Source organism: Thermus kawarayensis JCM 12314 (assembly GCF_055393575.1).
On sequence record NZ_AP043756.1, the window covers coordinates 1180375 to 1393372 of the forward strand.

At 68.8% G+C, this 212998-nt stretch carries 219 protein-coding genes, 7 tRNA genes, 1 other RNA gene, 6 pseudogenes and 2 riboswitches (3 of these 235 only partly in view); of the genes and pseudogenes, 102 read left to right on the forward strand and 131 right to left on the reverse strand.

The window, feature by feature from the left end; all coding sequences use genetic code 11:
• From acnA to ACZ5RK_RS06695, 7 genes are all read right to left on the reverse strand, one after another.
• Window positions 1–2076 carry the 5' portion of an aconitate hydratase AcnA gene (gene acnA / locus ACZ5RK_RS06665; RefSeq protein WP_464908524.1) on the reverse strand. It extends 630 nt beyond the left edge of the window, so 2076 of the gene's 2706 nt are visible here — the first part of the coding sequence; its start codon is at window positions 2074–2076; the stop codon falls past the left edge of the window.
• Between the two features lie 356 nt (window positions 2077–2432).
• Window positions 2433–3185 carry an alpha/beta hydrolase gene (locus ACZ5RK_RS06670; protein WP_464908525.1) on the reverse strand — a complete coding sequence of 251 codons (753 nt, stop codon included), beginning with the start codon at window positions 3183–3185 and terminating at the stop codon, window positions 2433–2435.
• Between the two features lie 3 nt (window positions 3186–3188).
• The gene (locus tag ACZ5RK_RS06675) at window positions 3189–6491 is read right to left on the reverse strand and encodes an efflux RND transporter permease subunit (RefSeq protein ID WP_464908526.1); all 3303 of its coding nucleotides are present in this window, start codon (window positions 6489–6491) and stop codon (window positions 3189–3191) included.
• On the reverse strand, window positions 6488–7666 hold the full coding sequence (locus ACZ5RK_RS06680; RefSeq protein ID WP_464908527.1) for an efflux RND transporter periplasmic adaptor subunit: 1179 nt from the start codon (window positions 7664–7666) through the stop codon (window positions 6488–6490). The genes ACZ5RK_RS06675 and ACZ5RK_RS06680 overlap by 4 nt, the downstream gene beginning before the upstream one ends.
• Window positions 7667–7669: 3 nt before the next feature.
• Window positions 7670–8635: a TolC family protein gene (locus ACZ5RK_RS06685; protein ID WP_464908528.1), complete on the reverse strand. Its 966-nt coding sequence runs from the start codon at window positions 8633–8635 to the stop codon at window positions 7670–7672.
• The gene (locus tag ACZ5RK_RS06690) at window positions 8632–9894 is read right to left on the reverse strand and encodes a TolC family protein (RefSeq protein WP_464908529.1); all 1263 of its coding nucleotides are present in this window, start codon (window positions 9892–9894) and stop codon (window positions 8632–8634) included. Before ACZ5RK_RS06690 ends, ACZ5RK_RS06685 begins: the two co-directional genes overlap by 4 nt.
• A complete protein-coding gene (locus tag ACZ5RK_RS06695; protein ID WP_054647443.1) occupies window positions 9887–10321 on the reverse strand; it encodes a MarR family winged helix-turn-helix transcriptional regulator in 435 nt (144 codons plus the stop codon). The genes ACZ5RK_RS06690 and ACZ5RK_RS06695 overlap by 8 nt, the downstream gene beginning before the upstream one ends.
• A gap of 77 nt (window positions 10322–10398) precedes the next feature.
• Between ACZ5RK_RS06695 and ACZ5RK_RS06700 the strand changes: the two genes are divergently transcribed.
• Complete coding sequence (locus ACZ5RK_RS06700; protein ID WP_464908530.1) at window positions 10399–11721, forward strand: hemolysin family protein; 1323 nt, start codon at window positions 10399–10401, stop codon at window positions 11719–11721.
• A complete protein-coding gene (gene cdd / locus ACZ5RK_RS06705) occupies window positions 11711–12076 on the forward strand; it encodes a cytidine deaminase (RefSeq protein WP_464908531.1) in 366 nt (121 codons plus the stop codon). Before ACZ5RK_RS06700 ends, cdd begins: the two co-directional genes overlap by 11 nt.
• Here cdd and ACZ5RK_RS06710 read toward each other — a convergent pair.
• Genes ACZ5RK_RS06710 through ACZ5RK_RS06720 form a run of 3 tightly spaced genes read right to left on the reverse strand, consistent with a single transcriptional unit; the run spans window position 12073 to window position 15493 of the window.
• Window positions 12073–12747, reverse strand: a complete 675-nt coding sequence (locus ACZ5RK_RS06710; RefSeq protein WP_464908532.1) for a hypothetical protein — start codon at window positions 12745–12747, stop codon at window positions 12073–12075. The genes cdd and ACZ5RK_RS06710 overlap by 4 nt on opposite strands.
• Window positions 12735–13586: a dihydrodipicolinate synthase family protein gene (locus ACZ5RK_RS06715; RefSeq protein ID WP_054647442.1), complete on the reverse strand. Its 852-nt coding sequence runs from the start codon at window positions 13584–13586 to the stop codon at window positions 12735–12737. The genes ACZ5RK_RS06710 and ACZ5RK_RS06715 overlap by 13 nt, the downstream gene beginning before the upstream one ends.
• Entirely contained in the window at window positions 13583–15493 is a 1911-nt protein-coding gene (locus ACZ5RK_RS06720) for a hypothetical protein (protein ID WP_464908533.1), read from the reverse strand. The genes ACZ5RK_RS06715 and ACZ5RK_RS06720 overlap by 4 nt, the downstream gene beginning before the upstream one ends.
• Before the next feature lie 17 nt (window positions 15494–15510).
• Here ACZ5RK_RS06720 and sdaAB point away from each other — a divergent pair, with 17 nt between their 5' ends.
• Window positions 15511–16173, forward strand: coding sequence for an L-serine ammonia-lyase, iron-sulfur-dependent subunit beta (gene sdaAB, locus ACZ5RK_RS06725; protein WP_464908534.1), 663 nt, complete (start codon window positions 15511–15513; stop codon window positions 16171–16173).
• 38 nt (window positions 16174–16211) lie between these two features.
• On the opposite strand, the gene ACZ5RK_RS06730 is transcribed toward sdaAB, so the two are convergent.
• The gene (locus ACZ5RK_RS06730) at window positions 16212–17195 is read right to left on the reverse strand and encodes a sensor histidine kinase (protein ID WP_464908535.1); all 984 of its coding nucleotides are present in this window, start codon (window positions 17193–17195) and stop codon (window positions 16212–16214) included.
• A complete protein-coding gene (gene lepA / locus ACZ5RK_RS06735) occupies window positions 17179–19011 on the reverse strand; it encodes a translation elongation factor 4 (protein WP_464908536.1) in 1833 nt (610 codons plus the stop codon). The genes ACZ5RK_RS06730 and lepA overlap by 17 nt, the downstream gene beginning before the upstream one ends.
• Before the next feature lie 69 nt (window positions 19012–19080).
• Between lepA and ACZ5RK_RS06740 the strand changes: the two genes are divergently transcribed.
• The 5 genes from ACZ5RK_RS06740 (at window position 19081) to ACZ5RK_RS06760 (ending at window position 23923) form a co-directional block, all read left to right on the forward strand.
• On the forward strand, window positions 19081–20019 hold the full coding sequence (locus ACZ5RK_RS06740; RefSeq protein WP_464908537.1) for a GGDEF domain-containing protein: 939 nt from the start codon (window positions 19081–19083) through the stop codon (window positions 20017–20019).
• Between the two features lie 72 nt (window positions 20020–20091).
• The gene (locus tag ACZ5RK_RS06745) at window positions 20092–21204 is read left to right on the forward strand and encodes an acyl-CoA dehydrogenase family protein (protein WP_464910064.1); all 1113 of its coding nucleotides are present in this window, start codon (window positions 20092–20094) and stop codon (window positions 21202–21204) included.
• Window positions 21189–22343, forward strand: coding sequence for a thiolase family protein (locus tag ACZ5RK_RS06750; RefSeq protein WP_464908538.1), 1155 nt, complete (start codon window positions 21189–21191; stop codon window positions 22341–22343). The genes ACZ5RK_RS06745 and ACZ5RK_RS06750 overlap by 16 nt, the downstream gene beginning before the upstream one ends.
• 10 nt (window positions 22344–22353) lie before the next feature.
• Entirely contained in the window at window positions 22354–23082 is a 729-nt protein-coding gene (locus tag ACZ5RK_RS06755; RefSeq protein ID WP_464908539.1) for a 3-hydroxyacyl-CoA dehydrogenase, read from the forward strand.
• Window positions 23054–23923: a CoA transferase gene (locus tag ACZ5RK_RS06760; RefSeq protein WP_464908540.1), complete on the forward strand. Its 870-nt coding sequence runs from the start codon at window positions 23054–23056 to the stop codon at window positions 23921–23923. The genes ACZ5RK_RS06755 and ACZ5RK_RS06760 overlap by 29 nt, the downstream gene beginning before the upstream one ends.
• Here ACZ5RK_RS06760 and ACZ5RK_RS06765 read toward each other — a convergent pair.
• The 12 genes and pseudogenes from ACZ5RK_RS06765 to ACZ5RK_RS06820 all read right to left on the reverse strand — a co-directional run bounded on the left by ACZ5RK_RS06765 (window position 23877) and on the right by ACZ5RK_RS06820 (window position 33421).
• Window positions 23877–24632, reverse strand: coding sequence for a 3-hydroxybutyrate dehydrogenase (locus ACZ5RK_RS06765; protein WP_054647155.1), 756 nt, complete (start codon window positions 24630–24632; stop codon window positions 23877–23879). The two genes, ACZ5RK_RS06760 and ACZ5RK_RS06765, sit on opposite strands and share 47 nt — an antisense overlap.
• A 9-nt stretch (window positions 24633–24641) precedes the next feature.
• Window positions 24642–25346, reverse strand: coding sequence for an ABC transporter ATP-binding protein (locus ACZ5RK_RS06770; RefSeq protein ID WP_054647156.1), 705 nt, complete (start codon window positions 25344–25346; stop codon window positions 24642–24644).
• Window positions 25343–25570 (reverse strand): ABC transporter ATP-binding protein C-terminal domain-containing protein, encoded by a 228-nt coding sequence (locus tag ACZ5RK_RS06775; protein ID WP_464910065.1) that lies wholly within the window; start codon window positions 25568–25570, stop codon window positions 25343–25345. The genes ACZ5RK_RS06770 and ACZ5RK_RS06775 overlap by 4 nt, the downstream gene beginning before the upstream one ends.
• Window positions 25571–25627: 57 nt before the next feature.
• Window positions 25628–25999 (reverse strand): annotated as a pseudogene (locus tag ACZ5RK_RS06780) (ATP-binding cassette domain-containing protein); the annotation flags it as partial.
• A gap of 61 nt (window positions 26000–26060) precedes the next feature.
• Window positions 26061–26960, reverse strand: a complete 900-nt coding sequence (locus ACZ5RK_RS06785; protein WP_464908541.1) for a branched-chain amino acid ABC transporter permease — start codon at window positions 26958–26960, stop codon at window positions 26061–26063.
• Window positions 26957–27814 (reverse strand): branched-chain amino acid ABC transporter permease, encoded by an 858-nt coding sequence (locus tag ACZ5RK_RS06790; protein ID WP_464908542.1) that lies wholly within the window; start codon window positions 27812–27814, stop codon window positions 26957–26959. Before ACZ5RK_RS06790 ends, ACZ5RK_RS06785 begins: the two co-directional genes overlap by 4 nt.
• Window positions 27815–27838: 24 nt before the next feature.
• Window positions 27839–29017: an ABC transporter substrate-binding protein gene (locus ACZ5RK_RS06795; RefSeq protein WP_054647157.1), complete on the reverse strand. Its 1179-nt coding sequence runs from the start codon at window positions 29015–29017 to the stop codon at window positions 27839–27841.
• A 19-nt stretch (window positions 29018–29036) separates the two neighbouring features.
• Window positions 29037–29462, reverse strand: a complete 426-nt coding sequence (locus ACZ5RK_RS06800) for a MaoC family dehydratase (RefSeq protein WP_464908543.1) — start codon at window positions 29460–29462, stop codon at window positions 29037–29039.
• The gene (locus ACZ5RK_RS06805) at window positions 29459–30190 is read right to left on the reverse strand and encodes an alpha/beta fold hydrolase (RefSeq protein ID WP_464908544.1); all 732 of its coding nucleotides are present in this window, start codon (window positions 30188–30190) and stop codon (window positions 29459–29461) included. Before ACZ5RK_RS06805 ends, ACZ5RK_RS06800 begins: the two co-directional genes overlap by 4 nt.
• Complete coding sequence (locus tag ACZ5RK_RS06810; RefSeq protein ID WP_464908545.1) at window positions 30183–30956, reverse strand: alpha/beta fold hydrolase; 774 nt, start codon at window positions 30954–30956, stop codon at window positions 30183–30185. The genes ACZ5RK_RS06805 and ACZ5RK_RS06810 overlap by 8 nt, the downstream gene beginning before the upstream one ends.
• Window positions 30943–32421: a class I adenylate-forming enzyme family protein gene (locus ACZ5RK_RS06815; RefSeq protein ID WP_464908546.1), complete on the reverse strand. Its 1479-nt coding sequence runs from the start codon at window positions 32419–32421 to the stop codon at window positions 30943–30945. Before ACZ5RK_RS06815 ends, ACZ5RK_RS06810 begins: the two co-directional genes overlap by 14 nt.
• The gene (locus ACZ5RK_RS06820) at window positions 32414–33421 is read right to left on the reverse strand and encodes a 3-oxoacyl-ACP synthase (protein WP_464908547.1); all 1008 of its coding nucleotides are present in this window, start codon (window positions 33419–33421) and stop codon (window positions 32414–32416) included. The genes ACZ5RK_RS06815 and ACZ5RK_RS06820 overlap by 8 nt, the downstream gene beginning before the upstream one ends.
• A gap of 69 nt (window positions 33422–33490) precedes the next feature.
• On the opposite strand from ACZ5RK_RS06820, the gene ACZ5RK_RS06825 reads away from it, so the two are divergent.
• Entirely contained in the window at window positions 33491–36088 is a 2598-nt protein-coding gene (locus ACZ5RK_RS06825; RefSeq protein WP_464908548.1) for a hypothetical protein, read from the forward strand.
• A 23-nt stretch (window positions 36089–36111) separates the two neighbouring features.
• On the opposite strand, the gene secD is transcribed toward ACZ5RK_RS06825, so the two are convergent.
• The 6 genes from secD to rimP form a co-directional block, all read right to left on the reverse strand.
• Window positions 36112–38319: a protein translocase subunit SecD gene (gene secD, locus ACZ5RK_RS06830; protein ID WP_464908549.1), complete on the reverse strand. Its 2208-nt coding sequence runs from the start codon at window positions 38317–38319 to the stop codon at window positions 36112–36114.
• A gap of 99 nt (window positions 38320–38418) precedes the next feature.
• Entirely contained in the window at window positions 38419–38712 is a 294-nt protein-coding gene (locus ACZ5RK_RS06835) for a hypothetical protein (protein WP_464908550.1), read from the reverse strand.
• Window positions 38713–38720: 8 nt separating this feature from the next.
• Window positions 38721–40436 (reverse strand): translation initiation factor IF-2, encoded by a 1716-nt coding sequence (infB, locus tag ACZ5RK_RS06840; RefSeq protein WP_464908551.1) that lies wholly within the window; start codon window positions 40434–40436, stop codon window positions 38721–38723.
• Window positions 40405–40680, reverse strand: a complete 276-nt coding sequence (locus ACZ5RK_RS06845) for a YlxR family protein (RefSeq protein WP_464908552.1) — start codon at window positions 40678–40680, stop codon at window positions 40405–40407. The genes infB and ACZ5RK_RS06845 overlap by 32 nt, the downstream gene beginning before the upstream one ends.
• 2 nt (window positions 40681–40682) lie before the next feature.
• Window positions 40683–41843: a transcription termination factor NusA gene (nusA, locus tag ACZ5RK_RS06850; RefSeq protein WP_054647518.1), complete on the reverse strand. Its 1161-nt coding sequence runs from the start codon at window positions 41841–41843 to the stop codon at window positions 40683–40685.
• Window positions 41844–41851: 8 nt separating this feature from the next.
• The gene (gene rimP / locus ACZ5RK_RS06855) at window positions 41852–42277 is read right to left on the reverse strand and encodes a ribosome maturation factor RimP (RefSeq protein WP_464910066.1); all 426 of its coding nucleotides are present in this window, start codon (window positions 42275–42277) and stop codon (window positions 41852–41854) included.
• Window positions 42278–42434: 157 nt separating this feature from the next.
• Here rimP and ssrA point away from each other — a divergent pair.
• The 5 genes from ssrA to ACZ5RK_RS06880 all read left to right on the forward strand — a co-directional run bounded on the left by ssrA (window position 42435) and on the right by ACZ5RK_RS06880 (window position 48093).
• Window positions 42435–42785, forward strand: a transfer-messenger RNA (tmRNA) gene (ssrA, locus tag ACZ5RK_RS06860).
• A 107-nt stretch (window positions 42786–42892) separates the two neighbouring features.
• Window positions 42893–43013: riboswitch (FMN riboswitch) on the forward strand.
• Between the two features lie 3 nt (window positions 43014–43016).
• On the forward strand, window positions 43017–44150 hold the full coding sequence (ribD, locus tag ACZ5RK_RS06865; RefSeq protein ID WP_464908553.1) for a bifunctional diaminohydroxyphosphoribosylaminopyrimidine deaminase/5-amino-6-(5-phosphoribosylamino)uracil reductase RibD: 1134 nt from the start codon (window positions 43017–43019) through the stop codon (window positions 44148–44150).
• Complete coding sequence (locus tag ACZ5RK_RS06870; RefSeq protein WP_464908554.1) at window positions 44151–44735, forward strand: riboflavin synthase; 585 nt, start codon at window positions 44151–44153, stop codon at window positions 44733–44735.
• Complete coding sequence (locus ACZ5RK_RS06875) at window positions 44735–45934, forward strand: bifunctional 3,4-dihydroxy-2-butanone-4-phosphate synthase/GTP cyclohydrolase II (protein ID WP_464908555.1); 1200 nt, start codon at window positions 44735–44737, stop codon at window positions 45932–45934. The genes ACZ5RK_RS06870 and ACZ5RK_RS06875 overlap by 1 nt, the downstream gene beginning before the upstream one ends.
• Window positions 45935–45954: 20 nt before the next feature.
• Window positions 45955–48093: a vWA domain-containing protein gene (locus ACZ5RK_RS06880; RefSeq protein ID WP_464908556.1), complete on the forward strand. Its 2139-nt coding sequence runs from the start codon at window positions 45955–45957 to the stop codon at window positions 48091–48093.
• Between the two features lie 53 nt (window positions 48094–48146).
• On the opposite strand, the gene ACZ5RK_RS06885 is transcribed toward ACZ5RK_RS06880, so the two are convergent.
• Window positions 48147–49757: an IS200/IS605 family accessory protein TnpB-related protein gene (locus ACZ5RK_RS06885; RefSeq protein ID WP_464908557.1), complete on the reverse strand. Its 1611-nt coding sequence runs from the start codon at window positions 49755–49757 to the stop codon at window positions 48147–48149.
• 321 nt (window positions 49758–50078) lie between these two features.
• On the opposite strand from ACZ5RK_RS06885, the gene ACZ5RK_RS06890 reads away from it, so the two are divergent.
• Window positions 50079–50432 (forward strand): hypothetical protein, encoded by a 354-nt coding sequence (locus ACZ5RK_RS06890; protein ID WP_464908558.1) that lies wholly within the window; start codon window positions 50079–50081, stop codon window positions 50430–50432.
• Here ACZ5RK_RS06890 and ACZ5RK_RS06895 read toward each other — a convergent pair.
• The 13 genes from ACZ5RK_RS06895 to ACZ5RK_RS06955 all read right to left on the reverse strand — a co-directional run bounded on the left by ACZ5RK_RS06895 (window position 50386) and on the right by ACZ5RK_RS06955 (window position 60651).
• Entirely contained in the window at window positions 50386–50874 is a 489-nt protein-coding gene (locus ACZ5RK_RS06895) for a PaaI family thioesterase (RefSeq protein ID WP_054647099.1), read from the reverse strand. The two genes, ACZ5RK_RS06890 and ACZ5RK_RS06895, sit on opposite strands and share 47 nt — an antisense overlap.
• On the reverse strand, window positions 50871–51299 hold the full coding sequence (locus ACZ5RK_RS06900) for a cobalamin B12-binding domain-containing protein (protein WP_464908559.1): 429 nt from the start codon (window positions 51297–51299) through the stop codon (window positions 50871–50873). The genes ACZ5RK_RS06895 and ACZ5RK_RS06900 overlap by 4 nt, the downstream gene beginning before the upstream one ends.
• 10 nt (window positions 51300–51309) lie before the next feature.
• Window positions 51310–52965: an acyl-CoA mutase large subunit family protein gene (locus ACZ5RK_RS06905; protein ID WP_464908560.1), complete on the reverse strand. Its 1656-nt coding sequence runs from the start codon at window positions 52963–52965 to the stop codon at window positions 51310–51312.
• A gap of 84 nt (window positions 52966–53049) precedes the next feature.
• The gene (locus ACZ5RK_RS06910; RefSeq protein WP_464908561.1) at window positions 53050–53916 is read right to left on the reverse strand and encodes a cation diffusion facilitator family transporter; all 867 of its coding nucleotides are present in this window, start codon (window positions 53914–53916) and stop codon (window positions 53050–53052) included.
• Window positions 53916–55406, reverse strand: a complete 1491-nt coding sequence (gene lysS / locus ACZ5RK_RS06915) for a lysine--tRNA ligase (RefSeq protein ID WP_464908562.1) — start codon at window positions 55404–55406, stop codon at window positions 53916–53918. The genes ACZ5RK_RS06910 and lysS overlap by 1 nt, the downstream gene beginning before the upstream one ends.
• Window positions 55407–55415: 9 nt before the next feature.
• Window positions 55416–55886 (reverse strand): GreA/GreB family elongation factor, encoded by a 471-nt coding sequence (locus ACZ5RK_RS06920; RefSeq protein ID WP_054647098.1) that lies wholly within the window; start codon window positions 55884–55886, stop codon window positions 55416–55418.
• A gap of 64 nt (window positions 55887–55950) precedes the next feature.
• The gene (locus tag ACZ5RK_RS06925; protein WP_464908563.1) at window positions 55951–56313 is read right to left on the reverse strand and encodes a hypothetical protein; all 363 of its coding nucleotides are present in this window, start codon (window positions 56311–56313) and stop codon (window positions 55951–55953) included.
• Window positions 56314–56317: 4 nt separating this feature from the next.
• The gene (locus ACZ5RK_RS06930; protein ID WP_464908564.1) at window positions 56318–56716 is read right to left on the reverse strand and encodes a diacylglycerol kinase family protein; all 399 of its coding nucleotides are present in this window, start codon (window positions 56714–56716) and stop codon (window positions 56318–56320) included.
• Window positions 56671–57090, reverse strand: a complete 420-nt coding sequence (gene ybeY, locus ACZ5RK_RS06935; protein ID WP_464908565.1) for an rRNA maturation RNase YbeY — start codon at window positions 57088–57090, stop codon at window positions 56671–56673. Before ybeY ends, ACZ5RK_RS06930 begins: the two co-directional genes overlap by 46 nt.
• Window positions 57047–58063, reverse strand: coding sequence for a PhoH family protein (locus tag ACZ5RK_RS06940; protein ID WP_464908566.1), 1017 nt, complete (start codon window positions 58061–58063; stop codon window positions 57047–57049). The genes ybeY and ACZ5RK_RS06940 overlap by 44 nt, the downstream gene beginning before the upstream one ends.
• Window positions 58027–58395: a hypothetical protein gene (locus ACZ5RK_RS06945; RefSeq protein ID WP_464908567.1), complete on the reverse strand. Its 369-nt coding sequence runs from the start codon at window positions 58393–58395 to the stop codon at window positions 58027–58029. The genes ACZ5RK_RS06940 and ACZ5RK_RS06945 overlap by 37 nt, the downstream gene beginning before the upstream one ends.
• Complete coding sequence (floA, locus tag ACZ5RK_RS06950) at window positions 58392–59369, reverse strand: flotillin-like protein FloA (RefSeq protein ID WP_464908568.1); 978 nt, start codon at window positions 59367–59369, stop codon at window positions 58392–58394. Before floA ends, ACZ5RK_RS06945 begins: the two co-directional genes overlap by 4 nt.
• A gap of 1 nt (window position 59370) precedes the next feature.
• Window positions 59371–60651 (reverse strand): NfeD family protein, encoded by a 1281-nt coding sequence (locus ACZ5RK_RS06955; RefSeq protein WP_464908569.1) that lies wholly within the window; start codon window positions 60649–60651, stop codon window positions 59371–59373.
• Window positions 60652–60689: 38 nt separating this feature from the next.
• On the opposite strand from ACZ5RK_RS06955, the gene aroE reads away from it, so the two are divergent.
• The 3 genes from aroE to polA are packed head-to-tail and all read left to right on the forward strand — an operon-like array spanning window position 60690 to window position 64592.
• A complete protein-coding gene (gene aroE / locus ACZ5RK_RS06960) occupies window positions 60690–61481 on the forward strand; it encodes a shikimate dehydrogenase (protein WP_464908570.1) in 792 nt (263 codons plus the stop codon).
• 32 nt (window positions 61482–61513) lie between these two features.
• Window positions 61514–62089, forward strand: coding sequence for an IMPACT family protein (locus ACZ5RK_RS06965; protein ID WP_464908571.1), 576 nt, complete (start codon window positions 61514–61516; stop codon window positions 62087–62089).
• 1 nt (window position 62090) lies between these two features.
• Complete coding sequence (polA, locus tag ACZ5RK_RS06970; protein ID WP_464908572.1) at window positions 62091–64592, forward strand: DNA polymerase I; 2502 nt, start codon at window positions 62091–62093, stop codon at window positions 64590–64592.
• A gap of 119 nt (window positions 64593–64711) precedes the next feature.
• Here the strand turns inward: polA and ACZ5RK_RS06975 are convergent, their stop codons facing one another.
• The gene (locus ACZ5RK_RS06975) at window positions 64712–65908 is read right to left on the reverse strand and encodes an ATP-binding protein (RefSeq protein WP_464908573.1); all 1197 of its coding nucleotides are present in this window, start codon (window positions 65906–65908) and stop codon (window positions 64712–64714) included.
• A gap of 102 nt (window positions 65909–66010) precedes the next feature.
• Here ACZ5RK_RS06975 and glmM point away from each other — a divergent pair, with 102 nt between their 5' ends.
• Genes glmM through rnr form a run of 5 tightly spaced genes read left to right on the forward strand, consistent with a single transcriptional unit; the run spans window position 66011 to window position 71461 of the window.
• Window positions 66011–67318, forward strand: coding sequence for a phosphoglucosamine mutase (glmM, locus tag ACZ5RK_RS06980; protein ID WP_464908574.1), 1308 nt, complete (start codon window positions 66011–66013; stop codon window positions 67316–67318).
• A 9-nt stretch (window positions 67319–67327) separates the two neighbouring features.
• The gene (locus ACZ5RK_RS06985) at window positions 67328–67615 is read left to right on the forward strand and encodes a ribosome-binding factor A (RefSeq protein WP_054647920.1); all 288 of its coding nucleotides are present in this window, start codon (window positions 67328–67330) and stop codon (window positions 67613–67615) included.
• A complete protein-coding gene (locus ACZ5RK_RS06990; protein WP_054647921.1) occupies window positions 67594–67992 on the forward strand; it encodes an acyl-CoA thioesterase in 399 nt (132 codons plus the stop codon). Before ACZ5RK_RS06985 ends, ACZ5RK_RS06990 begins: the two co-directional genes overlap by 22 nt.
• A gap of 9 nt (window positions 67993–68001) precedes the next feature.
• The gene (locus ACZ5RK_RS06995) at window positions 68002–69246 is read left to right on the forward strand and encodes an aspartate aminotransferase family protein (RefSeq protein WP_464908575.1); all 1245 of its coding nucleotides are present in this window, start codon (window positions 68002–68004) and stop codon (window positions 69244–69246) included.
• Between the two features lies 1 nt (window position 69247).
• Window positions 69248–71461 (forward strand): ribonuclease R, encoded by a 2214-nt coding sequence (rnr, locus tag ACZ5RK_RS07000; protein WP_464908576.1) that lies wholly within the window; start codon window positions 69248–69250, stop codon window positions 71459–71461.
• A 195-nt stretch (window positions 71462–71656) separates the two neighbouring features.
• Here the strand turns inward: rnr and amrB are convergent, their stop codons facing one another.
• Window positions 71657–72769 (reverse strand): AmmeMemoRadiSam system protein B, encoded by a 1113-nt coding sequence (gene amrB, locus ACZ5RK_RS07005; protein ID WP_464908577.1) that lies wholly within the window; start codon window positions 72767–72769, stop codon window positions 71657–71659.
• Window positions 72723–74018, reverse strand: a complete 1296-nt coding sequence (locus ACZ5RK_RS07010) for an HD domain-containing protein (protein WP_464910067.1) — start codon at window positions 74016–74018, stop codon at window positions 72723–72725. The genes amrB and ACZ5RK_RS07010 overlap by 47 nt, the downstream gene beginning before the upstream one ends.
• On the opposite strand from ACZ5RK_RS07010, the gene coaE reads away from it, so the two are divergent.
• The 4 genes from coaE to ACZ5RK_RS07030 are packed head-to-tail and all read left to right on the forward strand — an operon-like array spanning window position 74019 to window position 76288.
• On the forward strand, window positions 74019–74624 hold the full coding sequence (coaE, locus tag ACZ5RK_RS07015) for a dephospho-CoA kinase (protein ID WP_464908578.1): 606 nt from the start codon (window positions 74019–74021) through the stop codon (window positions 74622–74624). It begins immediately after the preceding gene.
• A 5-nt stretch (window positions 74625–74629) separates the two neighbouring features.
• Window positions 74630–75322, forward strand: a complete 693-nt coding sequence (locus ACZ5RK_RS07020) for an SDR family oxidoreductase (RefSeq protein ID WP_054647581.1) — start codon at window positions 74630–74632, stop codon at window positions 75320–75322.
• 9 nt (window positions 75323–75331) lie between these two features.
• Window positions 75332–75739: a SufE family protein gene (locus tag ACZ5RK_RS07025; protein WP_054647582.1), complete on the forward strand. Its 408-nt coding sequence runs from the start codon at window positions 75332–75334 to the stop codon at window positions 75737–75739.
• 3 nt (window positions 75740–75742) lie between these two features.
• Window positions 75743–76288: a glycerol-3-phosphate acyltransferase gene (locus tag ACZ5RK_RS07030; RefSeq protein WP_464908579.1), complete on the forward strand. Its 546-nt coding sequence runs from the start codon at window positions 75743–75745 to the stop codon at window positions 76286–76288.
• Here ACZ5RK_RS07030 and ACZ5RK_RS07035 read toward each other — a convergent pair.
• The 7 genes and pseudogenes from ACZ5RK_RS07035 to ACZ5RK_RS07065 form a co-directional block, all read right to left on the reverse strand.
• Entirely contained in the window at window positions 76282–77349 is a 1068-nt protein-coding gene (locus ACZ5RK_RS07035; RefSeq protein ID WP_464908580.1) for a branched-chain amino acid ABC transporter permease, read from the reverse strand. The two genes, ACZ5RK_RS07030 and ACZ5RK_RS07035, sit on opposite strands and share 7 nt — an antisense overlap.
• 1 nt (window position 77350) lies before the next feature.
• A complete protein-coding gene (locus ACZ5RK_RS07040) occupies window positions 77351–79204 on the reverse strand; it encodes an AMP-binding protein (RefSeq protein ID WP_464908581.1) in 1854 nt (617 codons plus the stop codon).
• A gap of 6 nt (window positions 79205–79210) precedes the next feature.
• A complete protein-coding gene (locus ACZ5RK_RS07045; RefSeq protein ID WP_464910068.1) occupies window positions 79211–79438 on the reverse strand; it encodes an ABC transporter ATP-binding protein C-terminal domain-containing protein in 228 nt (75 codons plus the stop codon).
• A gap of 54 nt (window positions 79439–79492) precedes the next feature.
• Window positions 79493–79873: pseudogene (locus ACZ5RK_RS07050) on the reverse strand (ATP-binding cassette domain-containing protein); the annotation flags it as partial.
• Between the two features lie 77 nt (window positions 79874–79950).
• Window positions 79951–80727, reverse strand: coding sequence for an ABC transporter ATP-binding protein (locus ACZ5RK_RS07055; RefSeq protein WP_464908582.1), 777 nt, complete (start codon window positions 80725–80727; stop codon window positions 79951–79953).
• Complete coding sequence (locus ACZ5RK_RS07060; RefSeq protein ID WP_464908583.1) at window positions 80727–81602, reverse strand: branched-chain amino acid ABC transporter permease; 876 nt, start codon at window positions 81600–81602, stop codon at window positions 80727–80729. The genes ACZ5RK_RS07055 and ACZ5RK_RS07060 overlap by 1 nt, the downstream gene beginning before the upstream one ends.
• Window positions 81603–81629: 27 nt before the next feature.
• A complete protein-coding gene (locus tag ACZ5RK_RS07065; protein WP_054647746.1) occupies window positions 81630–82814 on the reverse strand; it encodes an ABC transporter substrate-binding protein in 1185 nt (394 codons plus the stop codon).
• Window positions 82815–82891: 77 nt separating this feature from the next.
• Between ACZ5RK_RS07065 and ACZ5RK_RS07070 the strand changes: the two genes are divergently transcribed.
• Window positions 82892–84316, forward strand: a complete 1425-nt coding sequence (locus ACZ5RK_RS07070) for a lyase family protein (protein ID WP_464908584.1) — start codon at window positions 82892–82894, stop codon at window positions 84314–84316.
• Between the two features lie 9 nt (window positions 84317–84325).
• On the opposite strand, the pseudogene ACZ5RK_RS07075 reads toward ACZ5RK_RS07070, so the two are convergent.
• The 3 genes and pseudogenes from ACZ5RK_RS07075 to ACZ5RK_RS07085 all read right to left on the reverse strand — a co-directional run.
• Window positions 84326–85252: pseudogene (locus ACZ5RK_RS07075) on the reverse strand (SLAC1 family transporter); the annotation flags it as partial.
• 24 nt (window positions 85253–85276) lie between these two features.
• Window positions 85277–86209 carry an SDR family oxidoreductase gene (locus ACZ5RK_RS07080; RefSeq protein ID WP_464908585.1) on the reverse strand — a complete coding sequence of 311 codons (933 nt, stop codon included), beginning with the start codon at window positions 86207–86209 and terminating at the stop codon, window positions 85277–85279.
• 53 nt (window positions 86210–86262) lie between these two features.
• A pseudogene (locus tag ACZ5RK_RS07085) lies at window positions 86263–86830 on the reverse strand (thioredoxin family protein).
• Between the two features lie 68 nt (window positions 86831–86898).
• Here ACZ5RK_RS07085 and ACZ5RK_RS07090 point away from each other — a divergent pair.
• The gene (locus ACZ5RK_RS07090) at window positions 86899–89313 is read left to right on the forward strand and encodes a cation-translocating P-type ATPase (protein ID WP_464908586.1); all 2415 of its coding nucleotides are present in this window, start codon (window positions 86899–86901) and stop codon (window positions 89311–89313) included.
• 92 nt (window positions 89314–89405) lie between these two features.
• Here ACZ5RK_RS07090 and ACZ5RK_RS07095 read toward each other — a convergent pair whose 3' ends face one another.
• From ACZ5RK_RS07095 to mglB, 11 genes and pseudogenes are all read right to left on the reverse strand, one after another.
• Complete coding sequence (locus ACZ5RK_RS07095; RefSeq protein ID WP_464908587.1) at window positions 89406–89846, reverse strand: universal stress protein; 441 nt, start codon at window positions 89844–89846, stop codon at window positions 89406–89408.
• A 3-nt stretch (window positions 89847–89849) separates the two neighbouring features.
• A complete protein-coding gene (locus tag ACZ5RK_RS07100; RefSeq protein ID WP_464908588.1) occupies window positions 89850–91574 on the reverse strand; it encodes a ribonuclease J in 1725 nt (574 codons plus the stop codon).
• A 61-nt stretch (window positions 91575–91635) separates the two neighbouring features.
• A pseudogene (pnp, locus tag ACZ5RK_RS07105) lies at window positions 91636–93778 on the reverse strand (polyribonucleotide nucleotidyltransferase).
• A 58-nt stretch (window positions 93779–93836) separates the two neighbouring features.
• A complete protein-coding gene (rpsO, locus tag ACZ5RK_RS07110; RefSeq protein WP_054647101.1) occupies window positions 93837–94106 on the reverse strand; it encodes a 30S ribosomal protein S15 in 270 nt (89 codons plus the stop codon).
• A 69-nt stretch (window positions 94107–94175) separates the two neighbouring features.
• Window positions 94176–95321 carry an MFS transporter gene (locus ACZ5RK_RS07115; protein WP_464908589.1) on the reverse strand — a complete coding sequence of 382 codons (1146 nt, stop codon included), beginning with the start codon at window positions 95319–95321 and terminating at the stop codon, window positions 94176–94178.
• Window positions 95318–95764, reverse strand: coding sequence for a hypothetical protein (locus ACZ5RK_RS07120; RefSeq protein WP_464910069.1), 447 nt, complete (start codon window positions 95762–95764; stop codon window positions 95318–95320). The genes ACZ5RK_RS07115 and ACZ5RK_RS07120 overlap by 4 nt, the downstream gene beginning before the upstream one ends.
• 104 nt (window positions 95765–95868) lie before the next feature.
• Window positions 95869–97557 (reverse strand): b(o/a)3-type cytochrome-c oxidase subunit 1, encoded by a 1689-nt coding sequence (locus ACZ5RK_RS07125; protein ID WP_464908590.1) that lies wholly within the window; start codon window positions 97555–97557, stop codon window positions 95869–95871.
• A 3-nt stretch (window positions 97558–97560) separates the two neighbouring features.
• Window positions 97561–98067, reverse strand: coding sequence for a cupredoxin domain-containing protein (locus ACZ5RK_RS07130; protein ID WP_054647185.1), 507 nt, complete (start codon window positions 98065–98067; stop codon window positions 97561–97563).
• Between the two features lie 3 nt (window positions 98068–98070).
• Window positions 98071–98175, reverse strand: a complete 105-nt coding sequence (locus ACZ5RK_RS07135) for a cytochrome c oxidase subunit 2A (protein WP_054647186.1) — start codon at window positions 98173–98175, stop codon at window positions 98071–98073.
• Between the two features lie 189 nt (window positions 98176–98364).
• On the reverse strand, window positions 98365–98955 hold the full coding sequence (mglA, locus tag ACZ5RK_RS07140) for a GTPase MglA (RefSeq protein WP_464908591.1): 591 nt from the start codon (window positions 98953–98955) through the stop codon (window positions 98365–98367).
• A gap of 1 nt (window position 98956) precedes the next feature.
• Entirely contained in the window at window positions 98957–99445 is a 489-nt protein-coding gene (gene mglB, locus ACZ5RK_RS07145) for a GTPase-activating protein MglB (protein WP_464908592.1), read from the reverse strand.
• A 17-nt stretch (window positions 99446–99462) separates the two neighbouring features.
• On the opposite strand from mglB, the gene ACZ5RK_RS07150 reads away from it, so the two are divergent.
• The 12 genes from ACZ5RK_RS07150 to ACZ5RK_RS07205 all read left to right on the forward strand — a co-directional run bounded on the left by ACZ5RK_RS07150 (window position 99463) and on the right by ACZ5RK_RS07205 (window position 108323).
• Window positions 99463–100788 carry a M20/M25/M40 family metallo-hydrolase gene (locus ACZ5RK_RS07150; protein WP_464908593.1) on the forward strand — a complete coding sequence of 442 codons (1326 nt, stop codon included), beginning with the start codon at window positions 99463–99465 and terminating at the stop codon, window positions 100786–100788.
• Between the two features lie 62 nt (window positions 100789–100850).
• Entirely contained in the window at window positions 100851–101732 is an 882-nt protein-coding gene (gene speB / locus ACZ5RK_RS07155) for an agmatinase (RefSeq protein ID WP_464908594.1), read from the forward strand.
• A gap of 28 nt (window positions 101733–101760) precedes the next feature.
• Window positions 101761–102648 (forward strand): alpha/beta hydrolase family protein, encoded by an 888-nt coding sequence (locus ACZ5RK_RS07160; RefSeq protein WP_464908595.1) that lies wholly within the window; start codon window positions 101761–101763, stop codon window positions 102646–102648.
• 10 nt (window positions 102649–102658) lie between these two features.
• Window positions 102659–102823: a hypothetical protein gene (locus ACZ5RK_RS07165; protein WP_464908596.1), complete on the forward strand. Its 165-nt coding sequence runs from the start codon at window positions 102659–102661 to the stop codon at window positions 102821–102823.
• Between the two features lie 6 nt (window positions 102824–102829).
• Complete coding sequence (locus ACZ5RK_RS07170) at window positions 102830–103750, forward strand: hypothetical protein (protein WP_054647187.1); 921 nt, start codon at window positions 102830–102832, stop codon at window positions 103748–103750.
• The gene (gene efp, locus ACZ5RK_RS07175) at window positions 103747–104301 is read left to right on the forward strand and encodes an elongation factor P (RefSeq protein WP_464908597.1); all 555 of its coding nucleotides are present in this window, start codon (window positions 103747–103749) and stop codon (window positions 104299–104301) included. The genes ACZ5RK_RS07170 and efp overlap by 4 nt, the downstream gene beginning before the upstream one ends.
• 129 nt (window positions 104302–104430) lie before the next feature.
• Complete coding sequence (gene accB / locus ACZ5RK_RS07180) at window positions 104431–104907, forward strand: acetyl-CoA carboxylase biotin carboxyl carrier protein (RefSeq protein ID WP_464908598.1); 477 nt, start codon at window positions 104431–104433, stop codon at window positions 104905–104907.
• The gene (gene accC, locus ACZ5RK_RS07185; protein WP_464908599.1) at window positions 104904–106241 is read left to right on the forward strand and encodes an acetyl-CoA carboxylase biotin carboxylase subunit; all 1338 of its coding nucleotides are present in this window, start codon (window positions 104904–104906) and stop codon (window positions 106239–106241) included. Before accB ends, accC begins: the two co-directional genes overlap by 4 nt.
• 12 nt (window positions 106242–106253) lie before the next feature.
• Window positions 106254–106583, forward strand: a complete 330-nt coding sequence (locus tag ACZ5RK_RS07190; protein WP_464910070.1) for an Asp23/Gls24 family envelope stress response protein — start codon at window positions 106254–106256, stop codon at window positions 106581–106583.
• Window positions 106576–107031, forward strand: coding sequence for a transcription antitermination factor NusB (gene nusB / locus ACZ5RK_RS07195; protein WP_464908600.1), 456 nt, complete (start codon window positions 106576–106578; stop codon window positions 107029–107031). The genes ACZ5RK_RS07190 and nusB overlap by 8 nt, the downstream gene beginning before the upstream one ends.
• A gap of 1 nt (window position 107032) precedes the next feature.
• Window positions 107033–107884, forward strand: coding sequence for a bifunctional methylenetetrahydrofolate dehydrogenase/methenyltetrahydrofolate cyclohydrolase (locus tag ACZ5RK_RS07200; RefSeq protein ID WP_464908601.1), 852 nt, complete (start codon window positions 107033–107035; stop codon window positions 107882–107884).
• Window positions 107868–108323 carry a divergent PAP2 family protein gene (locus ACZ5RK_RS07205; RefSeq protein WP_054647338.1) on the forward strand — a complete coding sequence of 152 codons (456 nt, stop codon included), beginning with the start codon at window positions 107868–107870 and terminating at the stop codon, window positions 108321–108323. The genes ACZ5RK_RS07200 and ACZ5RK_RS07205 overlap by 17 nt, the downstream gene beginning before the upstream one ends.
• Here ACZ5RK_RS07205 and ACZ5RK_RS07210 read toward each other — a convergent pair.
• Window positions 108302–108502 carry a hypothetical protein gene (locus tag ACZ5RK_RS07210; RefSeq protein WP_464908602.1) on the reverse strand — a complete coding sequence of 67 codons (201 nt, stop codon included), beginning with the start codon at window positions 108500–108502 and terminating at the stop codon, window positions 108302–108304. The two genes, ACZ5RK_RS07205 and ACZ5RK_RS07210, sit on opposite strands and share 22 nt — an antisense overlap.
• 149 nt (window positions 108503–108651) lie before the next feature.
• Between ACZ5RK_RS07210 and ACZ5RK_RS07215 the strand changes: the two genes are divergently transcribed.
• Entirely contained in the window at window positions 108652–110637 is a 1986-nt protein-coding gene (locus tag ACZ5RK_RS07215; protein ID WP_464908603.1) for a (Fe-S)-binding protein, read from the forward strand.
• On the opposite strand, the gene ACZ5RK_RS07220 is transcribed toward ACZ5RK_RS07215, so the two are convergent.
• From ACZ5RK_RS07220 to ACZ5RK_RS07235, 4 genes are all read right to left on the reverse strand, one after another.
• Entirely contained in the window at window positions 110627–111163 is a 537-nt protein-coding gene (locus ACZ5RK_RS07220; protein WP_464908604.1) for a methyltransferase domain-containing protein, read from the reverse strand. The genes ACZ5RK_RS07215 and ACZ5RK_RS07220 overlap by 11 nt on opposite strands.
• The gene (locus tag ACZ5RK_RS07225) at window positions 111156–111830 is read right to left on the reverse strand and encodes a TerC family protein (protein ID WP_464908605.1); all 675 of its coding nucleotides are present in this window, start codon (window positions 111828–111830) and stop codon (window positions 111156–111158) included. Before ACZ5RK_RS07225 ends, ACZ5RK_RS07220 begins: the two co-directional genes overlap by 8 nt.
• On the reverse strand, window positions 111827–112765 hold the full coding sequence (locus tag ACZ5RK_RS07230) for an alpha/beta hydrolase-fold protein (protein ID WP_464908606.1): 939 nt from the start codon (window positions 112763–112765) through the stop codon (window positions 111827–111829). Before ACZ5RK_RS07230 ends, ACZ5RK_RS07225 begins: the two co-directional genes overlap by 4 nt.
• Before the next feature lie 100 nt (window positions 112766–112865).
• On the reverse strand, window positions 112866–113690 hold the full coding sequence (locus ACZ5RK_RS07235; protein ID WP_464908607.1) for a DUF1517 domain-containing protein: 825 nt from the start codon (window positions 113688–113690) through the stop codon (window positions 112866–112868).
• Between the two features lie 123 nt (window positions 113691–113813).
• Here ACZ5RK_RS07235 and lon point away from each other — a divergent pair, with 123 nt between their 5' ends.
• Complete coding sequence (gene lon / locus ACZ5RK_RS07240; protein WP_464910071.1) at window positions 113814–116237, forward strand: endopeptidase La; 2424 nt, start codon at window positions 113814–113816, stop codon at window positions 116235–116237.
• Window positions 116238–116275: 38 nt separating this feature from the next.
• Here the strand turns inward: lon and bshA are convergent, their stop codons facing one another.
• Both bshA and ACZ5RK_RS07250 read right to left on the reverse strand, forming a co-directional pair.
• Window positions 116276–117370 carry an N-acetyl-alpha-D-glucosaminyl L-malate synthase BshA gene (gene bshA / locus ACZ5RK_RS07245; protein ID WP_464908608.1) on the reverse strand — a complete coding sequence of 365 codons (1095 nt, stop codon included), beginning with the start codon at window positions 117368–117370 and terminating at the stop codon, window positions 116276–116278.
• 143 nt (window positions 117371–117513) lie between these two features.
• Window positions 117514–118560 (reverse strand): annotated as a pseudogene (locus ACZ5RK_RS07250) (LptF/LptG family permease); the annotation flags it as partial.
• Between the two features lie 48 nt (window positions 118561–118608).
• Here ACZ5RK_RS07250 and ACZ5RK_RS07255 point away from each other — a divergent pair.
• Window positions 118609–118836: a hypothetical protein gene (locus tag ACZ5RK_RS07255; protein WP_464908609.1), complete on the forward strand. Its 228-nt coding sequence runs from the start codon at window positions 118609–118611 to the stop codon at window positions 118834–118836.
• A complete protein-coding gene (locus ACZ5RK_RS07260; RefSeq protein ID WP_464908610.1) occupies window positions 118833–119240 on the forward strand; it encodes a hypothetical protein in 408 nt (135 codons plus the stop codon). Before ACZ5RK_RS07255 ends, ACZ5RK_RS07260 begins: the two co-directional genes overlap by 4 nt.
• Here ACZ5RK_RS07260 and ACZ5RK_RS07265 read toward each other — a convergent pair.
• Genes ACZ5RK_RS07265 through ACZ5RK_RS07275 form a run of 3 tightly spaced genes read right to left on the reverse strand, consistent with a single transcriptional unit; the run spans window position 119237 to window position 122341 of the window.
• Window positions 119237–120199 carry an apolipoprotein A-IV repeat region-like domain-containing protein gene (locus tag ACZ5RK_RS07265; RefSeq protein WP_464908611.1) on the reverse strand — a complete coding sequence of 321 codons (963 nt, stop codon included), beginning with the start codon at window positions 120197–120199 and terminating at the stop codon, window positions 119237–119239. The two genes, ACZ5RK_RS07260 and ACZ5RK_RS07265, sit on opposite strands and share 4 nt — an antisense overlap.
• Before the next feature lie 9 nt (window positions 120200–120208).
• A complete protein-coding gene (locus tag ACZ5RK_RS07270) occupies window positions 120209–121828 on the reverse strand; it encodes a hypothetical protein (RefSeq protein ID WP_464908612.1) in 1620 nt (539 codons plus the stop codon).
• Between the two features lie 21 nt (window positions 121829–121849).
• Window positions 121850–122341 carry a hypothetical protein gene (locus tag ACZ5RK_RS07275; protein ID WP_464908613.1) on the reverse strand — a complete coding sequence of 164 codons (492 nt, stop codon included), beginning with the start codon at window positions 122339–122341 and terminating at the stop codon, window positions 121850–121852.
• Window positions 122342–122472: 131 nt separating this feature from the next.
• Here ACZ5RK_RS07275 and ACZ5RK_RS07280 point away from each other — a divergent pair, with 131 nt between their 5' ends.
• Genes ACZ5RK_RS07280 through ACZ5RK_RS07310 form a run of 7 tightly spaced genes read left to right on the forward strand, consistent with a single transcriptional unit; the run spans window position 122473 to window position 129395 of the window.
• A complete protein-coding gene (locus ACZ5RK_RS07280; protein ID WP_054647297.1) occupies window positions 122473–122793 on the forward strand; it encodes a hypothetical protein in 321 nt (106 codons plus the stop codon).
• 34 nt (window positions 122794–122827) lie between these two features.
• Window positions 122828–124084 (forward strand): flippase, encoded by a 1257-nt coding sequence (locus tag ACZ5RK_RS07285; RefSeq protein WP_464908614.1) that lies wholly within the window; start codon window positions 122828–122830, stop codon window positions 124082–124084.
• Window positions 124074–125192 carry a UDP-galactopyranose mutase gene (gene glf / locus ACZ5RK_RS07290; protein WP_464908615.1) on the forward strand — a complete coding sequence of 373 codons (1119 nt, stop codon included), beginning with the start codon at window positions 124074–124076 and terminating at the stop codon, window positions 125190–125192. Before ACZ5RK_RS07285 ends, glf begins: the two co-directional genes overlap by 11 nt.
• Window positions 125185–126090 carry a glycosyltransferase family 2 protein gene (locus tag ACZ5RK_RS07295; RefSeq protein WP_464908616.1) on the forward strand — a complete coding sequence of 302 codons (906 nt, stop codon included), beginning with the start codon at window positions 125185–125187 and terminating at the stop codon, window positions 126088–126090. Before glf ends, ACZ5RK_RS07295 begins: the two co-directional genes overlap by 8 nt.
• Window positions 126091–126120: 30 nt before the next feature.
• The gene (locus ACZ5RK_RS07300; RefSeq protein ID WP_464908617.1) at window positions 126121–127044 is read left to right on the forward strand and encodes a glycosyltransferase family 2 protein; all 924 of its coding nucleotides are present in this window, start codon (window positions 126121–126123) and stop codon (window positions 127042–127044) included.
• 17 nt (window positions 127045–127061) lie between these two features.
• A complete protein-coding gene (locus ACZ5RK_RS07305) occupies window positions 127062–128156 on the forward strand; it encodes a glycosyltransferase family 4 protein (protein WP_464908618.1) in 1095 nt (364 codons plus the stop codon).
• A 9-nt stretch (window positions 128157–128165) separates the two neighbouring features.
• Entirely contained in the window at window positions 128166–129395 is a 1230-nt protein-coding gene (locus ACZ5RK_RS07310) for a sugar transferase (RefSeq protein ID WP_464908619.1), read from the forward strand.
• A 137-nt stretch (window positions 129396–129532) separates the two neighbouring features.
• Here the strand turns inward: ACZ5RK_RS07310 and ACZ5RK_RS07315 are convergent, their stop codons facing one another.
• Genes ACZ5RK_RS07315 through ACZ5RK_RS07335 form a run of 5 tightly spaced genes read right to left on the reverse strand, consistent with a single transcriptional unit; the run spans window position 129533 to window position 133034 of the window.
• The gene (locus tag ACZ5RK_RS07315; RefSeq protein ID WP_054647694.1) at window positions 129533–129757 is read right to left on the reverse strand and encodes a hypothetical protein; all 225 of its coding nucleotides are present in this window, start codon (window positions 129755–129757) and stop codon (window positions 129533–129535) included.
• Entirely contained in the window at window positions 129757–130980 is a 1224-nt protein-coding gene (locus ACZ5RK_RS07320; protein WP_464908620.1) for a vWA domain-containing protein, read from the reverse strand. The genes ACZ5RK_RS07315 and ACZ5RK_RS07320 overlap by 1 nt, the downstream gene beginning before the upstream one ends.
• On the reverse strand, window positions 130977–131363 hold the full coding sequence (locus ACZ5RK_RS07325; protein WP_054647685.1) for an HI0074 family nucleotidyltransferase substrate-binding subunit: 387 nt from the start codon (window positions 131361–131363) through the stop codon (window positions 130977–130979). Before ACZ5RK_RS07325 ends, ACZ5RK_RS07320 begins: the two co-directional genes overlap by 4 nt.
• The gene (locus tag ACZ5RK_RS07330) at window positions 131348–131650 is read right to left on the reverse strand and encodes a nucleotidyltransferase domain-containing protein (protein WP_464908621.1); all 303 of its coding nucleotides are present in this window, start codon (window positions 131648–131650) and stop codon (window positions 131348–131350) included. The genes ACZ5RK_RS07325 and ACZ5RK_RS07330 overlap by 16 nt, the downstream gene beginning before the upstream one ends.
• Window positions 131640–133034 carry a sigma 54-interacting transcriptional regulator gene (locus ACZ5RK_RS07335; RefSeq protein WP_464908622.1) on the reverse strand — a complete coding sequence of 465 codons (1395 nt, stop codon included), beginning with the start codon at window positions 133032–133034 and terminating at the stop codon, window positions 131640–131642. The genes ACZ5RK_RS07330 and ACZ5RK_RS07335 overlap by 11 nt, the downstream gene beginning before the upstream one ends.
• A 73-nt stretch (window positions 133035–133107) precedes the next feature.
• Here ACZ5RK_RS07335 and ACZ5RK_RS07340 point away from each other — a divergent pair, with 73 nt between their 5' ends.
• The 6 genes from ACZ5RK_RS07340 (at window position 133108) to ACZ5RK_RS07365 (ending at window position 137588) form a co-directional block, all read left to right on the forward strand.
• Window positions 133108–133491, forward strand: a complete 384-nt coding sequence (locus ACZ5RK_RS07340; RefSeq protein ID WP_464908623.1) for a HEPN domain-containing protein — start codon at window positions 133108–133110, stop codon at window positions 133489–133491.
• The gene (locus ACZ5RK_RS07345; protein WP_464908624.1) at window positions 133488–133856 is read left to right on the forward strand and encodes a nucleotidyltransferase domain-containing protein; all 369 of its coding nucleotides are present in this window, start codon (window positions 133488–133490) and stop codon (window positions 133854–133856) included. Before ACZ5RK_RS07340 ends, ACZ5RK_RS07345 begins: the two co-directional genes overlap by 4 nt.
• 10 nt (window positions 133857–133866) lie before the next feature.
• Window positions 133867–134433, forward strand: a complete 567-nt coding sequence (gene hslV, locus ACZ5RK_RS07350; protein WP_464908625.1) for an ATP-dependent protease subunit HslV — start codon at window positions 133867–133869, stop codon at window positions 134431–134433.
• Entirely contained in the window at window positions 134430–135680 is a 1251-nt protein-coding gene (gene hslU, locus ACZ5RK_RS07355) for an ATP-dependent protease ATPase subunit HslU (protein ID WP_464908626.1), read from the forward strand. The genes hslV and hslU overlap by 4 nt, the downstream gene beginning before the upstream one ends.
• Before the next feature lie 9 nt (window positions 135681–135689).
• Window positions 135690–136754 carry a tetratricopeptide repeat protein gene (locus ACZ5RK_RS07360; protein WP_464908627.1) on the forward strand — a complete coding sequence of 355 codons (1065 nt, stop codon included), beginning with the start codon at window positions 135690–135692 and terminating at the stop codon, window positions 136752–136754.
• Window positions 136755–136850: 96 nt separating this feature from the next.
• Window positions 136851–137588, forward strand: a complete 738-nt coding sequence (locus ACZ5RK_RS07365; protein WP_464908628.1) for a formate dehydrogenase accessory sulfurtransferase FdhD — start codon at window positions 136851–136853, stop codon at window positions 137586–137588.
• Here ACZ5RK_RS07365 and tatA read toward each other — a convergent pair.
• Window positions 137578–137742, reverse strand: a complete 165-nt coding sequence (tatA, locus tag ACZ5RK_RS07370; protein ID WP_464908629.1) for a twin-arginine translocase TatA/TatE family subunit — start codon at window positions 137740–137742, stop codon at window positions 137578–137580. The genes ACZ5RK_RS07365 and tatA overlap by 11 nt on opposite strands.
• Before the next feature lie 71 nt (window positions 137743–137813).
• On the opposite strand from tatA, the gene ACZ5RK_RS07375 reads away from it, so the two are divergent.
• The 4 genes from ACZ5RK_RS07375 to mscL all read left to right on the forward strand — a co-directional run bounded on the left by ACZ5RK_RS07375 (window position 137814) and on the right by mscL (window position 138561).
• Window positions 137814–137890: transfer RNA gene (locus ACZ5RK_RS07375), tRNA-Pro, on the forward strand.
• 1 nt (window position 137891) lies between these two features.
• A tRNA-Gly gene (locus ACZ5RK_RS07380) sits at window positions 137892–137967 on the forward strand.
• Between the two features lie 34 nt (window positions 137968–138001).
• A tRNA-Arg gene (locus ACZ5RK_RS07385) sits at window positions 138002–138077 on the forward strand.
• Between the two features lie 106 nt (window positions 138078–138183).
• Complete coding sequence (mscL, locus tag ACZ5RK_RS07390; RefSeq protein ID WP_054647855.1) at window positions 138184–138561, forward strand: large conductance mechanosensitive channel protein MscL; 378 nt, start codon at window positions 138184–138186, stop codon at window positions 138559–138561.
• On the opposite strand, the gene ACZ5RK_RS07395 is transcribed toward mscL, so the two are convergent.
• Window positions 138545–139366, reverse strand: a complete 822-nt coding sequence (locus tag ACZ5RK_RS07395; protein ID WP_464908630.1) for a hypothetical protein — start codon at window positions 139364–139366, stop codon at window positions 138545–138547. The genes mscL and ACZ5RK_RS07395 overlap by 17 nt on opposite strands.
• Before the next feature lie 47 nt (window positions 139367–139413).
• On the opposite strand from ACZ5RK_RS07395, the gene ACZ5RK_RS07400 reads away from it, so the two are divergent.
• Window positions 139414–140472: a pyridoxal-phosphate-dependent aminotransferase family protein gene (locus tag ACZ5RK_RS07400; RefSeq protein WP_464908631.1), complete on the forward strand. Its 1059-nt coding sequence runs from the start codon at window positions 139414–139416 to the stop codon at window positions 140470–140472.
• On the opposite strand, the gene ACZ5RK_RS07405 is transcribed toward ACZ5RK_RS07400, so the two are convergent.
• From ACZ5RK_RS07405 to carB, 7 genes are all read right to left on the reverse strand, one after another.
• Window positions 140447–141025 (reverse strand): TIGR01440 family protein, encoded by a 579-nt coding sequence (locus tag ACZ5RK_RS07405; RefSeq protein WP_464908632.1) that lies wholly within the window; start codon window positions 141023–141025, stop codon window positions 140447–140449. The two genes, ACZ5RK_RS07400 and ACZ5RK_RS07405, sit on opposite strands and share 26 nt — an antisense overlap.
• Window positions 141026–141133: 108 nt before the next feature.
• Complete coding sequence (mqnP, locus tag ACZ5RK_RS07410; protein WP_464908633.1) at window positions 141134–141985, reverse strand: menaquinone biosynthesis prenyltransferase MqnP; 852 nt, start codon at window positions 141983–141985, stop codon at window positions 141134–141136.
• Entirely contained in the window at window positions 141982–142332 is a 351-nt protein-coding gene (gene panD, locus ACZ5RK_RS07415; protein WP_464910072.1) for an aspartate 1-decarboxylase, read from the reverse strand. Before panD ends, mqnP begins: the two co-directional genes overlap by 4 nt.
• A gap of 23 nt (window positions 142333–142355) precedes the next feature.
• Window positions 142356–143903: an Rqc2 family fibronectin-binding protein gene (locus ACZ5RK_RS07420; protein WP_464908634.1), complete on the reverse strand. Its 1548-nt coding sequence runs from the start codon at window positions 143901–143903 to the stop codon at window positions 142356–142358.
• Complete coding sequence (locus ACZ5RK_RS07425) at window positions 143888–144652, reverse strand: tRNA (adenine-N1)-methyltransferase (protein WP_464908635.1); 765 nt, start codon at window positions 144650–144652, stop codon at window positions 143888–143890. Before ACZ5RK_RS07425 ends, ACZ5RK_RS07420 begins: the two co-directional genes overlap by 16 nt.
• Before the next feature lie 60 nt (window positions 144653–144712).
• Window positions 144713–145042 carry a cyclic-di-AMP receptor gene (locus ACZ5RK_RS07430; RefSeq protein ID WP_054637906.1) on the reverse strand — a complete coding sequence of 110 codons (330 nt, stop codon included), beginning with the start codon at window positions 145040–145042 and terminating at the stop codon, window positions 144713–144715.
• Window positions 145039–148128: a carbamoyl-phosphate synthase large subunit gene (gene carB / locus ACZ5RK_RS07435; protein ID WP_464908636.1), complete on the reverse strand. Its 3090-nt coding sequence runs from the start codon at window positions 148126–148128 to the stop codon at window positions 145039–145041. The genes ACZ5RK_RS07430 and carB overlap by 4 nt, the downstream gene beginning before the upstream one ends.
• A gap of 133 nt (window positions 148129–148261) precedes the next feature.
• Between carB and ACZ5RK_RS07440 the strand changes: the two genes are divergently transcribed.
• The 6 genes from ACZ5RK_RS07440 to clpX all read left to right on the forward strand — a co-directional run bounded on the left by ACZ5RK_RS07440 (window position 148262) and on the right by clpX (window position 151868).
• Window positions 148262–148546 (forward strand): rhodanese-like domain-containing protein, encoded by a 285-nt coding sequence (locus ACZ5RK_RS07440; RefSeq protein ID WP_054647321.1) that lies wholly within the window; start codon window positions 148262–148264, stop codon window positions 148544–148546.
• Between the two features lie 28 nt (window positions 148547–148574).
• Window positions 148575–148651: transfer RNA gene (locus ACZ5RK_RS07445), tRNA-His, on the forward strand.
• A 53-nt stretch (window positions 148652–148704) separates the two neighbouring features.
• Window positions 148705–148789: transfer RNA gene (locus tag ACZ5RK_RS07450), tRNA-Leu, on the forward strand.
• A gap of 34 nt (window positions 148790–148823) precedes the next feature.
• Window positions 148824–150038 (forward strand): trigger factor, encoded by a 1215-nt coding sequence (gene tig / locus ACZ5RK_RS07455; protein ID WP_464908637.1) that lies wholly within the window; start codon window positions 148824–148826, stop codon window positions 150036–150038.
• 62 nt (window positions 150039–150100) lie between these two features.
• Entirely contained in the window at window positions 150101–150685 is a 585-nt protein-coding gene (gene clpP, locus ACZ5RK_RS07460) for an ATP-dependent Clp endopeptidase proteolytic subunit ClpP (RefSeq protein WP_464908638.1), read from the forward strand.
• On the forward strand, window positions 150672–151868 hold the full coding sequence (clpX, locus tag ACZ5RK_RS07465) for an ATP-dependent Clp protease ATP-binding subunit ClpX (RefSeq protein ID WP_464908639.1): 1197 nt from the start codon (window positions 150672–150674) through the stop codon (window positions 151866–151868). Before clpP ends, clpX begins: the two co-directional genes overlap by 14 nt.
• A 114-nt stretch (window positions 151869–151982) precedes the next feature.
• Here the strand turns inward: clpX and ACZ5RK_RS07470 are convergent, their stop codons facing one another.
• A complete protein-coding gene (locus ACZ5RK_RS07470; protein ID WP_464908640.1) occupies window positions 151983–153506 on the reverse strand; it encodes a nicotinate phosphoribosyltransferase in 1524 nt (507 codons plus the stop codon).
• A 42-nt stretch (window positions 153507–153548) separates the two neighbouring features.
• Here ACZ5RK_RS07470 and metH point away from each other — a divergent pair, with 42 nt between their 5' ends.
• Entirely contained in the window at window positions 153549–157106 is a 3558-nt protein-coding gene (gene metH, locus ACZ5RK_RS07475; protein WP_464908641.1) for a methionine synthase, read from the forward strand.
• 9 nt (window positions 157107–157115) lie between these two features.
• The gene (locus ACZ5RK_RS07480; protein WP_464908642.1) at window positions 157116–157670 is read left to right on the forward strand and encodes a Uma2 family endonuclease; all 555 of its coding nucleotides are present in this window, start codon (window positions 157116–157118) and stop codon (window positions 157668–157670) included.
• Here ACZ5RK_RS07480 and ACZ5RK_RS07485 read toward each other — a convergent pair.
• The 10 genes from ACZ5RK_RS07485 to ACZ5RK_RS07530 all read right to left on the reverse strand — a co-directional run bounded on the left by ACZ5RK_RS07485 (window position 157667) and on the right by ACZ5RK_RS07530 (window position 163843).
• Window positions 157667–158065, reverse strand: a complete 399-nt coding sequence (locus ACZ5RK_RS07485) for a type II toxin-antitoxin system PemK/MazF family toxin (protein WP_464908643.1) — start codon at window positions 158063–158065, stop codon at window positions 157667–157669. The two genes, ACZ5RK_RS07480 and ACZ5RK_RS07485, sit on opposite strands and share 4 nt — an antisense overlap.
• On the reverse strand, window positions 158011–158211 hold the full coding sequence (locus ACZ5RK_RS07490; protein WP_054647714.1) for a DUF2281 domain-containing protein: 201 nt from the start codon (window positions 158209–158211) through the stop codon (window positions 158011–158013). Before ACZ5RK_RS07490 ends, ACZ5RK_RS07485 begins: the two co-directional genes overlap by 55 nt.
• Before the next feature lie 30 nt (window positions 158212–158241).
• Window positions 158242–158493, reverse strand: a complete 252-nt coding sequence (locus ACZ5RK_RS07495; RefSeq protein WP_054647715.1) for a hypothetical protein — start codon at window positions 158491–158493, stop codon at window positions 158242–158244.
• A 56-nt stretch (window positions 158494–158549) separates the two neighbouring features.
• Window positions 158550–159203, reverse strand: a complete 654-nt coding sequence (locus tag ACZ5RK_RS07500; RefSeq protein ID WP_464908644.1) for a DUF1640 domain-containing protein — start codon at window positions 159201–159203, stop codon at window positions 158550–158552.
• Window positions 159204–159311: 108 nt separating this feature from the next.
• The gene (locus tag ACZ5RK_RS07505; RefSeq protein WP_464908645.1) at window positions 159312–159674 is read right to left on the reverse strand and encodes a prepilin-type N-terminal cleavage/methylation domain-containing protein; all 363 of its coding nucleotides are present in this window, start codon (window positions 159672–159674) and stop codon (window positions 159312–159314) included.
• A 76-nt stretch (window positions 159675–159750) separates the two neighbouring features.
• Complete coding sequence (locus ACZ5RK_RS07510; RefSeq protein WP_054647302.1) at window positions 159751–160110, reverse strand: prepilin-type N-terminal cleavage/methylation domain-containing protein; 360 nt, start codon at window positions 160108–160110, stop codon at window positions 159751–159753.
• A gap of 224 nt (window positions 160111–160334) precedes the next feature.
• Window positions 160335–161996: a competence protein ComZ gene (locus ACZ5RK_RS07515; RefSeq protein WP_464908646.1), complete on the reverse strand. Its 1662-nt coding sequence runs from the start codon at window positions 161994–161996 to the stop codon at window positions 160335–160337.
• Between the two features lie 10 nt (window positions 161997–162006).
• Window positions 162007–162708: a PilW family protein gene (locus ACZ5RK_RS07520; protein ID WP_464908647.1), complete on the reverse strand. Its 702-nt coding sequence runs from the start codon at window positions 162706–162708 to the stop codon at window positions 162007–162009.
• The gene (locus ACZ5RK_RS07525; protein ID WP_464908648.1) at window positions 162705–163286 is read right to left on the reverse strand and encodes a type IV pilus modification PilV family protein; all 582 of its coding nucleotides are present in this window, start codon (window positions 163284–163286) and stop codon (window positions 162705–162707) included. Before ACZ5RK_RS07525 ends, ACZ5RK_RS07520 begins: the two co-directional genes overlap by 4 nt.
• An 86-nt stretch (window positions 163287–163372) precedes the next feature.
• A complete protein-coding gene (locus tag ACZ5RK_RS07530) occupies window positions 163373–163843 on the reverse strand; it encodes a GspH/FimT family protein (protein WP_054647303.1) in 471 nt (156 codons plus the stop codon).
• Window positions 163844–163911: 68 nt separating this feature from the next.
• Here ACZ5RK_RS07530 and ACZ5RK_RS07535 point away from each other — a divergent pair, with 68 nt between their 5' ends.
• Entirely contained in the window at window positions 163912–165102 is a 1191-nt protein-coding gene (locus tag ACZ5RK_RS07535; protein ID WP_464908649.1) for a thiolase family protein, read from the forward strand.
• Here ACZ5RK_RS07535 and ACZ5RK_RS07540 read toward each other — a convergent pair.
• From ACZ5RK_RS07540 to trpS, 4 genes are all read right to left on the reverse strand, one after another.
• On the reverse strand, window positions 165099–165407 hold the full coding sequence (locus ACZ5RK_RS07540) for a DUF503 domain-containing protein (RefSeq protein ID WP_054647304.1): 309 nt from the start codon (window positions 165405–165407) through the stop codon (window positions 165099–165101). The two genes, ACZ5RK_RS07535 and ACZ5RK_RS07540, sit on opposite strands and share 4 nt — an antisense overlap.
• Window positions 165408–165502: 95 nt before the next feature.
• Window positions 165503–165589: transfer RNA gene (locus ACZ5RK_RS07545), tRNA-Leu, on the reverse strand.
• A 16-nt stretch (window positions 165590–165605) separates the two neighbouring features.
• Window positions 165606–166268, reverse strand: coding sequence for a chromosome segregation protein ScpA (locus ACZ5RK_RS07550; protein ID WP_464908650.1), 663 nt, complete (start codon window positions 166266–166268; stop codon window positions 165606–165608).
• Window positions 166265–167278, reverse strand: a complete 1014-nt coding sequence (gene trpS / locus ACZ5RK_RS07555; RefSeq protein WP_464908651.1) for a tryptophan--tRNA ligase — start codon at window positions 167276–167278, stop codon at window positions 166265–166267. The genes ACZ5RK_RS07550 and trpS overlap by 4 nt, the downstream gene beginning before the upstream one ends.
• 65 nt (window positions 167279–167343) lie before the next feature.
• Here trpS and ACZ5RK_RS07560 point away from each other — a divergent pair, with 65 nt between their 5' ends.
• From ACZ5RK_RS07560 to rplS, 4 genes are read left to right on the forward strand one after another with little or no spacing between them, the layout of a single operon-like run.
• Complete coding sequence (locus ACZ5RK_RS07560; RefSeq protein ID WP_054647755.1) at window positions 167344–167562, forward strand: KH domain-containing protein; 219 nt, start codon at window positions 167344–167346, stop codon at window positions 167560–167562.
• Between the two features lie 17 nt (window positions 167563–167579).
• Window positions 167580–168068 carry a ribosome maturation factor RimM gene (rimM, locus tag ACZ5RK_RS07565; protein ID WP_464908652.1) on the forward strand — a complete coding sequence of 163 codons (489 nt, stop codon included), beginning with the start codon at window positions 167580–167582 and terminating at the stop codon, window positions 168066–168068.
• On the forward strand, window positions 168068–168787 hold the full coding sequence (gene trmD / locus ACZ5RK_RS07570) for a tRNA (guanosine(37)-N1)-methyltransferase TrmD (RefSeq protein WP_464908653.1): 720 nt from the start codon (window positions 168068–168070) through the stop codon (window positions 168785–168787). Before rimM ends, trmD begins: the two co-directional genes overlap by 1 nt.
• A gap of 55 nt (window positions 168788–168842) precedes the next feature.
• On the forward strand, window positions 168843–169256 hold the full coding sequence (gene rplS / locus ACZ5RK_RS07575) for a 50S ribosomal protein L19 (protein ID WP_054647765.1): 414 nt from the start codon (window positions 168843–168845) through the stop codon (window positions 169254–169256).
• Window positions 169257–169333: 77 nt separating this feature from the next.
• Here rplS and ACZ5RK_RS07580 read toward each other — a convergent pair whose 3' ends face one another.
• The gene (locus ACZ5RK_RS07580; protein WP_464908654.1) at window positions 169334–169909 is read right to left on the reverse strand and encodes a response regulator; all 576 of its coding nucleotides are present in this window, start codon (window positions 169907–169909) and stop codon (window positions 169334–169336) included.
• Window positions 169910–169944: 35 nt separating this feature from the next.
• Here ACZ5RK_RS07580 and sdaAA point away from each other — a divergent pair, with 35 nt between their 5' ends.
• Window positions 169945–170799: an L-serine ammonia-lyase, iron-sulfur-dependent, subunit alpha gene (gene sdaAA / locus ACZ5RK_RS07585; protein WP_464908655.1), complete on the forward strand. Its 855-nt coding sequence runs from the start codon at window positions 169945–169947 to the stop codon at window positions 170797–170799.
• Between the two features lie 8 nt (window positions 170800–170807).
• On the opposite strand, the gene ACZ5RK_RS07590 is transcribed toward sdaAA, so the two are convergent.
• Window positions 170808–171665: a sulfurtransferase gene (locus tag ACZ5RK_RS07590; protein WP_464908656.1), complete on the reverse strand. Its 858-nt coding sequence runs from the start codon at window positions 171663–171665 to the stop codon at window positions 170808–170810.
• Window positions 171666–171921: 256 nt separating this feature from the next.
• On the opposite strand from ACZ5RK_RS07590, the gene ACZ5RK_RS07595 reads away from it, so the two are divergent.
• Entirely contained in the window at window positions 171922–172608 is a 687-nt protein-coding gene (locus ACZ5RK_RS07595; protein ID WP_464908657.1) for a zinc metallopeptidase, read from the forward strand.
• Window positions 172609–172857 carry a TFIIB-type zinc ribbon-containing protein gene (locus ACZ5RK_RS07600; RefSeq protein ID WP_464908658.1) on the forward strand — a complete coding sequence of 83 codons (249 nt, stop codon included), beginning with the start codon at window positions 172609–172611 and terminating at the stop codon, window positions 172855–172857.
• Between the two features lie 61 nt (window positions 172858–172918).
• On the opposite strand, the gene ACZ5RK_RS07605 is transcribed toward ACZ5RK_RS07600, so the two are convergent.
• The 8 genes from ACZ5RK_RS07605 to ACZ5RK_RS07640 all read right to left on the reverse strand — a co-directional run bounded on the left by ACZ5RK_RS07605 (window position 172919) and on the right by ACZ5RK_RS07640 (window position 180374).
• A complete protein-coding gene (locus ACZ5RK_RS07605; RefSeq protein ID WP_054647750.1) occupies window positions 172919–173566 on the reverse strand; it encodes a peroxiredoxin in 648 nt (215 codons plus the stop codon).
• Between the two features lie 76 nt (window positions 173567–173642).
• Entirely contained in the window at window positions 173643–173969 is a 327-nt protein-coding gene (locus tag ACZ5RK_RS07610) for a nucleoside triphosphate pyrophosphohydrolase family protein (protein WP_054647751.1), read from the reverse strand.
• The gene (locus ACZ5RK_RS07615; protein ID WP_464908659.1) at window positions 173959–176988 is read right to left on the reverse strand and encodes an AAA family ATPase; all 3030 of its coding nucleotides are present in this window, start codon (window positions 176986–176988) and stop codon (window positions 173959–173961) included. Before ACZ5RK_RS07615 ends, ACZ5RK_RS07610 begins: the two co-directional genes overlap by 11 nt.
• A complete protein-coding gene (locus tag ACZ5RK_RS07620) occupies window positions 176985–177479 on the reverse strand; it encodes a GerMN domain-containing protein (protein ID WP_464908660.1) in 495 nt (164 codons plus the stop codon). Before ACZ5RK_RS07620 ends, ACZ5RK_RS07615 begins: the two co-directional genes overlap by 4 nt.
• Window positions 177476–178627, reverse strand: coding sequence for an N-acetylmuramoyl-L-alanine amidase family protein (locus ACZ5RK_RS07625; RefSeq protein ID WP_464908661.1), 1152 nt, complete (start codon window positions 178625–178627; stop codon window positions 177476–177478). Before ACZ5RK_RS07625 ends, ACZ5RK_RS07620 begins: the two co-directional genes overlap by 4 nt.
• Window positions 178624–179049 carry an SsrA-binding protein SmpB gene (smpB, locus tag ACZ5RK_RS07630; protein ID WP_054647539.1) on the reverse strand — a complete coding sequence of 142 codons (426 nt, stop codon included), beginning with the start codon at window positions 179047–179049 and terminating at the stop codon, window positions 178624–178626. Before smpB ends, ACZ5RK_RS07625 begins: the two co-directional genes overlap by 4 nt.
• A 9-nt stretch (window positions 179050–179058) precedes the next feature.
• Window positions 179059–179766, reverse strand: a complete 708-nt coding sequence (locus ACZ5RK_RS07635) for a carbon-nitrogen hydrolase family protein (protein WP_464908662.1) — start codon at window positions 179764–179766, stop codon at window positions 179059–179061.
• Complete coding sequence (locus tag ACZ5RK_RS07640; protein ID WP_464908663.1) at window positions 179766–180374, reverse strand: biotin transporter BioY; 609 nt, start codon at window positions 180372–180374, stop codon at window positions 179766–179768. The genes ACZ5RK_RS07635 and ACZ5RK_RS07640 overlap by 1 nt, the downstream gene beginning before the upstream one ends.
• Before the next feature lie 167 nt (window positions 180375–180541).
• Between ACZ5RK_RS07640 and gap the strand changes: the two genes are divergently transcribed.
• From gap to tpiA, 3 genes are read left to right on the forward strand one after another with little or no spacing between them, the layout of a single operon-like run.
• Entirely contained in the window at window positions 180542–181537 is a 996-nt protein-coding gene (gap, locus tag ACZ5RK_RS07645) for a type I glyceraldehyde-3-phosphate dehydrogenase (protein WP_464908664.1), read from the forward strand.
• The gene (locus ACZ5RK_RS07650) at window positions 181538–182707 is read left to right on the forward strand and encodes a phosphoglycerate kinase (protein ID WP_464908665.1); all 1170 of its coding nucleotides are present in this window, start codon (window positions 181538–181540) and stop codon (window positions 182705–182707) included. It begins immediately after the preceding gene.
• A gap of 57 nt (window positions 182708–182764) precedes the next feature.
• On the forward strand, window positions 182765–183517 hold the full coding sequence (tpiA, locus tag ACZ5RK_RS07655) for a triose-phosphate isomerase (RefSeq protein WP_464908666.1): 753 nt from the start codon (window positions 182765–182767) through the stop codon (window positions 183515–183517).
• Here tpiA and ACZ5RK_RS07660 read toward each other — a convergent pair.
• Both ACZ5RK_RS07660 and ACZ5RK_RS07665 read right to left on the reverse strand, forming a co-directional pair.
• Window positions 183514–183909: a type II toxin-antitoxin system VapC family toxin gene (locus ACZ5RK_RS07660; RefSeq protein ID WP_054647815.1), complete on the reverse strand. Its 396-nt coding sequence runs from the start codon at window positions 183907–183909 to the stop codon at window positions 183514–183516. The genes tpiA and ACZ5RK_RS07660 overlap by 4 nt on opposite strands.
• Window positions 183906–184028, reverse strand: coding sequence for a hypothetical protein (locus tag ACZ5RK_RS07665; RefSeq protein WP_464908667.1), 123 nt, complete (start codon window positions 184026–184028; stop codon window positions 183906–183908). The genes ACZ5RK_RS07660 and ACZ5RK_RS07665 overlap by 4 nt, the downstream gene beginning before the upstream one ends.
• An 86-nt stretch (window positions 184029–184114) precedes the next feature.
• Here ACZ5RK_RS07665 and ACZ5RK_RS07670 point away from each other — a divergent pair, with 86 nt between their 5' ends.
• The 13 genes from ACZ5RK_RS07670 to mnmE all read left to right on the forward strand — a co-directional run bounded on the left by ACZ5RK_RS07670 (window position 184115) and on the right by mnmE (window position 196466).
• On the forward strand, window positions 184115–185575 hold the full coding sequence (locus ACZ5RK_RS07670; protein ID WP_464908668.1) for a hypothetical protein: 1461 nt from the start codon (window positions 184115–184117) through the stop codon (window positions 185573–185575).
• A 414-nt stretch (window positions 185576–185989) separates the two neighbouring features.
• Window positions 185990–186862: a hypothetical protein gene (locus ACZ5RK_RS07675; RefSeq protein ID WP_464908669.1), complete on the forward strand. Its 873-nt coding sequence runs from the start codon at window positions 185990–185992 to the stop codon at window positions 186860–186862.
• Between the two features lie 261 nt (window positions 186863–187123).
• On the forward strand, window positions 187124–187888 hold the full coding sequence (locus tag ACZ5RK_RS07680; protein ID WP_464908670.1) for a hypothetical protein: 765 nt from the start codon (window positions 187124–187126) through the stop codon (window positions 187886–187888).
• Window positions 187888–188793 carry an ABC transporter ATP-binding protein gene (locus tag ACZ5RK_RS07685; protein ID WP_464908671.1) on the forward strand — a complete coding sequence of 302 codons (906 nt, stop codon included), beginning with the start codon at window positions 187888–187890 and terminating at the stop codon, window positions 188791–188793. Before ACZ5RK_RS07680 ends, ACZ5RK_RS07685 begins: the two co-directional genes overlap by 1 nt.
• Before the next feature lie 20 nt (window positions 188794–188813).
• Window positions 188814–189932: a pyridoxal phosphate-dependent aminotransferase gene (locus ACZ5RK_RS07690; protein ID WP_464908672.1), complete on the forward strand. Its 1119-nt coding sequence runs from the start codon at window positions 188814–188816 to the stop codon at window positions 189930–189932.
• The gene (gene pdhA / locus ACZ5RK_RS07695; protein WP_464908673.1) at window positions 189929–190969 is read left to right on the forward strand and encodes a pyruvate dehydrogenase (acetyl-transferring) E1 component subunit alpha; all 1041 of its coding nucleotides are present in this window, start codon (window positions 189929–189931) and stop codon (window positions 190967–190969) included. Before ACZ5RK_RS07690 ends, pdhA begins: the two co-directional genes overlap by 4 nt.
• On the forward strand, window positions 190963–191958 hold the full coding sequence (locus tag ACZ5RK_RS07700) for an alpha-ketoacid dehydrogenase subunit beta (protein ID WP_464908674.1): 996 nt from the start codon (window positions 190963–190965) through the stop codon (window positions 191956–191958). The genes pdhA and ACZ5RK_RS07700 overlap by 7 nt, the downstream gene beginning before the upstream one ends.
• A 12-nt stretch (window positions 191959–191970) precedes the next feature.
• Window positions 191971–192507 carry a Uma2 family endonuclease gene (locus ACZ5RK_RS07705; RefSeq protein WP_464908675.1) on the forward strand — a complete coding sequence of 179 codons (537 nt, stop codon included), beginning with the start codon at window positions 191971–191973 and terminating at the stop codon, window positions 192505–192507.
• Between the two features lie 115 nt (window positions 192508–192622).
• Window positions 192623–193258, forward strand: a complete 636-nt coding sequence (locus tag ACZ5RK_RS07710) for a CBS domain-containing protein (protein WP_464908676.1) — start codon at window positions 192623–192625, stop codon at window positions 193256–193258.
• Between the two features lie 213 nt (window positions 193259–193471).
• On the forward strand, window positions 193472–194746 hold the full coding sequence (hemL, locus tag ACZ5RK_RS07715) for a glutamate-1-semialdehyde 2,1-aminomutase (RefSeq protein ID WP_464908677.1): 1275 nt from the start codon (window positions 193472–193474) through the stop codon (window positions 194744–194746).
• A gap of 10 nt (window positions 194747–194756) precedes the next feature.
• On the forward strand, window positions 194757–194969 hold the full coding sequence (locus ACZ5RK_RS07720; RefSeq protein ID WP_464908678.1) for a type II toxin-antitoxin system HicB family antitoxin: 213 nt from the start codon (window positions 194757–194759) through the stop codon (window positions 194967–194969).
• Window positions 194959–195171, forward strand: a complete 213-nt coding sequence (locus tag ACZ5RK_RS07725; protein WP_054647431.1) for a type II toxin-antitoxin system HicA family toxin — start codon at window positions 194959–194961, stop codon at window positions 195169–195171. The genes ACZ5RK_RS07720 and ACZ5RK_RS07725 overlap by 11 nt, the downstream gene beginning before the upstream one ends.
• Window positions 195168–196466 carry a tRNA uridine-5-carboxymethylaminomethyl(34) synthesis GTPase MnmE gene (gene mnmE, locus ACZ5RK_RS07730; protein WP_464908679.1) on the forward strand — a complete coding sequence of 433 codons (1299 nt, stop codon included), beginning with the start codon at window positions 195168–195170 and terminating at the stop codon, window positions 196464–196466. The genes ACZ5RK_RS07725 and mnmE overlap by 4 nt, the downstream gene beginning before the upstream one ends.
• Window positions 196467–196590: 124 nt before the next feature.
• Here the strand turns inward: mnmE and metX are convergent, their stop codons facing one another.
• Together metX and ACZ5RK_RS07740 are read right to left on the reverse strand one after the other, a co-directional pair.
• Window positions 196591–197733, reverse strand: coding sequence for a homoserine O-acetyltransferase MetX (metX, locus tag ACZ5RK_RS07735; protein WP_464908680.1), 1143 nt, complete (start codon window positions 197731–197733; stop codon window positions 196591–196593).
• Entirely contained in the window at window positions 197730–198995 is a 1266-nt protein-coding gene (locus ACZ5RK_RS07740; RefSeq protein WP_464908681.1) for an O-acetylhomoserine aminocarboxypropyltransferase/cysteine synthase family protein, read from the reverse strand. Before ACZ5RK_RS07740 ends, metX begins: the two co-directional genes overlap by 4 nt.
• A gap of 126 nt (window positions 198996–199121) precedes the next feature.
• A riboswitch (SAM riboswitch) is annotated at window positions 199122–199258 on the reverse strand.
• A gap of 115 nt (window positions 199259–199373) precedes the next feature.
• Here ACZ5RK_RS07740 and ACZ5RK_RS07745 point away from each other — a divergent pair.
• The 5 genes from ACZ5RK_RS07745 to ACZ5RK_RS07765 all read left to right on the forward strand — a co-directional run bounded on the left by ACZ5RK_RS07745 (window position 199374) and on the right by ACZ5RK_RS07765 (window position 203590).
• A tRNA-Pro gene (locus tag ACZ5RK_RS07745) sits at window positions 199374–199450 on the forward strand.
• Between the two features lie 40 nt (window positions 199451–199490).
• Window positions 199491–200966, forward strand: a complete 1476-nt coding sequence (locus tag ACZ5RK_RS07750; RefSeq protein WP_464908682.1) for a Na/Pi cotransporter family protein — start codon at window positions 199491–199493, stop codon at window positions 200964–200966.
• A gap of 10 nt (window positions 200967–200976) precedes the next feature.
• Window positions 200977–201492, forward strand: coding sequence for an RsmD family RNA methyltransferase (locus tag ACZ5RK_RS07755; RefSeq protein ID WP_054647497.1), 516 nt, complete (start codon window positions 200977–200979; stop codon window positions 201490–201492).
• On the forward strand, window positions 201493–201972 hold the full coding sequence (gene coaD / locus ACZ5RK_RS07760) for a pantetheine-phosphate adenylyltransferase (protein ID WP_464908683.1): 480 nt from the start codon (window positions 201493–201495) through the stop codon (window positions 201970–201972). It begins immediately after the preceding gene.
• Window positions 201973–201997: 25 nt separating this feature from the next.
• A complete protein-coding gene (locus tag ACZ5RK_RS07765) occupies window positions 201998–203590 on the forward strand; it encodes an aldehyde dehydrogenase family protein (RefSeq protein WP_464910073.1) in 1593 nt (530 codons plus the stop codon).
• Between the two features lie 71 nt (window positions 203591–203661).
• Here ACZ5RK_RS07765 and aroH read toward each other — a convergent pair whose 3' ends face one another.
• Window positions 203662–204030 carry a chorismate mutase gene (gene aroH, locus ACZ5RK_RS07770; RefSeq protein ID WP_054647498.1) on the reverse strand — a complete coding sequence of 123 codons (369 nt, stop codon included), beginning with the start codon at window positions 204028–204030 and terminating at the stop codon, window positions 203662–203664.
• Window positions 204031–204098: 68 nt separating this feature from the next.
• Here aroH and ACZ5RK_RS07775 point away from each other — a divergent pair, with 68 nt between their 5' ends.
• On the forward strand, window positions 204099–204752 hold the full coding sequence (locus tag ACZ5RK_RS07775) for a PIG-L family deacetylase (RefSeq protein WP_054647499.1): 654 nt from the start codon (window positions 204099–204101) through the stop codon (window positions 204750–204752).
• On the opposite strand, the gene ACZ5RK_RS07780 is transcribed toward ACZ5RK_RS07775, so the two are convergent.
• The 7 genes from ACZ5RK_RS07780 to ACZ5RK_RS07810 are packed head-to-tail and all read right to left on the reverse strand — an operon-like array spanning window position 204640 to window position 211243.
• A complete protein-coding gene (locus ACZ5RK_RS07780; RefSeq protein WP_464908684.1) occupies window positions 204640–206007 on the reverse strand; it encodes a chloride channel protein in 1368 nt (455 codons plus the stop codon). The two genes, ACZ5RK_RS07775 and ACZ5RK_RS07780, sit on opposite strands and share 113 nt — an antisense overlap.
• A complete protein-coding gene (locus ACZ5RK_RS07785) occupies window positions 206007–207116 on the reverse strand; it encodes an amidohydrolase family protein (protein WP_464908685.1) in 1110 nt (369 codons plus the stop codon). Before ACZ5RK_RS07785 ends, ACZ5RK_RS07780 begins: the two co-directional genes overlap by 1 nt.
• Window positions 207097–207879 carry a GNAT family N-acetyltransferase gene (locus ACZ5RK_RS07790; protein WP_464908686.1) on the reverse strand — a complete coding sequence of 261 codons (783 nt, stop codon included), beginning with the start codon at window positions 207877–207879 and terminating at the stop codon, window positions 207097–207099. Before ACZ5RK_RS07790 ends, ACZ5RK_RS07785 begins: the two co-directional genes overlap by 20 nt.
• On the reverse strand, window positions 207852–208961 hold the full coding sequence (menC, locus tag ACZ5RK_RS07795) for an o-succinylbenzoate synthase (protein WP_464908687.1): 1110 nt from the start codon (window positions 208959–208961) through the stop codon (window positions 207852–207854). The genes ACZ5RK_RS07790 and menC overlap by 28 nt, the downstream gene beginning before the upstream one ends.
• Window positions 208952–210217 carry a serine--tRNA ligase gene (gene serS / locus ACZ5RK_RS07800; RefSeq protein ID WP_464908688.1) on the reverse strand — a complete coding sequence of 422 codons (1266 nt, stop codon included), beginning with the start codon at window positions 210215–210217 and terminating at the stop codon, window positions 208952–208954. The genes menC and serS overlap by 10 nt, the downstream gene beginning before the upstream one ends.
• Before the next feature lie 2 nt (window positions 210218–210219).
• Window positions 210220–210489: an Asp-tRNA(Asn)/Glu-tRNA(Gln) amidotransferase subunit GatC gene (gene gatC, locus ACZ5RK_RS07805; RefSeq protein ID WP_054647589.1), complete on the reverse strand. Its 270-nt coding sequence runs from the start codon at window positions 210487–210489 to the stop codon at window positions 210220–210222.
• Between the two features lie 10 nt (window positions 210490–210499).
• Window positions 210500–211243: a DUF554 domain-containing protein gene (locus ACZ5RK_RS07810; protein ID WP_464908689.1), complete on the reverse strand. Its 744-nt coding sequence runs from the start codon at window positions 211241–211243 to the stop codon at window positions 210500–210502.
• Window positions 211244–211263: 20 nt separating this feature from the next.
• Between ACZ5RK_RS07810 and mnmC2 the strand changes: the two genes are divergently transcribed.
• Entirely contained in the window at window positions 211264–211917 is a 654-nt protein-coding gene (gene mnmC2, locus ACZ5RK_RS07815; RefSeq protein ID WP_464908690.1) for a tRNA (5-methylaminomethyl-2-thiouridine)(34)-methyltransferase MnmC2, read from the forward strand.
• Here the strand turns inward: mnmC2 and ACZ5RK_RS07820 are convergent.
• On the reverse strand, window positions 211814–212998 hold the 3' portion of the coding sequence (locus ACZ5RK_RS07820; RefSeq protein ID WP_464908691.1) for a polysaccharide deacetylase family protein. Its footprint extends 9 nt past the window's final position; 1185 of the gene's 1194 nt are visible here — the last part of the coding sequence; its start codon lies off the right edge, out of view; its stop codon occupies window positions 211814–211816. The genes mnmC2 and ACZ5RK_RS07820 overlap by 104 nt on opposite strands.
• A protein-coding gene (locus tag ACZ5RK_RS07825) for an MFS transporter (protein WP_464908692.1) crosses the window boundary here: on the reverse strand, window position 212998 shows a 1-nt sliver of it. It continues 1166 nt past the right edge of the window; just 1 of its 1167 coding nucleotides falls inside the window; its start codon lies beyond the right edge, outside the window; only part of the stop codon is in view: it crosses the right edge, with 1 base visible at window position 212998. The genes ACZ5RK_RS07820 and ACZ5RK_RS07825 overlap by 10 nt, the downstream gene beginning before the upstream one ends.

Below are 212998 nucleotides of genomic sequence, written 5' to 3' on the forward strand. Positions count from 1 at the left end.
GCTCTTCACGGGGATGGCCCCGGCGGGGGAGATGTGGTCCGTGGTCACCGAGTCGCCGAGGACGAGGAGAACCCTGGCCCCCCGGATGTCCCCCACCTTCCCCTGGCCCAGGTCCTCAAAGAAGGGGGGGTTCTGGATGTAGGTGCTCTCGGGGTCCCACCCGTAAAGCTCCCCGGTGGGGGCGGGCAGGGCCCGCCAGCGCTCATCCCCCTCAAAGACCTTGCTGTACTCCTTCTTGAAGAGCTCGGGGTCCAGGGTTTTCCGGATGGCCTCCTGGATCTCCGCCATGGAGGGCCAGATGTCCTTGAGGTAGACGGGCTTGCCGTTGGGATCGTGGCCCAAGGGCTCGCTGGTGAAGTCGATGTCCATGCGCCCCGCCAGGGCGTAGGCCACCACCAGCATGGGGCTTGCCAGGTAGTTGGCCTTCACGTGGGGGTTGATGCGGCCCTCAAAGTTGCGGTTGCCGGAGAGGACGGCGGCCACCACCAGGTCCCCCTCCTCCACCGCCTTGGCGATCTCCTCGGGCAGGGGCCCGGAGTTGCCGATGCAGGTGGTGCACCCGTAGCCCACCACGTGGAAGCGGAGGGCCTCGAGGAAGGGGAGAAGCCCGCTCATCTCCAGGTAGTCCGTCACCACCTTGGAGCCGGGGGCCAGGGAGCTCTTCACCCAGGGCTTGGTGTCCAGGCCCGCCTCCACCGCCTTTTTGGCCAGAAGCCCCGCCCCCAGCATCACCGAGGGGTTGGAGGTGTTGGTGCAGCTGGTGATGGCGGCGATGACCACGGAGCCGTGGCCGAGCTCAAACTCCTCCTCCTGCCGCTTCACCAGGACCTTTCGCCCAAGCCGGTCCTCCGAGAGGCCGAAACCCCGCTCCTTCACCGGCTTGGTGAGGTGGAGGAGGAAGCTCTTCTTCACCTCCTTGAGGGGCACCCGGTCCTGGGGGCGCTTGGGGCCCGCCAGGGAGGGCTCCACCGCAGAGAGGTCCAGCTCCAGGTACTCGGAGTACCGGACCTTCGCCTCGGCCTCGGGAGTGCGGAAGAGGCCCACGGCCTTGGTGTAGGCCTCCACCAGCTCCACCAGCTCCTCGGGGCGGCCGGTGAGCCGGAGGTAGGCCAGGGTCTCCTCGTCCACGGGGAAGAAGCCCATGGTGGCCCCGTACTCCGGGGCCATGTTGGCAATGGTGGCCCGGTCGGCCAGGGAGAGCCGGCCCACCCCGGGGCCGTAGAACTCCACGAACTTGCCCACCACCCCGTGCTTGCGCAGGATCTCGGTGATGGTGAGGACGAGGTCGGTGGCCGTGGCCCCCTCGGGGAGTTCCCCGAAGAGCCGGAAGCCCACCACCTTGGGGGCCAGCATGTAGTAGGGCTGGCCCAGCATCACCGCCTCGGCCTCAATGCCCCCCACGCCCCAGCCCAGGACGCCGAGGCCGTTCACCATGGTGGTGTGGCTGTCGGTGCCCACCAGGCTGTCGGGGAAGGCCAGGGTAAGCCCGTCCCGCCTCTCGGTCATGACCACCTTGGCCAGGTACTCCAGGTTGACCTGGTGGACGATGCCCGTGCCCGGGGGGACTACCCGGAAGTTCTTTAGGGCCCCCTGGGCCCACTTGAGGAGGAGGTAGCGCTCCCGGTTCCTCTCGTACTCCTTCTCCACGTTGTAGAAGAAGGCGTAGGCCGTGCCGAAGGCGTCCACCTGCACCGAGTGGTCAATGACCAGGTCGGCGGGCACCACGGGGTTGATGCGCTTGGGGTCCCCGCCCCGCCTGGCCACGGCGTCCCGCATGGCCGCCAGGTCCACCACCGCCGGCACCCCGGTGAAGTCCTGGAGGATGACCCGGGCGAGCTTCAGGGGCACGTTGATCTCCCCGGGATCGGGTTGCCAGCGGGCCAGGGCCTCTATGTCCTCCCGGGTCACCTGGTAGCCGTCCTCGTGGCGGAGGAGACTTTCCAGCATCACCCGTATGGAGAAGGGGAGGCGGCTTACCTCTGCCAGGCCCTTCCTTTCCAGCTCCAGAAGGTCGTGGTAGCCGTAGGTGCCGCTTCGGGTTTCCAGGGTCTTTAGGGTTTGGAAACTGTCCTTCATGCTCCTCCTTTCCCTTCCCCCTGGGGGCAAAGGGAGGCACGCTCTGGACTTTTTGGGGGAAGCTCCTTCCGAGGGGGGGCGCCCGCCCCGGCGTCTTCCACTATAGCACCTGTAGAAGGGATGGGGCGTGGCCCAAGGGGGCCTTGATATCCCCTGTCCCGGCGTGGCCGGGATGGGACTCCGGAAGAACCCTCCCCGAAGGGTTCCTGAAAAAGGAAGCCAAGAGCCCCAGGTTCTCCTCGGCCAAGTGCCCGCGCCTCGGTTCTGCGACATGCTGAAGGTTCAGGAAAGCCCTTTTGGGGCCCCCGCTCTGGCTTTGGCCAGAGCGGGGTACTTGGCCTGCGGGCACCCCCTCCTTAACGCAGGGCCTGGGGCGGGGGAAGGGTGTCCCAGCCTAGGCTTTCCAGGAAAAGGAGGACCTCCTCGGCCACCTCCCGAAAGAGCTCTTCCCGGGGCCTTTGGGCGGGCCTGTCCCCCCTTTGGGGGCCGTAGGCCCCGAAGCCCGCGTGGTTGAGCCCTTGGATGAAGACCACCCGGGCGTTTTTGGGAAGCCTTTTCGCCTTCTCCCGGGCTTCCCCGGGGGGAAGGAGGCCATCTGCGGTCCCGTAGAGGGCCAGGGTGGGGAAGGCCTCCCGGGAGAGGTTCCCTTCGGGGTAGGCGGCGAAGAGGACAAGGGGGAGGCCTTCCCGGGCTGCCACCTCCGCCGCCACCACCCCGCCCAGGCTGTGCCCCCCCACCGCCAGGGGAAGCCCGGGGTGGGCTTTTTGGGCCTCGAGGGCCCGTTCCTTCCCCAGCAGGGCGATGCCCTGGGGCACCTTGAGGAGGACCACCAGGTACCCGCTTTCCGCGAGGGGGACGAGGACGGGGGCGTAGGCCAAGGGTTCCACCCGCGCCCCCGGGTAGAAGGCGAAAAGGGCCTTGAGGGTTTTGGGGAGGAGCTCCAGGCCGTAGGGGGCTTCCTTTAGGGCCAGGCCTGTGCGCTGCACATAGCCTTGCACCCAGGCCTCCGCCTGGTAGGGCCTGAAGAGGTAAAAGGCGGCGCCCACCAGGGCCCCTCCCAGGGCGAGGGCCAGGAGGAAGAGGAGAAGAAGGATTCGCTTGGCCGTCATGCTTCACCTCAAGAGGACTTCCTTGGCCCTGGGCCGCCTTTCAAAGGTGTAGAAGGCGGCGGGCACCACGAAGAGGGTGAGGAGGGTGGAGGAGAGGAGGCCGCCCAGGATGATCACCCCGAGGGGCCTCCGGTACTCCGCCCCTTCCCCGGTGCCCAGGAGGAGGGGGAGGCTGATGATGAGGACGGTGAGGGTGGTCATGAGGATGGGCCTGAGCCTGAGCCTGGCCGCCTCCACCAGGGCTTCCCTCAGGGGCATCTCCTTCATCCTGCGCACGGCGAAGTCCAGGAGGAGGATGGCGTTTTTGGTGACCAGGCCGATGAGCATCACCACCCCCAGGACGCTGATCACGTCCAGACCCGTGCCCAAAAGGTAGGTGAGCCAAAGGGCCCCCACCAGGGCCAAGGGCACGGGGAGGAGGAGGTAGAGGGGATAGCGCCAGGCGTTGAACTGGCTGGCGATGACCAGGTAGTTGAGGACCAGGGCCAGGAGGAAGGCCAGGGGGGCGAGGCGGGCGAGCTCCCCGGTGAAGCTCCCGAGGCCCGTGGCCAGAAGCGCCACCCCATCCCCCAGAAGCCCCCTTTCCCTTAGCTCCCGTTCAAGCTCTTCCTGGATCTGGAAGGCCCCGGGGGCGCCGGGCCGGAGGTTGATGTTGATCCCGGCGGCGTAGGCCTGGTTGCGGCGGGAGATGAGGGTGGGACCGGGCCTCTCGCTGAACCCCCCCAGGCTGGAGAGGGGCAGGAAGGTCTGGAGGGCGGGGGCGTAGACGGGAAGGGAAAGGAGGTCGGCCTCACCTCCAAGCCGCAAGGGGTCGGCCTGGACCACCACGGGGAGCTCCTCCCCGCTCCTCCTGGCGGTGGCCGCCTGGGCCCCCGCCAGGTAAAGCCTGAGGGCCTGGGCCAGGTCCTGGGGGGTGAGGCCGGTGCCGGAGAGCCGGGCCGCGTCCGGAACGAAGACCCGCTCCCGCTGGGTGGCCTCGAGGGTGCTCTTCACGCTCAGGACGTAGGGCTTTTTGGCGATGTGCTCCACAATCTCCGCCGTCCGCCTCTCCAGGAGGGCGCGGTCCGGGCTCACCAGGAAGAACTGCAAATCGGCGTCCCCGGCCTCGGGGCCGGTCTGGGCGAGGACCCTTAGGTCCGCCCCCGGGAAGTCCTTAAGGGCCTCCCTTCCCTCCCGGTTGAAGGCCTCGGTGAGGGCGAAGATGTCCTCCCGCTCCCCCTTGGGCTTGAGCACGATCTGGAGCTGGACCCTGGAGGGGTCCCCCACCTGGGCCCCGCCGGTGGCGCTGGCCCCCACGGTGGCCACCACCCGGGCCACGGCGGGGTGGGCCAGGAAGTAGGCCTCCAGGGCCCGGGCCGCCCGGTCGGACACGGAAAGGGGGGTGTCCTTGGGCAGGAGGAGGGTGGCGGTGAGGACCCCGGTGTCCGAGCGGGGGGTGAAGTTGAAGGGGATCCTGGGCAGGATGGGGAAGAGGGAGAGGAAGGCCAGGGCCGCCGCCCCCAGCACCAGATGGGGCCGGGCGAGGGCCCGGTCCAGGGCGTGGGCGTAGGCCTCGGTGAGGCGTCTCAAGGCCCCTTCCGCCCCTTGGTGGAGGAGGCGGGTGAGGGCCCCGAGGAGGTCCAGGAGGAGGCGGCCCAGGTAGCGCCCGAGGCCGAGGAGGGCGGGGTAGAGGGGAAGGAGGAGGAGGAAGGGGGGGCCCTGGCGGTGGAGGAGGAGGGCGAGGGCGAGGCCCAGGAGGAGCCCCAAGGCGGTGCGGAAGCCCCTGCGGTAGGCCCAGAGGAGGTCCTTGGGAAGGAGGCGGGCCGCCTTGAAGGCCTCCTGCAGGGCGGGAGGTTCGGGGTCGGGGAAGTAGGCCAGGCGCACGGTGAGGAAGAGGAGGGCCTCGAGCCAGCTCACCGCGATGGCCGCCGCCATGCCCAGGCCGAACTGCTGGAAGATCTGGCCGATGAGCCCGGGGAGGAAGCTGATGGGCAGGAAGACGGCGAGGAGGCTTAGGGTGGCCGCGGCCACGGCCACGCTCACCTCGCTCGCCCCCTTGAGCACCGCTTCCTTGGGGCCAAGGCCCATCCTGCGGTAGCGGTTGATGTTCTCCGCCACCACGATGGAGTCGTCCACCACGATGCCCACCGCCACGGTGAGGGCGAGGAGGCTGATGAGGTTGTAGGTGAAGCCCAAAAGCCCGAAGAGGAGGATGGCCCCCGAGAGGGTGATGGGGATGGCCAGGATGACGGAGAAGACGGAGTTGAGCTTCCCCAAGAAGACCAGGACCACCAAGGAGACGGCCAAGGCCGCCAAAAAGGCCTCCCGCACCGTGTCCAAGACCGCCGCCCGGATGAACCGGGTGCTGTCCAGGGCCACCTCGGCCCGGTAGCCTTGGGGAAGGTTCATGGCCTTCAGGGCCCTCTTCACCCCGTCGGCCACGGCCACGGCGTTGGCGTCGGGGGTCTTCACCACCGCCAGGAGCACCGCCGGCCTCCCGTTAAGGCGGTTCAGGGTGGTGGGGGCCTCGCCCTCCTCCACCACCCGGGCCACGTCCCCCACCCGGAGGCCCCGGGAGGCGTCCAGGAGGAGGCCCGCCACCTCCTCCGCCCTTGCGGGGGTGGAGCGCAGGGTGTAGACCAGGCGCCTCTCCCCTTCCCGCAGGGTGCCCAGGGGGAGGTTCAGGGCCGAGGCGCCGATGGCCTGCACCACCTGCCCTGGGGCCACCCCGAGGGCCTGGAGGCGGTCCGGGTCCAGGTAGACCTTGATGACCCGCCTGGGAGCCCCGGTGAGGCGGATGTCCGCCACCCCCGGCACCAGCTGGAGCCTGGGCTTCAGGGTGCGCTCGGCGTAGCGGAGGACCCGGGAGAGGTCCTCCCCGGGGGCCTCGAGGGCAACGTAGAGGATGGGGCTTGCCGAGGGGTCAAACTTCTGCACCACCGGGGCCTGGGCGTCCTTGGGGAGGCTTCCCCGGGCGGCCGCCACCTTCTGGCTCACCTCCACCGCCGCCTGGTCCACGTTCACCCCCTGCCGGAACTGGAGGAAGACCAGGCTGAAGCCCTCGGTGGAGCTGGACCCCAGGGTGTCCAGGCCGCTTAGGGTGGAGAGGGCGTCCTCCAGGGGCTTGGAGACCTGCTCCGCCACCTCCTCCGGGCCCGCCCCGGGGTAGCTGGTGGAGACCGCCACCACGGGCACGCTGAACCGGGGCAGAAGCTCCACCCCGAGCCCAAGGCCCAAAAGAAGCCCCACCAGCACCAGCCCCAGGAAGATGGCGGTGGCGAAGACGAAGCGCTCCACGAAAAAGGCCACCAGGGGGTTTTCCCTCACCGCACCACCTCCACCGGGTCCCCGTCCCTAAGCCCCTCGGGCAGGGGGTAGACCACGAGGGCCCCTGGGGGAAGACCTTCCACCGCCGCCTGGTCTCCCTCCTGGGCCAGGAGCCGCACCTCCTGCCGCCGGGCCCTCCCCCCCTCCACCCGGTAGGCGAAGGCCTCGCCCCCCTCGGCCCTCAGGGCCCCTGCGGGGAGGAGCACGCCCTCGGCCAGGCGTTCCCGGTAGCGCACCTCCGCCGGGCCCGGGGTGAGGGACAGGGCGGGCTTCAGCACCACCTCCACCAGCCGGGTCTGCCCCGGCAGGTCGGTCTTGCGGAGGAGGCGGGCCGCCACCTCCTTGCCGTTCTGCCGCAAGAGGAAGGGGGTTTCCGGGGTCAGGGCCGCCGCCTGGTCGGGGGGCAGGTAGACCTTGGCCAGGAGGCTTTCCGTGGTGGCCAGGCGGAAGGCCCGGCTGCCCGTGCCCAGGAACTCCCCTTCCTTGGCGTAGACCTCCACCACTTCCCCGGCGAAGGGGGCCCGCACCACGCTCTCCTTGAGGTTCCGCTCCGCCTGGCGCACCTGGAGGCGGGCGGCCTCCACCTGGAGCTCCAAGAGCCGCACCTCCTCGGCCCGCTCCAGGCGGGCCAGGGCCTCCTTGGCGTTCTCGTAGGCGCCTTGCGCCTGCCGGTACTGGGCCTCCAGGGCCTTCAGGTCCAGGGGGGCCAAGGCCCCCATCTCCAGGAGGGCCTCCCCCTCCTGGTAGCGCCTCCTGGCCGCCTGGAGCTGGGCCTCCGCAGCCTTTAGCTGGGCCTCCAGGGCGGCCCGGCTTCCCGCAAGCTGGCTCTTGGTCCGCTCCAGGTTGGCCTCGGCCTGGGCCAGGGCGAGGCGGGCCTGGCCTAGGGCGTCCTGGAAGGGGGCGGGGTCCAGGAAGACCACCCCCTCCCCCGCCCGGACCCGGCTCCCCGGGGGCAGGGCGCGCGCCACCCGCCCGGCGGCCCCCGCGGCCACGAAGCTCTCCTTTTCCGCCTGCAGGGAGGCGGAGGCCCGGGCCTCCCGTTCCAGCACCCCCCGCTTGGCCTCCACCACCCGGACCTGGACCCGGAGGGGGCCTTCGGCGGGGCTTGGGGCCTCGGCCTTCCTGGGGGCGCAGGCGAAGAGGAGGAGGGGAAGGAGCAAGAGGAGAGGCCTCATGGCTCACCTCGAGGCCAGAAGGCCGTAGTAGGCCTTCAGGTAGGCGTGCTTGGCCTGCTCCCGGGAAAGCTCCGCCTGCAGGAGGGCAAGCTCCTGCTGGAGGAGGCTGAGGCGGCTTGCAAGCCCGGCCCGGAAGCGCCTCTCCTCGGCGGCGTACCGCTCCTTGGCCGCCCGGTAGGCCTCCTCCGCCGCCCTCACCCCCTGGAGGAGGGGGGCGAGCTGGGCGTGGCGGGCCCGGAGGCCCACCTTAAGGGAGCGCTCCAGGTTGTCCAGGTTGGTGCCGAGGGACCGGATCTGGTCCTCCAAGGCTTCCAGGTCCTTTTTGGCGGCGAAGCTTTCGTCCAGAAGCCCCCGCTGGAAGCGGAGAAGCTCCAAGGACTGCCGGAGCTGCAGGAGGTCGGCGTGCTGGGCGAGGAGGTCTTGCAGAAGCCCTTCCCCCGGCGGCGGCGGGAGCTCCTCCACGGGCTTGGGCTCCCAGGGGCCCACCAGGTTCTCCAGGGCGGCCTTGGCGCTCTCCTGGCCCCTTTGGGCCAGCTCCAGGTTCTTCCGGGCCTCCAGCACCCGGTTCTGGGCCTCCAGGAGGTCCAAGGAGGTGGCCCCGCCCCCCTTGGCCCGCACCTCGGCGGCCTTGAGGGAAAGCTCCGCCACCTCCAGGGCTTTTTCCGCCAGGGCCACCTGGAGCCTGGCCTCCAGGGCCTGGGCGTAGGCGGAAACTACCTCGCTCTCCGCCTGGGCTAGGGCGCGCCCCAGCCGGGCCTCCGCCAGGGCCAGGGCCTGCCGGGCCTGGAGCTGGGAGAGGGGGGTGAGGAGGGGGTCCTGGAGGAGGCGGGCCAGGTCCTTGGCCTTGGCCTCCACCTCCAGGCGGGCCAGGGCCACGCCCGCGGTCTCCTGGGCCTTCTTCAGGGCCTGGGGAAGGGGCTGGGCCAAAGCCGGGGCCAGCAAAAAGAGGAGGAGAAGGGTCTTTCTCATGGGCTTACCTCCAAGAGTTCGCCGTAAAGCTGGTATAGCTCCATTCGTCTGTTCAGAAGGTCGCTTTCCGCCTGCAAGAGGCCGAGCTCCGCCTGCAGGAGGCCGAGCTCCGCCTGCAGGAGGGCCAGGGGGCTTTCCAGGCCGAGCTCCAGGCGCTTCCGGGTCTCCTCCAGGGCCTTTTCCTGGGATTCCTTCCGGAGACGGGCCAGGGCCAGGCTGGCCTCGGCGCTTCTGAGGGCGTTTTTCAGGCTTTCCTCCTGGAGCCTGGCCTGCGCCTCCGCCGCTCTTAAGGCCGCCTCCGCCCCCTGGAGCTGGGCCCGGGCGGCCTCGAGGCCCGAGAGGAGCCCGGGGGAGAGGGTGAGGGAGAGGGAGAGCCGGAGCTCCTCCTGGGTGCGGTAGCTGCCCGCCCCCGGCACTTGGGTGGGGGGGCGGGTGGGGTCGTTGCGGGTGTAGGAGAGGGTGGGCTGGAGGGTGCGGCTCCCCAGGCTTAGGGCCAGGGTGTCGTTCCCCGAGGGGTAGAGGAGGTAGCTGGCCTGGAGCTGGGGGAGGAGGTTCCTGAGGGCGCTTTGGTAGGCGATTCCCGCCTCCAGGACCGCAAGCCTGGCCTCCTCCACGGCCAGGTAGGCCCCTCCCTTGGGCGGAGGGATCTCCGGCAGGGGCTTGGTGAGGAGGAGGAGGCCCTCCGCCGCCTTCCTGGCCAGGTCCACCCCCCGCCTGGCCTCCTCCAGGCGGTTCTCCGCCTCCTTCAGGTTGAGTTCCGCTTCCCGGAGTTCCTTGGGGTTTGCCCGGCGCTTCTGGGCTGCTTCCAGGGCCTTTTGTGCCAGCTCCAAGGCCTTTTCTGCCAGCCTCTCCCCCAGGAGGGCCTGTTGGTAGCTGCCGTAGGCGGCCACCGCCTGGGCCTGGAGGGCGGAGAGGGTCCGGCGGTAGCCCAGCTCGGCCCGCCTCAGGGCGATCCGGGCCCGCTCCTGCCCCTCGGCCACCTCCCCAAAGGGGAAGGGGGTGAGGACCAGAGAAAGGGTGAGGCTTCCCGTGGTGGCGGGAAGGCCCTCGCAGAGGGCTTCCGGCGTGCAGGCGTACCCCAGGCGGCTGTAGCCTCCCTGGAGGTTCAGGGCCAGGGGGGCCTCCTGGGCTTCCAGGGCCTTCTTGGCCGCCTCCAGGTAGGCCGCCCCTTGCCGGGCCAGGGGGTGGTCCTGGAGGGGGGCCAGGGCCCCTTGGGCCAGGGCGGGGGCAAGAAGGAAGGGGAGAAGGGCCCTACGCATCCTCCCCTCCCGTGAGCTTCCGCAGGAGGTCGCGGAAGAGGAGGAGCTCTTTGGCCTCCAGCCGGGCGAGGCGCTGGCCGAAGAGGGAAAGCCAGGCGGCCTGCAGTCTTTCCGCCACCTCCAGGCCCTTAGGGGTGAGGCGGAGGTGGACCCGCCTGCGGTCCTGGGGGTCCAGCTCCCGGGCCAGGAGGCCCCCTTCCTCCAGGGAGGCCAGGAGGTGGGAGACCTGGGAGGGCTGGACCTCCAGGTGCTCCGCCAGACGGGAAGGGGCGTTGACCCCTCCCTTCACCAGGCGCAGGACCTCGGCCTGCAAGAGGGAGAGGCCCTCTTGGGCGAAGACCTCCTTGGCCTGGGCCAGGAGGAGGCGCATGAGGGTGTAGCCCAGCTGGGAGAGCTCTTGCACCAGGGGGGCAGGGGGTCCGTTCATACCTTTCAACTATACACAAACCTAAACAGAAAAACGGGGGCCAGGCCACCCTTTCGTGTACAATGGCGAAAGGTGATATGGACAGACCTCCCAGTCGGTGGCTCTTCCTCCTGCCCTTCGGTTCCCTAGCCCTGGCCCAGTCCCAAGCGCCAAGCCCCTTGGAAAGCCTTCTTCTTTTGGGCCTCCTCTCCCTTTCCGCCGTCTTCTCCGCCAGCGAGACCGCCTTTACCGCCCTTTACCCCTGGAAGCTCAAGGAGCTGGCCGAGTCCAAGGGGGGGCCCTTCCGCCTCCTGGCCCAGGACATCACCCGCTTCCTCACCACCATCCTGGTGGGCAACAACCTGGTGAACATCGCCGCCACCGCCTTGGTGACGGAGCTGGCCACGGAGGCCTTCGGCTCGGCGGGGGTGGGGGTGGCCACCGGGGTCATGACCTTCCTCATCCTCTTCTTCGGCGAGATCACCCCCAAGTCCCTGGCGGTGCACCACGCGGTGGCCGTGGCCCGGCTGGCCGCCTGGCCCATCTACTTCCTCTCCATCCTCCTCTACCCGGTGGGCCGCTTTTTCACCCTCGTTTCGGGGACGCTCCTTCGCCTCCTGGGCCTCGAGCCCCGGGATGTTTCCCTGGTCTCGGAGGAGGAGCTCAAGCTCGTCCTGGCGGGGGCGGAGGAGGCGGGCACCATTGAGGCCCAGGAGGAGGAGATGATCCACTCCATCCTGGAGCTGGAGGAGACCCCGGTGCGGGAGATCATGACCCCCCGGGTGGAGATGGTGGCCATAGAGGCCGAGGCCACCCTGGAGGACTTCCTCCACCTCTTCCGCGAGCACCGCTACAGCCGGGTGCCCGTTTACCGGGAGAGCGTGGACCACATCGTGGGGGTGGCCTACGCCCAGGACCTCCTCACCTACTACTGCGAGGAGGACCTGAAGGCCCGCACCGTGGCCTCCATCGCCCACCCCCCCTATTTCGTTCCCGAGAACATGGACGCCTGGACCCTCCTCAAGGAGCTCAGGCGCCGCAAGGTGCACCTGGCCATCGTGGTGGACGAGTTCGGGGGCACGGCGGGGCTTGTGACCCTGGAGGACGTGATGGAGGAGATCGTGGGGGAGATCTACGACGAGACCGACGAGCCCGAGGACGCCCCCATCAAGCGCCTCCCCGACGGGGCCTTTTCCATCCAGGCCCAGACGCCCATAGACGAGGTCTCCGAGGCCTTGGGGGTGGAGCTTCCCGAGGGGGAGTACGACACCCTCTCCGGCTTCCTCTACGAGCGGTTTGGGCGCATCCCCGGGGTGGGCGAGAGCGTGGCCTGGCAGGGCTTCCGCTTCGTGGTGGAGAGCGCCGACCAAAGGCGGATAGAGCGGGTGCGGGTGGAGCGGCTGGTGGAGCATGAAGGTTAAGGAGATCCTGAAGGCCCACGTGGGGCGGGCCTATGCCCCCTACTCGGGGTTCCCCGTGGTGGCCCTGGTGGAGGCGGAGGGGGAGGTGTTCCTTGGGGTCAACGTGGAAAACGCCTCCTTCCCCCTTTCCCAGTGCGCCGAGAGGAACGCCGTGGCGGCCATGGTCCTGGCGGGAAAGAGGCGCCTAGAACGGGTGCACGTCTATAGCCCCAAGGGCCCCATCCCCCCGTGCGGGGGGTGCCGGCAGGTCCTCCTGGAGTTCGGGGGGCCCGAGGTGGAGGTGGTTCTCCACGGGCCCGAGGAGGAGGTGCGCACCACCTTGGGGGCCCTCCTCCCCATGGCCTTCCGCCTCTAGAGGTCCAGGACCAGGGTCTGGACGAAAAAGCCCGGCACCTCGAGGCGAAGCTCCAGCCGTCCGCTTCCCCGCTCCAGCCCGGGCCGCAGGCCCACCACCTGGAGCTTCCCCTCCCCCCTCGCCGGGAGGTCCGCCCGCACCGAGAGGCGCTGCCCCAAGAGGACCAGGGTGCCCTCGGCCCGGAGGGGAAGGGGGTTTGGGTTTTCCAGGAAGAGGTTGACCCCGGCCCGGCGCACCCGGGGGGGCTCCAAGGGGAAGGCCAGGTGAGCTCTGAAGAAGGTGAGGTCTTGGCCCAGGGCCCGGCCCTCCAGGGCCACCTCCACCCCTTTCGGGGAGAGGAGGTCTTGGGCCGTGGCCAGGGCCTCCCTGGGCGTGAGGCGCACCGGGAGTAGGGCTTCCTTCTCCCCGGGGGGAAGGGTGAGGTCCAAAGGCACCCCCACCTCCCCCAGGCGAAGCCGCGTCCCGAAGGCGGAGAGGGGGAGGGGGAAGGGGTTTGGGTTCCGGAAGGCCACCCGCACCTCCAAAAGAAGGGCGGGTTCGGGGGTAAGCTCCAGGCCCCGGAGGGCCGCCCCCAGGTAGCGGGCCTCGGGAGGGAGGGGCCTTGGGGCGCAGGCGGCGAGGGCCCAGAGGCCGAGGAGGAGGAGCCCAAGCCTTCGCGCTAGAGGACCCATCCCTCCTCCTTTAGGCCCTCTAGGATGGGGAGGAACCTCTCCCAAAGGGGGCTTTCCGCCGGGTAGGGGGGCCTGGGGTAGCCCGCGGGGAGGCCCAGGTGCCGGAGGGCCTGCTTCAGGAGGGGCACCCCGCCCTTGGCGAGGAGGTCCCCCAGGGGAAAGAGCTTCTTCTGGAGCTCCTGGGCCTCGGCGAGCCTCCCTTCATGGAAGAGGTCCAGAAGGGCCCGGTAGGCCCTGGGGGCGAGGTTGGCCGCGGCCAGGATCCCCCCTTCCGCTCCCAGGGCCAGGGCCCCCAGGAAGGTGGGGGCGTGGCCGGTGTAGACCCGGAAGGCCTGGAGGCGGGCCTGGTAGAAGGCGAGGCGGCTTAGGTCGCCGCTGGAGTCCTTGATGCCCTGGATCTGTGGGTGCCGGGCCAGGGCCTCCACCGCCTCGAGGGGCAGGTCCACCCGGGTGTTCTGGGGCACGTGGTAGAGGAAGAGGGGCATCCTTTCCGCCAGGGCCTCGTAGTAGCGGAGAAGCCCCTCCCCCAGGCTTCCGTGGTAGTAGCGGGGCGGGGTGGCGAGAAGGGCCATGGCCCCCGCCGCCTTCGCCTCCAGAAGGGCCCTTTCCGACTGGGGCAGGGTCTCCTCCATGAGCCCCACCAGGAAGGGCTTCCTGGGCTTAAGCGCCCGGAGTCCCTGGGCCCTCTCCTCGGGGCTCAGGTGGACCCCTTCCCCGTTGGAGCCGTAGACGAGGAGGCCGTCCACCAGGGGTTCCAGGGCCTCGGCCAAGGCGCGGAAGGCCCCGGTGTCCAGGCGGCCTTCCCGGTCAAAGGGGGTGGGAATGGGGGGCAGGATCACGGGAACCTCCTCCCAGAGCCTATCAGGAAAAGGAGGTGGAGGGCGTAGGCCAGGAGGAGAAGCCCGGGGCCCTGGCCCTCAAGGAGCTTTAGGAGCCCGAAGGCGGCGAGGAGAAGGAGGAGGAGGCCGAGCCCTCCGGAAAAGCCCAGGCTTCCCGGTACGAGGAGGCGCACGCCCAGGGCCCAGGCGAGGGGGGGCTCCTTCCTGCGCCGGGGCAGGAGGAAGCCCAAGAGGTGGTAGAGAAGGAGCAGGAAAAAGCCCAGGGCCGCCCAGGGCCGGGCCCTTTCCGGCAAGGGAAGGGGAAGCCGGCCTATCCCGTTGAGGAAGTCTTCCTGCAGGCGGGAGAGCTCCACCCGAAGCAGGGCGGCGTAGAGGGTGCGCAGGCTGGGCCCCGGCTCCCGCCTGCCCCAAGGGTCCTCCCCCAGGCCCAGGGCGGAGCGGATGGGGCCGTCAAAGGGGGCTTTCTCGTAGGCCTGGGGGAGGTCCGTTTCCCCTAAGGCCAAGGCGAAGGGGAGGTTTGCTCCTTCCAGAAGCCCCTTGGCCTCCTTAGGGTTTTCCGGAAGGAGGGCGTAGCCCAGGAGGGCCTTCACCTCGGGCAGGGGGGGCTGTTCCCGGAGCCAGGCCTGGGCCTCCGGGGTGCGCAGGGTGCCCCGGTCCAGGGGGGGGAGGGCCAGGGCGGTGCGGGCGGACCGGTCCAGGCCGTAGAGGAGCCCCGCCCCGCCCAGGAGGAGGAGGAGGGCGAGGGCCAAGACCCTCTCCCCCAGGCTGGCGTAGGCCAGGCTCAGATGGCGGAGGCGCAGGAGGGGGTGGCGGAAATACCCCCCGAGGAAGCCCCCCACCGCTTTGAGGTCCTGGAGCTGGGCCGGGAGGTAGTAGAGGAAGAGGTAGGCCAGGAGGGCCAGGTAGGCCAGGCCCAGGGCGTAGAACCCTTGGGGCAGGAAGGAAAGGTCCGGGGGCATCCAGGCCCGGAGGTGCTTGACGGCCTCCCGCAACCTGAGGGCCCTGGCGGGTTGGCCCTGGGCCTCGAGGGCCCCGACCCTTTCCAGGAAGAAATCCAGAGAGTTCGGGAAAAGGGGGGTGTAGCGGAGAAGGGTCTCGGTGAGCCGCCAGGAGCCTTCCGGGTCCTGGGCGCTCAGGGCGCGGGCGGCCTCGGCCATACGCCTCACCCCTTCTTGGCCGAAGAAGAGTTCCGGGCGGTGCCCCCTGGCCCTGAGGTCCTCCCCGTAGGCCTGGAGGTCCTCGGGGGTCAGGGCCTCGGGGGGAAGAGTCCAGTAGGCGAAGTAGGGCCAGGGCCTCGGGGGCTTTAAGGCCTCCAAGAGGGGCTTTAGGGACTTAAGGTCTTCCTCGCTCCCGGCGAAGGGCAAGGGGGGGAAGGGGATGGGCAGGGCCCAGTCCCCCACGAGCACCGCCTCGGGCCCCGGACGCAAGGCCACCACCCGGGCGGGGGCGAAGTGGAAGCGCACCTCCTCCCGCTTCAGGCCGGCCTCCACCACCAGGAGCCCCTGGGCCACGAAGGCCCGGTCCCCTTCCACCAGGGGGCCGAGCCAGGGGCCTTCCGGCAGGGAAAGCCGCCCCCAGGGGAGTTCCAGACCCCCCTCCACGAGCCTGGGCTGGGCCGGGGCCAGGGCGGTGAAACGCCCCTCCAGCACCCCCGAGGGCAGGGAGAGGCGCACCCGGTACTCCCCGGGGGCCTCGGGGGTGAAGGGGAGGCGGAAGCCCCCTTCCCTGGGTTCCACCTCCAAGGTGGCCGTTCCCTGGGGCCCCTGGACCTCCAGGGGGAAGCGGCCCTGGGGCAGGCCCTTGCCCTCCAGGAGCAAGGCCTCTCCCACCTGGGCGGTCTCCGGCAGGAGGAGAGTCTGGCCCAGGGCGGAAAGCCCCAGGAAGGCCAAGGCGATCCAACGGCGCATGGGGTTATTCTACCGGTATGGGGCTTTTGGACATGATCGGTCCGGTGATGGTGGGGCCTTCCTCCAGCCACACGGCGGGGGCCTGCCGCCTGGCCCTCCTCGCCCGCCACCTCCTGGGGGAGAAGCCCAGGCGGGTGGAGTTCGGCCTCCACGGTTCCTTCGCCAAAACCGGCAGGGGCCACGGGACCCACCTGGCCCTGGCCGCCGGGGTCCTCGGCCTCTTGCCCCACGACGAGCGCCTCAAGGAGAGCCTGGCCCTGGCGGAAAAGGAAGGGGTGGAGGTGGTCTTCAAGGAGGTGGAGCTCGGGGACGTGCACCCCAACACCGTGCGCATGGTGCTGGAGGGGGAGAAGGAACGCCTCACCGTCACGGGGAGTTCCCTGGGCGGGGGCGTGGTGCGGGTCTTTGAGGTGGACGGGTTTGAGGTGCGCATCACCGGCGCCGCCCCTACCCTGGTGGTGAAGAACGTGGACACCCCAGGGGTGGTGGCCCGGGTGGCCCGCATCCTGGCCGACGACGAGGTGAACATCGCCCACCTCACGGTAAGCCGCAAGAAGAAGGGCGGGGAGGCCATGATGAGCCTGGAGATGGACCGCCCCCTCTCCGCCAAACCCCTGGAGTACCTGGAATACCTTTCCTACATCCTCTGGGTGCGGCAGATTCCCCCGGTCATGGACTGATACCACCCCATGCCGGCTTGGGCCAGCGTGGAGTGGTATTAAAGGGAGGCGGCGGAGGGGAGTTCCAGGCGCAAGGAGGCCCCGCCCAGGGGGCTTGGGCCGGAGGCGAGCTGCCCCCCGTGGGCCTCGGCCACCCTCCTGGCGGTGTAAAGGCCGAGCCCGGAGCTTCCCCTGAGGCCCTCCCCCTGGCGGAAGGGCTGGGCCAGGGCCTCCAGGGGTAAGGGCAGGCCGGGGCCGTCGTCCTCCACCTGAAGGGCGCCCTCCTCCACCCGCACCCGCACGCGGCCTTTGGCGTGGCGCAGGGCGTTTTCCAGGAGGTTGGCCAGGGCCCTTTCCACGAGAAGCCTCTCCCCCCGGGCCAGCCCCACCCCCTCCACCTCCAGGCGAAGCCCCCGCCTTTTGGCCTCCTCGCGGTAGCGCAGGAGGAGGTCCTCGGCCAGGGCCCGAAGGTTCAGGGTTTCCCTCTGGGGGGCGCGGGCCTCGAGGCGGGAGAGGGCGAGGAGGTTTTCCACCAAAAGGTAGGCCCGGGAAAGCTCCCCCTTGAGCGCCGAGAGGAGCTCCACCCGCCTCGCCCTTCCCAGCTCATCGGCGGTCTCCAGGTAGGCCAGGGCCCGGATGGCGGAGATCAGAGGGGTCTTGAGGTCGTGGGCCATGGCGGCGTAGAAGGCCTCCCGGGCCTCGGAAATCCCCTTGAGCCTCTCCAAAAGCTCCTGGAAGCGGCTCCGCAACAGGGCGATCTCCTCCGGGGGGGGCTCCTTGGGAGCGGGAAGCCTGAGCCCCACAACCGGCCCCTCCTTCAGGGAAAGGTAGGCCAGGGCCCGGGTGAGCTCCTCCAGGGGCCTGAGGAGGCTTCGCGCCAGGAAGTAGCCCACCAGGCCCGAGAGGAGGGCGAGGAGGAGGAGCCAAAGGAGGAGGGGAAGCCAGGGCCCCTCCCCCAGCGCCCCCAGGGTGAGGGCCAGGACCAGGTTGGGCAGAAAGGCCAGGAGGGCGATGACCAGGGCGAGCCTAGCCCTTAGGCTCATCGCGACCCGCCGAGAGCACCGCCAGGAAGGCCTCCTGGGGCACCTCCACCTTGCCGATGGCCTTGAGCCGCTTCTTCCCTTCCTTCTGCTTCTCCAAAAGCTTCTTCTTCCGGGTCACGTCCCCGCCGTAGCACTTGGCGAGGACGTCCTTGCGCAGGGCCTTCACCGTGGCCCGGGCGATGATCTTCCCGCCGATGGCCGCCTGGATGGGCACCTCAAAGAGCTGCCGGGGGATGACCTCGGCGAGCTTGTCCACCATGGCCCGGGCCAGGGAGTAGGCCTTCTCCCGGTGGGCGATGAAGGTGAGGGCGTCCACGGGCTCCCCGTGTACCAGGACGTTGACCTTCACCAGGTCCCCGGTCCGGTAGCCCGTCTGCTCGTAGTCCATGGAGGCGTAGCCCCGGGAGAGGCTTTTTAAGCGGTCGTGGAAATCGTAGAGGATCTCGGCGAAGGGGGCCTCGTAGACGAGCTCCACCCGCTTCTGGGAGCCGGGCAGGTAGGTCATGTTGAGGAGCCTGCCCCGCTTCTCCTGGAGAAGCTGCATGAGGCTTCCCACGTACTCCTCGGGGGTGAAGAGGGTGAGCTTCACGTAGGGCTCCAGGACCTCCTCCACCTTGGTGGGGTCGGGAAGGTCGGCGGGGTTGTGGACCTCCACCTCCTCCCCGCCTTTGAGCCGCACCTTGTAGACCACGCTGGGGGCGGTGGCGATGAGCTCCAGGCCGAACTCCCTTTCCAGCCTCTCCTGGACGATCTCGGCGTGGAGGAGCCCGAGGAAGCCGCAGCGGAAGCCGAAGCCCAAAGCGGTGGAGGACTCGGGCTCAAAGGTGAGGGCGGCGTCGTTGAGCTTGAGCTTTTCCAGGGCGTCCCGGAGTTTCCCGTAGTCTCCGGACTCCACCGGGTAAAGCCCGGCGAAGACCACGGGCTTGGCCGGACGGAAGCCGGGGTAGGGGGTGGGGGTGGGGCGGTCTGCCAGGGTGAGGGTGTCCCCCACCTGCACGTCGTGGATGTCCCGGATGGCCGCCACGAGCCACCCCACCTCCCCCGCCGAAAGGGCCTCCGTGGGCACGAGGCCCTGGGGGGTGAAGACCCCCACCTTGTCCACGGTGAACTCCTTGCCCGTGGAAAAGATGCGGATCCGGTCCCCAGGCCCCACCCTTCCCTCAAAGAGGCGGAGGTAGGGGATCACCCCTTGGTAGGCGTCGTAGACGGAGTCAAAGATGAGGGCCTTCAGGGGGGCCTCGGGGTCCCCCTCGGGGGGCGGGATGCGCTTCACGATGGCCTCGAGGATCTCCTCCACCCCCTCCCCCGTCTTCCCCGAGGCGAAGATGGCCTCGTCGGCGGGAAGGCCCAGGACCTCCTCCACCTCGAGGGCCACCTCCAGGGGACGGGCGTTGGGGAGGTCAATCTTGTTGATGACGGGAATCATGACGTGGCCGTGCTCCAGGGCCATGTAGAACTTGGCCAGGGTCTCCGCCTCCACGCCTTGGCTGGCGTCCACCACCAAAAGTACCCCCTCCACCGCCGCCAGGGCCCGGGAGACCTCGTAGGTGAAGTCCACGTGCCCCGGGGTGTCTATCAGGTGGAAGACGTACTCCTCCCCGTCCTTGGCCCGGTAGTTCACCCGCACCGCGCTGGCCTTGATGGTGATGCCCCGCTCGCGCTCCAGCTCCAGGGAGTCCAGAAACTGCTCCCGCATCTCCCGCTCGCTCACGGCATGGGTCATCTGCAGGATGCGGTCGGCCAGGGTGGACTTCCCGTGATCCACGTGGGCGATGATGGAGAAGTTGCGGATGCGGCGGATGTCCATCCTTTCCATCCTCCGGGCTTTCTCGGGCAAAGTCAAGCGGGCCTGGCTTCCCCGCCCCTGGGCAGGTTAAGCTAGGGCATGGCCCGGGAAGTGGGGGTTTGGCCGACGCTGTGCCGCCTCTACTGGCGCTTGGCCCTGGTGCCCGTGGTCTGGTGGCCCGTGGTCTACCTGTACGGCGGACCGGTGATGGTAGGGGGGACGGTCCTCTACTGGGGGGGGTTGGGGCTCGCTTACCTTTGGGCTAAGCGAAGCGGCCAGGAAAGGCTCGCGGTGGCGTTGCACCTGGGGGTGGCCCTCCTCACCGCCCTCCTGGCCCTGGTGAGCCCGCCGGAGATGGTGGCCCGGGGGCTCCCGGAAGGGGCTTGGCGCCTGGGGGTCATGGCCTTTTACACCGTGGGGGCTTATGCCTTGGCCGCTTTCGCGGGCTGGCCGGGGCTGGCCTTGGGATTGGCCTGTGCCCTCCTGGCCCCTTGGCCCCAGATGGAGACCCGCTTTCTCCTGGTAGGGGGCACCCTTTTGGCCAGCGTGGGAGGGCTTAGCGTGGGGGCTTTGGTGGGCCGCCTGGAGGCCCTCCAGCGGATCATCCAAAACGAGTCCCTCACCGATCCCCTCACCGGCCTCGCCAACCGCCGCTCTTTGGAGCGGGACTTCCCCCGTTTCCAGGCCTTGGCGGCCCGGGAGGGGCTTTCCTTGGTCCTTTCCCTGTGGGACCTGGACGGCCTCAAGGCCATCAACGACCGGGAGGGGCACGCGGCGGGGGATGCCCACCTCCTTCGCTTTGCCCGGACCCTGCGGGAGGAGGTGAGGCAGGGGGACGCCCTTTTCCGCATCGGCGGGGATGAGTTCGTGGGCCTCCACCTGGGGCTCGGGGACGGGGCTTCCCTGGAGGAGAGGGTCCACGCCCGCTTTCCGCCGGTGTCGGTGGGCTTTGCCTCGGGGGAGGGGCGGGAGCTGGCCCAGGTCCTCGAGGCCGCCGACCGGGCCATGTACGGCAAAAAGCAGGGTTTCGGGGGGTAAGGCCACCCCATCCCGGCGTTAGGCTTGCGGGCCCTTGCCCAGAGGGATAGACTCCTCCTCGAGGCCCTCACCATGGAAAAGGCCATCCAGGAGCTCGCCCGACGCTTCGCCCGGGAAAGGGTTTTGCCCGAGGCCCCCCGGCTGGACCGGGAGGCCCGCTTTCCCCAAGAGCTTTTTCGGGAGGCCGCGGCCTTGGGCTTTCCCGTTTTGGTGGTGTCGGAGGAGCTTGGCGGGGCGGGGCTTGGCCCCAAGGCCTTGGTCCTGGTGGCGGAGGAGCTGGCCTACGCCTGCGCAGGAGTGGCCGCCGCTCTCCTCCTCAACAACCTGGTGGCCGACGCCCTCCTCCTCTCGGGAAGTCCCTACGCCCGCGCCTTCCTTCCCCGCCTCAAGGAAGAGGTGGCCTCCTACGCCCTCACCGAGCCCCACGCCGGTTCCGACGTGGCCGCCATTCGCACCCGGGCCGAAAGGGTCCCAGGGGGGTACCGTCTCTACGGGCGCAAAACCTGGATCAGCCACGCCCCCGAGGCCCGCTTTTTCCTGGTCTTCGCCAGGGTGGCCGAGGGGCGGGAGGGTATCGCCGCCTTCGTGGTGGAGCGGGGGGCGGGGGTGGAGGTGGGCCCGCCCCTGCCCAAGATGGGGCAGAAGGCCTCTCCTGCGGCGGAGGTGGCCCTGGAGGGGGTCTTCGTGCCCCAGGAGGCCTTGGTCGCCCGGGAAGGTTTCCTTTTGGCCATGCGGGTTTTCAACCGCTCCCGGCCCATGGTGGCCGCCTTGGCCGTGGGTCTCTTGCGAAGGGCCTTGGACGAGGCCTTGGCCTACGCCCAAGCCCGGGAGACCTTCGGCAGGCCCCTTTGGGCCCACCAGGGGGTGGGGTTCAAGCTGGCGGAGATGGCCATGGACCTGGAGGCAGCCCGGCTCCTGACGGAGAAGGCGGCCGGGACGGCGGAAAGGGGAGAGGAGAACGCCCTGGAGGCGGCCATGGCCAAGGCCTTCGCCGCGGACGCCTGCGTGCGGGGAGTCTCGGAGGCCCTCCAGGTCTTCGGGGGCAACGGCTACTCCGAGGAGTACCCCATGGCCAAGCTCTACCGGGACGCCAAGGTCCTGCAGATCTACGAGGGGACTTCGGAGATCCAGCGGGTCATTGTACTGCGGGAGCTGGTGAGGAGGGGAAGATGGGAGAACCGGTGATCCTCGAGGCGGTGCGCACGCCCATCGGCAAGAGGAACGGGGCCCTCAGGGCCCATAGGCCCGACGCCCTCTACGCCAAGGTTTTGGACGCCCTCCTGGCCCGCGCGGGCATAGACCCCGGCCTTATCGGGGACGTGGTCACGGGGTGCGTGACCCAGGTGGGGGAGCAGGGGGCCAACGTGGGGCGGCTTGCCGTCCTCCTCTCTGGGCTTCCCAAGGAGGTGCCCGCGGTCACCTTGAACCGCATGTGCGGCTCCAGCCAGCAGGCGGTCCACTTCGCCGCCCAGGCCATCGCCGCGGGCGACCTGGACTTCGCCATCGCCGGCGGGGTGGAGAGCATGACCCGGGTGCCCATGTTCTCGGACATCGGCGGGGGCTTCCGCGCCCTAAACCCCGGGCTTTGGGAGAGGTACGAGCTTGTCCACCAGGGGGAAAGCGCCGAGCGCATCGCCGAGCGCTACGGGTTTTGCCGGGAGGAGCTGGACGAGTGGGGCTACCTCTCCCACAAGCGGGCGGCCCGGGCCAGGGAGGAGGGCCGCTTCCGGGGCCAGCTCCTTCCCCTGGAGGGGCTGGACGCCGAGGGGAGGCCTTTTCTCCTCGCCTGGGACGAGGGCGTCCGCTCTGACGTGGACTACGAGAGGATGCTCCTCCTGAAGCCCGTATTCCGGGAAAACGGGGTGGTGACGGCGGGCAACTCCAGCCAGATCTCGGACGGCGCCGCAGCCCTCCTCCTCGGGGACCGGGAGAAGGCCCTGGCCTTGGGCTTAAGGCCCCGGGCCCGCTTCCTCGCCCGGGTGGTGGTGGCCGGGGACCCCACCATGCAGCTTCTGGAGGTCATCCCTGCGGCGAAGGAGGCCTTGAGGCGCGCCGGGCTCTCCCTGGGGGACGTGGACGTCATAGAGGTGAACGAGGCCTTCGCCAGCGTGGTCCTGGCCTTTTTGCGGGAGCTTGGAGCCGATCCGGAGAAGGTGAATCCCAACGGCGGGGCCATCGCCCACGGGCATCCCTTGGGGGCCACGGGGGCCGTGCTCATGACCAAGCTCCTTTATGAGCTAGAGCGCACCGGCGGGGAGTTCGGCCTCCAGGTGATGTGCATCGGCCACGGCCAGGCCACGGCCACGGTGATCCAGAGGCTATAAGGAGGGGACGATGGAGCGGAGCGCCTTGGTGACGGGAGGGGCCTCGGGGCTTGGGCGGGCGGCGGCCTTGGCCCTTAGGGAAAAGGGCTACCGGGTGGTGGTCCTGGACCTCAGGCGGGGGGAGGAAAACCTGATCTACGCGGAAGGGGACGTGACCCGGGAGGAGGACGTGAGGCGGGCGGTGGCGAGGGCCCAGGAGGAGGCGCCCCTCTTCGCCGTGGTGAACGCCGCCGGGATCGGCCTCGCCCGGAAGATCCTGGGCCGGGAAGGCCCCCACGACCTGGAAAGCTTCCGGCGGATCTTGGAGGTGAACCTCCTGGGTACCTTCAACGTCTTGCGCCTCGCCGCCTGGGCCATGCGGGAAAACCCCCAGGACCCGGAGGGCCAGAGAGGGGTGATCGTGAATACGGCCAGCGTGGCCGCCTTTGAGGGGCAGGTGGGCCAGGCGGCCTACGCGGCGAGCAAGGGAGGCGTGGTGGCCCTCACCCTCCCCGCTGCCCGGGAGCTCGCCGAGTGGGGGATCCGGGTGGTGGCCCTCGCCCCGGGCCTTTTTGACACCCCCCTCCTGCAGGGCCTTCCCGGGAAGGCCAAGGAGAGCCTGGCCTCCCAGGTACCCTTCCCAAGGCGCCTGGGACGCCCGGAGGAGTACGCCGCCTTGGTCCTTCACGTCCTGGAGAACCCCATGCTGAACGGGGAGGTGATCCGGCTGGATGGCGCCCTCCGCATGGCCCCCCGGTAGGGTGTTGGACCTTACCCGGCTTTTGCCCGGGCCACTGGCGGGGAAGCTTCTGTGGGAGATGGGCTTTCCCGTCCTCAAGGTGGAGCCCCCAGGGGGGGATCCCCTGGAGGCCCTCGCCCCCGAGGCCTACCGCTTCCTGAACGGGGGCAAGGAGGTCCTCCGCCTGGACCTGAAGCGCCCCGAGGAGAGGGAGGTCTTTTTGGGCCTGGTGCGGGAGAGCGCGGTGCTTCTGGAGTCCAACCGCCCTGGGGTCATGGAGCGCCTTGGCCTGGGCCCTGGGGTCCTCCTCGAGGCCAACCCCCGCCTGGTCTACCTCCGCCTCCGGGGCTACCGGGACACCCCCGACCCCGGGCACGACCTCACTTATTTGGCAGAGGCGGGGCTTCTTGGCCGCTTTCCCTGGAAATCTTTCCAGTTCGCCGACCTGGCAGGGGCCTATGCCCTGGCCCTCACCGCCCTCAAGGGGCTCCTTTTGGGGGGTGGGGTCTACGAGGTGGCCTTGGCCGAGGCGGTGAAGTCCATCGCCTACCCACCCCTCCCCTTTCTGGACGGCTCGGTCCTCTGCTACGGGGTCTACCGGGCGAGGGAGGGGGAGGTGGCCCTCGCGGCCCTGGAGCCCCATCTCTGGGCCCGCTTCTGCGAAAGGGCGGGGCTTCCCGAGCTCCTGATGGCGGCCTTCACCCCGGCCCGGGAAGGAAACCCTGCCTACGGGAGGCTCCTTGGGCGCTTTGGGGAGCACACCGCCCAGGAGTGGGAGGCCTGGGCGCGGGCGGAAGGGGTGCCCCTACGAGCGGTCAGCGGGCCGTCCAGCCCAGGTCTATGGGGAAGACCGCCCCGGTGATGGCGCTGGCCTCCTCCGAGGCCAGGAAGAGGGCGAGCGCGGCCACCTCCTCGGGCTCTATGAGGCGCTTGATGGCCGCCTGGGCCAGGAAGACCTTCTCCGCCACCTCCTCCGGGGGGATGCCCAGGGTTCTGGCCTGGTCCTGGATCTGGCCCTCCACCAGGGGGGTGCGGACGTAGGCGGGGGCGATGGCGTTCACCGTGACCCCGTAGGGTCCGGCCTCGAGGGCCACCGCCCGGGTGAGGCCCAGGAGGCCGTGCTTGGCCGAGATGTAGGCGCTCTTAAAGGGGCTTGCCACCAGGGCGTGGATGCTGGCGATGTTCAGGATCCGCCCCCAGCCCCTTTCCTTCATCCCGGGAAGGAGGGCCTTGGTGAGCTGGAAGGGGGCGGTGAGCATCACCTGGAGCATCTTTTGCCAGGTCTCCAGGGGAAAGGCCTCCACGGGGGCGATGTGCTGGAAGCCGGCGTTGTTCACCAGGACGTCCACGCCCATGGCCGCCGCCTCCTTCCCCAGGGCCTCCACCTCTTCGGGGTTCTTGAGGTCCGCCCGGAGGTAGACCCCGGAAAGCTCCTCGGCGAGCCAGGTGGCGTCCCGCACGTCGTGGACCAGGACTTTAGCCCCCTCCCGGGCGAAGGCCCTCGCGATGGCCAGGCCGATGCCGCTTCCTGCGCCGGTGACCAAGGCCGTCCTTCCTGAAAGCGCTCCCATACAAACCTCCTACAGGTTAAGGTACGCCTCATGCACCTTCGGGTCTTGGCGCAGGGACTGGGCGGGGCCTTCCAGGACCACCCGCCCGTGCTCCAAGACGTAGGCCCTCTCCGCCACCTCCAGGGAGAGGGCCACGTTCTGCTCCACCAAAAGAATCCCCACCCCTCCCCGGGCCACCTCCCTTAGGGCCAGGAGCACCTCCTCGGCAAGCCTAGGGGAAAGCCCCAAGGAGGGCTCGTCCACGAGGAGGATCCTAGGAAAGCCCATGAGGGCCCGGCCGATGGCGAGCATCTGCTGCTCCCCGCCGGAGAGCGTCCCCGCGAGCTGCCGCCTGCGCTCGTAAAGCCGGGGAAAAAGGGCGTAGACCCGTTCGTACCCTTCCCTCTCCCGCCCGGGTGCGAGGAAGGCGGCCCCGAGCCTCAGGTTCTCCTCCACGGTCATGAGGGGGAAGAGCTGCCTTCCCTCGGGCACATGGCCGAGGCCTAGGCGGGCCCTTCTTGCCGGGGAGAGGCCCTGGAGGCCACGCCCGTCCAGGAAGACACCGCCCCGCCAGGGGCGGAGGAGGCCGGAGACGGCCCGGAGCAAGGTGGTTTTGCCGGCGCCGTTGGCCCCCAGAAGGGCCACCAGCTCCCCTTCCTCCACCTCCAAGCCCACCCCAAAGAGGACCTGGGCCTTGCCGTAGCCAGTTTCCAGGGCTTCCACCTTAAGCCTCATGCCCGCCTCCCCAAATAGGCCTCCCGCACCCGCTCCTCCCGGGCCACCTCCTCGTAGGGGCCCTCGGCGATCTTCTCCCCGTAGTCCAGGACCACCACCCGGTGGGCCAGGGCTTTGACCACGGGCATCAGGTGCTCAATGAAGAGGATGGAGACCCCGCTTTCCCGGATCCGCCGGATAAGGGCCACCGCTTCCTGGGCCTCCTTGGGCCTCAGTCCCGCCATGACCTCGTCCAGGAGGAGGACCTTGGGCCTCGTGGCCAGGGCCCGGGCGAGCTCTAAGCGCTTGTCCTCAAGAAGGGTAAGCTCCCCCGCCAGGGCCTCGGCCTTGGCGGCCAGGCCGGTGAGGTCCAGCACCTTGTCCACCCAGGCCTCCGCCTCCCTCCTGGAAACCTCTGGCTTGCCGAAGAGGGCCCCCACCAGGAGGTTCTCCCGCACCGTGAGCTCGGGCAGGGGCTGCACGATCTGAAAGGCCCGGCCTAGGCCCAGGTGGGTGCGGGCCTCGGGAGGGAGAGGGGTCACGTCCCGCCCGAGGAGGAGAACCCTTCCGGAGTCGGGGCGGAGGAGGCCGGAGATCACGTTGAGAAGCGTGCTCTTGCCCGCTCCGTTGGGGCCGATGACCCCCAGGATCTCCCCCTCCTCCAGGTGGAGGCTTACCCCCTTGAGGGCTTGGAGGCCTAAGAAGCGCTTGCCGATCTCCAGGACCTCGAGGACCCTACCCACGGCGCCTCCCCCAAAGCCCAAGGAGCCCCCGGGGCAGGAAAAGGATGGCCAGGACGAGAAGGGCCCCGTAGACCACCAGGTAGCCCTCCCGGATCCAAAGCCTTAAAGCCTGTTCCAGCCCCACCAAGACCACCCCGCCCAAAAGGGGCCCTAAGGTGGAGTAAAGCCCGCCAAAGATGGGGATGACCAAAGCCTCCACCGCCCGGGCCAGGCTGAAGGCCTCGTAGGGGTTCAGGAAGAGGGCCTTCATGGCGTAGACCCCTCCCGAAAACCCCGCCACCAGGCTCCCGAGGAGGAGGGAGAGGAGCTTCACCCGCACCACCCTCACCCCCAGCACCCGGGCCACCGCCTCCGACTGCCGGCAGGCCGCCTGGGCCAGACGGAAGGGGCTCCCCTCGGCCCAAAGGCTTACGGCCACCGCCAGGGTGAGGACGGCGAAGGCCAGGTAGTAGCTGGCGAGAGGCCAGCCGCCCCCGAAGGGCGGGGGCACGGGCAGGCCGATGGGGCCCCCGGTGAAGGGGAGCTTCAGGGCTAGGGTGCGGAGAACCTCGCTGAAGGCCAGGCTGGCGATGGCGAAGTAGAGGCCGTGGAGCCTCAGGGTGACGGAGCCCAGGACCAAGGCGGCAAGCCCGGCGAGGAGGGCTCCGAGGGCCAAGGCGGGGAGGGTTCCCACGTGGGGGAGAAGGAGGCCCGTGCCGTAGGCCCCCAGGCCGAAGAAGGCCCCGTGGGCCAGGGAGAGCTGCCCGGTGCGGGCCACCAGGTCCCAGGAGAGGGCCAAGGCGGTGAAGAGGAGGACAAAGAGCCCCACGTCCAGGAGAAAGGCCCGCCAGTCCCCCAAGGGGAGCACGGGGAGAAGGGCGAAAAGAAGGAGAAAGAAACCCGCCGCCCTCATGCTTCCCTCCAGGCCCGCCCCACCAGGGCCAGGAAGAGGACCAGGAAGAAGACGGCCTCAACCCATCCTCCACCCCCGGGCAGGTAGGTGCTCACCAGGGCCTCGGCCAGGGCCAAGACCAAAGCGGCGGGGATCACCCCCTTCAGGTTCCCGAGCCCCGCCAGGGCCACGATGGCGAAGGACTTGAGGGTGAAGAGGAAGCCCACCGTGGGGCTGGCGTAGAGCATCACCGAGAGCATCACCCCTGCCACTCCGGCCAGGGCCGCGGAAAGGCCGAAGGCCAGGAGGTAGACCCCTTCGGCCTCTATCCCCAAAAGCCCCGGGGCCAGGCGGTTTTGGGCCACCGCCCGCACCGCGAGGCCCAGGCGGCTTCGGGTGAGAAAGGCCTGCAGGAGGAGGAGCAAGGCGAGGGAGAGCAGGAAAGCTCCCAAGGGCACCGCCCCCAGGAAGAAGGGGCCCAGGGCGAGGGTGGCCGCCTGGTAGGGAGGGGCCACCACCCGGGTGTCCGCTCCGAAGAGGAGGAGGGCCAGGTTTTGCAACAGGATGGATACTCCGAAGGTGAGGAGCATCTGGTTGAGCTCGGGGGCCCTTAGCACCGGGCGGATCAGGCCGCGGTAGGTCAGTGCGCCCACAAGGAAGGCGGCCAGGAAGGCGAGGCCCAGGGAGAGAAGGGGATCCACGCTGCGGAAGGCGAAAAGGAGGTAGGAAAGGTAGGCCCCGAGCATCAAGAACTCCCCGTGGGCGAAGTTGACGATGCCCACCACCCCCAGGGAGAGGGCGAGGCCGGTGGCCACCAAGGCGTAGATCCCCGCCATGAGCACGCCGTTCAGGAAGGTTTGCAGAAGAAGCTCCATGGTCCTTTCCCTGGGCTGGGTCCTCTAGCGCAGGTAGTACTCCCCGGGGTAGCGAAGGGGCACGCTGGCCTTGTTCTTAGGGAAGACCGGCCTCCGGGTTCCCTGAATGTACTGGAACTGGAACCAGATCTCCGGGCCAAACCCCTGGTACCGGGTTTTGCCCGTGTCGGAGGGCTTGAAGCTCAGGGGTCCAAAGGGGGTGTTGAAGCGCAGCCCCGCCAGGGCCTCGGCGATGCGGTTCTTATCGGCGCTTCCCGCTCGCTCCGCGGCCAAAGCCAGGCTCTTGACGATGACGTAGCCCATGGGGGCCATATACTCCTCGGTCCCCTCCCCGTACTTTTTGCGGTAAGCCTCCACGAAGCGGCGGGACTCGGTGTTGGACACGGTGGGCAGCCAGGCGGTCATCCCGGCCACGTCCTGGGAGAGGGGGTTCTTCTCAAAGCCCACCGGCCAAGAAGGCGGGGCTCCGTAGATGAGCTTGGGCCTCAGGCCCACCTGGCGGGTTTGGGTGGCGATGGGTAGGGCGTCCACATCGTAGCCGATCCAGTAGAGGATGTCGGGCTGGAAGGTGCGGAAGCGGGTCAGGATGGGGGTGAACTGGCCGCTTCCCGCCTTGTAGGGCTCGGCCTGCACCTGGTAGCCCAGCTTCTCCAGCTGCTGCCTGTAGACCCCGATCCCCGCCGAGCCGAAGGGGCCGTCCTCGTAGAGGATGGCCACCCTCTTGGCCCCGAGCTCTTGGTGCAGGTATTGGAAGAACTGCAGGGCGGCGGCCACGTTGTGGTAGTCCCAGGGGTGGTAGTGGAAGAAGAGGGGGTAGCCCTCAAAGGCTTGCTCCACCACGGAAGAGGCGGCGCCGATGGCCAGGAAGAGGGGCCCGTACTGCTTCACCGGGCCGGAAAGGGCGAAGGTGACGCTGCTGGCCAGGCCGCCGATGACGAGGTCCACCTTGTCCACGGTCATGAGCTTGGTGAAGGCGGGCACGGCCTTGGCGGGGTCGGTGCCGTCGTCCGCCACCACCAGCTCCAGGCGCACCTTGCCACCCGCATTCGCCTCCTCAGCGGCGAGCTGGATGCCGTTTAGGGCGGCCTTTCCCGCCACCGCCGAGGCCCCCGAGAGGGGGAGGATGACCCCTACCTTGAGGGGCGTTTGCGCCCACGCCAGGCCCAAGGCGAGAATCCCAAGAACGCTTACAACCCTGTGCATACCTTTCCTCCTTTCTTCCCTAGGGCGCTAGGCCCTCAGGTTCCTCGTAGAGCACCACCGCTTCCCCCTCCAGGACCCTTTCGCCCCTCTGGTTTTCGCAGAAGGTGTCCAGGGTGAGTACGTAGCCTCCCTTTTCCCGTTCCCGCACCGCCTTAACGATGGCGGTGGCGGTGACGGTGTCCCCCAGGTGGGTGGGCTTGAGGAAGCGGAGGGTTTGGGAGAGGTAGATGGCCCCCACCCCGGGGAGCCGGGTGCCGATCACCGTGGAGATGAGCCCGGCCACCAGGATCCCGTGGGCGATGCGGCCGCCGAAGCGGCTTTTCCGGGCGTAGGCCTCGTCCACGTGGAGGGGGTTGGTGTCCCCCACCGCCCCCACGAAGAGGGCCACGTGGGCCTCGGAGAGGGTCTGGGTGTAGCTGGCTTTGTCTCCGACCTGGAACCTCATGCGCCCACCTCCTTGAGGAATCCCTCCAGGACATCCTTGAGGAGGCCGGGGTTCTCCAGGTTCACGGAGTGGCCCACCCCTTCCAGGACCCGAAGCCTTCCCCTGGGGAAGAAGGCGGCGGTGGCCACGGCCATCTCCCGGGAGATCAGGGGGTCCAGGGCGCCGTGGAGGACGAGGACCGGCCCCCCGTAGGCCCGGCTTGCCCGCCAGAGGGCGAGGGCCCGGGCGTTCCCCTGGTAGTGGGCGGGATGCATCCTCTGGGCGCAGTCCACGAGCTCGGAGAACCACGGGGGCCTTTGGGTGGGGGCCATGGCGGCGAGGGCCTTCTCCAGGGCTTCGCGGTCTTCCCGGTAGGATTCCAGGATAGGGTAGTAGGCCTCGGGGGTGACGAGGCCCGTGGGTGGGGCGGAGTTGATGAGGAGAAGCCCCCTTGTCCTTTCGGTCGCCGCCTCCATGGCCACCGCACCCCCAAGGGAGTGGCCCGCGAGAACGGCTTCCTCGGCCCCAACCTCCCGCAGGAAGTCCCGGAGGGCCTGGGCGTAGGCGGGGATGGAGGGGAGGAAGCCCTCTGGGGCGGGGCTTTCCCCGAAGCCAGGGAGGTCCGGGGCCAGGAGCCGAGCGCCTGGGGGCGGGGCCTCGAGGAGGCCCCGCCACCACTCCTTGCAGGCGAAGTTGCCGTGAACGAGCACCACGGGCGTACCGCTTCCCGCTTCCAGATACCTAAGCATAAACCTCCTCCAGAAAGGCGCAGACGGCCCGGGCGAAGGCGAGGGGGGCCTCTATGGGGGCGGCGTGCCCTGCGGGGAGGGCCTCAAGCCTCGCCCTTAGGGCCTCGGCCAGGTCCAGGGCGTAGGCCTTGGGGAAGAGGAGGTCCTCCTCCCCGTAAAGGACCAGGGCGGGGAGGGCGAGGGCCTTGAGGCGCGGCCTGAGGTCCTCCAGGGTGAGGAAGCCCAGGAGGAGCCTTTCCTGGGCGGTTTTCGTGGGGGCCTGGGCGGCGAGGCCCCTTAGCCCCTCCTCGGCGAGAAGCTCGGGGTGGGCTTCCAGGAAGCTCCTGCCGAAAACCCAGGGGAGGGCCACCCGGAGGCGCAGCTTTGTGCCCCCAGACTTCAGGGCGTGGAGCCAGCTTTCCACCTTGGCCCGGAGGGCGACGTCCAGGTAGGGGGTGGTGCAGCAGAGCACCAGGGCGGCGAAGCGCTCCGGGGCCAGGAGGGCCGCTTCCATGGCCACCACGCCCCCGTTGGAAAGGCTCACCAGGGCAGGCCGGGAAAGCTTGGTCTCGTCCAAGAGGGCGAGGAGGTCCTCTGCGTGGGCCCGGGGAGGGTAGGGGCCTTCCGGGGCCTCGCTTTCCCCCTGGCCCCGCATGTCGTAGCGGAGGAGGGTGAACCCCTTGAGGTGGGGGAGGACGGGGTCCCAGCTATCGAGGCGCTGGAAGATCCCGTTCAGAAGAACCACGGGGGGGCCTTCCCCTTCCAGGCGGTACCTAAGCTTGGCCATACCGTTCCTCCCAAAGCCTCTTCAAGGCCTCCTTCTTCACCTTGCCCGGCCCCGTCTTGGGGAGCTCCTCCAGGAAGATCAGGTGCTTGGGCACCTTGTACCCGGCGAGCCTCGCCTTGAGGAAGGCCTTGAGCTCCTCGGGGGAGACGGGGGCCTTGACCACCACGAAGGCCGCCCCCACCTCCCCCCACCTGGGGTCGGGGACCCCCACCACCGCCGCCTCTTTCACCGCCGGATGGTCGTAGAGGGCCCGCTCTATCTCCACGGGATAGACGTTCTCCCCGCCGGAGATGAACATCTCCTTTCTGCGGCCCACGATGTAGTAGCGCCCCTCCTCGTCCCGGTAGGCCAGGTCCCCGGTCTTGAGCCAAAGCCTTTCCCCGTCCCAGACGAAGGCCTTCTCGTTCTCCTCCGGGCGGCGGAAGTAGCCCTTCATCACCACGCTCCCCGAAAGCCAAAGCTCCCCGGCCTCTCCCACCCCCGCCTCCTTCCCGTCCTCCCTCACCAGGCGGGCCCGGAGGTGGGGCATGGGCCGGCCCACGCTTTCCGGGTAGCCCTCGGCCTCCTCCAGTTCCAAGGTGAAGCAGTTTACCCCGCACTCCGTGAGGCCGTAGCCCTGCTTGAAGCGGACGCCCTTGCTCCGGAAGGCCTCCCGCACGGGGGCGGGGCAGGGGGCGCCGCCGGAGATGGCGAAGCGGACGGAGGAGAGGTCGGCCCCGGCGAAGCCCTCCGCCTCCAGGAGCATCTGGTACATGGTGGGCACCAGGAAGAGGACGGTGGGCCGGTGGAGGCGGAGGAGTTCCAGGTACTCCTCGGGGCGGAAGCGCTCCTCCACCACCACCTGGGCCCCCAGGTAGAGGAGGGGGGTGGCCAGGGCGTTCAGGGCGGCGTGGAACATGGGGGTGGCGAGGATGTACCGGTCCTCCCGGGAGAGCCCCCAGGCGAAGACGGTCTCTACGGCGTTCACCAGAAGCTGCCGATAGGGGAGGAGGGCCCCCTTGGGCAGGCCCGTGGTGCCCCCGGTGAAGAGGAGGAGGGCGGGGTCCTCCAGGTCCACCCGCACCTCTTCCCCGGCCTCCTCCCCTTCCAGGAGGGCCTCGAGGGGAAGCGCCCTTGGGTCCAGGGCCTGGGCCACCCCTTGGAACCCCTCCCCGTAGAAGAGGACCTTGGGCTCGGCGTAGGCGTGGAGGGCCTTGAGCTCGGGGAGACTTAGGCGGTGGTTGAAGGGGGTGAGGACGTGGCCCAAAAGGGGCCCGGCGAAGAGGAGGTCCAGGTAAGCGGGGTGGTTCCAGGCCATTAGGCCCACCCGGTCCCCCTTGGTCACCCCCAGGCCTTGGAGGAGCCCGGCCGCCTTCCTGGCCCTGCGGTAGAGGGCGCCGTAGGAGATCCAGGCCCCGCGGAACCACACCGCCGGGCGCTCGGGGTGGTAGGCGGCGAGCCTTCCCAGCCAGTTGGGGTCAAGCATAAAGCCCTCCTTCCAGGCGCAAAACGGCGGCCCCGTAAAAGTACCCGACCCCGGCGGCGGCTAGGGCCACCAGGCTCCCATCCCTGAGCTTTCCCGCCTCCCAGGCGAGCTTCAGGGAGAGGATGGGGTCCAGCTGTCCGAGGTGCCCAAAGCGCTCCAGGTAGATGGACTGGGCCTCGGAGAGGCCGAGCCCGGCCAGCACCGCCCGGTGGGCGGAGCGCTTCATGTGGAGGAGGGCCAGGTAGTCCAGGTCGGCCTCGGTGTAGCCCGCCTCCTCCAGGGCCTCCCGGATGACCTCCAGGAAGCTCGGGATGGAGGTGGCGTCAAGCCTCTTTTTCATCCCCTCGGGGTCTTCCACCCGCAGGCGGTACCGGGAGAGGGTCTCTGCGGTGAGGGGTTCCCGGGTCCCCCCCACGGGGACCTTGACCGAGAGGGCCAAGGTAGGGTCCATACGGTGGGCGAGGCCCATGAGCCTAAGGCCCGGGCCTTCCCGGGTGAGGAGGGCGGCGGCCCCGCCTGCGGCCAGGTCGTAGAGGAAGCGGGCGTGGGGGTCCTGGTAGTCCACCAGGTCGCCGTTGCGGTAGCCGCCCGCCACCAGGGCCACCCCCACCTCCTTCCGGGTGGCGAAGAGCCCCCGGGCCACCTCCAGGGCCCCCAGGAAGGAGGCGCACTTCTGGTTCAGGTCCATACCCCTGGCCCGGGACGCCCCTACCCTAAGGGCCAGGTAGGGGGCGGTGGCCCAGACGGGGTAGTCCTTGTGCTCCTCCACCATGGAGAGCACCCAGTCCACCGCTTCCCCCGGGAGGTCTGCCTTCGCCAGGGCTTCCCTTGCAGCCCGGGCGGCCATCTCCGCCGGGTGGTCCTCGGGGCCGGGGGTGGGTTTCTCCAGGATGCCCAGCTTCTCCCGCACCACCTCCGGGGGAAGGCCGGAAAGGGCCGCCACCTCCTCCGCCGTCATCCGTCCCTCGGGCAGGTAAACCCCTAGGCTCCGCACGAACATCTGCCCTCAGGGTAGAGGGGGGGTGTTACACGCCCGTTACACGGACAGGGGCCCTTCCTTCGGAGGATAATGGGGACGGTGCCCTACCCCGTCCCCCATTCCCGGCTCCTTCCCCCCCGTACCGCCCGCGAGGTGCGCCGCCTGCGGCCCTTGCGCCTTCTGGAGGAGGCCTTTGGCAGAAGCCCGGGGGTGGTCCTGGCGGCGGGGGCAGGGTACGGGAAGACCAGCCTGGCCGCCGAGCTTCCCGGGGTTTACGTGGCCCTGGCCGAGGAGGCCAAGGACCCTGCCGTGTTCCTCTGGCACCTCCTGGCCGCCTACCGGGGCCGGGCCCCCCTGGAGGAGGCGGCGGGCCTTTTGGAAGCGGGGGCCTGGCCCCACGCCCTGGAGGTCCTCCTCGAGGCCCTGGCCCCCCTGGGGGCCCACTACCTGGTCCTGGACGAGGCCCACCGGGCGGAGAGCCCCGGGGTGGTGCGGGTGTTGCAGGGGCTTTTGCGCCTCCCCTCCTTGCGCCTCCTCTTGCTTTCCCGCAGGGCTGCCCCCTTCGCCTTCCTCACGGTGTTTTCCGAAAAGGAGCTGGCCTTTGACCCGGAGGAGGCCTGCGCCCTGGCCAAGGCCTTGGCCCCCGAGGTACCCGCCTTTGAGGTGGAGAGGGCCCTTTCCCTGGTGCGGGGCTGGCCTTTGGGCCTCCGGGTGGTCCTTCTGGCCATGCGCCGGGGGCTTAGGCCCGAGCTGGCCTTGGAAAGCGGGGAAGGGCTTCTGGCCTATCTGGCGTACGGCCTCCCCGAGGGGCTTTTGGGGCGCGCGGCCCGGCTGGCCCTCCTGGGCGAGGTGGCGGAGGAGGAGGCCCAGGACCTCCTTCCCTACGCCGAGGACCTTCTCTTGGAAAGGCGGGAAGGAAGGTTCGCCTTCCACCCCTTGGTGCGGAGCGCCCTCAAGGCCCTCCTGCCGGAAGCGGAGACCCGGGCTCTGTTGGCGGAGGCCGCCCAAGGGGCGCTCCTCCGGGGGGAGGGGGTGCGGGCGGCGGAGTTTCTGCTGGAGGCGGGCCGCTTCGGCCACGCCGCCGACCTCCTCCTGAGGGAGGGGCAGGCCTGGCTGGAACGGGGCCTCACCTACACCGTGTTGCGCCTCATCGCCCACCTTCCCTCGGGCGTGCGGCAGGGGAGGAGGGGGCTCCTTCTCCTGGAGGCCGAGGCCCTGCGCCAAGCCGGGAGATACCAGGAGGCCGAGGCCGCCTACCACAAGGCCCTGGAGGCCGGGGAGGGCCGGGCCTACCTGGGTCTGGTGCGGCTTTTCCTGGACACGGTGGAACCGGCCCGGGCCAGACCCTATTTGGAGGAGGCCCTGCGGCGCTTTCCCCGGGAGGCCGAGCCCCTTCTTGCGGAGAACCTCCTCAACGAGGGCCGGTTCCAGGAGGCCAGGGCCCTGGGCCTAGCGGGCCCCCGGGTTCTCTTACGCCAGGGAAGGCCCGGGGAGGCCTTAGCCTTCCTCCAGGGGGTGAAGGATCCCGGCCTCCACCGTCCTCCGCAGAACCACCGGGAAGGGAGCCTCCTCCGGGCCCTCCTGGAGTGCGTGGCCGGGGACGCCGAGGAGGGCTTGCGCTGGGCGGAAAGGGGACGCTTTGAGGCCGAGGTCCTGGGTAGCCCCTTTGGCGTGAGCCTGGCGGAGGCCCGCCGGGGGCACGCCCTTTTGACTCTGGGCCGCTTGCAGGAGGCGGAGGCCGCTTACCGGGCGGCCTTGGCCTTGGCCGAGGGGGGGCCCGCCCGGCTCCAGGTGGAGGCCCTGGGGGGCCTGGCCGCTTTGGGGGACCGGGAGGCCTATGGGGAGATGGTGCGCCTGGCCCGGGGGGCGGGAGACCTCTGGGTGGAGGGCTTCCTGACCCTGGTGGTGGCCCTGGCCTGGCTCAGGCGGGGGGAGAGCTTCCCCCTACCCCCCTTGGCGGTCCTAGACCCCTTCTTGCAGGAGGTGGCCCAGGCCTATCCCTTCGCCGATGGTTGGGAAGGGCTCCTGGTCCGCTACCCCTTCCTGGCGGGGCGTACCCTCTTGGCGCCCCCGCTTTCCAGGGTGCGCCGGGCCCTGTGGCGCCTGGGCCGGCTTGCCGTGCCCTACCACCCGGGGGTGCGGGTGGAAATCCGGGCCCTGGGGGGGTTTTCCGTCAGGGTGGAGGGGCGGCCCGTCCGCTTCCGGCGGGAGAAGGCCCGGCTCCTCCTGGCCCTCCTTACCGCCAGGGACTGGGAGAAGGAGGACCTCCTCGAGGCCCTGGGCGTTACCCCGGGGGAGTTTCGCGTCCTCTGGTGGGAGGTGGTGAGCGCCCTGGAGCCTGGCCGCCCCAAGGGGGTGGCCCCCTACTTCCTCCGCGCCCGTCCCTACGGGCTTTCCCGGGAGGCGCCCGAGCTCTACCTGGACCTTTGCGACCCCGGGGCGCCCCTGGCGCCTCCTTATGCGGGCCTGGACCACCCTTTTTTGGAGGAGGAGGCCCGGGCCTGGCTGGAGGAGCGGCGGCGGGCTCTGCTCCGTAGCCCCCACCCCGGGGACTGGCTTCTGGCCATGCGCCTGGACCCCTTGGACGAGAAGGCCCTCCTGCGCCTTAAAGGCACGCCCGTCTACGAGGAGGGGCTTCGCCTGCACCAAAAGGCCCTGGAGGAGCTCGGCCTCCGCCCCGGGCCGTAAGCTCCCTGGGCCGCGCCGGGGCCTTAAGCGGCCTTCTGGCCCCGTTGCTTTTGCATCTGCTTCCAGAAGACCACCAGGGCGCTCACCACGTAGATGGAGCTGTAGGTTCCCACGAAGATGCCCACAAAGATGGCCAGGGCGAAGTCCCGGAGAACGCTTCCCCCCAGGAAGAGGAGGGCGAGGATGGGGAGGAGGGTGGTGAGGCTCGTCATCACCGTGCGGGAGAGGGTCTGGTTGATGGAGCGGTTGACGAGCTCGGCGTAGGGCAGGTGCCGGAGGAGTTTCTGGTTCTCCCGGATGCGGTCCGAGACCACGATGGAGTCGTTGATGGAGTAGCCCACGATGGTGAGGAGGGCGGCGATGGTGGGTATGGAGAACTCCAGGCCCAGGAGGCTGTACATCCCGGCCACGATGGCCACGTCGTGGGCCACGGCCAAGATGCTGGCCACCCCGAAGGTCCAGTCAAAGCGGAAGGCCACGTAGATGAGGATGAGCCCGAGCCCCACCAGAACGGCCATGAGGGCGTTTTGCCTGAGCTCCGAGCCGATGGCGGGCCCCACGGTCTCCGAGGTGAGGACCAGGGCCTTGAGCTCCGAGGAGAAGAGCCGCTCCAGCTCCAAGCGCTTTTCGTCGGGAAGCGGGGGTAGCTTGACCGAGAACTCCTTGGCCGAGGCGGTGGGGGCCTGGACCTCGGTGATCACCGCTTCCTTGGCGGGGAAGCCCTTTTCCTCCAGGAAGCGCCGGAGGGTGTCCACCTTCACCTCGGGACCCACCCTGAGGGTGAGGGCGGTGCCTCCGGTGAAGTCAATGGAGTAGTTGAAGCCCTTGCTGAGGACGGCCCCCGCCGCCAGGACCGCCAGGAGGAGGGTGGCCACGGTGACGTACCGGGCGGGGCCCATGAAGTTGAAGCGGGGGTCCACCAGCCACATGGGAGGGCGGATCTCCCCCCGGTCCGCCTGGCGCTCCAGGAGGTAGCGGCTGAAGACCAGGTTGGAGAAGACGCTGGCCACCACCCCGATGGCCAGAATGACAGCGAAGCCCCGCACGGGGCCGGTGGCGTACTGGTAGAGGGCGGCGGCCGCCAGGAGGTGGGCGATGTTCACGTCCAGGATGGTGAGGGTGGAGTGCCGGAAGCCCTCGGGGATGGCCTGGCGGAGCTTCTTCCCGGCCCTGAGCTCCTCCTTGATGCGCTCAAAGGAGAGGACGTTTCCGTCCACCGCCGCCCCCAGGGTGAGCACGAGGCCGGCGATGCCCGGGAGGGTCAGGGTGGCCCCGAGGCCCGAGAGGAGGCCCAGGATGAGGGCCGAGGTATAGAGGAGGCCCAGGGAGGCCACGAGCCCCAGGTGGAGGCCGTAGTAGGCGAAGATGAGGAAGAAGATGGCCAGGGTACCGATGAGGGCGGAGCGGATCCCCGCCTGGATGGCGTCCTGGCCCAGGGTGGGGCCGATGGCCCGGATCTCCGCCACCTTGAGGGGGACGGGCAGGGCGCCCGAACGGAGGACGAGGGCGATCTCGCTGGCCTCTTCCAGGCCGGAAAGCCCCTCTATGACCGCCTGCCCCCCGGTGATGGCCTGGCGGATCACGGGGGCGGTGTAGACCTTGCCGTCCAAAACGATGGCGAGCCGCTTGCCCACGTTGGCCCGGGTGACCTCCTCAAACTTCTTGGCCCCCTCCGGGGTGAAGGTGAGGGAGACCTGGGGGCGGCCGAACTGGTCAAAGACCGCCCGGGCGTCGGCTAGGTCCGCCCCCGTAAGAAGGGGAGGGCCGAGGTCTTCCGGCTTGATGAGGTCCTTTTCCAGGTCCTCCCGCTTCAGGCGGGGGTTTTCCCTTAGAGCCTGGTTGATCTGGGCCACGGTGGTGCCGGTGGCCCCGTCCTTGAGGATGCGGAACTCCAGCACCGCCCGCTGGCCGATGAGCTTGAGGGCCCGGTCCTGGTCCGCCTGGGAGAGGCCGGGGAGCTCCACCGCGATGCGCTTTTGCCCCTGGATCTGGATGAGGGGTTCGGCCACCCCCAGGGCGTTGATGCGGTTTTCCAGGACGGCCCGGGCCTTTTCCAGGTCGTCCGGGGTGGGGTTTTCCACGTCGGCCTCGAGGAGGATGCGCAACCCCCCCTTGAGGTCCAACCCGAGCTTGATCTTGGGCTCCTGGGGGGCCCACGGCTTCCAGACCAGGAGCAAGGCCCCCAGGAAAAGGGCGAGGAGGAAAAGTCCTGTGGTCCACTTGCGGTCCATAACCAACTCCTTTCCGTATCGGCGCAAGCGGGAAGGAGGTCAGCCCGCTTGGCCCATGGTGCCTTCGTGCCGTCTGCCTAAAAGCCCAGGACCCCGCCCTTAGCCTCCCTCCAGCTGCAGGCGGCGGAAGAGGAGGTAGAGGGGCCTCCTGGGGGCGGGGGCGGGAGGGGGGTAGGGGGCGGTGGCCTGGGCCCTTGGGGCCTGGCCCAGGCCCCTTTCCGCCCTGGCGGGCAGAGGGGGGAAGGGGAGGGGGGGCGCGCGGTCCTCCTTGAGGACCACCGCCACACCCCCTGGGGCCAGGCCCGCCTCCTCCTTGACCCGGGGAGAGGGAAGGGACACCCCCTGGAGGAGGAGGGCCAGAGCCCATAGGAGCGCCGCGCTTCCCCGAAGCACCCTTCCCCCTAGGCGGGCACCTCCACCAGCTGGAAGGCCTCTATGATGTCCCCTTCCTGGAAGTCGTCAAAGCCCTCGAGGCCCAGGCCGCACTCGTACCCCTGGGCCACCTCCCGCACGTCCTCCTTGAAGCGCTTGAGGCTTCCGATGCGGCCCTTCCAGACCTCCTGCCCCTTGCGCAGCACCCGCACCTCGGCGCTCCGGGGAATCCGGCCCTGGAGGACCATGCACCCCGCCACCTGCCTGCCCGTGGGCAGGCGGAAGACGGCCCGCACCTCGGCCCGGCCCAGGACCTCCTCCTTGTACTGGGGCTCCTTCTGCCCCTTCACCATGCTCCGGACCTCGTCGATGAGGTCGTAGATGATGCGGAAGGTCTTGAGGAGCACCCCCTTTTCCTCGGCCTTCTTCTTCACCGCGCCCGGGGGGTTAACCCCGAAGGCCAGGATGGCGGCCCCCGCCGTCTGGGCCAGGAGGACGTCCGACTCGGTGGGGGCGCCCACCTGGGCCAGGAGCACGTGGATCCTCACGTCCTCGGTGCTCTCCCGGGCCAGGATGTGCTGGATGGCCTCGAGGGAGCCCTGGGTGTCGGCCCGGAGGATGAGGTGGACCTCCTTCTTCCCCTCCTCCTGCATGGCCCTGAGGAGGTCGGCCATGGTCTTGGGGCGGCGCTCCTTTTCCGCCTCCTCCTTGGCCCGCCTCTCCTCTCTGCGCTCCTCGGCGATCTCCTTGGCGGCCTCCAGGTCCGGCACCCACTCCACCACGTCCCCGGCGTGGGGAAGCTCCTGAAAGCCCAGGACCTGCACCGCGCTTCCCGGGCCCGCCTCCTTGCGCTGGTGGCCGTCGGCGTCCAGCATGGCCCGGATCCGTCCGAAGACCTCCCCCGCCACCACGTAGTCCCCCACGCGGAAGGTCCCTTCCTGCACCAGCATGTTGGCGATGACCCCGGCCTGCTTGTCCAGCTTGGACTCCAGGATCACCCCCCGGGGCTCGGCGTTGGGGTCGGCCCGGTAGTCCTCCAGCTCGGCCAAGAGGAGGATCATCTCCAAAAGGTCCTGCACCCCCTGGCCCGTCTTGGCGCTGATGGGCACCACGATGGCGTCCCCGCCGTACTCCTCGGGCACGAAGCCCCGCTCCATGAGCTGGCGCTTCACCTTCTCGGGGTCGGCCTGGGGCAGGTCCATCTTGTTGAGGGCGAAGACGATTTTGGCCCCGGCCGCCTTGGCGTGGGCGATGGCCTCGTCCGTCTGGGGCATGACGCCGTCGTCGGCGGCGATGACGATGACGGCGATGTCCGCTACCCTCGCCCCCCGCTGCCTTATGGTGGTGAAGGCCTCGTGCCCCGGGGTGTCGATGAACACCACGGTGCCCCCGGGGGTCTTCACCTCAAAGGCCCCCACGTGCTGGGTGATCCCCCCCGCCTCCTTTTCGGCGATGCGGCTTTTGCGCAGGTAGTCCAGGAGGGTGGTCTTCCCGTGGTCCACGTGGCCCATGATGACCACCACGGGAGGGCGCCGGGGAAGGCTCTTCCGGCGCTCTTCCTCGGCGAGCTTCTCCTGGAGTCCCCGTTGCTCCTTGACCAGCTCCCGCACCGCCTGGGCGTCCTCCTCGGTGAGGGTGGAGGCGTGGGACTTGTAGGGTACCCCCATCTGGTCCAGGAGCTCCAAAAGCTCCTCGTTGGTCATGCCCAGCTCTTTAGCCAGCTGGTAGATGCGTATTTTGGCCATCCTTACCTCCTAACTGGGCCACAAGGGCTTCGGAAAGCGCCTTGGCCCGGCTTCCGGCGAAGCGCCGGAGCTTTTTTTCCGTCCAGCACTCCGGGTTGTCGGGGCAGACGTAGGCCCCCCGGCCCGGGAGCTTGCCGCTTGGGTCCAGCCGGAACCCGGTTTCCGTGAGCAGGATGCGAAGAAGCTCCCCCTTGGGCCGCCTTCGTCGGCAGGCCACGCACATGCGCCAGGGGACGTGCTTCATGGCTAGGAGAGGTCTCGGAAGAGCTTCTCAAACTCTTCCTTGGCCCGGCTCGAGGCCTCCGCCTCCTCCTGGGCGGCCTTGCGGATGGCCTCGTCCAGGTCGGAGATCTCCGCCTCCTCAAAGTGGATGTCGTAGCCGGTGAGCTTGGAGGCCAGGCGAACGTTCTGGCCGCCGGTGCCGATGGCCAGGGAGTGCTGGTCCTTGGTGACCTTCACCCTGGCCTTCTTGGCCTCGGGGTCCAGCTCAATGGAGCCCACCTGGGCGGGGGAGAGGGCGTTTTTGATGAACTCCTTGGGGTCCTTGGACCAGAGGATGATGTCCACCTTCTCCCGGCCGAGCTCGGCGGAGACCGCCTGGATCCTTTGCCCCTTGTGGCCGATGCAGGCCCCGATGGGGTCCACGTTGGGGTTGTGGCTCGTGACCGCCACCTTGCTCCGCCGCCCCGGCTCCCGGGCCACGGCCTTGATCTCCACGATGCCCTCGGCGATCTCGGGCACCTCCTGCTTGAGGAGGTGCTTCAGGAGCTCCTCGTGGGCCCGGCTCACGATGAGGGAGGGGCCCTTGGCGGAGCGGTCCACCTTCCTGAGGTAGACCTTGAGGCGCTGGCCGGGGTAGTAGCGCTCGGTGGGGATCTGCTCGCTTTTGGGCAGGTAGGCCTCCCCCCGGCCCAGGTCCACGAAGACGTTCCCCCGGTTGTCCACCCGGGTCACCACCCCGGTGAGGACCTGGCCCTCCTTGTCCTTGTACTCGTTGTAGATGCGGTTGCGCTCCGACTCCTTGAGGCGCTGGGTGAGGATCTGCCGCAGGTCCTGGATGGCCATGCGGGAGAGGCCCTCGGGGTCAATGGGGAACTCCATCTCGTCCCCCACCTGGACCTCGGGGTCGTACTCCAGGGCCTCGGCCAGGGAGATCTCCTTGTCGGGGTCCTCCACCTTCTCCACCACCCGGCGGACCTCCACCATCTCAATGCGGCCCGTCTGGGGGTCAATGTAGACGTCCACCTCGGGCCCCCTGCCGGCGTCTATCTCCTCCTTTTTGTACCCCTTTTGTCTTTTTATGTAGGCCTTGCGCAGGGCTTCCTTGAAGGCCTCGAGGATCTCCTCGGTGGACACGCCCCGTTCCAGGGCCAGCTGCTGCATGGCTTGTACGAAATCCCGGTTCATCCCTCCTCCTATCTCGGCTCCTCGGGCCACTCGGCGAGGTTGGCGCGGAAGGTGCCGATCTTAAGACGCTTCTCCTCCTCTCCCACCAGGAAGACCACCTCGTCTCCCTCCACCCGGAGGATGCGCCCCACGAACCCCCCGGGCCCCGGCACCTTGGCCTTAAGGCCCTGGAAGCGCTGGAAGTGGCGGCGGGTGAAGAGGGGTCTTTTGGGCCCCGGGGACTCCACCAGGAGGCGGTAGCTTCCCGGAATGGGGTCTTCCCGGTCCAGGACCGCCTCTATGGCGCGGCTCGCCGCTTCCAGCTCGGCCACGCGGATGGGCCGCTCGTCCTTGCGCTCCAGCCGCACCAGGACCTCCCCGGGAGCCTCCCGGACCTCCAGGACCTCGAGGTCCAAGGGCTCCACCGCCTCTTCCACCAGCCGCCAAAGGTCCACGGGCACCTCCCCACCTCCCTTCACAAAGGAAGGGTGGGCTTCCACCCACCCCCCTCCCTTGGGAGCACTGTCGCCAGTTTACACCCAAGGGCCCCTTGACCACAACCCCTTTAGTCTGGTACGCTAAAGCTTGCCGGTCCGAACCCGGCCCATCCATGGGGGTGAACGGTCTCGACGGGGGTCGCCGAAGGCGTGGCGGCGCGCCGAGGTGCGGGTGGCCTCGTAAAAACCCGCAAAAGCACAAAGGCCAACAAGCCTGCTTACGCCCTCGCGGCTTAATGACCGCGACCCCGCCCGGTAGCCCTGCCGGGGGCTCACCGGAAGCGGGGACACAAACCCGGCTGGCCCGGGGCCACGCCCTCTAATCCCGGGCGAGATCTAAGGAGGGCTTGCTCCTGGCCGCCCGTCCGCGGGCCAAGCCAGGAGGACTCCTGAAACGCGGACTATGCGCGTAGAAGCCCGCCGTAGGGACTTTCGGACGGGGGTTCAACTCCCCCCACCTCCACCAGAAGGGGCGCCTCAGGGCGCCCCTCTTCCTTTGCCCATGGGCGAAAAGCGTGGCCTAGGGACATCCCTCCTCTCCCGGACCTGCTAAAGTGAGGCTGGTGCCTCGAGCACCTCCTTCGGGGCGGGGTGGAAGTCCCCACCGGCGGTGAAAGCCCGCGAAGCCCCCCTGGGGCCCGACCCGGTGGAATTCCGGGGCCGACGGTGAAAGTCCGGATGGGAGAAGGAGGGCCATTTGCGCGACCTGGACGAGCGCTTTTTGCGAAGAGCCCTGCAGCTGGCCGAGCGCGCCCGGGGCCACACCAGCCCCAACCCCCTGGTGGGGGCGGTCCTGGTGAAGGAGGGCCGGATCGTGGGCGAGGGGTTCCACCCCAAGGCGGGGGAGCCCCACGCCGAGGTCTTCGCCCTCCGGGAGGCGGGGGAGGAGGCCCGGGGGAGCACGGCCTACGTCACCCTGGAACCCTGCGACCACTTTGGCCGCACCCCGCCCTGCTCCCTCGCCCTCCTGGAGGCGGGGGTTTCCCGGGTGGTGGTGGCGGCCCGGGAGGAGAACCCCGTGGCCAAGGGGGGGCTGGAGCGCCTGAGGAGGGCGGGGGTGGCGGTGGAATGGGGGCTTCTGGAGGAGGAGGCCCGGGCCCAGAACGAGGCCTTCTTCACCGCGGGGAGGAAGGGCCTTCCCTTCGTCCTCCTCAAGGCCGCCCTCACCCTGGACGGCAAGGTGGCCACCCTTTCCGGGGACGCCCGCTGGATTTCCTCGGCGGCAAGCCGCCGGGTGGCCCACGCCTACCGGCAGTGGCTCCCGGCGGTGGTGGTGGGGGTGGGGACGGTCCTAAAGGATGACCCCGCCCTCACCGTGCGCGACCCCGACTTCCGCCCCTTCCCCTGGATGGTGGAGCCCCCGCCCCTCAGGGACCCCCTGAAGGTGGTCCTGGACACCGAGGCCAGGACCCCTCCCACGGCCCGCCTCTTCCAAAGGGGCCCTAGGGGCGAGCCCCCCCGGGTCCTGGTCTTCGTGGGGGAGGGGGCCCCGAGGGAGCGGGTCTCGGCCCTGGAGGAGGCGGGGGCCCGGGTGGTGGCCCTGCCCCGGGAGGGGGGGCGGGTGGACCTGGAAAGGGCCCTCGCCTTCCTCCTGGAGGAGGGCGTGGACGGGGTGCTCCTGGAGGGGGGGCCGAGGCTTACCGGGGCCTTCCTGCAGAGGCGCCTGGTGGACAAGTTCGCCCTCTTCCTCGCCCCCAGGCTCCTGGGGGAGGGGCGGGGCCTGGCGGAGGGCTTTGGGGTGGAGCGGGTGGCGGAGGCCCTGCGCCTTCGCCTTTCTCGCCGGGAGTGGCTGGGGGAGGACCTCTGGCTCGAGGCCTACCTGGAGGACTAGATGTTCACGGGACTCGTGGAGGAAACCGGGGAGATCCTGAAGGTGGAGGAAGGCCCCTTCCTCCGGGTCTACATCGCCGCCCGGAGGGTGCTGGAGGACCTTAGGGTGGGGGACTCCGTGGCCGTGGACGGGGCCTGCCTCACGGCGGTGGCGGTGGAGGAGGGGGGGTTTTGGGTGGAGCTGGCCCAGGAGACCCTGCGCCGCACCGCCCCCACCTGGCGGGTAGGGCACCGCCCCAACCTGGAGCGGGCCCTTAGGGTGGGGGACCGCCTGGGGGGGCACTTCGTCACCGGGCACGTGGACGGGGTGGCGGAGCTCGTGGAGGTCCGCGAGGCCCCGGGGGCGAGGGACTACCTCTTCCTACCCCCCAAGGGGCTTGCCCGCTACATCGCCGAGAAGGGGAGCGTGGCCTTGAACGGGGTCTCCCTCACGGTGGCGGGGCTTGCGGGGGAGGCGTTTTGGGTGACCCTCATCCCCCATACCCTCACCGTGACCAATCTGGGGGGGCTTCGGGTGGGGGATGGGGTGAACCTGGAGGTGGACCTCATCGCCCGTTACCTGGAAAGGCTTCTTAAGGGGGCGTGATGGAAGGCATCGCCGGCGTCAAGGAACTCCTGGAAGAGCTTAGGGCGGGTCGCCCGGTGATCCTGGTGGACGACGAGGACCGGGAGAACGAGGGCGACCTCATCATGGCCGCGGAGCACGTGACCCCGGAGTGGGTGAACTTCATGCTCAAGGAGTGCCGGGGCCTCCTCTGCGTGGCCCTCACCGAGGAGAGGGCCAAGGCCCTGGACCTTCCCCTCATGGTGGAAAGGAACCAGGACCCCCAGGGGACCCGCTTCACGGTGAGCGTGGACGCCCGGGGCACCACCACGGGGATCTCCGCCTTTGAGCGGGCGGCCACCATCAGGCTTCTCGCCGACCCCGAGGCCACCGCCCAGGACTTCCGCCGCCCCGGGCACATCTTCCCCCTGGTGGCGAGGCCCGGTGGGGTCTTGCGCCGCGCCGGCCACACCGAGGCCACGGTGGACCTCCTGCGCCTGGCCGGGCTTACCCCGGTGGGGAGCCTCATTGAGGTCCTCAAGGAGGACGGCACCATGGCCCGCCTGCCGGACCTGCTGGCCTTCGCCGGGCGGCACGGCCTCAAGGTGGGCACCATCGCCGACCTCATCCGCTACCGCCTGGAGAAGGGGGACCTCTACGTGAGGCGGGAGGCCGAGGCCCTGCTCCCCACCCGCTTCGGGGAGTTCCGCATCCTGGGCTACCGCGACACCCTCACGGGGGAGGAGCACGCCGCCTTGGTCATGGGAAGCTGGAAGCCGGAGGAGCCCGTGCTGGTGCGCATGCACTCCGAGTGCCTCACCGGAGACGCCCTCCACTCCCTGCGGTGCGACTGCGGCTTCCAGAGGGACCTGGCCTTGCAGAGGATCGCCGAGGAGGGGAAGGGGGTCTTGGTCTACCTGAGGCAGGAAGGGCGGGGGATCGGCCTCGTGAACAAGATCCGGGCCTACCACCTCCAGGACCAGGGCCTGGACACGGTGGAGGCCAACCTGGCCCTGGGCTTTCCCCCGGACCTCCGGGACTACGGGGTGGGGGCCCAGATCCTCTACGACCTGGGGGTGCGGAAGATGCGCCTCCTCACCAACAACCCCCGCAAGGTGAAGGCCCTTTCCGGCTTCGGCATTGAGATCGTGGAGCGCCTCCCCTTGAGGGCCGGGGACAACCCCCACAACGAGCGCTACCTCCAGGCCAAGAAGGAGAAGCTCGGGCACTGGATGGACTGAAGGCCGGGTAGCATGGGGGTATGCCCCGCCTCCTAGGGCTCCTGCGGGCCTCCCTTCTCCTCCTGCTCTTCCTGGCCTTCCTGGACCCCAGGTGGCCCCTGGAAGGGCGGCTGGTCTACCTCCTGGACTTCTCCCCCTCGGCGAGGGAGGGCGTCTTCGCCCTGGCGGAGAGGCTTCCCCCGGGGGGAAGCTATGTGGCCTTCGCCGAGCGGGCGGAGAGGCTTCCCTCCCCCCGGGCCCGCAGGCTGGACCTGGGGGAGAAAACCGACCTTAGGGCGGCCTTCGCCGAGGCCAGGCGGCTAAACCCCGCCCGGGTGGTCCTGGTCTCCGATGGGCTTCTGGAGCCCGTCCCGCCGCCCTTTCCCCTGGACGCCCTTTACGTGCCCCCCAAGGCCCACGTGGACCTAAGCCTCCTTCCCCCGGCCTACCCCCTCTACGGGGAGACCGTGGGGGTGGGGGTGATGCTGGAGGCCCCCGTCCCCGCGGAGGCCCGCCTGCGGGTGGAGGGCCCGGGAGGGGTTTTGGAGAAGGCCCTATGGGTGGAGGGGCGGAAGGTCCTCACCTACACCTTTCCCCTCACGGAGAGCGCGGTGGTGCGGGCGGTGGCCGAGGGGCCTTGGGGAAGGAGCGAGGCCCGGGTGGAGGTGTCCCCCGCCGACCGGGCCAAGGCCCTGGTGCTGGGCGACCCGGCCCTCGCCCGCTACCTCGAGGCCCAGGGCTTCCAGGTGGAGGAGGGTTTCAGGCTTCCCCTCGAGGCCGACCTGGTGGCCGTGGGCGTGGGGGTTTTGGACCTCCCGGAGGGCGCTCCCGAGGCCCTGAGGGACTTCCTCCGCCGGGGGGGAGGCCTCCTCTTCACCGCCACCCCCAGGGGCCTCTTCTTCGGAGGGTGGGACCGGGCCTTGCCGGAGGAGCTCCCCTTGAAGCCCCTGGGCCGCAAGGGGGCGGCCTTGGTCCTGGTCCTGGACGTTTCGGGGAGCATGGCGGGGGAGAAGCTTTCCCTGGCGGTGGCCGGGGCCTTGGCCTTGGTGGAGAGCGCCGCCCCCGAGGACCGCCTGGGGGTGGTGGTCTTCTCCTCGGGCCACCGGGTCCTCTTTCCCCCGAGGCCCATGACCGCGCAGGCCAAGAAGGAGGTGGCAAGCCTCCTCCTCTCCTTAAGGGCGGGGGGCGGGACGGTCCTCGGGGGGGCCTTCCGGGAGGCGGTCCGCCTCCTCCAGGGGGTGCCGGGGGAGCGGAAGGCGGTTCTGGTCCTCACCGACGGCCTCATCGCCGACGCCAAGGAGCCCATCCTGGACCTGGCCCGGACCTCCGGGGTGGAGGTGAGCGCCCTGGCCCTGGGGCCGGACGCCGACCTTCCCTTCCTGGAGGAGCTGGCCCGCAGGGGAGGGGGGCGGTTTTACCGGGCCTCTGCCCCCAGGGAGCTCCCCCGCCTCTTCCTGAGGGAGGGCCAGGAGGTCTTCCGGGGGGAGGGCCTGGAAGGGCGGTTCCCCGTGGAGGCCAGGCCCCACCCCCTCACGGAGGGCTTCCGCTTCCCTCCCCTTTCCGTCCTCCTCCCGGCCAGGGCCGAGCCCTGGGCTGAGGTGCTCCTCACGAGTGGCGGGCGGGCCGTCCTGGCCCTAGGGGAGCGGGGGGAGGGGAGGGTGGCGGCCTTGGCCACGGACCTCTCCCGCTCCTGGCGGGAGTTTGAGGCGGCTTCGGCCTTCCTCGGGGGGCTTGCCCGTTGGCTGGTGGGGGCCCGGCAGGGCCTGGCCCTCTACGCCTACCCCGAGGAGGGAGGGGTGCGGGTGGTCCTCCTGGGGCGGCTGGAGCGCCCCTTGGTGCTTTCCGGGGGGAAGGAGGTGCCTCCCCTCCCCGTGGGGCCCCTGCGGTACGAGCTCCGCCTTAAGGAGGCGGGCGTTCTCCTGGACGGGAAGCGCCGCCTCCCCCTCTCCCTCCCCCTTCCCGGGGAGTGGACGCCCCGGGACGGGAAGGCCCTCCTCCGGGCCATGGCCGAGGGGAGCGGGGGCAGGCTCCTTTCCCCGGGGGAGCTTCCGGAAAGGGCCAGGGCGGCCCTTCCCCTGAGGCCCTACCTCTTGGGCCTCGCCCTCCTCCTTTTCCTCTTTGAGCGCCTCCTCGAGGCCCGGCGGAACCAGGGCACGCTCGGCGAACCTGGCTTCCAATAAGTATGGACCGCAGGCGCTTTATCCAGGGTACTTGGAAGGCTCCTTGGACCTGGTCAAGCAGAGCGCACATTAGCGCACTCCGGCCCCCCACCAGGAGGAGGACCTAGGCCAACCTTCCACCCCTCCCACGATCCCCCGAAGAGGACGGGCTTGAGGGGAGAGAGGTCCCTCGGCACCTCGCGCCCGAGGAGGGGAAGGGTCAGGCCCGTAGGGCCTATCTTGCAGAGGCCTACCCTCAGGACCCGCCAGGGATTAACGCCGAAAGAGTTCCTTCCATAGGTCAACCCCTTCTGGCTCCCTGGAGAACCCTGAAGGCTTGAAAGCAAGGACAGGGAAGCGCGGGCCTTTCTCAGCTCGCGAACAAGCCTCCTCTTGAGGTAGGGGTTGCGCTCAGCCCCGTGCCTGGCCCCGAGTTCCCCGACCCTGGAGGCGTAGAAGTCCTGAACGTGAGCCCGAAAGGTTCCGTCCTGGATAAGGGCTTGGTAGCCCTTGGGCAACTTCTCCCGGAATCCCAGAGCCCTTCTCCCGATGACGAGGGCGGCGGCCACGTCCTTGGAGAGATGGAGTTGCGGGGCGTACTTCAGCATCCCTATCGTGGAGGTGTCCTGGGGGTTCACCTCCAACACCTCCACGCCCCGCTTCCTGGCGAGGGCGTGCACCTTCCTCAGGAGGGAACGGTAGGCGAAGCGGTGCGCTTTCCTCCGGAAGGCCCTGCCAGAGCCATCGCCCCTCATCGTCTTGCGGAGGTATCTGAGGCGTTCCGTGGCGATGGCCACCCCGCGCTCCTCGGCCAGGGAGACCACCTGGTGGGCCACCTTCCAGAGGACCAGTTCCTTCGCCCCCCTGTTCTCTGCCCGGTCCACCTCCTCCAGGGAGAGGGTGAGGTGGCGCCTCAGGTTCCCGTCAGGGGAGACGAGGGCCAAGGCAAGATGGTAAGGGTCCGAGTTCACGTCCAGGGCGAGGACGCCGTTCTCCTTCGTGGCCACGAGGGGCGCGGGCTCCTCCTCCCAGGCGAAGGTGGCGTAGACCTTGCCCCCCTTGAGGGTGAGCTCCACGTTGTAGGGAAGCGAGGCGTACACCCTCTGGAGGAGGGCGTTAAGGTTCGGGTGGCCCGTCTTCACCAGGGCGTGGGCGTAGCTCCCGTCCCCCAGGTTGATCCGGAGCCACAAGCTCCCGTCCTTGACGAGGAGCCTCAGGTTCAGGTTGCCCCCCTTGGTCCTGTCCCCGCGGGAGTAGAGAAGGCCCTGACGCCTTTCCCGCCACTCCCGTTTGAGTTTCTTGAGGGCTTCGCCGGAGAGGTGCTTCCGCTTCAGTTGCTCAAAGAGCTTCCTTCCCCCGAAGACGACTTTGCGGGGGTCTTCTCCTCTCTCCCTGGTGGAGTCCAGGATGGCCCCGGCCTTCACGATGGCGTCGTCCGCGTGGCGGGTGTTGAGGCGGAAGAGGGTACAGAGGGGGCCGTCCTGTCGTTTGAGCTCCTCCCGGTCCTTTCCTTCCAGAAGGCGGTTGTAGGCGTAGCGCACGGCGGCGGAAAACCTGCGCATGAGGTCCAGGGTGGCTTTCCGGCCTTCTTCAGAAGGGAAGGCGAGAAGGGCCTGGGCCCCGGTGAAGGCCTTCTCCTTTTTCCTTTTCCTGGACCTTCCCCGCGAGGTAGCTCCGCTGACCACCGACGGCCTCCTGTGAGGGAGTATAGCCCTTCCAGGGCTTTTCATCGTACGGGACTCGCTCGGGTGAGGTGGAAGGATGCGAAGGCGCGCGAGCGCTTGGGTGAAGAGGTGTGCGCTACGTCCCAACTATTTGCACCTCCAGGCTATCCGCAACGACTCCAACCCTGTTCTCGTATAACCACCCCCTGCTGGCTTGGGCCAGGATGGGGCCCCGGCGCAAGGTTCCTTTGGGGCTTACCTGGGCCGGCAGGGCGTGAGTTCTAAGGCTTCTCATGTTTGCATTTGGCTTTCCTGGCCAAGGAGAGGGCCTAAGCTGGTACCATGCTCCACTGGGACGACGAGTTGGAGCGCCGCATGGCCCCTCTCAGGGCCAAGTGGGAGCAGGAAAACCGCAGGATCGCCGAGCTGGAGGAGAAGCTAAACCAAGCTTCCTGGGAGGTCTTTCGCCTCCGCCACTATCTGCAAAGGCTCGAGGAGCAAAACCGCCGCCTGCAAGAGGAGGTCAAGGCTGCCCTTCTAGGCCGGGCCTTGGGTGAGGAGAGGCTTGCCGGGGTGAAAAAAATCCTGGAAGAGGCGTGGCTGGAGCTCACCTTCCACGCCTCTCCTCAGGCCAGCAGGCTCGAGGCCCTCATCCAGGCGGTGGAGCGCCTTCTTTCTGACCGAAGCCCTCGGTGATCTGCACCAAAACCGCCTCCCCCCGCACCGTGAGGACCCCTTCGGCGTAGACCTCGGTCTCCACCACCACCTTCTTGCCCTTCACCTCCTTGGCCCTGCCCAGGAGGAGGAGTTCCGGGCCCAGGGGCGTGGGCTTGAGGTAGTCCACCTTGAGGCTTGCGGTGACGAAGCGAAGGGGTGTGGCTTCCAGGGAAAGCCCTTCGGCCTGGGCCTTGGCGGCGGCCGCCGTGGCGGTGGAGTGGCAGTCCACCAGGGAGGCCAGAAGCCCCCCGTAGACGAAGCCGGGGACGGCGGTGTGGTGGGGCGAGGGGGTGAAGCGGGTCTCGCTCTGCCCCCTTTCGGCGTTCCAGTAGGTCTTGATGTGGAGGCCGTGGGCGTTCAGGTAGCCGCACCCGTAGCAGTGGGCCCACTCCGGGGGGTAGTAGAGCTGGATGGCCTTCATGCGAGCCCCTGGGCCTTCCAGCGCTCCGGCACCGCCTGCCTCAGGAAGTCCACGATCTCCTGGGTGCTGGTGCCGGGACCGAAGACGGCGGCCACCCCCAGGGCCTTGAGCCTGGGCACGTCCTCGTCGGGGATGATTCCCCCGCCGAAGAGGAGGATGTCCGAGGCCCCCTCCTCCTCCAGGAGGCGCTTCACCTCCCGGAAGTAGTGCATGTGGGCCCCAGAGAGGATGGAAAGGCCGATGGCGTCCACGTCCTCCTGGATGGCGGCGGAGACGATCATCTCCGGGGTCTGGCGGAGCCCCGTGTAGATCACCTCCATCCCCGCGTCCCTCAGGGCCCGGGCCACCACCTTGGCCCCGCGGTCGTGCCCGTCCAGGCCCGGCTTGGCGATGAGGACCCGTATGCGCCTGTCCACGCCTGCCATCTTACCCTCCCTACACGTAGGCCGGCTCCTGGTAGGTGCCGTAGACCTCCCGCAGCACGTCCATCATCTCCCCCAGGGTGCAGTAGGCCAGGGCGCACTCCACGAAGTGGGGCATGGTGTTCTGCCCCTCCACCGCGGCCCGCCTGAGGCCCTCTAGGGCCTCCTCCACCCGCCTGGGGTCCCTCTCCCGCCGCACCCGGGCGAGGCGCTCCGCCTGCACCCTTTCCACCTCGGGGTCCACCAGCTGGATGGGCACCTTTAGGGGGATCTCGTCGGTGAAGGCGTTCACCCCCACGATGATCCGCTCCTTGCGCTCCACCTCCTGCTGGTAGCGGTAGCTGGCCTCGGCGAGCTCCCGGAGGAAGTACCCCTCCTCTATGGCCCGCACCACGCCCCCCATGCGGCGGATCTCCTCAATGATGGCCATGGCCTGCCGCTCCATCTCGTCGGTGAGCCACTCCACGTAGTAGCTCCCCGCCAGGGGGTCTATGGTGTGGGTGACCCCGGTCTCGTAGGCGATGATCTGCTGGGTCCTGAGGGCGATGGTGGCGCTCTCCTCCGTGGGCAGGGCCAGGGCCTCGTCGTAGGCGTCGGTGTGGAGGCTCTGCGTGCCCCCGAGGACCGCCGCCAGGGCCTGAATGGCCACCCGGGCGATGTTGTTGAGGGGCTGCTGGGCGGTGAGGGAGACCCCGGCGGTCTGGGCGTGGGTGCGGAGCATCCAGCTCTGGGGGTTCTTGGCCCCGTAGCGGTTTCGCATCTCCTTGGCCCAGATGCGCCGCGCCGCCCGGAACTTGGCGATCTCCTCAAAGAAATCGTTGTGGACGTCAAAGAAGAAGCTGATGCGGGGGGCGAACTCGTCCACGTCCAGGCCCCGCCTGAGGGCGGCCTCCACGTACTCAAAGCCGTCGGCCAGGGTCCAGGCCAGCTCCTGCACCGCCGTGGAGCCCGCCTCCCGGATGTGGTAGCCCGAGACGGAGATGAAGTTCCACTTGGGGACGTTCTTGGGCCCCCACTCAAAGGTGTCTATCACCAGCTTCACGCTGGGCTCCGGGGGGAAGATGAACTCCTTCTGGGCGATGAACTCCTTGAGGATGTCGTTCTGGATGGTCCCCCCGAGCTTTTTCCAGTCGTAGCCCCGTTTCTTGGCCACCGCCAGGTACATGGCCCAGATGGCGTTGGCGGGGGAGTTGATGGTCATGGAGGTGGTGACCTCCTCGAGGTCGATCCCTTCAAAGAGGATCTCCATGTCGGCGAGGCTAGAGACCGCCACCCCGCACTTTCCCACCTCCCCCTTGGAGAGGGGATGGTCGGAGTCGTAGCCCATGAGGGTGGGAAGGTCAAAGGCCACGCTGAGGCCGGTCTGGCCCGCCTTCAGGAGCTTCTTGAAGCGCTCGTTGGTCTGCTCGGCGGTGCCGAAGCCGGCGAACATGCGCATGGTCCAGAGCTTGGACCGGTACATGGAGCCGTAGACCCCCCGGGTGTAGGGGTACTCCCCGGGAAAACCCCGCTTCTCCTCGTACTCCGGGTCCAGGACGCCGATGTCCTCCGGGGTGTAGAGGGGTTCGGGGGCGATGTTGGAGAGGGTGCGGTGGGCCACGGGCCTCTCCGGCATCTTCTCCAGGCTCTTTTGGTAGGTTTCCCTGAGCCAGTCGTGCTTCCTGCGCATGGGCCCTCCTTTGCCCTTAAGTGTACGCTTTTTCGCCGATAGGGAAAAGAGCGTTATGCCACCCCCTCCCGGCGCAAGCCCGGTTTACGCCCGGCGCTCGCTTTCCGGCTCCACGTGGATGGTGACGCTGAGCCCGGGGATCTCCTCTTCCAGGGCCTTTTCCAGCCGGTCGCAGAGCCGGTGGGCCTCGGCCACGGGGGTTTCCCCGGGCACCACCAGGTGGAACTCCAGGAAGGCCCGGTGCCCGGCTTTGCGGGTCCTGAGGTCGTGGACCTCCAGGGCCTTTCCCCCAAGCTCCCGGGCAATCACCCCCTGGATGCGGGCCACCTCCTCCGGGGAAAGCCCGGCGTCCATCAGCCCCCCCACCGAGTCCCGGACCAGGCGGAAGCCCATGAGGAGGATGTTGCCCGCCACCAGCAAGGCCAGGAGGGGGTCCAGAACCCAGAGCCCCGTGAGCCCGGCCAGGCCCACCCCCAGGAGGACCCCCACCGAGGTGAGGACGTCGGAGAGGACGTGGTAGCCGTCGGCCACCAGGGCCGGGGAGCGGTGGAGCCGCCCCTGGCGGATGAGGTGGTAGGCCAGAAGGCCGTTGGTCCCGGAGGCCAGGAGGCTCACCAAAAGCCCCGGGCCCAGGCCCTCCAGGGGCACCGGGCGGAGGAGGCGGGGCAGGGCCTCCCGGGCGATGAGGAGGGCGGCCAGGACCACCAGCACCCCTTCCAAAACCGCCGAGAAGTACTCCGCCTTGGTGTGGCCGAAGGGGTGGGTGGCGTCTGGGGGCTTGTGGGCCAGGCGGATGGCGAAGAGGGCCAAAAGGGCGGCGGCCACGTTGACGATGGACTCCAAGGCGTCGGAGAGGAGGGCCACCGACCCGGTGAGGAGGTAGGCCAGGGCCTTCAGGCCCAGGACCAGGAGGGCCACGAGGAGGCTGAGGCGGGCGGCGCGCTCAGCCACTAACCTTCCTTCCCGGCCTCCTCGAGCCCCTGTCCTTCCTTCCTGGGCTTCATCAGGGGGAAGAGGAGGACGTCCCTTAGAGAGGGCTGGTCGGTGAGGAGCATGGTGAGGCGGTCTATCCCAAGCCCCAGGCCCGCCGCCGGGGGCATGCCGTGCTCCAGGGCCAACAAGAAGTCCTCGTCCGGCTCGGGGGCTTCCTCGTCCCCCTCCTTGCGGCGCCTCGCCTGCTCCAGGAAGCGCTCCCTTTGGTCTAGGGGGTCGTTGAGCTCGGAGTAGGCGGGGGCGAGCTCCATCCCCCCGGCGAAGAGGTCCCAGCGCTCCGTGAGGCCGGGCTTTTCCCGGTGCCTTTTGGCCAGGGGGCTGATGGCCAGGGGGAAGTCAAAGACGAAGGTGGGGTCCTGGAGGGTGGGCTCCACGTAGATTCCGAAGAGCTTGTCCAGGAGCTTGTAGCTTGGGACCTGGGCCAGCTCGGGGTGGTGGGCGTCGGCCCAAAGCCTGAGGCGCTCCAGGTCCAGGGGGTCAAAGGGGAGGCCGGCCTTCTCCTTTAGGGCCTCCACGAAGGAGAGGCGCTTGAAGGGAGGGCGGAAGTTGAGGAGGCGGCCCTGGTAGGGGACCTCGTAGCCCCCGAAGAGGTGGTGGACCAGGCCGGAGAGGAGTTCCTCCACCAGAAGGGCCATGTCCTGGTAGTCGGCGTAGGCCCAGTAGGCCTCCAGCATGGTGAACTCGGGATTGTGGTTGTGGTCGATGCCCTCGTTGCGGAAGACCCGGCCCATCTCGTAAACCTTCTCGTACCCTCCCACCAGAAGGCGCTTGAGGTAAAGCTCCAAGGAGATGCGGAGGAAGAACTCGTCGTCCAGGGCGTGGTGGTAGGTCTTGAAGGGCCTGGCCTCCGCCCCCCCGGTGGTGGCCTGGAGGACGGGGGTCTCCACCTCCAAGAAGCCCTTCTCCTCAAAGAAGCGGCGGATGTAGCGGAGGATGGCCGAGCGGCGGCGGAAGACCTCCCGCACCTCAGGGTTGACGATGAGGTCCAGATAGCGCTGGCGGTAGCGCACCTCCTTGTCCCTGAGGCCGTGCCACTTGTCCGGGAGGGGGTGGAGGGCCTTGACCAGGGGGGTCCAGGAGAGAACCTTCACCGTGACCTCCCCGGTCTTGGTGGTGAAGACCGTCCCCTCCACCCCCAGGATGTCCCCCACGTCCAGCTTCTTCAGGAGCTCGTAGTGGGGGGTGAGGTCCTTCTGGAAGTAGAGCTGGATCCTGCTCGTCTCGTCCAGGAGGTGGGCGAAGGTGACCTTGCCCATGCGCCTCAGGGCCAGGAGGCGACCCGCCAGGGCCACCCTTTCGGGCCACTCCTGTTCCGGGGGGGCCCCCTCCTTGGCCTTTAGGACCTGGTGGGCGCTATGGGTCTTGGGGAAGCGGTAAGGGTAAGGGGAGAAGCCCGCCTCCACCAGGGCTTCCAGGTTCAGTAGGCGTTGGCGCGTCTGCTCGTTCATCTGGGGTAGTCAGCCGTGGACCGCCACCACGCGGAACTCCTTCTTGCCCTTGGGCGTTTCCAGGGAGAGCACGTCCCCCACCCGGTGGCCCAGGAGGGCCCGGCCCATGGGAGAGGCGTCGGAGATCTTCATGGGGGTCTCCAGGACGCTGGCCTCGGCGGGGGAGACCACCTGCACCTCCAGGCGCTCCCCGGTGGCGGGGTCCTCCAGCTCCACCACCGAGCCCAGGCCGATGACCTCGCCTGCGGTCTCCTCCAGGATCACCGCCCGGGAGAGGACGTCCTCCAGGGAGTCAATGCGGGCCTCAATGCGGGCCTTCTCCTGCTTGGCCGCCTCCAGCCCCGAGTCGTCGTAGTCGTCGGAGGACTCCATGAGCTCCTGCAGGATCTGGGTGGCCTCCTGGAGCCGCTTCCTTTCCAGCTCCAGCTGTTGCATGAGCCGCTCGTAGCCGGCCTTGGTCAGCTTTACCTCGCGCGCCATAGCTCACCTCGTAAGTCATGGAGGCCGGCCTCCTGCCGACCTCCTTGGCCCAAGGGCCCCTTTCTCAGGTGAGTATACCCCGAAGGAGGATTTCCCTCAAACGCTCGGGCTCCGCCCGGCTGGCGCAGGCCTCGGTGTCCTGGCAGAGGACCAGGTAGCGCAGGTGGGTCTCCCTGCCCCCCACGGGGTGGCGGAAAAAGCCCAGGGCGCTTCCGGAAAGGTGGCGGCGGCAGGCCTCGCACACCTGGGGGCCCCCTACCTGCCCGGGGAGGGGCTCGAGGGCCAGGCGGAGCTCGGGGGGGCCCTTCTCCACGATCACCACCCGGCCCTCCTCGTCCCGGTAGTAGAGGATCTCCCCTAAGGGAAGGAGGTCGGGGGAGGTGCCTGGAAAGAGCTCCAGGATCATCTCCCGCTCTTCGTAGTCCATGCCCCTAGCTTAGTCCAAACCGGGCGAGAAGGGGGGGCAGGAAAAGGTAGAGGCCCAGGAGGAGGGCGAGGAGGCTTGCCAGCAGAACCGCGGCGGCGGCGGTGTCCTTGGCCCGTTTGGCCAGGGGGTGGTAGACGGGGCTTGCCAGGTCGGTGAGGGCCTCGAGGGCGGTGTTCATAAGCTCCAGGGAGAGGACCAAGGCGGCGAGGAGCAGGATGGGGGCCAGGTCCACCCCGAGCCACAGGGCGAGTCCCACCGCCAAAACCCCCAGGAGGACCTCTATGCGGAAGTTCCGCTGGACCCGCCAGGCGTAGAGGAGCCCCTCCCAGGCGAAGGCGAAGGAGCGCAAGACCCCCTTTAGAGGGCGAGGATCCTCTCTTGGACGCGGCGGAACCCCTCCCACTCCTCCTCCTTCTGGTGATCGTGCCCAAGGAGGTGCCAGAGGCCGTGGGCGGCTAGGACCAGCACCTCTTCCTCCAGGGGGGCCCCCCGGGCCTCGGCCTGCCTCCTGGCGGTGTCCAGGCTGATCCAAATGTCCCCCAGGTGCGGGGGCATGAAGGGGTCCCCGGGTTCGTAGTGGGGAAAGGAGAGGACGTCGGTGGCCGCATCCTCCCCCCACCACTCCCGCTTGAGGGCCCGGAGGCGGCGGTCCCCGGTGAGGATCACCGTGACCGCCTTGTCCCCCACGCCGAGCTCCGCCATGAGCCCCTGGAGGGCCCGGCGGAGCCTCGGCCTAAGCCCCCTCGGGGGCCTTTTGTTGGCCACGATCCCCACCACGCTCGGCCTCCTCGTAGGCCTTGATGATGCGGGCCACCAGGGGGTGGCGCACCACGTCGGACTCCTTGAAGTAGACGAAGGCGATGCCCTCAATGCCCTTGAGGATGCGGGTGGCCTCCACGAGGCCCGACTTTTGCTGCTTGGGCAGGTCAATCTGGGTCACGTCCCCGGTGATGACCATCTTGGAGGAGAAGCCCATGCGGGTGAGGAACATCTTCATCTGCTCCGGGGTGGTGTTCTGGGCCTCATCCAGGATGATGAAGGCGTCGTTCAAAGTTCTTCCCCTCATGAACGCCAAAGGCGCCACTTCAATGATTCCAGATTGGAGATATTGCTCAAAACGCTCGGCGTCGATCATGTCAAAGAGGGCGTCGTAGAGGGGCCTGAGGTAGGGGTCCACCTTGGCCTGGATGTCCCCGGGGAGGAAGCCCAGCTTTTCCCCGGCCTCCACGGCGGGCCGGGTGAGGACGATGCGCTTCACCTTGCGGGCCCTTAGGTGGCTCACCGCCATGGCCACGGCCAGGTAGGTCTTGCCGGTCCCGGCGGGGCCGATGCCGAAGGTGATGTCGTGCTGGGCGATGGCCTCCACGTAGCGCTTCTGCCCCGGGGTCTTGGGGCGGAGGCGGCCGGGGAGGGAAAGCTCGGCCTGGGGGGTGGTGGCCTGGTAGAGCCCCTCCCCCTCCAGGGCCAGGGCCACCGCCTGCTCCAGGGTGGGCTCGTCCAGCTCAGCCCCCTGGCGCAGCAGGGCCAGGAGGTCCCGGACGGCCCTTTCCGCCGTCTCCACTGCCTCCTGGTCCCCAAGGAGCTCCACCGCTTCCCCCCGGGCCACGAGCCTCAGGCGGTCGCCGAAGGCCTCCTTGAAAAGGGACCGGAGCTTCCTCAGGTTCCGGTCGGCCTGGCCCAGAAAGGCCAGGGCTTCCTCGGACCGCAGGGGGATCACCACCCTTTGGGCTTCTTCAGGATCTCGTGCCATACCACCCCTTTGAGCAGGCTGTGGGGGTCCGTGGCCAGGAGCCTCTTGCCCTTCCGGACCTCAGGGGTTTCCTGGGGGGCCTCCTCCCGGAAGCGCACCTCCAAGGGGGTGCGCTCGGGAGGGTGGGGGCGTTCTAGGCTTTGCCCCTCCTCCCGCCGGGGCTCAGGTGGAGGCTTGGGCCGGGCCTTGGGCCGGGGTTGAGGTCTGGGAAGGGGTTCGGGGGCGGGCAGGTCCTCGGGGAAGCCTCCCCTCCGGCGGGAGAGGCCCTGGAGGGCGGGGAGAACCACGAAGAAGAGGAGGAAAAGGAGGCCCAAAAGGTCGTCTAGGCTCATTCCTCACCCTCGGGCTTGGCCGCCCGGCTGATGGACTCCCGCATGTCGGTGTCGGCCTCGATGTTCTTGAGGCGGTAGTAGTCCATGACCCCCAGGTTCCCCTTCCTCAGGGCCTCGGCCAGGGCCAGGGGTACCTGGGCCTGGGCCTCCACCAGCTTGGCCCGCATGGCCTCCACCAGGGCCCGGTTCTCCTGCTCGGCGGCCACCGCCATGGCCCTCCGCTCCTCGGCCTTGGCCTGGGCCACCTTCTTGTCCGCCTCGGCCTGGTCGGTGCGAAGCTGGGCGCCGATGTTCCGTCCCACGTCCACCTCAGCGATGTCCACCGAGAGGATCTCAAAGGCCGTGCCCGCATCCAGCCCCTTGGCCAACACGGTCTTGCTGATGCGGTCGGGTTGCTCCAGCACCTCCTTGTGGCTTTCCGCGCTCCCGATGGAGGCCACGATCCCCTCCCCCACCCGGGCCAGGACCGTTTCCTCTCCCGCCCCTCCCACTAGGCGGTCAATGTTGGCCCGCACCGTCACCCGGGCGGTGACCAAAAGCTGGATCCCGTCTTTGGCCATGCCCGCTACCTGGGGGGTGGTGATCACCTTGGGGTTGACGGACACCCGGACCGCCTCCAGCACGTCACGGCCCGCCAGGTCTATGGCCGCTGCCCGGTCAAAGGTGAGCCTGATCCCCGCCTTGTCGGCGGCGATGAGGGCGTCCACCACCCGGTCCACGTTGCCTCCCGCCAGGTACTGGGCCTCGAGGCGGTTAAGCTCCACAGGGATCCCCGCCTTCGTGGCCTTGATCATGGGGAAGATGATCTTGGCGGGAGGCACGCGCCTTAGGCGCATGGCCACCAGGCTGGTGAGGGGCACCCTCACCCCGGCGAAGAAGGCCGTAACCCAGAGCCCCACGGGGATAAAGGAGAAGAAGAGAAAGACCAGGACCAGGACTACGCCGGCCAGGAAAAGAAGGCTCACGAGGGTCATCTTATTCCTCCTTGAAGGCCCGCACTACCACCCGGGGGCCCTCCACCTTGACTACCCGGACCGGAGTCCCCCGGGGGATGAACTCTCCTTCCGTCACCACGTCCACCCGTCTATCTCCGAAGCGGGCTACCCCGGCGGGCCTCAGGTCGCTTAAGGCCTCGCCGATGGCTCCGAGGAGGGCTTCCAGTTCTCCCTTGGGCGGGGCGGTTTCGGAAATAGCGCTTTCCAACACCAGGGCCCGCCCCACCCGGCTTCGGGGGAAGAAGCGAAAGAGCAGGAAAAGGCCCACGCCGAGGACGAGGACCGCGTAGGCCCCCACGGCCAGGCTTTGGGCGCCAAAGGTGAGGTAGACGGAGGCCAGGACGAGTCCGATCCCCAAGGCCCCGGGAAGGCCGAATCCCGGCAGAAGGAAGGCCTCGGCTAAGAGGAGGAGCATCCCCGCAAAGAAGAGGAGAATCTCCAGTATCCCCGACAGCCCAGCCAGGTACCCTCCGAAGAAGTAGAGCCCCAGGGCGATGAGGCCCAGGGTAGCGGGTAGAAAGGTTCCCGGGGTGAAGAACTCCAGGAGAAGGAGCAGGAGGCCCAGGGCGAGGAGCACCCCGGCTACGCTGGAGTTGGTGAGGAAGCGGGCGAGCCGCACCCTGGGTCCCAGTTCCAGGCGCTCCACCTCGGCGCTCAGGCCTGCCTGAGCCAAGGCCTCGGGGAGGCTTCCTGCCTTGAAGTCCGCCACCTTGAGCTCCACCGCCTTGTCGGCGGAAAGGGTTAAGGGTTCCCCCTTGGCGGACAACCCCGGGACCTCTATGTTCGGGTCCACCATGGCCTCGGCCAGCTCCACGGGCCTGCCCCGGGCCTCGGCCACGGCCCGGAACTTGCCCCTGAGGGCGGAGATCACCTTCTGGTCGGCGGCCGTGGGCTCCTGGAGGGGGAGGGCCACCACGGGGAGGGCGGCCCCGATCTCTGACCCTGGGAGCATGGCCACCTGGCGGCAGGAGAGGGCGATAAGGGCCCCGGCGGAGAAGGCGTTTTGCACCACGGCCAGGGTGGGGAGGGGGGTCTGGAGGATGCGGTCGGAGATGCGGATGGCGGCGTCCACCCGCCCCCCCGGGGTGTCTATGAGGAAGGCCACGCCGCTGGCCCCTTCCCGCTCGGCCCGGGCCAGGGCCTGCTCCACGAAGACCGCCAAGGCGGGGTCTATCTCCCCCTGGATGGGGATGAGAAAGGTCTTCCCCAGGGCCAGGGGGAGGAGGAAGGCGAGGGCCAAGAGCCTTTTCACCGCCCTCATTCTATCGGTTTCCCCCGGGCCAGGCTATCCTTAGGGGGATGTTGCGCTTCGCCCTCCTGGGCCAGCCCGTGGCCCACTCCCTCTCCCCGGCCATGCACGCCTTCGCCCTGGAAAGCCTCGGGCTTAGGGGAAGCTACGAGGCCTTGGAGACCCCCCTTTCTGAGCTTTCCGCCCGTCTAGAGGCGGTGCGGCGGGGCTTCCGGGGGGTGAACCTCACCCTCCCCTTGAAGGAGGCGGCCCTGGGGCTTCTGGACTGGGTCTCTCCCGAGGCCAGGGCCATGGGGGCGGTGAACACGGTGCTCCAGGTGGAGGGAAGGCTTTTTGGCTTTAATACCGATGCCCCGGGCTTCCTCGAGGCCCTGAAGGCGGGGGGCATCCCCCTGGAGGGCCCCGCCCTGGTCCTCGGGGCCGGGGGGGCGGGGCGGGCGGTGGCCTTCGCCCTGAAGGGGGCGGGGCTTGAGGTCTGGGTCTGGAACCGCACCCCGGAAAGGGCCCTGGCCCTGGCGCGGGAGTTGGGCCTGGAGGCGGTTCCCTTGGAGCGGGCAAGGGCGGCCAGACTCCTGGTGAACGCCACCCGGGTGGGCCTCGAGGACACTATGGCCACCCCCCTCCCCGCGGAGCTCTTTCCCGAGGAGGGGGCGGCGGTGGACCTGGTCTACCGCCCCCTGTGGACCCGGTTCCTGCGGGAGGCCAAGGAGAAGGGCCTTAGGGTCCAGACCGGGCTTCCCATGCTGGCCTGGCAGGGGGCTTTGGCCTTCCGCATCTGGACGGGCCTTCTCCCGGACCCTCTGGGCATGGAGCGGGCGGCCCTCAGGGCCTTGGGCGGGTAAGGCCTCCCCAGGGCCAAGGCGTTGGAGGTAGCGTGCGCCTCACCCTGACCGCTTTCCTGGTCCACGAGGAGACGGTCCAGAAAAGCCGCTTTATCGCCAAGGTGGCCCCCGTGGCCTCGGAGGAGGAGGCCCTGGCCTTCCTGGAGGCCCACCGGGAGCCCGAGGCCACCCACAACTGCTACGCTTACAAGATCGGCCCTCTCTACCGCTTTTCGGACGATGGGGAGCCTTCGGGCACCGCGGGAAGGCCCATCCTGCACGCCATAGAGGCCCAGGGTCTGGACCGGGTGGCGGTGCTGGTGGCGCGCTACTTCGGCGGGGTCAAGCTCGGGGCCGGGGGGCTGGTGCGGGCCTACGGAGGGGTGGCGGCGGAGGCCCTGCGCCGGGTGCCTAAAGCCCCCTTGGTGGAGCGGGTGGAGGTGGCCTTCCTGGTCCCCTTCGCCGAGGTGGGCCGGGTCCACGGCCTCCTGCAGGCCCGCGCCTTAAGGGCCGAGGAGGCCTACACTCCGGAGGGCGTGCGCTTCGCCCTCCTCCTCCCTGAGCCCGAACGGGAAGGCTTCCTGAGGGCCCTCCTGGACGCCACCCGGGGGCAGGCGGTCCTGGAGTAGCATGGAGGCGATGCTTCCCCTCTTTGAGCCCAAGGGCCGGGTCCTCCTGGTGGACGGCCACCACCTGGCCTACCGCACCTTCTTCGCCCTGAAGGGCCTCACCACGAGCCGGGGCGAGCCCGTGCAGGCGGTCTACGGCTTCGCCAAGAGCCTCCTCAAGGCCCTCAAAGAGGACGGGGACGTGGTGGCGGTGGTTTTTGACGCCAAGGCCCCCTCCTTCCGCCACGAGGCCTACGAGGGCTATAAGGCGGGAAGGGTTCCCACCCCGGAGGACTTTCCCCGGCAGCTTGCCCTCATCAAGGAGCTGGTGGACCTCCTGGGGCTTACCCGCCTCGAGGTCCCCGGCTACGAGGCGGACGACGTCCTGGCGAGCCTGGCCAAGAAGGCGGAGCGGGAGGGCTACGAGGTCCGCATCCTCACCGCCGACCGCGACCTCTACCAGCTCCTTTCCGAAAGGATCTCCGTCCTCCACCCCGAGGGCCACCTCATCACCCCGGAATGGCTCTGGGAAAAGTACGGCCTGAGGCCGGAGCAGTGGGTGGATTACCGGGCTTTGGTGGGGGACCCTTCCGACAACCTTCCCGGGGTGAAGGGGATCGGGGAGAAGACCGCCCTCAAGCTCCTCAGGGAGTGGGGAAGCCTGGAGAACCTTCTCCAGAACCTGGACAAGGTGAAGCCGGAGAGCGCCCGGGAGAAGATCCGGGCCCACCTGGAGGACCTCAGGCTTTCCCTGGAGCTTTCCCGGGTGCGCGCCGACCTCCCCCTGGAGGCGGACCTCCAAAGGCGCAAGGAGCCCGACCGGGAGAGGCTTCGGGCCTTCCTGGAACGGCTTGAGTTCGGGAGCCTCCTCCACGAGTTCGGCCTCCTGGAGGCTCCCGCCCCCGCCCACGAAGCCCCCTGGCCCCCGCCGGAGGGGGCCTTCGTGGGCTTCGTCCTCTCCCGGCCCGAGCCCATGTGGGCGGAGCTTGTGGCCCTCGCCGCCTGCAAGGAGGGCCGGGTGCACCGGGCAGAGGACCCCTTGGCGGGGCTAGGGGACCTCCGGGAGGTCCGGGGCCTCCTCGCCAAGGACCTCGCCGTCTTGGCCCTCCGGGAGGGGCTGGACCTCCCTCCCTCGGACGACCCCATGCTCCTCGCCTACCTCCTGGACCCCTCCAACACCTCCCCCGAGGGGGTGGCGCGGCGCTACGGGGGGGAGTGGACGGAAGACGCCGCCCTACGGGCCCTTCTCGCCGAGAGGCTTCAGCAAAACCTCCTGGAGCGCCTTCGGGGGGAGGAGAGGCTCCTTTGGCTCTACCAGGAGGTGGAAAGGCCCCTCTCCCGGGTCCTGGCCCACATGGAGGCCACGGGGGTCCGGCTGGACGTGGCCTACCTGAAGGCCCTCTCCCTGGAGCTTGACCAGGAGATAAGGCGCCTCGAGGAGGAGGTCTTCCGCCTGGCGGGCCACCCTTTCAACCTGAACTCCCGGGACCAGCTGGAAAGGGTCCTCTTTGACGAGCTTGGGCTTCCCCCCATCGGCAAGACGGAGAAGACGGGCAAGCGCTCCACCAGCGCCGCGGTGCTGGAGGCCCTCCGAGAGGCCCACCCCATCGTGGGGAGGATCCTGGAGTACCGGGAGCTCACCAAGCTCAAGAGCACCTACATAGACCCCCTCCCGGGCCTCGTCCACCCCAGGACGGGCCGCCTTCACACCCGATTCAACCAGACGGCCACGGCCACGGGGAGGCTTTCTAGCTCCGACCCCAACCTGCAGAACATCCCCATCCGCACCCCCCTCGGGCAGCGGATCCGCCGGGCCTTCGTGGCCGAGGAGGGGTGGCTCCTGGTGGCCTTGGACTACAGCCAGATAGAACTCCGGGTCCTCGCCCACCTCTCGGGGGACGAGAACCTGATAAGGGTCTTTAAGGAGGGCCAGGACATCCACACCGAGACGGCGAGCTGGATGTTCGGCGTGCCCAAGGAGGCCGTGGACCCCCTCATGCGCCGGGCCGCCAAGACGGTGAACTTCGGCGTCCTCTACGGCATGTCGGCCCACCGGCTCTCCCAGGAGCTCTCCATCCCCTACGAGGAGGCCCTGGCCTTCATTGAGCGCTACTTCCAGAGCTTCCCCAAGGTGCGGGCCTGGATAGAAAACACCCTGGAGGAGGGCAGGAAGCGGGGCTACGTGGAAACCCTCTTCGGAAGGAGGCGCTACGTGCCCGACCTCCACGCCCGGGTGAAGAGCGTGCGGGAGGCCGCTGAGCGCATGGCCTTCAACATGCCCGTCCAGGGCACCGCCGCCGACCTCATGAAGCTCGCCATGGTGAAGCTCTTCCCTAGGCTCCAGGGAACGGGGGGGAGGATGCTCCTCCAGGTCCACGACGAGCTCCTCCTGGAGGCCCCCAAGGAAAGGGTCCAAGAGGTGGCCGCCCTGGCCAAGGAGGTCATGGAGGGGGTCTACCCCCTCGCCGTGCCCCTAGAGGTGGAGGTGGGGATGGGGGAGGACTGGCTCTCGGCCAAGGGGTGATACCACCCCATGCTGGCTTGGGCCAGCATGGGGGGTCCCTAGGCAGGCTTCCCCGAGCCGGTAAGGCGAAGGAAACGGGGAGAAAGGGTATAAGGGTGTTCGTCGCCGGAACGGGGAGGCTAAAGAAAGGCCAGGGGGTTTTCCCGAAGGAACGCTTCCAGGGGGATGCCTCCTGGGCCCAGGAGAAGGCCTTTTCCTCCAAAGGCCTGGGTGAAGGCTTCCAGCCCCTTGGTCCTCTTTGAGGGAGCGCTCTTGACCTCCAAGGCCAGAAGGCGCTTCCCCTTTTTCAGGACGAAGTCCACCTCCTGGTCCCTCTCCCGCCAGTAGTACACCTCAAAGCCCCCGTGGGGGGCGTGGGCCAAAAGGTGGGCGCCCACAGCGGTTTCCACAAGCCGCCCCATGAGGGCGGCGTCCTCCCACACCTCCTCCGGAGAGAGCCCTAGGACGGCCGTGATGAGCCCCGTGTTAAGGGCCAGGAGCTTGGGGCTCGAGGCCCGGCGCCGGAAGGGCTCGGCGGCGTACTTCTGCAGGGCGCCGAGAAGGCCCGCCCCTTCTAAAAGCTCCAGGTAATGGGCCAGGGTCACCGTGTTCCCAGCGTCCTGGAGTTGCCCCAACATCTTTGTGTAGGAGAGCACCTGGCCGCTGTAGAGGAGGCCGAGCTCCAAGACCCTGCGGAGGAGGGCGGGTTTCTCCACCCGGGTGTGGAGCAGGATGTCGCGTCCCAGGGTGGTTTCTAGAAGGGCGTCTTTGATGTAGCGGACAAACCTCCCGGGCTCTTCCCGCAGGGGGGCCGCGCCCGGATAACCCCCGAAGTAGAGGTACTCGGGGAGGGTGTACCCGAAGGCCAGCTCCATCTCGTAAAAGCTCCAGTGAGGTAGGTGAAGGACCTCAAAACGGCCGGCGAGGCTTTCGGAAAGGCCCTTTTGCAGGAGCAGGGGTGAGGAACCCAGGAGGACCACCTTGAGGGGAAGGCCCTTTAGGGTGTCCTCGTCCCAGAGGCGCTTTAGGGTCTCCGACCAGCCCAGCACCTTCTGGGCTTCGTCCAGGACCAAGAGGGCCTCCCCTCCCTGGGCCAGGCGGCGGGCCAAGGTCCACTGGGTCTCCAGCCAAGGGGCTTCCTTGAGGGTGGGTTCGTCGGCGGAGGCGTAGTGGTAGGGGAGGCCGGAGGTCTGGGCCACCTGCAGGGCAAGGGTGGTCTTGCCCACCTGCCTGGGGCCCAGCACCACCTGCAGGAGGTGGCGGGGCGCCCTGAGCCGCCTTAGAAGCTCCTGGGCCTGGGGACGGGTGAAGGAGGTTCTGCTCAGCACGCTGAGCATTTTTACTCAGTACGCTGAGTAAATCAAGGCCCAGGACCCCTCCCGGGCCCCCGGGGGAGGGCTCGCCCCACCCGCCCCAGGGGCCCTGGTATAGTGGCCCCCGTGAGGCGCTACTTCGGCACCGACGGGGTGCGGGGCGAGGCGGGAAAGCCCCCCTTGACCCCGGAGTTCGTCCTAAAGCTCGGCCAGGCGGCGGGGACCTACTTCCGGGCCCAAAGCCCCAGGCCCGTGGTGCTCCTGGCCAAGGACACCCGGGAGTCCTCGGACCTCTTGGAGGCCGCTTTGGCGGCGGGGCTTCTGAGCCAGGGGGTGAGGGTGGAGCACCTGGGGGTGCTTCCCACCCCGGGGGTGGCCTACCTCACCCGGGCCCTTAAGGCCACGGCGGGGGCCATGATCTCCGCCAGCCACAACCCCTACCAGGACAACGGCATCAAGTTCTTCGGGCCCAGCGGGGAAAAGCTCCCCGACGAGGCCGAGGAGGAGATTGAGCGCCTTCTCGCGGAGGACCACCCCACCCGGGGCATCGGCACCGTGGGGGACTTCCGGGAGGCGGAGAGGATGTACCTGGACTTCCTCCTCGCCCACGCCCCGGACCTCACGGGGCTTAAGGTGGGCCTGGACCTCGCCCACGGGGCCACCTACCGCATCGGCCCCAAGCTCTTCCAGAGGGCGGGGGCCGAGGTCATGGCCTTCTTCAACACCCCGGACGGGAGGAACATCAACCGGGGTTGCGGCTCCACCCACCCCGAGGCCCTGGCCCGCTTCGTGGTGGAGCTGGGGCTGGACCTGGGAATCGCCTTTGACGGGGACGGGGACCGGGTGCAGTTCGTGGACCGGAAGGGCCGCCTCTTCCACGGGGACCACATCCTCTACCTCGCCGCCCTGGCCTTTGGGGAGAAGGGGGTGGTGGGAACCGTGATGAGCAACATGGGCCTCGAGGTGGCCCTCAAGGAAAAGGGCCTCGCCTTCCACCGGGCGGCGGTGGGGGACCGGTACGTCCTGGAGAGGCTCAAGGAGACGGGCCTCGCCTTGGGGGGGGAGCCTTCGGGGCACGTGATCTTCCTCCGCCACCACACCACCGGGGACGGCCTCCTCACCGCCCTCCTCACCCTGAAGGCCCTCCTGGCCTTGGGGGGGGACCTCGCCCACTGGTACGAAGCCCTTCCCATGTACCCCCAAATCCTCCTCAACGTGCGCGTCTCCGACAAGGCCAGGGTGATGGCGAATCCGAGGCTGGGGGAGGCCATCCGGGAGGCCGAGGCCCGCTTGGGGGGAAGGGGCCGGGTGAACGTCCGCCCCTCGGGGACCGAGCCCCTCGTCCGGGTGATGGTGGAGGCGGAGGAGGGGGCGGAGGAGGTGGCCCGGGGGCTTGCCGAGGTGGTGGCCTCCTTGGACCGGGGGCCGGGGTAGGATGGGGGCGTGAGCTACGGGAAGGCCCATCTGGAGGAAAGGCTCCTTCGGGCCCTGGCCGAGGCCATAGGGGAGCTGGAGGACCCGAGGCTCTTCCTCCTCACCGTGGAGGCGGTGCGCCTCTCCCCGGATGGCCGGGTGCTTTCCGTGTACGTGGAGGCCTTCCGGGAGGAGGAAAAGGCCTTGGCGGCCCTGCGCCACGCAGAGAGGAGGCTTCTTGCCGCCCTGGCCAAGAGGGTGCGCCTGCGCCACCTGCCCAGGCTGGAGTTCCTGCCGTGGAGAGCGTCACCCGCATAAAGGTCCGCTACGCCGAAACCGACCAGATGGGGGTGGTCCACCACTCGGTCTACGCCGTCTACCTCGAGGCCGCCCGGGTGGACTTCCTGGAGAGGGCCGGGCTTCCCTACCACCTCGTGGAGGAGAGGGGGGTGTTCTTCCCGGTGGTGGAGCTCGGCCTCACCTTCCGCGCCCCGGCGCGCTTTGGGGAGGAGGTGGAGGTCAGGACCCGCCTCGCCGAGCTCTCCTCCCGGGCCCTCCTCTTCCGCTACCGGGTGGAGCGGGAGGGCGCCCTCCTCGCCGAGGGCTTCACCCGCCACCTCTGCCAGGTGGGGGGCAGGGCGGCCCGCATCCCCCAGGACATCTACCAGGCTTTGAGTGTGCTACACTTAAGGTAGCATTGGGGCATGGACTTGGACGCCTTCGCGCTCTTTGAACGCCACATCAACCCTAGCCTTGCAGGCCTTCTCCGCTTCACCGGCCTAGACCGGGTGGAGTCCCACGCCGAGGGGCCTTACGTCTGGGACACGCAGGGCAAGCGCTACCTGGACTTCTTGGGCCTGTACGGGGCTTTGAACCTGGGCCACCGCCACCCCAAGGTGGTGGAGGCGGTGAAGAGGCAGCTGGACCGCATGCCCATGTCCGTGCGGGTCCTGGTCTCCGAGCCCACGGCATGGCTTGCGGGGAGGCTCGCCGAGATCACCCCCGAGGGCCTGGAGATGGCCTTTTTCGCCAACTCCGGGGCCGAGGCGGTGGAGGCCGCCATCAAGCTGGCCCGGGCCTACACCGGGAAGCCCGGCCTCGTCACCACGCAAGGGGGGTTCCACGGCAAGACCCTGGGGGCCCTTTCCCTCACCCCCAAGCCCGAGTACCAGGACCCCGCAAGGCCCCTCCTCCCCGGGGTCAAGGTGGTGCCCTACGGGGATTTGGAGGCCCTGGAGGAGGCCATAGACGGGGACACGGCCGCGGTGATCGTGGAGCCCATCCAGGGAGAAGGGGGGATCCGGGTGCCCCCCGAGGGGTACCTCCGGGGCGTGCGGGAGATTACCCGGAAAAAGGGCGTCCTCATGATCGCCGACGAGGTGCAGACGGGCCTGGGCCGCACCGGGAAGCTCTTCGGGGTGGACTGGGAAGGGGTGGCCCCGGACCTCATGACCCTGGCCAAGGCCTTGGGGGGCGGGGTGGTGCCCATCGGGGCCTGCGTGGGGAGGAGGGAGGTCTTTGAGGTCTTCAAGCAAAATCCCCTCTTCCACTCCTCCACCTTCGGGGGAAACCCCTTGGCGGCGGCGGCGGCCCTGGCGGCCATTGAGGTCACCCTGGAGGAGGACCTGCCGCGGCGGGCCCTGGAGCTCGGGGCCTACCTGATGGAGGGGCTCAAGGCCCTGAAGGCCCGCTTCCCTCACCTCATAGAGGACGTGCGGGGGCGGGGGCTCATGCTGGGGGTGGAGTTCACGGATGCCGACATCGGCGCCCTGGTGGTGGCGGAGCTTGCCGAGAGGGGGGTCCTCACCGCCTTCGGCTTGAACAACCCCAAGGTGGTGCGCCTCGAGCCCCCCCTCATCATCGGCAAGGAGCACGCAGACGAGGCCCTTTCCGCCTTCTCGGAGGCCCTTTTGACCACGGAGAAGGCCCTCGAGGGCCTGCTAGGATAGAATGCAGGAAACTTTGCTGGAGTTTTTCAAAAAGACCGGGAGGCCCCACAGGCTGGAGGAGATCCTTCACCGCTTCGGCCTTTCCAAGAGGGAGGCCAAGGGCTACCTGGGGGCCCTGGTCCGGGAAGGCCTCCTGGAGAAGAAGGGAAGCCACTACTTCCTCCCCCAAAGGGTCCAGGGCCCCATCAGCCTCCACCGGGATGGGTACGGCTTCGTCCGCCTCCCCGAGGGGGACCTCTTCGTCCCCCCGGGCTATACCAAGGACGCCTGGCCGGGCGACCTGGTGGAGGCCCGCCTCATGCCCCCGGGCCGGGACGGGAGGCCCTGGGGGGTGGTGGAGCGGGTCCTCGAGCGGGCGCGGGAGCGGCTCGTGGGGACCCTGGACTTCCGCAAGGGGTACGCCGTCCTCCTCCCCGATGAGCCCGGGCTGTCCGAACTCAGGCTCCTTCCCGAGGGGCTAGAGGGCCTCAAGCGGGGAAGCCGCATCGTGGTGAGGGTCCATTACGGCAAGCGCCCCTACGGGGAGTTTTTGGAGTACTTGGGGGAAGGGGACGCCCCGGAGACCGAGACCCAGGCGGTCATCGCCAAGTACGGCCTCCGGGCCGAGTTCCCCGAGGAGGTCTTGAGGGAGGCCGAGGCCATTCCCCTGGAGATCCCCGAGGAGGAGCTTAGGAGGCGGGAGGACTTCCGGAACCTCCGGGTCTTCACCATAGACGGGGTGGACGCCAAGGACTTTGACGACGCCATCCACATTGAAAGGCTTCCCAAGGGCTTCCGGGTGGGCATCCACATCGCCGACGTCTCCCACTACGTGAAGGAGGGAAGCCTCCTGGACCAGGAGGCCTTCCAAAGGGGGACGAGCGTCTACCTCCCGGGGCGGGTCCTTCCCATGCTTCCCGAAAGGCTTTCCAACGGGGTCTGCTCCCTGAAGCCCGGCGAGGACCGCCTGGTCCTCTCCGTCTTGGTGGACCTGGCCGAGGACCTGACGGTGAAGCGGGTGCGCTTCGCCGAAGGGGTCATGAGGAGCGTGGCCCGCCTCACCTACACCGAGGTGGAGGCCTTCGCCGAGGGCTTCGGCCTTCCCGAGGAGCACGCTTTCCTGGCCGAGGACCTGGCCCTTCTCCTTGGGCTCACCCAGAGGATGCGGAAGAGGCGCCTGGAGGAGGGGGCCTTGGACTTCAGCTTCCCCGAGGTGAAGGTGGAGGTGGGGGAGGAGGGGGAGCTCCACCTCATCCCCCAGGCGGAGCCCAAGGCCAGGAGCCTCATTGAGGAGCTCATGCTCCTCGCCAACCGCCTGGTGGCCGAGCACCTGGTGAGGAAGGGGCTTCCCGCCCTCTACCGGGTGCACGAGGAGCCCCTGGAGGAGGCCTACGGCAGGCTCCGCCTGGCCCTGGCCCGGCTGGGCTATACCCTCCCCGAGAAGGTCTCCTCCAAGGCCCTGCAGCGGGTGCTCCTGGAGGCCAAGGGCCGTCCGGAGGAGCCCGTGGTGGCGGGCCTGGTCCTGCGCTCCCTGCGCCTTGCCCGCTACGCCGCCCTGAACCTGGGCCACTTCGGCCTGGCCATGGAGCACTACCTGCACTTCACGAGCCCCATCCGCCGCTACCCGGACCTGGTGGTCCACCGGGTGCTCCGGGCCTCCTTGCGGCGCACCCTCACGGAGAGGCGGAAGGAGCGCTGGCTTGGGGAGTTCCCCGCCATCGCCGACCACGCCTCGGAGATGGAGAGGAAGGCGGAGGCCGCCGAGCGGGAGCTCACCAAGTACTACATGGCCAAGTGGGCGGAGCTCCACCTGGGGGAGCGGTTCTGGGGGAGGGTGACGGGGGTGGCGGGCTTCGGGGCCTTCGTGACCCTGAGAAACGGGGTGGAGGGCCTGGTGCGCCTCGAGGCCCTGGGGCCCTACACCTACAGCGAGGAGGCCCTGGCCCTCGTGGGCCCCAAGGGGAAGCGGATCCGCCTGGGGGACGAGATGGAGGTGGTCATCGTCCGCAGCGACCCCAGGCTCCGGCAGATAGACCTGGTGCCTTACGTGGAAGAGGCCAAGGGAAAGGAGGTGGACATGCGCAAGGTGGTAGGACCCCCTAAGGACAGAGCCCGGGACACCCGTCCCGAGCGGGCCACGGTGCATAGCGTCTATTTCGGCGAGTGGGCCCCCAAGGAGGCCTGGGAGGAAAACCGCCCGGTGAGGACCCGGGCCCGCAGGAGGCGGCGGCGCTAGGCCCACCCCGCTTCGGCGCGGGATCCCCTGGCTAGGGCCACGCAGGAGCTCTTTTGGGCCCCCGCTCTGGCGCAAGCCAGAGCGGGGTACTTATACCCTTTCTCCCTGTTTCCTTCGCTCTACGGGCTCCAGGAAGCCTGCCTAGGAACCTTTTGCCGGGGCCCCCATGCTGGCGCAAGCCAGCATGGGGTGGTATTAGAAGACCAGGGTTCCGGCCCCCACGGCGCTTAAGGTGGGGGCCTCGAGGTCCAGGCGGTGGGCCAGAACCTCGCCCTTCCGCCCCCGGAGGAGGGGGGTGAGGCTTCCCACCACCTCCACCCCGTCTATGCGGGTGGGGTTTTCCCCCAAGAAGGCGAGGGCGGCCTCGGGCTCCCCCTCCCCAAGCCTTTGCAGGAAGCCCAGGTCCCGCCTCCTCGCCTCCTCCGCCAGGGAGCGGGTGAGGGGAGGGTCGCCGAAGCGGGGCCCCACGTGGGAGAGGTCCACGGCCAGCACCAAAAGGCCGGGGAAGTCCCGCATCACCACCTTCAGGGCCTCCCCGAGCTCCGCGCTCCGCCGTCCCACGAGGAGGGGGAGGATGCGGGCCCCGGGGAACCGCCCCTTCAGGAAGAAGAGGGGGAGCTCCAGGCTGTGCTCCTCCCGGAAGGCCAGGGGGGTGTTGAAGAGCTCAAAAGGGAGGAGGGCGTCCAGGGCCTGGAGGGCGGGAAGGTCCGGCAGGGCGGGGCCGAAGGGGGTGTGGAAGGGCACGGGAAGGGCGGCGGCCCTCTCCCGAAGGGGCCGGTGGGCCACCCCCACCAGGTAGATGCGCTCGGGGGGAGGGGTCCTCTCCAGGGCGGCCAGGGCCGCCCCGTAGACCTCGGGGACGCGGGAGGGCTCCAGGTGGGGCATGAGGAGGACCCGGGCCTCCCGTCCCTCCCCCGGGTGGCTCGCCCGGAAGGCTTCCAGGTAGGCCCGGGCTTCCTCCTCCCCTTTGGGGTAGGAGACCCCTGCCAGGCGCATGGGCCTTTCCCTCCTGAGCCTCTCCTCCTCCTCCCTTAGCCTCGCCTCCACCTTCTCCGTGAGGAGGAGGCCCGCCTCCTCCAGGGCCCTCGCCAGGTCCTCCAGCTCCTTCTTCGGCACCAGGACCCCGTGGCGTTTGAACACCTCCTCCTGCACCTCCTCCAGGGTGCGCCCCTCCATGAGGGAGAGGAGGAAGAGCCCCCCCTCCGTGAGGGCCAGGGGCTTCTCGTAGACCCCGTAGGGGTCAAAGACCAGGAAGCCCCCTTCAACGGGGGTGATCTGGGGTTCCCGAAGCCTCAGCCTCCCTTCCACCCCTCCAATATAGGAGAAAGGCCCGGGCCTCCTCCTCGGTCCCCACCCGGCCTTCCGCCTGGGCCTCGAGGAGGGCCTTCAGCGCCCTCCCCACCTCGGGGCCTGGGGCCAGGCCGAGAAGGGCCATCACCTCCTCCCCGGAGAGGAGGGGCCTTTCCGGGAGGGGTTCTTGAAGGGCCTCCCGGTACCTTCCCACCACCTCCCAGGCCTCGGCCTCCACGCCCCGGGTGGCCAGGCGGTCCGCGGCCATGAGGTAGACCAGGTGGGGAAGGAGGTCCTGGCGCTTTAGGAGGAAGCGGCGGAGGGCCCTCTTTCCCTCAGGGAGGCGGTCCATGTGGCGGCGCACCAGGGCCTGGACCCTTTCCACCGCTTCCGTGGGGAAGCGGAGCCAGGAGAGGGCCGCCTTGGCCATCTCCGCCCCCACCTCGGCGTGCCCCAGGAAGCGGAAGCGGCCCACCTCGGGGTCAAACCGGCGGGTTAGGGGCTTCCCCGCATCGTGGTAGAGGGCGGCGAGGCGGGCCTCCAGGGGGGCCTCGGGCCAGAGCCAGAGGAGGTGGAAGACCACGCTTAGGGTGTGCTCCCAGGCCGGGAGGTGGTGCACCCCCCCCTGGTGGAGGCCCACCAGGGGGGCGAGCTCCGGGAGGTAGACCCGCAAAAGCCCCGTCCGCTCCAGAAGGCCGAGGCCGAAGGCCGCCCGTGGGGAGAGAAGGAGCTTTGCCAGCTCCTCCCTCACCCTTTCCCTCGCCGGGAGGGCCTCGGGGTGGGCCAGGAGGAAGCGGGCGTGGCGCCTCAGGGCCTCCCGGACCCCTGGGGGAAGCCCGAAGCCTAAGGTGGTGGCGAGGCGCACCCCTCGGAGGCTCCGCAGGTGGTCCTGGTAGAGGTTTTCCTCCCGCACGGGGACCAGGACCTGCTTGCCCAGGTCCTCCTCCGCCCCCCTTAGGCCGAAGACAGCCCCCGCCTTCCAGAAGAGGGCGTTTACCCGGTAGTCCCGCCGGAGGAGGTCCTCCTCCAGGCTCCCCTCCAAGGGGGTGAAGTCCAGGGTGAGGGGGCCCGCCACCAGGCGGAAGTGGCCCCGCCCGGGGTCCAAGGGGAAGAGGCTTCCCCCCAGGCGCCCTTGGGCCTCCTGGGCCGCCCTTTCCGGGTCCCAAGCGGCGTAGTCTAGGTCGGTGGGCCGCCTCGCCAGGAGGAGGTCCCGCACCGCCCCGCCCACGGGGAAGGCCCCCTTGGGGGTATAAAAGGGGAAGTCCATATGGGCCACGAGGCGGAGCACCCCATTATTATCGGCATCACCGGGAACATCGGCAGCGGCAAGAGCACCGTGGCCGCCCTCCTCCGGGCCCGGGGCTACCCGGTTTTGGACCTGGACGCCCTCGCCGGAAGGGCCCGGGAGAAGCAGGAGGAGGCGCTGAAGCGCCTCTTCCCCGAGGCGGTGGTGGGGGGAAGGCTGGACCGGAGGGCCCTCGGCCGCTTGGTCTTTTCCGACCCGGAAAAGCTCAGGGCCCTGGAGGCCGTGGTCCACCCGGAGATCGGGCGGCTCCTTGCGGAGGAGCTTTCCCGCCTCGAGGCCCCCCTCGTCTTCCTGGAGATCCCCCTCCTCTTTGAGAAGGGGTGGGAGGAAAGGCTCCACGGGACCCTTTTGGTGACGGCCCCCCTGGAGGAGCGGGTGAGGCGGGTTATGGAGCGCTCCGGGCTTTCCCGGGAGGAGGTCCTGGCCCGGGAAAGGGCCCAGATGCCCGAGGAGGAGAAGCGCCAAAGGGCCACCTGGGTCCTGGAGAACGCGGGTAGCCTGGAGGATCTCCAGAGCGCCCTGGAGGGGATTCTCCTGGAAATCCGGGAGCGCTTTGGGGTAAGGTAGGGGGCATGCGGGTGGCCTTGGTTTCGGGGGCGAGCCGGGGAATCGGCGAGGCCATCGCCCGGCACCTCCACGCCCACGGTTACAAGGTGGGGCTCTTTGCCCGGGATGGGGCGAGGCTAAAGGCCCTGGCGGAGGCCCTAGGGGAGGGGGCGCTTCCCCTCCCCGGGGACGTGCGGAACCCCGAGGACTGGGAGAGGGCCGTGGCCCGGTTGGAGGAAGCTTTGGGCCCCCTCTTTGCCCTGGTCAACAACGCCGGCATCGGCATCATGAAGCCCGTGGCCGAGCTTTCCGGGGCCGAACTCAGGGAGGTCCTGGAGGTGAACCTGGTGGGGCCCTTTCTGGGCTTGAAGGCGGCCCTTCCTGCCCTTCTCCGCACCCGGGGGGTGGTGGTGAACATCGGCAGCCTGGCGGGGAAGAACCCCTTCAAGGGCGGGGCCGCCTACAACGCCAGCAAGTTCGGGCTTCTGGGCCTCATGGGGGCGGCCATGCTGGAGCTACGCGACCAGGGGGTGCGGGTGGTCAACATCCTCCCGGGCTCGGTGGACACGGGGTTCGCCGGGAACGCCCCGGGCGCCTCCTGGAAACTCGCCCCGGAGGACGTGGCCCAAGCCGTGCACTTCGCCCTGGAGATGCCGGAAAGGGCTTTGGTGAGCGAGATTGAGCTTCGGCCCACCCACGTGGCGGCGAAGGGAGGGTAGCCTTGGGCCATGGGCCTTCCGCCTAGGTTGCAAGCGGCTATGGACCTCATCCGCTCCCTTCCCCAGGAGCTCAAGACCCAGGTCCTCCTGGACTACGCCAAGAAGGTGCCCCCGCCTCCTCCGGGGGTGGAGCTGGAGCGGGTCCACGAGTGCCAGACCCCCTTCTTCCTCAGGGCGGAGGTGGAGGGGGGGAGGGTGCGGCTTCACTTCATGGTGCCCGACGAGGCCCCCACGGTGAAGGCCTTCGCCGGCCTTTTGAAGGAGGGCCTGGAAGGCGAATCCCCGGAGGCCGTGCTGGCCGTGCCCCCCGCCTTTTACCGGGGGGCGGGGCTGGAGGAGCTCCTCACCCCCTTGCGCCTCAGGGGCCTCGAGGCCGCCCTCCTTCGCCTGCAGGACCAGGTGCGCCGGGGGTTGTGACGGGTGCTTTCCCCTTTCCTCGCGGGTTACCTTCTGGGAAGCCTTCCCGTGGCCTTCTGGTTCGGGGCCCTCCGGGGCAAGGACCTTCTGCGGGAGGGCTCCGGCAACCCCGGGGCCCTGAACGCCTACCGGGTTCTGGGCCCGGTGCCGGGCCTTTTGGTCCTCCTCCTGGACGTGTTCAAGGGGGTCTTGGCCGTGGCCCTGGGGGAAGGGGTGGCCGGGGACCCCTTGGGGGGGCTTTGGGGGGGAGCGGGGGCGGTGTGGGGCCACGCCTTTTCCCCCTGGCTAGGCTTCCGGGGCGGGAAGGCCCTGGCCCCGGCGGCCGGGGTCCTCTTGGCCGTGGACCCCAGGCTCCTCCTCCTGGCCCTCTCCCTCCTCGCCCTCCTGTACCTCTTTTCCCGCAGGCCTTACCGGGCGGCTTTGGCGGTGGCCCTCGCCCTTCCCCTCCTGGCCGCCCTCTTGGGGCGCACGCCCTCCCACCTTTTCTTCGGCCTCCTTTTGGGCCTGCCCGTGGCCTTCCGCCACCTCAAGGACTGGGACCGTCAGTAGGGGAGGGGCCAGGTGCGGAAGTAGTTCCGGACCCTCCCCCAAAGCCCCACCAGGCCCAAAGGCTCCAGGATGAGGAAGACCAGGATCAGGAGGCCGAAGACCACGTTGCGCCAGGCGGCCAGGGTGGCGGCGTACTGGGGGCCTAGGCTTCCCACCAGGCCGTTCAGCACCTCGGGGATGAGGAGGACGAAAAAGGCCCCCAAAATGGCCCCCAGGACCGTCCCCGCCCCGCCCACGATGATCATGGCCAGGTACTGGATGCTCACGGAAAGGGGGAAGTACTCCGGGGTCACCGCCTTGTAAAGCTGGGCGAGGAGCCCCCCCGCCACCCCGGCGTAGAAGGCAGAGAGGGCGAAGGCGAAGAGCTTCACCCGGGCAAGCTCCACCCCCGCCACCCGGGCGGAGAGGTCGTTGTCCCGCACGGCCATGAAGGCCCGCCCGGCGCGGGTCATGAGGAGGCGCTTGCCGTAGAAGAAGAGGGGGAGGGCGAAGAGGAGGACCAGGTACCAGAGCTTCTCCGGGGTGTCCAGGAGGAGGCCCAGTAGCTCGGGCGGGGGGAGGGTCCGGCCCCGGATCCCCCCCGTGACCGCCTCCCAGGTCTTGAAGGCGTAGTCCGCCAGGAACTGGAAGGCCAGGGTGGCGATGGCCAGGTAGACCCCCTTGATGCGGAGGGAGGGGAGGCCAAGGAGAAGGCCCAAAAGGGCGGCGACCCCCCCTCCCAGGAGGATGCCCAGGGGGGCGAGGGGGCCTGCCAGGTGGCTCGCGGCGTAGGCCCCCACCCCCATGAAGGCGGCGTGGCCCAGGGAGATCTGCCCCGCCCCGCCCACCAGGAGGTGGAGGCCCAGGGCGGAGAGGGCCCCGATCCCCACCAGGGTGGCCACGTACATGGGGTAGGGGCCGAGGAGGAGAGGGAGGAGGAGGAGCAGGGCGAGGAACACCCAAAGGGCCAGGCGGCCCAGGGGGGTGCTGGCGTAGGCCTCGTCCTCCCGGTAGGTTTCCCGCACCGTCCGGGCGAACCGGCGGCTGAAGGCGTCGGTGAGGCGCTTGGAGAGGGCGTACACCTTAGACCTCCTGGACCTCGAGGGTAGCCTCCAGCCGCCCCTCCCCCTCCAGGTAGCGGATGGGCAGGGCCACCTCCACCCGGCCTCCTTCCCCGTAGAGGGCCTGGATCACCGGACCGTAGCGGGCCTCCACCACCTGGCGCCGGACCTTCCGGGTGCGGGTGATCTCCTCGTCGTCGGGGTGGAGCTCCTTGGGGAGGAGGGCGAAGCGGCGGATCTTGAGCTTCTCGGGAAGGGTCTCGTTCACCATGCGGATCTCCTCGGCGATGAGGGCGCGCACCTCGAGGCGCTCCGTGAGGGAGAGGTAGGTGGTGAAGGGAAGCCCCCGCCTCCTGGCAAAGTTCTGCACGTTCTCCGGGTCAAGCTCTATGAGGGCGGTGACGAAGGGCCTCCCGTGGCCGAGCACGATGGCCTCGCGGATGTAGGGGGAGTACTTCAGGCGGTTCTCCAGAAACTGGGGGGCGAAGCGGGTGCCGTCCTCCAGGGCCCCCACCTCCTTGACCCGCCCCAGGATCACCAGGTGCCCCCGCTCGTCAAAGAAGCCCGCGTCCCCGGTGCGGAAGAAGCCGTCCTCGGTGAAGCTTTCCCGGGTGGCCCCCTCCTGCTTGAAGTAGCCCTGGAAGACCTGGGGGCCCTTCACCTGGATCTCCCCCTCCTCGCCGATGCGCACCTCCGTGCCCGGCAGGGGGGGGCCCACGGTCTCCGGGGGGGCGTCCCCCGTGGCGTGGGCGGTGGTGGCGGCGGCGGTCTCCGACTGGCCGTAGACCTGGCGGATGTCCAGGCCCAAGGCGCGGAAGAAGGTGAAGACCTCGGGGCCCAAGGGCGCCCCACCCGTGACGGCGGTGCGGCAGGCGGCAAGGCCAAGCCTCGCCCGGAGGGGCCTGGCGACGAGGGGGTAGAAGAGGGCCCGCTTGAGGTTGAGCCAAACCCCCACCTTCTCCCCCCGGAACTCCCGGCTCGCCCCCTCCAGGAGGGCCCCCATCCCCACCCGGTAGAAGAAGGCCTTGAAGAGGTCGGCGTCCGCCATGCGGCTTTGGATGAGGCTCGCCATCTCCTCCCAAAGCCTCGGCGGGGCCAGGAAGAAGTCGGGCTGCACCTCCTTAAGGTCCTCCCGTAAGGTGGTGGGGTCCTCGGGGAAGTGGACGGTGGAGCCCTCCACCAGGCCCTGCACCACGGTGAGCATCTGCTCCCCGATCCAGGGAAGGGGCAGGTAGCTAAAGACCCAGGCCCCCTTCTGGAAGCCCAGGGCTTTCCCCAGGGCCTCGTGCCCGGCGAGGAGGTTGCGGTGGGAGAGCATGGCGAGCTTGCTCCGCCCCGTGGTGCCGGAGGTGGGGGCGAGGAGGGCGGTCTCCTCCGGGTGGCGCCTCCTTAGGGCCTCCTCCCCCACCCTGGGGTCGCCCAAGGCCTGGCTGAAGCGCTTGACCTTGCCCCGGAAGTGGCGGCTCATCCCCGCCTCCTCCCACACGAGGACGAAGTCCAGGAGGTGGAGGTAAGGGTAGACCTTGTCCAGCTGCTCCTCGTCGGAGACCACGATGCCCCTGGCCCCGGTGAACTCCAGGAAGTAGCCCACCTCCTCGGGCATGGCGTCGGCGTAGATGCCCATGGGGAAGGCCCCCAGGGTCTGGGCGGCGAGCTCCGCTTCCACCCACTCGGGGGCGTTGTGGCCCAGGAGGGCGAGGACCTCGCCTTCCTTGAGGCCCAAGGCGGAAAGCCCCCCGGCGAGGCCCAAGACCCGTTCCAGAAGCTCCCGCCAGGGGGTCTTCTGCCAGACCCCGTGCCGCTTCACCCGAAGGGCCGGGGCTTCGGGGCGCTCCTGGGCGTGCCGATGGAGAAATTCCAGAAGGGTTCCCTGCATACTCCCTCACCCTTGGCCCAGGTAGGCCTCCACCACCTTGGGGTCCTTCCGCACCCCCTCAGGGGGCCCGTGGTAGAGGACCTCCCCGTAGGAGAGGACCAAGACCCGGTCGGAGAGCTCCAAGACCGCCCTCAGGTCGTGCTCCACCCAGAGGAGGGTTACCCCCCACTCCTCCCGGGCGTCCAGGAGGAAGCGGGCCAGGTCCTGCTTCTCCTCCAGGGCCAGGCCCGCCATGGGCTCGTCCAGGAGGAGGAGCTTGGGCCTGCCCGCAAGGGCTCTCGCCACCTCCACCCGCTTCTGGAGGCCATAGGGGAGCATCCCCGCCGGGGCGTGGCGGAAGGGGGAGAGGTGGAGGTAGTCCAGGACCTCCTCGGCCCAGGCCCTGAGGCGCCACTCCCTCTCCGCCCGGGGCAGGGCCAGGGGGTAGGTGGAGAGGGCGAGCTCCGCCCCCAGCTTGACGTTGTCCAGGACGCTCATCCCCCGGAAGATCTCCAGGCCCTGGAAGGTGCGCCCCAGGCCCATGCGGGCCCTTTCTTGGGGGCTTTTCCCCCTTAGGCTTTGGCCCAGGAAGGCCACCTCCCCTTGGTCGGGCTCGTACACCCCGGAAAGCACGTTGAGGAGGGTGGTCTTCCCGGCCCCGTTGGGGCCGATGACGGCGAAGAACTCCCCCTCGCTCACGGAGAACCCCACCCCCGAGAGGGCCTTGACCCCCTTGAAGGAGAGGTGGAGGTTTCGGGCCTCGAGGATCACACCCACCTTTTCCTCCTCCGGTAGCGCCTGGCCTGGCGGAAGCCCACCTCCTCCTTCCCCAGGTAGAACTCCATCACGTCCTGGTCCTCGGCGGCCTCCCTGGCGTCCCCCTCAAAGACCACCCGCCCCCTCTCCAGCACGTAGACCCGGCCCACGATGGAAAGGGCCGCCCGGGCGTTCTGCTCCACCAGGAGGAGGCTTAGGCCCTTCTCCCGCATCAGGGCGTCCAGGGTCTTCATCACCTCCTCCACCAGCCTGGGGGCGAGGCCTAAGGAGGGCTCGTCCACCACGAGAAGCTTGGGCCGGGTGAGGAGGGCCATGCCCAGGAGGAGCATCTGCTGCTCCCCCCCCGAGAGGTACCCCGCCTGCTCGTGGCGGCGCTCGTAGAGCCGGGGGAAGCGGGCGAAGACCTCCTCCATGCCCTCCTTGAGCGCCCTCGGGGGAAGGCGGTGGCCGGCCGCCACCAGGTTCTCCACCGGGGTCAGGTAGCGGAAGAGGGGACGGCCCTCCAGGACGGCGGTGAGGCCCATCTGGGAGATCCTTACCGGGTCCAGGTGGGTGGCGTCCTGGCCGAGGAGGCGCACCTTGCCGTCCAGGACCCGCCCCTCAAACTTGGGAAGAAGGCCTGCGATGGCCCGCACCAGGGAGCTTTTCCCGGCGCCGTTGGGGCCCAAGAGGGCCACGGCCTCCCCCTCCTTCACCTCCAGGGAGACCCCGTCCAGGGCCAGGATGACCCCCCGGTAGACCACCTTGAGGTTCTCCACGGAAAGCATCACACCCTCTCAATCTGCCGTTCCCCGAAGAGGCCGTAGGGCCTCACCAGGAGGACCAGAAGGACCACCACGAAGGGCAAGGCCTCCGTGAAGCCTGGGAGGTAGGCCTCCAGGTAGCGCTGGGAGAGGGCCTCGAGGACCCCCAGCAAAAACCCCGCCACCAAAGCCCCACCCACGGCGTCCAGCCCCCCCAGGATGGCCACGGGGAAGACCTTGAGGCCAAAGAAGACCAGGTTGTACCCCACCCCGCTCCCCACGGCCAGGAGCGCCCCGGCCAGGGTGGCGAGGAGGGCGGAAAGCCCCCAGACCCCGGCCAGGATGCGGGCCGTGGGGATGCCTAAGGCCAAGGCCGCCACCTCCCGCTCGGAGATGGCCCGCACCAAGACCCCGTAGCGGCTCTTCCTGAGGAGCCAGAGGAGGCCAAGCCCCAGGGCGAGGGCGAGGAGGAGACTCCACGCCGCCCGGGAGGGGACGAAGACGCCCCCTGCCTCAAAGCCCAGGTCGGGCAGGCTCCCCGGGAGGTACTTGAGGTCCGGCCCCCAGAGGAGCTGGACCCCCCCGTCCAGGGCCGCCGCCAGCCCGATGGTGGCCATGATCACCGCCACCACGCTCCGGCCGAGAAGCGGCCGCACGAAGCCCCGCTCCACCAGGATTCCGAAGAGGAAGGCCAGGGGCAAGGCGGCGAGGATGGCCAGGGGCAAGGGCAGGAGAAGGGCGAAGGTGTAGGTGAGGTAGGCCCCCACCAGGAGGAACTCCCCGATGGCGAAGTTGACCACGCTGGTGGCGCGGAAGACCAGCACGAACCCTAGGGCCAGGAGGCCGTAAAGGGCCCCGTTGGCCAGGCCGCCGATGAGGTAGGGCAGGAGGTCGGACAAGGGGGCCTCCGGATGCCGAGGGGGGGCCTAGGCCAGCTTGAGCCAGTCGGTGATGGCGTTGAACCGCCCGTCCTTGACGCTCGCCCGGTAGAGCTTGGTGTAGGGGATGCGGTGGTTTACGAACTGGAAGCCCCGCGTCAGGCCCAGGGCGTTGTAGTCCCCGATCTTCTCCAGGTACTCCACCACCCCGGCCCGGGTGAGCTTCCCCGCCTGGGCGGCGCGGCGCATGGCCTCGGCCACCCCTAGGGCCACCGCCAGGCTTCCCATGTAGTAGGTGGGGCGGTAGGAGGTGTCCCGGCCCTTCTTCTGGCGGAACTTCCGCATCTCGTCCACCGCCGGCACCAGGGTGTCGTACCAGTAGGGGTTGTGGTAGGTGACGGTGAAGCCATCGGCGGCGGGCCCCGCCCGCTGGATGAGGACGAGCTCGGCGGAGTAGTAGGTGCCCATGAACTGGGCCCTAAGCCCTTGCTCCCTTGCGGCCCGGAGGATGAGGGGCTCGGCGGAGAGGGCGTAGCCTTGGAGGAGGACGAAGTCGGGGTTGGCCCGGCGGAGGTTGAGGACCACCGGGGTGGCGTCGGTGAAGGCCGGGGGGGTCACCTCCTCGTGGACCACCTCCATCCCCAAGGCCTTGGCCCGCTCCTTGGCGTAGGGGATGGGGTCGCGCCCGAACTCGGTGTTGGAGTAGACCAGGGCGATCCTGGCCCGTCCCTTCTGCAGGCGCACCTGGCGCAACAGGGCCTCCATCATGTCGTTGTAGGTGGGGCCGAAGACGAAGATGGTGGGGTACTTCTCGGGGTCGGCGAGCTCGCTGGCGAAGCTGGTGGCGGAGTAGGGAAGGCCGATCCTGGCCACCTCGGGGGCCAGGGCCTTGGAGAGGCCCGTGGAGTCCCCGTAGACGAAGAGGAGCTCCTCGGGCCTCTCCCGGGAGAGCACCCGGTTGAAGGCCGCCGTGCCCTTGGCCACGTCGTAGCCCGTGTCCTCCACGATGAGCTCCAGCTTCCGCCCGGCGATGCCCCCCAGGACCTCGTTCACGTAGTCCACCCCGTCCACGAACCCCTCCCGCCCGGCGTTGCCGGCGAAGGCGAAGGGGCCGGTGAGGGGGAGTAGGGTGGCGAGCTTCACGGGACGCCCTTGGGCGCTGGCGAAGTAGGGCATGCCCACCGCAGCCAAGGAACCTACGCCAAGCCTCCTGAGGAACTCCCTGCGCTTCATGCCTGCCTCCTTTCGGCTTGTACCTGGGGCAAAGATAACACGCCCTTCCCCCTTTGGCAAGCCCTTAGGATGGGGGCATGCGCTGGCACGGGGTTTTCCGCCGCTTTGTCCTGGCCCGCCACTACCGCTTCGCCCGGGAGGCCTTGGTGCCCCACTTCTTTGACGCCCTCACCGCCTACGCCCTGGAGCTGGCCCGCCTGGGCCTGCCCCACGCCCGGGAGGCCGTGGCCGCCTTGCGGGAGCTCCGCACCCTGCCCCTCCCCAGCTTCACGGGGGAGGTGGAGGACGTGTTCTTCTCCATCCAGGCCCAGCTCGCCGAGCACTGGGGGGAGGAGGTGGCGGGGGCGGTGCGCCGGGGGCTTTCCCGCAACGACCTGGACCTCACCGTTTTCCGCGCCCATCTGCGGGACCGGGCCCTTTCCCTCCTGGCCGACCTCCTCCGCCTGCGGAAGGAGGTGCTCCGCCAGGCGGAGCGGTACCGGGGGGCGGTGGTGGTCCTTTCCACCCACCACCGCCCGGCCCAGCCCTCCACCCTGGACCACTACCTCCTGGGGGTGGAGGCCCTCCTCTTTCGGGACACGGAGCGGCTTTTCCGGGCCCTTTCCACCCTGAACCGCTCCCCCTTGGGGGCGAGCGCCCTGGCGGGGGCCCCTTACCCGGTGGACCGCCTCCGCCTGGCCCGCCTCCTGGGCTTTGAGGGGCCGGTGGAGAACACCCTGGACGCCGTGGCCTCGGGGGATTACGCCCTGGAGCTGGCCTCGGCCCTGGCGGGCCTGGGGGCGAGCCTGAGCCGTTTCCTCACGGACCTCCTGGCCTTTGCCGCCCGGGAGGCCTTCGGGGTGGGGGAGGGGCTCTCCCAGGGGTCCAGCTTCATGCCCCAGAAGCACAACCCCGTGGTCCTGGAGCACGCCCGCATCTACGCCGGCCGCCTCCTGGGGGGGTATGCCCCCTTGGCCCTCCTGAACCACAACACCCCCTTCACCGACCTGAACGACCACTCCACCGGGGTCCTGGAGCCCCTCGCCGAGATGCTCTTCGTGGCCGAGGCGGCGGTGGAGCTCACCCGGGTGGCCCTGGAGGAGGGGGGTTTTCTTCCGGAGCGCCTCCTGGCGGAGTTCTCCCCCGAGGTGCTGGCCTCGGAGGCGGTGGACCTCCTGGTGCGCAAGGGGGTTCCCCTTCCCGAGGCCTACCGCAGGGTGCGGGGGGCCCTTCCCGGGCTCAGGCCGGAGCTTTTGGGGGTGGAGCGGGAGGAGCTTCTGGCCTGGATGGACCTCGAGGCCTTCTTCGCCCGGCGGGAGGTCCTGGGGGGCGTGGGGCCCAGGGCCCGGGCCGAGGCCCTCTCCCGGGCCAAGAAGCGGCTCAGGGCCGACCGGAAGGCCCTAGCCGCCCTGCGGGCGCGGGTTCGCCTGAGCCGCCGCTGGCTTCAGGACCTCCAGCCGGAGGAAGGCCAGGAGGGTGCGCAGGAGGAGGGGCAGGTAGAAGGCGAGAAGCACCAGGAATAGCCCCCAGGAGAGGAGGGCGAAGACCCGGCTCGCCAACCCCTCGGCCAGGGCCCGGGTGCCTAAGGTGAAGGCGGCCAGGGGGAAGACCAGCCCCCAAAGCCCCGGCTGGAAGGCCAGGCGCACCCGGTGGAGGAGGAGGTTTTCCAGAAGGAGGGCCATGGCCAGGGCAAACCACCAGCCCCCCAGGCCCCAGAGGGCGGCCCCCAGGAGGTAGAGGCCCTCGAGGCTCCCCGGATACAGCCCGGCCTCCCGGGCTCCCCCGAAGAGGAAAAGGGGGGCCAGGATGCCCACCCCCACCGGGGCCAGGCCGATGAAGAGGGAGGGCACCAGCTCGGGGGCGGGGCGCTCGTGGGCGTAGAGGCGGCCGAAGAGGGTGGCCCCCACCCAGAGGAAGAGGACGAGCCCGAGCCCCAAAAACATGAGGAGCCAGAAGTAGGCCTCCCGGGCCCAGGGGCCCAGGAAGGGGAGGAGGGGTCCCCCCGCCAGGGGCACCACGATGGCCGAGACCGGGGGGATGAACCAGGTGCCGTTGGCCGCCTCAAAGGGGAGGCGCAACCGGGTGAAGACCAGATAGCCCAGGAGGAGGCTCACCAAGAGGGTGAGGGGGGCCCCCAGGGCGAAGAGGGGAAGGGCGAGATCCGGCCACCCCGCCACCTTCAGGCTGGCCAGGCCGAAGAGGAGGAAGGCCAAGGGGAAGGTGGCGTAAAGCTGGGAGAGCAGGGGGTGGTGGAGCTCCTGCCAGACCTGGCCGGGGTGGCGGAGAAGCTTTCCCAGGAAGAAGGCCAGGCTTAGGGCAAAGAGGAGGCCGGTGAGGGTGTAGGCTCCCAGGGCCAGGGCGGGGAGGCCAAAGGCCTTAAGGGCCAGGGCTACCCCGCTTCCCCCCATGACGGCGGCGAACCAGGCGGGGTTGAAGAACCGGACGCTCATGGGGCCCATTTTGGGATACCTGGGTGGGGTAGGTCAATGCCCCCGGAAATGCTCCACGGTGAGGCGGATCCCCTCCCCGAAGCCCACCTCGGGCCGCCAGCCGTGGGCCATGAGCTTCAGGGGGGAGAGGACGCTCCTTTCCAGGTCCCCGGGGCGCGGGGGGGCGTGGACCACCTCCGGGGTCTTAAGGGCGGCCTCGGCCACGGTCTTTAGGACCTCCGAGGTGGTGTGCCCCTCCCCGGTGCCCACGTTGTAGACCCCTTCCAGGGAGAGGAGGGCGAGGGCGTGGGCCCGGGCCACGTCCTTCACGTAGACGTAGTCCCGCACGCACCCCTCGTCCCCCGGGGTCTTCCGGGCGTAGAGGGTCACGGGTTCCCCCTTAAGCACCCGCTCGGCGAAGATGGCCACCACCCCCGCCTCCCCGTGGGGGTCCTGCCTGGGCCCGTAGACGTTCCCGTAGCGCAGGGAGACCCACCTGAGCCCGTAGCTCTGCCCGTAGACGGCCAGGTAGTGCTCAAAGGCCGCCTTGCTGGCGGCGTAGGGGCTTTTGGGGCGGGGGGGCCAGGTCTCCTCGGCCCTCTCCCCCTCGGGCACCTCCCCGTAGATGGCCCCGCCCGTGGAGGCGAAGACGAGCTTTTCCACGCCGAACTTCCGGCAGGCCTCCAGGAGGTTCATCCCCCCCAGGAGGTTCACCTCAAAGTCCAGGAGAGGGTTTTCCACGCTCACCTTCACCGAGGCCTGGGCCGCCTGGTGGGAGACGTGGGTAGGGCGGAACTCCCGGAAGACCCCCTCCACTCCCTCCTTGTCCCTTAGGTCCACCTGGAAGAGGGGGACGCCCTCGGGCACGTTCTCCCGCTTGCCCGTGGCCAGGTTGTCCAGGACCGCCACCTCCATCCCCCGGGCGAGGAGGTCCTCCACGATGTGGCTTCCGATGAAACCGGCGCCGCCTGTGACCAGAACGCGCATAGAAACCCCCGGGCCGAAGCCCGGGGGTAGTGTACCAAAGCGTTACCCTGGGCCTAGGCGATCTTGACCTCCGGTTCGTTGCCAGGCCTCCACTTGATGGTGCAGCCGATGGCGGGGGCCTCCTTGAGGGGGGGCTCCTGGCCCTGGAGGAGGGCCTCTGATGGCCACCTCGAGGTCGTGGCTTCGCACCTCCTCCGGGAACTTGGGGCTGTCGTTCACCCGGCCGTGGTAGCGCAGAAGCCGCCTCTCGTCAAAGAGGAAGACCTCGGGGGTGCGCAGGGCCCGGTAGGCCTTGGCCACCTCCTGGCTCTCGTCCAGGAGGTAAGGGAAGAAGATGCCATGTTCCTCGGCGAAGGCCACCATCTTCTCGGGGCTGTCCTCGGGGTACTTCTCGTAGTCGTTGGGGTTGATGCCCACGAAGGCCACCTTGCCCCGGTACCTCTCCGCCAGGGCCACCAGCTCCCGGATGGAGCCCTTCACGTAGGGGCAGTGGTTGCACATGAAGACCACGGCCAGGAGAGGCTCCTGGAACTGGGAGAGCCGGTACCGCCCCCCCCTCGGGTCGGGGAGCTCGGCGTCGATGAGGGGGCTTTCCAGGGGAAGCTCGGGGTACTGGAGCATGGGCCCAGGATACCAGGGAGGTTTTCCTCAGGACAAGGGCCCCGGGAAGGTTCGGGTATCCTGGTCCCGTGGCGGGGCTCACCTCGGAAGAGGCCGGGAGAAGGCTTAGGGAGCACGGGCTCAACGCCCTTCCCGAGCGTCCGCCCGAGCCCTTTTTCCGCAAGTTCTTCCGCCAGTTCCAAAGCCCCCTCATCCACGTCCTCCTCTTCGCCCTCCTGGTGGACCTCCTCCTCTGGCTTTATGAGGGGGCGCGGGGCGTGCCCTTGGAGTCCTTGGCCATCCTGGCCATCCTGCTCCTCAACGCCCTCCTTGGCGCCTTCCAGGAGAAGCGCTCCGAGGAGGCCTTAAGGAGGCTCAAAGCCCTGGCCGAGCCCCTGGCCTGGGTCCTGAGGGACGGGGAGTTCCGCCGCCTGCCCGCCCGGGAGATCGTCCCGGGGGACGTGGTGCGCCTCGAGGCCGGGGACCGGATTCCCGCAGACGGCCGCCTCCTGGAGGCCAGCGGGGTCCTCTTGGACGAGAGCCTCCTCACCGGGGAAAGCGTCCCCGTGGAGAAGAACCCGGGGGACGAGGTCTTCGCCGGGACCCTCCTCGCCCGGGGCCGGGCCCTTCTGGAGGTGACCCGCACGGGGCTGGAAAGCGCCATGGGCCGGATCGCCCGCCTCCTCGCCGGGATGGAGGAGGAGAAGACCCCCCTGGAGCGCCGCCTTCACGCCTTCGGGCACCGGGTGGCCCGCCTTGTCCTCCTTCTGGCCCTGGCCCTCCTCCTCCTGGGCTTTCTGGTGGAGGGATTTTCCGCCAGGGTGCTCCTCTTCGCCGTGGCCCTGGCGGTGGCCGCCGTCCCCGAGGGGCTTCCCGCCGTCCTTACCTTGGCCCTGGCCCTGGGGGTGGAGAGGATGGCCCGCCGCAAGGCGGTGGTGCGGCGCCTTGCGGCGGTGGAGGCCTTGGGGAGCGTCACCGTCATCGCCACCGACAAAACCGGCACCCTCACGGAAAACCGCATGGAGGTCCAGGCGCTCCAAAGCCCAGACCCCCACCGGGCCCTTCTCGCCCTGGTCCTCTGCAACGACGCCGACCTCGCCACGGGGGCGGGGGATCCGCTGGAGCTCGGCCTCCTCCGCTACGCCAGCCGCTTCCTGGACCCCGAGGAGGTGCGGCGGGAAAACCCCCGCCTCTCCGAGCGCCCCTTTGACAGCGCCTGGAAGTTCATGCGGGTCACCACCCCCCTGGGGAGCTTCCTCAAGGGGGCCCCGGAGGCCCTCATCCCCCGTCTGGCCCTTCCCCAAGGGGAGAAGGCCAGGCTTCTTGAGGAGGCCGAGGCCCACGCCGCCAGGGGCTTTCGCGTCCTGGCCCTGGCCTTCGGGAAGGGGGAGCGGGAAGAGGGTCTGGAGTTTTTGGGCCTGGTCCTCCTCCTGGACCCGCCCCGTCCCGAGGTGCCCGAGGCCGTGTCCAGGGTCTTGAAGGCGGGGGTCAGGGTGGTGATGGTCACCGGGGACCACCCGGCCACCGCCCTGGCCATCGCCCGAAGGGTGGGGATCCCGGCGGAGGTGGTGGCCACGGGGGAGGAGATCGGAGAGCTTTCCGAGGAGGAGCTTCTTGAGGTGGATGTTTTCGCCCGGGTCCGCCCGGAGGACAAGCTCCGCATCGTGGAGGCCCTGCAGAAGGCGGGGGAGGTGGTGGCCATGACCGGGGACGGGGTGAACGACGCCCCGGCCCTCAAGCGGGCGGACGTGGGCGTGGCCATGGGGGTAAGGGGCTCGGACGTGGCCCGGGAGGTGGCGGACCTGGTGCTTCTGGACGACAACTTCGCCACCATCGTGGCCGCCATAGAGGAGGGGCGGAGCATCTACGAGAACATCCAGAAGTTCCTGCGCTTCCTCTTCTCCACCAACCTCTCAGAGGTGCTGGTGGTGGCCCTGGGGATGGCCTTCGCCGCCCTCTTGGGCCTCCGCCACGAGGCCGGTCACCTTCTCCTCCCCCTCACCGCCGTGCAGATCCTCTGGATCAACCTGGTCACCGACGGGCTTCCCGCCTTGGCCCTGGCCCTGGACCGGAACCCGGGGGTCCTCTCGCGTCCTCCCAGGCCCAGGGAGAGCCCCCTTCTGGACCCCCCCTCGGTGCGCTTCATCCTCCTCACCGGGAGCGTGAAGGCGGGGATGGCCCTCCTCCTCCTCGCCCTCCTTCCGGGCCTGGTGGGCCTCGAGGGGGCCCAGAGCGCCACCTTCCACTTCATGGCCATAGGCCAGCTCTTCTTCGCCTACGCCGCCCGGCACACCCACCTCACCCCTCTCCCCAACCCCTACCTGCACGGGGCGGTGGCCCTGGGGGTGGCGGTCCAGGTCCTGGTGGGCACCCTGTTCCCCGGGGCCCTGGAGGCCGCCCCCCTCCCCTTGGGGGCCTGGCTCCTGGTGCTCCTGGCGGCCCTTGGGGCCTGGGGCTTGGCGGAGGGCGTGGATCGGGTAGTCTGGCGCAAGGAGGGAAGATGAAGGAACTCACGGCCAAGGAGGTGATGGTGAGCCCGCGGTGTGGGGAAGCTCGCCGTCCTCTCCTGGGACACCCTGGTGGGCCTCCTTTGGCTTTACGCCCTGCGGTAGGGCACCAGGAGCAGGGGCTTGGGGCTCCTGCGGGCCACCTCCCGGGCCACGCTCCCCAGGAGGAGCCGGTCCAGCCCCGTGCGCCCGTGGGTGCCCAGGACCAGGAGGTCGTGCTTCTCCGCTTCCTTCAGGATGACCTCCGCCGCCAGGCCCTCCAGGAGGTGGGCCTCAAAGGGCACCCCCATCTCCTCGGCCAGGCGCGTGCCCCGGTCCAGGGCGGCCAGGCCCGCTTCGCGCAGGTCTTCCAGAAGCTCCCGGTAGTAGGGGAGGGTTTCGGGGCCCAGAAGAAGCCTCGGGCCCAGGGGTTCCAGGACGTGGAGGAAGGCCACCCTGGCCTTCAGGGCCTGGGCCAGGCGGAGGCCCTCCCGCACCCCCGCCTCCGCCGCCTCGCTCCCGTCGGTGGGTAGGAGGATGGACCGGTACATCCCTCACCCCTCTATGACCACGGGCAGGATCATGGGGTCGCGGCCCGTGGCCTTCTTCAGGAACTTCTTCACCGGGTAGTAGATATCGTCCCGGATGCGCTCCAGGGGCTTCTTCTCCCGGAGGCCTTGGAGGAGGGCCTCGAGGGCCATGCGCCGCACCTCCCCAAGGAGCTTCTCCCCCGCCTTGACGAAGCCCCGGGAGATGACCTCCACCACGGGCTCCTCGTCCGCCAGGGCGGTGATCACCACCAGGCCCTCCTCGGCCATGTGGCGGCGGTCGGCCAGGATCTCCTCGGTGATGTCCCCCACCCCCAGGCCGTCCACGTAGAGCACCCCGTGGGGCACCTCCCCCACCTTCTCAAAGGTCTCCCGGGTGAGGCGGTAAAGGGCTCCGTTCTCCCCGATGAGGGTCTTCTCCGGGGGGCGGCTCATGGCCTCGGCCAGCCACTTGAAGTTCACCTGGTGCCGCACCTCCCCGTGCCAGGGGAGGAAGAAGCGGGGGGTGGTGAGGTTGAGGATGAGCTTGAGCTCCTCTTGGGAGGCGTGGCCCGAGGCGTGGACCTTGTAGGTGGGCGGGTAGAGGACGTAGGCCCCCAGGGCATAAAGGCGGTTGATGACCCGGTTCACCGCCTCCTCGTTCCCGGGGATGGGGCTACTGGAGAGGATCACCGTGTCCCCCGGCTTGATGGCCATCTTGGCGTGCCCCTCAAAGGCCAGGCGGTGGAGGACGGACATGGGCTGGCCCTGGCTCCCCGTGGCCAGGATGAGGACCTGGTGGTCGGGGAGGTCCATGACCTCCTCCAGGGTGTAGAGGCGGTCCTTTACCTTGAGGTAGCCGAGCTCCAGGGCGATGCGGCTGAACTTCAGCATGCTCCGCCCCTCCATGGCCACCTTGCGCCCGTACTTCTCCGCCGCCCAGATCACCGCCTGGATGCGGTGGATGTGGCTGGCGAAGGTGGTGACGAAGACCCGCCCGGGGGCGCGCCCGATGACCCGGTCCAGCTCCTTGGCGATCTCCGCTTCGCTTGGGGTGTAGCCCGGCCTTTCGGCGTTGGTGGCGTCGGCGATGAGGAGCAGAACCCCTTCCGCCCCCGCCTGGGCCACCTTGGCCAGGTGGGAGACCTTCCCGTCAATGGGGGTGGGGTCCAGCTTGAAGTCCCCGGTGTGGACGACGGTGCCGATGGGGGTGCGGATCACCACCCCGGAGTTGTCGGGGATGGAATGGGTCATCCGGAATAGATCCAAGGTGAAGTACCGCCCCACCTGGATGCGGTCGTCGGGGGAGATCTCCTTGAGGTGGAAATGCCCCGGCCTCAGGCCGAACTCCTCCAGCTTTCCCCGGAGAAGCCCCAGGGTGAGCCGGGCCCCGTAGATGGGCACCTGGCTCTCCTTGCCGAAGACCATGGGGAGGAGGAAGGGAAGCCCTCCGATGTGGTCCTCGTGGCCGTGGGTGAGGACCCAGGCCTTGATCTGGTGGCGGTGCTCCATGAGGAAGTCCACCCGGGGGATGAGGAGGTCCACTCCCGGCATCCCCTCCTCGGGGAAGGCCAGTCCCCCGTCCAGGACGAAGATCTCGTCCCGGTAGCGGAAGGCGGTGATGTTCTTGCCGATCTCCCCCATCCCCCCCAAGGGGATGATCTCTAGGGCCTCCTGGCCTCCCCCCTGGGGCGGGGCCTCCGGCGGCCGGCGGCGCCGCCTCTTCCTGGGTTTGCGCTCTGGGTTTTCCATGGGTCTCCTTCCTCCCGGACGCGCCGGGACGCTTCCTAAACCATAGGGCTTCCCCTTGGGGCTAGCGCCGCCTCGGGGGGATCTTGCCTTCCAGCTCGGGGCGGATCAGGTCAATCTTGCCCTTCTCGTCAATGCGGTGGACCTTGACCTTGATCACGTCCCCCACCTTGAGGTGGTCCTCCACCCGCTCCACCCGGCCTGGGGCGATCTGGCTGATGTGGAGGAGCCCCTCCGTGCCGGGGAAGAGGCTGATGAAGGCGCCGAAGGGGGTGATCTTGGTGACGGTGCCCTCGTAGACCTCGCCCACCTTGGCCTCGCGGGTGAGGTCCTCTGATGCGCCTCTTGGCCTTCTCTGCGGCCTCGAGGTCGCTGGAGTAGATGCGCACCGTCCCGTCTTCCTCTATGTCCACCTCCACCCCGATTTCCTCCAAAGCCCGCACGTTCTTGCCCCCGGGGCCGATGACCAGGCCGATCTTCTCCACGGGGACCTTGAGGGTGAGGATCCTGGGGGCGAAGGGCTTGAGCCCGGGGCGGGGGGCGGGGAGGACGGCCTCCATCAGGTCCAGGATCTTAAGCCTGGCCTCCCGGGCCTGAAGGAGGGCCTCCTTGAGCACCTCCCGGGGAAGGCCCCCCACCTTGTTGTCCATCTGCAGGGCGGTGACCCCCTTGCGGGTCCCCGCCACCTTGAAGTCCATGTCGCCCAGGGCGTCCTCGAGGCCCAGGATGTCCGTGAGGATCACCGCCCGGTCCTCCTCCCACACCAGCCCCATGGCCACCCCGGCCACGGGGGCCCGGATGGGCACCCCGGCGTCCATGAGGGCCAGGCACCCGGCGCAGACCGTGGCCATGGAGCTACTGCCGTTGGACTCCAGGACATCCCCCACCACCCGGATGGTGTAGGGGAAGGCCTCCTGGGGGGGGAGCACCGCCTTGAGGGCCCGCTTGGCCAGATTTCCGTGGCCCACCTCCCGGCGGGAAACGCCCCTAAGGCGCTTCACCTCCCCCGTGGAGAAGGGGGGGAAGTTGTAGTGGACCAGGAAGGGGTCGGTCTCGTCAATGCCCAGGTCGTCAATGATCTGCTCGTCCCGGCCCGTGCCCAGGGTGACGGTGCCCAGCACCTGAGTCTCCCCCCGGGTGAAGACGGCGGAGCCGTGGGCCCGGGGCAGGACGTCCACCTCAATCCAGATGGGCCTCAGGTCCTTGGGCCCGCGGCCATCCGCCCGGCGGCCTTCCTCCAGAACGAGCCTGCGGAGCTCCTTCCGCACCACCTCGTCAAAGGCGCTCTCGTAGAGGGGCTTCTTGCCCTCGTCCGGGGCGCCGTCCTCCCCTTTGGGCAGGACCTCGGCCACCAGGGCCTCGGCGAAGGCCGAGAGGGCCCGACTCCTCTCCCCCTTGCTGGCCGTCTGGAGCACCTGGGAGAGCCCCCTTTCCAGGGCCAGGCGGTAGAAGGCCTCCTTTTCCTCCTGGGAGAGGGCTTCGGGCGGGGTCCAGGCCATCTTGGGCTTGGCCAGCTCCCGGGCCATGGCCTCCTGGAGCTCCAGGATGGGCTGCATCTCCCGGTGGGCGAACTCCAGGGCCTGGACCAAAAGCTCCTCGTCCACCTCCTGGGCTCCCGCCTCCACCATGAGGATGGCCTCCCGGCTTCCCGCCACCACCAGGTCCAGGGCGCTTTCCTCCAGCTCCTGCAAGGTGGGGTTCAGAACCAGCTGCCCCCCGATGAGCCCCACCCGCACGGCGGCGATGGGCCCCCCCCAGGGGATGTCGGAAAGCAGGAGGGCGGCGCTGGCCGCCGTGGGGCCCAGGATGTCCGGGGGGTTCTTCTGGTCGGCGGAAAGCACCGTGACGATCACCTGGACCTCGTGGCGGAAGCCCTTGGGGAAGAGGGGCCTGATGGGCCGGTCCGTCATGCGGGCCGAGAGGATGGCCTTTTCCCCGGGGCGCCCTTCCCGGCGCATGAAGCTCCCGGGAATCTTCCCCACGGCGTAGTGCCGCTCCTCAAACTCCACCGTGAGGGGCAGGAAGTCGGCGGCCACCGGTTCCTCCGAGGCCTGGGCCGTGGCCAAGACTACCGTCTCCCCGTAGCGCACCAGGACCGAGCCTGCGGCCTGCTTGGCGTACTTCCCCGTTTCCAGGACGAGCTTGCGCCCGGCCACCTCGGTCTCGTAGCGGCGGGCCTGGGGTGTGTTGGGCGTGGCTTCTGGCATGGCGTTCCTCAAGGAAAAGGCGGAGCCCTAAGGCCCCGCCCCCGACCTAAACCCCAGTTTACTTCCTGAGCCCCAACTTCTCAACCAGGGCCCGGTAGCGCTCCGGGTCCTCCCGCTCCAAGTAGCGGAGAAGCCTCCGGCGCTGCCCCACCAGCATCAAAAGGCCCCGGTGGGAGTGGTAATCGTGCTTGTGGGCCTTGAGGTGCTCGGAGAGGCGGTTGATGCGCAGGGTGAGCAGGGCCACCTGCACCTCGGTGCTCCCCGTGTCCCCGGGGAAGCGGGCAAACTCCTGGATGATCCGCTGCTTCTCTTCCTTGGTGATCGGCATTTTTACCTCCGTCAGGGGGGAAGGCGCTAAGGCCCCTTCCTCCTCAAAGGCGGGCACCCCCCGCCAGACCTAAGCATAGGGAGCCCGGACCCGGCCGTCAACCAGGAAGAGGAGGAGGGCCAAAAGGGCCAGGCCCGCCCCTACCCCGAAGGCCCATGGGGCCCCGAAGGCCTGCCAGAGGAGGCCGAAGAGGAGGCTTGCCGGGAGGAGGAGAAGGCCCATGAGGGTGTGGTAGAGGCCGATGGCGCTGGCCTTCTCCCCCTCGGGGACCAGGGTGGCCAGGTAGGCCCGGCTGGCGCCTTCAAAGGCCGCGGAGTAGAGGCTGTAGAGGAGAAGGAAGGCCACCCCTTGGGCGGGGCTTTGCGCCAGGGCGAAGCCCAGGTAGACCAAGGCGTACAGGCCGTAGCCCAGGGCCACCACCCGCCTCAGGCCCACCCGGTCCGCCAGGCTCCCCAAGGGGTAGGCCAGAAGGGCGTAGGCCAGGTTGTAGAGGGTGTAGGCCAGGGTCACCTGGCTCTCGGAGAGGCCCAGGTCCTTGAGGCGCAGGAGCAAAAAGGCGTTGGAGGAGAGGGCCAGAGTGAAGAGGCCGGAGATCCCAAGAAAGCGGCGGTAGCCCGGGCCCATGCGGGCAAGGCGCAGGGGGGGGAGGGTCTTGGGGGGCCTTAGGGTCTCCCTCAGCCGGAGGAGGAGGAGAAAGGCCAAGAGGGCGGGCACCGCCGAGAGCCAGAACACCCCCCGCACCCCCACCGCGGGCAGAAGGAGGAAGGCCACGAGGGGCCCCAGGGTGGCCCCCAGGGTGTCCAGGCCCCGGTGGAGGCCGTAGGCCCGGCCTAGGGCCTCCCTGGGGACGCTTTCGGCGATCAGGGCGTCCCGGGGGGCCGTACGGAGGCCCTTTCCCGTGCGGTCCAGGAAGCGGTAGAGGAGGACGTGCAGGGGGCTTGTGGCCAGGGCGAGGATGGGGCGGAAGAGGGCGGGGAGGCCGTAGCCCAGGAGCAGGAAGGGGCGTCTCTGCCCCAGGCGGTCGGAAAGCCTCCCCCCCACCACCTTGAAGAGGCTGGCGGTGGCCTCCGCTACCCCCTCCACCAGCCCGATCACCCCCGCCCCCGCCCCCAGGCCCGAGAGGAAGAGGGGCAGCAGGGGGTAGACCATCTCGCTGGCCACGTCCATGAGGAAGCTCACGAGGCCCAGCAGGTAGACCAAGGGGGGGAGCCTCACGGGCGGTACCTCCAGAGAAGCCAGAGCAGAAAGGGCTCGGGCAAGACCATGAGGAGGGAAAGGGGGTCCAGGGGTGCCGGGGAGAGGAAGGCCAGGCCCAGGGGCGTGGCGAAGGGGAGGGGCAGGGTGCGGGTGAGGAGGAAGAGGAGAAGGAGGGCCAGGGAAAGGCCCACCCCGAGCCGCCACAGCCAGGGGGCGAAGGGAGGGTCCCGGTCGGGGTACATGAGGCGGAGGACCATGAGCCCCAGGGCGTAGGTGACCTTCAGGGCCAGGAGGGCCAGGAAGAGCTGCCCGTAGAAGTAGTACTCGCTCACCAGCCCGTACTTCACCGCCTCGGCCTCGGAGACCCCCAGGGCGCTCCCGCAAAGCCCTTGGCCGATTTCCTCCGAGAGGCCAAGCCCCAGGAACTGCAGCAAAAAGGGGGCGAGGGAGAGCCCCACCATCCAGGGGAGACCGGGTCCGGGGATGAAGGCCACCCTAAAAGCTTTTCCCCTTTTCGGGAAAAGGTCAAGGGCCAGGAATCCCTGGCCCTTGACCCAAGGCGGGTTTACCAGAGCCGCATGCCCGGCACGGGGTGGAGGTTGCCGAAAAGCTGCACCAGGGTGGGCCCGTAGGCCAGGACCACCAGGACCACCGCCACGGCGAACCAGAAGCCGACGCGGTCCATGGCCTGCACCAGCCTCCGGTCCTCGGGGCCCGAGAGGACCTCGGCGAAGGGCACGGGGGCTTCGGCGAGCTCCGGCCGGCGCTCCCTGCCCAGAAGGACGCTGAAAAGCCCGTAGATGAAGAGGAGCAGGGCCACCAGGAGGACGATGCCCGCCAGGATGTTGAAGACCATGGGCATGGCGGCCTGGGGGTAGGCGTCGGGCACCTGGGAGATGTAGGCCCTCCGGGGCACGTTGAGGAGGCCCGCCCAGTGGAGGCCCACGGCCATGAGCATCATCCCGATGAACCAGAGCCACACCACCGCCAGGCCGAGCCGCCTTTGGGAGTCGGAGATGGGCTTCCCCGTGAGGTTGGGGATGAGCCACCACAGGGAGCCCATGCCCGTGAGGGTCACCAGGCTCGCCACCTGGAGGTGGAAGTGGCCCGGGATCCAGGCGGTGTTGTGGACCACGTAGTCCAGGGTGAAGCTGGCGTTCACCAGGCCCCCTGCGCCCCCGGGGATGAAGCCGATGAGGCCCAGGACCGGGGCCACGAAGGCGGGGTTGTCCCAGGGAAGGGCCTTGATCCAGCCGAGAAGGCCCTTACCTCCCCGCATGCGCCCGGCAAGCTCCAGGCTCGCCGCCACGGTGAAGGCGGTCATCAGGCTCGGCACCGCCACGAACATGGTGAGGATGGAGTGGATCATCTTCCAGGTGGGGTCAATGCCGGGATCGGCGAACTGGTGGTGGAACCCCACCGGGGTGGAGAGGAGGAGGAAGAGGAGGAAGGCCAGGCGGGCCATGGGGTCGGAGACGAGCTTGCCCCCGGCCTGCTTGGGAAGGACGGTGTAGATGATGGCGTAGGCGGGCATGAGCCAGAAGTAGACGATGGGGTGGCCCGTCCACCAGAAGAGGGTGCGGGCCACCAGGGGGTCCACCCCCTGGATGAGCCCGAAGGACCAGGGCAGGAGGAAGAGGACGGCCTCGAGCACGAGCCCGATGGAGGCGATGAACCACATGAGCCAGAAGACCACGGCCAGGTAGGTGACCAGGGGGGTCACCTTGCCGGGGTTTTCTGCCTTCCAGCGCCGCCAGAGGTCCAGGACCAGGTAGATGCTCACCCAGCTGGAGAGGACGAAGAGGCTCGCCCCCAGATAGAAGGCCCAGTGGCCCTTAAGGGGCGGGTAGAAGGTGTAGAGGACGGTGGCCTCGTTGGCGAGGAGGGGAAGGGCGGCCACCAAAAGCCCGATGAAGGCCATCCACCAGGAGAGCCACATGAGGCCCATGTTGGGCCTGAGGTTGAGCTCCCTGGCCGGCAGGTAGACCATGGTGGCCTGGGCGAAGAGCTGGGTGAAGACGATGGCGTTCAGCACCCCGTGCAGGGTCAGGCCCTGGTAGTAGGACTGGACGAAGGGGAGAAGGCGCTTTAAAAGGGGGTAGGCGTCCACGTTCCCGTAGTTCAGGGCCTGGAAGGGGCCGAAGAGGCTTCCCACGATGACGGCGAGGAAGCCCAGCACCAGGAAGTAAAGGGTGGCCTTCTTTTCTGGATAGGCCTCGTAGATCCGGCTAATCTCACCGCTACGCACCGCCATGGCTCACTCCTTCACCACGATCTTTCCGAACATGTTCTGGTGGCCGAGGCCGCAGTACTGGTTGCAGATGATGCGGTACTCGCCCGGCTTCTTGAAGGTGTAGCGCACGGTGGAGACCTCGCCCGGGATCACCTCCACGTTGACGTTGGTGCCCTCCACGTGGAAGCCGTGGATCACGTCGGGGCTCGTGATCTTGAAGACGATTTCCGCATCCTTGGGCACCTCAATGGGGTTGGGCTGGTAGCCAAAGGCGAAGGCCAGGACGTGGACCGTGTACTGGTTGGGGCCGGTCTGGACCACCGCCTGGGCGGGGTCGGCCCAGGGGCCCTCGGCGCGCACCTTGGTGGGGTCCACCTGCTCCAGCTTTCCTGCCGGGATCACCCCGGCGGTGTGGGTGGCCAGGGTGTAGGCGATGAGGGCGATGAAGACCACCAGCATGGCCAAGGAGAAGGCCAGCCAGCCCTTTTCGTACGCCAGGATGGCTTTGTGGGCTTTGTGCTCGTCCACCATACCCTACCCCCTAGCAAAGAAGAGCGCGTATACCCCCAGCCAGAAGACCAGGATGGTGAGGGTAAGAACCAGTATCACTCCCATGGCGCCGACCGGTTTTTCTTCCATACCCTTCCTCCCTACGGCGGGTTGCCGTATACGCCGCCTATTGTAGTGAAGGTGGGGGGAAAGGGAGAAGTACATTTGTCCCTGCTTATAAGGGCAGTACGGGGCGGGGGTAAGGGAGCGCATCCCCGGACACGGCATCCGGCACCGGGTTTCCTCGCCCTGGCCTCTACGAAGGTTTTGCTGGGGGGCCTAGGCCCCGCTTCCCACCCGGGTCAGGACCAGGCGGCTCACTTCTTTTAGGGTTTCCAAGACTCCCTTGCCCTCGGTAGCCACCGCCTCAAACACGGGGAAGCGGCCCTCGGGGTCCACCACCGCCCGCACCATCTCCACGGGGAGGGCGTCGGGGAGGTCCCGCTTGTTTACCTGGAGGACGGTGGGGATGTCTTCCACCTTCAGGCCGTACTCCGCCAGGTTTTCCCGCATGTTGCGCATGCTCTCGGCGTTGGCCCTAAGGCGGTTCGGGGCGGAGTCGGCCACGAAGACGATGCCGTCCACCCCCCTTAGGATGAGCTTGCGGCTGGCGTTGTAGAAGACCTGGCCCGGCACGGTGTAGAGGTGGAAGCGGGTCTTAAACCCCTTGACCTCCCCCAGGTCCAGGGGCAGGAAGTCAAAGAAAAGGGTGCGCTCGTCCTCCGTGGCCAAGGAGACCATCTCCCCCTTGCGGCCTTCGGGGATCTTGCCGTAGATCCACTTGAGGTTGGTGGTCTTTCCGGAAAGCCCGGGGCCGTAGTAGACGATCTTGAAGTTGATCTCGCGGTTGGCGAAGTTGATGGTGCTCATGCTAGCTCAAAAGATCGTCCAGGAGGGCCTTGGCCCCTTCGCGGTACTCCGTGTCCAGGCGGAGCTTGGGCGGGTGGGCCAGGGCCTCCTCGGCCAGCCGGGCCAGGGCCTCCGCCGCCCGCTTGCCGTAGAGCTTCACCTTGCCCAAGGGAGCGTTCTCGTCAAAGACGAGGAGCAGGAGGGCGTGCTCCCCCGCCTCGTCCACATAGAGGCCCATGCGCTCCCCTTGGAGGACCTGCTCCTGGAAGCGGGCCTCCCCCAGGAGCTTGGCCAGGGCCTGGGTGGCGGCGGCGTTGCCCGCCGCCAGGGTGGCCAGGGAGTCCAGGGGCGGGGGCTTGGGGGCCCAGAGGGCCTCCTTGTGGACCAGGACGAAGCCTTTGCGGTCCACCAAAAGGCCGTAACGGGCCCCGGTTTCCCGGAGGGTTTCCTCCAGCACCCGGAGGGCTTCCTCGTAGAGGGCCCCGTAGAGGACCAGGGAGGGTTCCACCATAGTATGCTCAGTCTACCATGGAGGCCTTTATCGCGGAGGCGCGGGCGCTCCTTGCGGAGCTTGTGGCCGTTCCCTCGGTGAGCGCCGAGGGGCGGGCCTTGCGGGAGGCGGCGGAGAAGGTGGTGGCGCTTTTGCAGGAGCTGGGCCTATCCGGGGCGCTCCACGAGGGGTACGGCCCCCCCGTGGTCTACGCCGAGGGCGGGGAAGGGGAGAAGACCCTCCTCTTTTACAACCACTACGATGTCCAGCCCCCGGACCCCCGGGAGCTTTGGGAGAGCGATCCCTTCACCCTGGTGGAGCGGGAGGGGGCCTGGTGGGGCCGGGGCGTCCACGACGACAAGGGGGAGCTGGTGGCCCGCCTCCTGGCCCTCAAGCTCTTCAAGGAGCGGCACGGTTTCCTTCCCCGGGTGAGGTTCGTGGTGGAGGGGGAGGAGGAGGTGGGAAGCCCCCACCTCGAGGCCTACGTGGCCGACAAGAAGGACCTCCTGAAGGCCGAGGCCATCCTGTGGGAGGCGGGGGGCGTGGACGCCAAGGGGAGGCCCTACCTCTACGCCGGGCTCAAGGGCATCGTGGCCCTGGAGCTGAGGGTGCGGACGGCGGCCTTTGACCTCCACTCCTCCTACGGGGCGGTGGTGGAAAACCCCATCTACCGCCTGGGCCGGGCCCTGGCCTCCCTGCGGGACGAGGAGGGGCGGGTCCTGATCCCGGGTTTCTACGATCGGGTCCGCCCCCTCACCCCCTTGGAGATGGAGGTTTTGGCCGAGATCCCGGACGAGTCGGAGGCCCTTAAGGAGGCCTTCGGCGTCAGGGACTTCCTGGGCGGGGCGAGGAACCTGGACTTCAACCAGCGCCTTTACGCCGAGCCCTGCGTCAACTTCAACGGCTTTCATGCGGGCTACGGGGGGCCCGGGTCCAAGACCGTCCTCCCCGCCGAGGCCTTCTGCAAGCTGGACTTCCGCCTCGTCCCCGACCAGGACCCGGAGGAGATACCCAGGCTCCTTCGGCGCCACCTCGAGGCCCAGGGCTTCCACGACGTGGAGGTGGTGGTCCTGGAAAAAGGGGAGCACCCCGCCCGTTCCGACCTCGCCCACCCCTTCGTGGGCCTGGCGCGGCGGGCTTTGGAGGAGGCCTTCGGGGAGAGGGCGGTGCTCTACCCCAACATGGCGGGCTCGGGGCCCATGCACCCCTTCCTCCACCACCTAAAAGCCCCGGCGGTGGGCCTTGGGGTGGGCTACCCGGGAAGCCGCGTCCACAGCCCCAACGAACACATCCGCATCCGGGACTTTGAGCGGGGGGTGCGGGCCATTCTGCGCCTCCTGGAGCTTTTCTTCCTGGGCCGCTAGGAGTAGGGGCCGGGGGGCGCGTGTTGCGGAACCCAGGAGGGGGCGCTTAGGCTTTTTGGGGTATGCGCCTGGTTTTCGGCGAGCGAGACACCCCTTACGAAGCGGCCCGGGTGGTGGTCCTGCCCGTGCCTTATGACCTCTCCCTCTCCTTCCTTCCGGGGGCCCGGAGGGGCCCCGAGGCCATCCTCCTGGCCAGCCGGGAGCTGGAGCCCTTCCTCTTGGAGCTCGAGGTGGCCCCGGAGGAGGTGGGGATCCACGCGGCGGAGCCAGTCCCCTGGGTGGCGGGGATGGCCGAGGAAAGCCATCTCCTCATCCGGGAGGAGGCCCTAAGGCACCTTAAGGCGGGGAAGTTCGTGGTGGCCCTCGGGGGAGACCACTCCATCACCCATCCCTTGGCCCTGGCCCACCGGGAGGTCCTGGGGGAGTTTTCCCTCCTCCACATAGACGCCCACGCCGACCTCTACCCCGAGTGGCAGGGCTCGGTCTACTCCCACGCAAGCCCCTTCTACCGGCTCTTAGGGGAGGGGTTTCCCCTGGTGCAGGTGGGGGTTAGGGCCATGGACCGGGACGCCCTGGTTCTGGCCCGGGAAAGGGGCGTGGCCCTCTTCCCGGCCCACCGGATTCACCGGGAGGGGCTTCCCCTGGAGGAGGTCCTTTCTGTCTTGGGAAAGCGGGTCTACATCTCCTTTGACTTTGACGCCCTGGACCCCTCCCTCATGCCCAGCGTGGGGACCCCCCTCCCCGGGGGGCTTTCCTACCGCCAGGCGGTGGACCTCCTGGAGGCCGTCTTCCGGGAGAAGGAAGTGGTGGGGATGGACTTCGTGGAGCTTTCCCCAAACGGCCAGTTCCACGCCGAGATGACCGCCGCCCAGCTCATCTACCACGCCATCGGCCTGAAAGGGCTTCAGGCGGGGTGGCTTGCCCGGGAGGCGGACCACATTTAGCCCACCTCCGGCCCTTTAGCCTGGGGGCATGCGCCCCGGGCTTTGGCTTCCCTTTCTCCTCCTCCAGGCCCTGGCCCAGGTCCTCACCCTTCCCGAGCTTCGGGCCCGCCCCTACGGGGAGGGGGGTTTCCGCGTGGAGCGCACCCTGGAGGAACGCCCCCGCTTCACAAGGGTTCAGTTCTCCCACCTCTCCGAGGGCCTCCGGGTCCACGGCTTCGCCAACCTCCCCAAAGGCAAAGGGCCCTTCCCGGTGGTGGTGGTCCTACATGGCTACGTGGAGCCGAGCCGCTACCGCCTCCTCGCCTACACCACCCCTTACGCCGACTTCCTGGCGGAGCGGGGCTTCCTTGTCCTTCACCCCAACTACCGGGGCCATCCCCCCTCGGAGGGCCTCCCCGCCCGGGGCCTCCGCCACCCCTACGCCGTGGACGTGCTGAACCTGGTCGCCGAGGTGCGAAGAGGGGCCTTCCCCCAGGCGGACCCCGCCCGCATCGCCCTCTTCGGCCACTCCATGGGGGGCGGCGTGGCCCAGCTGGTGAGCCTGGTGGACCCCGCCCTTAAGGGCGTGGTCCTATACGGGAGCATGAGCGGGGACGAGCGGAGGAACCTGGAGCGGATCCGCTACTGGTCGGGGGGAGCTCGGGGAGAGGAGCTTTTCACCCTGCCGCCCGAGCTCCTCCGGCGGGCCTCTGCCTGGACTTACCTGGCGGAGCTTTCCGTGCCCTTTAGCGTCCACCACGGCCTTTACGATGCCCAGGTGCCGCCGGAATGGTCCTGGGAGCTTTGCCGCAGGCTCAAGGCCCTGAAGAAGCCCGTGGAGTGCTTCCGCTACCCCGGGGGCCACCTCTTCCGGGGAACGGTGGACCAGGCCTTTCGCGGGAGGGCGCTTTCCTTCCTCCTGCGGGTTTTGCGCTAGGCTTTAGGGGATGGCGGCCTTTTTGGCGAACCTTCCCGCCCTCCTCCTGGCCCTGGCCTTCGGGGCGGCGGTCTTTGGCGTGCTGGCCAGGCTTCTTGGGGCCGAGAGGGTCTGGCCCTTCTTCGCCTCCGCCCTCCTCTTCCTCCTCCTCGCCCTCTTTTTCCGGGTAGAATAGCCTCCCGTGGCGAAGCGTGTGGTCTCCGTTTCCCTGGGGTCAAGCCGCCGCGACTCCGTGGCCGAGGTGGAGGTCCTGGGGGAAAAGATTCTCCTGGAGAGGCGGGGTACCGACGGGGACTTCCAGGGGGCCCTCTGCCTCATCCGGGAGCTGGACGGGAAGGTGGAGGCCATCGGCCTCGGGGGGATTGACCTCTACCTGGTGGCGGGGGGGCGGCGCTACACCATAAGGGACGCCCGGAAGCTTAAGGAGGCGGCCAGGAAGACCCCGGTGGTGGACGGTTCGGGCCTCAAGCACACCCTGGAGCGGCAGGCGGTCTTTGCCCTTTCCTCCCTCTTTGACTGGAAGAAGACCCGGGTCCTCCTGCCCTCGGCGGTGGACCGGTTCGGCCTGGCCGAGGCCCTGGACCAGGTGGGGGCCCGGGTGCTTTACGGGGACTTCCTCTTTGCCCTGGGGCTTCCCATCCCCCTTTACTCCCTCTCCCTCTTGCAGAAGCTCGCCTACCTGCTCCTTCCCCTCCTTACCCAGCTCCCCTTTGGTCTCCTTTACCCCACGGGAAGGAAGCAGGAGGAGCGGGTGGTGGACTGGCGGAGCCGCTACTACCTCTGGGCCGACCTGGTGGCCGGGGACTGGCACTACCTCAGGCGGTACATGCCTGACCAGATGCGGGGCAAAAGCGTCCTCACCAACACCACTACGGAGGAGGACGTGGCCTTCCTGAGGGAGCGGGGGGTGAGGTACCTCATCACCACCACCCCGAGGCTAGAGGGCCGCAGCTTCGGCACCAACGTCATGGAGGCCCTCCTGGTGGCCCTGGCCGGGCGGGAGCTTGGGGAGGAGGAGTATCTCCGGTATATTGACCAACTGGGGCTGAAGCCCCAGGTCCTGGACCTGGAAGGAGCCCAGGCAAGTCCGGAGGAAGCATGATCAGCGTGACCGATCTCCGCCCTGGCACCAAGGTGAAAATGGACGGCGGCCTTTGGGAGTGCGTGGAATACCAGCACCAGAAGCTGGGCCGCGGCGGGGCCAAGGTGGTGGCCAAGTTCAAGAACCTGGAGACCGGGGCCACCGTGGAGCGCACCTTCAACTCCGGGGAGAGGCTCGAGGACATCTACGTGGAAACCCGGGAGCTCCAGTACCTCTACCCCGACGGCGAGGACCTGGTCTTCATGGACCTGGAGACCTACGAGCAGTTCCACGTGCCCAAGGACCGGGTGGAAGCGGCCCGCTTCCTCAAGGAGGGGATGACCGTCCTGGGGGACATGTACGAGGGCCGGCCCCTGAAGATCTCCCCCCCCACGGTGGTGGAACTCAGGATCGTGGACACCCCTCCCGGGGTGCGGGGAGACACGGTCTCCGGCGGTTCCAAGCCCGCCACCTTGGAGACGGGGGCCGTGGTCCAAGTGCCCCTCTTCGTGGAGCCCGGGGAGGTCATCAAGGTGGACACCCGCACCGGTGAGTACGTGGGCCGGGCTTGACCTGGGGTGTTTCCGGGCTCCGGCGCTCCCGGGGCCTGGGCCTTCGTTTATGACGGGATTTTGACCGGGCTCAAGAAAAGGTTGAACCCCCGCGCCCTTCAGGTATGCTTTAGGCCACGAGGAGGACCTATGACCCCCAAGGAGCTCAAGCAGATCCTGCAGGCCCTGGTGGAGCACGGGGTAAGCGAGCTTACCCTGGAAACCCCGGATTACAAGCTCACCGTGCGCCGAGGAGGGGAGGTGCCGGTGGTGGCCGTTCCCGCCCCCCTGCCCGCCGCGGCGGTTCCGGCCCCCGCTCCCGAGCCCGTCCCCCCGCCCTCCCCGGCGCCGGAGGCGCCCGCCAAAGCCGAGGAGGGGTGCGCCGGGTGCGTGGAGGTCCGGGCCCCCATCGTGGGCACCTTCTACCGGGCCCCGGCCCCCGACGCCCCTCCTTACGTGAAGGAAGGGGACCGGGTGGAGAAGGGCCAGGTCCTCTGCATCATCGAGGCCATGAAGCTCATGAACGAGATCGAGTCCGAGGTCTCCGGCATCGTGAAGAAGATCCTGGTCCAGAACGGGGAGCCCGTGGAGTACGGCCAGCCCCTCTTCCTCATCCAGCCGGTATGAAGAAGGTCCTCATCGCCAACCGGGGCGAGATCGCCCTGAGGATCCTCCGGGCGGCCAAGGAGCTTGGGATCAAGACGGTGGTGGCCCACTCCACCGCCGACGAGAAGAGCCTGCCCGTGCTCCTCGCCGACGAGGCCATCTGCATCGGCCCACCCCCTTCGGGGCAGAGCTACCTCAACATCCCCAACCTCCTTTCCGCGGCCATCGTAACGGGGGCGGACGCCATCCACCCCGGGTACGGCTTCCTGGCGGAAAACGCCACCTTCGCCGAGATGTGCCGGGAGCACGGCATCACCTTCATCGGCCCCACCCCGGAGAACATGCGGGCCCTGGGGGACAAGGCCACGGCGAGAAAGGTGGCCCGGGAGGCCGGGGTGCCCACGGTCCCGGGGACCGACGAGCTAGGGAGCGTGGAGGAGGCCAAGCGGGCCGCCTGGGAGATCGGCTACCCCGTGATCCTCAAGGCCAGCGCCGGGGGCGGGGGCCGGGGGATGCGGGTGGTCCACACCGAGGAGGACCTGGAGAGGGCCATCCTGCAGGCCCAGGAGGAGGCCCGCTCCGCCTTCGGCAACCCCGCCATCTACTTGGAGAAGTACATAGAGGAGCCCAAGCACATAGAGGTCCAGGTCCTGGGGGACGGGGAGCGGGTGGTGCACCTGTGGGAAAGGGACTGCTCCATCCAGCGCCGCCACCAGAAGCTCCTGGAGGAGGCCCCAAGCCTCCTTCCCGAAGGGACCCGCCGGGCCATCGCCGAGGCGGCGCGAAGGCTCGCCGAGCACGTGGGGAACGTTTCCGCCGGCACCCTGGAGTTTCTGGTGGACAAGGAGGGGAACTTCTACTTCATAGAGATGAACACCCGCATCCAGGTGGAGCACCCCGTCACGGAGCTGGTCACGGGCATTGACCTGGTCCAGGCCCAGTTCCGCATCGCCCAAGGGGAGAAGCTCTGGCTTAAGCAGGAGGAGATTGAGGTCCGGGGGCACGCCATTGAGGTGCGCATCAACGCCGAGGACCCGGAAAAGGGCTTCCGGCCCTCCATCGGCAAGGTGGAGACCCTCCTCTTCCCCGGGGGGCCGGGCATCCGGGTGGACAGCCACCTCTACGCCGGCTACCAGATCCCGCCCCACTACGACAGCCTCATCGCCAAGATCCTCGCCTGGGCCCCCACCCGGGAGGAGGCCATACGGCGCATGGAGCGGGCCCTCTCTGAGACGGTCATCGAGGGGCCGGGCCTCAAGACCACCATCCCCTTCCACCAGAAGGTCCTCCAGAACGCCTTCTTCCGCCGAGGGGCGGTCTACACCAACTTCGTGGCCCGGCGCATGGAGATGTAGACTGGGCGTGTGATGGTGGACTACGAGATCAGCGACCACGCCCTCGAGGGCCTGGTGGTCCACGCCCTTTCGGGCCTAGAGGGGGTGCGGCTCCTGGAGGCGCCTCCTCGCTCCTTGGGGGAGGTATTCCGCCGCATGAAGCCCGTCAAGGTGGAGCGCTCCCCGGAGGGCCTTTCCGTGGAGGTCCTCCTCTCCGTGGACTACGGGGTGGTCATCCCCGAGGCGGCCCGGGGGGTGCAGAAGGCGGTGGCCGAGTCCCTCTTCCTGGCCACGGGGGAAAAGGTCAAGGCGGTGAACGTCACCGTGGCCCAGGTGGTCTACCGCCCGGAGGGACATGCGTAGGCGGGCTCGGGAACTGGCCATGCGGGCCCTCTTCGCCCATACCCAGGGGGGCGTGGACCCGGAGGAGGCCCTCCGCCACGCCCTGGAGGAGATGGGCGGGGAGGACGATCCCTACGGGGACCCCCTGGACGAGGAAGGGGTGGCCTTTGCCCGGAGGCTCCTTTCCGGCTACAAGGCCCACCAGGAGGAGGTGGACCGCGTCCTGAAGGAGACGGTGGAGGGGTGGGACTTCGGCCAGATGTCCAAGACCGACCTCACCGTGCTCCGCCTCGCCACCTACGAGATGCTCTACGAGCCCACCCCCTTCGCCCCCCTCATAGAGGTGGCGGTGAAGATCGCCAAGCGCTACGGGGGCGAGCACTCCGGGGCCTTTGTGAACGGGGTTTTGGGCCGCCTCTTCCGCCGCATCCAGGAGGGGGAGGTGCGGGCGGCCCCCAAGGAGGACTGATATGGTCGGCGCGCGGGTTTTTTCCGGCCACGAGGTAGCCCAGGCGGTGTACGCCGAGCTTAAGGCCAGGCTGGCCTCCCTCCCCTTCGTCCCCTCCCTGCGGGTGATCCGGCTTGGGGAGGACCCGGCCTCGGTGTCCTACGTGCGCCTCAAGGACAAGAAGGCGCGGGAGCTGGGCCTTAGGAGCCAGGTGGAGGTCTACCCCGAGGACTTCCCGGAGGAGGCCCTCTTGGAGCGCATCGCCCTCCTCAACGCCGACCCCGAGGTGGACGGCGTCCTGGTCCAGCTTCCCCTCCCCCCCCACATCCGCGCCGAGCGGGTCCTGGAGGCCCTTCACCCCCTCAAGGACGTGGACGGCTTCCACCCCTTGAACGTGGGCCGGCTCTGGAGCGGGGGCGAGGGGCTTTTCCCCTGCACCCCCCTGGGGGTGGTCCGCCTCCTCAAGCACCACGGGGTGGACCTTAAGGGGAAGGAGGTAGTGGTGGTGGGCCGCTCCAACATCGTGGGCAAGCCCCTGGCGGGCCTCCTCCTTAGGGAGGACGCCACGGTGACCCTGGCCCACTCCAAGACCCAAGACCTCCCCGCCCTCACCCGGCGGGCGGAGGTGCTGGTGGTGGCCGTGGGCAGGCCCCACCTGGTGCGGAAGGACTGGGTGCGGCCGGGGGCCATCGTGGTGGACGTGGGGGTGAACCGGGTGGAGGGGAAGCTTCTGGGGGACGTCCACCCGGAGGTGGCCGAGGTGGCGGGGGCCCTCACCCCCGTGCCCGGGGGGGTGGGGCCCATGACCGTGGCCATGCTCATGGCCAACACCCTCAAGGCGGCCCTCCTCAGGCGGCATGGAACTCTTCTCTAACGCCATCTTCTGGACGGCCCTTCTGGCCAACCTCCTGGCCCAGACCTTGAAGCTCCTCCTCTACTACCGCCTCGAGGGCCGCTTCCAATGGGAGCGCTTCCTGGAAACCGGGGGGATGCCCAGCTCCCACTCGGCCACGGTGAGCGCCCTGGCGGTGAGCGTGGGCCTCAGGGAGGGGTTTGACAGCGCCCTCTTCGCCGTGGCCGCCGTCTTCGCCCTCATCGTCATGTACGACGCCACGGGCATCCGCCGGGCGGCGGGCCTCCACGCCCAGCTCCTCAACCAGCTGGTGGAGGAGCTGCAGAAGCTGGTGGAGCGGGGCTTCGCCCAGGAGCCTCTGAAGGAGCTTTTGGGCCACACCTACCTCGAGGTCCTGGTGGGGGCCCTCCTGGGGCTTTTGGTGGCCCTTTTGCTCCACTACCTCTTCCCCGCCTGGTAGAAGGCCAGGGTCTGGCCCACAAGGAAGGTAAGAAGGCCCAAGGCGGGGGAGAGGAAGAAGACGAAGAAGCTCACGAAAAGCGCCAGGATCAGGGGCAGGAGGGGTTTTTTGAAGCGGTGGAAGATGAAGAGGTTCAAAAGCCCGAAGAAGGAGAGGACCAAAAGGGCGGCCGTTTCCACGGGGGGCCATTCTATGGGCCCGCCCCTTGGTCCCGCAACGCCAGGCCCCCGGCTTATACCCTTGGGTCCCCGCCGCGGCGGGGCGGCCATGCCCTTGCCGGGCCGGGGGAATGGGGTAAACTTTTACTGAGTATAAGGAGGTGGCGCCCATGCTCACCTTGCCGGAGAAAATCCTCTTCCTCCTCCTCGCGGCCGGAAGCCTGTACTACGCCTACACGGGCTTCCGGCAGGTCTATCTGGCCATAAGGCGGGGGCGGCCCGAGGAGCGCTTTGACCGCCTCCCCGAGCGCATCGGCCGGGCCCTCTGGCTCACCCTCACCCAGCAGACGGTCTTCAAAAGGAGGCCCCTGGTCTCCCTCCTCCACGCCTTCGTCTTCTACGGCTTCGTCTACTACCTGCTCGTGAACCTGGTGGACTTCCTGGAAGGCTTCTTCGGCCTTCACGCCCAGGGAGGGTTCTGGAACCCCTATAACCTGGTGGCCGACCTCCTCACGGCCTTGATCCTGGTGGGGATCCTGGGCCTCATGGTGCGCCGCTATTTGGTGGCTCCCCAGGACTTCACCTGGAACCCCAGGGTGCGCCTGCACGAACGGGTGCGCCAGGGCATCCCCCGGGACTCGGCCATCGTGGGGGCCTTCATCACCTTCCACGTGGGAAGCCGCCTCCTTTCCAAGGCCTTCCAACTCGCCCAGGAGGGTCCCGACCCCTTCCAGCCCGTGGCCAGTGCCCTCGGCGGGGCGCTTTCCGGCCTTTCCCCCGCCCTTCTCACCTTCGGGGAGCACCTCTTCTGGTGGGGCGCTCTGGCCTCCATCCTCCTCTTCCTCCCCTACTTCCCCCGCTCCAAGCACATCCACCTGATGATGGCCCCCATCAACCTCGCCTTCCGCAAGGAGGTGCCGGGGGCCCTTTCGCCCCTGGACCTGGAGAAGGAGGAGGAGAAGTTCGGGGCGGAGAGGCTCGAGGACCTCTCCTGGAAGCGGCTTCTGGACGCCTACGCCTGCATCATGTGCAACCGCTGCCAGGAGGCCTGCCCGGCCTACGCCACGGGGAAGGCCCTTTCCCCGGCCGCCATCCTCATCTCCGAGCGCTACGAGCTGAACGGGATCCTTCAGGACTTCGCCCAGGGCAAGGAGAGCCCCAGGCCCCTCATGGACTTCGCCCTGAGCGAGGAGGCCCTCTGGGCCTGCACCACCTGCATGGCCTGCGTGGAGGTCTGCCCCGTGGGCAACGAGCCCATGCTCCACATCCTGGACGTCCGCCGGGCCAAGGTCCTGATGGAAGGGGAGTTCCCCCAGGAGCTCAACAACGCCTTCCGGGGGATGGAGCGCTCCGGCAACCCCTGGGGCATCGGCCAGGGCAAGCGCCTGGACTGGGCGGAGGGGCTCAACGTCCCCACCGTGGAGGAGAAGCCCCATCCTGAGGTCCTCTACTGGGTGGGGTGCGCCCCGAGCTACGACCCCCGGGCCCAGAAGATCGCCCGGAGCATGGTGGCCATCCTGAACGCCGCGGGCGTGGACTGGGCGGTCCTCGGCACCCGGGAAAAGTGCACCGGGGACTCGGCCAGGCGCGCGGGGAACGAGTACCTCTTCTTCCAGCTGGCCACGGAGAACGTGGAGACCCTGAACGCCGTGGCCCCCAAGACCATCGTCACCACCTGCCCCCACTGCCTCCACACCCTGAAGAACGAGTACCGGGCCTTCGGCGGGGAGTACCGGGTGGTGCACCACTCGGAGTTCCTGGCCGACCTCTTGAGGAGCGGGAGGCTCCCGGTCTCCGAGGAGACCAGGAGGGTGGTCTTCCACGACCCCTGCTACCTGGGCCGCCACAACGGGGTCTACGAGGCCCCCCGGGAGGTGCTGAAGGGGGTGGGCTTCGTCCTCACCGAGCCCCCCCGGAGCCGGGAGAACAGCTTCTGCTGCGGGGCGGGCGGGGCCCAGTTCTGGAAGGAGGAGGAGCCCGGGGCCATGCGAGTTTCCGAGAACCGCTACAAGGAGCTCAAGGCCACGGGGGCCGAGGTCATCGCCACGGGCTGCCCCTTCTGCATGGCCATGATGAACGTGGAGATCGCCCAGGACGAGAGGCCCCCTGAGGTCCTGGACATCGCCGAGCTGGTGGCCCGGGGCCTCAAGGCCTGACGTAGACGGCGTACGCCCTGTACCCCTCCATCCACCCCTCCCCAAAGGCCCTCAAGGCCAGGCCCGGGGGAGGGGTGAGGAGCTCCTCGGGCTCCCAGTAAAAGGGGCTTTCCGGCCTTCCCCGCCTCAGGGCCTCCCGACGGGAAAAGCCCTCCACCAGGAGAAGCCCCCCCGGGGCCAGGAGGGGAGGGAGGGCCCGGAGGAGGGAGCGGTTCACGTAGTAGCTTTTCACGATGGCGGCGAAGGGGCCTTGGGGAAGGCGGAAGAGAGCCTCCCGGCCTTCCAGGTCCAGCTCCCAAAGGCGGAGGCCCTCCACCCCCCGAAGCCTTTTCAGGGCCTCCCGGCTCTTCTCCACCAGGACCACGGGGTGCCCCCGTTCCAGAAAGTAAAAGGCGTTCCGCCCCAGGCCCCCCGCCAGGTCCAAAACCCTTCCCGGGGGCGCAAAGGGCCCGTAGGCCCGCACCACGAAGGCGGGTTCCCTCATCTCCCGGGCTTCGCGGTAAAAGGCTTCCCAGTCCCTAGGCATGGCGGCGGAAGGCGAGGGCGCTCCCCAGGGCGAGGATGAGGAGGGTGCCCCCCCAGAAGACCGCCTTGGGGAGGGTGGGGGCGAGCTCGGGGCGGTGGAGGATGTGGGCGAGGGTATGGGTGCCCTCCAGGAGGAGCTTCACCCCGGCCCAGCCCACCAGGGCGTAGGCCACCCTTTCCAGGCCCGGGTAGCGCTCCATCAGGGCCACCACCGAGCCCGCCAGGAGGCGGATGAAGAGGATGCCCAGGGCCACCCCCAGGAAGACCAAGGGGAGGTCCTTGGAGAAGGCCACCACCGCCAGGATGGAGTCCACGGCGAAGGCCAGGTCCACCAGGTTGATGAGGACCACCACCCGCCAGAACTCCTTGGCGGTGGCCCCGGGGAGGGACTTGGCCTCGGAGGGGCCGCGGAAGTGCCGGACCATCAGGTGCACGAGGTAAAGTCCCCCCAGGACCTGGGCCCACCAGAGCCGGATGACGAAGACGGCGAAGAGGAGGGCGAGGCCCCGGAGGAGGTAGGCCCCCAGGAGGCCGTAGAGCAGGGCCCGGCGGCGGAGGGGGGCGGGCAGGGGCCTCACCATCACCGCCAGGACCAGGGCGTTGTCCCCGGAGAGGAGGGCCTCCAGGGCGGCCACCGAGAAGAGGGTGAGGAAGGCCTCCCCGCTCACCCTTCCCCCAGGAGGTAGCAAAGCCCGGGGGCCAGGGCCTGCTTCCAGGTGACCCAGTTGTGGCCGCTGGGCCTTTCCCGGTAAGCGTGGGGCACCCTTCGGTCGGCGAGGAGGGCGGCGAAGCGGCGGTTGGGGGCGAGGAGCCACTCCAGAAGCCCCACCTCCAGGTAGACCCTAGGAAGCCTTTCCGCCTCGGCGTAGCGAAGGAGGAGCCACTCCTCATCCCGGTAGGCGTCCATCCCCCCGGGGTGGGCCTTGAGGGCGGGGGAGAGGGCGAGGACCTTGGGAAAGCGGTCCGGGTGCCTCAGGGCCTGCCACAGGGAGAAGAGCCCCCCCAAGGAGGCCCCCACCAGGACCACCTCCCCCAGGGGCCCGTAGGCCTTTTCCACCTCCCCTAGGATCCGGTGGAACTCCGCCTCGTAGGCCTCGCTGAAGCGGTACTCCCGGTTGCGGTCTATGGGCTCCACGAAGACGAGGCGCACCGGGGGGATCTCGCCCCTCTCCAGGAGGGCCTGCGCCACCTTGTGAAGCCCCGCCGTGCGGTAGAAGGCCACCCCGTCTTGGGCCACCACCGTGGTCCTCGAGGCCTCCCCGGTCTTTGCCACGTAGAAGCGCCTCTCCCCCAGGCGGTGGCGCTCCACCCTGGGCTCGGCCTCGGGCTCGGGGGGCGCCTCGTAGCGGAAGCCGGGGAGCTTCACCGCCCTCGGGTAGCTCCACCAGGGGTTGTCGGCCCTCTCCGGGTTGTCGGGGTCGGGGAAGGGGCGGCTTTTTCGGTCCAGAAAGGCGTACTCCACGTAGGCCCCCTCCGGGAACTCCAGGGTGACCGGCCCCGAAAGGGGGATGGGGTTTCTCTCCCAGTCCGTGAAGTCGCCCACGAGGGCGTGGGCGCCCTCGGGAGGGTAGAAGGTGATGCGCCTTGGGCCTACCTGCACCACAGCTTCTACTCTACCCGGGAAGGCCGTGGCCGGGTGTCCCTTGAAGCCTTGGCGGAGGGCTGCGCCTTGGTCCTGCAACGTGGGGACTGCTACCTGAGCGTCAAAGCTTCTCCAGGCCGGGGAAGAGGGCGAGGAGCTCCTCCTCGGTAAGGCCCTCCCCCTCCTTCTCCGGCGTCCAGGCCAGGTGGAAGGCGAGGAGGGAGAAGGGGGTGCTCCCGGCGAAGGCGAGAAGCGCCTCCTTCGCCCTCCTTCGGTCCAGGGGGCCGGGTGGGGGCAGGTTTCCCCGCACCGCCAGGAGGAGGGAGGCCACCAGGTACCGCCCCCCGGGCTCCACCTTGGGCGTGTAGGCCGCCTCCACCCGCTTCCCCTCAAAGTGGCGGAAGGTCTCCTGGTAGGTGCTCCGGTCCTCCAGCATCCAGGCGTCAAAGCGGGCCAGGACCGCCTCCTCGTCCCCTTGCCTCGCCTCGTAGCTCCCGAAGCGCCAGGCCGGCTCCTCCCGCAGGAGGACCAGGGCCACCTCGTCCAGGAGGTCCGCCAGGCCCTTGGCCGTGTTGGTGTCGGCCTCCTCGGCGAGGCGCCTCAGGGCCCGCTGCACCTCGGGGCGCGGGAGGAGGGCGAGGCGCAGGCGGCCCACCCCGGCCTGGGGCCCCCTTTCCCCCGCCTGGCTTAGGCCCCGCACCATGAGGAAGGCCACCAGGGCGAGGCCCAGGAAGACCAGGAAGGGCACCGCTCCCAGGCTCCCCCCGCCTCCCGGATAGGGGTAGACGTACACCGGGCCCGGGCTGGGGTAGGGCAGGGGGTAGGAGGGGGCGGGCCCCGGGCTCATGGGCGGGGGGGTGTAGGGCCTTCCCCCTACCCCGCCCCCGCTCTTCTGGGCCAGGCCCAGGCCCAGAAGGAGGAGAACCAGGAGGGCCCAAGGCCGCATGGCCTTAGGATAAGGCCTTGTGACCCAGGACCCTTTGCGCTAAACAGGGTTTCGCAGTAAACTTGATACAGGTAGGCTTAGGCTATGGACCCGAAGGAAGCGAACCCAGAAAGGAGGATGCCCATGCTGCCCGAGACCTTACCCGTCTGCCCCGTGAGGGGGTCGGTCATCTACCCCACCATGGTCATGCCCATCGATGCGGGCCGGCCCATCTCCATCCGGGCCATTGACGAGGCCCTGGCCCGCGAGCGGGTTCTCCTCATCGTGAGCCAGAAGGACAAGGAGGTGGAGACGCCCAAGCCCTCGGACCTTTACGAGGTGGGCACGGCCTGCAACATCCTCAAGATGCGCAAGAACCCGGACGGCTCCGTCCAGGTCCTGGTGCAGGCCTTCGCCCGGGTGCGGGTGAGGGAGTGGCTGGACCTGGGGGACCACCTCGAGGCCCGGGGGGATGTGCTTTCCGACGAGCCCGGGGAGGCCCTCACCGTGAAGGCCCTGGTACGGGAGGTCAAGGACAAGTTCCAGGCCCTCCTGAAGGAGGGGAAGTACCTGGCCCCCGAGGTGGCCCAGTTCGTCCTGAACCTGGAGGACCCCTCGCAGCTCGCCGACTACATCGCCTTCCACATGGACTTCCGCCTCGAGGACAAGCAGAGGGTGCTGGAGACCGCGAGTGTGGCCGAGCGGCTGAAGGCGGTCCTCGTCCTCCTGGAGGGGGAGCTCGCCCTCATCGAAACCCAGCGGCGCATCCAGCAGCAGGTCAAGGAGGAGATTGACCGCAACCAGCGGGAGTACTTCCTCCGGGAGCAGATGAAGGCCATCCAGCGGGAGCTCCACGGGGAGGAGGGGGAGCAGGAGGTGGAGGAGTTCCGGAAGAAGCTCGCCGCCCTGGACCTTCCTCCCGTGGTCCGCCAGGAGGCGGAGAGGGAGCTGAACCGCCTGGCCCGCATGCACCCCGACTCCGCCGAGGCCAGCGTCATCCGCACCTATCTGGACTGGATCGTCAACCTCCCCTGGAACACCCGCACCGAGGACAACCTGGACCTGAAGCGGGCCAAGGAGATCCTGGAGCGGGACCACTACGGCCTGGAGAAGGTGAAGGACCGGGTCCTGGAGTACCTGGCGGTGCGCAAGCTCAAGGCGGAAAGGGCCAGGCGGGGGGAGATCCCGCCCGAGGAGGTCAACAAGGGCCCCATCCTCCTCTTCGTGGGGCCGCCGGGGGTGGGGAAGACCTCCATCGCCAAGAGCATCGCCGAGGCCCTTGGGCGGAAGTACGTGCGCATCTCCTTGGGCGGCGCCCGGGACGAGTCCGACATCCGAGGCCACCGCCGCACCTACATCGGGGCCATGCCCGGGCGGATCATCCAGGGCCTGAGGCAGGCGGGGACCAAGAACCCGGTCTTCCTCCTGGACGAGGTGGACAAGCTGGGCATCTCCTACCAGGGCGACCCGGCGGCGGCCCTCCTGGAGGTCCTAGACCCCGCCCAGAACAAGGAGTTCGTGGACCACTACCTGGGGGTGCCCTTTGACCTCTCGGAGGTCATGTTCATCTGCACCGCCAACTTCCCCCAGAACATCCCGGCGCCCCTCATGGACCGCATGGAGGCCATTGAGTTCACCAGCTACATCGAGCAGGAGAAGCTGGAGATCGCCAAGCGCTACCTCCTGCCCCGGCAGCTTAGGGAAGGCGGCCTGGACCCAGACCAGGTGGTGGTGACGGAGGCCGCCCTCATGCGCCTCATCACCCACTACACCCGGGAGGCGGGGGTGAGGCAGCTGGAGCGGGAGATCGGGGCCCTTCTCCGGAAGGCGGCCCGGCAGATCCTGGAGGAGGGCAGGAAGCGGGTGCGCATCACGGAGAGGGACCTGGAGCGGTACCTGGGCCCGCCCCGCTTCCTGCCCGAGACCGAGGCCCGGGAGCCCCAGGTGGGGGTGGCCACGGGGATGTACTACACCCCCGTGGGCGGGGACATCATGTTCGTGGAGGTCTCGGTGATGCCCGGCAAGGGGAACCTGATCCTCACCGGGCAGCTCGGGGATGTGATGAAGGAGTCGGCCCGGGCAGCCCTCTCCTACGCCAAGAAGAACGCGGGGCGCTTCGGCATTCCCTTGGAGCGGTTTGACCAGTCCGACATCCACATCCACGTCCCCGCCGGGGCCATCCCCAAGGAGGGCCCTTCCGCCGGGGTGGCCATCGTGAGCGCTTTGGTCTCCGCCCTCACCGAGGTGCCCGTGCGCCACGACATCGCCATGACCGGGGAGATCACCCTCACGGGGAGGGTGCTGCCCATCGGCGGGGTGAAGGAGAAGGTCCTGGGGGCGAGGCGGGCCGGGATCCGGGAGGTGATCCTACCCAAGCCCAACGAGGCCGATCTGGCGGACATCCCCAGGCCCCTTAGGCAGAACATGACCTTCCACTTCGTGGAACACCTGGACGAGGTGCTGGACCTGGCCCTGGTGGGGGGGCTGAAGGCCCTGGAGGCCCGCGCCCAGGAACCCAAGAGGCGCCCCGCCCGCAAGGGCAAGCGGGAGCTGGTGGCCCACGCCTGATACCACCCCATGCTGGCGAAGCCAGCATGGGGGCCCCTTCACCCCAAGGCCTCCCGGTAGACCTCCAGGTACTGTTCCGTGATCCGCTCGGGGTGGAAGCGCTCCACGGCGTAGGCCCGGGCCCGCTTCCGCATCCTCCTCAGGTGGGGGCTTTCCAAGAGCTCCAGCACCGCCTGGGCGAGGCCCTCGAGGTCGCCAAGCTCCACCAGCCTTCCCACCTCCGGGGTGACCAGCTCCGGCACCCCCCCCACCGCCGTGGCCACCACGGGAACCCCGGAGGCCAAGGCCTCCAGGGCCGCCTGGCCGAAGGACTCCTCCTCCGAGGCCAAAAGGAAGAGGTCCGCCGCCCCCAGGACCTCCTCCGGGTGGGGGGTGGGGGGGTGGAAGGTGACCCAGGGGGCCACCTGAAGCTCCTCCGCCACCCGCCTGGCCTCGGCCTCCTCCGGCCCCTTCCCCAGGAGGAGGAGCCTGGCCCTGGCCTTCCTCCGCACCTTGGCGAAGGCCCGCACCAGGTCCGGCACCCGCTTGATGGGCCGGAAGTTGGAGGCGTGGACGAGGAGAAACTCCCCTTCCTCCGCGTACAGGCGCTTTCTTTCCGGCCTCGGGTAAAAGCGCTCCGGGTCCACGGCGTTGTGGATCACCCTGGGGCGCACCCCGAAGGCCCTTTCCGCCTCCTTAGCCAGGGCCCGGCTCACGGCGGTGGTGGCCCGGGCCTTGGCCAGGGCCCGGCGGGTGGGCCCGTGGAAGGCGGGGTCCATCCCCAGGAGGGAGACGTCCGTGCCGTGGAGGGTGTGCACCAGGGGAAACTCCTCGCCCAGGGCCAGGTAGGCCGAGGCGGCGTGGGGGATGGCGTAGTGGGTGTGGACGAGGTCTAGGCCCAGGCGCTTGGTTTCCTGCTCCAGGGTCCCCGCCAAGGAGAGGGTGTAGAGAGGTCCCGGGAAAACGGGGTAAAAGGGCAGGTCCACGGGCACGTAGACCACCGGGCTTTCCTTGGCCAGGCGGAAGGGCCTTTCGGTGGCGAAGAGGTAGACTTGGTGCCCCAGCCGGGCCAGCCTGTCCGCCAGCTCCGTGGCCACGATACCGCTTCCCCCGAGGCCTGGGTAGGCCACCAGGCCCAGGCGCAAGGGCCTCACGGCCTAAGCCCCCCGGGACCCTGCGGGGATTCCCCGGCCTGTAGCCTCCCGCCTGGGGCGTGGGGAAACGCTTTGCGGAGCCCCCCCCGCGGCGAAAGCCCGGGCGGGGCGGTTAGGAGGCCGCTTCCCACCATGCCCCGAGTCTACCGCAGGGCCCGCACCCCGAGGAAAAGGAAGAGCAGGTTGGCCCCCCAGGCCCCAAGCTCCGGGGGCAGGGCCCCGAGGCCCGCCAGGGAGCGCCCCAGAAAGAAGGCCCCGTAGTAGGCCAAGGAGAGGACCACGCTCATCCCCAGGGCGAGCCCGGCGCTCCGCCCGTAGCGCAGGGCCATGGCCGCCGAGAGGAGGACCAGGACCAGGTTGGCCAGGGGCAGGGCCAGCTTGGAGTGGAACTCCAGCCTGGCCCTAAGGCGGTCGGCAGGGGGGAGGAAGGGGTTTTTCAGCTTCCGCCAGGCCTCGCTCAGGCTATCCTGGCCGAAGCTGAAGGTGTCGGCGTAGTCGGCGATGGCCCGGGCCCGGGAGAGGTCGGACTCCACCTCCAGAAGCTCTCCCCGGCTTGCCGCCCGGAAGACCTTGCGCACCTGGGCGAGGAGGTCCTTGGCCCCTTCCAGCCCCGGCACCTCCTGGAAGTCCACCCGGTAGAGGCGGTAGTCCCGGAGGTAAAGGGTCTTGTCCTCCCAGGTCCCCCGCTGGGCGAAGAGGAAGGTGCCCACCTTCCCCTGGAAGGCGCTGATGCGCACCCCCACCATCTCCTTGGCCGCCATGTCAAAGCCCTCAAAGTAAAGGCTTTTCCCCTGTCCGATGGGGATCTCCTTCCCCACCAGGCGGAAAAGCCCCGCCCCCTGGGTGTGGATCTCGTCCCACCAGGCCACCCGCACCCGGTTGTTGGCCTCGGGGACCACGTACTCCTGAAGGTAGAGGGAGGCCAGGGAGAGGAAGGCCCCGATTCCCAGGAGGGGGAAGGCCGCCCGGAAGAGGGGGATCCCCCCGGAAAGGAGGGCGAACTGGGCCCCTTCTGCGGCCAGGCGCCCAAAGAGGAGGACGGTGGCCGTGACCAGGGCGATGGGGAAGACCTGCACCAGCACCCCGGGCACGTGGTAGGAGAGCCAGCGGAGGACCTTAGAGAGGGGTACCCCTTCCAGCCACCTCGCCCCGGCGTAGAAGAAGCCGAAGAGGTAGACGGCGGTGAGGAAGAATGAGGAAGGCCTCTACTGGCCTACGCCGCCCTGCCCCGGGAGGGGGTGGGGGAGGTGCGCCTCCTCGGGGGAGAAGGGTACCGGGTCCAGGTATGGCTCTGCCAGGCCAAGGGGTGCCTGCGGCTGGGCTGGGAGTGGGCGGGGGATGGGCCCATCCGCTTCGCCCTGCCCGAGCTTCCCCCGGGGCAGTACCGGCTCCGCCTGGTGCTCTTCAGCCAGCACCGCCTGGCCCTGAGGCCCCGCTACACCTTGGAGGAGGAGGTGGGGCGGTGAGGGCCTTCCTCCAGGGGGTCTTCTTCCTCCTCGCCTTCTTGGCCTCCCTCCTCGCCCTCTCCCGGGCCCTCACCCTGAGGCCTCTCTTTGGGGAGGCTTGCCTTCCCGGCCCCCTGCCGGAGCGGGCGGACCTCTGGACGAGCGGGGCCCTCCCCATTCCCCTCTGCCGGGCGGCCACCTTGGTGCTGGACCTCGAGGGCACCCCCGCCCAGGGCCGGGGGCCTCACGTTATGGTGGTGGAGGGAAGGCGCACCCTGTGGGAGGGAGAGGTCTTGGGCCGGAGGGAGCTTTGGGTGCGGGTTACCGGGAGGGGTACGGTGGCCCTGGTCTTCACCGACGACCTCTACCGCCCTCCTGAGGACCGGAACCTTTTCCTCCGGGGCTTGAGGGTGGAGCCCCCCTAGCGGAAGAGGGTGAGCAAGGCCAGGACCGCCCCGATGGCGGTGAAGAGGAGCATGGCCTTGTTGAAGGCGGTGTTGATCTCGGCCTTCACCTCCTGGCGCAGGTTTTCAATGCGCTCTTCCAGCCTGGTTTCAACCTCTTGGATGCGTCCTTCCAGTTTCGTTTCTACCGCCTGAATCCGTTCTTCCAGCTTGGTTTCTACGGCCTGGATGCGCCCTTCCAGCTTGGTTTCAACCGCCTGGATTCGTTCTCCTAGCTTGGTTTCTACCGCCTGGATCTGCCCTTCCAGCTTGGTTTCTACCGCCTGGATTCGTCCTTCCAGCTTGGTTTCCGTCTGCTGGATGCGGTTTTCCAGCTCGGCCCGGGTTTCTTGGATCTGGCGCTCCAGCTTGGTCTCAACCTCTTGGATGCGCCCTTCCAGCTTGGTTTCTACCGCCTGGATTCGTTCTCCTAGCTTGGTTTCTACCGCCTGGATCTGCCCTTCCAGCTTGGTTTCTACCGCCTGGATTCGTCCTTCCAGCTTGGTTTCCGTCTGCTGGATGCGGTTTTCCAGCTCGGCCCGGGTTTCTTGGATCTGGCGCTCCAGCTTGGTCTCAACCTCTTGGATGCGCCCTTCCAGCTTGGTTTCTACCGCCTGGATTCGTTCTCCTAGCTTGGTTTCTACCGCCTGGATCTGCCCTTCCAGCTTGGTTTCTACCGCCTGGATTCGTCCTTCCAGCTTGGTTTCCGTCTGCTGGATGCGGTTTTCCAGCTCGGTCCGGGTCTCTTGGACCTGGCGCTCCAGCTTGTTCTCCAGCTGCTGGATGCGGCCCTCCAGCCTGCCCTCCGTCCCGCGGACCTCTTCCCGGAGGCCGTCAATCCGCCGGGAAAGGTCCTGGATCAGGGGTGGGAGCACCTGGACGGTGGTCTCCACGATCCCTTCCAGCTTCTCCAGCCGCTCCAGGAGGCGGTCTTCCGGCATGTCCCTATCTTAGCGCAGGCTGAGGCCGAAGGAGAACCCAGGCCCCGTGGCCTCATCGTACTGCCCCTTGAGGACGTTTTGCACCCTGAGCTCGTAGGCGAAGCACCCGTCGTAGTAGCGGAGGGTGAGGCCGTACCGGCTCGGGCCCCCCTCCCCCCACCCTAGCTCCGGGGCGAGCCAGAGGGCCTGGCAACAGGTCCGCTCGGGCAGGGGCATGGCGTAGGCCAGGCGCATCTCCCCGTAGCTTCCCCGCACGTAGCCCAGGCGGAGGGTGCCCAAGGCCTCCTCCCGGTACTCCCCCTCCAGCCGGTCCATCCGGTTGCCCAGGGGGTTTTCCAGGGTGTAGCGGAGGGCGAAGGGCCCCCGGCGCCCTTCCAGGAAGAGCCTTTGGAACTCGTCCCGGTTCTCGTAGGAGAAGGGCGGGGTCTTCCCCAGGACCTCGAGCCTCCCCGCATACCCCGCCCGCAGGGCCAGGTCCCCCTCCCGGAACCCTCCCTCCACGCCGCCTCCCACCGCCAGGTAGGGGGCGTAGGGGGTCCCGGGGTATAGGGCGGCCAAGAGGGCAGGGGAGAGGGCGAGGCTGAAGGGGCCTTCCCTGAGGGTCTTTTGGTAGCCCCCCTCCACCCCCAGGGTCCAGCCCTGGCTCCTTCCCGTCTCGGCGTAGCGCAGGAAGGGGCTCAAGGTCAGGCCCTCCAGGCGGAAGGTGGGCCGGTAGCGGGCCTCGAGGCGGGGAGTGTCGGCGTCGGGGGGGTGGGGGCTTGCCGCAAGGAAGAGGTCATCCCAGTAGGCCTGGACCCCTGGGGCGTACCCGAGCTGTACCTCGGCCCCCCGTCCCCCTTCCCTTAAGCCCAGGCGCAGGGCTTCCTGAGGGGTGCCAAGCCCCGTGGCCAGGAGAGTGAACCTCCTCTCCCACCGGCCGACCTCCTCCCCTGGCCTGGGGAGGGGAAAGTCCTGGAGGCCCAGGGTCCAGCTCCCGGTACTCGAGCCTCCTAAGACCAAAGGGTTTCTCAGGTCCGGCCGTTGGTTGACGCTGGCCCGCGCTTCCCCTAAGGGAAGGTCCAGCCCCCATAGCCCCAAGGTGGCTTCCCCCTTAAGCTCTCCTGTCTTTGGGTCAAACCGGGCCTCCTCCATGGAAAGGCGCACCTCCTCCCCACAGGGGCAGGGGGTGGCGAGGAAGCCCTTGAGCCTGGCCTCCTCCCTGGTGAAGCGGGCCTCCTCCGCCCTCACCCGGTAGGCGGGGCTTTCCAGCCGGACCCCCAGGCCCAGGAGAGGGGTTTCCAGGCGGAGGCTCTCGGCCTCGGCCTTGAGGCTTCCCTTCTCCAGGCGTACCCCGTACAGGGTCTTCCCCTCCAGCCTTTCCGCCCACAGGCGCCAGCCTTGGGCTTCTCCCCGGAGTCCCTCCGCCTGGAAGGCGCTTTGGGCCTCGAGGTAGCGGAGGAGGGGGGTCTCCAGGTAGAGCCCCTCCCGCTCCAGGCAGGCCCTGCCCTCAAAGACCAGGACCTCGCCGTCGTAGCTCAGGTTCTCCCCGCCTAGGAGGCCTTCTTCCGTCTCCAAGGTGTAGGGCCTCTCCCCGCAGGGGCCCGCCAGGGCGGCCCCCAGGAGAAGGGCCAGGACCAGCGCCCGCTTCATGGGAAAGAGGATACCCCGCCTTCAGGGCTTCCAGCCCGAGGGGCTTGCCGGGTAGGGCGGGGCCTGGTTCCGCCTCAGCTCCACCCGGAAAAGCCGGCTTAGGGTGACCGTGCCCCCGGTCTGGGCCGCCTCCCTCAGGGCCCGGTCCAGGAGGGCGGAGAGCTCCAAGAGGAACCGATCCTGCCGGGCCTTCTCCACGGGGAGGGCCCCGGAGGTGAAGCAGGCGGGGTTCACCGCCTGGCAGTGCCGCTCCAGCCGAAGCCTTCCTCCCAAAAAGTAGAGCCGCCAGCCCCCCAGGTCCACCCGGTATCCCGCCCGCAGGTGGTCCCGGTACTGGAGGGAGAGGGCCTCCCATAGCGCCCGGGCTTCCTTGTTCCTGGGACTGAGGGTGTAGCGCCAGGCCCTGGCCCCCTGGGCGGTGAGGGTCTGGCTTTGGGTGAGCCCCCAGTCCTGGGCCAGGGCCAGGCCCCAGAGGGCCAGGGCGAAGAGCATCCAGGGGATCATGGGAGCCATTTTACCCAGATGGATCAGCGGGGGAGGGAAGGGACAGGACCTCTTTCCGCAGGCCGTCACTCCTCCCCTCCGGTTTCTCCAGAGCGCTCCGGCTTCCCTTACGGCTGGGGGCGTGTTATGCTTCCTTTCCGATGAGCGCGCCCATCCGCTTCGGCACCGAGGGCTTCCGGGGGGTCATCGCCCGGGACTTCACCTTCGCCGCCCTCCACCGCCTGGACCTCCCTCTGAAGGCCCTCCTGGACCTCGCCTCCCTCCGAGAGCCCCGCCCCCTGGCCGGCTTCACCCCCAGGGGGGTGGACACCCTGGACGGGGTGAAGTGGCTCTACGAGGAAGCCTGGGTCCTCTTCCGGGCCTCTGGGACGGAGCCCGTGGTGCGGGTCTACGTGGAGGCCACGAGCCCCGGGCTGGTCCAGGCGCTTCTAGAGGAGGCGCGGAAGCCGGTGGAGGAATAGCCTCATGGGCTTGCCCTCTCGCCTTTGGACCAGAGTGGAACGGGCGTGGCGAAGCCCCACCCTGCGCAACCTCCTTTACCTCTACGCCGTCCAGGCGGCCAACTACCTCTTTCCCTTCATCACCCTGCCCTATCTGGCCCGGGTCTTGGGGCCGGAAGGGTTCGGCAAGCTCGCCTTGGCCCAGGCCCTCTCCCTGTACTTCTACATGCTCTTGGAGTACGCCCTCTCCCTTTCGGCCACCCGGGAGGTGTCCAAGTGGCGGCACGAGCTTCAGGTCTTACGGGGCATCCTAAGCGGGGTGTTGGCCGCTAGGTGGCTTCTCCTGTTACCCGCTGGAGCGATGGCCTTGCTCGTCCTCTACTTTTTCCCGCCTTTGCGTGGAGAGGCGGGCCTCGTGGGAGGAAGCTTTCTCCTCGCCATGGGAACAGGCTTGAGCCCAGCCTGGTTCTTCCAGGGTGTGGAGCGGATGGGGCCGGTAGCCCTCATGGAGTTCTCCGTCCGTTTTCTGGCAACCCTAGGCATTTTCTTCCTCGTGCGCTCCCCGGCGCAGGTGGCCTGGCCTCTGTATCTTCAGGCCCTGGCAGCCCTTGCCGTGAGCTTCGTGGGCTTCCTTTGGGCGGTGTCTTGGGTGGGGCTCCGCCCAGGATTCAGAGAGGGATGGGTTTGGCTCAGGCGAGGTTTTGGCCTCTTTCTCTCTCGCCTGGTAGCCAGCCTTTACACCACGGCGAACGTGTTGCTGGTGGGGTTTTTCTCGCCAGCCGCCCAGGTGGCCCTCTACGCAAACGCCGAGAGGCTTACCAGGGCCCTGACACCTATGTGGGAACCCTTCAACAAGTTGTTCTTGCCCCGCTTTTCCTATCTTCTAGAGAAAGACCCTCTGGAGGCTACCAGGCTCGCCAGACGGGTGGGCGGGCTAACCCTCCTCTTGGGTTTCTTGGGGGCGGGTGCTCTGACCTACGTTTCCCCCTTCTTGGTCCGGGTGCTCCTAGGGCCCGGGTACGAAGGGACCGTGCCCTTGATGCGGGTTCTGGCGTGGCTTCTCCCCCTGATCGCCCTCTCCAACTTCCTGGGCATCCAGTGGATGCTGGCTCAGAGGATGGACCGCCCCTTCAATGCCGTCATCTTTATCGCCGGGCTTTTGAACGTCTCCCTGGCTCTCCTCGTGGTCCCCCGCCACGGGGCTCTGGGGATGGCCTGGGTGGTGGTCCTTTCCGAGGCCTGGGTGACCGGGGCCATGCTAGTTTATCTCTGGTGGAGGGGCCGGTTGCCCTGGAGGGCGCGTGAAGGTTGACTACCTCATCGTGGGCGCGGGGTTCACCGGGGCCACCTTGGCGGAGCGGCTGGCCTCGGCGGGAAAGCGGGTCCTGGTGGTGGACCGGAGGGACCACATCGGGGGGAACGCCTACGACGAGATGGAGCCCCATGGGGTTCTGATCCACCGCTATGGCCCCCACATCTTCCACACCAACAGCAAAAAGGTCTTTGACTACCTCTCCCAGTTCACCGAGTGGCGCCCCTACTACCACCGGGTGCGGGCCGTGGTGGAGGGTAAGGAGGTCCCCCTCCCCTTCAGTCTCGCCACCCTCCGCGCCCTCTTCTCCCCAAGGGTTGCCGACCGCCTGGAGGAGAAGCTCATGGCCCGCTTCGGCTACGGGGCCCGGGTTCCCATCCTCCGGCTCAAGGAGGAGGAAGACCCGGACCTGAGGTTCCTGGCGGACTACGTCTACCGCAACGTCTTTGAGGGGTACACCCTGAAGCAGTGGGGCCTGCGCCCCGAGGAGCTCTCCCCTTCGGTCACCGCACGGGTGCCGGTCCTGGTGAGCTACGACACCCGTTACTTCCAGGACACCTACCAGGCCATGCCCAAGGAGGGCTACACCGCCCTCTTCCGCCGGATGCTCGGCCACCCCAACATCAAGCTCCTCCTCCAAACCGACTGGAAGGAGGTGGAAGGGGAGGTGCGCTTTGACCGCCTCGTCTTCACCGGGCCCATAGACGAGTTCTTCGGCTACCTTCACGGAGCCCTGCCCTACCGCTCCCTAAGCTTCCGGATGGAGTTCCATCCCAAGCCCTGGGCGCAGGAGGTGGGCACGGTGAACTACCCCAACGAGCACCCCTACACCCGGGTCACGGAGTTCAAGCACCTGACGGGGCAGGACTACCTCCCCCACTCCACCCTGTGCTACGAGTACCCCGAGGCCTACGAGCCTGGGAGGAACGAGCCCTACTACCCGGTGCCCAGGGAGGAGAACGAGGAGCGCTACCGGAGGTACCTGGAGGAGGCGAAACAGCTCAAGGGGGTTTATTTCGCGGGAAGGCTTGGGGACTATCGCTATTACAACATGGACCAGGCGGTGGCCCGGGTCCTGAAGCTCTTTGAGGAGTTGACCCATGGGTGAAAAGGTTTGCGCGGTGATCGTGACCTACAACCGGAAGGCGCTCCTCCGGGAGTGCTTGCAGGCGGTGCTTTCCCAGACCCGCCCCCCCGACCACGTCCTGGTGGTGGACAACGCCTCCACCGACGGCACCCCCGAGATGCTTCAAGAGGCCTTCCCCCAGGTGGAGGTCCTCAGGCTCCCCGAGAACCGAGGGGGAGCAGGGGGATTCCACGAGGGCATGAAGAGGGCTTACGAGGAAGGATATGAGTGGATATGGGTACTCGACGATGATACGATCCCGGAAGCCACCACCCTCTTTTTCCTCCTGGAGGCCGCTAAGCGCTACACCCTGGACATAGCCAGCCCCATTGCTGTTTCCTACGATGACCCCGAGAAGCTTGCTTGTCCCCTCCTGAAGAGAGGGGTGTTGACCTACGAGTTGCGTTCAGTACTCCAAGATAAGCCGCGCTTCAGGGAGAACCTTCTGTTTCTAGGCGTTCTACTCAACAGACGTGTGGTGGAGCGGGTAGGGTTACCCGACTCCCGCCTCTTCATCCGGGGCGATGAAGTGGAGTACAACAGGCGTATACTGAGAGCGGGACTTAGGACGGCAATCCTCCCTTGGGTTCGGGTAAGGCATCCGAGTTTCTCGGGAGAACTCTTCTTCCTCTTAGGAAAGCGCTTCGCCGTTGGTTACTCCGGAAGCAAGTTCAAGGACTTTTACAACTTTCGTAACCGGATGTACATCTTCCGCAAACATAGCAGGCTTTGGCCAGCTTGGGTGCTTTTGGAAGCTATAAGGCATGCCCTCTTCTTCCTTTTCCTTCGGAGGTGGGACTGGCCAGGGTTTGTCTTTTGGGCCAAGGCGGCCTATCTCGGACTACGCGGCAGGCTTATACCGTACGAGGACTTCCGCTGAGGAGAACTGGGAGCTTGAGGAGGGATGGGTATGCGTGGAAACTCTCTCGCCAAGGATCCCCCTCTTGTCACGGTAGGGCTCCCCGTGTACAACCCGGGGTCCTTCTTGTCATGGGCCATAAGGTCCGTCTTTGCCCAGACCTATTCCTCGTGGGAGCTTGTGGTGGTGGACGATGGGTCCACGGACGGGAGTTTGGAGCGTTTAAGGAAAATCGAAGACCCCAGGGTGCGTGTCCTGACCGATGGGAAACGGCGGGGTTTGCCCTACCGGCTGAACCAGGTTCTAGAGGAAGCCTCTGGAGACTTCATCGCTCGCATGGATGCCGATGATCTTATGGACCCACGGAGGCTAGAGCGCCAAGTAGCGCATCTTCTCGAAAACCCAGGACTGGATGCTGTAACGACAGGGGCTTATATGGTAGACCGACGGAACCAGCCTCTTGCTCTTTGGCCCGCACGCCAACCATCACTAGAGGACGTGCTGTCTTGGGGAGGGTACTTGCATGCTTCTCTCCTTGCCCGGAGGGGTTGGTATCAAAAGAACCCCTATTCCTTAGATTATCCTAGAGCCGAAGATCGTGAATTCTTTGTACGAACTTGGAACATCGCCAAGATAAGTGTCCTTGCAGAACCTTTGTACTTTTACCGATGGTTTGGCGTTGTAAAGCTCCAACATTTTTTGCTGGGCTATGCTAGCGAACGCCGAATACTTCGGCGCTATGGACCTCAGCTTGTTGGTTGGAGGAGAACGGCTGTTTTCATTGGGAAGAGTTATATAAAAACTTTTATCACTTATGTCGCACATCACCTCAACCTTGGGTCGTTATTAGAGCGTAGGCCAAGATTTTCACCTTTAAATCTAGAGGACCTTGCAAAAGCTCAGAGTGCGATAAGAGTGGTGGCCCAAACTTGGGTTCCTGGCTGGGAAACATTGGACGACCTAGATTCTTCTTAACCTAGTACGGGTTAGTCATGCGCCTCCTCTACCTCATCACCCGCGCTGAGCCTGGGGGAGCCCAGGTCCACCTCCTGGAGCTCCTCAGGGGCTTTCGGGACCGGGCAGAGCTACACCTGGGCGTGGGGGAGGACCGGGACGGCTTCCTGGTGGAGGAGGCGGAGCGCTTAGGGGTTAAGGTTCGCCCCTTAAGGTACCTGGTCCAGCCCGTGCGCCCTACAAAGGACCCCCTTGGCCTCTTTGAGGTGATGGCCCTCGTCCGGAAGGTGCGGCCCCACCTCCTCCACGCCCACTCCTCCAAGGCGGGGTTTTTAGGACGCTTGGGGGCCCGGGCCCTGGGGGTGAAGAGCGTCTTCACCGCCCACGGCTGGGCCTTCACCGAGGGGGTTCCGGAAGGGCGGAGGAAGCTCGCCCTCGCCATGGAGCGCCTAGCCGGAAAGCTTGGGGACCGGGTGATCGCCGTGTCCCACCACGACCGGGACCTCGCCCTTCGCCACCGGGTGGTGCCCCCGGAGAGGCTCAGGGTGGTCTGGAACGGCGTGCCCGATACTCCCCTTCGGGCCCGCCCCGAGGTCCACCCCCCCAGGCTCGTCATGGTGGCCCGCTTCGCCCCCCCAAAAGACCACGCCCTCCTCCTGAGGGCCCTCTCCGGCCTGAGGGAGCTTCCCTGGAGGCTGGACCTGGTGGGGGAAGGCCCCCTCCTTCCCCGGGCCAAGGCCCTGGCCGAGGCCCTGGGGCTCGCGGGGCGGGTGCGCTTCCTCGGGGCGAGGCGGGATGTGGCGGAGGTCCTGGCGGAGGTCCAAGTCTTCGTCCTCGCCACCAACTGGGAGGGCCTGCCCCTCTCCGCGCTGGAGGCCATGCGGGCCGGGCTTCCCGTGGTGGCCACGGACGTGGGCGGGGTGGGGGAGGCGGTGGTGGAGGGGAAGACGGGATTCCTGGTGCCCCGGGGGGACGAGGAAGCCCTGAAGGCAAGGCTAAGGGCCCTCCTCCTCTCCCCGGACCTCAGAGCCTCCATGGGAGAAGCGGGGCGGAAGCGGTACGAGGAGGCCTTCACCCTGGAGAGGATGCTCCGGGAAACCTGGCGGGTCTATGAAGAAGTCCTGGGAAGGTAGCATGAGGCCATGGAGGTCTTAGAGGTGGCTCTCCCCGCCCACCCCTCCTTGGGCAAGGGGCGTTTCCCCTGGCCCCTCCTCCTCCCTCCCCTCCCCGCCCTCCTTGCGTTCCTCTTCCTCCTCCCCGTCTTGCCAGGAGGAGGGGAAACCTGGCTCCTCCTGGCTCTCACGGCCATGGCCCACCTCCTCGCCTTTCTCCTGACGGAGAGAATGGCCCGCTATCACGGGGGGGAGGCGCTGAGCGTCGGGGTCTTCAACCTCTTCCTCTTCACCCTTCTTCTCCTCGCGCTTCTCGCCATGGGAAGGCTTTACTACTCCAGGAGCTACCTCTTCCTCGCCACTCTCCTCGCCTTTCTCTTTCTCTTGGTCTACCTCAGAGGGAGGCCTCCCCTGAGGCTCCTCTTGGTGCGGGGAGGGCTCTCGGACAAGCTTCTAGAGGTTCTCCCTCACCGGGCGCTCCCCGTGGGGGACCGGAGCGGGGTGGAGGGCGTGGTGGTGGACCCCCGCCGGGTAGACCCTGACACCCTCCCCCTCGTTCTCCAGGCGGCCCTCGAGGGCCTCCCTGTCCTGGACGCAGGGAAGGTGTACGAGACCCTCACGGGACGGGTGTTCCTGGAGGGGGCCGAGGGGGTTTCCGCCCTGGCGGAGATGGACCCCGGCCTTTACCGCCACCTTAAGCGCCCCCTGGAGGTCTTCCTCATCCTCCTGTTCTCTCCCCTGCTCTTGCCCACCATGGCCCTCGTGGCCCTTGCTCTCTACCTGGACCTGGGAAGGCCTGTGCTCTTCGCCCAGGAGCGGGTGGGCCTCGGGGGGAGGGCCTTCAAGGCCTACAAGTTCCGCACCATGCGGGGAAAGCCCCGGGAAGGTGCCTACGCCGGAGAGGAGGCAGGGAGGATCACCCCCTTGGGGCGCTTTCTCCGCCGCTACCGCTTAGACGAGCTTCCCCAGCTCCTCAACGTCCTCAAGGGGGAGATGAGCCTCGTGGGCCCCCGGCCCGAGCAGCGGGTTCTGGCCGAGGCCTACGCCCGGGAGATCCCCCTTTACGCCCTCAGGCACACGGTGCGCCCTGGCCTCACGGGGTGGGCCCAGGTGCACCAGGGCTACGCCGAGGGGAAGGAGGAAACCTTGGTGAAGCTGAGTTACGACCTCTACTACATCAAGCACCTCTCCTTCTTCCTGGACCTCCGGATCCTCCTCCGCACCCTTTGGGTGGTCCTCACGGGTTTTCGGGCGAAGTAGGGAGATAGGGGATAGAGCCTCCCCTGGGTGTTCCTCTCCGCCGTGCTGAGGTAAGGAGCAGGGCTAGGCCCTCTCGAGGCAGGGGGCGCGATGTGGGCCCGCGGTTCCCTGTTCCGGCCGGGCTCTGCGGGACAAGGCTAAGGCCAGGCCGCCTCCTCCAGGGCCCTTTCCGCCTCCTCCATGTACCGGTCCCAGGGAATGAGGGCGTACCCCCCTTCCCCCCGGGCGGCGTAGTAGGGAAGGTCTAGGGATAGGGGGATGCGCACCTCCGGGTGGGCCCGCACCAGGGCGGGAGGGGGCCTGAGGAAGACCCGCGGGCGCCTCAGGCGTTCCAGGAGAAGGGCCAGCCGGAAGGGGGCCATCAGTTCCTCCGCACCTTCTTGTTGAGGAAGTCCAGGAGGAGGTACCTCCCGATGTTCCCGGGGCTCGTGAGGTAGGCCTTGCCCCGGGTGATCTGGGAGAGCTTCTTCACGAAGGCGAGGAGCTCGGGTTCCCGGGCCAGCATGAAGGTGTGGATGGGGATCCCCTCCCGTCTGGCCAGGGTGGCCTCCTTCAGGGTCTCCGCCAGGATCAAGGGGTCCAGGCCCCAGGCGTTCTTGTAGATTTCCCCGCTGGGGAGGGTGAGGGCGGAGGGCTTGCCGTCGGTGATGAGGATGATCTGCTTCATCTCCCCGCCCATCCTCCTGAGGAGGGTGCGGGCGAGCTCGAGGCCCGCCTTGGTGTTGGTGTGGTAGGGGCCCACCTGGGCCAGGGGGAGCCTGGCCAGGGGGATTTCCTCGGCGGTGTCGTGGAAGAGGACGAAGCGCACCCGGTCCCCGGGGTATTGGGTGCGGATGAGGTGGGCGAGGGCCAGGGCCACCTTCTTGGCCGGGGTAAAGCGGTCCTCCCCGTAAAGGATCATGGAGTGGGAGCAGTCCAGGAGGACCACGGTGCTCATGCTGGCGGTGTACTCGGCCAGGTCCATGACCAGGTCCTCGTGGGAGAGGTTTTCCAGGCCCTTGAAGGCCACCTTCTTCAGGGTCTCGGGGACGTTGAGGTCCAAGGGGTCCCCCCACTCCCAGGGCTTGGTCTCCCCGGTCTTCTCCACCCCGGGGGCGTGGTGGGGGGTGGGGTGGAGGCCCGGGGGGTTGCGGCCCAGGGCCCCCAGGAGCTCCCGCAGGCTCTTCAGGCCCAGGAAGTCCGAGGCCTTCTCCGTGAGCTCAAACCGGGCCTCCCCCGCCTCGCCCCGGTAGCCCCCCTGGGCGGGCGCCGTGGGGTCCTCGCCGGGAAGGCGCAGGTAGCCCGCCTCTTTGAGCTTCCGGATCATCCCTTGGATGGCCTGGTGGAGGCGGGTTTCCTCCTTGCGGTCGGCGAAGCGGGACTCCCGGAGCCAGTCCTCGGGGACGAGCTCCTTTTGGAGGAGGGCCTGGAGGAGGGCGTCGTAGAGGTCCTCCAGGGTGGGGGCGCGGCCCGGGTCCGGATCGTAGCGCTGGAAGGGGTCAGAAAACCCCGAGTCCAGGAGGAAGTCCTCCAGGAGGGAGAGGATCTCCTCGGGGGAGAGGTCCTCCAGGCCTCCCTCGTAGCGGCTGTAGCGGATGGCCTTCATCTTTGCAACCTCCCCAGGACCTGTTCCATGAGCCTGGCGTAGTCCGGAAGCCGCCGGAAGATGGCCCAGGCCAGGCTCTCGCTGTACGTGTGGACCGTGAGGTTGCGGTCGTCCACCATGCCCAAGGCCAAGCGGGCCTCCTCCTCCCCCAAAAGCCCCGCCTCCCGGGCCAGGCGGATGACCCCCTTGGGGCTTGCCCCCTCCAGCCCCTCCACCTCCCGGAGGTAGGCCTGGAGGGCCTTCCAGAAGGCCTCAAAGGTGTACTCAAAGCGCTGGATGGCGGCGTCCCGCTCCACGGGGCTCGGGTCTTGCAGGAAGGCCAGCTCCCTAAGGGTGGCGAGGGCCTTCTCCGCGACCTGGATCCGCTCTAAAACTCGGCCCACAGGACTCCCTCCCTAAGCACCCGCTCCCGGAAGGCGGGTTCGGCCTCGGCGAGGTCCACGAGGTCCACCCGCCGCACCACGGGGGCCTCCTCCAGGGCCTCCCGAAGGAGGGGCATGAGGGGGGCGAGGGGCGTGGGCGAGAGGAGGGCGAGGTCCAGGTCGGAGGCCCGCCTCCCCTCCCCTCGGGCGAAGGAGCCGAAGAGGAAGAGCTTCGCCCCCGTGCCCTTGAGGTGGGGGCCCAGGGCCTTTAGAACCGCTTCCTTGTCCCGGTCCAGGCTAGTTGCCATAGCTCCTCGGGCGCTCCGCCGCCTGGTAGCTGGCCTCGCCCCGGGAGAGCTTCCGCCGCCCCACCAGGCCCTCGAGGACGAACTCCCCGGCGGAGAGGAGGAGCTCCGGGGTCTCCTCTCCCGCCAGCGTCCTCGCCGCCTCCAGAAGGCCCGGCACCCCCGCCATGGCCTCCAGCGCCTCCTCAACCCCCCCCTCGGGCAGGGTGAGGAGGTTCCCCGCCTCGAAGTGGGCCAGGATGGGCTCGGTCTTGAGGCGGTAGCGGGGGAGGACCAGGCCGAAGGCCCGCTGGACGATCTCCCGCGCCACCTTCTCCGCCCCTTGGAGCTCCCCCTCGTACTCCAGCTCCAGCTTCCCGGTGACGGCGGGGAGCCCCTGGTAGAGGTCTAGGGGCCTGGCCACGGGCCTTCCCCCGTGGAGGAGGGCGCGGCGCTCGGCGCTTGCCGCCACCACCTCCAGGAGGCTTATGGAGAGGCGCTGGCTGACCCCCGCCGTCTGGTCCACCCTCCGGTCCTCCCGGGCGGCGAAGGCCACGGCCTCCACGGAAAGCCTGACCCACTCGGGGACGAGGACCCCTTCGGGCACGTAGGCCTCCTGGGCGCTGATCCTGGCCCCCTCCTCCAGGGTGCGGGGGTAGTGGGTGCGGATCTCGCTCCCGATGCGGTCCTTGAGGGGGGTCACGATCCTCCCCCTTGCGGTGTAGTCCTGGGGGTTGGCGGTGAAGACCAGCCAGACGTCCAGGGGGAGCCTCAGGGGGTAGCCCCGGATCTGGACGTCTCCCTCCTCGAGGATGTTGAAGAGGGCCACCTGCACCTTGGGGGCGAGGTCGGCGAGCTCGTTGACGGCGAAGATCCCCCGGTTGGCCCGGGGGAGGAGGCCATAGTGGATGCTCTCCAGGTCGGCCATCCCCGTGCCCCTGCGGGCCGCCTTGATGGGGTCCATGTCCCCCAGGAGGTCGGCCACGGTGGTGTCAGGGGTGGCGAGCTTCTCCACGTAGCGCTCCTCCCTCCCCACCCAGAGGATGGGGGCCTCGTCCCCGGCCTCCTGCAGGAGGCGCTTTCCCTCGGGGGAGATGGGGTTTAGGGGGTTGTCGCGAAGCTCCGTGGCCAGGGCGGGGACCTCCTCGTCCAGAAGGCTTGTGAGGCTCCTGAGGATGCGGCTTTTCGCCTGGCCCCGGGTGCCCAGGAGGATGAAGTTCTGCTTGGCGAGGATGGCCTGGACCAGGGCGGGGATCACCGTGTCCTCGTAGCCGTGGATGCCGGGGAAGAGCCGTTCCCCCCGCTTAAGCTTCTCCCGGAGGTTCTCCCGGGCCTCCTCCTTCACGGTGCGGCGGAGCTTTTCCAGGGGGTAGGTGCGCTTGAGTTCGCCTAGGGTCTTGGCCTTCACCTTTCCCAGTCTAGGGGAAGGGGAGGGCGGGGTGTGTGCCGTGGGTTCCCCTGGGGCGTGGGATAATAGAGGGGTGAACCGGGCCCGGGACTGGCTGGAGCAGGCCAGGCACAACCTCCACCACGCCCAGGGAAGCCTGGGTCTGGGCGACTACGCCTGGGCCTGCTTCGCCGCCCAGCAGGCCGCCGAGGCGGCCCTTAAGGGGCTTCATCTTGCCCGCGGCCAGGTGGCCTGGGGCCACTCCATCCTAGACCTTCTGGCCGACCTTCCGGAGGACGTGGACGTGCCCGAGGACCTGGTGGAGGCCGCCAAGGTCCTGGACAAGTACTACATCCCCACCCGCTACCCGGACGCCCACCCGGCGGGCCCGGCCGCCCGGCACTACACCCGCCTCGAGGCCGAGGAGGCCCTGGCCCTGGCCCAAAGGATCCTGGCCTTCGTGGAGGGGAAGCTTTGACCCGGGTCTTCCGCTTTGACCCCAAGGCCCGCCTCGAGGAGGTGGCCGGGGCGGCGCGGGCCCTGGGGGAGCGCCCCGAGGTCCTCGCCGTGGTCCTCTTCGGCTCCCTGGCCCGGGGGGAGGCCACCGCCTTCAGCGACGCCGACCTCCTGGTCCTCCTCCGGGACACCCCCCTTCCCTTTCCCGAAAGGCTCGTGCGCTACCGCCCGGAAGGGGTGCGCCGGGTGGAGGTCTTCCCCTACACCCTGGCCGAGGCGAGGGAAAGCCGGGAGGCGGGCTTGGGCGTGGTCCCGGCCGCCCTCCGGGAGGGGAAGGTCCTCTTTGAAAGGGAAAGGGCCTGGGAGGCCTTCCGCCGCCTAGACTAACGCCCTTCTCATGCCCAAGGGGTATGGTGGCGGCGTGGAGATTCACGGCACCACCATCCTGGCCGTGCGCAAGGGCGGGGTCACCGCCATGGCCGGGGACGGGCAGGTCACCTTCGGCCAGACCGTGCTCAAGCGGGGGGCGGTGAAGGTGCGGAGGCTGGAGGTGGGGGAAGGGGTCCTGGTGGGCTTCGCCGGGGGCGTGGCCGACGCCATGGCCCTCCTGGAGCGCTTTGAGGAACGGCTCAAGGAGGCCAAGGGGAACCTCCTGAAGGGGGCGGTGGAGACCGCTAAGCTCTGGCGCACCGACCGGGTGCTCCGCCACCTCCAGGCCATGATCGTGGCCGCGGACCGGGAGGGCATGGTCCTCCTTTCGGGAAGCGGGGAGGTGATCACCCCGGAGGAGCCCCTTTTGGCGGTGGGGAGCGGGGGGCCCTACGCCCTCGCCGCCGCCAAGGCGCTTTTCCGCCACTCCGCCCTCTCGGCCAAGGAGATCGCCGAGGAGGCCATTAGGATCGCCGCCGAGGTGGACCTCTACACCTCGGGCCAGGTGACGGTCCTCACCCTGGGAGAGGCATGAACCTGACGCCCGCCGAGATCGTACGGGAGCTTTCCAAGCACATCGTGGGCCAGGAGGCCGCCAAGCGCGCGGTGGCCGTGGCCTTGAGGAACCGGTACCGCCGCAAGAGGCTCCCCCCGGAGATGGCCCGGGAGGTCACCCCCAAGAACATCCTCATGATCGGGCCCACGGGGGTAGGGAAGACGGAGATCGCCCGCCGCCTCGCCCGCCTCGCCGGGGCGCCTTTTGTGAAGGTGGAGGCCACCAAGTTCACCGAGGTGGGCTACGTGGGCCGGGACGTGGACGCCATCGTCCGGGACCTGGCGGAGGCCAGCTACCAGCTCGTGCTGGAGGAGATGAAGAAAAGGGTGGAGGAGAAGGCCCTGGCCTTCGCCGAGGAGGAGCTCGCCACCCTGCTTCGGGCCTCGGTGGCCGAGGTGCGCTCGGGCCGCCTGGACGGCCACTTCGTGGAGGTCCAGGTGGAGGAGGAGGTCTCCTTGCCCTTCATGGGGGTCTTAGGGGGGGAGGGCTTCGGGGGGATGGGGGAGATGCTCAAGGGCCTCCTCCCCAAGCGCCCGGTGCGCAAGCGGATGACGGTGAGGGAGGCCCGGGAGGTCCTCAAAAACCAGCACGCCGAGCGCCTCATTGACCAGGAGGAGCTCAAGGAAGAGGCCAGGCGCCGGGCCCAGGAGGAGGGCATCGTCTTCATCGACGAGATAGACAAGGTGGCCCGGAAGGAGGGCACGGTGGGGCCGGACGTCTCGGGGGAAGGGGTGCAGCGGGACCTGCTTCCCATCGTGGAGGGGACGGTGGTCTCCACGAGGATCGGCCCCATCTCCACGGAGCACGTCCTCTTCATCGCCGCCGGGGCCTTCCACGTGGCCAAGCCCTCGGACCTCATCCCCGAGCTCCAGGGGCGGTTTCCCATCAGGGTGGAGCTCTCCCCCTTGGGCCCCGAGGAGTTCTACCGCATCCTCAAGGAGCCGGAGAACTCCCTTATCCGCCAGTACACCGAGCTCCTCAAGGCCGACGGCACCGAGCTCGTCTTTGAGGACGAGGCCCTCTGGGCCATCGCCAGGGCGGCCCACCGGGCCAACCAGGAGCTGGAGGACATCGGGGCCAGGCGGCTCGCCACGGTTCTGGAAAGGGTGCTGGAGGAGGTGAGCTTCCAGACCGACCTGGGCCGGGTGGAGATCACCCGGGCCTACGTGGAAAAGCGGCTCGAGGAGGTTTTCGCCTCCCCGGACTTGACGAGGTTTGTCCTGTAGGAGGGAAGGATGCGCTGGTTGCTCGTGGCTTTTGGCTTGCTTGGGGTTCCCGGCCTGGCCCAGACCCCCCCGCCCCCGGCAGGGCAGGTGCAGCAGGACCCCCTGAAGATGGGGGTGCAGCTTTACGCCCTCGGGCGGTACGAGGCGGCCCTGGCCTTTTTTGAGCGGGCGGCCAAGGAAAATCCCAGTAACCCCGACGCCCTTTACTGGCTGGCCCGGGCCCAGCTGAAGATGGGCCTTCTGAACCCCGCCTTGGAAAACGCCAAGGGCCTGGTGGCCAAGAACCCCCGCTACATCGGGGGGTACATGGTCCTCTCCGAGGCCTACGTGGCCCTCTACCGGGCCTCGGAGGACCGGGAGAAGGCCAGGGGCTACCTGGAGCAGGCCCTTTCGGTGTTGCGGGATGCGGAGAAGGTCAATCCCCGCTACCCGGCCCTCTTTGCCCAGCGGGGTCTGGTCTACGCCCTCCTGGGGCAGCCGGACAAGGCGGAGGAGGCCTTTAAGAGGGCCCTGGCCCTGGAGGACAGCGCCGGGGTGCGGGCCGCCTTGGCCGAGCTTTACCTCTCCCTGGGCCGTCTGGACGAGGCCCTGGAGCAGTACGCCAGGGCCGTGGCCCTGGCCCCCAAGGACCTGGACCTCAGGGTGCGCTACGCCTCGGCCCTCCTCCTGAAGGGAAAGGCGGAGGAGGCGGCGAAGGTCTTGGAGGAGGGCCACCGGCTGAAGCCCTTGGACGCCGAGGGCTGGTACACCCTGGGCCAGGCCTACTGGGCCCTGGGGAAGGCGAAGGAGGCGGGGGTGGCCCTGGAGAACGCCGTCGCCCTAGCCCCCTTGCGCTTCCCCGCCGCCTACTACTACCTGGGGCAGGTCTACATGGTCCTCGGGGACTACCCGAAGGCCAAGAGCCGCCTCACGGTGGCGGTGCGCCTCGAGCCCAAGCGGGCGGAGTACCGCTACGGGCTCTGCCTGGCCAACGAGCGGCTGGGGGACAAGGAAGGGGCCCGCTACCAGTGCCAGGAGGCCCTGAAGCTCAGGCCGGGCTACAAGGAGGCGGAGGAGGTCCTTAAGCGGCTTTGACGCCACAGGCCGGGCCCAAGGGGCTCCTTGGTTGCGGGGGCAAGGTGGGGGCGCTTACTTTACCCCTCTCCTCCTTGGGCTAGGGTGAAGGCACCCATGTGGCGCTTTGAGCGGGGCACCTTCACCCCGGAGGACTTCCCCCTCCCCGAGGAGGCAAGCCTCCTTCTCTTGGTGAACGGCAGGCCCTGGACGACCCTGGCCTACACCCCCGGGGAGGAGGCCTACCTGGCGGTGGGCCACCTCTTCCTGAGCGGGGTCCTGCGGGGCCTGGAGGGGGTGCGGCTCAGGGTGGGGGAGGGGGTGGTCCTCCTGGACCTCCCCTACGAGCCCGAGAAACCCCCGGGGGTGCGGGACAGCGGCTGCGCCGGGGGCCTCCGCCACGGGGAGCCCAGGCTTTCCCCCCTCCCTCCCGTGCCCCTGGACCCCGGTCTTCCCCTCCACCTTTTGGCCACCTTGCGGGCGGAGGCCCGGGCCTACCCGAGGAGCCGGGGCATCCACGGGGCCGCCCTTTTTGACCTGGAGGGGCGGCTTCTTTACCTGAACGAGGACATCGGGCGGCACAACGCCGTGGACCGGCTGGCGGGGTACATGCTTTTGGAGGGGGTGAGGCCGCCGGTGCTGGTGGCCAGCACGGGGCGGGCGAGCCGGGAGATGGTGGCCAAGGCCATCGGGATGGGGGCGGTGCTCCTGGCGAGCCGCACGGGGGCCACGGCCCAGGCGGTGGCCCTGGCCCGGGGGTACGGCCTGGCCCTGGCGGCCTACGTGCGTCCCACGGGCTACCGCCTCTACGCCCCCGGGGGGATGCCGGTGGCCGAAGGGGCCTTCAGGCCTTAGGCTCTTCCTTCTTCTCCTCGCCCTCCTGCAGCCCCTTTTTAAACTCCCGCGCCGACTGGCCGATTCCCCGGGCCAGCTCGGGGAGCTTCTTGGCGCCGAAGAGGAGGAGGATGACCAGGAGGATGAGGAGGATCTCCAGGGGTCCTAAGCGCATGGGGCCATGATAGCACGCCTTGACCCTCCTAGGGTGAGGTGCTATCGTGGCCTCTGGGTGGCCACGGCCTCCGGGGCGTAGCGCAGGCCGGCAGCGCACCTGCTTTGGGAGCAGGGGGTCGCCCGTTCAAATCGGGCCGCCCCGACCACGCGGGAGTAGCTCAGTTGGTAGAGCATCGGCCTTCCAAGCCGAGGGTCGCGGGTTCGAGTCCCGTCTCCCGCTCCAAAGGGCCGGGGTTTTCGCCCCGGCTCCCTTGCTTGGGCCCGTAGCTCAGGGGACAGAGCAGCCGCCTTCTAAGCGGTCGGTCGGGGGTTCGAATCCCTCCGGGCCCGCCAGCTTCAGGATGCAAAGCTTCCGCGTGGGGAAGCATAAGCCCAGGTCAGTTTGAGACCATTTATTGCCCGAAAAGAAGTTTTGTATCCTATTCGCGGAGGAATGATTATGCTGAAGGGTCTTAAGGAGTTTTTGTTTCGGGGCAACGTGTTGGATTTGGCCGTGGCTGTTGTTGTGGGTGCGGCTTTCGGTCAGGTGGTGAACAGTCTGGTGTCGGACATCGTTACGCCTCTTATAGGCGTTTTAGGTGGGGTGCCGGACTTTGCGGGCGTCAAGCTGGGGCCCGTGGCTTTGGGAAAGTTCCTAAATGCCCTGCTCAACTTCATCGTTGTGGGGGCGGCGGTTTACTTCCTGGTGGTGGTACCTACCCAGAGGGTGCGAATGCTCGGGAAAAAAGCGGAAGCATTACCTCTCCCTCCTGCGGAACCTCCGGAAGAGGTTAAGCTCCTTCGGGAAATCCTAGGGGAGCTCAGGAAGAAGGCCTAAGCCGATTCCAGAAGAAGAGGGCCAGATACCCCAGGCCGAGTTCGGGCCTGGGGTCTGTGGTCACGGAAAGCGCGAAGCCGTGGAAGAGGAGGCTTTCCAGGGCGTGAAGGGGGCTTCTTGGGAGAAGGTCCTTGAGGGCGGGGCCCTGCTTGAGGGCCAAAAGGGCCAGGTAGGGGAGGTAGGGCCAGGGCCCCGTGGCGAGGCCCAGGGCGGAGGCCCCGAGGCTTAAGAAGGCCAGGGCCCGGGCGGGGGGTAGGGGGTCCAGGGCCAGGGGCCTAAGCTCGCCCCAGGGGAGCTCCTCCTCCCCCGGCCAGGGCTCTTGGAAGAGGAGGAGCCGCTTTCCCTCGTGGCCTCCCAGGTAGAGGCGGGGGTCTGGGGATGCCCCCAGGGGGAGGAGCAGGGCGGGGTTCTCCCGGAGGGCCTGGAAGAGGAGGGGGTCCAGGGGGAGGCCGTCCACCAGGAACCAGGCGTGGAGCCTCCCCGAGAGGAAGAAGCCCAAGGCCCTTTCCACCCGGTGGCCCCGGTGGGCCAGGATCCCGGGCCAGGCCTCCGGGGGCTCTTTGAGGAGGGCTTCCCGCCAGGGCGGGGCAGCTTTGAGGGGAGCGGTGCGGAGGCGGAAGCGGACCTCCAGGGCCTCCCCTTCCTCCAGGGCGAAGCGGGCGAGGAGGTTGCCTTGGGCCTCGTAGACCTCGAGGGGCTTGTGGGAGAGAAAAACCTCCCCCACCTCCTGCCCCGGGAGGGTTTGGGGCAGGGGGAGAAGGTACGCCCCGCCGGAGGGTGGATAGAAGCGGAGGGCCCAGCGCACACGCCTAGGCTACCCCGCCCGGGCCCCCTTTCCGCTACACTTCTCCCATGGACTGGCTCCTCACCCCCGGTCCCGTGCGCCTGCACCCCAAGGCCCTGGAGGCCCTGGCCCGCCCCCAGCTCCACCACCGCACCGGGCCCGCCCGGGCCCTGTTCCTGAGGGCGCGGGACCTCCTCAAGGAGGCCTTCCGCACCCAGGGCGAGGTCCTCGTCCTCACGGGAAGCGGGACCCTGGCCATGGAGGCCCTGGTGAAGAACCTCTTTGCCCCCGGGGAGAAGGTCTTGGTCCCGGTCTACGGCAAGTTCTCCGAGCGCTTTTACGAGATCGCCCGGGAGGCGGGGCTTTCCGTGGAGCGCCTGGACTACCCCTACGGCCGGGTGCCCCGCCCCGAGGACGTGGCCAGGGAAGGGTATGCGGGCCTCCTCCTCGTCCACTCGGAGACCTCCACCGGGGCCTTGGTGGACCTTCCCGCCCTGGCCCGGGCCTTCAAGGCCAAGAACCCGGAGGGCCTGGTGGGGGCGGACATGGTGACGAGCCTTTTGGTGAGGGAGGTGGCCCTCGAGGCCTGGGGGGTGGACGCCGCCGCCTCGGGGAGCCAGAAGGGGCTGATGTGCCCCCCGGGCCTGGGCTTCGTGGCCCTCTCCCCCCGGGCCCTGGAGCGGCTTAAGCCCCGGGGGTATTACCTGGACCTGGCCCGGGAGCTGAAGGCCCAAAGGGAAGGGGAGAGCGCCTGGACCCCGGCCATCAACCTGGTGGGGGCGGTGGCCGCCGTCCTGGAGGCGGTCCTCCCCCGCCTGGAGGAGCACCTCGCCCTCAAGGCCTGGCAGAACGCCCTCCTCTATGGGGTGGGGGAGGAGCGGGGCCTGAGGCCCGTTCCCGAGGTGCCAAGCCCCGCCGTGGCCGCCTTTTACCTGCCGGAAGGGGTGGCCTACGGGGCGGTGAAGGAGGCCTTTGCCCGGAGGGGCGCCGTCATCGCCGGGGGGCAGGGGCCCTTGAAGGGCCGGGCCTTCCGCCTCTCCCTCATGGGGGCCTACGACCGCTACGAGGCCCTGGGGGTGGCGGCCCTCTTCCGCGAGGCCCTCAGCGATATTCTTCCAGCTTCCTGAGCATCTCCTCCCGGGTGTAGACCGCCCTGGCCCCCCCTATGAGCTTAGGCCGGGTCTTGGCGGCGAGGAGGACGGCCTCGCCGATTTTGCGCAGGGAAAGCCTTAGGGGCACGGCCACGGGGCGGAGGTGCATGCCGATGAGGACGCCCCCGATGTCCATCCCCCCGTGGGCCTGGGCCTTGAGGGACTCCACCATCACGGGGTCCCTAAAGCGCAGGAAGGCCGCCGTGGCCAAGGCCCCGCCCGCCTTGGGGTGGGGGAAGACGGTGACCTCCTCGAGGCCGTAGGCCAGGGCCGCTTCCCGCTCCACCACCAACGCCCGGTTCAGGTGCTCGCACCCCTGGACGGCCACCCACACCCCCCTCTCCGCCAGGGGGGGAAGGAGGCCCTCCAGGAGGGCCTCGGCCACCTGAAGGCTCGGCCTCATCCCCACCCTCTCCCCCAGGACCTCGCTGGTGGAGCCCCCCAGGACGAAGAGGCTTCCCTTCCCCATGGGGAAGAGGTCCAGGAACTCTAGGATCGCCCGTTCTGCCGCCTTGCGGATGCCCTCCATGCCCTCAGGGTACCAGGGCTTTTTAAGCACCCCTCCGGCGAAGGCCAGAGCAGGGGCCCCGAAAGGGCTTCCTTGAGGTAGGGGCTTACAGAACCAAGGCGCGGGCACTTAAGGCAGGGCAAGGTCCAAGACGATGAAGAGGAACATCCCCAGGCTCACCCCCACGTTGGCCTGGAAGAAGGCCTGGTCCACCCTGGAAAGGTCCTCGGGGGAGACCAGGCGGTGCTCCAGGAGGAGAAGCCCCCCCACGAGGAAGAGGCCCAGGTAGTAAAAGGGACCCGCCCCGTAGGCCAGGCCCGCCCCGAGGAGGGCGAGCCAGGCCAGGAGGTGGGTGGCCCGGGCGGCCTCGAGGGCCCGGGGAATCCCGAAGCGGGCGGGGACGCTTTGCACCCCGAAAGCCCGGTCAAAGGCGTAGTCCTGGGTGGCGTAGAGGATGTCAAACCCGGCGATCCAGAGCCCCACCCCGGCCCAGAGCCAGTAGGCCGTGGGGGCGAAGCTCCCCGTGACGGCGATCCACCCCCCGGCGGCGGCCGCCCCGATGGTGAGGCCCAAGACGTAGTGGCAAAGCCAGGTGAAGCGCTTGGTGTAGCTGTAGAAGGTAAGGAAGAAGACGGCCACGGGAAGGAGCCGGGCGGTGAGGGGGTTTAAGCGGAGCCCGGCGTAGACCAAGAGGCCGAGGCCGAAGAGGGCGAGGAGCAGGGTTTCCCAGGGCTTCACCAGGCCCTTGGGCAGGTGGCGGTTCCGGGTGCGGGGGTTCAGGGCGTCTATGCGCCAGTCTATGAGGCGGTTCAGGGCCATGGCCATGGTCCTGGCCCCCACCATGGCCAGGGTGACCAGGAGGAAGGTGGGCCACCCCGGCCACCCCTCCGCCGCCAGGAGCATCCCCGCGTAGGCGAAGGGCAGGGCGAAGAGGGTGTGCTCAAAGCGGAGAAGCTCCAGGTAGAGCCTTAGGCGCCTCACCCTTTGCGCACCTCGAGGATACGGTTCCTCTCGTCCACCAGCACCACGGTGGGCCTGAGGTGCCTCGCCTCCTCCTCCTCAAAGACCCCGTAGGCCACCAGGATCACCAGGTCCCCCGGCCGTACCAGGTGGGCGGCGGCCCCGTTGATCCTCACCTCCCCCGAGCCCCGCTCCCCGGGGAGGGCGTAGGTGGTGAGCCGGGCCCCGTTGGTGATGTCGTAGACGTCTACCTGCTCAAAGGGCAGGATCCCGGCGGCCTCCAGAAGCTCCTGGTCCACGGTCACCGAGCCCACGTAGTGGAGGTCGGCCTGGGTCACGGTGGCCCGGTGGATCTTGGCGTGGAACATCACGCGCCTCACGAAGCCCGAGTTTACTCCTCCGGGGCCTCCGTGGGAAGCGTGCCCTCCACGAAGAGGGTCTTGGCCTGGGTGTAGAGCACCTGGCCCGGGGGGGCCTTCCTCGGCCGCCAGACGTGCTTCTTGCGGGTGTAGTCCACCGCCACCTGCCTTTCCCCCCGCGCCTTGGAGTGGTAGGCGGCGAGCCTGGCGGCGAAGAGGAGGTCCTCCAGGGGAGGGCTTCTCCCCTCGGCTTTCAGGATCACGTGGCTTCCCGGCACCCCTTGGGCGTGGAACCAGAGGTCCTCCGAGTGGGCGAGCCGGGTGAGGAGGTCGTTCTCCTTGGCGTTCCGGCCCACCAGCACGGGGAAGCCGGAGGGGGAGGTGTAGCGGAGGCCCAGCCTGGCCTCCTTTTTCCTGGTCCTTTGGGAGAGGCGGGAAAGCTCCTCCCAGGAAGCCTCCCGCACCCGGGCCATCTCCTCCTCCAGGGCCCTCACCCGGGCCTCGGTCCTGGGGATGAGGTCCAGGGCCCTCTCCGCCAGCTCCTCCAGGCGCCTCGCCCGCTGGTAGAGCTTCTGGGCGTTCTCCTGGGGGGTGAGGGCGGGGTCCAGGGGGATTTCCACGGGGCTTCCGTCAAAGCCCTCCAGGACCACGCTCTCCTTCCCCCTGGGCACCTCCTTGAGCCGGGCCAGGAGGAGGTCGGCCCTTCGCCGGAGGCCCTCCGCCTCCTCCAGACGCTCCAGGGCCCTGTGGTAGTCCGCCAGGCGGGCGAGGAGGGTTCTCCTCTCCCTCTCCAGGGCCTCGAGGAGGGGTTTCCTCAGGGCCTCCTTCTCCTCCTCGGCGAGGCGCCGCCTCAGCTCCTCGGAAAGCTCCGCGCGCCAGGAGGGGTCCTCCACCAGGCTCCTCAGGGCCCGGAAGACCCGCCCCACCCCTGCCTCGTCCAAGGGGGCCTCCGGGGTGAGGCCCGCCCGCTTGGAGAGCTCCAGGAGGAGCTCCTTCCCGATGCCGTCCACGTGGCGGACCACTTCTTTTAGGGGCTTTCCCAAAAGCACCCGGAGGTCCTCCTCCGTCAGCGTCCTGGGGTCCAGCTTCTCGTAGGGGGGCGGGGGGGTGTAGGGGAGGCCGGGCTTGAGCTCCCGGTAGCGGTTCACCTCCTGGGTGATGACCCGGTCCACCCCGAGGATCCTCCCCTCCTCGTCCAGGAGGAGGAGGTTGGCGTTCCTGCCGGTGGCCTCCAGGACCAGGACAGAAGGGGGGGTGTCCACGAAGCCCCTTTCCCCGGCGAAGCGGAAGAGGGCCACCCGGTCCAGCTTGAGCTGCCTAGCCTCCGCCAGGGGCCCCTTGACCCGGGCCTGGAGCTGCCTCTGGAAGGGGGTCTTGGGCTCCCCCAGGAGGGTGCCCTCCTCCAGGGCCAGGCCCGGGGTGGGGGGGCGGTAGTGGAGGACCAGGTTGAAGATGCGCCCCGTCTTCCCCTTGAGGAGGAGGGCCACGGTCCCCTCCTCGGGGAAGGCCAGTCCCAGGTTCTGGGCGGGGAGCTCTTTGGCGAGCTCCCTCAGGAGGGCGTGGATCAGGAGACCTTCCATTTTCTGAAGGCGAGGAGGAAGGCGGTGTGCCCCACCTGCTGGAAGCGGGGGTGGGCCACGGGAAGGCGGATCTCCCATTCCCGCCAGCCCACCTCCAGCACCCGCTCCAGCCTCAAGGGGAGCCCCTCCGCCTCCCTCAGGGTCTCCAGGACCTGGGTGATGTTGGGGAGGTAGGCCACCAAGAAGCGGTCCGGGAGGAGGGCCTCCGCGGCCTTCCCGAGGACCTTCCAGGGCTCCATGAGGTCCAGGGCCACCCCGTGGTAGGCCTCCGGGGGAAGCTCGGCCTCCTCCAGGCCGCCCTGGTGGAAGCGGATGTTGTCCACCTTCCAGAAGGCCCGGATGTTCTCCACCGCCTGCTCAAGGTGGTGGGGACGCTTCTCGTAGGTGTCCACCAGGCCCTCCCGCCCCACCGCCCGGGCCAGGAAGAGGGTGAGCCCCCCCGAGCCCGTGCCCGCCTCCAGGACCCGCATCCCCGGGGCCAGGTCCAGGAGGGCCACCATGGCGCTGGCGTCCTTGGGGTAGGTGGGGGTGGCGCTCCTCTTCATGTGCAGGACGTATTCCTCCAGGGTAGGGCGGTGCACGGAAAGCACCTCCCCCAGGTGGGTGGCCACCCTGCCCCCGGGGCCCGCCTCCCAGATGGCCTCGTGGGGCACCGTCCCCCGGTGGTGGTGGAACACCCCCCCGGGCCGGAGGCGCACCAGGAAGGCCCGGCCCTTGGCGTCTTTGAGGAGGAAGAGCGCGCCTTCCACCCCGCCCACTTTAGCGGGCGGGCCCCGGGTAGTCCAGCGCCCGGCCCGGAGGGGAGGCCCTCATACCTTGAAGAAGCCCTCCACCGGCAGGACGAAGACCACCGCCCCCCCCACCTGCACCTCCACGGGCTGGGCCAGGAAGGGATCGGGGGCCTCGGAGAGGGGCAGGCCCCGGGTCACCAGGCGGGTGCGGGTGCGGCACTTCTCCCGGATGAGGTCCAGCACCTCGGGGACCCGGTCGTCCTCGAGGCCGATGAGGAGGGTGGTGTTCCCCTCCCGGAGGAACCCCCCGGTGGAGGCCAGCTTGGTGGACTGGAGGCCCCGCTCCAGGAGGGCCTTGGTGAGGCCGGGGGCGTCCGTGTCCTGGACGATGGCGATGACCAGCTTCATTGGCCCCCATTGTACACCCGGTGCCACCCCTGGAGGCTTTGGACGGAAAGGGGCTTTTCCCGGGCCCGCAGGATGGCCTTCAGGCTCCACCAGGCCCCTTCCCGGGTGGTGATGAAGGGCAGGCCCCGCTCCACCGCCCGGCGGAGCTCGGGGTGGGGGAGGAGGCTTACCAGGAGGTCGTAGTCCTCTCCCTCGGTGAGGAGGAAGCCCGCCTCCCGGTAGAGGGCCTTAAGCTCCTCCAGGCCCTCCCCGAGGAACCGCACCCGGCCCGAGAGGGGAAGCCTCTGCCCGGCCCCCAGCTCCGCCTTGTAGTAGGCCAGGTAGGGGTCGGGGTCTACCCCCATGCTCTCCCCGGTGGAGCGCATCTCCGGCCCCAGGACGGGGATGACCCCGGGGAACTTGAGCCAGGGGATGACCACCTCCTTCACGGCGTAGTAGGGCGGGGTGGGGTCCAGGTCCCGCACCCCAAGCTCCCGCAAGCGCTTGCCCAGGGCGATCTTGGCGGCGAGCTTGGCCAGGGGGATCCCGATGGCTTTGGAGACGAAGGGCACGGTGCGGCTTGCGCGGGGGTTGGCCTCGAGGACGTAGACCTCCTCCCCTAAGACGGCGTACTGGACGTTGAGAAGCCCCCGCACCCCCAGGGCCAGGGCCAGGCGGCGGGTGTAGTCCCGCACCTTCTCCAGGGCCTTCCCGGGCACGTGCACCGGGGGGAGGACGGTGGCCGAGTCCCCGGAGTGGACCCCGGCCCGCTCCACGTGCTCCATCACCCCGGCCACCATCACCTCCTCCCCGTCGGAAAGGGCGTCCACGTCCAGTTCCACGGCGCCTTCCAGGTAGCGGTCCAGGAGGATGGAGGGCCTCTCCTGCAGGGGCTCGTAGACCTCTTCCAGGTAGCGCCGGAGCTCCTCCGGGCTCCCCAGGACCCGCATGGCCCGCCCGCCCAGGACGTAGCTGGGCCGCGCCAGGAGGGGGAAGCCCACCTCCTCGGCAAGCCTCAGGGCCTCCTCCGGGGTCTGGGCCACCCGGCCCTCGGGCTGGGGGATGCCAAGCCTCCGGCAGAGGGCGTGGAAGGCCTCCCGGTCCTCCGCCTGGTGGATGGCGCTATAGGGGGTGCCGAGGAGCCGCACCCCGGCCTCTTCCAGGCCCCGGGCCAGCTTCAAGGGGGTCTGCCCCCCCAGGGTGGCGATGACCCCCAGGGGCTTCTCGTGCTCCACCAGGTTCAGGACGTCCTCCAGGGTCAGGGGCTCAAAGTAGAGGCGGTCTGCGGTGTCGTAGTCGGTGGAGACCGTCTCGGGGTTGGAGTTCACCATGATGGTCTCAAACCCCTCCTCCTTGAGGGCCCAGACGGCGTGGACCGTGGCGTAGTCAAACTCCACCCCCTGGCCGATCCTTATGGGCCCCGAGCCCAGGATCACCACCTTGGGCTTCTCCGAGGGCCAGACCTCGTCCTCCACCTCGTAGGTGGAGTAGTGGTAAGGGGTGTAGGCCTCAAACTCGGCGGCGCAGGTGTCCACGGTCTTGTAGACGGGCGCCACCCCCAGGGCCTTCCTCTCGGCCCGCACCTCTCGTTCCCCCTTCCCCAGGAGCTCCCCTATCCTGCGGTCGGGAAGGCCTAGGGCCTTGTAGAAGCGAAAGTCCTCCCGGTCCTTGGGGGGGTGGGTTTTGAGCCACTCCTCGGCCTCCACCACCTCCTTCATCTGGTGGAGGAACCAGGGGTCGATGCGGGTGGCCTCGTGGATGGCCTCCACGGGCATCCCCCGCCTTAGGAGCTCCAAGACGGCGTGGATGCGGTCGGGGTTGGGGTAGAGCTTCTTCTCCAGCTCCTCCCTCCTGACCCCGGCGAGGGCCCTCACGTCCCGCTCCAGGCCCCTTAGGGCCTTGAGGAGGGCCTCCTTGAAGGTGCGGCCCATGGCCATCACCTCCCCCACGCTTTTCATCTGGGTGGAAAGCTCGTCCCTGAGCCCTCCCAGGGTGTTAGGCAGGTCTTGGAACTTCTCGAAGGCGAAGCGGGGGATCTTCACCACCACGTAGTCAATGGTGGGCTCAAAGGAGGCCGGGGTCTTGCGGGTGATGTCGTTGGGGAGCTCGTCTAGGCGGTAGCCCACGGCGAGGAGGGCGGCGATCTTGGCGATGGGGAAGCCCGTGGCCTTGGAGGCCAGGGCGCTTGAGCGGGAGACCCGGGGGTTCATCTCGATGACCACCATCCGCCCCGTCTTGGGGTGGAGGGCGAACTGGATGTTGGACCCCCCGGTGTCCACCCCGATCTCCCGGATCACCGCCTTGGCGGCGTCCCGCATGCGTTGGTACTCCACGTCGGAGAGGGTCTGGGCCGGGGCCACGGTGATGGAGTCCCCGGTGTGGACCCCCATGGGGTCCAGGTTCTCAATGCTGGTGATGACCACCACGGTGTCGGCGTGGTCCCGCATCACCTCCAGCTCGAACTCCTTCCAGCCCAGCACCGACTCCTCCACCAGGGCGGTGTGGACGGGGGAGAGGCGGAGGCCCCGCCCCAGGACCTCCTTGAGCTCGGCCTCGTCCCTGGCGATGCCGCCCCCCGTGCCCCCCAGGGTGAAGGAGGGGCGGACCACCACGGGGTAGCCCACCTCCCGGGCGAAGTGGAGGCCCTCCTCCACGCTCCCCACCATCCTCCCCCGGGGCACCTCGAGGCCGATCCTCTGCATGGCCTTCTGGAAGGCCTCCCGGTCCTCCCCCTTCCTTATGGCCTCGGCCTTGGCCCCGATGAGCTCCACCCCATAGCGCTCCAGGACCCCTTCCTCGTAAAGGGCCATGGAGAGGTTGAGGGCGGTCTGCCCCCCCAGGGTGGGCAGGAGGGCGTCGGGGCGCTCCTCGGCCAGGATCCTTTCCAGGAATTCCAGGGTCAGGGGCTCAATGTAGGTCCTCTCCGCCAGCTCGGGGTCGGTCATGATGGTGGCGGGGTTGGAGTTCACCAGGACCACCTCGTACCCCGCCCCCCGCAGGGCCTTCACCGCCTGGGTGCCGGAGTAGTCAAACTCGGCGGCCTGCCCGATGGTGATGGGCCCGGAACCGATGATGAGGATTTTCTTGAGGTCTCTTCTCGGCGGCATCGCGTACCCGAGGGATGAGCTTAGCACAAGAGCGGGAAGGCGCCAAGGCGCTCTGGCGAACTTATACCACTTAGCCGGGTAGAGGTGCATAATCTTGCGCACAGGCCAGGGCCTCCCGCGCTATACTTGGCCCATGCGCAGGGTCCGCCCCGAGGAGCTTCCCGCCCTCCTGGAAGCCGGGGTCAGGGTGGTGGACGTCCGCCCCCCGGACAAGCGGCACACCCCCCTCCCCTTCCCCGCAGAATGGGTCCCCCTGGAGAAGATCCAAAAGGGGGAGCATGGCCTGCCCAGGGTGCCCCTTCTCCTGGTCTGCGAGAAGGGCCTTCTGAGCCAGGTGGCCGCCCTCTACCTGGAGGCCGATGGCTACGAGGCCATGAGCCTCGAGGGCGGCCTCCAGGCCTTGACGCAGGGGAAATAGCCCCGTAGAATGGCGGATGCTGAGCGTGGTGAGCGTAGCTCAGCTGGTTAGAGCACCGGACTGTGGATCCGGGGGTCGTGGGTTCAAGTCCCATCGCTCACCCCAATCCCGCCACCCCAAACGGGGTGGTATTTTAAAGGGGGGCCTCGCCCTCCCTTGCGAGGATGGCGGAACCGGTAGACGCGCCGGACTTAGGATCCGGTGGGGCAACCCGTGCGGGTTCAAGTCCCGCTCCTCGCACCACCCGGGCGGGGCCCCTTTTCTGGCGAGGTGAGGCGTGGCGGAGATCCTGGAGCGTTCCGGTTATCTGGTGAAGGTCCGGGTGGAGGTCCCGGCGGAGAAGGTGGAGGCCAGCTACCAGGCCCTGCTTAAGGACCTTGCCCGCAAGGTCCGGATCCCGGGCTTCCGCCCGGGCAAGGCCCCCCTGAAGGTGGTGGAGGCCCGCCTGGGGCGGGAGGAGCTTTTGGCCGACCTGAAGGAGCGCCTGGTGGAGGAAACCTACCCCCAGGCGGTGCGGGAGCTTGGGCTTCTCCCGGTGGCCGCCCGGGTGGTGGAGGAGGAGCTCAAGGAGGGGGAGGGGTTCCGCTACGTGGCCGAGGTGGAGAACTACCCCGAGGCCACCCTCCCCGACTGGCGGGGGTTTACCCTGGAGGTTCCTTCCCCCGAGGTCACCGAGGAGATGGTGGAAAAGGCCCTGGAGGAGCTCCGCCAGCGCTACGCCGAGCTCGTCCCCGTGGACCGGGAGGCGGGGGAGGGGGACCACGTCTACGTGCGCACCGAGGAGGGGGCGGAGTTTCCCATTGACCTCTCCATGGCCCTGCCCCACGTGCGGGAGGCCCTCCTGGGCAAGCGGGCGGGGGACGTGGTCCTGGTCCCCGTCCTGAACGAGAAGGGCGAGAAGGTGCGGGAGGTGAGGACCGAGGTCCTGGAGGTCAAGGCCCTGGAGCTCCCCGAGCTCAACGAGGAGTTCGCCAAGACCCTGGAGGCGGAAAGCCTCGAGGACCTGAAGGCCAAGGTCCGGGAAAGCCTAAAGCGCCAGGCGGAGGCCCAGTACCAGGAGGCGAGGGAGCGGGCCTTTTTGGAGAGGCTGGCCGAGGGCCTGGAGGCGGACATCCCCCCCTCCATGCTGGAGGCCGAGGAGCGCCACCTCCTGGAGCACCTGGCCGAGGACCTCTACCGCCAGGGGGTGGGTCTCGAGGCCTACCTGAAGGCCCTGGAGGAGAAGGGGGAGCTTCCGAAGTTCAAGGAGGAGCTCCGCCAGGAGGCCCTGAGGCGGGTGAAGCGCTCCCTGGCCAAGGAGAGGCTGGCCGAGGAGCTCCGCCCCGAGCTCACCCAGGAGGAGTGGCAGGCTTACCTCCAGGCGGTGGCCCGCTCCTACGGGCTCACCCTCCCCGAGCTCAGGCGGGAGTTCGGGGAAAGGGGCCTGGAAAGGCTAAAGGCCGCCTACCTCCAGGACAAGGCCGTGCGCCTGGCCTTAGCCCAGCTTCCCTAGGGAGGCCATGGTGGCCCAGGGGGGGTTTTCCCCCTGGGCTTGCCGCTACAATGGGAGGCGGTATGGTGATCCCGTACGTCATCGAGCAGACCGCCCGCGGGGAGCGGGTCTACGACATCTACTCCCGCCTCCTCAAAGACCGCATCATCTTCCTGGGCACCCCCATAGACGCCCAGGTGGCCAACACCATCGTGGCCCAGCTCCTCTTCCTGGACGCGCAGAACCCCAACCAGGAGATCCGCCTCTACATCAACTCCCCTGGGGGGGAGGTGGACGCCGGGCTTGCCATCTACGACACCATGCAGTTCGTGCGGGCCCCGGTTTCCACCATCGTCATCGGCATGGCGGCCAGCATGGCGGCGGTGATCCTGGCGGCCGGGGAGAAGGGCCGGCGCTACGCCCTGCCCCACTCCAAGGTGATGATCCACCAGCCCTGGGGCGGGGCCCGGGGCACGGCCAGCGACATCGCCATCCAGGCCCAGGAGATCCTGAAGGCCAAGAAGCTTTTGAACGAGATCCTCGCCCGGCACACCGGCCAGCCCCTGGAGAAGGTGGAAAAGGACACGGACCGGGACTACTACCTCTCCGCCCAGGAGGCCCTGGAGTACGGCCTCATCGACCAGGTGGTGACCCGTGAAGAAGCCTAGGCCCTACTGCAGCTTCTGCGGCCTCCGCCCCCCGGAGACGGGGAGGCTTTTGGAAAGCCCCATAGAGGACGTCTACATCTGCGAGGACTGCGTGGAACGGGCCCGGGAGGTCCTGGCCCGGGAGGGGCGCTCCGCCCCTAAGGGGCCAAGCCGCCTGCCCAGGCCCCAGGAGATCAAGGCCCACCTGGACCAGTACGTGGTGGGGCAGGAGGCGGCGAAGCGCGCCCTGAGCGTGGCCGTCTACAACCACTACAAGCGCCTCCTCCACCCCGAGGCGGAGATCGGCAAGTCCAACATCCTCCTCATCGGCCCCACGGGCACGGGCAAGACCCTCCTGGCCGAAACCCTGGCCCGCTTCCTGGAGGTGCCCTTCGCCATCGCCGACGCCACCACCCTCACCGAGGCGGGGTACGTGGGGGAGGACGTGGAGAACGTCCTCCTGCGCCTTCTGCAGAACGCCGACTTTGACGTGGAGCGGGCGGAGATGGGCATCGTCTACATCGACGAGATAGACAAGATCGCCCGCAAGTCGGAAAACCCCTCCCTCACCCGGGACGTCTCCGGGGAGGGGGTGCAGCAGGCCCTCTTGAAGATCATCGAGGGGACCATCGCCAACGTCCCGCCCCAGGGGGGCAGGAAGCACCCCCACCAGGAGTTCATCCCGGTGAACACCAGGAACATCCTCTTCATCCTGGGCGGGGCCTTTGAGGGGTTGGAGAACATCGTGAAGGCGCGCACCGAGCGCACCACCATCGGCTTTACCCGCCACCAGGCCAAGGAGGAGCCCCTGGAGGTCATCCCCGAGGACCTGGTGAAGTTCGGGATGATCCCCGAGTTCGTGGGCCGGGCCCCCCTCATCGTCCAGCTCCACTCCTTGGGCGAGGAGGACCTGGTGAGGATCCTCACCGAGCCCAAGAACGCCCTGGTGAAGCAGTACCAGGAGCTTTTCCGCATGGAGGGCATGGAGCTTCGCTTCACCCCGGCGGCCCTCAGGGAGGTGGCGCGAAGGGCCCTCAGGCGGGGCACGGGGGCCAGGGGCCTAAGGGCCATCCTGGAGAGGACCATGGTGGACCTGATGTTTGAGGCCCCGGGGAGCGGGGTCAAGGAGATCGTGGTGGACCTGCCCCACCTGGACAACCCCTTAAAGGCCCTGGAGGAGGCGAGGCTTAAGCAGGCCTCCTGACCGGAGGGGGTGGCGTTGTACCCCACCGCGGCTTTCGCCGCGGTGGGGGCCCCAAAAAAGCCTCCCCCAGCCCCGGCTTGGGCATCCCATGTTGCGAAACCAAAGTGCGGGCACTTAGCCTTCCAGCCTCCGCACCAGCTCCTCCTTGAGGGCGAAGAGCCTCTCCGTGAGGGAGACGTGGTAGACGTGGGGGTTCACCAGGCGGCGCACCCCGGGGTCCAGCCGGGCCACGTCCCGGTCCCGCCTTTCCCGCAGGGTCTTTAGGGGGAGGGGAGGGAAGAGGCGCCTCCCGTGGCGGAAGGCCTCCTCCAGGAGGGCCTCGAGGGCGAACTCCCCCGGCATCAGGGTGCGGCGCTTGGTGGGGTCCGTGGGGTGGCGGAGGCAGAGGGGCCGGTCCTCCCGCACCTCCTCCTCGGCCAGGGCCAGGAGGTCGGCGGTGGCCAGGCCCCGCCGGTCGTAGACCCGGTAGACCCGCTTGTGCCCGGGGTTCAGGACCTTTTCCAGGGAGTCCGAGATCTTCATGGCCGGGGCCCAGCTCCCGTCCTCCCGGATGGCCACCAGCTTGTACACCCCCCCCAGGGCCGGGTAGCCCCAGGAGACCACCATCCTGGTCCCCACCCCGTAGACCAGGCGCTTTAGCAGCCGGTCGGGGTCCACCCCGTAGCGGGGGGCCTCCTCCAGGATCTGGCTTTTGATCTGCCAGATGACGAGCTCGTCCAGGTCCCCGGAGAGGACGATGAGGACCTCGGGGAAGCCCGCCCTGTCCAGCTCCTTGGCCACCTGGATGGCGAGGTGGGCCAGGTCCCCGGAGTCTATCCGCACCCCCACGGGCCTGTGCCCCTTGCGCCTCAGCTCCTCAAAGACCCGGATGGCGTGGGGCAGGCCCGAGTGGAGGGTGTCCACGGTGTCCAAAAGCAGGATGGTGTCGTCGGGGAAGACCTCGGCGAAGGCCCGGAAGGCCTCCTCCTCGGAGTGGCCCAGGGCCAGGAAGGCCTGGACCAGGCTGTGGGCGTGGGTGCCGGAGGAGGGGAGGCCCAGGAGGTGGGAGAGGCTCACGGCGCTGGAGCGGTCCGCCCCCCCGATGAGGCTCGCCCGGGTGGCCCCCTCCCCCCCCTTGCCGGGGGCCCGGCGGAGGCCGAATTCCAGCACCACCGCCTCCCCCGCCGCCTCCCGCACCCGGCTCGCCTTGGTGGCGATGAGGGTCTCGTGGTTGAGGCGGTTCAGGAGGGCGGTCTCCAGGAGCTGGGCCTGGAGGAGGGGGCCCTCCACGCTCACCAGGGGCACCTGGGGGTGGGCGACGCGGCCCTCGGGCAGGGCCCTTAGGGTGAGGCCGGAAAACCCCCCCATCTCCCGGAGGTAGGCCAGGTAGTCCTCGGCGAAGAGGGGCCTCCCGGAACGGCTTTTGAGGGCGCGGAGGGCCTCTAGCTCCTCCTCGCCGAAGCGGGCTTCCTCCATCCAGGAGAGGAGGGGGTCCAGCCCGGCGAAGACGGTGTAGCCCGCCTGGTGGGCCCCGTAGTCGGGGTTTTTGCGGTAGAAGGCCTCAAAGAGGGCCTCCCTCTCGTGGAGGCCCAGGCGGAAGTAGACCTGGCCCATGGTGAGCTGGTAGAGGTCGGTGTAGAGGATGCCGAAGGGGTCCATGGGCCTAGCATAGCCCCAGGGTTTTCGCTACACTAGCGGGATATGGTGGAGGTGCACACCTGTAGCCCCGGCTGCCGCCACCACCTGGGGGGGGCGGGCTGGGGGGATGGGCCCTTGGTACGCCTCGGCTACAACAAGGAGGCCCGGGCCCGGAAGTTCCCCTACCTCAGGGCCCTCCTGGAGAGGCCCCTGGTCTTTGACGGGGCCATGGGGACGGAGCTCCAGAAGCGGGACCTCACCCCGGAGGACTACGGGGGGGAGGCCTACTTCGGCTGCCCCGAGGTCTTGAACCGCACGAGGCCCCAGGTGGTGCGGGAGGTCCACCAGAGCTACCTCGAGGCCGGGGCCGAGGTCATTGAGACCAACACCTTCGGGGCGCTCCGCCACGTCCTGGCGGAGTACGGCCTGGAGGAGGAGGCGGAGGAGCTGGCCTACCTGGGGGCGAGGATCGCCCGGGAGGCCGCAGACCCCTACGGGGCCTTCGTGGCGGGGGCTTTGGGCCCGGGCACCAAGCTCGTCTCCCTGGGCCAGATCTCCTGGGACGAGCTCTATGGGGCCTACAAGGAGGCGGCGAGGGGGCTTCTCAGGGGCGGGGTGGACCTCATCCTTTTGGAGACCGCCCAGGACATCCTCCAGGTGCGTTGCGCCGTGCTCGCCGTGCGGGAGGCCATGGCCGAGGTGGGGCGGGAGGTGCCCCTCCAGGTCCAGGTGACCTTTGAGGCCACGGGGGCCATGCTGGTGGGCACCGACGAGCAGGCGGCCCTGGCCGCCCTGGAGAGCCTCCCCATAGACGTGGTGGGGATGAACTGCGCCACGGGCCCCGACCTCATGGACAGCAAGATCCGCTACTTCGCCGAGCAGAGCACCCGCTTCGTCTCCTGCCTCCCCAACGCCGGCCTGCCCCGGAACGAGGGGGGGAGGGTGGTCTACGACCTCACCCCCGAGGAGCTCGCCCGCTGGCACCGGAAGTTCGTCCTGGAGTACGGGGTGAACGCCGTGGGGGGGTGCTGCGGCACGGGCCCCGAGCACATCCGGAAGGTGGCGGAGGCGGTGAAGGGGCTTCCCGCCAGGCCCAGGCCTGAGGCCTTCCCGCCCCAGGTGGCCTCCCTCTACCAGGCGGTGGCCTTGCGGCAGGAGGCGAGCCTCTTCCTGGTGGGGGAGAGGCTCAACGCCACGGGGAGCAAGCGCTTCCGGGAGTTGCTCTTCGCCAGGGACCTCGAGGGCATCCTGGCCCTGGCCCGGGAGCAGGTGGAGGAGGGGGCCCACGCCCTGGACCTCAGCGTGGCCTGGACGGGGCGGGACGAGCTGGAAGACCTAAAGTGGCTCCTTCCCAGCCTGGCCACCGCCGTCACCGTGCCCCTCATGGTGGACTCCACCTCCCCGGAGGCCATGGAGCTCGCCCTGAAGTACCTCCCGGGCCGGGTCCTCCTGAACTCCGCCAACCTGGAGGACGGCCTCCCCCGCTTTGACCGGGTGGCCTCCCTGGCCAAGGCCCACGGGGCGGCCCTGGTGGTCCTGGCCATTGACGAGGGGGGCATGGCCAAGACCCGGGAGGAGAAGGTCCGGGTGGCCCTGAGGATGTACGGGCGCCTCACGGAGCACCACGGCTTCCGTCCCCAGGACCTCCTCTTTGACCTCCTCACCTTCCCCATCACCCAAGGGGACGAGGAAAGCCGCCCCCTGGCCAAGGAGACCCTTCTCGCCATGGAGGAGCTAAGGGAGAGGCTTCCCGGGGTGGGGTTTATCCTCGGGGTTTCCAACGTCTCCTTCGGGCTGAAGCCCCGGGCGCGGCGCGTCCTCAACTCCGTCTTCCTGGACGAGGCCAGGAAGCGGGGCCTCACCGCGGCCATCGTGGACGCGGGGAAGATCCTCCCCATAAACCAGATCCCCGAGGAGGCCCACGCCCTGGCCTTGGACCTCATCTACGACCGCCGCCAGGAGGGGTACGACCCCCTCCTCGCCTTCATGGCCTACTTTGAGGCCCACCAGGAGGACCCGCAGAGGAAGGAGGACGCCTTCCAGGCCCTTCCCCTGCTGGAGAGGCTCAGGAGGCGCATCGTGGAGGGGAGGAAGCCGGGCCTCGAGGCCGACCTGGAGGAAGCCCTAAGGGAGGGCCACAGGCCCCTGGACCTCATCAACGGGCCCCTCCTCGCGGGGATGAAGGAGGTGGGGGAGCTCTTCGGGGCGGGGAGGATGCAGCTTCCCTTCGTCCTCCAGGCCGCCGAGGTGATGAAGCGGGCCGTGGCCTTCCTGGAGCCCCACATGGAGAGGAGGGGCGAGGGGAAGGGGAAGATGGTCCTGGCCACCGTGAAGGGGGACGTGCACGACATCGGCAAGAACCTGGTGGACATCATCCTCACCAACAACGGCTACCAGGTGGTGAACCTGGGCATCAAGGTGCCCGTGGAGGAGATCCTCAAGGCCGTGGAGGAGCACAGGCCCCACGCCGTGGGCATGTCGGGCCTCCTGGTGAAGAGCACCCAGGTGATGAAGGAGAACCTGGAGTACATGCGGGAAAGGGGGTACACCCTCCCCGTCATCCTGGGCGGGGCCGCCCTCACCCGGGCCTACGTGGAGGAACTACGGGCCATCTACCCCAACGTCTACTACGCCGAGGACGCCTTTGAGGGCCTGAGGCTCATGGAGGAGCTCACGGGCCACGCCCCTCCCGAGCTCACCCGCAAAGCGGCCAAGAAGCCAAAGAGGGAAGCCCCCCAGGTGGCGGCCCGTCCCCGGCCCGTGGGGGAGGCCCCCGCCGTCCCCAGGCCCCCCTTCTTCGGGGTGCGGGTGGAGGAGGGCCTGGACCTGGCCACCATCGCCCACTACGTGAACAAGCTCGCCCTCTACCGGGGCCAGTGGGGGTACAGCCGGAAAGGCCTTTCCCGGGAGGCCTGGCAGGCCCTGGTGGAGCGGGAGGCGGAGCCTGTCTTCCAGAGGCTTCTCAAGGAGGCCCGGGAGGAGGGGTGGCTTACGCCCAGGGTCCTCTACGGCTTCTTCCCCGCGGCCCGGGAGGGGGAGGAGCTTCTCGTCTTCTCCCCGGAGACGGGGGCGGTGCTGGAGCGCTTCCGCTTCCCCCGGCAGAAGGGCGGGGGGCTGAGCCTCGTGGACTACTTCCGCCCCCGCTTCGCCGAAGCCCTGGGGGACGAGGAGGCCTGGATGCCTCCCGAGGCCTTCCGGAGGGGGGCGCGGGACGTCCTTGGGGTCCAGCTGGTTACCATGGGGGAGGCCCCTTCCCGAAAGGCCAAGGCCCTCTTTGAGGCCGGGGCCTACCAGGACTACCTCTTCCTCCACGGCTTCAGCGTGGAGATGACCGAGGCCCTGGCGGAGTACTGGCACAAGAGGATGCGGCAGATGTGGGGGATCGCCCACGAGGACGCCACCGACCTCCGCAAGCTCCTCCAGCAGGGCTACCAGGGGGCCCGCTACTCCTTCGGCTACCCCGCCTGCCCGGACCTCGCCGACCAGGCCAAGCTGGACCGGCTCATGGGCTTCCACCGGGTGGGGGTGCGCCTCACGGAGAGCTTCCAGCTGGACCCCGAGCACGCCACCAGCGCCCTCGTGGTGCACCACCCCGAGGCCCGCTACTTCAGCGTGGACTAGAATGGCCCTATGGGCGAGGCGGCGAAGGTCTTGGAGCTTCTGGACGCCGAGGCCTACTTGGCCCTGGAGGAGAAGTCCCCGGTGCGCCACGAGCTTCTGGAGGGCGTGCCCTACGCCATGGCGGGGGCCACGGAGGCCCATAACCTCATCGTGGGCAACCTCTTTTACGGTCTCCGTCCTCACGCCCGGGCCAAGGGGTGCAGGCTCTTCCTTTCGGACATGAAGCTCAAGGTCTCCTCCCGCACCTTTTACTACCCCGACCTCATGGTGGTGCGCGCGGAAGACCCCCACCCCTTCTACAAGGAGCGCCCCTGCCTGGTGATAGAGGTGCTTTCCGATGGCACCGAGGCCATAGACCGCAGGGAGAAGCTCTGGCGCTACCGGGAACTCCCAAGCCTCCAGGGCTACCTCCTGGTGGACTCCCGGGAGAGGCGGGTGGAGGGCTACTTCCGCCAGGGGGGGAGCTGGCTCTACCGCCTGTGGGAGGGGGAAGGGGAGGTGGAGGTGCCCTGCTTAGGGGCGGGGCTGAGCCTGGAAGCCATTTACGAGGGGGTGGAGGTTTAGGCGCTCCCGCACACCCATCGGCATAGCCGCGCCCGAAGGCGGCCGAAGCGTTCGGGGCTCAACTTCCCCAGGCTTCCAAGGAGCAGGCCTTTGTCCACTACAGCGAGACGGCCGATTCGTACTACGCTACTGCGCTTGAGGCCCGTTTCGGCAAAATCGGGGTCTGTTTCCAGAATGACTTCATCCAGCCCGGCAATAGCCTGATCCAGTTGGCTGGATACCATGGCTACGAGCCAGTCTTCGTATTGACCGGGAGTGGAAGCGAGAAGAAGGACGGGCCGTAGCTTTCCGGGTGAAAGGTCGGTGTGGGGGAAGCGGAGGAGGGCGAGGGTTCCGGGGCTCACCAGCGCTCCTTTAGGTCTTCCTCGGTGTAGTCCTCCTCCGGGAGGCCCCATATCGCCTGGGCCAAGCTGAAGGTCTGCCAGGCCAGCTCTTCGCCCCGCTTCTTTTCCAGGAGAAAGCGAGCGAAGTCCGCCACCTCTTTTTGGAGCGGTTCGGGCATTTGTTCCAGCAGGGCCAGAATCTCTTGCTTTACTGCCATATCGCCTGTATTTTAACCCCGCCTAGGGCGCTAGAACCCGTAATAGGCCTCGGAGAGGTCCAGGTAGCTTTCTAGGCACAGTGGGGCTGGATGGCCCTCCTCCGCCTCCCGGTACGCCCAGCCCTCTCCCCCCCCGGTAGTAGCCGAAGGGTTGTGCCGGTCGCCCGCCCCGGCCACGGCGTGGGGGAAGCCCTCCACCAGCTCGTGCTTCACCGGGGCCTCCCGCTCCAGGGCCAGGTACTCCTCCAGGGTGAGGGGCCGCACCGCCTTGGCCGCGCCCATGGCTAGAGTTTACCGCCAAAGGGTGGGCGGAGTCCTGCCCCGCACCGCCCAGGGGCTCAGCGGAGGAAGGTGAGGACGGCGAGGGCCGCCGCCAGGGCGGTGAAGTAGAGCATGAGCTTGTTGAAGGCGGTGTTGATCTCCGCCTTCACCTCCTGGCGGAGGCCCGCCATCTCCTGCCGTAGGCTTTGGATTTCCCCGCGCAGCTCGGTGGTCTCCGCCTTCACTTCCTGCCGCAGGCTCTGGATTTCCGCCTTCACTTCCTGCCGCAGGCCGTTGAACTTTTCCTCCATCTCGCGGCGCAGGCCTCCGATCTCCGCCTTCACTTCCTGCCGCAGGCCGTTGAACTTTTCCTCCATCTCGCGGCGCAGGCCTCCGATCTCCGCCTTCACTTCCTGCCGCAGGCTCTGGATTTCCGCCTTCACTTCCTGCCGCAGGCCAACGAGCTTTTCCTCCATCTCTTGGCGGAAGCTCGCCATTTCCTGACGGAGGCCCGCCATCTCCTGCCGCAGGCTTTGGATCTCTGCCTTGACTTCCTGGCGGAGGCCGTTGAACTTTTCCTCCACCTCCCGGCGCAGGGTCCCGACCTCCGCCTTGACCTCCTGGCGGAGGAGGTCCACCCGCCCCTCCAGGGAGGTGACCTGGCCCGGGAGGGTGGCCATGACCCCCTCCACGATCCCCTCCAGCTTGTAGATGCGCTCCTCCGTGGTCATTGCCCTCAAGTTAGCACAGGCCGGGGGCGTGGGGTGGAGAATGACGGCGCCTCTCCTTCCGGTCCTGGGGAGGTTACCCCAGGGTGAGGAGCCGCACCGCCTTGGCCGCTAGGGAAGGCTTGTAAGCGTTCCTTCCTCGCTATTGTAAATGACTTTTGTCAGCGAAGCCCCTTCTAAAGAGGCCTCTATGATGTAGTGGAGAGGGTGGGGGTAAGTGATGGTGCACTCCGTCACGGCTTTAGGGCGTTGCCCAAAGCCGTCCAGGCAATCGGTGGGGTAAGCGGGGAGGGCTCCTGTGGCGGGGTCCCGCTGAGCCTCCAGGGCAAGGACCACGTTTCGGACGTAACTTTGCCCGGCAATAAGATTGGCCTTTTTGCGGGCAGTAGCGGTGGGGAAGTAGGACAGAATCACAAGAAGAACCAGAATGACCAGCACAACAAGGAGTTCTACTAAGGTAAATCCCGAGCGCATAGCGCCACTCCTCAAAGGAGAGGCGGGGGGCAGGTTTACCCGACCCCCCAACCTGCTCAGGTCCTCACAGATGTTGTTACTGGAAGGTCATTTGCCCTGTAGAGCTATCGTACTTTACCTTGGTTTTTGAGCCACCAGAGTAGGTGACCTCGACCGTAAAGTTGTTATTGTTGTCTGTGGCGGCCACCGTGCAGTTTTGAACCACGGCAGGCTTGGTAACCGTGTCAGGGCATGCCGTGGCGGTAACTTGCCCCGTGGCAGGGTCCCGAGTGGCCTCAATCTCGGTAGCTACATTGCGCGTGTAAGCCACGGCGGCGGTATCGTTGGCCCGCTTCCGAGCGTTGAGAAGGTTGGGGATGAGTACAGCCGCGAGGATGGCGATGATGACGATGACGATCAGGAGCTCAATCAGGGTGAAGCCTTTCGCGTTCCGCATACTTCTTCTCTCCTTGGGGTTCCCGCGCCTTCATGGATTGCGCGGCCATGAGTGCCTGAAGCCGACTTGCCTGCCTCTTACCTGGCCCTGCCTTCTCTCAGCCTTCTTACCCTCTTCTCACCTCCTTTCTGGGGCTATTCTCCCGCCCACCCCTCCTCCTTGTCAACCCCCCTTTTGGGGGGTCATCCTCAGGATGGGGGAGGGGTGTGAAAACGGTGTGAAAGCTAGCGGCGCTCATAGGAGAGCACCTGGAAGACGGGCTTTCCCCCCCGGAGGCTTGGCAGGAGCACGGGGCGGTTTTCCTTGGGGATGCGGATGTAGACCACCTCGGCCTTCTGGCCGGCGTTGCAGCTCGTCTGGTTCCCGGCGCTGGTGGTGCAGAACTGGTTGCTAATGACGGAGCCGAAGAGGACGTTGTCCTTCACCACCCGGAAGGTGTCCCCGGCGTACACGGGAGCCATCACGTACTGGCCGCGCTGGTAGATGTCCCCTTCGGCCACGAGGCCCAGGGCATGGTTGGGGAAGGGGCCAAAGTTGGCGTCGGGGAGGAGGTTGCCGTTTAGGTCCAGGTTGCCGCCCTTGCCGCCAAGCTTCAGCACCGCAAGGGTGGCGCTTCTGGCGCTCCCCGACTGGGCCCTGTAGTCCGTGGGCCGGTTCAGGACCACGCTGATTCCCTCCAGCACCACATCGCCGAAGACTTCCAAGAGCCCTCGCCCGCTCTGGTAGGTGTACCTGAACCCTCCCCAGCTTCCGTCCAGACGGGTGAAGGTGCAGTCCACGCTTTGGGTGGCTAGGGTCAGGGTGCCGGACTGCATGGCCTGGAGGCAGGAGGGTTGTAGGGTAACCAGGGGCGGGCTCGCCACGGACACCACATTCCCCAGGCGCTGAATCCTTAGGGTGGTCTTGTCCTGGAGGCAGGCCCGCCAGGTGGGGTAGGCACCGCAGGCGTCGGATTCCAGCTTGGCGTCCAGGGCGGGGAAGGGGGGTGGGTTGGAGAGGTCAAAGCCCCCCACGGCCTCGGTGCAAACCCCCTTATTGTTCTGGCATACGTCCACGTTCTGGCCGGTAATGTCCTGGGCGCCCCGGCCCACGAAGACCCCCTTCACCTTGTTGCTGGGCTCGCCGATCTGGGTGCTCCCTCCCACGGAAATCTTGCCGTACTGCACCCGGAGGCTTGCGCAGAGGTCCTGGGCTCGCTGGTAGCTGGATTCCACCCGGTTAGTGACCCAAGGGTAGGTGCTTAGGTCGTACCAGTTGTAGAGGGCGAAGTTGCCGTTGCCCTCTATGACGTACTGGTCCGGGTTGTTAGGGCTTCCCACCACGTAGACCCCGCCCCGGATGGTGGCCCCGCCGTTCAGCCACTTGTTGGCCTGGCCCGTTCCGGCGAAGATGGCCTGCTCCAGGTAGCCCGTGTTGCTGATGCGGAAGGTGGCCTGGACCCGGGCCTTGGCCCCGCCCGAGGTGCCTTCGGAGACCAGGGTATAGAGCTGGCCATCGTTGGCGTCCTTGTAAAGGGTCACCTTGTACCGCCCCACGGGGTTGCCGTTGGCGTCGGTGACCACCTCGTTTTGCGCCAGGACCAGCTGGTTGTTGACGAAGGGCACAACGGTTCCATTCCGGTACAGGTCTAGCCCCGTTACCAGGGAGGTGAAGCAGCCGCTACCTCCGCCCGTCCCCCTCTGCTCCCGCCAGACGTACTGCTGGAAGAGGGCGGCCTTGTACTTCTGCAACCCCGCCTCGGCGGCGTAGAAGGCCTGGACCGAGGTGGTGTCGTTGCGGGTGGTCCAGAGCTCTATCTGGGTGGTGAAGAAGGTGCCGAAGACGAGGAGGGCGATGACCACCATGAGGGCCAGGGTGGCTACAAGGGCAATACCTTTCGCGTTCACAGGTCACCTCCTAGGGGGTGGGCAGGGGTTTGAGGTTAGGCATGAGCACTTCCTGGGTGAGGGCGTAGCAGGCCCGGCCCGGAGGGCAGGCGAGGGTTTTCCCGGTGACGGTGGTGAGGGAAGCGGGGCCCGGGTTGGTCACCGGGGTCAGGGAGTAGCCCGCCACCGTGAGCTTGGCCGAGCGGGGGTAGGCGTCCGGGCCGCAGTCCGGCGTGTCGCGGGTGAGGCCGTTGCTGCACTGGTACTGGATGTCTAGAGCCAAAACCCCTTCGGCCAAGGGCTGAGGACCCGGAGAAGGGGTGGTACAGTCGCTCCCGGAGGTGGGCGTGGCGTTCACGTCGCTCCGGCGCAGGGTGTCCCCGTCAAAGCTGTAGTCCACCCGGCGGCAGGCGGAGGCCGGGTCCCGGAGGCTCGTGACGTAGTAGAGGGTGAGGGTGTCCTTGGGGCCTCCGTCGGTGCCAGAAAGCGGGGGAAGAGGCAGGCTGAAGGCCCGGTTCTGGCTGCCGCTATTCCAGTAGCGGGCCCCCGCCATCTGCAGGTCGGCGGTCACCACCTGCATCGCCATGCGCACCCGGTCCTGGAGCTCATTCCTCGCTTGGGTGTTCCGGGCGAGCTCGCTCGTACTCGCAAAGTAGCGCACGCCCACGGCCAGGACCACCACCAGGATGGCCATGGCCACCAAGACCTCCACCAGGGTGAAGCCGCGCTTCATGGGCGACCACCTCCCGGGGGAGGGCAAGGGGCGGGCTGGTCCTGGGTGGGGGAGGGGTAAACGTCGTAGCAGGTGGCCCGGCGGCCCATGGTGACCTTGGGCCCCCGCAGATGGGTGGCTGTGACCACCACGGTCACCACGCCCTCGCCCAGGATGCCGCTTTCCCCGCGGATGCTCCAGGCCACGGGGATACCCCCGACCGTCTCCGTGCCCGAGCAGGTGAGGCCGGGGCGAAGGTTGGTTGCTAACCCTTCCCTCTGCTTAGGGGAAGGGGCCACCCGGGTGGGGCAGGAGAAGTAGTAGTCCACAAAGTAAAAGCTCCGCCAGTTTCCGGAAGGGTTGTTCGGGTCCAGGGGCGCATCCTTGTAGGGGCTTGAGACCGGGACAACCTCGCTCTTAAGAATTTCCGCCGAGAGCCTTTCCAGGACCTGGACGGCGGCGGCTTTGGCGTCGGTGGCGAAGCGGGCTTGGGCGTTCGCCCTGAGGTTGGAGACCTGGCTCATGAGGAGAGCGCCGAAGGCTATGCCCAAGACGGCTAAGGCGATGAGGACTTCCACGAGGGTAAGACCCTTTCTCATGGCAGGCTCGTCCTTTCCCGTGGGTTCGTGGGGGCCATCATACCCTTTTCCCGCACAAGGGACCTCCGTGCCGCCTTTTGCTGGCATCACTCCACCCGCGCCCGGCCCTGCTGGCTGACGACCACCTTCCGTACCGCCTCCCCTGCCCTCAGGGCGAGGGTAGCGGTGATGGGCTTGGCGGGCACACCCCGGGGGTCAAAGAGGAGGGGGAGGTTGCCGAGGCTGCTCCTCTCCGGGTCCAGGCGCACCCGGGCCCAGTCGCCCTGGCCGAAGCGGACCGCGGTGAACTCCTCCCCGGGGTCATAGCTGCGGTTGGCGCTACGGTCCACGAAGAGAAGGTAGCCCCCGGCGCCCTCGGTGAAGACGTGCAGGCCCACGAAGGCGTTTTGCCGGATAGCCTCGAGCCTCGCCCGGTTCACCTGGGCCGCCAAAGACCGGGCCGCCTGGTCCAGGGCCAGCCGGCTGGGGGAGAAAAAGGAAAGGCCGAGGGCGAGAAGCGCCCCCAGGACGCCCAGGACCAGGAGGAGCTCCAGGAGGGTAACGCCGTGCTTGGCCATCTCTTACGGAGTTTATCCGGGGGCCTTCCTCACCCCGGGGGCCTTTGACCACGGGGTATGATGGTCCCATGCGCGAGGTCTACATCGTTTCGGCGGTAAGGACCCCCATCGGCAAGTTCGGGGGGGCGCTTAAGGACGTAAGCCCGGTGGAGCTGGGGGCCCACGCCATGCGGGCGGCCTTGGAGCGGGCCGGGGTGGAGGGGAAGGACCTGGACCTCTACGTCTTCGGGAACGTCCTACGGGCCGGGCACGGGCAGCTTCTCCCCAGGCAGGCCGCCCTAAGGGCGGGCATCCCCAAGGAAGTGGACGGGTACCAGGTGGACATGGTCTGCGCCTCGGGGATGATGGCGGTCTTGAACGCGGCGCAGTTCCTGCGCACGGGGGAGGCCCACCTGGTCCTGGCCGGGGGGATGGAGTCCATGAGCCAGGCGGGCTTCTACCTCTCCCACCGGGCGCGGTGGGGGTACAAGTTCCTCCTGGGGGCGCCGGAGGGCCTCCAGGACATCCTCCTCCGGGACGGACTTTCCGACCCCTTCACCGGTGAGGCCATGGGGGAGCAGGCGGAGCGCCTAGCCCAGGACCAGGGGGTGGGCCGGGAGGAGATAGACGAGGCCGCCTACCTCTCCCACAGGCGGGCCTGGGAGGCTACGGAAGGGGGGCAGTTCGCCTGGGAGATCGCTCCCCTCGAGGTCCCCGGCAAGAAGGGCCCGGTGCGGGTGGACCGGGACGAGGGCATCCGGCCCGAGACCACCCCGGAGTCCCTGGCCGCCCTGAAGCCCGCCTTCCGCAAAGACGGGGTCCTCACCGCCGGGAACAGTAGCCAGATCTCCGACGGGGCGGCGGCGCTTCTCCTCGCCTCCGAGGAGGCGGTGAAGGCCCACGGGCTTAGGCCCCTCGCCAAGGTATTGGGCGGGGCCTGGGCCGCCGGGGAGCCCTGGCGCTTCCCCGAGGCCCCCATCCCCGCGGCCAAGAAGCTTCTGGACCGGCTCGGCATGCGGGTCTCCGACTTCGGCCTCTTTGAGAACAACGAGGCCTTCGCCCTCAACAACGTCCTCTTCCACCGCCTCCTGGGGGTGCCCTACGAGAGGCTCAACGTCTTCGGGGGGGCGGTGGCCCTGGGCCACCCCATCGGGGCCAGCGGGGCGCGGATTCTGGTCACGCTTCTCAACGCCCTCCGGGCGAAGGGGGAGGAAAGGGGCCTCGCCGCCATCTGCCACGGGACCGGGGGGTCGGTGGCGGTGGCGGTGGAGCGGATCTAGAGGAGGCCATCCAGTTCAAAGGCCTCGAGGCGGTACTCCTCCAGGGCCACGCGGAAGCTCCCGTTCTGCGCCAGGAAGCGGGCGGCCTCCCTCAGGGTGGCCTCCACCCAGGCGGGGTCGTTGCCCAGGAGGCTAAAGCCCACCACCTCGTAACCCCAGGCGTCCAGGCCGTAGAGCCTGGCGGCGGAGACGGGGAAGCGGGCCTTGAGCCTTTCCAAGGCCGGCTTGATGAGGGCCCGCTTTTCCTTGAGGCTCCTGGCCGGGGTCTCCAGTCTGGCGGTGTAGAGGCCGAGGTAGGCCTTCATGCTCTGCCTTCCCGCCCGGGGCGGGCGTTACGCCCAGTTTGCGGCCTTGGGGCCCAAGAAGCAAGTGGCAAAGGCCCCGCCTTCGCGGGGCCCTTTGGTGCCGGGGGCGGGACTTGAACCCGCACGTCCTCGCGGACACACGACCCTGAATCGTGCGCGTCTACCAATTCCGCCACCCCGGCAGACGCAAGGGTCATTCTAGGCCACACCCTTGCCCTCGTCAAGGTCCTGGAGTTCGCCCAAGGCCTCCACGTAAAGGGGGGCGAAGGGGGCCTCCTGGGAAAGGCGCACCCGGCCCAGACGGTGGGCCTCCAGAAGGGCGGCGAAGGCCACCGCCCGCTCGGCCCAGGTGGCCAAGGGGAGGTTCTGGAAGACCGCCCGCCCCTTCAGGAGGGCCTTTAGCCTTTCCCAGGCCTCCCTTAGGCCGAAACCCTCCCTGGGCAGGTGGAGCACCGCCCTCCGGAAGGAGCGGGCCGCCTGGAGGAGGGCCTTAGGGGGGAGGCGGGGGGCGGGCCGGGGCAGGGGGGGCGGGGGCACGGGGAGGAGGCGGGCCCGGCGCTGAAGGCGGGCCTCGAGGAAGGCCACGGTCTCGGAGAGGTCCAGGAGGGCCCGGACCAGGGGGGCCTCCTCCCCCTCCTCCTTGGGGGTGAGGGCCTTCTCCGGGGCGAGCTTGAGGAGGAGGAGCTCGGCCAAGGGGGGAAGGAGCTCGCTCCTCGCCCTCAGGTCCTCGGGGACCTGGGCCAGGGCCTGGTCCACCACCAGGAGGACCGGGACCTCCCTGGGGGAGAGGCGGCCCCGCCTGAGGGCCTCCCGCAGGGCCTCGAGGGAGCCCGTGAAGCCGGGGAAGCTTAGGTGGATCACCGCAGGACCGGGCGCTTGGTGGGCAGGAGGAGGCCCACCTTCTCCCGCACTTCCTCCATGGTGGCCCTGGCCACCTCCCTGGCCCGCCTGGCCCCCTCCAGAAGGGCGTCCATCACGTAGTCGGGGTCCCTCTTTAGGGCCATGGCCCGCTCCCTTATGGGCCTCAGGGTGCGCATGAGGTGCTCAAAGAGGACCCGCTTCACCACCAGGGTGCCCATCCCCGCCTTCCGGTACTCCTCCCTCAGGGCCTCCACCAGCTCCTTGGGGGCGAAGTAGGAGAGGTAGGTGAAGACGATGGTCCGGTCGGGGTCCCCGGGGTCGGAAAGCCGGATCCTCTGGGGGTCGTCGGGGAGGTGCTGGATCTTCTGCCAGATGCTCTCCTCGGGCTCCAGAAGCCCGATGGTGTTTCCCAGGGACTTGCTCATCTTGGCCCTGCCGTCAATCCCCGGCACCCTGGGGGCCTCGGGGTTGAGGAGGGCCTCCGGCTCAGGGAAGGTTTCCCCGAAGAGGTGGTTGAAGCGGCGGGCGATCTCCCGGGTGAGCTCAATGTGCTGCACCTGGTCCTCCCCCACGGGGACGGTGTCCGCCTTGTAGATGAGGATGTCCGCCGCCTGGAGCACCGGGTACAGGAGGAGGCCAGACCACACGGTCTCCTGCTTGCTGGCCTTGTCCTTGAACTGGGTCATGCGGGTGAGGTCCCCTAAGGGGGTGAGGGTGGTGAAGACCCAGGCCAGTTCCGTGTGCTCGGGGACGTGGGACTGGACGAAGAGGGTGACCCGCTCGGGGTCAAGCCCCGCGGCCATGTTCACCAGGGCCGCCTCAAAGGTGCGCTGGGCGAGGGTAGAGGGGTCGTAGGCCAGGGGGTTGGTGAGGGCGTGGTAGTCCACGATGCAGAAGAAGGCCTCCCGCCCCAGCCTTTCCCCGATCTCCACCCACTGCTTGATGGCCCCCAGGTAGTTGCCGATGTGGATTTCCCCCGAGGGTTGGATGCCGGAGAGGACCCGTTTCATTACCTTCCAGGGTAGGGGGTGGAGGGCGGGGCGTCAACGCTCGGGCTTTCGGTTAGCATGAGGGGATGAAGGACCTGGTGGAGTACCTGGCCAAAAGCGTGGTGGACCACCCCGAGGCGGTGCGGGTCCAGGAGAGGCGGGGCCGGGAAGGGCCCCTTTACGTGGTGGAGGTGGCCCCGGAGGACAAGGGCCGCCTCATCGGCAAGCAGGGGCGGGTGATTGAGGCCATCCGCACCCTGGTGCGGGCCTACGCCAAGCGCAAGGTGGGGGTGGAGGTGCGCTGAGGCCCTAAAATGGGGGTATGCGCTTGGTGGAGATCGGCCGCTTCGGGGCCCCTTTTGCCCTAAAGGGCGGGCTCAAGTTCCGGGGGGAGCCGGTTCTCCTCCACCTGGAGCGGGTCTACGTGGAAGGCCACGGCTTCAGGGCGGTGGAGGACCTCTACCGGGTGGGGGAGGACCTGGTGGTCCACCTGGCCGGGGTGGGAAGCCGGGAGCTGGCCGAGGCCTTGGTGGGCCTCAGGGTCTACGCCGCGGTGGAGGACCTTCCCCCCTTGGAGGAGGGGCGGTACTACTACTTCGCCCTCATGGGCCTTCCCGTCTACGTGGGGGGGCAGAAGGTGGGGGAGGTGGTGGACATCCTGGACGCCGGGGCCCAGGACGTCCTGGTGATCCGGGGGATAGGGGAGAGGCTCCGCCACCGGGCCGAGCGCCTGGTGCCCCTCCAGGCCCCCTACGTGCGGGTGGAGGAAGGCGCCATCCACGTGGAGCCCATCCCCGGCCTCTTTGACTGATGCGCTACACCCTCCTCACCCTCTTCCCCGCCCTGGTCCGGCCCTGGCTGGAGGAGTCCCTCATCGCCAAGGCCCGGGAGCGGGGCCTCTTGGAGGTGGAGGTGGTGGACCTCCGGGCCTATGGCCTGGGGCGGCACCGGGCGGTGGACGACACCCCCTATGGCGGGGGGGCGGGGATGGTGATCCGGGCCGACGTGGCCGTGGCCGCCCTGGAGGCCGTGGGCCCGGCGGACGAGTTGATCCTCCTCTCCCCGGCGGGGGAGCCTTTTACCCAGAAGGTGGCGGAGGACCTGGCGCAGAAGGGGCACCTGGTTCTCCTCTGCGGCCGCTACGAGGGGTTTGACGCCCGGGTGGAGGCCTTCGCCACCCGCGTGCTTTCCCTGGGCGACTACGTGCTCATGGGGGGGGAGGTGGCGGCCCTGGCGGTTTTGGAGGCCACCGCCCGCCTCGTCCCCGGGGTCATCGGCGACCCCGAGAGCCACCGGGAGGACTCCTTCGTGCGAGGGCTTCTGGACTTTCCCCACTACACCCGCCCTCCCGAGTTCCGGGGGCTTAAGGTGCCCGAGGTCCTCCTCTCCGGGAACCACCAGGAGGTGCTCCGCTTCCGCCGGAGGGAGGCCCTGAAGCGCACCCTGGCCCTGAGGCCAGACCTCCTCTCCGAGGCCCGGATCGGGGCCCTGGAGGCGGCCTGGCTTGCGGAACTGGACCGGGAAGGCTAAACTTAAGGCTGTTGCCCATGAACCCTTAAGGGTTCCTCTGGGGAGGAGGCACGCCATGAACCGAGGAGCGCTTTTGAAGGTGGTGGAATCCCGCTACGCCCGCACCGACCTGCCCGAGTTCCGCCCGGGGGACACCGTGCGGGTGGCCTACCGGGTGAAGGAAGGCAACCGGAGCCGCATCCAGAACTTTGAGGGCATCGTCATCAAGGTCAGGCGCAACGGGTACAACTCCAGCTTCACCGTGCGCAAGGTGAGCTACGGGGTGGGGGTGGAGCGCATCTTCCCCATGAACTCCCCCCTCATTGAGAAGGTGGAGATCGTCCAGCGGGGCCGGGCCCGCCGGGCCAAGCTCTACTACATCCGCGAGCTTTCCGAGAGGGAGATCCGTCGCAAGCTCCGGGTGGACCGCAAGCGCACCGGGCAGGACATGGAGAAGGCCAAGGAGGCCAAGGAGGCCGCCCAGGAGTAGTACGGGGCCCCCATGCTGGCTTGGGCCAGCATGGGGTGGTATAAGCCCTTCGCCCCCCGGCCCGGGGCGGGGTGGTTTTACAAAAACCCCAGGGCGCGGGCCCGTTCCAGGGCCTCTATGCGGTTGCGGGCCCCCAGCTTCCCGTAGAGGCTTTCCAGGTAGTCCTTCACCGTGTCCGGGGAGAGGCCGAGGGCTCTCGCCATCTCCTTGCCGGAAAGCCCCTGGGCCAAGAGCCTGAGCACCGCTTCCTCCCGGGGGGTGAGGCGGGGGAGGTCCGGGGGGGTGAGGCGCTCCTCCCCGGCGAGCGCCCTTAGGAGGCGCCTCTTCAGCTCGGGGGCGGAGAGCTCCTTGGAGAAGTAGGCGTCGGCCCCGGCCCTAAAGGCCTCCCGGAGGAGGGCTGGCTCCTGGTAGGTGGTGAGGAGGGCGATGACGCCCCCATACCCCGCCTCCCGGAGCTTCCTGGTGCAGGAGAGCCCGTCCAGTCCCGGCATGCGCAGGTCCAGGAGGACGGCCTCCGGCCTTAGGGAGAGGGCCTTTTCCAGGGCCTCTTCCCCGGTGGCCGCCTCGGCCACCACCGTGAGGCCTTCGGCCTCGAGGCCCGCCCGCAGGCCCAGGCGGAAGAGGGGGTGGTCGTCGGCAATGAGAAGCCGCATCCCTCCCAGGCTACTCCAGGGGCTATACTCAGGGCATGCCCCTGACCCTGAACGCCCTAGCCCAGCTCACGGGGTTGGCCTCGGAGCACGTCCTCCGGGAGGAGGTGGAGGAGACGGGAACCCCGCCCGAGGTGATCCTTTCCAAGATGGCCGAGCGGCTTGCGGTGATGCGGGACGCCGTCCGGCGGGGCCTGGCCTCCGATGCCCCCAGCGTGGCGGGCCTGGTGGGGAAGAACGCCAAGACCCTCTGGGAGGCTCCTGACCCCCTGCAAGACCCCCTCCTCAAGCGGGTCCAGGCCTACGCCATGGCGGTGAACGAGGAGAACGCCCGCATGGGCCGCATCGTGGCCGCCCCCACGGCGGGAAGCGCCGGCACCCTGCCTGGGGCCCTCCTAGGGGTGGCGGACCACCTGGGGATCCCCGAGGAGCGCCTTCTCATGCCCTTGGTCCTGGCCGCTGGGGTGGCCAAGATGATCAGCCGGGTGATCCACATCGCCGGGGCCAGCGGCGGCTGCCAGGCGGAGATCGGCTCAAGCGCCGCCATGGCCGCGGCCGCCGTCACCGAGCTTCTGGGAGGAAGCCCCGAGGCCTCGGCCCACGCCGCCGCCCTGGCCCTGCAGAACACCCTGGGCCTGGTCTGCGACCCCGTGGGGGGCTTCGTGGAGGTGCCCTGCGTCATGCGCAACGGCTTCTACGCCGTCCACGCCGTGAGCGCTGCCTCCATGGCCCTTTCGGGGATAAGGAGCGTCATCCCCCCCGACGAGGTGGTCCTGGCCATGGCGGGGATCGGCCGCCTCCTTCCCCTGGAGCTCAAGGAAACGGGCCTAGGGGGCCTGGCCGACACCCCCACGGGCCGCCGCCTGGCCCAGGAGGCCCTGAAGAAGACCTGAGGGCGCCGCTACTCCTCCCCCTTGGCGATGGGCACCCCCACCAGGTTGCCCCACTCCGTCCAGGAGCCGTCGTAGTTCTTCACCCGGGGGTAGCCCAGGAGGTACTTGAGGACGAACCAGGAGTGGCTGGAGCGCTCGGCGATGCGGCAGTAGACCACCACCTCCTTGTCCTGGGTGACCCCCAGGGGCTCGTAGAGGGCCTTCAGCTCCTCCGGGCTCTTGAAGGTGCCGTCGGGGTTCACCGCCTTGGCCCAGGGGATGTTCCTGGCCCCGGGGATGTGGCCGGCCCGGAGCGCCCCTTCCTGGGGGTAGTTGGGCATGTGGGTGAGTTCCCCCCGGTACTCCTCGGGACTGCGCACGTCCACCAGGGCCCCCTTACCCTCCTTGACCTTCAGGATGTGCTCCAGGACGTCGTCCCGGTAGGCGCGGATGGACTCGTCGCGGTAGGGCACCTGGTAACGGCCGGGGGGGTAGGAGGGCACCTCGGTGGTGAGGGGACGGCCCTCCTCCACCCACTTCTGCCGCCCCCCGTTCATGAGGCGCACGTCCTTGTGGCCGTTGTACTTGAAGAACCAGAAGGCGTAGGCCGCCCACCAGTTGTTCTTGTCCCCGTAGAGGACCACGGTGGTGTCGTTGGAGATGCCGAGCCTTTCCATCAGCTTGGCGAAGCCCGCCTCGTCGATGAAGTCCCGCACCACCGGGTCCCAGAAGTCCCGCTGCCAGTCGATCTTCTGGGCTCCGGGGACGTGCCCGGTCTCGTAGAGGAGGATGTCCTCGTCCACCTCCAGAACCCGCACCTGGGGGTCATCCAGGTGGGACTGGACCCATTCGGTGCTCACCAGGACCTCGGGATGGGCGTACGCCATAGGCCACCTCCGCCCTCAACATACCCCTGAGCGTAAAAACAGCAAGGAAGCGGCCTCACATTTGCCGGGGTCCTTGTGCCGGGAGGGGGGGTTCTGGTATAAAGGGCCCTGGGGAGTAGCCGCCCCGAAAGCGGGGCCAGCCGGTCGTCAGTACGGGAGGCTTCCCCGGTCGGCTGGGGCGCCTTGGGGCGCGTGGCGAGACCACCTGGAAGGGTGGCCTCGAGGCTTTTGCTACTCCCCAGGAAGGAGGGAGAGAATGGACATGCTGGCGTTCGTGCTCATGGGGCTGGTGTTCGTGGCCAGCCTGATCATCCAAGGTGGGTTGCAGGCCACCTTCGCCCGCTTCAGCCGGGTGGCCAACAGCCGCGGCCTCACCGGGGCCCAGGTGGCCCGGGCCATCCTGGACGCCCACGGGCTAAGCCACGTGCGGGTGGAGCCCGTGCCCGGGGCCCTCACCGACCACTACGACCCCCACGCCAAGGCCGTGCGGCTTTCCGAGCCCAACTACGCCTCCCCGAGCCTGGCCGCCTTGGCCGTGGCCGCCCACGAGGTGGGGCACGCGGTGCAGGACGCCCAGGGCTACGCCTGGCTTAGGGTGCGGGCCAGCCTCTGGCCGGCGGCGAGCCTGGGGAGCAACCTGGGGCCCATCCTGGTGCTTGCGGGCCTCTTCCTCGGGGCCCTGGGCCTGGCCAAGCTAGGCCTTTACCTGTACCTGGCGGTGGCCCTCTTCCAGCTCATCACCCTGCCCGTGGAGTTTGACGCCTCCAAGAGGGCCCTGGAGTTCCTGAGGCGCATGGGATTTTTGGGGCGGGAGGAGATGGGCCCGGCCCGGCGGGTCCTCACCTGGGCGGCCCTCACCTACGTGGCGGCCTTGGCCAGCTCCCTGGCCACCATCCTCTACTACGCCAGCCTCCTGGGCCTCTTCGGCCGGAGGGAGGAGTAGATGCCCCTGCTCCTCTGTCCCAACTGCGGGGTGGGCATGCGGGAGGTGGAGCGGCGCGGGGTCCTGATAAACGTCTGCCCCCAGTGTGGGGGGGTGTGGCTGGATAGGGGGGAGCTGGAGAAGCTTTTGGCCGAGGCGCGGGAGGTGGAGCGCCTTTACGAGGAGGAGCGGGAGGCCTACCACCGCAAGGAGGGGAAGCCCTACAAGAAGAAAAAGGGCTTTCTGGAGCTCTTTGACTTCTTTGATTAGGCCTCCCCCAGGTAAGGGAAGGCCTCCGGGAAAGCCCGGGGGCCTTGGCCTTTCGCCGGGGTCACTCGGCCTTCTTGAGGCGCAGGTACCAGCGGCGGTACTCGGTGTACTCACCCTTCTTGGCCTCGTCGGCCTTCAGCTCGGGCAGGGTGGCGGGGGGCTTGACGATGCCCGGCTCCCCGGGCCGCCAGTCCGCGGGGGTGTTGAGGCCGGTGCGGTCGGTGAACTGGAGGGCCTGGAGGAAGCGGAGGATCTCGTCGATGTTGCGGCCCGTGGTCAGGGGGTAGTAGAGCATGCCCCGCAAGATGCCCTCTGGGTCAATGATGAAGACCGCCCGCACCGCCGCGGTTTCGCTGGCGGCGGGGTGGATCATGCCGTAGAGCCTGGAGACCTTCATGTCCAGGTCGGCGATGACGGGGAAGGTGATGGGGATGCCCGACATCTCCTCCAGGTCCTTGACCCAGGCCAGGTGGGCGTGGATGGAGTCAATGGAAAGGCCCACCAGCTGGACCCCTAGGGCCTCAAACTCCTTCTGCCTTTGGGCGAAGGCCAGGAACTCCGTGGAGCATACGGGGGTGAAGTCCGCGGGGTGGCTGAAGAGGACCACCCACTTGCCCCTCAGGTCGGAAAGCCTCAGCTCCCCCAGGGTGGTCTTGGCCACGAAGTCGGGGGCGGGTTCGTTCAGCCGGGGTAGGGTGGTTGCTTCCATAGACGGCCTCCTTTCGCTGGCCGGGCCAGCGCGGGGCATTATACCTTCTGGGGGTATCTAACGCAACCGGTTCGCACTATCGGTTGTCCCCGGCGCCTCCCAGCGTTCCCCGTTCCTTGCGGGAGCGGAGCTTGGCCAGGTTGGCCTGGGCGATGGCCTCGAGGCTCGCCCCCAGGTCCGTGGCCACCTGGGCCACGTACCAGAGCACGTCCCCGAGCTCGGCGAGGAGGGCCTCCCGGGCCTCTTCGGTGAGGTGCCCCCCGTGGTCCCGCAGGACCTTCTTCACCTTGTTGGCCAGCTCCCCCGCCTCCCCCGCCAGGCCCAAGGCGGGGTAGACCAGGCGGTAGGCCTCGGGGTACAGGGCGGTCTTCTGGGCCTCCTGCTGGTACTCCTCAAAGGTCATGGGCCACCTCCTTGCGGATGGCGTACACCCGGCTCACCCCGCCCTCGCTGGTGACCCCGTAGAGGGCGTGGCAGGCCTCCATGGTGCGCTTCTGGTGGGTGACGAGGAGGAACTGGCGGCCCGAGGCCAGGAAGCGGGCGAAGCGGTGGAGGTTGGCCTCGTCCAGGGCGGCGTCCACCTCGTCCAGCACGGCCAGGGGAAGCCCCCCTTGCAGCTCCCCCAGGGCGAAGAGGAAGGCCAAAGCCCCCAGGGTCTTCTCCCCCAGGGAGAGGAGGCGCAGGTCCTGGGTGCGCTTGCCCCGGGGCACGAGGAGAAGCCTGAGCCCCCGGCCCTCCCGCCGGGCCTCGGCCCGGGCCCCGAGGAGGAGCTCGGCGTGGTTCCGGAAGGCCTCTTGGAAGCGGTGGAAGCTCTCCTTGAGGCGCTCGGCATACTCCCTTTCCACCGCCTTGACCTCGGCCTCGAGGCGGAGGAGGGCCTCCGTGGCCTCCTTGACCTCCTTCTCCTTGGCCTCTAGGAGGGGTTCCAGGGCGGCCAGCTCCCCTTCGGCCAGGGCGTTCACCGGGCCCAGGGCCTTGGCCTCCCTCTCGGCCTGGGCGAGCCTCGCCTGGAGGGCCCGGGGGCTTCCCGGGTGGCGCTCGCCTGGGGGAAGCTGGGCGAGCTCCCGGGAAAGCTCCTCCAGGAGGGCTTCCCGCCGGGCCAGGGTGAGGCGCAGGGCTTCCCGCTCGGCAAGGAGGGCGTTCCAGCGGGCGAGGGCCTGGGCCAGGCCCTCCTCGGCCTGGCGCCTTTCCCGGCGCAGGGCCTCCCAGCGGGCCTCCAGGGCCTTGGCCTCCTCCTCCAGGGGGGCGGAGGCCTTTAGGCGGGCTTCCAGCTCGGCCAGGCGGGCCCTCACCCTCCCCGCCTCCTCCTGGGCCTCGGTCCAGGCCTTACGGGCCTCCTCTAGGAGGCGCCAGCGCTCCCAGGCCCTGGCCAAGGCCTGGGCCTCCTCCAGGGCCTTTTTCTCCCTAAGGAGCCCGTCAAGCCCCCCCTCCTCCGGGGGCGCCTTGGGGGGCGAGGGGGGCTCGGGGGGCTTGGGGAGGGGGGCCTGGAGGCGGGCCCTTAGGGCCTTCACCTGGGCCCGGGCCTCCTCCAGGGCCTGGGCCTGGGGTAGGGGCTTCAGGGCCTCCTCCAGGGCCTTGGCCTCCTCCTTAAGGCGTCCGAGCTCCTCGTAAAGCTCCTCCAGGCGGCCCCGGAGGCGCAGGGCCTCCCCCCCTCCCTTCACCCTCCCCCCGGTGAGGGCCCCGGTGCGCTCCAGGACCTCCCCCTCCAGGGTCACCAGCCGCTCCCGCCCCCCCGCCTTGCGGTAGGCCAGGGCCGCCTCCAGGCTCTGGAAGACCAGGGTGTCCCCCAGGAGGACCCGCAGGACGGCCTCCTGGGGGAGGCCTGGGAGGCGGAGGCGGGCCAGGCGGTAGGCGGGGCCCAGAAGCCCCTCCATGGGCCGGGGCCGGGGCGGGGGAGGGGGGTCCAGGAGGGTGAGGGGCAGGAAGGTGGCCCGCCCCCCCTGGGCCTTGAGGTGGGCGATGGCCCTCTGGGCCGCCTTCTCGTCCTCGGTCAGGACCCACTGGAGCCGGGGGCCTAAGGCCACCTCCAGGGCGAGCTCCAGTCCCCCTTCGGGCCGCACCAGGTCCGCCACCACCCCCAGGACCCCGGGGAGGCCCCGGGCCCGCCTGGGGCCTTCCTGGAGGTCGGCCCCGGCGGCGAGGAGCCCCTCTATCCGGGAGCGCTCCCGCTCCAGGGCCAGGGCCTGGGCCTGGACTTCCCGGAGCCTTGCCTCCAGGCCCCGGCGCCTTTCCCCGGCCTCCTCCAGCCTTTTTAGGGCCTCTTCCTGTTCCTTGAACTCCCCTTCCAGCCGCGCCCGCTCCTCCAGGGCCTTTTGGTGGGCGAGAAGGCGCTCCTGGTGGCGGGCCAGCTCCAGCTCGTAGCGGCGCCAGGCCTCCTCCAGGCGGCGCCTTTGCGCCAGGAGCCGGGCCTCGGCCTCCTTCAGGGCCAGGAGGCGCCTTTCCGCCTCCTCCGGGTCCAAGGGGGGTGGGGGCGGCGGGGGGCCGGGGTCCTCGGGCGGGGGGCGGTCCAGGGCCTTTAGGACCCGCTGGAGTTCCCCGGCCTCGGCCCTCAGGGCCTCCCTCTCCTTGAGGCCGAGGCGGACCTCTTCCAGGCGCCCGCGCAGGGCTTCCTCCTCCTGGGCCAGGGCTTCCCGCCGGGCCTCGAGGGCCCGCCTCCTTTCCAGGAGCGCCGCCTCCTCCCGGGCCAAGGCCAAGAGGCGCTCCTCGGCCGAGGCCATCTCCTTTTCCGCTTCCTCCTTGCGGGCGAGGAGGAGGCTTCGCTTTAGGCCCAGGATAAGCCCGGCGAGCTCCCGCGCCCTCCGGGCCTTCAGGGCCTCCTCCTTTAGGGCCAGGGCCCGCTCCCTTAGCCCGGCGAGGTCCCTCTCCTTGGCCTCCAGGAGGGCCGTGGCCTCTTCCAGGCGCTCCAAGGCGGTGCGGGCGGCCTCGGCCACGGGGCGAAGGCCGGAGGCCTCCTCCAGGTGGCCTAGGAGGACTTCCTCAGGCGCCTCGAGGAGGGCCCCCACCTCCCCCTGGCCCACGATGGCGTACCCTCCCCGGCCGAGCCCGGTGCCCGAAAGGTGCAGGGCCAGGGCCTTGGCGCTTAAAGGGCGGCCGTTCACCCGGAAGAGGCTCCGCTCCCCTTCGATGCGCCGCTCCACCACCAGGCGCTCCCTCCCCCGGGAAAGCTCCAGGCGCACCTCGGCGAAGCCGGCCGGGGGCCTGCCCTCCCCCCCGTGGAAGAGGAAGGCCCTAAGCTCCTGGCCCCTAAGCTCCTGGGCCCGGGCCCCCGTGGCGAAGCGCAGGGCCTCCACCAGGTTGCTCTTCCCCGAGCCGTTGGGCCCGAGGATGCCGGTGATGGGGTCAGGAAAGTCCAGGACCGTGCGCTCGGCGAAGGACTTGAACCCCTGGAGGATGAGGCGGTCCAGACGCCAGGTTTCCTTCATGGCAAGGTGTAGGGCTGGCTCAGGTCCAGGTGGGCCAGGCCGGGGCTCGGCTTTCCCTCCACCAGAAACCGCACCTCCTTGGCCCCGGAAAAGGTGGCGAGGAGGGTGTAAACCAGGCTGTAGAGGCGGTAGACCTCCGAGGAGGCGTCCAGCCCCTGGGCGAAGTCCTGGGGCAGGTCCACCACCAGGGCTTCCCCCGTGCGGAAGAGGGCCCTGGGGCGGGGGGCTTTGAGGGCCTCCGCCCAGGCCTGCAGGGCCTTGGCCTCCGGGGTTTCCCCGGGGCCTAGCTCCATGGTCAGGGTCTCCTTGAGGAAGCCCTGGGGGGGGTTGGGGCGGTAGAGGACCAGGGCCAGGGAGGAGGCCTGCGGTTCCTCCGCGGGCAGGGGCAGGATGGGGGCCGGGGGGCTTCCCTTGGCCTGCCAGTAGAGGAGGCCTCCCAGGAGGAAGACCGCAAGCCCTAGGAGGTTCCAGAGGGTCAGGAAGCGCTTCATGGGGCCTCCAGATACTGCCGGATGCCCTGGGCCACGGCCTGGGCCAGGGCCTCGCGGTCTTCGGGGGTCTTGAGCCTCTCCACCCCCACCTCCAGGACCACCGCCGCCCCGGGAACGTCGGTGAGGGCGTAGGGACCTTCGGCCTGGGCCACCACCAGGCCCAAGGCGGAGAAGGCGCGGGCCAGGGCCTCCGCCAGGAGACGGGGGTCCCCGGCGTAGACCTTGAGGAGGGTGGCCTGCTCCTTGGGGGCGGTTTTGAGGAGGGCCTCGGCGTTCTGGGCCAGGGGGGCGGAGCGGGCCTTGGGCAGGTAGAGGTTGAGGGCGCTTCCCTGGGTCACGTGGAAGGAGACCACCACCGAGGCGGTCTGCGCCTGGAGGAGGCGGGCCTCCAGGGGCAGGGTCTCGTCCTTGGCCCGGGTCAGGCGGCTTCCCGGCAGGCGGGCCGCCACCCGCCGGGCGAGGTCCAGGGTGAGGTCCTTTTCCCGCAGCCCCCCCACCGCCAGGCCCGGGTCCGCCCCCCCGTGCCCGGGGTCCAGGAGGACCTGGGGGGCGGGTTTAGGCAAGGCCCCCCACTCCAGGGCCACCTGGCCGCCCCCGGGGTAGTAGAGGCGGTCGGGGGGGGTGTCTAAGGGCAGGAAAAGCCCCAAGGCCTCCTGTTCTAGGCCAGGCCCCGCCCCCTGGGCCAGGAGGAAGAGCACCCCGTTCCCGCGCCATAGGGCGTTCACCTCCCGGGAGAAGCGGAGGAGAAGGCGCCCCGGGGTCCGCTCCACCCCCAGGAGCCTGGCCCAGGGCAGGCTCAGGGCCACCCCCGCCTGGGCCCGGTACCGGAGCCCCAGGGCCTCCGCCAGGGGCCTCAGGGGGATGTAGACCCCATCCTCCCGCTTCCAGGCGGCCCCCTTCCGCGCCGCTTCCCTTTCCTGGGTCAGGATGGTGAAGCTTTTGAACCGGCTTCCCAGGCCCAGGGCCACCTGGCCTTCCCCTTGCCACAGGGCCAGGCCAAGCCCCTGGGCCAGAAGCCGGGCCTCCCCGTAGGCCACCCCCAGGCCCCCGGGGTAGAGGGCTTGGCCCACCAGGGCTCCCGCCTTCAGGGGCTTGGGGGCTTGGGCCAGGGCGAGGGCCAGGAAGGGAAGGAGGGGCCAAAGCCTCATAGCTCCTCCAGGGCCCTCTTCAGGGCCTGCTTCTTGTCGTCTTCCTTCTTCTGGTAGGCCTTCTTCCCCCGGGCGAGGCCCAGGAGGACCTTGGCGTACCCCCGCTCGTTGAAGTAAATCTTCAGAGGCACCAGGGTGAGGCCCTTTTGCTCCACCTTGCCGCGGAGCCTGTTGAGCTCGTGGCGGTGGAGGAGGAGTTTGCGCTTGCGGCGGGGGTCTACGTTGGTGTAGGAGCCCTTCTCGTAGGGAGCGATATAAAGGTTTTCCAGGTAAAGCTCCCCGTTCTCAAACTTGGCGAAGCTTCCCGTGAAGTCCACCTTCCCCGCCCTCAAGGACTTCACCTCCGTGCCCTTGAGGGCGATCCCCGCCTCGTAGGTCTCCAGGATCTCGTAGTCGTGCCGCGCGCGGCGGTTCTCCAGCACGGGGCCATCTTACCAGAGGCGGTAGAGGTCTTCCCGGCGGTGCCGGAGGAGGGGGTAGCGGGCCCGGTAGGCTTCCAGGAACGCCCAGTCGGGCTCGGCGAGGAGAAGCCCCTCTTCCTCCCGGTACCCCAGGACCCGCCCGTCGGGGGCGAGGAAGAGGCTTGGGCTTCCCGTGTCCGCCCGGCTCGCCAGGAAGAGGTAGGCCTGGTTCTCCGCCGCCCGGGCCCGGGCCAGGACCTCCAAAAGGGGGGCGTAGGCCCCGGGCCAGGCCGCCCCCACCAGAAAGGCCTGGGCTCCTCTCAGGGCGTAGGCCCGGAAGAGTTCGGGGAAGTCCAGGTCGTAGCAGAGGGCGAGGCCGAAGGCGCGGCCCTCCCAGGGGAAGAGGACGGGCCTCTCCCCGGGGCTTAGGCCCTCGTCCCCCTCCTCCTCCGCCGCCCGGTAGAGGTGGAGCTTGGCGTAGGCGGGGCCTTGGGGGAAGACCTGGAGGCGGTTTTGCCCCTCCTCCAGGTGCCCCGCCACGAGGAGGAGGTCCACCTCCCGGGCCAGGTCCCGGAGGGCTTGGGAAAGCCCGGGGGCCTCCCGCCTGCCCAGGACGAGCTCGGGCAGGAGGAGAAGCCCCGCCCCCCGCTCCCTGGCCTCCTGGGCCAGGGGGCGGAGGGCCTTAAGGAGCTCCTCTAGGCTTTCCCGCTTGCCCAGGTGGGCCAGGGCGAGGCGCATCACCTTCGGCCCAGGAAGCGCCAGGCGCTGGGGAGGAGGAGGGCGGCCCACACCGCCTTCACCAGGTCCCCGGGGAGGAAGGGGAGGAGGCCCATGGCCAGGAGCCCCTCAACCCCGGCGAACTTCCCCGCCCCCATGAGCCAGGCGGCGAGCCAGGGAAGCCCCACCAGGTAGAGGAGGGCGTTGCCGAGGAGCATGGCGAGAAGGGTGCCGAGGAAGCCCCGGTCCAGGCCGAAGCGCTCCACCACAAGCCCCACGAGCCCCGCCGCCAGGGGGAAGGCCAGGAGGAACCCTCCCGTGGGCCCGAGGATCTTGGCCAGGCCCCCGGTGCCCCCGGCGAAGACGGGAAGGCCCATGGCTCCCTCCAGGAGGTAGGCCAGGAGGGAGAGGAAGCCCAGGCGGCTCCCCAAGGCCGCCCCCACCAGGAGGACACCCAGGGTCTGCCCGGTGAGGGGAACGGGGGTGAAGGGGAGGGGGAGGGCGATTTGGGCGGTTAGGGCCACGAAGAGGCTTCCCGAAAGGACCAGGGCCAGGTCGCGGGAAAAGGTCCTGGTGGGCCAGAGGGTCTTGGCCAGGGGTAGGTAGGGCAGGGACTGGGTTTCCTTCATCTACGCCTCCTTGAACCCCCGCAGGGTTCGTCAACCAACATGCCCGAAAGGGGTTTACGTGTCAACCCTCGAGGCAAAGATGGGCAAAAACTTATGGAAAAGGCCCTATACTGGGCTCAAGGCCTCCGTCCCTCACCGAGGGGCCCAAGGAGGCGAGGAGGCGAGCTATGAAGGTAGGCATCAACGGATTCGGCAGGATCGGCCGCCAGGTGTTTCGCATTCTCCACGGGCGGGGCGTGGGGGTGGCCCTGGTCAACGACCTCACCGACAACAAGACCCTGGCCCACCTCTTGAAGTACGACTCGGTCTACGGCCGCTTCCCCGGGGAGGTGGGCTACGACGAGGCCAACCTCTACGTGGACGGCAAGGCCGTGCGGGCCACGGCCCACAAGGACCCCCGGGAGATCCCCTGGAGGGAAGCGGGGGTGGAGGTGGTGGTGGAGTCCACGGGGGTCTTCACCGAGGCCGAGAAGGCCAGGGCCCACCTCGAGGCCGGGGCCAAGAAGGTCATCATCACCGCCCCGGCCAAGGGGGAGGACCTCACCGTGGTCCTGGGGGTGAACGAGAAGGACTACGACCCGGCCAGGCACCACGTGATCTCCAACGCCAGCTGCACCACCAACTCCCTCGCCCCCGTGATGAAGGTCCTGGAGGAGGCCTTCGGCGTGGAGAAGGCCCTCATGACCACCGTCCACTCCTACACCAACGACCAGCGCCTCCTGGACCTGCCCCACAAGGACCTGCGCCGGGCCCGGGCCGCGGCCATCAACATCATCCCCACCACCACCGGGGCGGCCAAGGCCACCGCCCTAGTCCTTCCCTCCCTCAAGGGGCGGTTTGACGGGATGGCCCTGAGGGTCCCCACCCCCACCGGGAGCCTTTCCGACATCACCGCCCTCCTCAAGCGGGAGGTGACCGCCGAGGAGGTGAACGCCGCCCTCAGGGCCGCGGCGGAGGGCCCCCTGAAGGGCATCCTCGCCTACACCGAGGAGGAGATCGTTCTCCAGGACATCGTCATGGACCCCCACTCCTCCATCGTGGACGGGAAGCTCACCAAGGCCATGGGCAACCTGGTGAAGGTCTTCGCCTGGTACGACAACGAGTGGGGCTACGCCAACCGGGTGGCCGACCTGGTGGAGCTGGTGGTCCGGAAGGGGGTCTAGATGCGGACCCTTTTGGACCTGGACCCCAGGGGCAAGAGGGTCCTGGTGCGGGTGGACTTCAACGTTCCCGTCCAGGAAGGGAAGGTCCAGGACGAGACCCGCATCCAGGAAAGCCTCCCCACCCTCCGCCACCTCCTTGCGGGCGGGGCCTCCCTGGTCCTCCTCTCCCACCTGGGCCGCCCCAAGGGGCCCGACCCCAGGTATTCCCTGGCCCCCGTGGCCGAGGCCTTGGGGCGGTACCTGCCCAAGGTGCGCTTCGTACCCTATAGCCCCGGTTCCGAGGAGGCTTACGGGGCGGTGAAGGGCCTCTCCCCGGGGGAGGTGGCCCTTCTGGAAAACGTCCGCTTTGAGCCGGGGGAGGAGAAGAACGACCCCGAGCTTTCCGCCCGCTACGCCAGGCTCGGGGAGGCCTTCGTCCTGGACGCCTTCGGGAGCGCCCACCGAGCCCACGCCAGCGTGGTGGGGGTGGCGAGGCTTCTCCCCGCCTACGCTGGCTTCCTCGTGGAGAAGGAGGTGAGGGCCCTCTCCCGCCTCCTTAAGGACCCCGAGCACCCTTACGCCGTGGTCTTGGGCGGGGCCAAGGTTTCCGACAAGATCGGGGTTCTGGAGAGCCTCCTTCCCCGCGTTGACCGCCTCCTCATCGGGGGCGCCATGGCCTTCACCTTCCTCAAGGCCCTGGGGGGGGAGGTGGGGAGGAGCCTGGTGGAGGAGGACCGCCTGGAGCTGGCCCGGGACCTCCTCGCTCGGGCGGAGGCCTTGGGCGTGCGGGTTTTCCTCCCCGAGGACGTGGTGGCGGCGGAGAGAATAGAGCCCGGCGTGGCGACCCGGGTCTTCCCGGCGCGGGCCATCCCCGTTCCCTACATGGGCCTGGACATCGGGCCCAGGACCCGGGAGGCCTTCGCCGAGGCCCTAAGGGGCGTGCGCACCGCCTTCTGGAACGGCCCCATGGGGGTGTTTGAGGTGCCCCCCTTTGACGAGGGGACCCTGGCCGTGGGGCGGGCCCTGGCGGGCCTCGGGGGCGCCTTCACCGTGGTGGGCGGGGGGGACTCGGTGGCGGCGGTGAACCGCCTGGGCCTGAAGGACCGCTTCGGCCACGTTTCCACCGGGGGCGGGGCCAGCCTGGAGTTCTTGGAGAAGGGGACCCTGCCCGGCCTCGAGGTCCTCCAGTAGCCCCCGTTCCCTGGACACCCGCCTCCTTGGAGGCGGGGTTTTCGTTAAGATGGCCCCATGCGGCGCGTCTTGGTGGCGGGCAACTGGAAGATGCACAAGACCCCGTCGGAGGCCCGGGTGTGGTTCGCCGAGCTCAAGAGGCTCCTTCCCCCCTTGCAGTCGGAGGCCGCCGTTCTCCCCGCCTTCCCCATCCTCCCCGTGGCCAAGGAGGTGCTGGCTGAAACCCAGGTGGGCTACGGGGCCCAGGACGTCTCCGCCCACAAGGAGGGGGCCTACACCGGGGAGGTCTCGGCGCGGATGCTCTCCGACCTGGGTTGCCGCTACGCCATCGTGGGCCACTCGGAAAGGCGGCGCTACCACGGGGAAACCGATGCCCTGGTGGCGGAGAAGGCGAAGAGGCTTCTGGAGGAGGGGATCACCCCCATTCTCTGCGTGGGGGAGCCCTTGGAGGTGCGGGAAAGGGGAGAGGCCCTGCCCTACACCCTGGACCAGCTCCTTGGGAGCCTCGAGGGGGTGGAGCCCGATGGCCCCGACCGCCTGGTGGTGGCCTACGAGCCCGTTTGGGCCATCGGCACGGGGAAGAACGCCACCCCCGAGGACGCCGAGGCCATGCACCGGGAGATCCGCAAGGCCCTTTCCCAGCGCTACGGGGAGGCCTTCGCCGGACGGGTCCGCATCCTCTACGGGGGGAGCGTGAACCCCAAGAACTTTCCCGACCTCCTCTCCATGCCCAACGTGGACGGGGGGCTGGTGGGCGGGGCGAGCCTCGAGCTTGAGAGCTTCCTCGCCCTTCTCCGGATGGCGGGCTAGGGAAGGACGCGGAGGGTACCCTCCTGGGCCACCACGTGAAAGTGGCGGTCCAGGCTGAGGACTAGGCCGCCGCTCCGCTCGGCCACGGCGATGACCGCAGCGTCGGCGAAGCCCAGGGGGAGGTCCTGGTACCAGGCCACCAGCTCCCTAACGCGCGGCAGGTCCTCTTCCCCGCACTCCAGGGAGAAGGCCCCGGCCTCGAGGTCTTGAAGGAAGGCCTCCAAGGCCCTGAGCCCCAGGCGCTTCTCCGCAAGGTAAGCGATCTCGGCCAGGATACCCATGGGCACCAGGTAGGGACCCGGGTCGGAAAGAAGGAGCGCCTTGACGCGGCCGTGGTCCGGGTCCTTCCGGTTCAGGAGGGCGAAGAGGGCAGAGGTGTCCAGGGTGATCATCGCTCAAGCCAAGCCCTTTCCAGCCAGGCCTCGGAGGTGCGCCCCGAAAGTTCCTCGTCCTCGCCCACGCCTAGGGAACGAAAGGTGGGCCTTTGGCCCTGGGCAAGGTAAGCGGCCAAGGCCTCCCGGATGAGCTCCGCCTGGCTTTTGCCCTCAGGGGGCCCCGCCGCGGCGAAAGCCGCGGTGGGGTACTTAAAATGGCCCCGTGGCCCTGGAGCTCCCGGGGAACCCCCTGACCCCCGCCCTCCGCCTCCTGGAGGAGGGCAGGGACCGGGAGGCCCTGGCCTTTCTCCTTCTTCCCCAGGAGGGCCCTTTGGAGGCGGAGCGCCTCGCCCTTCTCGGCTTTGTGGAGGCGAGGCGGGGGAACCTTCAGGCCTACCGCGCCCTGGCCCTGGAGGCCGCCCAGAGGGCAAAGACCCCCCTCACCCTCTACCACCTGGGCCTGGCCCTCCCCCCGAGGGCGGGCGCCCTGGCCCTGGAGGAGGCCCTTCGGCGCACCGAGGACCCCCAGGCCCAGGGCCGCCTTGCCCTCGCCCTGGCCCGCACCTTGAGGCGGATTGGCCGCCTGAGGGAGGCCCTGGACTACGCCGCCTTAGCCCATGCCCGGGGGTTTACCCCCTTCGCCCTCCTGGAGTGGGCCTGGCTCGCCCTCCTCGCCGAGGAAGACCCTCCCCTCCCCGACCTCCTCCGCCAGGTGGAGCCTTTGGGCCTGGGGGGAGGTACCGGGCTCTACGCCCGCTTCCTCATGGCCCACCTGCGCCTTCTCCAGGGAGAGGAGGCCACCGCCCGGGCCTACCTGCGGAAGGCCCTGGAGGAGGCCCCTCTTCCCGCCCTCCCTTACCTCGCCCCCCCCGGGGTGCGCCTCCTGGGGAAGGAGGCCCTCCCCTTCCTCCAGGCGGCGAGGCCCTGGGCCAAGGAGCCCCTCACCCAGGCCCTCCTCGCCCTGGCCCAGGGGCTTTACCGGGGGGACGGGGAAGGGGTGGCCGAGGCCCTGTCCCTCCTCCTGGAGGAGGCGGCGGAGGAGGCCATGCGGGGCCTCCTCTTCCTGGGGAGGCCCCACCCCCTCTTGGGAGAGCTCTCCAAGAGGGGGCAGGAGCTCCTTTGGTCCGCAAGCCCTTGGGCCCACTTCCAGGCCCTGGGGGAGCCAAGGCTTAGCGGCGAGCCCCTCCCCCTGCGCCAGGCAGAGCTCCTTGCCCTCCTCCTCGCCCGGAAGGAGGGGTGGAGGGGGGAGGACCTGGCCCAGGCCCTCTACGGGGAGGCCAACGGGCCCGCCCTCCGCATGGAGGTCCTGCGCTTGAGGCGGCGAGGGCTTGCCGTGGAAAGCCGCCCCTACCGCCTGGCCCAGGCCCTACGGGCGGACTTCCTGGAGGTGTGGGAGGCCCTTCGCCAGGGGGACCTGAGGGGAGCCCTCGCCCGCTACCGGGGCCCCCTCCTTCCCCAAAGCCAGGCCCCTGGGGTGGAGGCCCTCCGCCTGGAGCTGGAGGAGGCCCTGAGGCGGGCGGCCCTGGCCTCCCAGGACCCGGACGCCCCCTTCCTCCTGGCCGAGCGCCTGGGGGAGGACCTGGAGGTCTGGGAGGCCCTTCTGGAGAGGCTACCCCCCGAAGACCCCCGCCTTCCCATCGCCCAGGCCCGGGCGGAAAGGCTCAGGAGGGAGTGGGGCCTCTAAGTACCCCACCGCGGCCCAAGCCGCGGTGGGGGCCCCAAAAAGTCTCCCCCTAGCCCCGGCTTGGGCATCCCATGTTGCGAGACCGAGGTACGGGCACTTAAAGCCCCGGCCCCGGGGGCTGGCAGTGGGGGACGAGGCACTGGGGAAGGACCCTAAAGCCTCCGAGGAGGGCGAGGAGAAGCCACAGGAGCCGCATGCCCAAAGGCTACCCCGGCCCACGTAACCTCCGCGTAACGCCCTGGAGTCTTTATGAGAGCTTCCTGAGTTACGCGGGCGTTACCTTCCTTTTGCTACCCTGGGACTAACTTGGAAGGGAGGTGAAGAAGGTGTGCAAGGAGGTCCAGGAGGTCAAAGCCGGCGGCCGGACACGGCGGGTCCACGCTGAGGCCCTTCGCCTGGAATCCAAAAGTGCTCTTGGCGCTCCTGGTCGTTCTCTCTGGTCTTTTTGCAGGCTGCGGGCAGGGAGCGGCAACCGCAACACCTTCCCAATCCCTAGATCAATCCGGCGCTTGGATAGAACTCGCCCCCGGGGTCCGGTACTGGGAGAAGGAGGGGAGGGTTTCCCTGGATATAGTGCCACCCCTCTTGAGCGAGGAAAGCGTGCAGAAGTTCGCCGAATACGCCCAAGGGAGGATGGCCCAAGCCACCCTTGAGGAAAAGGCATTCTGGGAGGAACAGCTCCGCTTTGTGAAGGAGCAGCACGCTCTTTGGTCGGACGAGGAGCTTGTGGTAAGCGTCTTGGAGAACGCCTTCTTGAGAAAGTTCCCTCTTCCCCTCAAGGAACCGCAACGCCAGGAGCTCAGGGCTAAGCTGAGGGAAATCGTTCGGCAGGTGAAGCGGTACGGCCCCGATAATCTACCCCCAGGTGGAGAAAGGGAGAATCTGCCTCCCGCTTTGAAAACCCCCGATGGGGGGATGGTGGTGGGCTTAGACACCTTTCCCCTCCTGGTCCAGTACCTCGCCCCCCAGTCCCTTTTCCCCTCCTGTAGCCTGAGTGCCTCCGCCATGCCCACTACCGCTTCCCCTGGGGCGAAGGTGTACGCCACCGCCATTTGTTCTATGAGTAGCATCATTTGGGGCTGGGTGGAAACCCGGACCAACGCTTGGACGGCCAGCAGCAGTTCTCCCACCTGTTACGGTTCGGGTTGGCCCTCTTCCCACTGCCGGAGCGTGGCTTACGGGGCCACGGGATGCTACAGCGATGCCTGGTCGGGCTACTACTACCAGTTGGGCGATTTCAGGTTTTACTCTAACATTCGCTATTCTTCTAACTCCAGGTGTTTTTAGTGGGGCAACCGAGGCAAAGCTGGCACCTCGGCCCTGCACGGGCTAGGGAAAGGAGGTGAGGAAGATGCGGTGGATTCTCAAGCCGGATAGCACAAAGCGTGAGTTCATTTGCGGCTCGTTCTGCATCGTTAATGGCAAGTGCTAGGCCTTAGGCTGATTAAGGGGTCGTGGATCAAGCGACTAAGGGTTAGGTTGGTCCTCGGCCCCAATACGGAGCTTCACGATACGCGGTTCATCTAGCTCTCATATAGGGAGGAAAGTATGGCTTATCTACGCCAATTTTTCGCAGAGGTTTGGCTCAACTTGAACTTTTACCGGACCTACTGGCCTGACTTTCTGGCTGGCCTCTTCGCGGATATGGCGTTTTTCTACGCCATATGGATGGCCCTGGGATCGGTTGTCGTGTCCGGCCCGAGCGCTGACTTTGGCGGAGGGCAGGACATCCTCTTCATGTATGCCGTCTTTGGCGTAGTGGTGGGTATTTTTCAATCTGTGGCCTTCACGATCGCTCAGGAAGCTCAGAGGGGGACGCTAGAGCACTTAGCCTTGGCCCGAGGGGGTCTTGTGGTCCAGCTTCTCTTTAGGGGAGCATCGGATAGCTTGTTTATCCTGTTCAGGACGGGCGTTCTTTTGGGGGTTCTGTTGTTGCTGACGGGCGTTTCTTTCAATCCGGAACCCTTCTGGCTGCTTGCCCTGGCGCTTTTGGTGGTAGCGGCCTTGGGGTTTTCCCTGGGTATGGCTGCCCTCGCTCTCTACTTCAAGCAGATCCTGAGCTTTTTTACCATCATCCAGTTTGGCCTCCTGCTCTACTTCTTTTCGGTAGTCCATTGGCGGGATTACATGGTGTACCTTCCCCTGGCCCCAGCTGCCCACCTCTTGAGCCGGAGCTTTGCCGGGGGGGAGTGGACGGGGTGGGTGGCCTTTTCTGCCTTCCTGCAGGCCTTGCTGTTGGTATGCTTCGGCCTTCTCGCCTTGGGCTACATGCACAAGTTGGTCCGTCTGCGGGGGATTTTAGGGAGGTACTGATGCGGCTTTCGGTGCAGAACGTCCACAAGCGCTTCGGCAAGCTGGAGGCCCTCAAGGGGGTGAGCCTGGAGCTTGGGGCCGGGGAGATCCTGGGCCTTTTGGGCCCCAACGGGGCGGGCAAGACCACCCTCATCAAGGTCGTCCTCGGCCTCCTCCTCCCCGACGCGGGAGAGGTGGTCCTGGAAGAGGGCGGGGTGCGGCGCAGGCCCCAGGGCCACGAGTTCGGCGTCCTCCTGGAGGGAAGCCGCAACCTCTACGTCAACCTGAGCCTCCTGGCGAACGCCCTCTACTTCGGGGGCATCCGGGGGCTTCCCCCAAAGGAAGTCCGCCCCCGGTTTGAGGCCTGGCTGGAGCGCTTTGGCCTAAAGGACCGCCTCCACGCCCCCCTCGCCTCCCTCTCCCGGGGCATGCAGCAGAAGGCGGCCCTGGCCCTGGCCCTCGCCCTCAAGCCTCGCTTCCTCCTCCTGGACGAGCCCACCCTGGGCCTGGACCCCGTGAGCCGGAGGGAGTTTGAGGGGATTCTCCTGGAGCTCAAGAAGGAGGGCTGGGGCATCCTCCTCACCTCCCACGACCTGGACGGGGTGGAGCGGGTGAGCGACCGGGTGGCCTTCCTCCGCCGGGGAGAGGTGCTGAAGGAGGGCCCCACCCGGGCCCTCCTCCGGGAGTGGGCCGGGGAGGGGTACCGGGTGCGCCTCGCCGAGCCCAAGGCGGAGGCCCTCCTTAAGGCCTTAGGCCCAGGTTGGAGCGCGGAAGGCCCCGAGGTCCTCTTCTTCCTGGGGCCGTGGGAGACGCTGCGGGAGGCCTTGGGCAAGCTCCCCGTGGAGGTGCTGGAGGTCTCCCGGGGGACGCCGAGCCTCGAGGCCCTCTTCCTCCACCTCTTCGGGGACCCCTCCCCCCGGGCATAAAGTTGCGCTACCCTATCCCCATGCGCCTCCACCCCCGCACCCAAGCCGCCAAGGAGAGCATCTTCCCCAGGATGAGCCAGCTCGCCCAGCGCCTGGGCGCGGTGAACCTGGGCCAGGGGTTTCCCTCTAATCCCCCGCCTCCCTTCCTCCTGGAGGCGGTGCGCCGCGCCTTGGGCCGCTACGACCAGTACGCCCCCCCGGCGGGGCTTCCCACCCTTAGGGAGGCCCTCGCCGAGGAGTTCGCCGTGGAGCCCGAAAGCGTGGTGGTCACCTCCGGGGCCACGGAGGCCCTCTACGTCCTCCTGCAAAGCCTTTTGGGCCCCGGGGACGAGGTGGTGGTGCTGGAGCCCTTCTTTGACGTCTACCTGCCGGACGCCTTCCTGGCGGGGGCCGAGGCCAGGCTTGTGCGCTTAGACCTCACCCCTGAGGGCTTCCGCCTGGACCTTTCCGCCCTGCAAGGGGCCCTCACCCAAAGGACCCGGGCCCTCCTCCTCAACACCCCCATGAACCCCACGGGCCTCGTCTTCAAGGAGGCGGAGCTAGAGGCCATCGCCCGCCTCGCGCAGAAGCACGACCTCTTCCTCATATCCGACGAGGTCTACGACGAGCTCTACTACGGGGAGAGGCCCAGGCGCCTTAGGGAGTTCGCCCCGGAGCGCACCTTCACCGTGGGGAGCGCGGGGAAGCGCCTCGAGGCCACCGGCTACCGGGTGGGCTGGATCGTGGGCCCCAAGGAGTTCATGCCCCTCCTCGCGGGCATGCGCCAGTGGACGAGCTTCTCCGCCCCCACGCCCCTCCAGGCGGGGGTGGCCGAGGCCCTGAGGGTGGCCCGGAAGGAGGGGTTCTACGAGGCCCTGAGGGAGGGCTACCGCAGGAGGCGGGACCTTCTCCTCTCGGGGCTTGCCGCCTTGGGCCTTAAGGCCTTCGCCCCGGAGGGCACCTACTTCCTCATGGCCGAGCTCCCGGGCTGGGACGCTTTCCGGCTCGTGGAGGAGGCCCGGGTGGCCCTCATCCCCGCCTCGGCCTTCTACCTTGAAGACCCCCCTAAGGACCTCTTCCGCTTCGCCTTCTGCAAGGCCGAGGAGGAGCTTGGCCTGGCCCTGGAAAGGCTGGGGCCCGTGGTAAACTCCCCCATGTGAAGCCCAAAGTGGTCCAGTACCTGGAGAAGGGCGAGTTCCCCCTAGGGGAGGGGGAAGCCTTGAGGCTCTACCGGGCCATGCGCCGGGCCCGGTTTTTTGACGAGAAGGCCCTCACCCTCCAGCGGCAAGGGAGGCTTGGGGTCTACGCCCCCTTCATGGGCCAGGAGGCGGCCCAGGTGGGGGTGGCCCTGGCCTTGGAGGAGGGGGACTGGGTGGTGCCGAGCTACCGGGAAAGCGCCATGCTCCTGGCCAAGGGGCTTCCCATCCACACCCTGATCCTCTACTGGCGGGCCCACCCCGCGGGCTGGGGCTTCCCCGAGGGGGTTAGGGCGGTGAACCCCTACATTCCCATCGCCACCCAGATCCCCCAGGCGGTGGGCCTGGCCCTGGCGGGGCGGCACCGGGGGGAGGACTGGGTGGTGGCCACCTCCATCGGGGACGGCGGCACCAGCGAGGGGGACTTCCACGAGGGCCTGAACTTCGCCGCGGTCTTTAGCGCCCCCGTGGTCTTCCTGGTGCAGAACAACGGCTACGCCATCAGCGTCCCCCGGAGCAGGCAGATGAGGGTGGACTACGTGGCCAGAAGGGCCGAGGGGTACGGCATGCCCGGGGTGGTGGTGGACGGGAACGACGCCTTCGCCGTGTACCTGGAGGCCAAGAAGGCGGTGGAAAGGGCCAGGAAGGGAGAAGGCCCCACCCTCCTCGAGGCCCTCACCTACCGCCTCGCCCCCCACACCACCTCCGACGACCCCTCCCGCTACCGCACCCGGGAGGAGGAGGAGGCCTGGCGGGCCAAAGACCCCATCCTCCGCCTGAGGAAGGCCCTGGAGGAACGGGGCCTCTGGGATGAGGAGGCGGAAAAGGCCCTCCTCCAGGAGCTGGAGGAGGAGTTCGCTAAAGAGCTCGCCCTGGCGGATGAAGCCCCGGAGCCTCGCCCCGAGGAGATTGTGGAGCACGTCTACAAGGAGATGGGCCCCGACCAGAAAAGGGCCTTTGAGGCGCTCAAGCGGGGCCTCCACGTGGAGGAAGCATGGTGAGGGAAAAGACGCGCGTCCTCAACCTGGTCCAGGCGGTCAACGAGGCCCTGGACCTGGCCCTTTCCCGGGACGAGAGAGTCTTGGTCTTCGGGGAGGACGTGGGGAGGCTTGGGGGCGTCTTCCGGGTGACGGAGGGCCTTCAGGAGAAGTACGGGGAAAGGCGGGTCTTTGACACCCCCTTGGCGGAAAGCGGCATCCTGGGCCTGGCCATCGGCCTCGCCATGGGGGGGATGCGCCCGGTGGCCGAGGTCCAGTTCGCGGGGTTTCTGTACCCCGCCTTAGACCAGATCCTCTCCCACCTGGGCCGCTGGCGGCACCGTTCCCGGGGGCGGGTGGGGCTTCCCGTGGTGGTGCGGGCGCCCTACGGCGGGGGCGTCCACACCCCCGAGCAGCACGCCGACTCCCCCGAGGCCCTCCTCGCCCACACCCCGGGGGTCAAGGTGGTGATCCCCTCGAGCCCGGAAAGGGCCAAGGGGCTTCTCCTTTCCGCCATAGAGGACGAGGACCCGGTCTTCTTTCTCGAGGCCATCAAGCTCTACCGGGGGGCGAGGGCCGAGGTGCCCGAGGGGTATTACACCCTGCCCCTGGGGAAGGCCCGGGTCCTCAAGGAGGGGAAGGCCGCCACCTTGATCGGCTACGGGGGCATGGTGGAGGTGATGCTGGAGGCGGCGGAGGTGGCCCGAAGGGAGGGGGTGGAGGTGATGGTGGTGGATCTGGAGACCCTGGTCCCCCTGGACGAGGACACCCTCCTGGAGGCGGTGAAGGCCACGGGCCGGGCCATCGTGGTCTACGAGGCCATGCGCACCGGGGGCTTCGGGGCGGAGATCGCTGCCCGCATCGCCGAGGGGGCCATAGATTACCTCCAGGCCCCCGTCCTCCGGGTGGCGGGCTATGACGCCCCCTACCCGCCCTTCAGCGCCATTGAGCACCTCTACCGGCCAAACGCCAGGCGGGTCCTCGCCGCCCTGAGGAAGGCGCTAACCTATTAGGGAGGAGGCCCCATGGTCAAGACCCGCCTTAAGGCCGAGGAGTTCTTCGCCCTGCCCCTGGAGCGGGGGGAGCTTGTGGACGGGGAGGTCCGGGAGGAGATGCCGCCCAAGCCGGAGCACGGAAGGATCGCTTTGCGTATCGGTTACCACCTGATGCGTTGGCTGGAGGAAACGGGGCTCGGCGTGGCCGGGGTAGAGGGGGGATTTATCCTGAGGCGGGACCCCGACCGGGTGCGGAGCCCCGATGTCTGGTTCCTCTCCCACGAAAGGCCTAAGGAGGTGGCCCGGGAGGGGTTTTACGAGGGGGCGCCGGACCTCGCCGTGGAGGTGGTCTCCCCAGGGGAGGAGGCGGAGGGGGTTTTGGCCAAGGTCCTGGACTACCTGGGGGCGGGGGCCAAGGCGGTGTGGCTGGTCTACCCGGAGCTCCAGGCGGTGGAGGTCTACGGGCGGGGCGGGGAGGGGCGGCTTTTGAGGTCCCACGAGGCGCTGGAAGGGGGAGAGGCCCTGCCCGGCTTCCACCTGCCCCTGGAGGCGCTCTTCCGGGGGTAGACCCGGTGGGCCCCTTCCCGGGGTTGGGCTGTGGGTTTGCTATCAGTACGGATAGTGATGTGCAAGCGTCAAGGAGACACTTGACATCAGGCCAATACTAACCCACCATGTATGCATGAGAGCGCCCTTGGCCCGGACCCCGGTCCTGCGGGACCTCATGCGCACCGATCTCGTGGTGGTAGAGCCCCAGGTGTCCCTGGGCCAGGCCCACCGCCTCCTGGTTCAGACGGGGGTGCGCTACCTGCCCGTGGTGGACGGGGGCCGTTACCGGGGCATGGTGGGGGAGAGGTACCTCCGCCCCTTCCTCGCTCCTTGGGCCCCCGCTTCGGTGCAGGCCTCCTGGGAAGCCCCCGTGGCCCGCTTCCTCCAGGAGTTCCCCAAGGCCCACCCGGAGGAGTCCCCCGAGGAGGCGGCCTTCCGCATGGAGGCCGCCCGGGTGGGCGCCCTGCCGGTGGTGGAAGAGGAGGTCTTGGTGGGCCTGGTCACGGCCTTTGACCTGCTCAGGGGTCTCCTGGACCGCTTACGCCCTGGGGTTCCGGCAAGCCCCCTCGAGGTCCTGGTGCCGGACCTTCCCCGCCTGAAGGGTCTTTTGGAGGCCTTGGAGGCTACCCGGACGCCCCTTCTGGGTCTGCACCTTTTCCGGGAGGCGGGGGGCCTGGGCTTCCGGACGCTCCTCTACGTGGGAGCCATGGACTTGAGGCCGCTCTTTGCCCGCCTCGAGGCCCTGGGGCTTAGGCCCATCCGTCCCTAGCCCAGGACCGCCCCGAGGCCCGGGAGGGGGCGGCTGATACCGCCCATGCTGGCCTGGGCCAGCATGGGGGTCCCTAGGCAGGCTTCCCCGAGCCGGCAGGGCGAAGGAAAGGGGGAGAAAGGGTAGGAAGCCCTAGGGGGGCCAGGACCCCGGGGAGGTGGGTATCCCTCCGGGGCTACCTTTTCCCGGGGAAGAGCCGCTAGAGTGGAGGGCATGGAGAGGCCCATTTCCGAGGCCTATTTTGCGGAGGCCAAGCGGCACATCCCGGGCGGGGTGAGTAGCCCCGTGCGGGCCTTCAAGGCCGTGGGGGGCACCCCTCCCTTCCTGGTGCGGGGGGAGGGGGCCTACGTCTGGGACGCGGACGGGAACCGCTACCTGGACTACGTGATGAGCTGGGGCCCCTTGATCCTCGGCCACGCCCACCCCAGGGTCCTCGCCCGGGTGCGGGAGACCCTGGAAAAGGGCCTCACCTTCGGGGCGCCAAGTCCCTTGGAGATGGCCCTGGCCAAAAAGGTGAAGCGGGCCTACCCTTTTGTGGACCTGGTGCGCTTCGTGAACTCCGGGACGGAGGCCACCATGAGCGCTCTTCGCCTCGCCCGGGGGTATACGGGGAGGCCCTACATCGTCAAGTTCCGGGGCAACTACCACGGCCACGCCGACGGCCTCCTGGTGGAGGCGGGCTCGGGGGCCCTCACCCTGGGCGTGCCCTCCTCCGCCGGGGTGCCGGAGGAGTATGCCAAGCTCACCCTGGTCCTGGAGTACAACGACCCCGGGGGCCTGCGGGAGGTTTTGCGGGCGCGGGGTGAGGAGATCGCCGCCGTCATCTTTGAGCCGGTGGTGGGGAACGCCGGGGTCCTCGCGCCCACTCCTGAGTTCCTGAAGGCCCTCCACGAGGCCAAGGACCACGGCGTCCTCCTCATCGCCGACGAGGTGATGACGGGCTTCCGCCTGGCCTTCGGCGGGGCCACGGAGCTTCTGGGCCTAAAGCCCGACCTGGTCACCCTGGGGAAGGTCCTGGGCGGGGGGCTTCCCGCCGCGGCCTACGCCGGGAGGCGGGAGGTCATGGAGAAGGTGGCCCCCCTGGGGCCCGTCTACCAGGCGGGGACCCTTTCCGGGAACCCCTTGGCCATGGCGGCGGGGCTCGCCACCTTGGAGATCCTGGAGGAAAACCCCGGCCACTACCGCTACCTGGAGGAGCTCGGGGCCCGGCTGGAAAGGGGCCTAAAGGAGGTTCTCTCGGCAAAGGGCGTCCCCCATGCGGTGAACCGGGTGGGGTCCATGATCACCGTCTTCTTCACCGAAGGCCCCGTGGTCACCTTCCAGGACGCCAAGCGCACGGACACGGAGCTCTTCCGCCGCTTCTTCCACGGCCTCCTGGACCGGGGTATTTACTGGCCTCCCTCCAACTTTGAGGCGGCCTTCCTCTCCGTGGCCCACACGGGGGAGGACGTGGAAAAGACCCTGGAGGCCCTGAAGAAGGCCTTGTAGAATGAAGGGGATGCGCTACACGGTGGTCTTACGCTCAGACCCGGAGACCCCAGGAGTGTGGCTTGCCGAGGTGCCCGCCCTGCCCTGGTGCGTCACCTTCGGCCACTCCCCGGAAGAGGCCCTGGAAAACGCCAAGGACGCCTTGGAGGCCGCCTTGGAATCCTTGGGGGAGGCGCCGCCTCCCGATGTGACGGTGGCCGAGATCTCCCTAGATGCCGCCTAAGACCTCCGAGGTGGCCCGGAAGCTGGAGCGGCTGGGTTTCAAGCCGCTTCCCCGTCGGGGCAAGGAGGGACACCGGGTCTACGTGCACTCGGACGGCCGAAGGGTGGTCCTGCCCATGCATTCAGGGGAGATACCCTGGGGCCTTTTCAAGGCCATCTTGAAACAAGCAGGCGTCACCGAAGAGGAGTTTCGCCGGACGTGAACCTCAAGGACCCCATCTGCGCCGTCGCCACCCCCCCGGGAAAGGGGGCCATCGGGGTGGTGCGGCTTTCTGGCGAGGGCGCCTTGGAGATCGCCGCAAGGGTCTGGCGGGGCAAGGACCCGAGGCGCCTTCGGGGAGGGCGCTTCACCCTGGGGGAGGTGGTGGACCCGAGGACGGGGGAGGCCGTTGACCAGGCCCTCCTCCTCGTCTTCCGCGCCCCCCGCTCCTACACGGGGGAGGACCTGGTGGAGTTCCAGACCCACGGCTCCCCGGCCGTCCTCCGTCGGCTGGTGGAGGTCCTGGTGGCCCAGGGCGCAAGGCCCGCAGGGCGCGGGGAGTTCACCTTCCGCGCCTACCTGAACGGCAAGCTGGACCTGGCCCAGGCGGAAGCGGTCCTGGCCCTCATTGAGGCGGAAGGGGAGCTCGGGAGGAGGCAGGCCCTGAGGGCGCTGGAGGGGGCGCTTTCCCAGAGGATCGCGAGGCTCGAGGGGAGGCTTTTGGACCTCCTCGCCCACATCCAGGCCCTCCTGGACTACCCCGAGGAGGGGGTGGAGCCCCTGGAGGCAGATAGCACCCTTAGGGAGGCCCTGGCCGAGGTGGAGGCCCTCCTCGCCCAGGCCCGGGCCTCCCGCCTGGCGCAAAGGGGGGCGAGGCTTGCCCTCATCGGGGCCCCGAACGCGGGGAAGAGCTCCCTTCTAAACGCCCTCCTGGGCTACGAAAGGGCCCTGGTTTCCCCCATCCCCGGCACCACCCGGGACTACCTCGAGGCCCCCCTGGAGCTCTTCGGCGTCCCCCTGGTGGCGGTGGACACCGCCGGGGTGCGGGAGACGGAAGACCCCCTGGAAAGGATGGGGGTGGAACGGGCCCTCAGGATCGCTGAGGAGGCGGATCTGGTGCTTTACGTGGTGGACCGCTCGGCCCCGAGGCCCGCCCCGCCTCCCCTCCCCTGGGAGAGGACCCTCAAGGTGGCCACCAAGAGCGACCTCCCCCCGGCCTGGGAGGACCCGGGGTTCCTCCCCGTTTCCAGCCTCACGGGGGAAGGCCTGGACCGCCTCAAGGAGGCCCTCAAGGAGGCCCTTCTGGGGGGAGAGGGGGGAGAGGTGCTCCTCACCGAGCGCCAGGTGGAGGCCCTTCTCCGGGCCAAGGCGCCCCTGGAGGAGGCCCTCGCCCTCCCCGAGGACCTCATGGGCCTGGCCGTGGAGGAGGCGGCCCGGGCCCTCGCCGCCCTCACGGGCAAGGAGGTGGCGGAGGAGGTGGTGGCCCGGGTCTTCCAGAACTTCTGCGTGGGGAAGTGAAGCGAAGTGCCCCTTTGGCCTGAATTCTTCGCCCAAATCCAGGCGCGGTGCCGGGGCCCCTAAGCCGGGGCTGGAGGGAGACTTTTTTGGGGCCCCCACTGCGGCGAAAGCCGCGGTGGGGTACTTAGGGGAGGAAGCCCCCCAGGATCTCCTCCACCTGGTCCGTCTCCAGGAGGAAGGCGTCGTGCCCGTGGGGACTCTTGATCTCCCGGTAGCGGGCCCCCGCCATCCGGGCCATCTGCTTGACCTCCCAGGCGGGGTAGAGGAGGTCGGTGTCAATGCCCACGAAGAGGGAGGGGATGGACCTTAAGCGCTTCAGAGCCTCCTCCACCCCGCCCCGCCCCCGGCCCACGTCGTGGGTGTCCATGGCCCGGGAGAGGACCAGGTAGCTCTCGGCGTGGAAGCGCCGGAGGAACTTCTCCCCTTGGTAGTCCAGGTAGGTCTCCCCGAGCTCGGGCTCCGCGCCCCAGCGGGCCTCAAACCCTTCGGGGGCCCGGTAGCTCATCATGGCGATGCCCCGGGCCAGGGCCATCCCCTTGGGGGCGGGGTCTCCCCTTTGGTACCCGGGGTCTTGCAGGATGGCCTGCCGGGACAGGTGGTTGAAGGCCCTGGCCCAGGGCCCGTGCCGGGCGGGGGCGGCGAGGACCACGAGCTTTTTCACCCTTTCCGGGTACATGAGGGCGAACTCCAGGGCCACCATCCCCCCGAGGCTTCCCCCGATGACCGTGGCCTTCTCCACCCCCAGGTGGTCCAGAAGCCTCGCCTGGGCCCGGGCTAGGTCCCGGAGGGTGAGGGGGGGGAAGTCCTTCCCGTAGGGGCGGCCCGTGCGGGGGTCTAAGGAGAGGGGGCCGGTGGAGCCGTAGCAGCTTCCCAGGTGGTTGGCGCTGACCACGTAGTAGAGGGCGGGGTCCAGGATGCGCCCGGGGCCCACCAGGCCATCCCACCACCCCTCCTTCCCGAAGGCCTGTTCCAGAGGGGAGAGGCTTTGGAAGGTCTCCTCGCGGTAGGTTCCCGCCAGGTGGGCGCTTCCCGTGAGGGCGTGGAAGACGAGGACGGCATTATCCCGCCTGCGGGAAAGGGTCCCGTAGGTCTCAAACCGCAGGCGCACCTCGGGGAGGTATCCCCCAAGCTCCGTGTAGAACCCCTCCCGCCGGGGGAAGAGCACGGCGGTGCGGGGTTTGGGCGGGGGGATGGAGAGGGGGGAGCGGGGAGGCTTGAGGAGGAGGGCCTCGTGTTCCCCCCAGGCCTCCAGGGCGATCTCCTTCATGCCAGGGCCTCCTTAAGCTCCGCCTTCAGGTCCTCCACGTGCTCCAGGCCCACGGAAAGCCGCACCATCTCCGGCAGGACCCCGGCCTGGGCCTGCTCCTTGGGGGAGAGCTGGGAGTGGGTGGTGGAGGCGGGGTGGATGGCCAGGGTCCTCGTGTCCCCTACGTTCGCCAGGTGGGAGATGAGCTTAAGGCGGGAGATGAAGCGCTTCGCCGCCTCGTACCCCCCCTTCAGGCCGAAGGTGAGGACGGCCCCCGGCTTCCCCTTGAAGTACTTCTGGGCCCTTTCGTGGTGGGGGTGGTCCTCCAGCCCGGGGTAGTTCACCCAGGCCACCTGGGGGTGGGCCCGAAGCCAGTGGGCGAGGTGCAGGGTGTTTTCCACGTGGCGCTCGGACCTCAAGGAGAGGGTCTCCATGCCCAGGAGGACCACCCAGGCCTCAAAGGGCCCCAGGGCCTGCCCCTGGTCGCGGAGGCCGTCCACCCGGGCCTTGACGATGAAGGCCAGCTCCCCAAAGGCCTCCGTGAGCCTTAGGCCGTGGTAGCCGGGCTGGGGTTCGGTGAGCAAGGGGTAGCGGCCGTTGTCCCAGGGGAAGTTCCCCCCGTCCACGATGCCCCCGGCGATCACCGCCCCGTGCCCGCCTGCCCACTTGGTGAGGGAGTGGGTGACCAAGGCCGCTCCCCACTCCAGGGGCCTCAGGAGGTAGCCTCCCATGCCGAAGGTGTTGTCCACGATGAGGGCCACCCCCTTTTCCCGGGCGGCCTGGGCCAGGGCCTCGAGGTCGGGGATGTTCAGGGCGGGGTTGCCGATGGACTCCACCCACCAGGCCCGGGTGTTCTCGTCGGTGAGGGCCAAAAACTCCTCAGGGCGCTCCTCGCGGGAGGTGAAGCGCACCTCTATGCCGAGCCTTTTCAGGGTCACCTTGAACTGGTTGAAGGTGCCCCCGTAGAGGTTGGGGGTGGAGACGAGGTTGTCCCCCGCCTGGGCCAAGGTGGTGAGAGCCAAAAACTGGGCGGCGTGGCCGCTTGCGGTGGCCAGGGCCGCCTTCCCCCCCTCCAGGGCCGCGAGGCGCTTCTCCAGCACGTCCACCGTGGGGTTCATGATGCGGGAGTAGATGTTCCCGAACTCCTTGAGGGCGAAGAGGTTTGCGGCGTGCTCGGGGCTTTGGAAGACGTAGCTCGTGGTGGGGTAGATGGGGACCTGCCGGCTGAGCGTGGTGGGCTCGGGCTCGTAGCCCGCGTGGAGCTGTAGGGTCTCAAAGCGCATACGGCCTCCTTGCCAGAGACCCGCCCTGGGGCGCTGGGGCCATCCCTGGGAGGGGCCAAAAAAAGCCCCCTCCCGGCAAGACCGTTCTCTCGCCAAGAAGGGGTTGGGCGTGGCGCTTACCCCCCTCTCTTATCGTCCCCGGGCGTTTCCCCCGCCCGGGCCGGCCTTGGCACCAGCCCCGCCCGCATCCGGCCATGGAACGGAAGGGGCGGGAGGTTGCCGCGGTTTCACAGGGCCGTACCCTCCACCGCTCTGGATAAGAGAACGGGCCGGTTTTCGCCGCGCCCCGGCGCGGTTAGGGGCTAGTGTAGGAAAACCTCGGGAGGGTGTCAACCCCTTTGACCTTTGGGCCTTCCTCCCCTATACTGGACTCCGCTACGGGGAGTAGCGCAGCCCGGTAGCGCACCTCGTTCGGGACGAGGGGGTCGCTGGTTCAAATCCAGTCTCCCCGACCACTGGCCGGCCTTCGGGCCGGCTTCTCGTTATACTTTCCCCGTGCGCTTCCTGGCGGGCCTGGCCCTTTTCTTCCTCGGCCTCCACCTGGTTTCCGAGGCCCTTTCGGGCTGGAAGGGGCGCCGCCGCCTGGTGGCCCGGGTACTGGGGTCGCCCGCAGGGGCGCTGGCCTACGGCCTTCTCCTGGGGGCCCTCTCGGGGAGCGGCTCGGGGCTTGGGCTTCTGGCCTTGGCCCTTCTGGAGGTGGGGGTGCTGGCCCACGCCCAGGCGGCCCTCCTTTCCTTGGCGGCCACCGCCGGGGCAGGGGTTTGGGTGGGGCTTCTGGCCTTGGCCAAGGAGGGGGTGCGGGAGGTCTTGCTGGCCCTGGGGCTTTTCCTTTACCTGGTGCCCGCCTGGCGCAGGGTGAGCTTTCTGGTCCTGGGGCTTGGCCTGCTCTTCCTGGGCTTTGGGGAGATGGCGGCGGGGATGGAGCCCTGGCTGCCCCTGGGGCAAAGGGTGGCGACCCCCCTGGCCGCTTACGGGCTGGGCCTCCTCCTTGGGGGGGTCTTGGGCTCGGCCAATGCGGTGGCCGCCTTGGGCCTCCTCCTCTCGGGCCAGGTGGCCCCCGGGGTGGCGGTGGGCCTGGTCCTGGGGGCTGGGGTGGGCACCACGGCCACCCTGCTCTGGGCGGCCTTGGCGGGCCGGGAGGAAGCTTTACGGCTTGCCCTTCCCCTCTTCCTCCACCGCCTCGTCCTTTCCCTTTTGCTTCTGCCCTTGTCGGGATGGGTGCCCGGGGTCCTCCTTTGGCACCTCCTGAGCCACCTCCTTTACGCCCTCCTCTACTGGCCCCTGGGCGGGGTTTACAGCGCCTTGGCCGAGGGTCTTTTTCCCCGGCGCAGGGTGGTCCCGAAGTACCTCCGTCGGGAGGCGCTGGACTCGCCCCTTCTGGCCCTGGCCCTGGTCCGGCGGGAGCTCGCCCGGGTGGCGGACGCCGTGCGGGGGATGCTGGTCCAGGCCATCCGGGTGCTGGCCCAGGAGGAAGGGGGCGAGGCCTCCCTGCAGCCCCTGGAGGAGAAGGTGGACGCCCTCACCCGGGAGCTGGTGCTTTACACCTCGGAGCTCGCCAGCCGCACCCAGGAGGAGAAGGCGGTGAAGCTCTTCATGGCCGCCAGCGAGCTGGAACAGCTGGGGGACCTGGTGCGCCGGGTGGTGCGCCAGGTGGAAAGGCTTTGGGGCCAGGGCCTGCGCTTTAGCCAGGAGGGTAAGGAGGAGCTCCTCCAGGCCTTGGGCCGGCTCCTCACCCGGATGGAGCATCTAGGGGCGGCCTTGGCCACCGGGGAGAAGGCCCTGGCGGAGGAGGTGCTGAGGGAGGACCTGCGCGAGTACTTCCAAAGCCTGAGGCGGGCCCACCTGCACCGCCTCGAGGCCGGCCTCACGGAAAGCCGGGCCAGCACCCTGGCCCATCTGGACATCCTCCTCACCCTGGAGACCCTGGACCAGGGCCTCGTCCGCCTGGCCCAGCTGGTCCTGGAGCTTTAAGCTAAGAGGCGTGCTGAGGATCCTAGGCGGCAAGGCCAAGGGCGTGCCCTTGAAGGTGCCGGCCTCGGCGCGTCCTTCCCCGGTGCGCCTGCGCAAGGCCCTCTTTGACTACCTCCGCCCCCGTTACCCCCGGCGGGGGCGGTTTTTGGACCTCTACGCCGGGAGCGGGGCGGTGGGGCTGGAGGCGGCCAGCGAGGGCTTTGAAGTTACCCTGGTGGAAAAGGACCCCGAGGCCGTCGCCCTCCTCAAGGAAAACGCCCGCCGCGCCGGCCTTTCCGTGCGCATCGTCCCCCTTCCGGTGGAGGTCTTCCTGCCGGAGGCTAAAGCCAAGGGGGAGCACTACACCGTGGCCTTCATGGCCCCCCCCTACCCCATGGACCTGGTGGCCGCTTTCCGGGCCCTTCTGGAAAGCGGCCTGGTGGAGAAGGGAGGGCTTTACATCCTGCAGCATCCCAAGGAGCTTTACCTGCCTATGGGGGAGCGGCGGGTCTACGGGGAGAACGCCCTTACCCTTGTGGAGGTCTAAATGCACGTGGTCTATCCCGGAAGCTTTGACCCCCTCACCAACGGCCATCTGGACGTGATCCAGCGGGCGAGCCGCCTCTTTGACCGGGTCACGGTGGCCGTCCTAGAAAACCCCAACAAGCGGGGCCAGTACCTCTTTAGCGCCGAGGAGCGCCTCGGGATCATCCGCGAGGCCACGGCCCACCTCAAGAACGTGGAGGCCGCCACCTTTTCTGGCCTCCTGGTGGACTTTGTGAAGCGGGTGGGAGCCCAGGCCATCGTCAAGGGCCTCCGGGCGGTTTCCGACTACGAGTACGAGCTGCAGATGGCCCACCTCAACCGCCAGCTCCTGCCGGGTCTGGAAACCCTCTTCATCCTGGCCGCCACCCGCTACTCCTTCGTCTCCAGCACCATGGTCAAGGAGATCGCCCGCTACGGGGGGGACGTGTCCAAGCTGGTGCCCCCTGCCACCCTCAGGGCCCTCAAGGCCAAGTTCGGCTAGGGTAAAATCCCCCGTGGAGGTCGTCATGAAGGCCTTGACCAGCAAGTACGGCAACGCCCTGGAACTCGGCCATCTCATCGGCGGCGAGGAGGTGTACGAGGGGAGGCCCCTGGAGCGCCACAACCCCTCGGACCGCGAGGACCTGGTGGCCCGGTTTCCCGAAGGCACCAAGGACACCCTGCGCAAGGCGGCCCTGAAGGCCCGGGAGGCCTTCGCCGAGTGGAGCCGCACCCCCGCCCCGGTGCGCGGGCAGGTCCTCTTCAACCTGGCCAAGATCCTGGAGCGGGAGAAGCCCACCCTCACCCGCCTCATGGTGCGGGAGGTGGGGAAGACCTTTAAGGAAGCGGCGGGGGACGTGCAGGAGGCCATAGACACCGCCCTCTTCTTCGCCTCCGAGGGCCGGAGGCTCTACGGCCAGACCGTGCCCAGCGAGATGCCCCATAAGGAGCTCTTCACCTTCCGGAGGCCCTTGGGGGTGGTGGGGATGATCACCGCCGGAAACTTCCCCATCGCCGTGCCCAGCTGGAAGCTCATCCCCGCCGTGCTCACCGGGAACACGGTGGTGTGGAAGCCCTCCGACGACTCCCCGGCCCTCTCCTACATCTTCGTCAAGCTCTTTGAGGAGGCGGGCCTCCCCCCCGGGGTGATCAACCTGGTCTTCGGCGGGGGCAAGGACTCCACCGGGCAGTGGCTGGTGGAGCTCATGGACGAGGGGCTTCTCAACAAGTTCGCCTTCACCGGCTCCACCAAGGTGGGCCGCTGGATCGGGGAGGTGGCGGGGAGAAACCTCATCCGGCCCACCCTGGAGCTGGGCGGGAAGAACCCGCTGGTGGTCATGCGCGATGCCGATCTGGACCTGGCGGTGGAGGGGGCCTGGTGGAGCGCCTTCGCCACCGGGGGGCAGCGGTGCACCTCGGCGGGAAACATCCTGGTGGACGCCCCCATCTACGAAGCCTTCAAGCGCCGCTTCCTGGAGAGGGTGGAGGCCACCCGGGTGGGCAACCCCCTCCTCCACCCCGAGGTCACCTACGGCCCCTTCATCAACGAAAGGCTCTTCCAGCGCTGGCTGGAGCACTACGCCTGGGGGGAGGAGGACGGGGCCACGCTGCTTTTGGGCCGGGGACGCATCACCCGGGAGAACCCCTACCCCCATTTCCTGGGGGACCCGGAGGCGGGGCTATATGGCTGGCCCACGGTCTGGGAGGCCCGGCCCGGCATGCGCCAGTTCCAGGAGGAGATCTTCGGCCCCACCATCAACCTGGTGAAGGTGGACGGCATAGAGGAGGCCATAGAGGTGGCCAACAGCACCCCCTATGGCCTCTCCAGCGCCATCTACACCAACCACCGCCACTGGGCCTACCTCTTCAAGGTGGGCATCCGCGCTGGCATGACCAGCATCAACAACACCACCGTGGGGGCGGAGGCCCACCTGCCCTTCGGCGGGGTGAAGGCCAGCGGCAACGGGGCCCGGGAGTCGGGGATCTGGGTGATTGAGGAGTACACCTACTGGCATGCGGTGAACGAGGAGTACTCGGGGAGGCTGCAGCTCGCCCAGATGGACACGGGCTACGTGAGCCCCAAGGCCCCCACCCCTTGGGCCGAGGTCCTGGGGTTTTAAGTACCCCACCGCGGCGAAAGCCGCGGTGGGGGCCCCCAAAAAGACTCCGAAGCCCAAGCGCGGGCACTTAGCTACTGGGCGCTTTCCAGATCCGGCCTTAGCCGCACCGCCTCCCTTAGGTAGACGTGGCGCACCCGGTCCTGGGGAGTGTCGGTGTTCCAGAGGGCCAGGACGCGTATGACCCGGGGGAGGCTTCCCGGCACCGGCACCTCCTGGGCGGAGAGGAGGGGGACCCGGTGCATGCCGATCTGCCTTGCGGCCTCGGCGGGGAAGGCCGAGGCCAGGTCATGGGTAACGGTGAAGATGACGGCGGCGAGCTCCTCGTAGCTCTTTATGCCGTTGGCCTCCAGCATCCTCAGGAGGAGCTCCCGGGTGGCCTGGTGGATGGCCTCCGGCGTGTCCTCTTCTACGGTGATGGCGCCCCGAATGCCCCGGACCATGGTTAGGCTCCATCCTAAAGGGTTTTCCCCCGGGGAGCAAGTTGGGTAGACTTTGCGGCATGAACCTCATGGCGGTCTTCGCCCACCCCGATGACGAGATAGGCGCTGCGGGCACCCTGGCCTTCCATGCCCGCCGGGGGGACCGGGTGATGCTGGTCTGGATGACCCGGGGGGAGTTGGCCAGCCAGTTCGGCGAAGCCCCCCCCGAGGAGGTGGCCCGGGTGCGGGAGGAGCACGGGCGGCACGTGGCGGGCCTCCTCGAGGCCGAGTACCGCTTCCTTCCCTTCCAGGACACCTTTCTTACCGGCGGGCGGGAGGAGGCCTTGGCCCTGGCCCGGCTCATGGCCGAGTTCCGGCCCGATGCGGTGATCACCTGGGACCCCCTGGACGTCCACCCCGACCACCGGGCCACCCACCGGGCGGTCCTTTCCGCCCTAAAGCTCTGCCGCATCCCCAAGCTGGTGGGGGAGGCCCACCGGGGGCCCGTGCGCCTCTACCACTACCCCAGGCGGGAGCTCCTTCGGCCTTGGGTCTACGTGAACGTGACGGCCACGGAGGAGGTGGCGGAGGCGGTGTTCGGCTTCTACCAGGAGTTTTACCGCTGGCCCTTCAGCCTGGAGGAGTTTCGGGCCCGGCGCCGTCTCCTTGGGCAGGAGGCGAGGGTTCCCTTTGCGGAGGCGTTTCAGACGGATTCTCCTCCGGCGTGGCCGGGGCTTCCCTAAGGCCCTCCTCCCAGGGGTGGGAGGGGCTTAAGACGTAGGCCAGGAGGACGGCGGGCAGGACCAGGGGCAGGGTGGCGTACCCTCCCCATTCGGCGGCCAGCACCGTGGCGGCGAAGGGGGCCCGGGCCACCCCGGCCAAGACGGCGCTTCCCCCGGCTAAGGCCAGGGCCTCCGGGGGCAGGGCCAAGGGCCCCGAGAGGCGGGCCAGGAAGGCTCCCAAAAGCCCTCCCAGGACCAGGGCCGGGGTGTAGGGCCCCCCGTAGGCCCGCACCCCCTGGGCCAGGAGGAGGAGGAGGAGCTTGGCCGCGAGAAGGGAGAGGAGGGCCGAGGAGGAGAGCAGAGGGGTGGTGGCCACCGCCACCCAGCCGAGGCCCGCGCCCAAGGCCTCGGGCAGGAGGAGGAGGCTAAGCCCCAGGGCCAGGCCCAAAAGCCCGTGCCTGAGGGGAAAGGCCAGGGGCTTGAGCCGCTTTTCCAGGAAGCGGCTGCCTTCCGTGAAGGAGGCGGCAAGAAGCGCCGCCAGGAGGCCGGTGAGCACGCCTGCGGGCAGGGCCTCGAGGCCCACCTCCACCCGGAAGGGGAGGAGGGGGGTGTAGCCGAAGAAGGCCCCGTACACGGCGAAGCCCGCCAGGGCCCCGATCAAGGCCGGGGTGAGGGCGCGGGCCTCCAGGAGGAGGCTCCGGTAAAGGATCTCCGTGGCCAGGAGGGCTCCCGCCACGGGGGCGTGGAAGGCGGCGGCGAGCCCGGCGGCGAGCCCGGCGAAGGCCAACCCCCCGCCCACCCGGGGAAAGCGGCGGTCCAGGGCGCTTCCCAGCCAGAGCCCCAGGACGCCGAAAGGCCCTTCCCGCCCCAGGGGGGAGTAGAGGGCGAGCTGCAGCACCCCTCCCAGGACCGCCCGGGGGTGGACGAGCCTGGGGGCTTTCCGCCCTTCCCGGGCCAGGAGGAGGAGGGCGGAAAGCCCCTGGCCGGTGCCCAGAAGGCTGACGAGGGCGAAGAGGAGGGGGAGGAGGAAGGCCGAAGGCCAGAGGCCGGGTCCGGTGAAGGCCTGCAAAAGCCCCCCTTCCCCGGGGGCTTCCGGCGGCAGGTAGCCGAAAAAGAGCCCCGTGAGCTGGCCAAAGGCCCGGAGGAGCAGGTTGAGGAGGGCCACCCCAAACCCCGTCATGGCCCCGGTGAAGGCGCTGTAGAGGATGAGGGGGCCCAGGTGGCGCACGCTTTCGTCCCGGAGGGTGGGGAGGAGGTTGGGCGGGCGGGGCCGCATCAGAGGGAGTGTACCAAAGAGGCGGGGGTGCCCCGGGCGAGCCTGGGGGTAGGAAGGCCCAAGGCCCGGTACCCTCCCCGGGTGAGGGCCCGCGCCAGCAGGCGGGGGTCGGCTTTGCCCCAGAGGAACCGGGCCTCGTTTCTTACGTCCAGGTCGGGGCTTGAGCCCCGGGAGTCGGTGCCCAAGGCGAGCTCCACCCCGTGGCGGGCGTAGAGGGAAAGGGGGGCCTCTCCCACCTCCAGGTTCCGGTTGGAGCGGGGGCAGAGGACCACCTTGGTTCCCGTTTCCGCCAGGAGCCCCACCTCCTCCTCGTCCACTTGGACCCCGTGGACCAGGAGGGTGGTGGGCCCCAGGACCCCGAGGGCGTGGAGGTAGCGCACGGGGGTCGTGCCGGGCGGGGTCCAGGGGGTCTTGGCGAAATGGCGGTGAAGGGCCGCCAGGGGACCCGTTCCCTCCCGGAGGAAGGCCACCTCCTCGGGGCTTTCCGCCGCATGGACCATGAGGGGGATCCCCTCGGCCCTGGCCCACTCCGCAAGCCGCTTGAGGAGGGGGGGGCTCACGGAATAGGGCGCGTGGGGGGAAAGCCCCACCTGCACCCTCCCTTCCCGCCTCCGCCAGGCCCCCACCTTTTTCCGCACGGCGTCAAAGACCTCGTCGGCGGCGGAGGGTTCGGGGGCGAAGACCTCGTAGAAGGCCACCCCGGGGAGGGGGCTTTCCTGAAGGAGAAACTCCATCACCTCCTCCTTGAAGACGATGTCGGCGAAGGCCCCCGCTCCCGAGGCCAAAAGCTCCTCCAGGCCCCGCCTCGCCCCCTCGAGGCCCCGCCTTTCCCGGTGGGCCACCACGTGGGGGAGGAAGCCGGAAAAGGGCCCCCGGTAGAGGGGGAGGAGGGAGAGGTCCAGGTGGGTGTGGGCGTTCACCGGGGGCGGGAGGAGGGCCCTCCCCTTGTGGACCACCTCGGCCTGGGGGAAGCGGGTTCTTAACTCCTCCAGGCTTCCCTGGCCCACCACGAACCCCCCCTGAAGGGCGATCCCCCCCCGGAGCATGGGGGTGCCGAAGCCGGTGTAGACCACCTCGGCGGTCCAGAGCTCAGTCCTTAGCCAGGACATAGCGGTTGGGGTGGCGGAGGAAGTCCACCAGGCGGTAGCCCCGGGCGAAGTAGTGGGGGAGGACGAGGCGGCTATGCTCCCGCCACGTTAGGGCCAGGTCCGGGTCTTCCTTGAGGATCCTCCCCCAGTCCTCGGGGATCTGGAAGAGGAGCTTGGGGGCCTCGAGGTCCAGCCTGGCCTCCAGGGGCACCTCCCCCTCCACCCGGTTCACCTGGGGGAGGCCCGCCACCTCGAGCTCGGGCGGGGGGGCGTACAGCCTGGCGTAGACCCTCTCGGAGAGGAGGTCCCACTGGGCGAGGAGCCGGTCGGAGGGGGCCCCGGCGTTGATGCCCGTCATGGGGCCGTAGTGGTCGGGGAGGTAGCGCCGGGCGGTGGCCCCGAGCTTCCTCAGGTTGAAGTTGGCGTTCACCCCCCGCATGGGGTCAAAGGTCCAGACCACCCGGCGCACCCCGCGGGCCAGGCACCAGTCCCTTTGGAAGCGCTTGAGGAGGAGGGCTGCCCCCGTGCCCCTATAGGCCTCCAGGACGCCCAGCATGTGGGAGTGGTGGAGGGCGGGGTCCTTCGTGGGAAAGCCGAAGACGAAGCCCACCATCCGCCCCTCGGCGAAGGCCCCGGCCACGAGCCCCCCCTCGTCCTGGAGGGCGATGAGGAGGCCCCTGGGCACCAGGTCGCTTTCCGCGCGCCCCCAGACCTCCCGCTGGAGGGCCACCACCTCCTCCATCTCCTCCCAGCCCCTTAGCTCGCGGACATGTACCTCTGCCATAGGGTGATGCGCTCCACGAAGGGAAGCTTGAGGTGGACCCCGATCCCCGGGCCTTCCGGCACGGGCATGAGGCCGTCCTTGGCCTCCAGGGCCTCCTCCACGATGTCCTCCTCCCAGTAGCGGCTCGCCGAGCTCACGTCCCCCGGCTTGGTAAAGCCGGGCAGGGTGGCGAGGTGGAGGTTGTGGGCCCTTCCCACCCCCGCCTCCAGCATCCCCCCCATCCAGAGGGGGATCCCGGCGCTTTGGGCCAGGGCGTGGACCCGGAGGCTTTCCCCGTGGCCGCCGAGCCTCGCGGGCTTGACGTTGAAGACCCGGCCCGCCCCAAGCTCAATGGCCTTCCTGGCCTTCTCCGCCCCCGTGAGGCTTTCGTCCAGGCAGATGGGGGTGGAAAGCTCCCGCTGGAGCTTGGCGTGGTCCAGGAGGTCGTCGTAGGCCAGGGGCTGCTCAATGTAGTCCAGGCCGAGCTCGTCCAGGCGGCGGAGCCTGGGAAGGTGGGCGAGGCTGTAGGCGCTGTTGGCGTCGGCGGTGAGGGTGGCTTCGGGGAAGGCCTGGCGCACCGCCTTCAGGACCTGGTAGTCCCAGCCCGGCTTGATCTTGAGCTTGATGCGGCGGTAGCCCTCCTCGAGGTGCCGCTCCACAACTTTAAGCGTGTCCTCCACCGTGGGCTGGATGCCCAGGGAGACCCCCACCTCCACCGCTCTTCTCACCCCTCCCAGGACCTGCCAGAGGGGCTTCCCCAGGGCCTTGGCCCAGAGGTCAAAGAAGGCCATCTCCAAAACCGCCTTGGCCATGGGGTTGCCCCGGAAGGGGGAGAGGGCCTCCCGGAGGGCCTCCGGGTTCGGCAGGTCCTTTCCCAGGACCCGGGGGAGGAAGGCCTCCTGGAGGAGGTACCGGGCACCTTCCACGGTCTCCTCCCGGTAGAGGGGAAGCCTCTCCATCACCCCTTCCCCCAGGCCCTCCAGTCCCTCCCCGAAGAGCCTCAGGAGGAGGATGGTCCTTTTGGTCTGCACCCCGAAACTGGTCTCAAAGCGGAACCTCAGGGGAAGCTCCAGGACCCTTATCTCGGCGGCCTCTATGCGCATGGCTCCAGCACCTCCTTGCCCATATAGGGGACGAGGGCCTTGGGCACCCGCACCCGGCCGTCCGGGAGCTGGTGGTTTTCCAAGAGCATGGCCAGGATGCGGGGGGTGGCCAGGGCGGTGTTGTTGAGGGTGTAGGCGTGGCGCACCCGGCCCTCGGGGTCGCGGTAGCGGAGGTTCGCCCGCCGGGCCTGCCAGTCCAGAAGGGCCGAGCAGGAGTGGGTTTCCCGGTAGCGCCCCTCGGAGGGGAGGTAGACCTCCAGGTCCACCTGCCGCCACTTCCCCGGGCCCATGTCCCCGGTGGCCACCTCCACCAGGCGGTAGGGGAGTTCCAGAAGCCTTAGGATCTCCTCGGCGTTTTCAAGAAGCTCCTGGAAGGCCCGGTCCGAGGCCTCGAGGCTGGCCTCGGTGAGGACGTACTGCTCCACCTTGTGGAACTGGTGGACCCTGAGAAGCCCCCGTACGTCCTTGCCGAAGCTCCCCGCCTCCGAGCGGAAGGCGGGGGCGTAGCCGGCGTAGCGGAGGGGCAGGGCCTCGTGGGGGAGGACCTCCCCGGAGTGGAGGGCGTTCAGGACCACCTCGGCGGTGCCCGTGAGGTAGAGGTCGGTCTCGGCGATGGCCCAGACCTGGTCCCGGTAGGCGGGGAAGTGGCCGGTGCCGAGGAAGGCCGCTTCCCGGGCGTAGGAGGGGAGGGTCATGGGGAGGAAGCCCCTCCTGGCCATGAAGTCCATGGCGAAGCGGAGGAGGGCGAGCTCGTAAAGGGCGAGGTCCCCCCTTAAGGCGTAGGAGCGGCTTCCCGAGACCTTGCTGATCCTGGGCTCCCACCAGCCGTTTTTCTCCATGAGGGCCACGTGGTCCAGGGGGGAAAAGGGGAACTCGGGCGGGGCGCCCACCCGCTTGATCTCCCGGTTGGCCTCCTCCCCGCCCACGGGGGCCCCGGGCCAGGGGGGGAGGGGGACCTGGAGGAGGAGGGCTTCCAGCCCCGCCTCCTTCTCCCTTAGGGCCTCCTCCAGCCGCCTGGCCTCCTCCCCCAGGGCCTTGCCCCGGGCCATGAGGGCCTCCTTCTCCCCCGGGGGGGCCTTGGGGACCCGCTTGGCCACCTGGTTGCGCTCGGTCTGCACCTCCTGGAGGCGCCTCTTCAGGTCCTGCACCTCCCGGTCCAGGAGGAGGAGGGCCTCGAGGTCCAGGTCCACCCCCTTCAGGCGGATGGCCTCCCGGTAGACCTCGGGGCTTTGCCGGAGGGCTTTCAGGTCCACCATGGCTACTCCAGAACCGGGGGCACCCGGAAGAAGCCGTCCTCGGTCTCGGGGGCCACGGAAAGGGCCTCGGCCTGGGAGAGGGAGGGCTTGGGCTCGTCCTCCCGCAGGCGGCCTCGGGCCTCCCCCCCCTCCTCCGCCTCCACCCGGGGCAGGGCGTCCACGAAGTCCAGGATGCGCCTTAGGTCCTCCAGGAGGAGGGCCTCCTCCTCCGGGGCCAGGGGGACCTGGGCCAGGGCCTCCAGCTTGCGCAAAAGCTCGGGCGAGAGCTCCATGGGGGCTATCTTAGCTCAGCCAGGCCGCCAAGGCCCAGACCAGGGGGGTGAGGAGGAGGGCGGGGAGGAAGGAGCCCACCCGCACCCGGGCAAGGCCCAGGAGGTTGATCCCCACCCCCAGCACCATGAGCCCCCCCACCCCGGTGAGGAGGAGGACCCTGGGGTCCTGGGCGGGATCGGGCAGGGCCTGGGCCAGGGTGCCGGCCAGGAGGGCCACCCCCCCCTGGTAGAGGAGGATCACCAGGACGCTGAAGCCCACCCCCACCCCGAAGGAGCTGGTGAGGGCGATGGAGGAGAGGCCGTCCAGGGTGGCCTTGAGGAGGAGGAGGCTGGCGTCCCCGGTGAGGCCGTTCTGGATGGAGCCCAGGAGGGTCATGGGCCCTACGCAGAAGAGGAGGCTCGCCGCCACGAAGCCCTCGGTGAAGCTTCCCCCGCCCCGCACCGCCCGCTTGATCTTTTCCCCGAGGCCCTCGAGGCCCTCCTCAATCCCGGCCCACTCCCCCAAAAGCCCCCCCAGCACCAGGGCCACGAGCCCCAGGACCACGCCGTCTATGGCCCCCCCCTTGGCCTTCCCCAGGGCCTGGGCCATGGAAAGCCCGATGAAGAGGGTGGTGAGCCCCACCCCCTGCACCAGGATGCGGGCCATCCTCTCGGGAAGCCTGCCCCGCAGGAGGAGGCCGAGCCCCGTGCCCAGGGCCACGGTGGCGGCGTTCACCAGGGTCCCCGAAAGCTTCTCCAGAAGGGTGAGCTCCATGGGGGGTATTCTAGCCCGGGATGGAGCTTCTTCTCACCCAAGACGGCACCCCCACCCTCTTCCACCCGGGGTATGGGGAGGCCTACCACCCGAGGCAGGGGGCCCTCCTCCAGGCGAGGCGGCTCTACCTGGAGAAGACCCTGACCCACCTGCACCCCGCCCCCAGGGTCCTGGAGGTGGGCTTCGGGCTGGGGGTGAACTTCCGCGCCGCCTTGGAGAGCGCCCTGCAAAGGGGGGTGAGGCTTTGCTACCTAGCGGTGGAGAAGGAGCCCCTGCCCCCGGAAGCCCTGATGGGGATCGTCCTTCCCCTTCCCCGGGCGGAGGCGGTCTTCGCCCAGCTCCTTAAGGTCTGGCCTACCCCCCGCTTCCTCGGGCCTTGGGGAGAGCTTCGGGTCCTTTTCGCCGACGTGCGGGAGGTGGCCCTGCCCTCCCGCTGGGCCACGGCGGTCTTCCTGGACCCCTTCAGCCCCCGGACCAACCCCGAGGCCTGGGAGGGCCTTGTCCTGAGGAAACTCCGCCTGGCCCTGAGGCCGGGGGGGCGGCTCGCCACCTACTCCGCCCAGGGGGCCTTCAGGCGGGCCCTCCGGGAGGCGGGCTTTGCCCTGCACCGGGTGCGGGGGGTGGGGAAGCGGGAGTGGACGGTGGGTATAGCGCGAGGAGCTCCTCCCGGCTGAGGTGGGCCATCCGGGCCGGGGGCCTTCTCCGCTTAGGGAGCTCCCCTCGGTAAAGCCAAAGGAACCAGGCGCTGGCGAGCCCCGCCACGAGCCTCGGCCAGAAGGGGAGGTCTAGGGCCTTGAGGCCCAGGATCTTTCCCCCGTCCGCCAGGTAGGTGTACCCGTAGACCAGGCGCACCTCGGGGTCTTCGGCCACCTTCTCCGCCACCTTCCGGAGGCTTCGCCGCAGGTGGCGGACCGCCTCAAAGGGGGCGAGCTCCATGAGCCTTTGGCTTTCCAGGTGGAGCTCAAAGGCGGGCACCCCCGGGGACAGGCCGGGGAGGGCGGGCCCCGGAAAGGGCTTCTTCTCCAGGCGGAAGAGGTCAAAAGGCCCAAGGCCCGCCCGCACCACCCCGTGCCTCCGGTTGTACCGCTCCTCAAACCCCTGGAGGCCCCGGATGAGGGCGAGCCTGGGGGTGAGGGGCCTTAGGGCGAGCTCGTCCAGGGGGACGGGCCGGTAGCCCAGGGAGCGCATCTTGGGGAGGGCGATTTCCAGGAGGCGCAGGGTGCGCTCGGGGCCGTCGTGGAGGAGGACCACGCTTCCCGGGCGCAGGTAGTAGAGAAGCCTCTCCGCCAGGGCCTCGGGGGGGAGGGGGAGCCAGTCCTTGCCCTCCAGGTCCCAAAGGGCCACGCGCTTTCCCAGGAGGCGGGCGAAGAGGCGGGTGAAGGGGGTGTGGAGCCCGTGGGGGGGCCGGTAGTAGCGCCCGGGGTTTCGGCGCATGTGCGCCCACTCTAGCCAGGGGAGGAGGAGCTTCCAGGCCCGGTGCCACTCCCCGTGGTCCTCCACCTGGTGGCCTTCCCGCCTTATGGCCTCCACCAGGTCGGGCCTGGCCTTGGCCCGTTCCCCGGTGAGGAAGAAGGTGGCCCTGACCCCGTGGCGGGCCAGGAGGTCCAGGAGGGCCGCCGTGGTCTCGGAGGGGCCGTCGTCAAAGGTGAGGGCCACCTTGGGCTCCCGCCTGGAGGCGTGGGCGTAGGCGCCCAGGCCCAGGAAGCGAAAGAGAAGGTCGGCTAGGCCGTAGAGAAGGAGGAGAAGGCCTAGGGC

What these genes read in the sequence shown, in the direction of transcription:
- ACZ5RK_RS06670 (WP_464908525.1), bottom strand. Translation starts at nt 3,185, where the DNA reads ATGACGGCCAAGCGAATCCTTCTTCTCCTCTTCCTCCTGGCCCTCGCC.
- ACZ5RK_RS06680 (WP_464908527.1), bottom strand. Translation starts at nt 7,666, where the DNA reads ATGAGGCCTCTCCTCTTGCTCCTTCCCCTCCTCCTCTTCGCCTGCGCC.
- ACZ5RK_RS06685 (WP_464908528.1), bottom strand. Translation starts at nt 8,635, where the DNA reads ATGAGAAAGACCCTTCTCCTCCTCTTTTTGCTGGCCCCGGCTTTGGCC.
- ACZ5RK_RS06690 (WP_464908529.1), bottom strand. Translation starts at nt 9,894, where the DNA reads ATGCGTAGGGCCCTTCTCCCCTTCCTTCTTGCCCCCGCCCTGGCCCAA.
- ACZ5RK_RS06695 (WP_054647443.1), bottom strand. Translation starts at nt 10,321, where the DNA reads ATGAACGGACCCCCTGCCCCCCTGGTGCAAGAGCTCTCCCAGCTGGGC.
- ACZ5RK_RS06700 (WP_464908530.1), top strand. Translation starts at nt 10,399, where the DNA reads ATGGACAGACCTCCCAGTCGGTGGCTCTTCCTCCTGCCCTTCGGTTCC.
- cdd (WP_464908531.1), top strand. Translation starts at nt 11,711, where the DNA reads ATGAAGGTTAAGGAGATCCTGAAGGCCCACGTGGGGCGGGCCTATGCC.
- ACZ5RK_RS06710 (WP_464908532.1), bottom strand. Translation starts at nt 12,747, where the DNA reads ATGGGTCCTCTAGCGCGAAGGCTTGGGCTCCTCCTCCTCGGCCTCTGG.
- ACZ5RK_RS06720 (WP_464908533.1), bottom strand. Translation starts at nt 15,493, where the DNA reads ATGCGCCGTTGGATCGCCTTGGCCTTCCTGGGGCTTTCCGCCCTGGGC.
- sdaAB (WP_464908534.1), top strand. Translation starts at nt 15,511, where the DNA reads ATGGGGCTTTTGGACATGATCGGTCCGGTGATGGTGGGGCCTTCCTCC.
- ACZ5RK_RS06730 (WP_464908535.1), bottom strand. Translation starts at nt 17,195, where the DNA reads ATGAGCCTAAGGGCTAGGCTCGCCCTGGTCATCGCCCTCCTGGCCTTT.
- lepA (WP_464908536.1), bottom strand. Translation starts at nt 19,011, where the DNA reads ATGGAAAGGATGGACATCCGCCGCATCCGCAACTTCTCCATCATCGCC.
- ACZ5RK_RS06740 (WP_464908537.1), top strand. Translation starts at nt 19,081, where the DNA reads ATGGCCCGGGAAGTGGGGGTTTGGCCGACGCTGTGCCGCCTCTACTGG.
- ACZ5RK_RS06745 (WP_464910064.1), top strand. Translation starts at nt 20,092, where the DNA reads ATGGAAAAGGCCATCCAGGAGCTCGCCCGACGCTTCGCCCGGGAAAGG.
- ACZ5RK_RS06750 (WP_464908538.1), top strand. Translation starts at nt 21,189, where the DNA reads ATGGGAGAACCGGTGATCCTCGAGGCGGTGCGCACGCCCATCGGCAAG.
- ACZ5RK_RS06755 (WP_464908539.1), top strand. Translation starts at nt 22,354, where the DNA reads ATGGAGCGGAGCGCCTTGGTGACGGGAGGGGCCTCGGGGCTTGGGCGG.
- ACZ5RK_RS06760 (WP_464908540.1), top strand. Translation starts at nt 23,054, where the DNA reads ATGGCGCCCTCCGCATGGCCCCCCGGTAGGGTGTTGGACCTTACCCGG.
- ACZ5RK_RS06765 (WP_054647155.1), bottom strand. Translation starts at nt 24,632, where the DNA reads ATGGGAGCGCTTTCAGGAAGGACGGCCTTGGTCACCGGCGCAGGAAGC.
- ACZ5RK_RS06770 (WP_054647156.1), bottom strand. Translation starts at nt 25,346, where the DNA reads ATGAGGCTTAAGGTGGAAGCCCTGGAAACTGGCTACGGCAAGGCCCAG.
- ACZ5RK_RS06775 (WP_464910065.1), bottom strand. Translation starts at nt 25,570, where the DNA reads ATGGCGGGACTGAGGCCCAAGGAGGCCCAGGAAGCGGTGGCCCTTATC.
- ACZ5RK_RS06785 (WP_464908541.1), bottom strand. Translation starts at nt 26,960, where the DNA reads ATGAGGGCGGCGGGTTTCTTTCTCCTTCTTTTCGCCCTTCTCCCCGTG.
- ACZ5RK_RS06790 (WP_464908542.1), bottom strand. Translation starts at nt 27,814, where the DNA reads ATGGAGCTTCTTCTGCAAACCTTCCTGAACGGCGTGCTCATGGCGGGG.
- ACZ5RK_RS06795 (WP_054647157.1), bottom strand. Translation starts at nt 29,017, where the DNA reads ATGCACAGGGTTGTAAGCGTTCTTGGGATTCTCGCCTTGGGCCTGGCG.
- ACZ5RK_RS06800 (WP_464908543.1), bottom strand. Translation starts at nt 29,462, where the DNA reads ATGAGGTTCCAGGTCGGAGACAAAGCCAGCTACACCCAGACCCTCTCC.
- ACZ5RK_RS06805 (WP_464908544.1), bottom strand. Translation starts at nt 30,190, where the DNA reads ATGCTTAGGTATCTGGAAGCGGGAAGCGGTACGCCCGTGGTGCTCGTT.
- ACZ5RK_RS06810 (WP_464908545.1), bottom strand. Translation starts at nt 30,956, where the DNA reads ATGGCCAAGCTTAGGTACCGCCTGGAAGGGGAAGGCCCCCCCGTGGTT.
- ACZ5RK_RS06815 (WP_464908546.1), bottom strand. Translation starts at nt 32,421, where the DNA reads ATGCTTGACCCCAACTGGCTGGGAAGGCTCGCCGCCTACCACCCCGAG.
- ACZ5RK_RS06820 (WP_464908547.1), bottom strand. Translation starts at nt 33,421, where the DNA reads ATGTTCGTGCGGAGCCTAGGGGTTTACCTGCCCGAGGGACGGATGACG.
- ACZ5RK_RS06825 (WP_464908548.1), top strand. Translation starts at nt 33,491, where the DNA reads ATGGGGACGGTGCCCTACCCCGTCCCCCATTCCCGGCTCCTTCCCCCC.
- secD (WP_464908549.1), bottom strand. Translation starts at nt 38,319, where the DNA reads ATGGACCGCAAGTGGACCACAGGACTTTTCCTCCTCGCCCTTTTCCTG.
- infB (WP_464908551.1), bottom strand. Translation starts at nt 40,436, where the DNA reads ATGGCCAAAATACGCATCTACCAGCTGGCTAAAGAGCTGGGCATGACC.
- ACZ5RK_RS06845 (WP_464908552.1), bottom strand. Translation starts at nt 40,680, where the DNA reads ATGAAGCACGTCCCCTGGCGCATGTGCGTGGCCTGCCGACGAAGGCGG.
- nusA (WP_054647518.1), bottom strand. Translation starts at nt 41,843, where the DNA reads ATGAACCGGGATTTCGTACAAGCCATGCAGCAGCTGGCCCTGGAACGG.
- ACZ5RK_RS06870 (WP_464908554.1), top strand. Translation starts at nt 44,151, where the DNA reads ATGTTCACGGGACTCGTGGAGGAAACCGGGGAGATCCTGAAGGTGGAG.
- ACZ5RK_RS06875 (WP_464908555.1), top strand. Translation starts at nt 44,735, where the DNA reads ATGGAAGGCATCGCCGGCGTCAAGGAACTCCTGGAAGAGCTTAGGGCG.
- ACZ5RK_RS06880 (WP_464908556.1), top strand. Translation starts at nt 45,955, where the DNA reads ATGCCCCGCCTCCTAGGGCTCCTGCGGGCCTCCCTTCTCCTCCTGCTC.
- ACZ5RK_RS06890 (WP_464908558.1), top strand. Translation starts at nt 50,079, where the DNA reads ATGCTCCACTGGGACGACGAGTTGGAGCGCCGCATGGCCCCTCTCAGG.
- ACZ5RK_RS06895 (WP_054647099.1), bottom strand. Translation starts at nt 50,874, where the DNA reads ATGAAGGCCATCCAGCTCTACTACCCCCCGGAGTGGGCCCACTGCTAC.
- ACZ5RK_RS06900 (WP_464908559.1), bottom strand. Translation starts at nt 51,299, where the DNA reads ATGGCAGGCGTGGACAGGCGCATACGGGTCCTCATCGCCAAGCCGGGC.
- ACZ5RK_RS06905 (WP_464908560.1), bottom strand. Translation starts at nt 52,965, where the DNA reads ATGCGCAGGAAGCACGACTGGCTCAGGGAAACCTACCAAAAGAGCCTG.
- lysS (WP_464908562.1), bottom strand. Translation starts at nt 55,406, where the DNA reads ATGAACGAGCAGACGCGCCAACGCCTACTGAACCTGGAAGCCCTGGTG.
- ACZ5RK_RS06920 (WP_054647098.1), bottom strand. Translation starts at nt 55,886, where the DNA reads ATGGCGCGCGAGGTAAAGCTGACCAAGGCCGGCTACGAGCGGCTCATG.
- ACZ5RK_RS06925 (WP_464908563.1), bottom strand. Translation starts at nt 56,313, where the DNA reads ATGGACTACGAAGAGCGGGAGATGATCCTGGAGCTCTTTCCAGGCACC.
- ACZ5RK_RS06940 (WP_464908566.1), bottom strand. Translation starts at nt 58,063, where the DNA reads ATGGCACGAGATCCTGAAGAAGCCCAAAGGGTGGTGATCCCCCTGCGG.
- ACZ5RK_RS06945 (WP_464908567.1), bottom strand. Translation starts at nt 58,395, where the DNA reads ATGAGCCTAGACGACCTTTTGGGCCTCCTTTTCCTCCTCTTCTTCGTG.
- floA (WP_464908568.1), bottom strand. Translation starts at nt 59,369, where the DNA reads ATGACCCTCGTGAGCCTTCTTTTCCTGGCCGGCGTAGTCCTGGTCCTG.
- ACZ5RK_RS06955 (WP_464908569.1), bottom strand. Translation starts at nt 60,651, where the DNA reads ATGAGGGCGGTGAAAAGGCTCTTGGCCCTCGCCTTCCTCCTCCCCCTG.
- aroE (WP_464908570.1), top strand. Translation starts at nt 60,690, where the DNA reads ATGTTGCGCTTCGCCCTCCTGGGCCAGCCCGTGGCCCACTCCCTCTCC.
- polA (WP_464908572.1), top strand. Translation starts at nt 62,091, where the DNA reads ATGGAGGCGATGCTTCCCCTCTTTGAGCCCAAGGGCCGGGTCCTCCTG.
- ACZ5RK_RS06975 (WP_464908573.1), bottom strand. Translation starts at nt 65,908, where the DNA reads ATGCTCAGCGTGCTGAGCAGAACCTCCTTCACCCGTCCCCAGGCCCAG.
- ACZ5RK_RS06995 (WP_464908575.1), top strand. Translation starts at nt 68,002, where the DNA reads ATGGACTTGGACGCCTTCGCGCTCTTTGAACGCCACATCAACCCTAGC.
- rnr (WP_464908576.1), top strand. Translation starts at nt 69,248, where the DNA reads ATGCAGGAAACTTTGCTGGAGTTTTTCAAAAAGACCGGGAGGCCCCAC.
- ACZ5RK_RS07010 (WP_464910067.1), bottom strand. Translation starts at nt 74,018, where the DNA reads ATGGACTTCCCCTTTTATACCCCCAAGGGGGCCTTCCCCGTGGGCGGG.
- coaE (WP_464908578.1), top strand. Translation starts at nt 74,019, where the DNA reads ATGGGCCACGAGGCGGAGCACCCCATTATTATCGGCATCACCGGGAAC.
- ACZ5RK_RS07020 (WP_054647581.1), top strand. Translation starts at nt 74,630, where the DNA reads ATGCGGGTGGCCTTGGTTTCGGGGGCGAGCCGGGGAATCGGCGAGGCC.
- ACZ5RK_RS07025 (WP_054647582.1), top strand. Translation starts at nt 75,332, where the DNA reads ATGGGCCTTCCGCCTAGGTTGCAAGCGGCTATGGACCTCATCCGCTCC.
- ACZ5RK_RS07040 (WP_464908581.1), bottom strand. Translation starts at nt 79,204, where the DNA reads ATGCAGGGAACCCTTCTGGAATTTCTCCATCGGCACGCCCAGGAGCGC.
- ACZ5RK_RS07045 (WP_464910068.1), bottom strand. Translation starts at nt 79,438, where the DNA reads ATGGCGGGCCTGGCCCTGGAGGAGAAGCAGGACCTGGCCCGCTTCCTC.
- ACZ5RK_RS07055 (WP_464908582.1), bottom strand. Translation starts at nt 80,727, where the DNA reads ATGCTTTCCGTGGAGAACCTCAAGGTGGTCTACCGGGGGGTCATCCTG.
- ACZ5RK_RS07065 (WP_054647746.1), bottom strand. Translation starts at nt 82,814, where the DNA reads ATGAAGCGCAGGGAGTTCCTCAGGAGGCTTGGCGTAGGTTCCTTGGCT.
- ACZ5RK_RS07070 (WP_464908584.1), top strand. Translation starts at nt 82,892, where the DNA reads ATGCGCTGGCACGGGGTTTTCCGCCGCTTTGTCCTGGCCCGCCACTAC.
- ACZ5RK_RS07080 (WP_464908585.1), bottom strand. Translation starts at nt 86,209, where the DNA reads ATGCGCGTTCTGGTCACAGGCGGCGCCGGTTTCATCGGAAGCCACATC.
- ACZ5RK_RS07095 (WP_464908587.1), bottom strand. Translation starts at nt 89,846, where the DNA reads ATGTACCGGTCCATCCTCCTACCCACCGACGGGAGCGAGGCGGCGGAG.
- ACZ5RK_RS07100 (WP_464908588.1), bottom strand. Translation starts at nt 91,574, where the DNA reads ATGGAAAACCCAGAGCGCAAACCCAGGAAGAGGCGGCGCCGCCGGCCG.
- rpsO (WP_054647101.1), bottom strand. Translation starts at nt 94,106, where the DNA reads ATGCCGATCACCAAGGAAGAGAAGCAGCGGATCATCCAGGAGTTTGCC.
- ACZ5RK_RS07120 (WP_464910069.1), bottom strand. Translation starts at nt 95,764, where the DNA reads ATGGTGGGGCTCTCCCTCGCCCCCTTTTTGCTGCAGTTCCTGGGGCTT.
- ACZ5RK_RS07125 (WP_464908590.1), bottom strand. Translation starts at nt 97,557, where the DNA reads ATGGCGGTGCGTAGCGGTGAGATTAGCCGGATCTACGAGGCCTATCCA.
- ACZ5RK_RS07130 (WP_054647185.1), bottom strand. Translation starts at nt 98,067, where the DNA reads ATGGTGGACGAGCACAAAGCCCACAAAGCCATCCTGGCGTACGAAAAG.
- ACZ5RK_RS07135 (WP_054647186.1), bottom strand. Translation starts at nt 98,175, where the DNA reads ATGGAAGAAAAACCGGTCGGCGCCATGGGAGTGATACTGGTTCTTACC.
- mglA (WP_464908591.1), bottom strand. Translation starts at nt 98,955, where the DNA reads ATGAGCACCATCAACTTCGCCAACCGCGAGATCAACTTCAAGATCGTC.
- mglB (WP_464908592.1), bottom strand. Translation starts at nt 99,445, where the DNA reads ATGGTGGAACCCTCCCTGGTCCTCTACGGGGCCCTCTACGAGGAAGCC.
- ACZ5RK_RS07150 (WP_464908593.1), top strand. Translation starts at nt 99,463, where the DNA reads ATGGAGGCCTTTATCGCGGAGGCGCGGGCGCTCCTTGCGGAGCTTGTG.
- speB (WP_464908594.1), top strand. Translation starts at nt 100,851, where the DNA reads ATGCGCCTGGTTTTCGGCGAGCGAGACACCCCTTACGAAGCGGCCCGG.
- ACZ5RK_RS07160 (WP_464908595.1), top strand. Translation starts at nt 101,761, where the DNA reads ATGCGCCCCGGGCTTTGGCTTCCCTTTCTCCTCCTCCAGGCCCTGGCC.
- ACZ5RK_RS07165 (WP_464908596.1), top strand. Translation starts at nt 102,659, where the DNA reads ATGGCGGCCTTTTTGGCGAACCTTCCCGCCCTCCTCCTGGCCCTGGCC.
- efp (WP_464908597.1), top strand. Translation starts at nt 103,747, where the DNA reads ATGATCAGCGTGACCGATCTCCGCCCTGGCACCAAGGTGAAAATGGAC.
- accB (WP_464908598.1), top strand. Translation starts at nt 104,431, where the DNA reads ATGACCCCCAAGGAGCTCAAGCAGATCCTGCAGGCCCTGGTGGAGCAC.
- accC (WP_464908599.1), top strand. Translation starts at nt 104,904, where the DNA reads ATGAAGAAGGTCCTCATCGCCAACCGGGGCGAGATCGCCCTGAGGATC.
- ACZ5RK_RS07190 (WP_464910070.1), top strand. Translation starts at nt 106,254, where the DNA reads ATGGTGGACTACGAGATCAGCGACCACGCCCTCGAGGGCCTGGTGGTC.
- nusB (WP_464908600.1), top strand. Translation starts at nt 106,576, where the DNA reads ATGCGTAGGCGGGCTCGGGAACTGGCCATGCGGGCCCTCTTCGCCCAT.
- ACZ5RK_RS07200 (WP_464908601.1), top strand. Translation starts at nt 107,033, where the DNA reads ATGGTCGGCGCGCGGGTTTTTTCCGGCCACGAGGTAGCCCAGGCGGTG.
- ACZ5RK_RS07205 (WP_054647338.1), top strand. Translation starts at nt 107,868, where the DNA reads ATGGAACTCTTCTCTAACGCCATCTTCTGGACGGCCCTTCTGGCCAAC.
- ACZ5RK_RS07215 (WP_464908603.1), top strand. Translation starts at nt 108,652, where the DNA reads ATGCTCACCTTGCCGGAGAAAATCCTCTTCCTCCTCCTCGCGGCCGGA.
- ACZ5RK_RS07220 (WP_464908604.1), bottom strand. Translation starts at nt 111,163, where the DNA reads ATGCCTAGGGACTGGGAAGCCTTTTACCGCGAAGCCCGGGAGATGAGG.
- ACZ5RK_RS07235 (WP_464908607.1), bottom strand. Translation starts at nt 113,690, where the DNA reads ATGCGGCCTTGGGCCCTCCTGGTTCTCCTCCTTCTGGGCCTGGGCCTG.
- lon (WP_464910071.1), top strand. Translation starts at nt 113,814, where the DNA reads ATGCTGCCCGAGACCTTACCCGTCTGCCCCGTGAGGGGGTCGGTCATC.
- ACZ5RK_RS07265 (WP_464908611.1), bottom strand. Translation starts at nt 120,199, where the DNA reads ATGCCGGAAGACCGCCTCCTGGAGCGGCTGGAGAAGCTGGAAGGGATC.
- ACZ5RK_RS07270 (WP_464908612.1), bottom strand. Translation starts at nt 121,828, where the DNA reads ATGAAGCGGGCGCTGGTCCTGGCCCTTCTCCTGGGGGCCGCCCTGGCG.
- ACZ5RK_RS07275 (WP_464908613.1), bottom strand. Translation starts at nt 122,341, where the DNA reads ATGGCTCCCATGATCCCCTGGATGCTCTTCGCCCTGGCCCTCTGGGGC.
- ACZ5RK_RS07280 (WP_054647297.1), top strand. Translation starts at nt 122,473, where the DNA reads ATGAGCGCGCCCATCCGCTTCGGCACCGAGGGCTTCCGGGGGGTCATC.
- ACZ5RK_RS07295 (WP_464908616.1), top strand. Translation starts at nt 125,185, where the DNA reads ATGGGTGAAAAGGTTTGCGCGGTGATCGTGACCTACAACCGGAAGGCG.
- ACZ5RK_RS07300 (WP_464908617.1), top strand. Translation starts at nt 126,121, where the DNA reads ATGCGTGGAAACTCTCTCGCCAAGGATCCCCCTCTTGTCACGGTAGGG.
- ACZ5RK_RS07305 (WP_464908618.1), top strand. Translation starts at nt 127,062, where the DNA reads ATGCGCCTCCTCTACCTCATCACCCGCGCTGAGCCTGGGGGAGCCCAG.
- ACZ5RK_RS07310 (WP_464908619.1), top strand. Translation starts at nt 128,166, where the DNA reads ATGGAGGTCTTAGAGGTGGCTCTCCCCGCCCACCCCTCCTTGGGCAAG.
- ACZ5RK_RS07315 (WP_054647694.1), bottom strand. Translation starts at nt 129,757, where the DNA reads ATGGCCCCCTTCCGGCTGGCCCTTCTCCTGGAACGCCTGAGGCGCCCG.
- ACZ5RK_RS07320 (WP_464908620.1), bottom strand. Translation starts at nt 130,980, where the DNA reads ATGAAGGCCATCCGCTACAGCCGCTACGAGGGAGGCCTGGAGGACCTC.
- ACZ5RK_RS07330 (WP_464908621.1), bottom strand. Translation starts at nt 131,650, where the DNA reads ATGGCAACTAGCCTGGACCGGGACAAGGAAGCGGTTCTAAAGGCCCTG.
- hslV (WP_464908625.1), top strand. Translation starts at nt 133,867, where the DNA reads ATGCCCAAGGGGTATGGTGGCGGCGTGGAGATTCACGGCACCACCATC.
- hslU (WP_464908626.1), top strand. Translation starts at nt 134,430, where the DNA reads ATGAACCTGACGCCCGCCGAGATCGTACGGGAGCTTTCCAAGCACATC.
- ACZ5RK_RS07360 (WP_464908627.1), top strand. Translation starts at nt 135,690, where the DNA reads ATGCGCTGGTTGCTCGTGGCTTTTGGCTTGCTTGGGGTTCCCGGCCTG.
- ACZ5RK_RS07365 (WP_464908628.1), top strand. Translation starts at nt 136,851, where the DNA reads ATGTGGCGCTTTGAGCGGGGCACCTTCACCCCGGAGGACTTCCCCCTC.
- tatA (WP_464908629.1), bottom strand. Translation starts at nt 137,742, where the DNA reads ATGCGCTTAGGACCCCTGGAGATCCTCCTCATCCTCCTGGTCATCCTC.
- mscL (WP_054647855.1), top strand. Translation starts at nt 138,184, where the DNA reads ATGCTGAAGGGTCTTAAGGAGTTTTTGTTTCGGGGCAACGTGTTGGAT.
- ACZ5RK_RS07400 (WP_464908631.1), top strand. Translation starts at nt 139,414, where the DNA reads ATGGACTGGCTCCTCACCCCCGGTCCCGTGCGCCTGCACCCCAAGGCC.
- ACZ5RK_RS07405 (WP_464908632.1), bottom strand. Translation starts at nt 141,025, where the DNA reads ATGGAGGGCATCCGCAAGGCGGCAGAACGGGCGATCCTAGAGTTCCTG.
- panD (WP_464910072.1), bottom strand. Translation starts at nt 142,332, where the DNA reads ATGTTCCACGCCAAGATCCACCGGGCCACCGTGACCCAGGCCGACCTC.
- ACZ5RK_RS07420 (WP_464908634.1), bottom strand. Translation starts at nt 143,903, where the DNA reads ATGGAAGGTCTCCTGATCCACGCCCTCCTGAGGGAGCTCGCCAAAGAG.
- ACZ5RK_RS07430 (WP_054637906.1), bottom strand. Translation starts at nt 145,042, where the DNA reads ATGAAGCTGGTCATCGCCATCGTCCAGGACACGGACGCCCCCGGCCTC.
- carB (WP_464908636.1), bottom strand. Translation starts at nt 148,128, where the DNA reads ATGCCGCCGAGAAGAGACCTCAAGAAAATCCTCATCATCGGTTCCGGG.
- ACZ5RK_RS07440 (WP_054647321.1), top strand. Translation starts at nt 148,262, where the DNA reads ATGCGCAGGGTCCGCCCCGAGGAGCTTCCCGCCCTCCTGGAAGCCGGG.
- clpP (WP_464908638.1), top strand. Translation starts at nt 150,101, where the DNA reads ATGGTGATCCCGTACGTCATCGAGCAGACCGCCCGCGGGGAGCGGGTC.
- ACZ5RK_RS07470 (WP_464908640.1), bottom strand. Translation starts at nt 153,506, where the DNA reads ATGGACCCCTTCGGCATCCTCTACACCGACCTCTACCAGCTCACCATG.
- metH (WP_464908641.1), top strand. Translation starts at nt 153,549, where the DNA reads ATGGTGGAGGTGCACACCTGTAGCCCCGGCTGCCGCCACCACCTGGGG.
- ACZ5RK_RS07480 (WP_464908642.1), top strand. Translation starts at nt 157,116, where the DNA reads ATGGGCGAGGCGGCGAAGGTCTTGGAGCTTCTGGACGCCGAGGCCTAC.
- ACZ5RK_RS07485 (WP_464908643.1), bottom strand. Translation starts at nt 158,065, where the DNA reads ATGGGGCCTCCCGGAGGAGGACTACACCGAGGAAGACCTAAAGGAGCG.
- ACZ5RK_RS07490 (WP_054647714.1), bottom strand. Translation starts at nt 158,211, where the DNA reads ATGGCAGTAAAGCAAGAGATTCTGGCCCTGCTGGAACAAATGCCCGAA.
- ACZ5RK_RS07495 (WP_054647715.1), bottom strand. Translation starts at nt 158,493, where the DNA reads ATGGGCGCGGCCAAGGCGGTGCGGCCCCTCACCCTGGAGGAGTACCTG.
- ACZ5RK_RS07500 (WP_464908644.1), bottom strand. Translation starts at nt 159,203, where the DNA reads ATGACCACGGAGGAGCGCATCTACAAGCTGGAGGGGATCGTGGAGGGG.
- ACZ5RK_RS07505 (WP_464908645.1), bottom strand. Translation starts at nt 159,674, where the DNA reads ATGCGCTCGGGATTTACCTTAGTAGAACTCCTTGTTGTGCTGGTCATT.
- ACZ5RK_RS07510 (WP_054647302.1), bottom strand. Translation starts at nt 160,110, where the DNA reads ATGCGGAACGCGAAAGGCTTCACCCTGATTGAGCTCCTGATCGTCATC.
- ACZ5RK_RS07520 (WP_464908647.1), bottom strand. Translation starts at nt 162,708, where the DNA reads ATGAAGCGCGGCTTCACCCTGGTGGAGGTCTTGGTGGCCATGGCCATC.
- ACZ5RK_RS07525 (WP_464908648.1), bottom strand. Translation starts at nt 163,286, where the DNA reads ATGAGAAAGGGTCTTACCCTCGTGGAAGTCCTCATCGCCTTAGCCGTC.
- ACZ5RK_RS07530 (WP_054647303.1), bottom strand. Translation starts at nt 163,843, where the DNA reads ATGGCCAAGCACGGCGTTACCCTCCTGGAGCTCCTCCTGGTCCTGGGC.
- ACZ5RK_RS07535 (WP_464908649.1), top strand. Translation starts at nt 163,912, where the DNA reads ATGCGCGAGGTCTACATCGTTTCGGCGGTAAGGACCCCCATCGGCAAG.
- ACZ5RK_RS07540 (WP_054647304.1), bottom strand. Translation starts at nt 165,407, where the DNA reads ATGAAGGCCTACCTCGGCCTCTACACCGCCAGACTGGAGACCCCGGCC.
- trpS (WP_464908651.1), bottom strand. Translation starts at nt 167,278, where the DNA reads ATGAAACGGGTCCTCTCCGGCATCCAACCCTCGGGGGAAATCCACATC.
- ACZ5RK_RS07560 (WP_054647755.1), top strand. Translation starts at nt 167,344, where the DNA reads ATGAAGGACCTGGTGGAGTACCTGGCCAAAAGCGTGGTGGACCACCCC.
- rimM (WP_464908652.1), top strand. Translation starts at nt 167,580, where the DNA reads ATGCGCTTGGTGGAGATCGGCCGCTTCGGGGCCCCTTTTGCCCTAAAG.
- trmD (WP_464908653.1), top strand. Translation starts at nt 168,068, where the DNA reads ATGCGCTACACCCTCCTCACCCTCTTCCCCGCCCTGGTCCGGCCCTGG.
- rplS (WP_054647765.1), top strand. Translation starts at nt 168,843, where the DNA reads ATGAACCGAGGAGCGCTTTTGAAGGTGGTGGAATCCCGCTACGCCCGC.
- ACZ5RK_RS07580 (WP_464908654.1), bottom strand. Translation starts at nt 169,909, where the DNA reads ATGCGGCTTCTCATTGCCGACGACCACCCCCTCTTCCGCCTGGGCCTG.
- sdaAA (WP_464908655.1), top strand. Translation starts at nt 169,945, where the DNA reads ATGCCCCTGACCCTGAACGCCCTAGCCCAGCTCACGGGGTTGGCCTCG.
- ACZ5RK_RS07590 (WP_464908656.1), bottom strand. Translation starts at nt 171,665, where the DNA reads ATGGCGTACGCCCATCCCGAGGTCCTGGTGAGCACCGAATGGGTCCAG.
- ACZ5RK_RS07595 (WP_464908657.1), top strand. Translation starts at nt 171,922, where the DNA reads ATGGACATGCTGGCGTTCGTGCTCATGGGGCTGGTGTTCGTGGCCAGC.
- ACZ5RK_RS07600 (WP_464908658.1), top strand. Translation starts at nt 172,609, where the DNA reads ATGCCCCTGCTCCTCTGTCCCAACTGCGGGGTGGGCATGCGGGAGGTG.
- ACZ5RK_RS07605 (WP_054647750.1), bottom strand. Translation starts at nt 173,566, where the DNA reads ATGGAAGCAACCACCCTACCCCGGCTGAACGAACCCGCCCCCGACTTC.
- ACZ5RK_RS07610 (WP_054647751.1), bottom strand. Translation starts at nt 173,969, where the DNA reads ATGACCTTTGAGGAGTACCAGCAGGAGGCCCAGAAGACCGCCCTGTAC.
- ACZ5RK_RS07615 (WP_464908659.1), bottom strand. Translation starts at nt 176,988, where the DNA reads ATGAAGGAAACCTGGCGTCTGGACCGCCTCATCCTCCAGGGGTTCAAG.
- ACZ5RK_RS07620 (WP_464908660.1), bottom strand. Translation starts at nt 177,479, where the DNA reads ATGAAGCGCTTCCTGACCCTCTGGAACCTCCTAGGGCTTGCGGTCTTC.
- ACZ5RK_RS07625 (WP_464908661.1), bottom strand. Translation starts at nt 178,627, where the DNA reads ATGAGGCTTTGGCCCCTCCTTCCCTTCCTGGCCCTCGCCCTGGCCCAA.
- ACZ5RK_RS07635 (WP_464908662.1), bottom strand. Translation starts at nt 179,766, where the DNA reads ATGCGCCTCGCCCTGGCCCACCTGGGCAAGCGGGAAAGCCTAGAGGAG.
- ACZ5RK_RS07640 (WP_464908663.1), bottom strand. Translation starts at nt 180,374, where the DNA reads ATGAAGGAAACCCAGTCCCTGCCCTACCTACCCCTGGCCAAGACCCTC.
- gap (WP_464908664.1), top strand. Translation starts at nt 180,542, where the DNA reads ATGAAGGTAGGCATCAACGGATTCGGCAGGATCGGCCGCCAGGTGTTT.
- ACZ5RK_RS07650 (WP_464908665.1), top strand. Translation starts at nt 181,538, where the DNA reads ATGCGGACCCTTTTGGACCTGGACCCCAGGGGCAAGAGGGTCCTGGTG.
- tpiA (WP_464908666.1), top strand. Translation starts at nt 182,765, where the DNA reads ATGCGGCGCGTCTTGGTGGCGGGCAACTGGAAGATGCACAAGACCCCG.
- ACZ5RK_RS07660 (WP_054647815.1), bottom strand. Translation starts at nt 183,909, where the DNA reads ATGATCACCCTGGACACCTCTGCCCTCTTCGCCCTCCTGAACCGGAAG.
- ACZ5RK_RS07680 (WP_464908670.1), top strand. Translation starts at nt 187,124, where the DNA reads ATGGCTTATCTACGCCAATTTTTCGCAGAGGTTTGGCTCAACTTGAAC.
- ACZ5RK_RS07685 (WP_464908671.1), top strand. Translation starts at nt 187,888, where the DNA reads ATGCGGCTTTCGGTGCAGAACGTCCACAAGCGCTTCGGCAAGCTGGAG.
- ACZ5RK_RS07690 (WP_464908672.1), top strand. Translation starts at nt 188,814, where the DNA reads ATGCGCCTCCACCCCCGCACCCAAGCCGCCAAGGAGAGCATCTTCCCC.
- ACZ5RK_RS07700 (WP_464908674.1), top strand. Translation starts at nt 190,963, where the DNA reads ATGGTGAGGGAAAAGACGCGCGTCCTCAACCTGGTCCAGGCGGTCAAC.
- ACZ5RK_RS07705 (WP_464908675.1), top strand. Translation starts at nt 191,971, where the DNA reads ATGGTCAAGACCCGCCTTAAGGCCGAGGAGTTCTTCGCCCTGCCCCTG.
- ACZ5RK_RS07710 (WP_464908676.1), top strand. Translation starts at nt 192,623, where the DNA reads ATGAGAGCGCCCTTGGCCCGGACCCCGGTCCTGCGGGACCTCATGCGC.
- hemL (WP_464908677.1), top strand. Translation starts at nt 193,472, where the DNA reads ATGGAGAGGCCCATTTCCGAGGCCTATTTTGCGGAGGCCAAGCGGCAC.
- ACZ5RK_RS07720 (WP_464908678.1), top strand. Translation starts at nt 194,757, where the DNA reads ATGCGCTACACGGTGGTCTTACGCTCAGACCCGGAGACCCCAGGAGTG.
- ACZ5RK_RS07725 (WP_054647431.1), top strand. Translation starts at nt 194,959, where the DNA reads ATGCCGCCTAAGACCTCCGAGGTGGCCCGGAAGCTGGAGCGGCTGGGT.
- metX (WP_464908680.1), bottom strand. Translation starts at nt 197,733, where the DNA reads ATGAAGGAGATCGCCCTGGAGGCCTGGGGGGAACACGAGGCCCTCCTC.
- ACZ5RK_RS07740 (WP_464908681.1), bottom strand. Translation starts at nt 198,995, where the DNA reads ATGCGCTTTGAGACCCTACAGCTCCACGCGGGCTACGAGCCCGAGCCC.
- coaD (WP_464908683.1), top strand. Translation starts at nt 201,493, where the DNA reads ATGCACGTGGTCTATCCCGGAAGCTTTGACCCCCTCACCAACGGCCAT.
- ACZ5RK_RS07765 (WP_464910073.1), top strand. Translation starts at nt 201,998, where the DNA reads ATGAAGGCCTTGACCAGCAAGTACGGCAACGCCCTGGAACTCGGCCAT.
- aroH (WP_054647498.1), bottom strand. Translation starts at nt 204,030, where the DNA reads ATGGTCCGGGGCATTCGGGGCGCCATCACCGTAGAAGAGGACACGCCG.
- ACZ5RK_RS07775 (WP_054647499.1), top strand. Translation starts at nt 204,099, where the DNA reads ATGGCGGTCTTCGCCCACCCCGATGACGAGATAGGCGCTGCGGGCACC.
- ACZ5RK_RS07780 (WP_464908684.1), bottom strand. Translation starts at nt 206,007, where the DNA reads ATGCGGCCCCGCCCGCCCAACCTCCTCCCCACCCTCCGGGACGAAAGC.
- ACZ5RK_RS07785 (WP_464908685.1), bottom strand. Translation starts at nt 207,116, where the DNA reads ATGTCCTGGCTAAGGACTGAGCTCTGGACCGCCGAGGTGGTCTACACC.
- ACZ5RK_RS07790 (WP_464908686.1), bottom strand. Translation starts at nt 207,879, where the DNA reads ATGGCAGAGGTACATGTCCGCGAGCTAAGGGGCTGGGAGGAGATGGAG.
- menC (WP_464908687.1), bottom strand. Translation starts at nt 208,961, where the DNA reads ATGCGCATAGAGGCCGCCGAGATAAGGGTCCTGGAGCTTCCCCTGAGG.
- serS (WP_464908688.1), bottom strand. Translation starts at nt 210,217, where the DNA reads ATGGTGGACCTGAAAGCCCTCCGGCAAAGCCCCGAGGTCTACCGGGAG.
- gatC (WP_054647589.1), bottom strand. Translation starts at nt 210,489, where the DNA reads ATGGAGCTCTCGCCCGAGCTTTTGCGCAAGCTGGAGGCCCTGGCCCAG.
- ACZ5RK_RS07810 (WP_464908689.1), bottom strand. Translation starts at nt 211,243, where the DNA reads ATGGAGCTCACCCTTCTGGAGAAGCTTTCGGGGACCCTGGTGAACGCC.
- mnmC2 (WP_464908690.1), top strand. Translation starts at nt 211,264, where the DNA reads ATGGAGCTTCTTCTCACCCAAGACGGCACCCCCACCCTCTTCCACCCG.